This window comes from Hyphomicrobiales bacterium (assembly GCA_016710435.1).
GTDB lineage: Bacteria > Pseudomonadota > Alphaproteobacteria > Rhizobiales > Aestuariivirgaceae > Aestuariivirga.
In genome coordinates this window covers 339,654-564,636 of sequence record JADJVV010000001.1, presented here as the reverse complement: position 1 = coordinate 564,636, position 224,983 = coordinate 339,654, and the positions used below count along the sequence as shown (strand labels likewise).

Here is a 224,983-nt window from a genome sequence, read left to right as displayed (position 1 = left end):
CTACCGGGAAGGCACGCCGCGCTCGGTGCTGGAAGGCATGGCCATGGGGCGGGCCATCATCACCACCGACGCCCCCGGCTGCCGTGAAACGGTGGAGCATGGCGTGAACGGATTGCTGGTGCCGCCGCGGGACGCCACGGCCCTGGCGCAGGCCATGATTGCGCTGGCGCGCGAGCCGGCGCGGGTTTCGGCCATGGGCCAACAATCCCGCCGGATCGCCGAAGAAAAATACGATGCGGATGCGGTGGCCTTGGATACGCTGCGCAAGGCGGGTATTCTTCCGGCGCCATGATGAAACGGCTGTTCGACATTGTCATTTCCGCCGCTGGGCTGGTTCTGCTCAGTCCGCTGCTGCTGGTGCTTGCGCTTCTCGTCCGCCACAATCTTGGCCGTCCCGTCCTGTTTTCGCAGGTCAGGCCCGGGCTTCGGGGCCGGCCGTTCCGCATGTACAAGTTTCGCACCATGCTGAACGCCGCAGGCCCAGATGGTGCACCACTGGCCGACGCGCGGCGGCTCACGCCCTTTGGTATGCGCATGCGTGCCGCCAGCCTCGACGAGTTGCCGGAACTGTGGAATGTGCTGAAGGGCGACATGAGTCTGGTGGGGCCGCGACCGCTGCTCATGGAATATCTGCCGCTCTACTCGCCGCAGCAAGCCCGCCGCCATGAGGTGCGCCCGGGTATCACAGGTTGGGCGCAGGTGAATGGCCGCAACGCGCTTTCCTGGGAAGAGAAGTTCGCCCTCGATGTGTGGTATGTCGACAATCGCAGCATGACTCTGGATTTCAGGATTTTGTGGAAGACGTTGATGGCGGTTGTGTCGCGCAAGGGCATCAGCAATGAAGGTCATGCCACCATGCCGCCCTTCACCGGCGGAAACGAGGTTGTGGAATGACCCCTTCGCAGACGCTGTTCATCCTGGGTGCGGGGGGGCATGGCCGCGTGGTCGCGGAAATCGCTGAAGCCACCGGTTGGGATGATGTCCGTTTTCTGGACAACCGCTGGCCCGGCGTTGACGCCAACTTGCATTGGCCCGTGGTGGGCCGCGGAATGGAAGCGTTGCCCCGAGGAGCACGTGTGTTTGTGGCCATCGGTCATTGCGGCAAGCGGATGGATCTTTTGCAGCAGGTATCAGCGCAGGGACACATTGTTCCGCTCCTCATCCATCCCACTGCCTTCGTTTCGCGCCACGCCACGCTGGAGGCCGGGACTGTTGTCATGCCGCAGGCCGCGATCAATGCGGGGGCTGTGCTGGGACGTGGCGTGATTGTGAACACGGGCGCCACGGTTGACCACGATTGCCGGATCGGCGATGGCGTGCACATTTCGCCCGGTGTGCATCTCGCGGGCGGTGTGTCGGTGGGCGAAGGCACGTGGATCGGCATCGGTGCGGTGGTGCGGGAGGGAATACAGATCGGTGCGAATGCCATGGTTGGTGCGGGCGCTGCCGTTGTGTCACATGTCCCGGATGGCGCGCGTGTGGTTGGCGTGCCCGCCAGAGAGGTTCGTTGAATGTTGAATACCGGTTTTTCCCCGTGGCCCAGTTTCACCCAGGAAGAGGCAGATGCTGTCTCTCAGGTGCTTCTGTCGAACCGCGTGAACCAGTGGACGGGCGATCAGGTGAAGTCGTTCCAGTCCGAGTTTGCAGCCTGGTGCGGGGTGCCACATGCGATTGCGCTTGCCAACGGCACGCTGGCGCTGGACCTGTGCTGGAAGGTCCTTGGCATCGGGGCGGGAGACGAAGTCATCGTCACACCACGGACGTTCATGGCGTCGGCATCGTCGATCGCCACGGCGGGCGCCACGCCCATCTTTGCGGATGTTGATCCTGACACGCAGAATATCACGCCGGAGACGGCGGCGCGCGTGATCACGCCGCGCACGAAGGCGATCTGTCTCGTGCACCTTGCGGGCTGGCCCTGCGACATGGACGGGTTTCGTGATCTCGCCAAGGCCCGTAATCTTCTGCTTGTGGAAGATTGCGCCCAGGCCCACGGCGCGGCGTGGCGCGGCACACCCGTGGGCTCACAATCCGACATGGCAGCCTGGTCGTTCTGCCAGGACAAGATCATGACCACAGGCGGCGAAGGCGGCATGGTCACGCTGGCCAACAAGGAGAGGTGGCTCAGGGGCTGGTCCTACAAGGACCACGGCAAGGACTGGGACGCCATGTTCAACCGCGAACATCCGCCCGGCCCACGGCTGGTCCATGAAACCATCGGCACCAATTGGCGGATGCTCGAAATGCAGGCTGTCATTGGCCGCATCCAGCTCAAGCGCATGCCGCAGTGGCATGCGGCGCGCCAACGCAATGCATCCGCCATCTTCGACGCCGCCGCGAATTTCTCGGCCGTGCGCGTTCCGGAGATTCCCGCCCATGTCACTCACGGATTTTACCGCGCCTACATTTTTGCAAGGTCGGAGGCGCTGAAGGATGGCTGGAGCCGGGACCGCATGATCTCGGAACTGAATGAACGGGGCATTCCCGTCTATCATGGGTCGGCTTCGGAGATCTATCTGGAGAAGGCTTTCGACAACACGTCGAGCCGCCCGGCCACGCGGCTGCCCATCGCCCGCAAGTTGGGCGAGACCAGCATCATGTTCCTCGTGCACCCCACATTGACGGAAGCCGAGATCAGCCGTACGTGCAGCGCGTTGCAGGATGTCCTGCGGCTGGCGCAACGCTAACGCACGGCACGGGGGAACGCGCCATGACGGTGAAACAGTACCAGTATACCGGCGGCCTCTGGCTGGTGACCGGCGTGGCGGGGTTCATTGGCTCCAACATCGTGGAGAAGCTGCTGCGCGACGGCCAGCGCGTCCGAGCACTGGACAATTTCGCCACCGGTTTCCGCAAGAACATCGAAGCCGTGCGTGTTGCCGTCGGAGCGGAAGCGGCGGAAAGATTTGAATTCATCGAGGGTGATATCAGGAACCGTGACACCTGCACAGCCGCGATGAAAGGTGTGTCGCATGTCCTGCACCAGGCCGGGCTTGGTTCGGTGCCGCGGTCGCTCGCCGATCCCATCACCACGAACGAGGTGAACGTCGGGGGCTTCCTCAATGTCATGGATGCGGCACGGCGGGAGAAGACGCGAAGCTTCGTCTATGCGGCGTCGAGTTCGACCTATGGTGACGAGCCCAACCTTCCCAAGATCGAGCATCGCATCGGTGAACCGCTGTCTCCCTATGCGGTGAGCAAGCTGGTGAACGAGATCTATGCGCGGAACTACAAGCGGAGCTTCGGCTTCCGCGCCACGGGTTTGCGATACTTCAATGTCTTCGGTCCGCGCCAGGATCCGGACGGAGCCTATGCGGCAGTGATCCCGAAGTGGACCGCCGCCATGATTGCCGACCACGACATCACCATCAACGGTGACGGCAAGACCAGCCGGGACTTCTGCTACGTTGATAATGCCGTGCAGGCGAACATCCTCGCCTCGCTGGCGCCCGAAGAGGCGCAGGGCGAAGTGTACAATGTTGCGGTGGGGCACCGCACCACGCTGAACGAGCTTTTCATGATGCTGCGGGATGAACTGTCCCGCTTGCAGGTTCACTACCGGCGCGATCCGGTCCATGCCGAATTCCGCGCCGGCGATGTCCGCCACTCGCAGGCCGACATTTCCAAGGCCCGCGACATGCTGGGCTATGACCCACAGTTCGATGTGAAGGCGGGCCTTGAAAAGGCGATGCCATGGTATGTGGCGCAATCGCGGCCGTGAGGACGGAAGAACGAGGGGGATGAGAATGTCTGAAAAAATCGCAGTGATTGGCCTCGGCTATGTGGGCCTTCCCGTGGCCGTGGCGCTCGCCAAGGCCTTCCCGGCGACTGTGGGGTTCGATATTTCGAAGCGCCGCATCGACACGTTGCAGAAGGGCGAAGACTGGACGGGCGAGATTGACACGGGGACATTGCAGTCTTGCGGGCTGCGCGTCTCCGGAAATCCCGACGATCTGGCAGGCGCCACTTTCTTCATCATCACCGTGCCGACGCCCATCGACCGGGAGCGGCGGCCCGATCTCAGCCCGCTGGAAGGGGCCTGTTCTTTCGTCGGGCCAGCGCTGCGCAAGGGCGCTGTCGTGGTTTTCGAATCAACCGTCTATCCGGGCGTGACGGAGGACTTCTGCGGCCCGCTGCTGGAGAAGTATTCCGGCCTCGTGTGCGGACGCGACTTTGCCCTCGGATATTCACCCGAGCGCATCAACCCCGGCGACAAGCAGCACCGGCTTGAAACCATCACCAAGATCGTTTCTGCAGACAGTGCGGAGACGCTGGAGCGGGTGAAGGCTGTCTATGGTGCCGTGGTGAAGGCTGGCCTTCATGTGGCGCCGTCCATCAAGGTTGCCGAAGCGGCGAAGGTCCTGGAGAACACGCAGCGCGACATCAACATCGCACTGATGAATGAACTCGCCATCATTCTGGACCGGATGGGCGTGCGCACGAGAGACGTGCTTGAGGCCGCCGGGACGAAATGGAACTTCCTGAAGTTTGCGCCGGGTCTGGTGGGCGGCCACTGCATCGGCGTTGATCCTTATTACCTGACCTCCTGCGCGGAGGCGCTGGGCTATCACCCGCAGGTCATCCTCGCGGGACGTCGACTCAACGATGACATGGGTCGTTTTGTTGCGGCAAAGCTGATCAAACTTCTGGTGCAGGCCAAGAAGCCTGTGAGCGGCGCGCGTGTCGGTGTGCTCGGCCTCACCTTCAAGGAAGACGTGCCAGACCTGCGCAATTCGAAGGTGCCGGACATCATCGCGGAATTGAAGGAATTTGGAATCACGCCCATCATCCACGACCCCATGGCGGATGCCCATGCGGCGCAGGAGGAATACGGTCTCTCGCTGTCGCCCCTGGAGTCATTTGTCGATCTCGACGCCGTCGTATTGGCCGTCGGTCACAGCAGCTACGTCAAGGCGCTGCCCTGCATGATGGCCATGCTGACGCCCGGCGGCATATTTGCCGATGTGAAGTCGATCTTCGGTCCGGGGAAGATGCCGCCGCGCGTCACCTATTGGAGCCTCTAGGCCTCAGAACAGCGCTTCCACGGCTTTCCGTTCTGCCTCCGTCATGTGCAGTCCGGTCTTGGTGCGGCGGTAGAGTATATCCTCCGCCGACACGGCCCATTCGTGGCGGCGCAGGTAGTTGACTTCTGCGGTGTAAAGCGTGTCGCCGAGATGCTGGCCGAGGCCGCTGAGGGCCGTCGCATCGCCGATGATCTTTTCGGACAGGGTGCCGTAGAGGCGGACATAGTGGCGGGCCACCGCAGCGGGCAGCCAGGGATGGCGGGCCGTCAGGTCCTTCAGGTAGCCCGCAAATCCACCCGCGCCCAGGCCGCCACCGGGCAGTGCTCCGCCGGAGGTCCAGTCGGCACCCATGGCCGGAAATGTGGGTCTCAGTTTCTGCAGGGCATGTTCGGCAAGCTTGCGGTAAGTGGTGATCTTGCCGCCGAAGACGGAAAGCAGCGGCGGCGCACCTTCCACATCGAAGACATAGTCGCGCGTGACGGCCGAGGGGTTGGCTGCGTTGTCGTCGTAGAGCGGGCGCACGCCGGAGAACGATGTTTCCACATCGCTCCGCTTCAATTGCACCTTGCTGTAGCGGTTCACTGCCTTGAGCAGATATTCGATTTCGTCTTCACCGATAGTCACGTCTTCGGCGCGGCCTTCGTAGGGAATGTCGGTCGTTCCGATCAGCGCCTTGTTGCCTTCATAGGGATTGACGAAAATCACGCGCTTGTCGTGGTTCTGGAACAGATAGGCATTCTGCCCTTCCCAGAACTTCTTCACGATGATGTGGCTGCCTTTGACGAGACGCACACGGCGGGCGGAATTGGCTCCCACGACGCCGTTGATGACATTCTCCACCCAGGGGCCGGCGGCATTGACGAGGGCCTTGGCCGTGACCTTGAATGTTTCGCCGTCGCGTCCTGTGAGTTCCACTTCCCACAGGCCATTCACGCGGCGGGCCTTTGTTGCGGCGGTGCGGGTGAGAATCCGCGCGCCCTTGGCCTGGGCATCGAGTGCGTTCAACACCACGAGACGCGCGTCATCCACCCAGCAGTCCGAGTATTCGAAAGCCAGTGTGTAGTCGTCCTTGATGGCCTTGCCTTCAGGGTCGCGCCGCAGGTCGATGCGGCGGCAGCCTGGCAATTGCTCGCGGCCCCCGAGGTGGTCGTAGAGGAAAAGGCCGAGGCGTACGAGCCAGGCCGGGCGCTGTTCGGGGGAATGGGGCAGCACGAAGCGCATGGGCCAGACAATGTGGGGGGCCGCGCGCAGCAGCACCTCGCGCTCGATCAGCGCTTCGCGCACCAAGCGGAATTCATAATACTCAAGATAACGCAAACCGCCGTGGATCAGCTTGCCGGAGCGCGACGAGGTGCCTTCCGCGAGGTCGCCCTTCTCACACAAAAGCACCGAAAGACCGCGGCCCGCGGCGTCGCGGGCGATGCCTGCGCCATTGATGCCGCCACCCACCACGACAAGGTCGACTTTGCCCAGGTCTTTCATGATGACTCCATCAGCAGCGGTTCAGCGGCCCCTCGCCGGCGAAATAGCGGCGTACTTCCTCGGCTGCGAGGCCTGCGGCATAGCGCACTGTCTTCACTGACGCACCGGCAATATGCGGTGTCAGTGTCACATTGGGCAATTGCAGCAGAGGCGAATCCGGAGGCACCGGCTCCACCGAGAATGTCTCAAGCATGGCGCCCCGGAGATGGCCGGATTTCATGACCTCGTAGAGCGCATCATAATCCATGAGGGGACCTCGCGCCGTGTTCACCAGCGTGGCATCCTTCTTCATGCGGCGCAGGGTCTCGGCATTCATCATGCGCGTGGTTTCAGGCGTCACGCGCGGATGCAGCGACAGCACGTCGGATTCTTCCACGATGCGGTCAAAAGAACACTGGATCACGCCATCGCGCAGGTCGTCGGCGGAAAGCTGTACGTAAGGGTCACTCACCAGAATGCGGCAACCGAAGGCCTTGAGGAATTTCACCACGCGGCGGCCCACTTCGCCGTAGCCGACAAGGCCGACTGTCATCTCTGAGAGTTCGCGGCCCGTGACATCGGCGCGGTAGAGTTCGCCCCGGTATTCACCACGGCGCAGGCCCTCGTGGCCGCGGGTGATGTTACGGGTCTCGGCGAGGATGGCGCCGATGGTGAATTCGGCCACGGCGGAGGCGTTGCGGCCGGGCGTATTGACGACGGTGATGCCGCGTTCGCGTGCCGCTTTCATGTCGATGTTGACGGGACCGCCCCGCGACACGGCCACGAACTTCAAATTCGGCAGTCGCTCCATGATGGAGGCCGAGAGTGGCGCGAGGTGGGTGACAAGGATTTCGGCATCGCCGGTGAGCTTCACCACCTCGTCGGCCGAGCCCATGTATTCCTTGAGGCCATCCATGCCCTTCACTTCGTAGCCGTGTTCCATGGGCTGGTCGGGCCAGGGGAGGTCGTGGGTGGAAATGTCGAGATCGGTGAGCTTGCAATGCTCATGCAGCGCATCCACGAACATGGAGGAGAGCATGAAGCGGTCGCCGATCACGGCAATCTTGCGGGGCGCTGGTTTTGTCATGTGTGGGTTCCATCAGTGCCCATGCGCCGTGCCGCAGCGAGGCCACGCCACACAGGGCGCATGGCTTTGCGGGCGTCGACATAGGCTTCAAAGGCTGCGTCGTAGGGTTTGCTCCAGGCCTGTTCCGGGTCGGTCGTGGCCGTGAGATGGGGTTCAACCCAGACGGCGGCGGCTTCGGTCATGCCGGGATAGAGTTTCTGCTGCACGGCGGCAATCATGGCGGCACCTGCAGCGCCCGCTTCCTCACGGGTGGCGCTGCGGATGCGGGACTTGAGGATGCTGGCGAGAATCTTGCGCATGGCGGTGGATCGTGCCGCGCCGCCGGTGATGCGGATTTCACCGGGCACCGGGCCCATGGCGGAATAACAATCGCGGGCGGCATACCCCAGCCCTTCAAACACGGCGCGCATCATGCCGAAATAGTCCGAGGTCGTGTCGAGACCATTGAACATGGCGCGGGCAGCGGGTTCGAGGAATGGTCCGCGCTCACCGGCCTTGGAGATGTAGGGGTGGTACAGGAGGGCAGCGGGGTTTCGCGCCAGCACTTGCGCGTCCATGCCCTTCAGCAGGTCGCCGCGCGATTTGGTGATGCCGTGTTCGTGCAGCAGGCCGCGCCCCAGGTCGAGCAGCCAGTCGATGTTGAGCGTGGAGGCCATGTTGGACTGGATCTGCGCCACCATGCCGGGGGCGGGGAACACCATGGTGTAGCCGGACTTTTCGGCATTCAGCTTCACCTTGCGGACATCGGGCTGCAGGCGCATGTGCATGCCCGTGGAGCCAACGATGGTACAGCCCGTCTGGCCACTGGGATCGTAGAGTCCGCCGCCCAGTCCGGTGCACAGCACATCCACATAGCCGAGGCAGATGGGTGTTCCGGCGCGCAGCCCGGTGAGGCGGGCCGCCTCGGCGCTGAGCCCGTGACTGACCTTGGTGCCATCGACCATGGGCGGCACCAGGCGCTTCAGATGGCTGACGCCGAGCTTGTCCATGATGTCGAGCTGATAGGCGTGGGTGGCGTAGTTGCCGAAGGTGAAGTTGCCTTCCGAAAGGTCGGTGCAGCGCTCGCCCGTGAGCTTGAAATAGATCCAGTCCTTGCAGTGCAGGCAGTGCGTGGCGGTTTCGAGCACGGAGGCGCGATGACGGCTCATCCACGCCAGTTGCACGCTCATCTGGCAGGCGTTCACGCCTGTACCGGTGCGGGCATAGTGGGCGTCGTAGTCCGGCGTTGTGGTGAACTCCTCCACCTCTTTGGTGGCGCGGGCATCCAGCCAGAGCCAAGCGGGTGCAACGGGCTCGCCCTTTGCATCAATCAGCCAGATGCCATCGCCTTGTCCGGTGACGGAGATGGCGACAAGCCGTTCCGCCAGATCGGGAATGACCTCGGTGAGCTGCTTCAGGGTCCTGGCGGCATCAGTCCAGGTGCGGGCCATGTCCTGTTCGGCGCCGCCATCGGCCAGCGTCTGGTAGGCATTGGGAATGGCCGCCGCGGCCAACTGCCGGCCGTCGGTGGTAAAGGCCACCGACTTGATGACGGAGGTGCCGGCATCAATTCCGATCAGCACAGGCTCCTTCATGCCAGAACGCCTCCGTGGGCAACGGCGGACTGACTGTCGCGGTTGAAGATATGAAGATCGCCGGAGGCCACGGAGAGCGACAGGTCGCTGCCCGGCTTTTCGCGGATGCGCTCGTGCGCCACGGAAACGACGGTGCGCCCACCCACTTCAATCGCCACATGGGTCTGGTCGCCCAGCCACTGGCAGGAGACAACCTTGCCGGTGATCGGACCCTTGCCCGCATGCAGCGCGTAGGGGCGGATGCCAAGTGTCACCTTGGGATTTTGTGAGAGTTGCTTCAGAAGGGCCGCCGAAAATTCGGACGCGGGATAGCTGAGCACCGTGCCACCATCCACATGGAACGTGACCGTCTTGGCATTGCTCTCAACGGTGGCGTCGAAGATGTTCATGGGCGGCTCGCCGATGAAGGTGCCGGTGAAAAGGTTCGCGGGCCTTGCCTTCAGTTCGGCTGGGGAGGCGAATTGCTGAAGCACGCCGCCTTCCATCACGGCGATGCGGTCGGCCAGCGCATTGGCTTCCGTCTGGTCGTGGGTGACGAGGATGGTGGTGCAGGTGTGTTCGCGGAGATAATGCTTGATGCGCCCGCGCAGGACGGCGCGCAATTGCGGCTCCAGTTGTCCCATGGGCTCGTCGAGCAGATAGAGTCCCGCCTGGCGCACGAGGGCGCGGCCCAGGCTGGCGCGCTGCTGCTGGCCGCCGGACACGCTGGACGGATACTTGTTCAGGATGCCGTCGATCTCCAGCATCTCGGCCATGGCCTTGACGCGGGCCTGCTGCTGGGCGGCGGGCATCTTCGCGGCCTTCAGGGCGAAGGCGATGTTGTCGCCGATGGTCAGCGGCGGGTAGAGCGAATAGGCCTCGAAGGCCATGGCGACGCCGCGCTGCGAGGGTGGCAGCGTGTGGATGGGTTTTCCGCCGAGCGTGATCGTGCCGTTCGAGACATCCTCGAAGCCGGCGATCATGCGGAGCGTCGAGGTCTTGCCGCAACCCGATGAACCGAGCAGGGCAACGATCTCACCGGACTTCACCGTGAGATTGAAGTCCTTCACGGCATGCACGGCCTTCTTCTTGGTGCGGTAGATCTTGTCCACCGCGTTGAGAACGAGCTCAGCCATGGAGACGTTCTCCCGTTGCCTTGTCAAAGAGATGGGAGCCCTCGGCGGCGAAGGCGAGATGGACGGTACTCCCGGGCTCTGGCACCTTGGCGGTGGAGGGCAGTGATGCCAGCAGTTCCCATCCGCCTTCCGCCGTCAGGAGCAGCACCACGCGCTCGTTGAGCGGCGTCACGGCCATCACTTCGGCTGTTATGCCAGACGCCGCCAGGGACACGGCCTCGGGCCGCACACCGAAGGTCACGGGCTTTCCGGCATGGCCTTTGTAGTCTCTGGCGATGGAGAGGGGTTTCCCTGCAACATTGACCGATGCGCCGTCTGTGGCAATTGCCGTGTCCAGCGTATTGATGGAGGGATCGCCGAAGAGGCGCGCCACGCCCAGTGTCGCCGGGCGCAGGTAGATGTCTTCGGGCGTGGCGATCTGCACGAACTTGCCGCCGGCCAGCACGGCGATCCGGTCAGCCAGCGCCATCGCTTCCTTGTAGTCCTGTGTCACATAGAGGACCGTGGCGCCGGACTGGCGCAACAGGCGCGGCAATTCCAATCGCATCTCGAAGCGCAGCTTGGCATCGACGTTGCGCAGCGGATCATCAAGCAGGAGGATGCGGGGTTCGGCGGCGAGCGCGCGGGCCAGTGCAGTGCGCTGCTTCTGCCCGTTCGACAGTTCGCGCGGCGCATGGCCGAGAACGTGATCGATCTTGAGGAGCTTCGCGGCCTTGGCGACCCCTGCCGCCACCTTGTCTTCGGTCGCATGCATGGCGCGCAAGGGGCTGGCGATGTTTTCCGCCGCGGACATGTGCGGGAAGAGCGCGAAATTCTGGAAGGCCATGCCCACGCCCCGGTGTTCAGGCGCAATGTCGGCGGCGTCTTCTCCGGCGATGGAGATGGTCCCGGCCGTGGGTTCCTCCACGCCGGCGATGAGGCGGAGCAGGATGGTCTTGCCCGTGCCCGAGCCGCCGAAAATGACCACGATCTCGCCCGTCTCGGCGTCGAGGTCGAGTTTGTCGAAGACGGTGAAGGTGCCGAATGATTTCGACAGTGATTTGAGGGAGAGCTGGCTCATCCTTTGACGGCTCCGAGGGAAAGGCCTTCCACGAGGTAGCGCTGGGCAAACATCGCAAGCACGAAGGTGGGGACGATGGAGAAGATGATGGCCGCTGCAATCTGGCCGTACTGGATGCCGGAAGCGGTGACGAAGGCGAGCGCGCCCACGGTCACCGGCTGCTTGTCGGCGGAGGCGAGCACGAGGGCGAAGACGAAGTTGTTCCAGGCGAAGATGAAGGCCAGCAGGCCCGCCGCAGCAATGCCGGGCAAGGCCAGCGGAATGGAAATCTTCCGGAATGTCTGGAACCAGCTATAGCCCGCGATGCGGTGGGCGTGTTCAATGTCGGGCGACAGGTCTTCGAAGTAGCCACGCACGATCCACAGGATCAGCGGCAGGCAGATCAACTGGTAGACCCAGATCAGACCGACGTAAGTATTGGTGAGTCCGAGCGTCTTGAAATAGAGCGACAGCGGCAGCAGCACCAGAAGCGGTGGGGCAAAGCGGAACGAGAGCAGCGTGAAGGCGATGTCCTCGCCGAGGCGGAACTTGAAGCGGGCGAAGGCATAGGCAGCGGGAACGCCGAGGATCAGCGCGATCACCACCGACGCTGAAGACAGGAGCACGGAATTCCACAGGTTCTGCATGAAGTTCAGTTCAAGGGAACCGGCCGCCGTTTTCATCTGCCCTGTGACGAGCGCGATGTAGTTCTCGAAGGTGGGGGTGAACACCACCGAAGGGGGAATGCGCAGGATCGATTCATTCGTCTGGAAGCTCATGAGGACGATCCAGACGATAGGGAACATGAAGAAGATCACGACCAGCGTGATGAGCACGCCGCGGATCAGTTTTTCGAGTGTTGAAGTGTGGTCCATGGCTCAGGCGTTCCCGTGTGCTTTCTCGCGCAGTTTCAGCCACTGCTTGATGAAGACGTTGGAGAGGGCATAGGTGATGGCCCAGAGGATGATCATGAGGGCGGCGGAGCGGCCCACATTGGTGGACTGGAAGAAGTCGAGGTAGGCCTGCACCTGGAAGACCAGCAGCTTGTCGCCGGGTCCGCCCTGAGTCATGGCGTAGATGATGTCGAACTGCTGGATGGAGTCGAGCAGCCGGAACAGCGTCGCCGTGAGGATGTAGGGCATCAGCATGGGGAGCGTGATGCGGAAGAACACGAAGCTTCGCGGCACGCCATCCAGCGCTGCGGCTTCAAATGGCGCAGGCGGCAATGAGCGCAGGCCTGCGAGCAGCAGGATCATCATGAAGGGCGTATAGACCCACACGTCCACCAGCGTGACGGTGAAGAGGGCCGTCGCCGGGTCCGAGCCCCATTTCATGTCGGGGAAACCGAGCAGCGAGACGAAGTAGCTGAGAATGCCGAAATTCGGGTTGGTCATCAGCTTCCACATCAGGGCTGCCAGTGCTGGCGCCGTCATCAGGGGAAGCAGGAGGAGAATGGAAAGGAAATTGTTGAGGCGCGAGCGCTTCTGCAGGAGGAGCGCGATCGCCAGTCCCAGCAGCAATTCCAGGCCGACTGTGAGCCCCGCATAGACCAGCGAAATCTTCAGGGTGTTCCAGAATTTGGGGTCCGTGAAGAAGTTGATGTAGTTCTGGAACCAGATGAAGCCCTTCATGGCGGGCAGGTTCAGGCGGTAGCGCAGCAGCGAATAATAGACCGCCGTGAGGAACGGGATGAGGATGCCGATGCACATCAGGAGCGCCGGCAGGCTGAGCAGGTAAGGCAGGGCCTTGCGGGCAAAGCGGCTTTGCCTTGCGGGGGCGGTTGGCTGGACGGTCGAGGTCATGAACCCAGTCTTTCCCATCACGCGGGTGAGAGTCAAAGGCAGGAACGGGGCCGCCCCAGGGAGGAAAGCGGCCCCGCACGTCGTATGCTGGATCAGCCGAGGCCGGCTTCTGCCAGTTTCGCGTCCATTTCGGCCGCCATCTTGTCCAGGCCTTCATCGACCGGGATTTCCTTGGCGACCATCTTCTGCAGGTTTTCCGACCACAGCGTTGTGAGGTCGAAGAACAGCGGCTGGGCGGTGAAGTAGATCTTCGCGCCCGGTGCCGAGACGTCATGCTGGTTCAGGTAGCCCGGATAGGACTTGTCGATGCGGTTGCGGAATTCCTCGTCCTTCCAGACGGAGGCGCGGACCGGGTTGACGAAGTCCATCTTGCGGGCGCCGAACAGGTCGTGCTCGACGGAGGTGGCCCATTGCAGGAAGTACCACGTGGCATCCTTCTGCTTGCCGGCCGAGGCCATGGCGAGCGACCAGATCCACACGTTCGGCGTCGGTGCCGTGGCGGCCGGGTTGGCCGCGAACGGCGCATAGCCCAGGTTGCCCGCTTCCTTGTTGTCGCCGCCGTTCATGAAGTAGCCGAGAATGTCGGCATCGAAGATCATGGCGGAGGCGCCGGCGCCGAGGTCGGTACCGACCTGATACCAGGTGTAGTTCGCCCAATCCTTCGGACCGGACTCCTGGATCATCTGCACCCACTTCTTGTGGTAGTCCTTGGAGCCCGCCGAATTCATGGCGGCCTTCAGCTTGCCGTCGGTGACGTTGAAGTCCTTCTCACCGAAGTTGGCATAGCCCGAGAGGAAGCCCGGGTGGATCGAGGCCCAGGAGCGCGAGCCGCGCACGCCGATGCCGTACGGTCCGCCCAAGTCCTTGGTGAGCTTGGCCGAGGTCGCCACCATCTCGTCGATGTTCTTCGGCGGCTGCACGCCCACCTTGTCGAACATCTTCTTGTTGTAGGAGATGTTGTTGAGCTCATAGCCCCAGGGCATGCACCACTGCTTGGCGTCGGCGGAACCCAGTTCGCCACCGGGAACGCCGTTCCACGAGGTGGAGGCGCGCAGGCCCGGCAACACGTCTTCCCAATTGAAGTTGGGGTTCGTCTTGGCCGGGTCCTTGATGTACTCGTTGAGGTCGTCGATCCAGCCGGCGGGGCCGTAGGTCCAGGTCATGTAGGCGCCGGTCATGAAGGCGTCGTATTCACCCGAGCCGGAGGACAGCGCTGCCGTCACCTTGTCGAAGTAGACGTCTTCCGGGAAGATGTCCCAGGAGATGTCCATGCCGGTCATCGTCTTGAAGTTCTCGATGTCGGCGATCATGGCGTCGGCATAAGGATGCTTGTTGAGCAGCAGCTTGAGCTTGGTGCCCTTGTACTTCATCCAGTCGAAATCGGCAGCCATGGCGCGGGTCTGCGCCTGGTTGATGAGCAGGCCGGAAGCCGTGGCCGAAAGGCCGAGCTTGCCGGTTGCCTGCAGAAGTTCGCGGCGGCTCATCTTGCCGGCCACGAAGGCTTCAAACAGTCCCTTTTCCTTGTCGTACATTCTCAGATCCTCCGTTGATGTACTCGTCTTGGGTTAGCCCGGTGCGGATTTTCCGTTCTTCTTGCCGGGCTGGCGACCCGGTTTGGCGGCAACGAGGCGGCGCGCGGTCGCCTCGTCGGTGATCAGGCCGAAAAGGAGTCCGCTCGCGAGAATCGATCGGATGGCCTGAGTTTTCGTGGTGCCACCCGCAAGGGCGACAATGGCGTGGGACTTGAGGTCGGCGAGGCGGGGCGCAAGCGCGCGGTCGGCGACGCTGTTGGGCAGATGCGTGCCGTCGGCGGCAAAGAACTGGCCGAGGATTTCGGCGGCAGCGCCGGTCTTCATGACTTCGTCCACGTCGTCTTCGTCCAGCATGCCGGCGGAGGCGATGAAGCTGGCGCGTGTCACTTCGCCGATGCCGGCGATGTAAAGCTGCGCCTGCTTGGCCATGGCGATCACATCCGAGACGCCATACTGGGCTTCCAGCACCTGGCGGTCCTTCGCCGAGTTGGCGAAGAAGGGCACGGGCATCACGTAGGCTTCGGCGCTGGTGCGCTCGGCGAGCTTGTGGATAACGTCGAAGGGGCTGGCGGCAAAGCGGCGCGTCAGGCCGCCGAGGAGCGAGACGAATCTGGTGCCCTTGCCATCCACGCTGGCCATCAGGTCGATGGCCGCGGCGAGGGTCCGGCCATGGCCGAAGCCGATCAGGTCATGGCGGCGGCTTTCAATCAGGTTGCGGATGTAGCGGGCGCCCGCGATGCCGAGGGTGCGCAACGGCAGCCCACCTTCATCGATGTTCGGCACCACCTCGCAATGACCAAGGCCGTGCATGGCCTTCAGGCGCTCTTCCAGTTCGATGCAGCCGGCAATGGGGCCTTCGACAATGACGCGGATCAATCCATCGTTGCGGGCGCGGGCAATCAGGCGATGGGCCTTGGTGGATTGCACGCCCAGCAGCTCGGCCACTTCGCCCTGCGTCTTGCCGCCGGCAAAATGCAGCCATGCCGCACGAGCGGCCAACGCGGCCTCCTCGTCCACCTGCACGGCTGGCGGCATCTGGTTCAAGCGCACTCCCATTTCGGTTGTGAATTATTTTTCTTGAGGTGCAATATTTTTCAGACTAGCCTTGGAGTCAACTGAAAAAGATGCTGCGCTGCACATGCAGGGCCTTCCGCCGTGTTGTGCAGCCGCCGCATTTTGTGTTTTGCTGTACATTATCAATGGGAGACGAAAGGTCGTGGCGCGCAAGGTTCCGTGGATCGGCACAAGCTGGAAAATGAACAAGCTGCGCGCGGATGCGCTCAGCTACGCCGAAATCCTCAAATCATCGCCACTGGCGCAATCGGCGGCGGTGCAGCCGTTCATCGTGCCGCCGTTTCCCTACATCGCCGAAGTCGCAGACCTGCTGAAGGGAACGCGCGTCAAGGTTGGTGCGCAGAACATGCATTGGGACGACAAGGGCGCATGGACCGGCGAGGTCTCGCCCCTGATGGTGAAGGACTGTGGTGCCACACTGGTGGAACTCGGCCACAGTGAACGCCGGACGTTCTTCAACGAGACCGACGAAGCCGTGGGCCTGAAGGTCAAGGCGTGCCTTGCGCACGGCCTCACCGCACTCGTCTGCATCGGTGACACACGCAGCGAATATGAGACAGGCGCCACGGCGGATGTGCTGGCCAAGCAGACGCGCTATGCCCTCAAGCATGTGGGCAAGCAGGCGCTGGGCCATGTGGTGATTGCCTATGAGCCGGTGTGGTCCATCGGCGAAGGCGGCATCCCCGCCGATCCTGATTTCGCCGCCGACCAGCACCGCCGCCTGAAGGCGCTCACGAAGGAGATCGCCGGCGAAGCTCTTCCCATTCTCTACGGCGGCAGCGTCAATCCGCAGAATTGCGTGGCGCTGGCGGGCCGTGACAGCATCGACGGCCTGTTCATCGGCCGCTCTGCCTGGGAGCCGCACGGCTACCTCGGCATTCTTGAATCTGTGACCCGTTCATTGGAGGCCTGACCCATGAAAATCGCACTCGCCGGTGACAGCGCCGGCAAACCCCTTGCCGATGCGCTCGAAGCCCATCTCAAGGCCAAGGGCGGATATGAGGTGAGCAACCTCACCGCTGGCGGCTTCTATGCCGACCTTGCGGCAGGAGTTGCCAAGCGCGTGAAGGCGGGCGAGTTCGACCGGGCGATCCTGTGCTGCGGAACGGGCATTGGCGTGTGCATCGCCGCCAACAAGGTGCCGGGCATTCGCGCGGCGCTGACGCACGATACCTACTCGGGCGGCAAGGCGGCCACGTCGAACAACGCCCAGATCATCACCATGGGTGCGCGCGTCATTGGCGCCGAACTGGCCAAGGACATCGCCGACAAGTGGCTCTCGTCCAGCTTCGATCCCAAGGGCGCATCCGCCGCCAATGTCGAGGCATTGGACAAGCTCGACGCCTAAACCTCCGGGGGCTCAGGCCGCCGGGGAGTTGGGATAACCTGCGTCATCGACCACCCGGGCGATGGCCGAGACCGGTTGCGACGTTTCCACCGTCACCGTCTTTGCCGCGAGGTCGGTCTTCACGGTCGCCGCCGGATCAACCTTGTGGATCGCCTCCGTGATGGTGCCGACACAATGTCCGCAGGACATGTCGGGCACGTTCAACTTGATCATCTCACTGTCTCCGTATGTGCAATATGCGGGAATGTGCATATATATAGGCTGACCCGTCCGGGTGCGGAAGAGCGGGGCAGGGGTGCTGGCGACGCAGGCCGTATCATTGGGCCCTTGACCTTGCCAGCGTTGGAAGCCCCACATCGCTTACCAACCTGAACAGTAGACAGAGACAAAATCATGTTGCGCGATCCAGAATCATCGGCCGTCCACCTCAGCATTCCGGTGGAGGGCATGACCTGTGCCTCCTGCGTGCGGCGCGTGGAGAAGGCCGTGGCGGCTGTTCCCGGCGTGGCCAAGGCGGCCGCCAATCTCGCCACCGAACGGGTCGATGTGGACCTTGGGGAGCAGGCCGATGCGCAGGCCGTTCTCGCGGCCATCCGCGGCGCAGGCTATGGCGCGTCAAGCGAGAGCCTGGAGATCGGCGTTGATGGCATGACCTGTGCCTCCTGCGTGCGGCGTGTGGAAAAGGCCATCGCTGCAACACCCGGCGTCATCTCCGCAAACGTCAATCTGGCGACGGAAAGAGCGACGGTGCAGGTGTTGCCCGGCGGCAAGGGGCTGGCCGACATCGAAGCCGCCATTCGCAAGGCGGGCTACGGCACGCACCGGCTGGCACGGACGCCGGCGGCAGAAGCGGCGGGCCGGGATGCAAAGGACGCCGAGCGCCACCGCCTGCTGCGCGATCTCCTGATTTCAGCCGGGCTGACGCTGCCGCTCTTTGTGCTGGAGATGGGGTCGCATGCATTCAATTCCTGGCATCACGCGCTGCATGGCCAGCGCTGGTGGCTCTATCCCGTCTATTTCGTGCTGACGACCGTGGTGCTGTTCGGGCCGGGTTTGCGCTTCTACCGCAAGGGCATCCCCGCGATCCTGCGCCTCTCTCCTGACATGAATTCGCTTGTCGTGCTCGGCGCCACGGCGGCCTGGGCCTATTCCGCCGTGGCGACATTCATGCCGTCGCTGCTGCCTGCGGGCACCGTCAATGTCTATTATGAAGCGGCCGCTGTCATCGTCACGCTGATCCTGTTCGGGCGCTATCTGGAAGCGCGCGCCAAGGGCCGCACCAGTGAAGCGATCAGCCGGCTTGTGGGACTGCAGGCCAAATCGGCGCGGGTGGAGCGTGACGGCGTCTTCATTGACATGCCGCTGGACGAAGTGGCCGCGGGAGATGTGATCCAGGTGCGCCCCGGCGAACGCCTGCCGGTGGATGGCGTGGTGATCGCAGGTGCGTCCTATGTGGATGAATCCATGGTGACGGGCGAACCGGTCCCGGCCGCCAAGGAGGATGGCAGCGCTGTCGTCGGCGGCACGATGAACACCACCGGCAGCTTCACCTATCGTGCCACCAAGGTGGGGGCCGATACCTTGCTGGCGCAGATCATCCGCATGGTGGAAACGGCGCAAGGGTCCAAGCTGCCGATCCAGGGCATCGTCGATGAAGTGACGGCCTGGTTCGTGCCGGCGGTCGTTGCGGCTGCCCTTGTCACCTTCGTGCTGTGGCTCACCTTTGGTCCCGCACCCGCGCTCTCCTTCGCGCTCGTCAACGCCGTCGCCGTTCTCATCATCGCCTGCCCCTGCGCCATGGGACTGGCGACGCCGACGTCGATCATGGTGGGCACGGGGCGGGCGGCGGAGCTTGGCGTGTTGTTCCGCAAGGGCGAGGCATTGCAGACCCTGAAATCGGCAGATGTGATCGCCTTCGACAAGACGGGAACGCTCACGCAGGGCCATCCCGTCCTGACAGACCTGGAGGCCGCTGCCGGTTTTGACCGTGGCACGGTGCTGCCTCTTGTTGCGTCAGTTGAATCGCAATCGGAACACCCGATTGCAAAGGCCATCGCCGCCGCCGCACAGGCCGAGGGTCTCGCCGTTCCTCCGGTGTCGGGCTTTGAAGCCGTGCCAGGTTTCGGCGCCCGTGCGCAGGTTGCGGGTCGCGAGGTTGCCGTTGGTGCGGCGCGCTACATGGCAAGGCTTGGCGTTGACGTTGCGGTGTTTGGCGCGTCAGCCGAACGGCTGGCAACAGAAGGCAAGACGCCCTTGTATGCTGCAATTGACGGCAAGCTCGCCGCAATCATCGCCGTGTCCGATCCCGTCAAGCGCGAGTCCGCCCAGGTCATTGCGGCGCTCAAGCAGGAAGGCTTGCATGTTGCGCTGATCACGGGCGACAACCGCCGCACGGCGCAGGCCATTGGCCGGATGCTCGGTATCGATGACATCGTCGCCGATGTGCTGCCCGACGGAAAAGTGAAAGCGCTGGAGGCCCTGCGCAAGCCCGGAGCCACGCTGGCCTTCGTGGGCGACGGCATCAATGATGCGCCGGCCCTTGCGGCGGCGGATATCGGCATCGCCATCGGCACGGGCACGGACGTTGCCATCGAAAGTGCCGACGTGGTGTTGATGTCGGGCGATCTCACCGGCGTGCTGCGGGCCATCCGCCTGTCGCGGGCGACGCTGCGCAATATCCGGCAGAACCTGTTCTGGGCCTTCGCCTACAACGTGGTGCTCATCCCCGTTGCGGCGGGTGCGCTCTATCCGTTCACCGGAACGCTGCTCTCGCCCATGCTGGCGGCGGGCGCCATGGCCATGTCGAGTGTGTTCGTGCTGGGCAATGCCTTGCGGCTCAGGCGCTTCAACGCCTGACCGTCTTGGCTGACGTGGTGTCCTTGCGGAACAGCAGCACCAGCGGCAGGCACAGCAGGCTCATGTAGGTCATGAGCAGGAAGTCGTTCTGGTAGGAAATGGTGAGCGCCTGTCCGGTCACCAGTCCATCCAGCATGGCACGGCCCTGGTCGGTCGCCGGATCCATTACGCCCTTCGGCATGAGCTGGAAGCCGAGGCTGAAGGGCGTCAGGTATTCCGACAGGCGTGCGTGCATCAGGGTTGTGCCGCTGGTGAGTTGCGCGATCACGATGGAGACGCCCATGGAACTGCCCATGTTGCGGATGAGCGTCCACATGGAGGCGCCTTCGGTGCGGTATTGTACGGGCAGCGTTGCGAAGGCGACCGTGTTCAGCGGCACGAAGATCAACCCCATGCCCACGCCCTGCAGCACGCTCGTCCAGATGATGGTGAACTGCGAGATGTCAGGCGAGATGCCGGACATGACCCAGAGCGAAATGACGGAGAACACGATGCCGAGCGCGATCAGGATGCGGGCATCGATGTATTGCAGGAGCCTGCCCACGATCATCATCGACACCATGGTGCCGACGCCGCGCGTGCCCAACAGGAAGCCCGCCGAGAGCACGGGGTAGCCCATCACACTCTGCAGGAAGGGCGTGAGCAGTGCCACGGTGGCGAGGATGAGTACGCCGACGATGAACATGAACACCACGCCCAGCGTGAAATTCCAGTCGCGGAAGATTGCAGGTGGCACGAATGGTTTTTCGGCTGTCAACGTGTGGGCGAGGAACAGGTAGGCGGCGCCACCTGCCACCACCGCCTCGGCGATGATTTCACCTGACTCAAACCAGCCCAGGGTTTCGCCGCGGTCGAGCATCAGCTGCAGGGCGCCTATGAAGAGACTCAGCATCACGAAGCCGAACCAGTCGAAGCGCATCTCGCGGGGTTTGGTGTCGGGCATGAAGGCCATGAGGCCCGCCACGGTGGCGATGCCGAAGGGCAGGTTGATGAGGAAAACCCAGCGCCAGGAATAATATTCGGTGAGATAGCCGCCCAAGGTCGGGCCCATGATCGGGCCCAGCATCACGCCCATGCCCCAGATCGCCATGGCCTGTCCGCGCTTTTCCGGCGGGAAGATGTCCATCATCACCGCTTGAGACAGCGGCACGAGGCCGGCGCCGAAGATACCCTGCAACATGCGGTACAGCACCATGTCGGTGATGCCTTGCGCGACACCGCAGAGAAGTGAGGCGGCCGTGAAGCCCACGGTGCAGATGATGAAGACGTTCTTGCGTCCGAAGCGCACTGCGAGCCAGCCCACGGGTGCTGTCATGATGGCGGCGGCCACGATGTAGGAGGTCAGCACCCAGGCCACCTGGTCGAAGGTCACGGAGAGCGAGCCCTGCATGTAGGGCAGCGCCACGTTGGCAATCGTCGTGTCGAGGGCCTGCATGATCGTGGCCAGCATCACACAGACCGTGATGAAGCCGCGGTGCGGCTCGGCCTGCGGTGCGGCGAGGGGCGCTGCCATGGTCATGGTATCAGTTCGCCAGCGGGTCCGGCGCAGCCGAGGCTTCGAGGCCCAGCAAGGTGGAGAGCGAGCGCTGGCGGCCGGTGTCGATCTCGACATCGGCGCTCATGCCGGCGCGCAACACGCCCTCGGGGATCTTCTCATCGAAGACGATCCGCACGGGCACGCGTTGCACCACCTTCACCCAGTTGCCGGCGGCATTCTGGGCAGGGATGAGCGAGAACTGCGCGCCGGTGCCGGGGCTGATGGCTTCCACATGCGCCCTCAGCGCGCGGTTGGGGAAAGCATCAACGGTCACGGTGGCAGGCAAGCCCTTGGCGAGATAGGTGATGTCGGTTTCCTTCGGGTTCGCGTCCACCCACAGGCCGGTTTCACTGACGATCGCGAAGACCGTCGTGCCGGCCGGGAGGAAGCGGCCGAGCTGGATATTGCTCACCTGCGTAGCGATGCCGTCGAGCGGCGCCTTCAGAACCGTATGGGCGAGATTCCATTGGGCCTGCTCCACCGTCGCCTTGGCTGCGAGCCATGGGGCATAGGTTGTCAGTTCAGCATTTTCATTGCCGCCCAATTGCGCCAGCGTTTCGCGGAGCTGCTGCTGCAGCACTTCCAGCGAGGAACGCGACTGCTGCAAGTTGATGCGGTTGTTCTCCACGTCCGTGACCGAGGCAACCTTGCTGCGCAGCAGGTCGGCTTTGCGCTTCACTTCGTTTTCACGAAGGACCAGCGTATCCTGCGCCACCGTGATCTGCGTCTTCAGCGCCTGGATGCGATTGACCGTGGTGTGGAAATCGTTGTCGGCCTTGGCGAGGGCGGCTTCCGCCTGCGACAGGGCAATCTCGTAGGGCTTGCGATCAATCGAGAAGAGCACGTCGCCCGCCTTCAGGGCCTGGCCCTCCACCACGCTGATGGCATCCACGGTGCCGCTCACTTCGGGCGTCACCAGTACCTTCTGCGCTCCCACATAGGCATTGTCGGTCGAGATATAGCGTCCACCGCGCAGGTAGATTTCGGTGCCGATCAGCACCGCAACGGCAGGCACGACGGCAAGCAGGAACAGGCGCAGCCAGCGGCGTTTGCGTCGCGGTGGCGGGGCGCCCTCGGTGATGGTGGTTTCAGCGGTGCTGCTCATGACTGGGCAACTTTCTTCAAACGGGTTGATGCGGCTTCGTCCGCGAGGATCGTCTTCACGTTGTTGTGGAGGTGGTTGAGTGTGGAAAGGAGGCGTTCCACATCGCTGCTGGCGATGCCTTCGAAAACCTCGTGACCCAGTCCACTCTTGAAATCTTCCATGGCTGCGAGTGCGGTGCGGCCCTTGTCCGTGATGTGCAGCCGGTTGCAGCGGCGATCCTGTGCATCCTGCTTGCGCTCCACCAGGCCTTCCGCTGCCAACTGGTCGGCGAGGCGCACCATGGCGATGGGCTGCACTTCCAGGATATCGGCCAATTCGGTCTGCACCAGGCCGTCGTGGCGCTCGAGTTTGGAAAGGCAGACGAACTGGGCCCGCGACATGCCGAAGGGACGAAGGCGGTGCTCCACCAGACTGCGCAGCAGCCGTGATGTCTCCACAATGCGCAAGGCCGCCTCCCGGCGTGGGTCAATTTTGCTCATGCCGCATATAATATACACTGTATATTATTAATTCAAGACATGATCGCAAAGAAAAGCCCGGACGTGCCGGGCCAAGTTGGGGGAGAAAGTTGCGGGGTTAGCGCTGCTGGCCGCCGCCAGATTCGCCACCACGCTGGCCGCCCTGCTGGCGACCGCCCTGCTGGTTCTGGTCGCGGCCTTGCTGGCCGCCGCCCTGCTGGCCACCGCGGCGCTGGTCGTCCTGACCCTGCTGGCGCTGCTGTTCATTGTCCTTGGTCTGACCCTGGTTCTTCTGATCGCGATCCTTGTTCATGGCAAAGGCCTCCATCTGGCCCGGCGGAAGACCGGGCTTGTTCGATCAAAACGGCTGGCATCTCCCAAGGTTCCGGGATTGCGTCGGATGGAGGTTGCGCGGCAGCGTTGAGATGGCGAGACGATTGTTCGATCGCCCCGCCAGTTGCCTCATTGTTTTCCGAAACATCATTCAACATGCGAGGATGGTCCGGCCGCAGTTTTTCACTTTGCGGCGTTGCAGGTCACGTCCGGGTTGTTGTCGGCGAAGTGGCCCGTGGGATTGGCCTTCCAGGCCCAGACGTGGAGTTCATAGAACGGGTCGAGGCCGTAGCGGTTGGGGGCGGAGTTGAAGTTGAACAACTGGCCTTCCAGCGCAGCGGGGCCCTTGAAGCCGATGTATTCCACGGCAACCAGTTTCATGGTGCCGTCGGGCATGGGTTCGTACATCACGGCTTCAGGCTTGGAGATGTCGATCACGCCATCCTTCAGCAACGCGCCATTCACAAAATGAACGCCCATGGCGCCGCCCTGCTGGCCGCTGGCGCAAGGGATGGGGGCGTAGCCTTCGGCCGTGGCGACGGCCACGTCCTTGAAGCGGTCATTGGCCTGGCGCACGTGATCGACGAGCGGGGCCTTCATGTCGGTGTGGGCAAAGGCCGGCACGGTGGCGAGAAGCGAGGCAAGGGCAAGGGCCCAGCGAAGATGTTTCATCAGTGTCTCCAGGCAAGGCTCCGGCGTGGCCGGAACTTCGCGTTTGAAGCCGCGCACCATGCGCGACATGTGCGGCTCCATAGAAGCCGGCCCGGCGCCACGTCCTTACCGCGGCCTGATCGTTGCCTGATCATTGTGCCGTTTCAGGTTGCAAGCGTTCCGATAACGCAACCCCTCGCAGGCTGCGGGCCGCGCCGGGACGTGGCAGGCTCAAAAACGTAAGCGAATGATCAGCCCCTGATAAGGACGCAAAGGTCCGATCCTCCTATTGCGCCGCCATCACATCCGCCGGCGCGCCCGTCGCGCGGCGGAACAAGCAGGAGCAAGACAATGACGACCTCACTTCCAGACACAACCGGCCTGTGGCGGCGCATGCGCGTGCGTTGGACCCACCACCTGCAGCTGACACAGACGCGGCGCGCCCTCCATGCGCTGCCTGATGCCGCCCTGCGCGACATCGGCCTGCACCGCTCGGAAATCGGCGGCATCGCCAATCTCCAGCGGCTGAACAACCGCCTTTGACCTTCCCGCCTTTCACGGAGCCTGCCATGTCCATGATCCACACATCGATCCTCCAGACCATCGGCAACACGCCCATCGTGCGGCTGTCGCGCCTGGAACCTGCAGGCGTTGAACTCTACGCCAAGCTCGAAGCGTTCAATCCGCTGGGCTCGGTGAAGGACCGGCTGGCGCTCGGTGTCATCGAAGCGGCAGAGCGCGATGGCACGCTGAAGCCGGGCCAGACCGTGATCGAAGCGACGAGCGGCAACACAGGGATTGGCCTCGCCATGGTGTGCGCCCGCAAGGGCTATCCCCTGGTGATCGTGATGGCCGAGAGTTTCTCCGTTGAGCGCCGCAAGCTGATGCGCTTCCTCGGCGCGCGCGTGGTGCTCACGCCCGCCTCCGAGAAGGGAACCGGCATGGTGGAGAAGGCGCGTGAACTGGCTGCGGCGCATGGCTGGTTCTGGACGCGGCAGTTTGAAAACGAAGCCAATGCCGACATGCACAGCGCCACGACGGCGCGCGAAATCCTTGCGGCCTTTGGTGGCACGGGTCCGGACTATTTCGTGACGGGGGCGGGAACCGGCGGCACGCTCAAAGGTGTCGCCCGCGTGCTGCGCGCCGAGAGCCCGGCCACGCGCATCATCGTGGCCGAGCCCGAGAACGTGCCTATCCTCGCAAGCGGTGCCGAGCAGCGCTACCGGCCGGATGGAACTCCGGCGGACAGCCACACGCTCTTTCGTCCGCACCCGATGCAAGGATGGTCACCGGATTTTGTGCCACGCCTCACGCAGGATGCGGTGCAGGGCGGCTTGATCGATGCGATCCAGCCCGTGAGTGGGGCGGACTCGTTGCGTCTTACCCGTGAACTGGCGCTGCAGGAGGGGATCTTCTGCGGCATCACCAGCGGCGCCACGCTGGCAGCGGCGCTTGCCGTCGCCAGGTCTGCGCCCAGGGGCAGCCGCATCCTCTTCATGGTGCCCGATTCCGGCGAACGCTACATGTCGACGCCGCTGTTCGAAAGCATCGGTCAGGAAATGGATGCGGAGGAACGCGAGATTTCAAACTCGACACCCATCTGCCGTTTCGGCGTGCCCGCCAGCCGGACAACGCCCCTAGCGCCGCAACCCGTGCTGCCCGCACCACAGCGGGGCACGGATTTCGTGCAGCAGGCGATCAGCGATACGGCACAGCCGGTCGTCCTGTTTGCGCTGGAGTGGTGCGAATTCTCGTGGTCGGTGCGGCGCTTCTTCAAGGACAGGGGCATTCCCTTCCGTTCCGTCGACCTCGACTCCGTGGTGCTGCAGCAGGACAATCTTGCCGGTGACATACGCAAGGCGCTCCACATCCAGACGGGCCAGCCCACCATTCCGCAAATCTTCGTGGGCGGCCATCATGTGGGCGGTGCGGTGGATGTGCTGTCACGGCATGATGCAGGCGAACTCAACAATCTGCTGAACAGCGCCGGCGTCACTCCCACTGCACCCGTCACGTCAGCGCAAAGCTATCTGCCGAAATGGCTGGCAAGCCGCGCGGTGTGAGTGCTCAAGGCTGGAACCGAAACACGTGTACGCATGGGCCCGGGCGGGCCGTTCATGTGCATTCAGCCCCCGAGAACATGGGCGCGGGATGAGGGCCAGCTTGCGTAGATTTTCCCGCCATGGCTGAGGTCGAGCGTCTCCAGTTCACGTTGTCCGATCTGAACCTTGATCTCGCTGCCATCCTCGGCTTCGAGGAAGAGCGTGACCGTGGTCCCCATGAACTGCTCCGAGATCAGCTGGCAGGCGACAACGTTTTCGGCCGCGGGCTTGCGGGTGGAGACCTGCACGAGGTCGGCGGCCACGACAAAACTCAGGGGCTGCCCGGCTTGCGCGGCAGGGGCTGCCGATGACGGGACGGTGAATGTACCGAGTTTCGTCTCGACCTTGACGGCTTCCTCCTTCCGGCCCGTCACCTTGCCTTCGAAGATGTTGTTGCGGCCGACGAATTCAGCCACGAACTTGTTGGCCGGCGCGCGGTAGATGTCCTTGGCCTTGCCGATCTGGGCGATTTCCCCTTGCGCCATGATGATGACGCGGTCCGCCATGGCAAAGGCTTCGGATTGACTGTGCGTCACGTAGACGAAGGTGATGCCGAGTTCCTTCTGCAGCTTGGTCAGCACGCTCTGCATGCGAATGACGAGATGGGCATCAAGTGCCGAGAGTGGCTCGTCGAGCAGGAGGATCTTCGGCTCCGTGACAAGCGAGCGGGCCAATGCCACGCGCTGGCGCTGACCGCCGGAGAGCTTGGCAACGTTGCGTTCGGCGAACTGCCCAATGCCGAGACGTTCCAGCCATTCCAGCGCCTTCCTGCGCCGCGTAGCGGCATCCACGCCCCGCATCTTCAAGCCGAACTCCACGTTTTCGCGGGCATTCATGAAGGGAAAGAGCGCCAGGGATTGCCACACCATCGGCGTGTCGCGCTCATGGGGCTTCACGTTGTTCATCACCTTGCCGTCAAGGCGGATTTCACCGCCGGTCGGTGCTTCCAGTCCGGCCAGCATCCGCAGCGTCGTGGTTTTGCCGCAGCCGGAGGGTCCCATGATGGCGAGGAACTCGCCCTCGGCAATCTCGAAGCTGGTGGGCTTGACGGCGGTGAAATCCGCGAAACGTTTTTCGACCTTGTCAAAGACAACAAGTGGCTTGCTCATTGGGGCACGCCCTCCTTCTTTTCTTTCGACGACATCATCATTTCCGCAATCACGATCAGGGTGATCGAAATCACGAAGACAAAGGTGCCGATGGCATTGATCTGGGGATCGACGTTGCCCTGGAGGATTTCCAGGATCACGACGGGGATGGTCTTGTTCAGGCCGGACACGAACCAGGCCACCGCGAACTCGTCGAAGGAGACGGCGGCGGTGAGGCAGAGGGCGGCAATGATCGACGGCTTGGCGAAGGGAATGACGATCTCCCACATGGTCCGCCATTCGGAGGCACCCAGATTCCAGCTGGCCGCTTCGAGATTCGGATCCATGTCGTTGAGGCGCAGCCGGATCACCGCCATGGCGAAGGGCGCGCCCAGCACCGTATGGGCGATGATGATCGAGATGACCTGGCCGGAAAGGCCGATCTGCGCCAACCAGGAGAGCATGGCGAGCGCCATGATGATGAGCGGGATGGTGGGCGGCAGCATGGCCAGCGCCAGGTACGCCTGCTTGAACACAAACTGGTAGCGGTGGTCGGTGTAGGCTGTGCAGAAACCGATGAAGGTGGACAGCAGCGACGAACAGATGGCGACGATCAGACTGGTCCAGGCGGCTTCAATCACTTCCGGCCGGTTCAGAACCGTTTCATACCAGTGCAGGGTGAAGTGCCCGAGGGGCAGCGTGGGGAAGCGGTCGGAATTGAAGGAGAATATGAAACTCCAGATGATCGGCGTGAAGATGAAGCAGAAGGCGATCAGAATATAGGCGTAGAGCCCCCAGCGCAGGGTCTTGTCCGAAGTCATCCGCGCCTCCTGTAGGCTGCCTTCACCGCGGCGAATGCCACAGCGAGAAGTGAGAGGATCATCACGACCGCGATCACGGCTGCGCGCGGCCATTGCTGGCCCGACTTGGTGGAATCGATGATCATGATGGAGAGGGTCGGCGGCTTGGAGCCGCCGAGATAATAGGGGCTGACGAAATCGCCGAAGGAGAGAATGAAGCAGAACAGGGCCGCGATGATGAGTCCCACCTTCGCGGCCGGAATGATTACGGAGAAGACCGTGCGCAGGCTGCTGCATCCCAGATTGTGGGCGGCTTCGATGAGCGTCTTGTCGATGCTGGCGAGGGAAATCGTCTGAAGGATCAGGACGAGCGGAAAGGAAAGCGTGAGATAGCCGACCAGTGTGCCGATGGGAGAGTTGAGCAACGGGAAAGGTCCGAGGCCGATCCAGCCGATCAGTGTGTTGACGACACCGCTGCCCGCCAACACCACCTGCCAGGCGTAGATGCGCACGAGGTAGCTTGTGAAGAACGGGATCACGAGAAAGAAGATGGCCCAGCGGCGGGCGCGGTCATTGGCGTGAAATGCGAGGCCGTAGGCGGCGGGGAAAGCAAGGACAGAGGCCAGCACGGTCGCCGCGGCCGCCAACATGAAGGTGTAGCCATAAGCCCGCCAGAAGATGTCCCAGCCCAGGATCTTGACCCAGCTGTCGAAGGCGAAGGCCGGCGTCATCCGGTAATTTCTGACGAGCCAGAAGCTCATCACGAACATGAAACCGAGCGGTACGACAAAGAACAGGGATTGCCAGATCAGCAGCGGGGCGCGCCAGAACCAGGCATAGACGTCTGTGCCTCTTTTCTCGGTCATGGGGAGAATCTCCAGTGTCGCCGTCAAGCTGCCGTACAGTTGGCCAAGAGTGCAAGTCTCCAGCCCCGGGCAAAATGGCCCAGGTGGTGCTGGTATATTTGAGGGCCACCATCACGGTCTGCGATGGTGGCCAGTGTCGGGGAGCAGCGAGCGGGCTCAGGAGCCCTTGTATTCCGACCAGAAGTCGTTCCACTCCTCCAGGCTTTGCTGGATGGGGACCTGGCGGTACTTGATGCGGCCTTCCTTGATCAACGTCACGGGGTCGTTGGCAGCGCCATCCACCTGGCCGGTGCGTTGGGCTTCCTTCGCATCCTTCTCGTTGAGCAGCTTGCGGCCACCCTTGGTGACGGTGAACCCGGGGTAGGCGGCCATGCGGGCAGAATGGACCTGACCTTCCGGGGACATCATGTACTGGATGAACTTCTTGGCCATGTCGGCATTCTTGCTGTCCTTGCCAATCGACCAGGATTCGGTGAACTGGATGCCACCTTCCTTCGGAACGACCGACGCGACCTTGGCGCCGTCACGTTCAAGCACGCCGGTGATCCAGTCGCCGATGCCGGCCATGGCGAGCATTTCGCCGGTCTTGAGGCCGTTGAAGGTGCCGCCGTAATCGAAGAAGCCGCCGACCTGGGGACGCAACGTCCTGGTTGTTTCCTTGACCTTGTCCCAGGCCGCGCCGTCGATATCGAAGGGCGAGGCGTTGCCGTTGAGGAGGCTCATCTGGCCGAGGTTTGGCAGGTGCCAGTCAAAGTGGCCGACCTTTCCCTTGATCTCCGGCTTCCAGAAACATTTGTAGCTCATCGCTTCTTCGGCTGAGATGGCGGTGGTGTTGTACGACACGCCGAGGTGGCCGCAGCGCACCATCACCGAATAGAGCTTGCCGTCCATCCAGTGACCGGGGAATTTCTTCCATTCGTCATAGAGGAAGTCGTCGAAGGGATAATCGGCTGCATTCAGCTCCTGGACATAGCCAGCCTGATTCAGCTGTTGCACGAATTCGGCATCGGAGAGGATGACGTCGTATGTTCCGGGCGGCGACTGGGCGATCAGCGCCAGCATGTTGTCGCCACCGGCATAATACTTGGGCTTGAACTTCACGTTGTTGGCGGCTTCGAATTCAGCCACCACATCCGGTTCGCCATGGCCATACCAGGCCAGCATGTTGAGTTCGACGGTCTCGGCCCAGGCGCGGCTGACGAAGGGCATGGAGAGTGCCGCGGTGCCAACGCCGTATTTAAGGACATCGCGCCGGCTCGGCTTGAGGAGTGATTGCTTGCTCATGGACGTTTTCCCTTGCGCGGGTGTTTTTGCAGCTGGTGGTCCGCGCATGCTGGTGACTAAACACATCTGGGCGGCTAATAAAAATTGATCATTCAAATCACAGCATGAGTTTACCTTATGGCTGCATTCCAATGGTGCCGAGTCTCTCGAGGCGCACAAAGTCGGTTTGTCCTGAAACTTGAAGCGTTTGCATGATGTGGTTGACCAGCAGCATTGCCGCGGTTGAAGCCCCGGTGTTCTTGAAAAACATGCCGAGATGAATGTCAGCAAGGGGTGGAAAACCGTCATTCTCCGTGAGAATGCGCATGCCACGCATGAGAGTCCGCCGCGTCAGTGCCGTCACGCCGAAACCAGACTGCACGGCGAGCTGCAGACCATTGATGCCGGGGCTGCTGAAGGTGATCCGCCACGGCCTGCCGATCTGGTCCAGACTGCGGATCATGCGTTCGCGGTAGTGGCATCCCTCCGGGTGAGCGGCGATGGGAACGGGTAATTTCATGTCGGGATCATAGTCGCCCGAAGCGGCCCAGATCGGCCGTTCGGCCCAGGTATAGATAAGCCCCGGCGGCGGTGTGCCCTCAAACATGGCGACAACGATATCCAGTTCGTCATTCTCGAACATGGTCATCAACAACTCGCTGGTGTCGCAATGAATGGAGATCGACACGTCCGGGTGCTGCTTGGAGAACTGGACAAGCGCCTTCTGGAAGAAGGCAACAGCATAGTCGTTGGGCAGTCCCACGCGAAGGTTGCCGGTTGATGCCTTGCGCTGCAGGCGCGCGACGATTTCGTCGTTCATCACCAACAATTGCCGTGCATAGCGCGCCAGACTTTCGCCTTCGCGCGTGAGGGCGATGTTGCGGCCCGATGTGTCCATCAGGGTCATGCCCACGAGCTGCTCGAGTTTCCTGATCTGCAGGCTGATCGCAGGCTGGGTGCGGCCGAGCAACTGCCCGGCCTTTGTGAAGCTGCCGAGATCGATTACCGCGAGGAAGGTTCGCAACACGTCTGTCGGGAGATTGACCACGACCATGCCGGGCTCCAAAGAGAAATTTATGAGACAATAACTTAAATGAATTTCCCATATCAATGCAATCGGCATAGGCGTTCTCCCAACAACAAGCAGTCTTCGGGAGGACAAGATGACCGACCGGCCTTTTGCCGCTGAGATGCCATGGCCCGATTTTCATGCCCGCATGAAGGACGGAAAGACACCGATCCTCATTCCGCTTGGGTCCATGGAGCAACACGGCCATCACATGCCGCTCCACGTCGACGTTTTGTTGCCCACCGAATTTGCCCGCCGTGTCGCGGAACGCATCGGGGGCCTCGTCGCCCCGTCCTTCACCTACGGATACAAGTCGCAGCAGAAATGCGGCGGCGGCAATCACATGCCGGGCACAGTGAGCCTGGAAGGGCAGACGCTGGTGCACCAGCTGCGCGACGTCATCAAGGAATTCGCACGCCATGGCGGACGCAACTTTGCCATCGTCAACGGCCACTACGAGAACTCCTGGTTCATCAATGAAGCGGTGGATCTGGCGCTGCGCGAGTTGCGCTGGGACAGCGTGACGGACGTGAAGATCGTCGTCTTGTCCTATTGGGATTTCGTCAATCAGGACACCATCGAGAAAATCTATCCTGACGGCTTCCCCGGATGGGCAGTGGAGCATGGTGGCGTGCTGGAAACATCGCTCATGCTCGCACTCTATCCGGATCTCGTTCAGCTGCAGCGGGCGGTGGATCATCCAGCGGCAACCTTCCCGCCCTATGATGTTTATCCGGTGAAACCGGAATGGACGCCTGGAAGCGGCACACTGTCCTCGCCGAAAAATGCCTCTCGCGAGAAAGGCGAACTGATGCTGGCCGTTTGCACGGATGGCATCGTGCAGGCGCTTCAGGACGAATTCTCAATCTCGCCCGGCAAGCGCGCCGCGGCCTGACCCAATCCAACATCCCGACAACAAGGAGCACGGACTGCCATGAACAGGGAACGACTGCAGGACTATGTAGGCAACGGCGAACAGGTGAAACCCACCTTCTCGGCCGGCGAAATGAAGCGCCGCCAGGACAATATCCGCCGCTACATGTCCGAGGCGAAGATTGATGCCGCCCTTTTCACCTCCTACCACAACATCTGCTACTACTCCGACTTCATGTTCTGCTACTTCGGCCGGCGTTATGGCCTGGTCGTGGATCACAAGGGTTGCGCATCCATCTCCGCCGGCATCGACGGCGGCCAGCCCTGGCGCCGTACCTTCGGCGGAAAGAATCTCACCTATACCGACTGGCAGAAAGACAACTACTTCCATGCCGTCCGCCAGTTGACCAAGGGCGTGAAGCGTCTCGGCATCGAGTTCGATCATATCAATCTCGACACCATGGCCCTGCTGAAGTCCGAATTCCCGGATATGGAATTTGTCGACATCGCGCAGCCCGCCATGCGCCAGCGCATGATCAAGTCCGCTGAGGAAATCGCGCACATCACCAAGATGACGCGCATCGCGGACATGGGCGGCGCAGCCTGCTGCGAAGCCACGCGCGTTGGCGTCAGCGAACATGAGGTGGCGCTCCATGCCACTGCCACCATGGTGAATGAGATCGCGCGCGTCTGGCCCGACGGCGAACTGATGGACACCTGGACGTGGTTCCAGTCCGGCATCAATACCGATGGCGCACACAACCCTGTCACCAGCCGCAAGCTCCAGCGGGGCGACATCCTCTCGCTCAACTGCTTCCCGATGGTGGCGGGCTATTACGTTGCGCTTGAGCGGACGCTGTTCTGCGAAACGGCCACGGACGAAAACCTCCGCCTGTGGGACATCAACATCGAGGTGCATGAGCGCGGCATCGAGTTGCTGAAGCCCGGCAACAAGTGTTCCGACGTGGCCAAGGAACTGAACGACATCTACGAGCGCTACCAGCTTCTGAAATACCGTTCATTCGGCTATGGCCACAGCTTCGGCGTGCTGTGCCACTACTACGGCCGCGAGGCGGGACTGGAGTTGCGCGAAGACTGCCACACCGTTCTGGAACCCGGAATGGTGGTGTCGATGGAGCCCATGATCACCATTCCAAACCATCTGCCTGGCGCTGGTGGCTACCGCGAGCATGACATCCTGGTGATCACCGAGGACGGCAACCGCAACATCACCCATCATCCCTATGGACCGGAAAAGATGATCATCAAGAACTAAGCCGTCACTCCCCGACGCGCTCACTGGCCCGGCCTTTGCGCCGGGCCTTTTTTTGCAGATCGCACAATGCAAGAGCAGGGGCGCATCCACTCCTGTTCTTCGTCACATGATAAAGTTTGAAGATGGTGCCCAGGGCCGGAATCGAACCAGCGACACGCGGATTTTCAATCCGCTGCTCTACCAACTGAGCTACCTGGGCTTGGGTTCGCGGCGCGATTTCGTGCCGGAACGCGCCCGCGTATAGGCAAGCCGCAAGGCCTTGTCCAGCCTCTTTCAGGAGCTTTCGGCAAGGTGCGGAAAAGTCCGACTCAGCCGCTCCCGCCGCACCGGTTTTTCGCCCGTTCCGCGCAGAACGCGAGGTGCCGTCATCCTTCAGTTGCCCGCTCCGGGTGATCACGTCAAAAACTTTAGGATAAGACCACGTTGCCGTCCGGTCTCCCGCTGTGCGCTGCAGCACTGGCGGGAACGCCCAACGACGGGACTTTTGCGGCTGCCTGCCCAGAATCATTTTGCGCCGCACACAGCGCGCCGTTGCACGCGTTGAAACGAAAGTCGGATTTCCGCCGCAGCCCTTCGCCGCTTTAACGCGCCGTTAAGACCTGAAACGGGCCACCGCCCGGATTGTGTCTTGACGCACAATAATTGCTCAGAGGGAAAGCAAGAGGGAAACGCATGGCAAACGTCGCAGCAGCAGGCGATCTCGACCGCAGCAAATCAACGGTCGTCTTCGCATCGTCACTCGGCACTGTGTTCGAGTGGTACGACTTCTATCTTTACGGGTCGCTCGCGGCCATCATCTCCAAACAGTTCTTCTCGGGCGTGAACGAGACGGCGGGCTTCATCTTCGCGCTGGCCGCCTTCGCGGCGGGCTTCGCCGTCCGTCCCTTCGGCGCAATCGTGTTCGGCCGCCTGGGCGATCTCGTGGGCCGCAAGTACACATTCCTCATCACAATCCTGATCATGGGTCTCGCTACCTTCGGCGTGGGCCTGCTGCCCAGCTATGCCACCATCGGCATGGCAGCGCCGGTCATCCTTGTGGCGTTGCGCCTGTTGCAGGGCCTCGCACTCGGCGGTGAATACGGTGGTGCGGCGACCTATGTTGCCGAACATGCACCTGCCGGAAAGCGCGGCCTCTACACCAGCTGGATCCAGACCACGGCAACGCTCGGCCTGTTCCTCTCGTTGCTCGTCATTCTGGGCTGCCGCACCTGGCTTGGCCCTGATTTCGATACGTGGGGATGGCGCATTCCGTTCCTGCTCTCCATCCTGCTTCTGGCCATCTCGGTGTGGATCCGGTTGAAGCTCAACGAGTCGCCGGTGTTCCAGAAGATGAAAGCGGAAGGCAAGGCCTCGAAGGCGCCGCTTACCGAATCCTTTGGCAACTGGGCGAACCTGAAGGTCGTCATCCTGGCGCTGCTCGGCCTCACCGCCGGTCAGGCCGTGGTGTGGTACACGGGCCAGTTCTACGCGCTGTTCTTCCTGACGCAGACGCTGAAGGTTGACGCGGTGAACGCCAACCTGCTGATCGCGGCTTCGCTCGCCATCGGCACGCCGTTCTTCGTCCTCTTCGGCTGGCTGTCGGACAAGATCGGCCGCAAGTGGATCATCATGCTGGGCTGCCTGCTCGCCATCGTGACCTACTTCCCGATCTTCAAGGCGATCACCTTCTATGCCAATCCGGCACTCTATGAAGCATCGGCCAAGTCTCCTGTCGTCGTCACGGCGGACAAGAACGATTGCTCCTTCCAGTTCAACCCGGTGGGCACGTCCAAGTTCACCAGCGGTTGCGACATCGCAAAGAGCGCGCTGGTGAAGGCGGGTATCCCGTATTCCAACGTTGCAGGCGAAGCCGGCAAGGCGACAGTGAAGGTCGGCGACACCGTCGTTCCGTCCTTCGCTGCCTCGCAGATCGCAACCGACACCAAGGCCAAGGGCGAAGAGCTTGCGGCCAGCCTCAAGGCAGCGGGCGAAGCAGGCGTGGTCGCGGCTGCAACGGCGGCTGATACCGCAATCGGCGAGTTCGTGACGGCCGCAGGCCTCAAGGACACGCGCCCCAATGAAGACGCCACCAAGGCCAAGACCTTGACGGCTCTCATCACGGCGGGACTTGCCAGCGATGCCTACAAGAACGCCACGGACAAGACGGCGGAACTGGGCAAGGTCGTTGACGGTGCCGTCAAGGCCGGCGGCTATGGCGCGGCCATGTCGGACGGTTTTGCAGGCACGCTCTCGGGCGCCCTGAAGGCCGCTGGCTATCCGGCCAAGGCTGATCCCGCCGCCGTCAACAACACGATGCTGATCGTGCTGCTGACGATCCTCGTCATCTACGTGACGATGGTCTACGGCCCGATCGCGGCCATGCTGGTCGAACTCTTCCCGACCCGCATCCGCTACTCCTCCATGTCGCTGCCCTATCACATCGGCAACGGCTGGTTCGGCGGCTTCCTGCCGACGACAGCCTTCGCCATCGTGGCGGCAACGGGCGATATCTACTCCGGACTCTGGTATCCGATCATCATCGCGGCCATGACGCTCGTCATCGGTTCGCTGCTGATCCCGGAAACCAAGGACCGCAACATCAACAACTGATCATCTCCTGACCTAGTGAAGGGGCGGTTGCAACTTAAGTTGCAGCCGCCCCTGTTTTGTGCAGTCTTGAGTTTGCCCAGCAGACAGACGACACTTTGCACATGAAACTCGCCTTCCTCTCGGACATCCACGCCAACCTGCCGGCACTCGAGGCTTGTCTTGCGGGCGCAGAGGCGCTGGGGGCGGAGCGCTTTGTGTTCCTCGGCGATTTCGTGGGCTACGGGCCCGACCCGGAGGCCGTGGTGCGGCGCGTGCGTCCCCTGGTCGAGGCGGGTGCCATCGCCGTGCTCGGCAATCATGACGAGGCGACCTTCCATCCTGACGGCCGCATGAATTCCGCCGCTGCCGCGGCGATGGAATGGACGCGGCAGCATCTTTCGCCGGAATCCGTTTCCTTCCTGAAGTCGCTGCCCCTGGAAGTGAACGACGGCTCACATCTCTTTGTCCATGCCGATGGCTCTAATCCGTCCGCGTGGAATTACGTGACGGATGCCGAGATGGCGGGGCGCAGCCTTGCCGCGGTGAAGGCCAGCGTCACCTTCTGCGGGCACGTTCACATGCCGGCGCTCTATTGCACCACGCAGGCCGGCGGCAAGGTGACGGCGCACACGCCCTCGACCGACATCACCATTCCGCTGGCCAGCCACCGGCATTGGCTTGCTGTACTGGGCGCCGTGGGGCAACCGCGCGACGGCAATCCCGCCGCGTCCTTCGCCGTCTACAATTCCGCCGTCCGCAGTCTCACCTATCACCGCGCGCCCTATGACGCGGAGGGCGTGGCGCGGCGCATTCTGGACGCCGGGCTTCCTGAAAGCCTGGCGGCGCGGCTGGTCAAGGGGCGCTGAGGGGCATGGCAAACGGCATATTGAAACCCGGATCGGTGGTGGGCGGCTACCGCGTGAAGGAATTGCTGCACACCGGCGGCATGGCCCAGCTTTGGACGGTGACTCAAGAGCACAACGATACCGAATACCTGATGAAGGTGCCGGTGCTGCACGAAGGCGAGGACCCGGCGACGATCGTGGGCTTCGAGATGGAGCAGATGATCATGCCGCGGCTCAAGGGCCCGCATGTGCCTCGCTTCATCGCCAACGGCGACTTTGCCGTTCAGCCCTATATCGTGATGGAGAAGGTGGACGGCGAGTCGCTGCTGCCGCGCCTTGAAAAGCTGCCGATGCCCATCGCCGATGTGGTGGAGATCGGCCGCCACGTCGCCATCGCTCTCGATGCACTGCACCGGCAGCGGGTCGTTCACCTCGACATCAAACCCTCCAACATCATGATGCGCCACACGGGCGAGGCCGTGCTCGTGGATTTCGGCCTGTCGCGGCATCTCGACCTGCCGGACCTGGTGGGCGAGGAATTCCGGCTACCCTATGGCACGGCACCCTACATGGCACCGGAACAGATCATGGGGCAGCGCCATGATTTCCGCAGCGATTTCTTCGCGCTCGGGGCCATGCTCTATTTCTTCGCCACGGGCGAACGGCCCTTCGGCGATCCGCCGCGGCTGAAGGGGCTGAAGAAGCGCCTGTGGTGGGACCCGCCGCCGCCCCGCGCACTGAATGCGGAGGTTCCGCTGTGGCTGCAGGAGGTGATCCTGCGCTGCCTGGAGGTCAACGCCTCCAAGCGTTATCCGAACGCGCAGCAGTTGCTCTTCGACCTCACGCATCCTTCCGAGGTACGGCTCACCAAGCGGGCGCACAAGGAGACCGCCGATGGTTTCTTCGTGCGACTCCGGCGCAAGGCGGAACCTTTCGAATCGCTGATCGACCATCCGGCTGATACGAGTGCGGGGCTCGGGCAGGCACCCATCGTGGCCGTTGCCATCGACCTTGCAACCATGTCGCCGGAACTTTCCGAATCCGTCCGGCAGACGGTCATGCGCATCGTGGAACGGTCGAAGGAGATCCGCGTCGCCTGTCTCAACGTGCTGAAGCTGAAGCGCATCGCGCTCGATTCAACGCTGGACGAGGATGGCAACAACAAGCACGTATCGCGCATCGTGCAACTCAAGGACTGGGCGCGCCCGCTGGAGGTGCCGCAGGCGCAGGTGAGTTTCCACGTCCTGGAAGCAACCGATCCGGCTGAAGCCATTCTGGAGTATGCCCGGGAGAACACCGTCGATCACATCGTGATGGGCGCGCGCGACAATTCCACCATGCGGAAACTGCTGGGCAGTGTGTCGGCGCGCGTGGCATCGGAGGCTCCGTGCACGGTCACGGTGGTGCGCGACCGCAAGGATCAGGACTCGTTCGGTTCCTGATCGTCCGGCGTATCTGTTTCAACAGCGGGAATGGCGTAGTTGCCGCCAAGCCAGCGGCCAAGATCAATCTGGGCACAGCGGCTGGAGCAGAAGGGGTGAAATTTCTGCGCCGAAAGCTTCTTGCAGATGGGGCAGGGCCGCCGGGGCCGGAGATGGACCGGCTCGGCCATTACACCAGCGACGACGGCTTGTGCATCAGCGTGTGGAAGACGGGGTAGCCCGCGCCTTCGAGAAGATGCACGGTCTCATAAAGCGGCAGGCCGATCACGCCGGAATGCGAGCCCGAGAGCATGCGCACGAAGGCTTCGGCCCGGCCCTGGATGGCGTAACCCCCGGCCTTGCCGCGCCATTCGCCGCTGGCGACATAGGCGTGGATGTCTTCGCGCGAGAGGCGCTTGAAACGGACCTTGGTTTCCGAGCAGCGGTAGGTGAGGCGACCCTTGGGATCGATCAGGCAAACGGCGGAATAGACCCAGTGCGAACGGCCGGAGAGAAGGGCAAGTGCGGCCTTCACATCCTGCTCGGTCTCGGCCTTGGGTACGGAACGGCGGCCCAACCCGACCACCGTATCCGCCGCCAGGATGAAGACGTTGGGGCCGAGATCCTTCACCAGCGGCAGATCCACAACGGCCTTGGCCTTGTCCTGCGCGAGGCGGATGGCAAGGCGGCGCGGTGTTTCAAACCGTTCGGGTGTTTCGTCGATGTCCGACGGGCAAAGGAGGTCCGGCGCCAGACCGGCGCGCTCCAGCAGCGCCACACGGCGCGGCGAGGCGCTGGCCAATACCAGGCGGCTCTTGGGCTTTTCCTCGGCCATTGCGCCCGGTTCCCTTTACTTGAAGCGGTAGTTGATGCGGCCCTTGGTCAGGTCATAGGGCGTCATCTCGACCATGACCCGGTCTCCTGCCAGCACGCGGATGCGGTTCTTGCGCATCTTGCCGGAGGTGTGGGCGATGATTTCGTGGGAATTGTGGTCCAGTTTCACGCGGAACGTCGCGTTGGGCAGCAGTTCCGAAACAGTGCCCTCAAATTCGAGCAGTTCTTCCTTTGCCATTCAATCTCCTTGGGTTGGCAGCCTCTTCCGGCGCAGGCGCGGTTGCAGGCGGGGCAGCAATGGACCTTTCGCCAGCAATTTTCAAGTGCGGGCGAGGCGGTTCGCTGCGGTTGCAGGAGGGGTCCGGAGGCGCTAACAGGCAGCCCATGAAATCCTCCCCCGCCACGCATGAGCGACTGGGCCCTGCCGCCAAGGACGATGTGAAGCTGCCGACCGAGCGCAGCTTCGCCCACGTCTTCGCCGGGGTCTTCGCGCTGGTCGCACTCCTGCCGCTGGTGCATGGAGGGGCGTGGCGTCCCTGGGCGCTGGTTGTATCTGCTGTCTTTCTGGCGCTTGGCTATGGCGCGCCCATGGTCCTGCGCCCGCTGAACAAGCTCTGGTTCAAGTTCGGGCTGCTGCTGCATGCCATCATCAATCCCATCGTGCTCGGCGCCATGTTCTTCGTCGCGGTCACGCCCATGGCGCTTGTCATGCGGCTGGCAGGAAAGAAACTGCTGAACATGGACTACGAGCCCAACGCCAAGAGCTATTGGATCGAACGCAAGCCACCGGGGCCCCCGCCCGAATCGGTGCGGCGGCAATTCTGAGGAGTTTCCATGTCTTTCCTGAAAGAACTCTGGGCCTTTGCCCGTGAACGCAAGAAGGTCTGGCTCCTGCCGCTTCTGGTCATGCTCGTGGTGTTCGGCGGTCTGCTGATCCTGGCCAAGGGCAGCGCCGTGGCGCCCTTCATCTACACGATTTTCTGAGGCACATCGGTCTTGCGAGTCCTTGGCGTATCGGCGTTCTATCACGACAGTGCTGCGGCTCTGGTGGTGGATGGGCGCATTGTGGCGGCGGCGCAGGAAGAGCGCTTCACCCGCAAGAAGCACGATCCCGGTTTCCCCACGCAGGCCATCGCGTATTGCCTGCAGGCCGGCGGCCTGAAACTTGAGGACGTCGATTACGTTGCCTTCTACGACAAGCCGTTCCTGAAGTTCGAGCGCCTGCTCGAAACCTATCTCGCCTTCGCGCCCCGGGGCTTCACCTCCTTCCGCATGGCCATGCCGGTGTGGTTGCGCGAGAAGCTGTTCCAGAAGAGCCTCCTGCAGAAGGAGTTCAAGAAGATCGCACCGGCCTTCGATGGCGAGAAGCTGATGTTCACCGAACATCACCTGAGCCATGCGGCCAGCGCCTTCTATCCGTCGCCGTTTGAAAATGCCGCAGTGCTGACGATGGACGGCGTGGGCGAATGGGCCACCACGTCGCTGGCAATGGGGCAGGGCGAGACGCTGGACATCCACAAGGAGATCCACTTCCCCCACTCGCTGGGCCTCCTCTATTCCGCCTTCACCTACTACACCGGCTTCAAGGTCAACTCGGGCGAATACAAGATCATGGGATTGGCGCCTTATGGCACGCCGCGCTTCGCCCAGACGATCCTCGACAACCTGATCGACGTGAAGGACGACGGTTCCTACCGGCTGAACATGGACTACTTCGATTACGCGACCGGTCTCACCATGACCAACGCGAAGTTTGACCAGTTGTTTGGGGGCCCGCCGCGCAAGGCGGAGCAACTTCTCACCCAGCGGGAGATGGATCTCACGGCATCGGTCCAACACGTGCTCGAAGAGGTCGTGCTGAAGATGACGCGCGCGATCGCCAAAGACACCGGCGCCCGCAACCTTTGCCTCGCCGGTGGCGTCGCCCTCAACTGCGTGGCCAATGGCAAGGTGTTGCGGGACGGTGCCTTCGACCGCATCTGGATCCAGCCCGCCTCTGGCGATGCAGGCGGTGCGTTGGGTGCGGCGCTCTCCGTCTGCCACGGAATCGGTGGTGTGGCACGGAAGGTCGCGGCAATGGGCGACGGCATGGCCGGGGCCTATCTCGGTCCGGCCTATGACCAGCCCGACATCGAGGCCCGCCTGAAGGCCGCTGGCGCGCGCTTCGAGGTCCTGGACGACGGCAAGGTCGTGAGCGAAACCGCGGCGGCCCTTGCGGATGGCAAAGCTGTGGGATGGTTCCAGGGCCGCATGGAGTTCGGTCCGCGCGCCTTGGGCAACCGCTCCATCCTCGGCGACCCGCGTTCGCCCAAGATGCAATCGGTGCTGAACCTGAAGGTGAAATACCGTGAGTCATTCCGCCCCTTCGCACCCTCCGTGTTGCGCGAGAACGTGGCGGAGTGGTTCGAAATGGACACCGACAGTCCCTACATGCTGCTGGTGGCCGATGTGGTGGAGGGCAAGCGCCGCGCCATGTCGGCTGCGGAAGAAGCGCTCTTCGGCATCGATAAACTCAACGTTCCGCGCTCCGACATTCCCGCCGTGACCCATGTGGACTATTCGGCCCGCGTGCAGACGGTGCACAAGGATACAAATCCACTCTATCACGCGCTCATTTCGGCCTTCGGCGCAAAGACGGGCTGCCCCGTTGTCGTCAACACCAGTTTCAACGTGCGGGGCGAGCCCCTGGTGTGTTCACCTGAGGACGCGTTCCGCTGTTTCATGGGCACGGAAATCGAGGTTCTCGTCGTCGGCAATTGCCTGCTGCGCAAGGAGCAACAGGATGTCGCGCTGAAGCTCAGCTACGAGACGGCGTTCGAACTCGACTAGGGTTTCCCGGGATGCGGCTGATCAGGCAGCGCTGTCACGGCGCACCAGAAGGCTGTTGAGCATGCCGCGCAAGGTGCGCTTCTTCATCGCAACGCGCCGCGTCTGGAACGTCATCAGGCTGGCCAGTGGAATGGGTTGGGTGCCCAGTGCCGCCGTGAAGGTTTCCAGCATGCCAATTCGCGCGGCTTGATCCAGGCTGCCCTGTTCAATGCTTTCCGCCTGCGCAAAAGCCATTTCCACCACCGCCCATGCGGGATGGCCGAGACGATTGATGCGCGTATCATTGCGGCGCGGCTCCACCAGCGAACTGCCGTGCGCCATCCACCATTTCTGCGATGAGCGGTAAGGATCGGAATAGTGGCCGACTGTTTCCCACCAGCGCAACGCCTGCGGTGGCGTATCAAATCCACAAAACGAAAACACGCGCTTCACGACATTGGCATTGTCGCCAAGGAAATCGTCGAAATGAACGATCATGCAATCCGACGCAGATTTCGCCAGCAAGAGGCCGCCGAAATACTCGACGAGAAGGGGGCGAACATCAGCTTCACCGTGCAATGATTTGGCCGCCTTCGCCAGCCACTCAGCCGGCTTCCGGTACATATAGAGCAACTTGAATGTCTTGAACCTGTTGAGGGCGGCGGCGTTGAACAAGGGCAGCTTGTCACCGGCGATCGTGAAGTCAAAACCCTGCTTGCCAGCATGCTTCAGCAGCTTGCGATAGGCTTCGTCACTGCGCCCATGTTCGCGCATGATGTGCCTCAGGTCCGGCATTGCCGTCAGCAAGCGCCGCGCATATTTGCCCAGGCTCAACTCGTTCAGGTCGGTTTCATAAAGGATGAGAAATGAGGGGTGGGCGTTCAACATACCCACCAGACTGCTCGTGCCGGTATTCGGCCCTCCCAAGATCATAACTGGCTTATGCAATGACGGGCCTCAAGAAGAGCATGCGACAACACGCCATCAATACGGCTGATTCGCGCCTTGGCAACGCATCATCCGTGGTGAATCAAAGCGTTAGCTACCTAAAGTAGCTTTACCCTGTTCACAATGCCGGTATTCGTATTTGCCTGTTCCTGGCTCGAAAGATATCCGTAGGTTTTGCGGCCGAGGAGGCGGGGACGATGCTCCTCGACAATCTCCGCGCGCGCCACTATCAGCGGTGCGGTTTCTCTTTTACCCGGGTTTCTGTCTTGTCCAAAAACACTCTGTTTTCCGTCATCATCCTCGCCATTTGCCTCGTCGTGGGGCTAGTGGCGGGTGAAGTTGTGCTGCGCGTCAAGAACATGTCGATGCAGAACTACGACATCGAGATGTGGCGCTATGCGAAGGAGTTGAAGACTCCGAGTGCGGACCCGTCGCTCGGACATGAGCATATCAAGGACAGCGAGGCGCTGTTGCAGTCGGTGGTCATCCGCACCAACGAGTGGGGCTTGCGGGGCGGGCCGGTGGCGGACATGCCTGCAGGCGGCCGCCGGATCCTCGTGCTTGGCGCCTCCATCACGCTGGGCTGGGGCGTGAAGGAAGAAGACACGATGACGGCCCTCCTTGAGCGCAAGTTTGCGGAGAAGGGTGAGCCCGTGCAGGTCCTCAATGCGGGTATCGGCAACTACAATGCCGAGCGCTACGTCAAGCATTTCTTCAATGACCTGGAAGGCCTGAAGCCCACCGATATCGTCGTCCACTATTTCCTCCGCGATGCGGAAAGGCTGGAAGCTGGCGGGGGCAATTTCTTCCTGCGCAACAGCGAGCTCGCCGTCACTTTGTGGATCGCCATGAACCGCTTGGTCGGGCCCAGCGGCGAGGCGTCCATCGAGGAGCATTACAAGGCTGTCTACGATCCACAGTCAGAGGGCTACAAGACCATGGAGGCCTCGCTCAAGGCACTGGCGGACTATGCCAAGGCCAACAACATCCGTCTCACGCTCGCCATGGTGCCTGATGTGCACAATCTCGAAAATTATCCGTTCACGGACATTCACTCCCGCATGAAGACCGTGGCCGAGGGAATGGGGTACCGCTTCGTGGACCTGCTGCCGGCCTTCGGCTCGCTGAAGCCCAGTGAAGTCTGGGCCATGCCGGGCGATCCGCACCCCAACGCGCTGGGGCACAAGCTGATGGCGGACGCCCTGTTCCCCGTATTGTCGTCGCCCTGAGCCATGCTGTTCAGCGAACCGCGCTTCTTTCTCTTCTTTGCGGTCTACGGGGTGCTGCACCTCATCGTTCCGCCGCGGTTTCGCCTCTGGCTGGTGATCCTGGGTGGTGCGGCCTTCTATGCATCGTGGCGGCCTGAATACATGTGGGTGCCGGTGGGGCTGAGCCTCGCTGCGCATTTTGGCGCCCAGTGGCTCGACCTCGAAACAGATGCGGCAGGGCGGCTGCGGCGCCTGTGGCTTGTGCTGGTTGTGATTTTCGCACCCCTCGTGATCGTGAAGTATACGCATTTCGTGCTGGCCGATGTGCTGCAGGCGGGCGTGGCCGCTGCTGACTACCGCTGGGCCCTGCCGCTCGGCATTTCCTTCATTACCTTCACGGTCACGGCCTATGTCGTGGATGTCTACCGCCGCCGCTATGCGCGGGAGAAAAGCCTCGCGCTGATGCTGGGCTATGTTCTCTTCTTCCCGCATCTCATCGCTGGCCCCATCTTGCGTCCCAATGAACTCATGCCGCAGCTCAAGCAAGAGCGCCGCGCGCTGGATGCGCGGCTCCTGCTCGGCATCAGCCTGTTCACGATGGGTCTCGTCAAGAAGCTCGTCTTCGCCGACCAGATCTCCGCAGCGGTCGAGCCCGTCTATGCCAACGCGGCGGGTCTCACGGCCTGGCACTACCTCGTCGCCATCTACGGCTTCTCGGTGCAGATCTACTGCGATTTCTCCGGCTATACAGACATGGCGATCGGGCTGGCCTATCTGCTCCGCATTCGCCTCCCCACCAACTTCCTGCGTCCCTACGGGGCGGCCTCGCTCACTCAATTCTGGCGGCGGTGGCACATCACGCTGTCCTTCTGGCTTCGTGATTATCTCTACATTCCGCTGGGCGGGAACCGGCGGGGCAAGGCCCGGCAGGTCATCAACCTGTTCGTCACCATGGTGCTCGGCGGGCTCTGGCATGGCGCCAACTGGACCTTCGTGATCTGGGGTGCACTGCATGGCGCGGGATTGAGCCTGTCACATCTGCTGTCCCGCCGCATGCGGTTGCCGCGCTGGCTTGGTGTCCTGCTGACATTCCACTTCGTCACGTTGGCGTGGGTGTTCTTCCGAGCGCCCGACCTTGCCACGGCGATCCGGGTACTGACGGGGCCGTTCACCGCAGGCTTCGCGGATGCAGCGGCTACGCTCGGCAAGCTGGCGTTCCCCATCCTGCTCACAGCCGTGTTCCTCGCCACCCACGCGTTTGACCGCCATGCCCGTCTGCGCTGGCTCAGCGTGCACGGCAACAAGGTCTTGCAATGGGGTGTGATTGCCCTGTGCTGGATGCTCGCCATCGCGGTGAGCCAAGGCAGCTCGGCGAAATTCATTTATTTCGATTTCTGACTTCAGCAGAGCTGTCGGCCCGTCAGCGATTCCAGAATCCGCTGCGGTGACTTCTCGGGATGCGCCATATCGTCGATGGTGATCTCGAAGGTCTGTTCGAGCGCATAGCGTCCGGCCAAAGCGGCATGGAGCACGCTGTCGGTGAAGCACAGCCAGACGGAATTGGGCGGGAACTCGAACAGGGTCTGCGGGCTGTTGTCCTGGAAGTCACGGTCAAGTTTCCCCAGGTCGTGCAGGTGCAGCATGATGTGATCGTAGTGCGAGCGCTTCCAGTGGGTGAGGTGCATCAGGTTGAGGGCTGCGAATTCCCCCGGCAGCGGCTGGCGGATTTTCCCGATGTAGCGTTTGGCGTAGTCAGCGAAGTCACCGCCCACCTTCCATTGGCGAGTCTCGCCAAAGGGGTTGATGTTGTTGAAGACGCGGAGGATGCGGCGCTTGACCATGGGACGGCGCTTGAAGGCGTCGGCGTGGAGCAACGTATCGTCGAAGCGGAACTGCTTGCTGTCACCCACCTTGCCGAGCGCCTTACGGTTGCGGATTTCAACGGGGCGGAAGGTGGTGCGCTGCGCCTGGTATTTGCCGCCCACGTCGCCCAGCAGGCGCACCAGCCACGCTTCGGCCTGCGCACGGTAACGGGTCATCAGTGCCTCCGCTGCGGACCTGTAGGGCGAGTCTTTTGCAACGCCGGAGGTCTTCTTCAGGTAGGGGTCCAGGGTAATGTTCTTCTGCACACCATCGGTCAGGGCGGCATCTTGTGAAAAGAGAATGCGCTCGTCCTCGTGCAAGGGCACGGACAGTCCGGGGATGAACAGCACGTTGCTCCCTTCGAGTTGCTCGACCGCCGATGCCTGCTCTTGTGCCGTCCATGCGGGACTGCTGAAGCGGGCCGATGGAATTTCGATGATCCTGGACATTGCCTGTCGCTTCCCAAATGGCCGGATGAAGGATGAACCATTGCTTCAGGGATTGCCATTATCCGATTGAATTCAAAAGAACAATCATGGCGTCCGGCAAAGCATGGTTACGCGGCGAGGTTGACCCATTGAACGCCGCCGTCTAGAGGAAGCGCAGGATCATGGACATTTCAAGACACAAAATCCTGGTGACAGGCGTAGACGGCTTCATCGGCTCCCATCTGGTGGAGACACTGCTCGCTGCGGGCTGCGACGTGCGCTGCTTCGTGCTCTATAATTCCTTCGGCAGCCGCGGCTGGCTCGACACACTGCCGGCATCGCTGCGCAAGAATCTTGACGTGTTCGCAGGAGACATCCGCGATCCGCATGGCGTGCGGGCTGCCATGAAGGGCTGCAGCGTCGTGCTGCATCTCGCCGCCCTCATCGCCATTCCCTATTCCTATCATTCGCCCGACACCTATGTGGACACCAACATCAAGGGCACCCTGAATGTGGTGCAGGCAGCGCGCGACCTTGATGTGGCGCGTGTCGTCGTCACCTCGACATCGGAAGTCTATGGCACGGCGCTGCACGTGCCCATCGGCGAGGATCATCCCTTGCAACCGCAGTCGCCTTACTCCGCCTCGAAGATCGGGGCGGATGCGATTGCGCTGTCCTATCATGCGTCGTTCGGCACGCCCGTCACGGTGCTGCGGCCCTTCAACACCTATGGGCCCCGGCAATCGGCGCGCGCCGTCATTCCCACCATCATTGGCCAGATCGCGGCGGGCAAGCGCGAGATCGCACTTGGCGCACTGCATCCAACGCGGGACTTCACCTTCGTGAAGGACACCGCGCAGGGCTTCCTGCAAGCGGCGGCCTGCGACCACATCGTCGGCGGCGTCACCAACATCGGCAGCGGGTTCGAAATCTCCATCCTTGAAACGGCACGCCTGATTGCCGACGTCATGGGGCAATCGATCACGTTCCATCAGGACCCGCAGCGCCTTCGCCCCACGGCAAGCGAGGTTGAGCGCCTGTTTGCAGGAACGGACAAGGCGGTGCAGGCTTTCGGCTGGACACCGGCCCATGGCGGACTGGACGGCTTCCGCCGGGGCATTGAAATCACGGCTGCGTGGTTCCAGGACCCGGCCAACCTCGCGCGATACGACAATGACCGCTACAACATCTGACGCGCCACGCCTTCGCCTCCTTGCGGTCAGCGGCAGCCGCGCCGACTGGGGCTATCTGGTCAAGCCAATCGAAGCCCTGAAGGCAGATCCCGCCTTTGACGTTCTTCTCGCCGTGACGGGGCAACACCTGGAAGAGCGCTCGGGCCGGACCATCGACAACATCCGCAGCGCGGGCTTTGCGGTGGACGATATCATCGACCCGCATCTTGCCGGCGACAGTGCGGAAGAGACCACGGCGGCTCTGGCGCACATCGCCTCGGGGTTGGGCAAGGTCCTCACCGCGCGCAAGCCGCATCTCATGCTGTTGCTGGGCGATCGCTACGAGACGCTTGCCTGCGCGTCCGCCGCCATGCTGGCGCGCGTGCCCATTGTCCATCTCTGCGGAGGGGACATTTCCGAAGGTGCGGTGGATGATGTGATCCGCCATGCGGTGAGCAAACTCTCGCACCTGCACTTTCCGACCAACAGCGATGCAGCCCGGCGGCTTCGCCAGATGGGCGAGGCGCCGGAGCGGGTTCACATGGTGGGCAGCACCGGACTCGATCTGCTGCTCGCCACGCCCATCATGCCGCGCGATGCGTTCTTCGCCCGGCTGAACTTGCAGCCCCGCAAGCGCATGCTTCTCGTCACCATGCATCCCGTGACGTTGGCCGCAGACCCTGCGGCAGAGGCCCGGGCGCTTGTCACGGCGCTTGCCGCTTTGGGCGATGATGTGGGACTGATCATTTCCGGCACGAATGCCGATACGGGACGGCACGGCATCACGCGCCTTCTGGAAGACCTCGCGGCCACACGTCCCGGCACCGTCCTTGTGCCCTCGCTCGGCAATGCGCTGTTCGTGAATGCGCTCGCCCATTGTGACTGCATGGTGGGCAATTCCTCCAGCGGCCTCTACGAAGCGCCGAGCCTTGGCATTCCCACTGTCAATGTCGGCATCCGTCAGCAGGGCAGACTGAGGGCTTCGTCGGTGACCGATTGTGCCGCGGAACCGGACGTCATTCGCGCGGCCATCGTCGCGGCACTTGGGCGCGGCCGTGTTTCCACCCGCAATCCCTATGGCGATGGCCACGCCTCCCGGCGTATCGTGGAGGTGCTGAAGACGCTGGGTGATCCGGCGCTGCTGCTGCACAAGACATTCCACGAGGTTGGTGAAGAACCGTGAACCGCCATGTCACGATCATTGCCGAGGCGGGCGTCAATCACAACGGCTCCCGCGCCCGTGCCCTGGAGCTGGTGGACGCTGCCGCGGAGGCTGGCGCGGACATGGTGAAATTCCAGACCTTCAAGGCCGACAAGCTGGCCAGTGCCCGCGCCGCCAAGGCGGCCTACCAGCAGCGCAACGCACCGGGCGATCCTACCCAACTCGACATGCTCCGGGCGCTGGAACTCAGCGATGAAGATCATGAAGTGCTCATTGCGCGCTGTGAGGCACGGTCCATCACGTTCCTCTCCACGCCATTCGATCCCGGCAGTCTCGATCTCCTGGCGCAGCGCTTCCATCTCGCCACGATCAAGCTCGGCTCCGGTGAATTGACCAACGGGCCGCTGCTGCTGCAAGCCGCGCAGACAGGACGCAAGCTGATCGTGTCCACCGGCATGGGCGACCTTGCCGAGGTGGAGGACGCGCTCGCGGTGCTGGCCTTTGGTTACACTGGCTCGGGCGCACCATCGCGCAAGGCTTTTCAGTCTGCGTTCACCTCGTCCGCGGGGCAGGTGGCCCTGAAGGAAAAGGTGACGCTTCTGCATTGCACCACCGAATATCCGACGCCGCTCGCAGACATCAACCTCGCGGCGATGGACACATTGCGGCAGCGCTTTGGCCTTGCCGTGGGCTTCAGCGATCATTCGGAAGGCATCGTGGTGGCCATTGCCGCCGCGGCACGCGGTGCCACGGTGATCGAGAAGCATTTCACCCTCGATCGCAACCTGCCGGGACCAGACCACAAGGCGTCGGTCGAACCCGCCGCACTGAAGGCCATGGTGGAAGGCATCCGCGCGGTGGAACTGGCCTGTGGCGATGGCGTCAAGATTGCGCGTCCCTCCGAGGCCGCCAACAAGACGGTGGCCCGCAAGGTCATCGTGGCGGCGCGCGACATTGCTCAGGGGCAGGTGATCAGCGCCGATGACATCACCATCCTGCGCGCCGGTGCAGGGTTATCGCCCATGGCCTACTGGGACGTGGTCGGCAGCCGCGCACCCCGCGCGACCTCCGCCGGAGAACCACTCGAACCATGATTCCGCTCGCAACCTTGCGCAAGGTCATCGTCGACCCGCAGTCCAGCATCCTTGATGCGATCAAGGCGATTGACGCTGGCAACATCCAGGCTGTGCTTGTGGCAGGCAGCGATGACGTGCTGCGTGGCGTCATCACCGACGGCGACGTGCGCCGCGGCCTGCTCAAGGGCGAAACGCTGCAGTCGCCTGTCGCCGGGATCATGAACACGAAACCGGTGACGCTGCGCGCGCCGGCCTCGCGCGAAGATGCGCTGGCGCAGATGCGCCGCTCCGCCGTGCGGCAGGTGCCCGTGCTCGACGAGTCGGGCCGCATCACCGGGCTGCACCTCATGGAAGGCGACAGCGCGACGGAGGGTCATGGCGATGCGCCCTGGGTGGTGATCATGGCGGGCGGGCGGGGCACGCGCCTTCATCCGCTCACCGAGACGACGCCCAAGCCCATGCTGCCCGTGGGCGGCCAGCCGCTGCTGGAGACCATCATCCGTGCCCTGGTCACGCAGGGCTTTTCGCGCATCTACCTCTCGCTCAACTACATGGCGGAGGTGTTCCGCAAACATTTCGGCGACGGCAGCCGCTTCGGCGCCGACATCCGCTACATCGAGGAGAGCGAGCGCCTTGGAACAGCGGGCGCGCTCAGCCTGCTTCCCGAACAGCCGGAGCGGCCCTTCCTCGTGATGAACGGCGATCTCCTCACCCAGGTCGATTTCCGCAACCTCCTCGCCTACCACGCCGAGCACCAGGCGCAGGCCACCATGTGCGTGCGCGATTATTCCGTGCAGATTCCCTATGGCGTGGTTGAACTGGATGGGCATCAGGTGACGGCGCTGGTGGAGAAGCCGAGGCGTTCGTTCTTCGTCAATGCCGGAATCTATATCCTCGATCCGGGCCTCCTCAAGCACATCCCGGCGTCCACCTATTTCGACATGCCGCAACTCATCGACGCGGCACTGGCGGGTGGCGGCAAGGTTGCGAGTTTCCCGCTCCACGAATATTGGCTCGACATCGGCCGCTTTGACGACCTGGAGCAGGCGCGGGCGGAATTCCAGCGCTGGTTCGCCACATGAGGCTGATCTGCACCATTGGCGCGCGTGGCGGATCCAAGGGCGTGCCGGGCAAGAATGTACGGCTGTTGCACGGGTTGCCGCTGCTGGCCCACACCATCCGTCAGGCCAAGGCGAGCGGGCTGTTCGATGCCGTGGCCTTCAGCTCGGACAGCGCCGAGATCCTCGGCACCGCGAAGGCCCATGGCGCCGACATCCTGATTGCGCGCCCGCCCGAGATGGCGACAGACCTTGCCGCCAAGCCGCCCGCCATCCGGCACTGCTTCATGGAAGCGGAGAAGCAACTGGGGCGGCAGTATGAGGCCTTCGTCGATCTCGATGTCACCTCGCCGCTCCGTCTGCCCGAGGACATTCGCGCCGCCGTGGCATTGTTCGAGAAGTCGGGGGCGAGCAACGTCATCACCGGCGCACCTTCGCGGCGTTCGCCCTATTTCACGCTGGTGGAGAAGAACGAGGAGGGCTTCGTGCGCCTCTCGAAGACACTCCCCACCGCCGTGGTGCGCCGCCAGGACAGCCCGAAGTGCTGGGACATGAACGGCTCCATCTACGTCTGGCGCCGCGAGCCCTTCCTCAGCGACCCCCGCGTCCTCTACCCCGACACCCGCCTCCACGAAATGCCCGAAGACCGCTCCATCGACATCGACAGCGAACTCGATTTCAAGTTCGTGGAGTTTCTCCTCGCGGCGCGAAAACCAAACGTGTAAAATCAAACCGCAATTGTTGAGAAGCAGCCGTACCATGCAACGTGATGTCCAAAAACTGTACAACTTACCGTCAGAAATTCGTTACTGCTCCAAGTGCACCATCTCCAACCAACGGCCGCGCATAACTTTTGATGAATACGGTGTATGCTCCGCGTGCAACTTTGCGGAGTTCAAACGCACAAAAATCGACTGGAAACTTAGAGAGAGTGAACTGGTCACGCTCTGCGACAAGCATCGCAGGGGAAACGGCGATTTTGATGTCATTGTACCTTGCAGTGGCGGCAAGGATGGCAGTTTTGTTGCTCATCAACTCAAACACAAATACGGTATGAATCCGCTGACTGTGACCTGGGCCCCCCTCAAGGCCACAGATCATGGACGACGCAATCTTGATGCATTTATTCAGTCGGGATTCGACAATGTGCTGGGAACGCCGAACGGCAAAGCCACGCGCAAGCTTACCCAACTGGCATTCCGTCACCTTGGAGATCCGTTCCAGCCGTTCATCTATGGACAGACCAATTTTCCTCTCCATATGGCTGTCAAATACGGAATCTCCCTGATCATGTATGGCGAGAACGGAGAGGTTGAATACGGCGGTGATATGAAAAATGCCTTCCGTCCGACCCGCGAAATTCAAGATCACGACAAGCACTATTTTTCCGGACTTCCGCCTGAGTTCTGGACTGAGCACGACGTGAGTCTGGCCGAGTTGAAGCCTTTCATGGCGCCTCCCCATGCCGCCATCATTGCCAACAAGACAGAAATTCACTTCATGGGGTACTACACGTATTGGGATCCCCAGGAGAACTTCTATTATTGCCGGGAAAATACTGGCTTTCAGCCGAATCCCGAACGCAATGAAGGCACCTATTCAAAATATGCCAGCCTCGACGACCGCATTGATGGGTTTCACTACTATCTGGGCTACATCAAGTTCGGCATTGGCCGTACAACTTCAGATACCGCGCATGAGATTCGCGATAATAAGATCACGCGCGAAGAGGGCATTGCGTTGGTGAAGCGTTTCGATGGGGAGTTTCCGCAAAAATATTTCAAGGAGTTTCTTGAGTATTGCAACATCAGTGAATCGGATTTTGAGGCAGTCGTTGACAGTTGGCGATCACCCCATATCTGGACGCGAATGACGCAAGGCTGGGAGCTCAAGAGGCCCGTGTGGGCCGCCGATAGCTGACAATTGAATTCATGCACGCACGTATCATTCCGCGGCTCGATATCAAGGGCGAGAAACTCATCAAGGGAGTCAACCTTGAAGGACTCCGGGTACTGGGCGACCCATTGACGTTTGCCCGTAAATACTATGCAGACGGTGCCTGCGAAATTCTGTTCGTTGATGCAGTTGCAAGTCTATACGGACGAAACGGCCTCGGCGAAATAGTTGGCAAATTGGCGCGTGATGTCTTCATCCCGCTTACTGTCACCGGAGGAATTCGGAGCGCTGAAGACGTTTCATCAGCATTGCGCAACGGTGCGGACAAAGTGGGTCTCAATACTGCGGCAATCAAACGGCCCGAGTTGATTTCTGAAATCGCTCAGCGGTTTGGCTCTCAATGTGTGGTGCTTTCTGTGGAGGCTAAGCGACGGGGGCCGGGTGCGTGGGAGGTTTATACGGATAATGGAAGGGAGCCCACTGGCCGGAATGTGTTGGATTGGATCGAACAGGCGGTAGCACTGGGGGCGGGAGAAGTTCTGCTGACATCCGTAGATCGAGAGGGTACCCGAGATGGCTACGAATTGGACCTCTTGTCGGCAGTCACGTCACGAGTGATGGTTCCCGTCATCGCCAGTGGTGGAATGGGTAGTGTTGCGGACGCCTCAGCTGCAGTGCTTGGGGGAAATGCGCAGGCAGTCGCCATGGCGGATTTCTTGCATTACGGAAGAGGCAGCGTTGCAGATATTCGTTCCGAGTTTGAAGCGGTTGGATTGAAGGTAAGGTCGCTTTGAAACGTTCAGTCACAGTCATCGACATCGGCATTGGTAACACCCACAGCGTCTTGCGAGCCTTGGAACACGTTGGTGCCAACCCTGCCTTAACGCGTGACCCGCAGAATGTCTTACTTGCAGAACGCGTTGTCTTTCCTGGGGTAGGCGCTTTCGGTGATTGCGCGACTCGTGCTGAAGCTTTGGGCATGCTCCAAGCCGTTAGAGAGTTCGCGGAACTGGGAAGGCCCCTTCTCGGACTTTGTGTAGGAATGCAGCTGCTGTTCGACAGTAGTACGGAGTTTGGGAACCATGAGGGTCTCGGGATCATGGCCGGTGCCCTCGATCGGATTCCAGCACGCGAGGTAAACGGAAGTCCATTGCGCGTCCCCCATATTGGGTGGTCTGACGTAAGGAGAGTGTCAGGTCATTCTGATGTTCCTCTTTTCCGAGGGTTGCCAGAAATCTTTAGCTCCTATTTTGTCCATTCATATGCGGTCACGTCGTCGCAAGCACCGGACTGTTGTGCTGTCGTTGAATATGGGGGGCATCAATTTGTTGCTGCCGCTCAAAAGAACAACGTATTCGGTCTGCAGTTCCACCCTGAAAAAAGTGCGCGTTTCGGTTTGCGTATTCTACAGAACTTCATTGACTTCTAGTCACTGGAACAATTTGACGACCCTGTCCCCTACTGATTTTACTTTGATGTTCGGTGAAAGCCCCAGAAGACTGGCCAGTGCCTCAATTCTTGTTTGTAAATCTCCGAACGCAGATCGTGGAAAAATGCGGTCTGCATTGTGTGTAGTGAACCACCACGGAATGTAGTTCCATTTGGGCCTCCAACGATCAACGTTGGTGGCCATGCCAGTCCTGTTGAGATGCTTCATCACAGAACTCACGATAATCTCGGCGGAAAGCGGTCCAGACGTACTGGAGAAGAAGCGTTCGAATATGGGAAGTTGCGTGGCGCGCAATTTGGTTCCGATTAGTTTGTCCCTTACGAGATCCAAGGCCCTGCCCACTGTGTCATCTGCTCCATCACCGCAAGCATTCAAGCGTCCAGATAGAAGTGTGCTCTGCATCCTGCTTTGGCCCGTGCTTAGACAGATCGCATCTTTGCTCAGTGCGAAGGCCTCAATCCCAGTCGTGCAATATGTGTGAATGAGGAGATCGGAGGCCGCAATCCATGGCGCGGCGCTGCCCTCGAAGACCACGTGAACGCTATTCACGTCATCAAGTTGCTGACGATATGTGGATGGGTTCTCTGCGGGGTGAGGGCGTACGATGATCTTGTGTTCTGGAAAAGCCTTCGCGAGCTTGCGGACGAGGGGCGAAATCGCATCCAAGTTTGCCTGCTCGAATGCCATGTAGTCCGCCCAGTATTCCATATCTCTTTTCGAGGCCGGATCGATCTTGCCAGCTTTCACGTAATCACGGAAAATCTCATCAAGCGATTTTTTTGCGGAATTCGTTTCACCGGAGTTGGTGTTGATGAGGATGAACGGTCCGTACCGCTCGTAGTATTCCTTTCCCTGCTTCTGATATATGCTGCGGAGTTCAGTTCGCAAATAGTCCCAACGAGGGTTACCCGTCAGTAGAAGCTTGTCCGCTATTTGCGGCCATTTAGTCCGCAAACTCTTGGCGTGTTCTTCACCCAGACAGAAAATCGCATCGCAGGCCTCAACCGCGTCTTTGGAAACCCAGAGCAAATCTCCAGAACCTTCCGCCATTGCGGGTACTTCTTCATCGATTGAAGCAACGAGATGCCCTGCTGCCTTGCAGCGTTTCATCCGCTTGGAATCGCGCAGCGTCATCGTCTTGAAAATCCAAAGGCCCGGCGGCATGGCTTCGATGTTCTTTTCCATCAGCCATTTTTGACCCATCACGACTTCCATGCCCTTCTCGACAGCCATGAGGGCGATCAACAGCCGGGAATCAAATTCCCGCACGAATATTTCCATGGGGAGATAGAGGTATCCGTTGCTCAAAATGAGAGTCCTCTCACTTGCATTAGTGGCCCCACCGACACCCCAGCCTCAGGAAATCCGCTGGCTTCAAATGGAAAATTTCGGCGCTGTAGAACATTGGAGAATTTGAAGTTGCCCCAACCTTTCGAATTTCACCCATGTCTATAAATTCCCGCAGCCTTGGGTCTTCTTCAGTGAGGGCGGCAAGTTGCCGGGCTCCGCCCGCATCGCCGATATGAAATCCGTCTATATAATCGCAATCCGAATGAATGAATGCAGGTTCAAAAAAGTGCATATTTGCCGAAGAGAGCCTGCTCTTCAGCTCTTCCAGATATTCAAACCCTCCGCGTTGATCCATTGCCGCCTGTATTTTCGGCGGATACGGCTGAAAATAAATGAGATATGGCACCCCGGCTTCCTCGAGAGCTTTTGTCATTTTCACCAGATAGGCAAACTGACTGTCACTCACATTGTGACCAGGTTCAAAACGCCGATCTCCCGTGGCAATCTTGTGTAGGGTGAAAGCAAATTTGGCGTCTTCGGGTGTTTTTGCGCTCGTCAGGAAATGGCCGTTGTGCCGGTAACCATGTGCATCGTAACCGGAGAGAAATTTCTTGGCTGAGATTCCGAAGTGACACTCTGGGCCTCTCTGGAGTGCGCGCCATGCCTCTAGCCATAGCCCATGTTCGGCGATGAACGTCATTAAACGAAGGATCGCGCGGGGATCGTTGTGGTCTGCACGCACAAGTTTTACCTTGTCAACTCCAGCTTCATCCCAGTTGGGATTAAACCAGTATTGATCAATGCCAATCAGGATAAATTTGGGTTTGTGAATATTCAGCAACTGGACGACAGCAGACTCCCCGCGCTTGATGTCGGTCATCACGCGGCCGAGGTTCACAAATGGTCGTGTGAATTCCCGTTGGTTCATTTCAAGTACGCGGCTTGAACCGATCACCGCAATATCGGGTCTTATCGCGCGATAGAGTTCAAATTTATAGAATGCTTCGTTTTGCTTTCCATACTCGGAGAATAAACAAGATTCTGGAGAAGCGAGTTGAAGACGCACAATCTCCTCCTCCGGGAGAAGGTCACCTGTAGCTTTCAAGACTTCTCGCGCGACACCTACTGCACCGACGAGGAGCAGAAGCAGAAATATCAAAGCAACTGTGAAACGGTGCGAATTGGGTTGAAAAAACACAGAACTCCAGTTGGTCATGCTTTGCCCCATGCGCACCCCAGATCAAGGTAATCCCTGGGTGGCAGGCCCAGGTCTTCGGTGAGATAGGTGACGGGGAGGGCGCCTGGGGCGGAGAGGCGGTTGACTTCGTTCATGTTGAGGTATGGCGCAACGCGCGGGTCGGCTTCGGCCACGGCCTTGATCTGGCGGATGGAGGCTGCGTCGCCCATGTGGAAGCCGTCGATGAAATCGCAGTCCTGCAGCAGGGGGTCCGTGGTGGGGACATAGGGCAGGCCCGATGCTGCGAGCGCGCGTTCCAGTTCCTGAATGTATCCATAGCCGCCGTCCTTCTCCATCGCGGCCGTGACGGTGGGGGCAAAGTGCGGAAAAAAGAAGACGTGGGGCACGCCTTCGCTCTCAAGACGGCGATGCATCTTCATCAGATAGTCGAACTGGCTTTGCGAGATTGTCGCTGATTTCTCGAAACGCCGGGTGCCGTTTTCGATGCGGCCCAGGGTCATGCGCAGGTGCCGGTCTTCGGCGGGTTTCGTGGCGGTCAGCAGTTCGCCGTAGTAGCGATAGCCATCTGGCGCATAGCCGGAGTGGTAGCGCATGGCGGAAACCCCCAGCGGGCAATCCGGCCCGTTGCGCAGGGCTGTCCAGGCTTCGTGCCACATGCCTTCCCGCCAGATGATGCCCATCAGCCGCAAAATCGCGCGTGGGTCGTTGGGGTCGGAGCGGATGAGTTTGACCTTGTCGACGCCGGCTTCGTCCCAGTTGGGATTGAACCAGTATTGGTCGAGGCCGATCAGCATGAACTTCGGCTTGTGCACGGCGAGCAGTTCAGCCACCGCCGATTCCCCGCGCTTGATATCCGTCATCATGCGGCCGAGGTTGACGAAGGGCCGCGAGAACTGGCGTTGCGTCAGTTCCAGCACGCGGCTGGACCCGAGCACGGCGATGTCGGGCTTCACCGTGCGATAGACCTGGAACTTGAAGAAGCCTTCGTTCTGTTTGCCGTATTCCGAAAAGATGCAGGGCTTCCCGGCTGCCTGCTGGATGCGCACGATCTCCTCCTCCGGCAGGAAGTCTCCTGTGGCGACCAGCACCTGGCGGGCGAGCAGGGTGAGGGCGAAGAGCAGGGCCAGCAGCACCAGCACGGCGATCACGAAGCGGCGGGGATTAGAACTGGAAATAGAGAAATTCACTCGGTCCCCCCAGGCTGATGATGACGCAGATCCAGCACGCGGCCACGAGCAGGAAGTTGAAGATGTTGGGCGCGAAGGCGAAGCGCCGTTTCGGGTCGAGGAAATACTGTGCCGCGTTGGGCGGCAGGAAGGCAAAGACGCAGGCGATCGCCATCATGGCGGCGGCCGCTTCCTCGGGCTGCGAACTGATGATCAGCACTGTTCCTGTGACCGCGGTGGGCAGGAACTGGGGCATGTCGATGCCGCTCACCAATCCCTGCAGAACGGTGATGGCGGCGGAGAAGGTCGGCGCGCGGAAGAAGACCCAGGCCACGGCCACGGCGAGGAAGGTGAGAACGAAGCCCGCGAGCCCGGCGATCCAGCCTTTCCGTTCGCCCACCACGGCGCGGAAAAGGTGATTGATGATGAGGTAGCCGCCATGCAGCGCACCCCAGGCCACGAAGGTCCATCCGGCACCGTGCCACAAGCCACCCAGCAGCATGGTGAGGAAAAGGTTCAGGTAGCGGCGCAGCGGCCCCTTCCGGTTGCCGCCCAGCGGAATGTAGAGATAGTCGCGCAGGAAGTTGGAGAGCGTGATGTGCCAGCGCCGCCAGAAATCGATGATGCTCGTCGCCTTGTAAGGCGAATAGAAGTTCACCGGCAGGCGAATGCCGAAGAGGAGTGCGCTGCCCAGCGCCATGTCGGAGTAGCCGGAGAAATCGAAATAGAGTTGGAACGTATAGGCCATCATGCCGAGCCAGCTGTCGCCCGCATTCAGCGTGTTGCCCTCGGCGGCGGCGGTGAACACCGGGCCCACGAACTGCGACAGGCCATCGGCCAGCACCACCTTCTTGAACAGGCCGACGGAGAACAGGCTCAATCCCGTGGCGAGAATGTCCCAGGTGAGGTGTTTCATTTCCAGCCGTGCGAATTGCGGCATGATCTCCCGGTGATGCACGATCGGCCCCGCGATCAACTGGGGAAAGAACGAAACGAACAATCCGAAACGCAGGAAACTCAGGTCATTCACCTTGCCGGCATAGGCATCGCAGATGAAGGCAATCTTCTGGAAGGTGAAAAAGGAAATGGCGAGCGGCAGCAGAATGGTGCCCGTATCAATATGCGTGCCCAGCACGGCGTTGGCATTGGCGGCGAGGAAGGCGGCGTATTTGAAATAGCCCAGCGTGCCAAGATTGAGAACGAGGCCGAAGCTCAGCACGGTCCTGCGCCAGCGCTGCGCCGTGGCGAGGTAATATCCGATGGCATAGTTGGCGAGCACGAGGCCCAGCAGCAGCGGCACATAGACCGGGTTCCACCAGCCGTAGAAGAAGAGGGAGGCAAGGCTCAGCGCCGACAAGGCCCATTGCTTGCGGCCGAACCACATCAGCAGCCAGAACACGCTCACCGTGAGGGGCAGGAAGGCAAAGATGTAGGCGACCGAGTTGAACAGCATGATCGCCCGTCAGCCTCCCGCTGCACCGGCGCAACGTGCTGCATCGCGGCCCCGCGCCCTTGCGTATCCCATTGCGTTCATTGAGGAAAATTTGTCCACCAAAAGCTGCCCCGGTTCTCTTGGCGGATTGGCGGTGGATTGACAAGGGGAGGGACCGCCGGAACCGGGCGCGGCATGGTTGCGCATGCGGGGCCGTTGTGTTGCAGTGCAACGGATTCAGCCTATAATTCGCGCTGCAAAGGAACTCTCCCATGAAAAATACGGTTTTCATTCACACCAACGAGAAGCAGATGGTGGGCGCCATCGTTTCCGAGCACTCCTTCAAGCGCAATTCCAAGAATCCGGATGCCTTCGATGTGAAGATCATCCGCCGCGAAGACTTCCCCTTCTTCAACGAATTCGAAGGCAGGAAATTCCTGCGCGCGGGCACATGGCGCGTCTGGAAGAATGCCGACCTGCAATCCTTCACGCCGACGCGCTTCATGCCGCCGGAACTGATGAACTACGAGGGCCGCGCCGTTGTCGTTGATCCCGATGTGTTCGCGGTGGGCGATGTGAATGAACTGTTCGAACGCGACATGAAGGGCCATGCCGTGTTGGCCAAGCCGCGCCCCGGCCACAACGGCCGCGCCGACTACGTTGCGACGAGCGTGATGCTGCTCGATTGCGCCAAGCTGAAGCACTGGAAGGTGAGCAAGATGTTCGCCGACATGTTCGCGGGGAAGCTGGATTATGAGGACCTCATCACGCTGAATGCGGAGCCGAAGGGCACCGTCGGCCATCTCGAGTCCTATTGGAACGACTTCGATCGTCTGGAAGCGGACACGAAGCTCATCCACAACACCAAGCGCCGCACGCAGCCGTGGAAGACGGGCCTGCCGATCGACTTCCAGAATCGCATCAAGATTCCGCTGGTGGACAAGATTCTCGGCACCAACGGAATCCAGTTGCCGCTGAAGTACAAGAAGCACCCGGACCCGCGCCAGGAAGCGTTCTTCTTCTCGCTGCTCAAGGAATGCCTGGAGCAGGGCAAGGTGTCGAAGGACGTGGTGCAGGAGCACATGCGCAAGAAGCACGTGCGCGCCGATGCGCTGGAGGTGCTGGCCCGTGTGCCGACGGTGGCGCAGGTGCTGCAGCGGCGCAAGGCCGCCTAACCGGGGGTTGCGCCATGCGCATCCGTTCGTGTTGCATTGCAACATGAACATGGTTTCGGTTGACAAAAGCATGTTAGGGGGCGGTTTCACCGCCCCTTTTTCGTGCCGAGATTTGGCCGAGATTCGGCCGAGACAATTGTTGGAGAGTCCCATGCCGCAGGTCCTGCCCGAACACGATGATGCCATCCGCGCCCGTGCCTACCAGTTCTGGCTGGAGGAAGGCCGTCCCCATGGCCGTCATGACATCCACTGGCAGCGGGCCCTGGCGAGCGTCGCCGCAACCGTTGTTCCTGATGCAACGCCCGACGCCGCTGCAAGCGCCGCCAAGGCCGGCCTGGTGACAGACGTATCGCTGATCGGCGGCATTGGCCCCAAGATCAAGGAACAGCTTGCCAAGGCGGGCCTCACGGCCTTGTCCGACATTGCCGCTCTCACTCCCGCTGCCCTTGCCGCACTTGATGCAAAGCTGGGATGGAAAGGGCGCAGTGCCCGCGATGCCTGGATTGCGCAGGCGAAGGACATCGTGGACGGGAATGCCCCGCGCGCCAAGACCGACAAGGCCAGGGCGGCCCGCTGACGTCGAGAGGCCGATCCGTTCCGGCCAGGCATAGGGCGTGGCGGATGCGGTACAGCTCGGGTCCAGTTCAAACGTCTGGTGCCTCAAGGTCCGGCGCTGGCCAGCCTTGCGGCACGAGGCACTAGCCTTCACGCCGCCATCTTGCTATCGGCGGCCCCTGCCAAGAAGGAAATCCGCCCGTGTCCCATTCGCCCGTTCTCACCGTGATGATCAATGCCGTGCGCAAGGCCGCCCGCGGCGTGCAGCGGGACTATGGCGAAGTGGCGAGCCTTGTGGTGTCGCAGAAGGGCCCCGGCGATTTCGTCACCGCCTCCGACAAGAAGGCGGAGAAGCTGTTGCGTGAAGAGCTGGCGAAGGCCCGTCCCACGTATGGCTTCCTCGGCGAGGAGGAGGGCGGCAGCAAGGGCCAGGACCCCGATCACCGCTTCATCATCGATCCCATCGACGGCACTTCGAACTTCATGCACGCGCTTCCCTATTTTGCGCTGACCGTGGCGCTGGAGCGCAAGGGCGAGATCGTGGTAGGCGTGACATATAATCCGATCACGGACGAATTGTTCCACAGCGAGAAGGGGCAGGGTGCCTTCCTCAACAACAAGCGCATGCGGGTATCATCACGCAAGACGCTGCCGGAGGCGCTGGTCTCCACCAATATTCCGCACATGGGCCAACCCAAGATGCATGTGGAGCACCGCAACCAGATGGCCGTGCTGCAAGCCCGCACCATGGGCCTGCGCGTGCTCGGCTCGACGGCAATCGAACTCGCCTGGGTCGCCTGCGGCCGCCTCGATGCCGCCTGGTGCGATGGCCTCAACGCCTGGGACATGGCGGCCGGCCTGCTGTTCATCCGCGAATCCGGCGGCTTCGTCTCCGCCCTCAAGAGCGATGGCGACCCCCTCCACACCGGCGGCTACATCGCCGCCAATGGGGAATTGCTGCCGGAAATGAAAAAGGCCCTGGCGGAAGCGGCGAGGTTGTAGGGCGCACGCCCTTCGGCTGGCTCCGGCTCATCCGTCATGCTGACGGCAGGCAAAATCCAGACTTTCAACCGCCGCGACACCTGGAACCCGGGACTCGTCCTGACGTCTGGGTGACGGAAAATTGAAATTTTTTCTTCCGATTCCAACTAATGTTGAACACGGTCTCGGCGACCATTGATCTGCCCTCTTAAGTTGCTTAGCCTGCTTAGCAATGGCCAAAGCAATTGCCAGATTTCGGTTCTGAGAATTCAACAGGGCGATGAAAGCAGTTTTCTATCACAAGCCTGACAGCGGATATAAGGATGAGACGGGGATCAAATATCATTTCCCCCAATCCTATCTTTCGCGAGTCGCGAAGTCTTTGAATGATTGGATTGTGTACTATGGCCCGGTGAAAGGTTTACGGGGGCGTTACTATACGGGCATTGCTCTGGTGAAATCAGTTGAGCCTGATCTGGAACATGCAGGCCTTCACTATGCTTTTCTGGACTACTACATCGATTTTGACCGACCTGTGGAATACAAGGAGGGTGGTGGTTTTGAGCGCCGCCTGGTCGAACGTAGTGGCATTATCAATCAAGGTTACAAAGTTCAAGCAGTCCGCATGCTTGAGGATGCCGAATTTGCGACCATTGTAAGTGCCGGCCTCTCGACTCCGGAGGCTTGGCCAGATCGCAATGCCCCTGACTATGCCAATCATATGGACGCATTTTCAGAATCGCCTCAGCCAGAAATCATAGATGCGGAGTTTGATCGACCAGTTGTGGAATTGCTGACTCGCCGAAAATGGCGCGATATCAAATTTCGGCAAAATGTACGTGTAGCCTATGATCGGACTTGCGCTTTCACAAACCTCAAACTCATAAATGGTCGCGGAAGACCAGAAGTCGAAGCTGCGCATATCCGCCCAGTTGAAAACGGTGGAAATGACTGGATCAGAAATGGGCTGGCACTGTCAGGAACGGTCCACTGGATGTTCGACAGGGGAATGTTATCCTTGGCGGATGACCTAACAATTCTTGTTTCTCGCCACCTCAATGAAGATGTGTCCCATTTCCTGAACAAGGATATGAAAGCTAAAGTTCCGGTGAACGTGGCACACGCGCCGCATCCTGCCTATCTGGAGTGGCATCGAAAGGAAAAATTCAAGAAATAGGCTTCAAGGGACTGTACTCGCTTTGTGAACCGAATTTTCCCCCTCCTGTCACCCCCTGTCAGCACCCGCCCTTCCACCATCCCGCTTGAACCCCTATATCCCTGCCCATGGGTCATTCTCGGCAGGAGGGTGGGTTTGCGGAGATGCCGCAGGCCCGGTTGGAGGGCGTTCCGGTGTTGCCGGAGAGCGCGCGGGCGGGCTTGGAGTCGCTGCGGCCGGATTTCGTGCCGCTTGCCCATTTCACCCCGCAGAAGCCGCCCAAGCCACCAAAATCGGAAGGCGGGCAGCGCTTCCAGCTTGTTTCCGAATACGAACCCAAGGGCGACCAGCCCACGGCCATCGCCGAGCTGGTGAATGGCGCCAATGCCGCCGAGCGTGACCAGGTTCTGCTCGGCGTCACCGGTTCCGGCAAGACCTACACCATGGCGCAGGTGATCGCGCGCACCAACCGCCCGGCGCTGATCCTCGCGCCCAACAAGACGCTGGCGGCGCAGCTCTACGGCGAGTTCCAGAGCTTCTTCCCCAACAACGCGGTGGAATATTTCGTTTCCTACTACGACTACTACACGCCCGAAGCCTACGTGGCGCGCACCGACACCTACATCGAGAAGGAAAGTTCCATCAACGAGCAGATCGACCGCATGCGCCACTCGGCCACGCGGGCGCTGCTGGAACGTGATGATGTTGTCGTGGTGGCCTCCGTCTCCTGCATCTACGGCATCGGTGACGTGGAAACCTATTCGGCCATGACCTTCGCCATCAAGAAGGGGGCGCGCTTTCCGCAGCGGCAGCTGCTCGCTGATCTCGTGGCGCTGCACTACAAGCGCAACGACCAGAATTTCGTGCGCGGCACTTTCCGGGTGCGGGGAGATACGATCGAACTGTTTCCGTCGCATCTCGATGACCGGGCCTGGCGCTTCTCGCTGTTCGGCGACGAGGTGGAGGCGATCACCGAATTCGATCCACTGACCGGGCAGAAGCGCGCCGAGCTGCAGAGCGTGAAGGTCTATTCCAACTCGCATTACGTGACGCCCAAGCCGACGCTGGAGCAGGCGGCCATGCGCATCAAGGAAGACCTGCGCATCCGTCTCGGCGAGTTCAATGCGGCGGGCCGCATCCTCGAGTCGCAGCGCCTGGAACAGCGCACCATGTTCGACCTCGAGATGATGATGGCGACGGGCTCCTGCGCCGGCATCGAGAACTATTCGCGCTATCTCACGGGCCGCCAGCCGGGCGAGCCGCCGCCGACGCTGTTCGAATACCTGCCGGACAACTGCCTCGTCTTCATCGACGAAAGCCATGTCACCGTGCCGCAGATCGGCGGCATGTTCCGCGGCGACTACAACCGCAAGGCCACGCTGGCGGAATTCGGTTTCCGCCTGCCAAGCTGCATCGACAACCGTCCCTTGCGGTTCGAGGAATGGGACGCGATGCGGCCGCAGACCATCTATGTCTCGGCCACGCCCGGCCCGTGGGAGATGAAGCAGGCCGATGGCGTGTTCGCCGAACAGGTGATCCGCCCCACCGGCCTCATTGATCCGCCCGTCATCATCCGTCCGGTGAAAACGCAGGTCGATGACGTGATCGACGAATGCAAGAAGGTGGCGGCGCAGGGCTATCGCGTGCTGGTGACGACGCTCACCAAGCGCATGGCGGAGGACCTCACGGAATACATGCACGAGCAGGGTGTCAGGGTGCGCTACATGCATTCCGACATCGACACGCTGGAGCGCATCGAGATCCTGCGCGACCTGCGGCTCGGCGCATTCGACGTGCTTGTCGGCATCAACCTGCTGCGCGAAGGCCTCGACATTCCGGAGTGCGCGCTCGTCGCCATTCTCGATGCCGACAAGGAAGGCTTCCTGCGCAGCGAAACCTCGCTGATCCAGACCATCGGCCGCGCCGCGCGCAACGTCGAGGGCCGCGTCATCATGTATGCCGATTCCATCACCGGCTCGATGGAACGCGCCATGGCGGAAACCAACCGCCGCCGCGCCAAGCAGGAAGCTTACAACACTGCCCACGGCATCACGCCGCAGTCAATCAAGCGCAACATCCACGACATTCTCAAGAGCGTCTACGAGCAGGACCACGTGCAGGTCGATGCGGGCCTCGCCGAGGATGGCCCGCTCATGGGCCACAACCTGGAAAAGGTTCTGGCCGACATGGAAAAGAAGATGCGCGACGCCGCCGCCAACCTGGAATTCGAGGAAGCTGCGCGCCTGCGCGACGAGGTGAAGCGGCTGAAGGCGCTGGAGCTTGCGGTGCTGGACGATCCGCTGGCGAAAGACCCCACCAGCGACGGCGGCTCCACCCGCATCAAACCGGCCACGGCCTCATGGCCCGCCCCCAAACCGGGTGACCGCAAGGCGGGCTCCAAGGGCGGCAAGCCGGGCACGCGGACATGGCGGGGGCCGAAGCGGTAGTTTGACGAACAGCGATCCCCTCGCGGCCTTGGCCGGCACAGCCATCCTGCAGGCTGTCACAGATGCAAAAGACCATTGGTGACAGCCGTCCTGAAAGCCGCATCCTCTTTGCCGTCGTCATTCACGCCACGAAAGCATCGATGAATGCGTCATGAACACGTGTCTCAGGCCACATTCATCGGGCTGCCTTCAAACAAGGCGGGCATATACAGCAAAACCGGAGGTCATCATGAAACGCTCACATGCCTATTCGCTTGCAGCAATCATCCTTCTGTCAGCATTCGCGCAGGCCCACGCATCCACCACGGCCAATCCGACAAGGGGCGAAGTGAGGTCCGCGTGTGGGCGCACGAAAGGCTGCAAGATGAACGTGCACGGCAACGGGGACATTGTCGTATCGGTGGGCGACAAGAATGTTGGTTTCTGTCCCAGAGAGGTCAACACCTGCTACCCGACCCGCGTCCTCCCGCATTCACCGTTTCGAGGAGATCACGGCGAAGCCCATGAGGCCGAGCGTTCCGATTCTGGCGCTGGACAGGGAAACGTCGGCGGAGCGCCATAATTTCAATGATGGCCTTTACCCCTTCGTGATCACATAAAGTTTCCGCACGTGTTTGAGCACACGCCATTCGCCTTTCCAACCGAGGGGGAGGTTGATGGCGTCGCCTGGGCCCAGGCGTTGCTTGCGTCCGTCGGTGTGAGTCATTTCGATCTCGCCCGCGATGAAGTGGCAGAACTCGGATGAGGCGCTGCGATCGGCGGTGAAGCGGCCCGGCGTGCATTCCCAGACGCCGATGTCGACACGGCCGTCGGCGGAGGTCCAGAGCGAGACGGCCGCTTCCTTCTGGTTGCCTTCGATGGAGGTGGGCTTGTCTTCAAATGCGCCGACGTCAAGCGTGGCGAGTCCGGGAATGCAGGTGAGATCGATCATGGCGCGGGCCCTTGTTGTGATGCCGTCGCTTGTGGCGCGGATTGTGCGGGTCCGCAAGCGGCCAGAGCACGCCGTTCGTCACACCAGCAGGCGGCCACGGAAGCCGCGCGCCGCGTAGTAGGAGTCAGCACCGTTGTGATAGGTGAAGACGTGGTCGTAGCGGCGGTCGCAAAACAGTGCGCCACCGCGGGCGCGGATTTTCTCGGGCGTTGCAATCCAGCTTGAGGTCTTGAGGTCGAAGGTGCCGAGCCTTTGCAGGGCGCGGTATTCGTCTTCCGTCAGCAGGTCGATGCCCATCTCTTTCGCCGTTTCCAGCGCGCTGCCCTTGGGCTTGTTCTCTTTGCGCCCATCGCGCGCAGCCTTGTCGAAGCACAGGCTGCGGCGGCCCGACGGGCTTTCCGCGGCGCAATCACAGAAGATGATCTTGCCCGATGCGGCATCGATGCCGGTGACGTCAGGTTCCCCGCCGCTCGTCTCCATGGCGTCGAGTGCGGCGAGGGCCTTGGCGTTGCCTGCGAGTTTCGCCGCCACGGCATCCCATGCCACGCCGTCATGGCGCGGCCTGTTTGCGGTGAAGCGTTCAGCGAGTGTGGCGATGAGGCTGTCGTTGCGCTTGGCCATGTCGGGAACTCCTGCAAGGGGGCTGAGACTAACCAGACATGTGTGCAAAAACAAACAGGACAGCCCTTGCGGGCTGCCCCGTCCGTCCTGTCCGTCCCGAGGGACACTGATCAATAGTTGCAGTCGTTCCAGATCCAGCGGACGTTGGCCCAGCCTTCCGGCCCGCCATCGACGGGGGCCACGCGGTACCAGTTGCCCTTGCGGTCAAAGATTTCCACCTTGTCGCCGTTGAAGAGTTCACCGCGCTGGTGCGACGACGCCTTGGGCTTGGCGCGCACGGCGAGAAAACCCGCGCCCGTGTCCGGATCATAATGCTTGGAGAGACCGTGCACCGTGCCTTCACAATACTGTGCCTCAGCGGGTGCGGCGGCGAGCGTGGCGAGCAGGGCGGCGGCAGCGAGGGCTGTGATGGGTTTCAGCAACATGGGGAAGGTCCTTCCGGTGTGTGTTGTCTGCACTGTGCCGCGATCAAGCTGAACATGGCCTGAACGCTGCGGTTGTGCTTCATTCACATCACTCCGCGCAAGTGTTGTGATGTCACTGGAGGACCCGTCATGCGTCACCGACTCGCACCCGCCCTTGTCCTGCTCACCATCTTCACGTGGCCTGCCGCCGCGCAGCAGAAGGCCGGCTTCATCGACGGCACTTATGTGCTCAGCACAGACGGCTGCACGAAGCTGAAGGCGCTGAAGCACGGCGCGACAGAATCGATCGGCACCGTGCCGTGGTCGGTCACGGCGGAAGGCATCTCCTACTGGGAAGGCGGTTGTGGCTGGTCGAAGGTGAAGACGCTCGGAGCCAGGCGCTGGGCCCTCACGGCGGCGTGCGGAGAGGACATCGACATGTCGGTTGAGAGCTACGAATACACCCGCACCTCGCCCACCACCTTCTCGGTCAAGCTCACCACGAAGGGGGCCAGCCCCAAGGAACGCAAGCCGGTCAGTTATCAGCGGTGCGATGTGAAGTGACGCGCTTCTCAGTGCGCCATCTCTTCCAGTTTCTGCGCGGCGATTTCGAGGGCCTTGGCGAAGTTCTCGTCCTGCTGGCGGATGTGCGCCTGGGCCTGGTCGCGGCTCACGCGCAGGCCGTTGAGCTGATCCTGCAGGTCTTCGATCTTGCGCGTCGCCTCCGAGAGGCGATCGGCCACCATGAGGCCCGCCATCACCAGCTGGCGGATATCGCCGATGGCGCCAACACTCTGGCGGATGCGGCCCACCTCGGCGTCGAGCAGCTTGGCGAGTTCCTTCAGATGATCTTCTTCACCGTCCGGACACTGCATGGTGTAGGGACGACCGGCGATATTGACGACGACATTGGCCATTCCGCTCACCCCTATTGACCGCTGTTGGAGTGCAGCACGGAGCGGATGCGCGACATGGCGCTGTCGATCTTGCCCACGGCCTGTTTCGATGTATCCACCAACTCCTGCGCCTTCACGCGCACCTGCGCGAGTTCGCGATCCATGCGCTGACGGTCTGATTCGAGCGTGGCCTTCTCGATTTCAAGCGTCTTCAGGCGGGCGTTTTCATCCCGCTTGCGGGCCAATGAGGCCTCCACCAGCTTCAGGGCTTTTTCAAAGCGCTGAAGCGATGTTTCGAATTTCGTTGAGTCTGCCATGTCCGTCCTGACACTTCCCTAGAGCACAAACACGAGATTCTCAAGCACACACAATTCGTTGCACCTTAAAGCTGGAGGGGGGCGGAAGCAATTGCCTGCAAACGGGCCATATCCGACGCATTGACACCCCGGGGAGGGCTGTTATCAGAAACCCGAACCTGTTGAAACTCCCGCCAGAAAGGCCGCTTCCGATGACCGATGTCACGCCCCGTTCCATGGCAAATGCCATTCGTGCCCTGTCCATGGATGCGGTGCAGAAAGCCAATTCCGGGCACCCCGGCGCCCCCATGGGGCTCGCGGACGTTGCAACGGTGATGTTCACGAAGTTCCTGAAGTTCGATGCCGCCGCGCCGCACTGGCCGGACCGTGACCGCTTCATCCTCTCCGCCGGCCATGCCTCGATGCTGCTCTATTCGCTGCTGCATCTCACCGGCTACAAAGACATGACCATCGAGCAGATCAAGAATTTCCGCCAGTTGGGATCGAAGACGGCGGGCCATCCGGAATATGGCCACGCGGAAGGGATCGAGACCACGACTGGCCCGCTGGGCCAGGGCATTTCCAACGCTGTGGGCTTCGCCATGGCGGAACGCCACCTCAACGCCCAGTTCGGCGATGATCTCGTCAACCACAAGACCTACGTGTTCGCCGGCGACGGGTGCCTCATGGAAGGCATCTCGCAGGAAGCGATCGGCCTTGCCGGGCACCTCAAGCTCAAGAACCTCATCGTGGTGTGGGACGACAACAACATCTCCATCGATGGCCGCATCTCCATGTCGGACTCGACCGACCAGGTGAAACGCTTCGAAGCCTCGGGATGGAAGGTGTTGCGCTGCGATGGCCACGATCACAATTCCATTGCGGTGGCCTTTGGCGCGGCGCAGTTGTCGGACCGCCCGGTGATGATCGCCGCCAAGACGATCATCGGCTTCGGTGCGCCCAACAAGAAGGACTCCTATCAGGCCCATGGTTCGCCGCTGGGTGACGCTGAAATCGCGCTGGCCCGCAAGGAACTGGACTGGCCTTACGCGCCGTTTGAAATTCCCGCCAACATCCTCGCGGCCTGGCGCGCGGCGGGTTCGCGCGGCAAGACGGATCGCTCGGCCTGGGAAGCGCGTCTCTCCGCTTCACCCAGCAAGGCCTGGTTCAACCGCATCATGAAGGGCGACCTGCCGGCGAGCTTCGGCAAGGTGATGTCCGACTACAAGAAGGAACTGGCGAAGAAGCCGCCGCACATCGCCACGCGCAATTCCTCACAGAACGCGCTTGACGTCATCAACGCGGCGGTGCCGGAAACCATGGGCGGCTCGGCCGATCTCACCGGTTCCAACAACACCAAGTCCAAGGACATGGCGGTATTCTCGGCGGACAATTATGCCGGACGCTATGTGCACTTCGGCATCCGCGAGCACGGCATGGCGGCGGCGATCAACGGCATGACGCTGCATGGCGGCGTCATTCCTTATGGCGGTACGTTCTTCTGCTTCACGGATTACTGCCGTCCGTCCATGCGCCTTGCCTCGCTCATGGGCATCCGTTCGATCTTCGTCATGACGCATGACTCGATCGGCCTCGGCGAGGATGGGCCGACGCACCAGCCGGTGGAACATCTCGCCGCCTGCCGCGTCATTCCCAACCATGTGGTGATGCGCCCCTGCGACGCGGTGGAAGCCGCCGAATGCTGGCAGATCGCGCTTGAGAGCAAGACCACGCCCTCAACGCTGGTGCTGACGCGTCAGAAACTGAAGCCGGCGCGGCTTGACTATTCGGCCAGGAACCTCTGCGCCCAGGGCGCCTATGAAGTCGCCGGATCCAAGAAGAAGGCCAAGGCGGTGATCTTCGCCTCGGGCTCGGAAGTGGAGATCGCCATCGAAGCCAAGGCGGCGCTCGACAAGAAGGGCATCCCCACGCGCGTCGTCTCGGTGCCTTCTATGGAGCTGTTTGAAAAGCAGTCCAAGGCCTACAAGGCCGCCGTGCTGGGCACGGAGAAAATCCGGGTGGCGGTGGAAGCGGGCCTGCGCCAAGGCTGGGACCGCTTCATCGGCACCGACGGCAAGTTCATCGGCATGACCGGCTTCGGCGCCTCCGGCCCCGCCGAGAAGCTGTACGAACACTTCGGCATCACCGCGAAGGCGGTGGTGAAGGCGGCGAGCAAGTAAGGAGAATACGGACCGGCGGTTCATGCCCGCCGGTCGCGCAGGGACAGGGTCCGTGGCACGGCTTGCCCTCGTCACGGACGTCTGTCGCAATTGCATCACGCCGCAGGACGTTGATGATGCGCCATGTTCTGACTTGGCACTCGTCGCAGCATCATGAGCCGAGGGTCCGAAAGTGAGTTGGGGCGAGGCTTCTTGGGTTGTCAGGGCGAATGGCCAATGAGGCGCCACTCTCCATTGCCGACATAGCCGCCATAGTAAGCTTTGAACGTGATCCCCTGGGTTGGTACCAGCAGAGACTCCCAGTGGGTTCCGTCGGGGAGGTGCACGAGCATGGCCTGCATCACGCCGAGATCATCCTTGAGCCAGATGTCATAGCCGGGTGACAGTTCGGCCTTGCCGGATTTCACGCTCAGCCAATTGCCCGTGCTCGTCCAGCGAGTGGCTGTGATCGTGATATTCTCATGGAATTTTTCGCCGTCGAGCGTGTAGCAATAGAAATCAAGTGCCGCCATATGAACCTCCCGCAAAGTCTGACCATGAACAGCGTGTACCCATTCATGCTTGCGGGTCTTGATGCTGATCAAAGCGCATGAAACCTTTCTTCGCGCATATTGACTTTATTCCTGTTATATGATTTATGTTCCCTTGATGGGTCTGGCAAGGAGGGATCAGTGTCGCGAGCTTATCTGCACTGCCTTACCCGTGAGCAGCGCCCGCGCGGGATGGACGAAGCATCCATCTCTCCCGGGAGCCGGAGGTCCGCCCCTTGGACACTAGGGTCCAAGCGCGGTTTACCGCAGTTCACCCACACCCCGCGTTCCTCTTTGGAGGAATGCGCAACGGGGCCGGGCTCAGTCCGTAAGTGCCCTGGTTGTGTGGATTGGCGAGTGCGGGCCTTGCGGGCCAAAACCGCTGCGTTTCTGGATGCCACTGCACGCTGTTCCGCTTTGCCTCACGGCAAAGCAGGCGTGAGTGGTCGGGCTTATCGCCGAATCCAATACCTCCTTTTCACCACTGCATGCAGGCGACAGGCCCGTACGGGAACAGTCCCTCCATTTCTCCCCTTCAGCCCGATGCCGCCCTGAAACCACCCATCAACATGAACCGTCACTGCGGCGCCCGCCATCGCGGGGGCTTTGGCCTGGTCACGTGCGCACGCATTGACGCATTGCAATCGCGCCGACCCTGAGGTACGCCCCTCAACGATTTCTGATGGAGACCCGTGATGCCCGCCTTCCGCACCCTTGATGATGTCAATGTCGCCAACAAGAAGGTGGTGATCCGCCTCGATCTCAACGTGCCGATCAAGGATGGCGTGGTCACCGACACGACCCGCATCGACCGCGTGGTGCCCACGTTGCAGGAACTGCTCAAGAAGGGGGCTGGCGTCATCATCCTCGCCCACTTCGACCGGCCCAAGGGCAAGGTCATTCCGGAGATGTCTCTGAAGCCTGTGGCGCCCGCACTGGAAAAGGCGCTGGGGCAGCCCGTCACCTTCGTCTTCACCGACTGGCAATCCGCACCGGCCGTTGCGGCAAAGCCCGGCACGGTGACGCTGATGGAAAACACCCGCTATCACGCGGGCGAGGAAAAGAACGATGCGGGCTTCGCCAAGATGTTGGGCGGACTTGGCGACATCTTCGTCAATGATGCCTTCTCGGCGGCGCACCGGGCACATTCTTCCACCGAGGGCATTGCCCATGTCATTCCGGCCTACGCCGGACGTGCCATGGAAGCGGAATTGAAGGCGCTGCAGGCCGCACTGGAAAAGCCGACGCGTCCGCTCGTCGCCGTGGTCGGCGGAGCGAAAGTGTCGAGCAAGCTCGAACTTCTTGGCAACCTCTCCGGCATTGCCAATACCATCGTGATCGGTGGCGGCATGGCGAACACGTTCCTTGCGGCGCAGGGGATCAATGTCGGCAAGTCACTGTGCGAGCATGACCTCATCCCGACGGCAAAGGACATTCTGGAAAAAGCCAAGGCCAGGAACTGCACATTGCTGCTGCCGGATGATGCCGTGGTGGCGAAGGAGTTCAAGGCGGGTGCCGCCTCGCGCGTGGTGAAGCTGAACGATGTGGCCGCGGATGAGATGATCCTCGATGTCGGTCCCACTTCAATTGCGAAGGTGAAGGCCTGCTTCGACGGGGCAAAGACCGTGGTGTGGAACGGCCCCATGGGTGCGTTCGAAATCGCGCCGTTCGATACCGCGACCAATGCGGTGGCCCAGCATGCGGCGGCCCTCACCAAGGCGGGCAAGCTGGTGACGGTGGCGGGCGGCGGCGACACGGTCTCGGCGCTCAATCACGCAGGTGCCGCGGCTGACTTCACCTATATCTCCACCGCCGGCGGCGCATTCCTCGAATGGCTGGAAGGCAAGGACCTGCCGGGCGTGAAGGCACTTGAAATCAAGTAAGCGAGGCGAGGCCGGGCGTCAGGCGGCGCCCAGCCACTGCTTCCATTTCCAGATGGGCGTGTAGTTGGATGCGCCGCGGAAGCCTGCAAAACTCCGCACGCAATTCGCCACGCCGAAGTGTTTCTCGATACAGGCGTTGATGTAGGCGAGGAAATTGCGGCGCTCGAATTCGATGATCGACAGAAAGTCCTCGCGAATCTCGTAAGGATCAAGATTGAGATTCTTGAGGCCCGCCACCGCTTCGGCCACCGCCACGGCGTCTGGTTCGACAACCCGTGAATTCCAGAGGGAGAGGTAGCGCATCCGCCCCCCCAGTGCAGGCACCGTCACCACGGGAATGCCGCAGAGCAGGAATTCGCAGCAGGCACGCATTGCGCCCTCCTTCTCCGACAGGCACAGGCCGACATGGGACGCATTGATGGCGGCCACCACTTCATCAGCCCCCATATAGCGGTAGGGTCCGCCACCAGGCTCGTTCAGCACATCGGCGTGCTTGAGGAGTTGACGCATGTCCCGCTCGTAGGCCGCTTCGGAATAGCCCTCGAGCGGATAGTAGATGAGCGCCAAGGACGGAATTCGCGCGCACAGTTGATGATTCTTCACGGCACGGAACATGGCGTTGTAGATCGCATCATATTTCCGCGGCGCCCCTGGTTGGGGGACAAACGTGTTCTCATCAATCAGCAGGAAATTGTTGGCGACAAAGGACGTGACGCCGTGAGACTGCAACTCCACCAACTCCAGTTCCTCGTTGGCCATGATGACGAACTTCGCCAGAGGCAGGCGTTCGGCCATCTGTTTCAACAAGGCTGGCAGCGGCTCGACCCGTCCCATCATGGAATGTGTCGGCTTGATGAAGTGCAGCGAGGGACGGCCCTCGAACCATTCCGGATGCAAGGTGGCAAGGCCGAGGTGTTCGCTGTCATTGCGGGCCGCCATGATGACCAGAGGGTCGAGGCTGATCACGCAGCCGCTCAGGGCCTGGGTTTGCACGTGTGTCCTCCCATACTTGGTCCGGTTGCAAGGGGAGCATAGATCGCCCACACATGCCAGTCCCTGCCGCAGACCTGCCCTGCTTGGCCCCGGCTTGATCCCCGGCGGCCGTCGCGGCTACACGGATTTCCATGACCGCCACGACAGCAACGCCCACCTCCGCATCAGCGCAGTCCACCGTGTTCACGGTGCTGTTTGCCGTCTCCATCTGCCATGGCATCAACGACACGATGCAGGCGGTGCTGCTGTCGATCTATCCGCTGCTCCGTGACAACTACGCGCTGACCTTCGCGCAGGTGGGCATGATCACGCTGGTGTTCCAGGTGACGGCGTCCATCCTCCAGCCGTTCGTCGGGACCTTCACCGACAAGTATCCCTTGCCCTACGCCCTTCCGGTGGCGCCGGTCTGCACGTTGTCCGGGTTGCTGCTGCTTGCCAATGCCCATTCCTATGCGATGATCCTGCTGGCCGCCGCCATGATCGGCGTCGGGTCCTCCATCTTCCACCCCGATGCATCGCGCGTGGCGCGGCTCTCGGCTGGCGGCCGCTTCGGTTTCGCCCAATCCACCTTCCAGGTGGGCGGCAATGTGGGCACGGCAATCGGTCCGCTGCTGGCGGCAGCCATTGTCTTGCCACGCGGGCAGGGGGCGATCTCGTGGTTTGCCGTGTTCGCCGTGGCTGCGCTGGTGCTGCTAAGTTATGTCGGCCGCTGGTATGCGGGCTGGCTGCGCGATCATGCCCGGCGCGCCGCCGGCAAGGCCAGCTCGGTGACGCTCACCTCGCGGCAGATCGGCGGGGCGTTGACCATCCTGCTGGTGCTGATGTTCTCGAAGTTCGTCTACACTTCGAGCCTGCACAGCTATTACAGCTTCTACCTGATCGACCACTTCAAGGTCACGGCGCAGCAAGCGCAGATCTATCTGTTCGTGCTGTTCGGTTCCATGGCGGTCGGCACTTTCGCAGGCGGCCCCATCGGCGACAGGATCGGCACCAAGGCAGTGATCTGGGCTTCCATTCTCGGCGCGCTGCCCTTCACGCTTGCGCTGCCCTACATGAACCTGTTCTGGACGGTCGCCCTCACCATTCCCATCGGCCTCATCATCTCGTCGGCCTTCTCGGCGATGGTGGTCTACGCCCAGGAACTGCTGCCGGGACGCGTCGGCATGATCTCTGGGCTGTTCTTCGGGCTGGCTTTCGGCGTTGCGGGGCTGGGCGCTGCGGCCCTTGGCGTGGTCGCCGATCACACGAGCATCGACTTTGTCTTCCGTCTCTGCTCGTTCCTGCCGGCGTTGGGGTTCCTCGCCTATTTCCTGCCGCGCACCTCGCCCCGGTGACAAATCACGCGTGGTGGTGGTAGAGCCCCGCCCATGAGCCATCCCCGCCTGTTCCTCGTTGTTCCCGCCACGCCCCTTGACGATTCCCTTCTGCTGGCCTGCGCCGAAGCGGCGGCAGAGGCGGGAGACTGCGCCTCGATCCTGGTGGGCGAAAATGTCACCCCCGGACTGGTGCCAAAGCTGCAGGCCCTGGGCCTTGCCGTCATCATCCGGGATTGCGAGCCGCGGCTCGTGCATCACCTGAAGGCAGATGGCATGCACATCTCGCGTTCCGAACCGGTGAAGGCGCTGAGGGCGACGCTGAAGACCGAAAGCATTGGCGTGTTCGCGGCCACCTCGCGCCACATCGCCATGGAGGCGGCGGAGGCGGGGGCGGATTACGTGGCCTTTGCACAAGCCTCGCAAGCGCAGGGTGAGCCTCTGTTGGCCTGGTGGCAGGATATCTTCGAAGTGCCTGCCGTGGCGTTTGACCCCGTGGATGCGGCCGGGCTTGCCACAGTGCTGCCGCACAAGCCGGACTTTATCCGGCCCATGGACCGGATGTGGGAAAGTCCCGAACAGGCGCGGCTGGAGATCGGCGCGCTGACAAAGGCAATGGCATGATCCTGCGAGGCGCGCGCGCGCTTGCGCTTGCGGCCGTGCTGCTGAGCAGCGGGGCGACCATGCTCCACGCCGCGTCGATCAAAGAAGCACTGGCGCTTTACAGCGACAAAAATTACGCCGAGGCGCGGAACATTGCGGAAGGCCTCGCAATGGCGGGTGACGTGCGGGCGATGGTGCTTCTCGCCACTCTGTATCAGAATGGCCAGGGCGTCGAGGAAGACGCCGCAAAGGCGCGGGAGTGGTTCGGCAAGGCCGCAGAGGCGGGCGATCCCGAGGCGCAGTTGGCCTACGCCATGCTCCTGCTGGATGAGAACGCGGGTGACGTCGATCCGGCCGAAGCATCATCATGGCTCGCCAAGGCGGCGGGCAATGGCAACAGCCGTGCCCAATTCAATCTCGGTACGATCTATGCCGGACACTATGGCGCCGATCCCGATTGGCCCAAGGCGGTGGAATGGTTTGGCAAGGCGGCGGCATCGGGAAGTGCGGATGCGCAATACAATCTCGGCCTTCTCTATCTCGATGGCAAAGGCGTGCCGAAGAATGCCGTTGCTGCGGCGGAATGGCTTTCCAAGGCCGCTCTGAAGGGCATGCCGGAGGCAGCACTCGAATATGGGGTCCTGGTCATTCGCGGCGAAGGGGTGGAACGCAATATCGATATCGGCGTGAAGTGGCTGCGTTATGCTGCTGAACACGGCCATCCCGTGGCGCAAAACCGGCTCGCCCGCATCTTTGCCAGCGGCACCGGCGCCACCGCCGATCCGGTTGAAGCCGCCATGTGGAACCTCCTCGCGGAAAAGGGCGGGCGCCCCGATCCGACGCTGGATGATTTCATGAAGACGCTGAGCAAGGACCAGCGCAAACAGGCGGAGGCCCGGGCCGCGGCCTTCGTGGCGAAGCCTGCTCCGGCGCTGGACTAGCGGACGTCGAGGACGCTGGTCCGGGCGAGGCGCACCACATCGGTGGCGCGTGAACCCTTAAGCAGTCGTTCGAGCCGGCTGCGGCCTTCGTCGGTGACGACGATCATGCGGTAGAGCGATCCGCGCTCCACGATTTCCTCGATCACGTCTCCCACGGCGGTCTTCACGTCGGCCACGTCAATCTTCATGGCCTTGAGCAACGCCTTGGCGTTGTTCACGGCTTCCTCGGCGGCGGGCAATGCTTCTGCGTCGGGGGCGGCGGAGAATAGCGTGATCGGCTGGCCGGTCATTGCCGCCAGCACGGCAGAGCGGCGCACCGCCTGCAAGGAGCGGGACGATCCATCGGTGCAGATGAAATAACCGTGGCGGTCGAAACTGTTGCGCGCCACCAGCACGGAGCAGGGCGACATGGTCGTTACGGTCTGGGTAATTCCCGCACCGAAGAACGCCCGCAGTTCGCTCCGCCAGCGCGACGGTTTGCCGAGAATCATGAGATTGTAAGGACCGAGTTCGTACTGGTCGAGGATGCCGCCTGCCTCGTCCGGCGCGGTCTTCAGCTTGAGCACGACGCTGCGGCCTTCGGGCGAAATGTATTCCACCTTGGTGTCGCCAGCCGCGTCCCCCCAGCTCTCCTCATGAGTACCTGTGTGGGTCCAGCCCGAGACGTCGATGCCTTCGGCCTTGAGGATTTCCAGCGACTTCTTCAGGTGCGAAACACCGGGCAGTTCAAAGCCCGCGTCGATCATGTTCTGCCGCGCCAGGCGCACCTGCAGTCCGCCCGAATGCAGGCCCATGTCGATGGGTCGGACATAGAGGATGATGATGTCGCAGGAATTGCTCGCGGCCAATTGGGCGGCGAAGCGCACGGTGATCATGGCTTCCTCGCTTCCGTCGATGCAGGCGAGGATACGGAAGCGGTTGCGGCGCTGAGATCGCAGGCTCTGCAGCGTCTTCATCACGGCTGCTTCCTGGCGGTCGGTGAGATTGGTGCGGCGGAAGAAATCCAGAAGGGCCATGGCGCTACCCCAATTCCGGCCAGTAGAAGGTCGATACGGCCATCAGGATGATGAAGGACAGGAGCATCATGCGTGAGCCGACCTTGAAGAAGTCAGCGGCCTTGAGATAGCCCGAGGCATAGATGATGGTAAAGGCCGGCTGGGCCGCGGGCGTGAGGTAGCCCGAGGCAGAAGAAATGGCGGTGAGGAAGCCGGCGATCAGCGGATCGTGGTTGGCGGCGACGGACATCTTCAGCACGATCGGCGAGAGCACCGCGACGGCAGCACCCGCCGTCATGGTGTTCGAAACGAACACGGTGAGGAGCGAGATAGCGGCTTCAAAGGCCAGTGTGCTGTTGCCCGCCGTGGACTGCACGGCATGGAGGGCGCCGTTGGCGAGCCACTCGGCGGCCCCTGTTTCCTTCATTTCCACACCGAGTGAAATCGCAGCTGCGTAGAGCAGGACGATCCCCCAGTTCACGCCGCTGTTGATGTCTTCCCAGCGCACCAGACCCAGCACGAGGAAGGCCAGCGCACCCGCGATGGCCACGATGCCGAGGCCCAGACTGGAGGAGAAGAAGGCCCATCCGATGATGACGACCGTGAAGACGATCACCGTCATCCAGCCGGACAGCTGCATGGGGCCTTCCAGCTTCACCTGCGTGCGGAGGCGGCTGACGGCGCGCGACAGGTCGCTCGTTTCCGGCCGGAAAGTGTAAATGAGCAGGAGGCTGACGAGCGGCAGGCGCAGCAGGAACATGGGGAAGGCGTAGAGCGTCCATGTCAGGTAGTCCATGAGATAGCGCCACGTCTCGGGCTTGGCCGGATCGTAAAAGAAGTCCTTCCAGTAGCTGATGATGATGGCGTTGCGGGCCCCGCCGGAAGGCGTGGTGACGCCGGCGATGGAGCAGCCGAAGGAAATCGAAAACAGGATGACGGCGGCGAGATTGTGCACTTTCTTGGGGTCGTTGGAAGTGAGGGTGATCAATGTCACGCCAACCGGCAGCATCATGGCGGCCACCGTGTGTTCACCGATGAACGAGGCCAGGAAACCGCACACCGCGACGATGCCGAAGGAAATCCAGAATACGCTGGTGCCCGTCATGCGCACGATGGCAAGGGCAATGCGCTTGTCCAGCCGCTGCTTCACCACCGCCACGGCCAGCATCAGCGAGCCCATGATGAAGAGAACGGAATCCGTCATCAGGCTCTTGGCGACCCTGGTGGAATCGAGGCCCAGCAGCACCACCTGTCCGACCACAATCAGCAGAGCCACGGAGGGCAGGGGCACAGGCTCGGTGATGAAGAGGAGGGTCGCCATCAACGACATGACCAGCACGATCTGCCCGTCATGGCTCAGCCCTGCGGGGGTGGGCGCCGACATCAACGCGAAGCCCAGGATCATGGTGACGATGAACCAGCGCCGCTTCCACAGCAGCGCCATGTCGAAGGCGTTGGCAAACTTGCGGTAGCGGAGATAGCCCCGGCGGCGGACGCGGGTGAAGCCGGTCACCGGCTCGTGGGCCTGCAGGCTGTCGCGGGCCAGGTTGAACGTCAGGCCACCTGCCGCCAACGTTGCCGCGCCTCCTGCTGGACCAATGCCCGGTGTGCCATCCGGCCCTGTCATGCTGCCATCCTTTGGTTTAGCTTCACCGCAACAACAGGGGATTCGCAATGACGGCTGCGGCAACGGAGAAGGTACTGGCGACGGTTGACCGTCAATTTGACGCGAGCATGGCCCGGCTCGTAGATTTCCTGCGCTTCCCCAGTATCGGCACCGACCCCGCCCACAAAGCCGATTGTCAGCACACGGCGCAATGGCTGAAGACGCAGTTCGAGGGGTTTGGCCTCGCAGCCACCATTCATCCCACGACGGGTCAACCCGTCGTGGTGGCGCGTTACGAGCCGCCCGCGGCGGCGTTGGCAGGTCAGGCCCACGTCCCTCATATCCTGTTCTATGGCCACTATGATGTGCAGCCTGCCGATCCCCTGGACCTCTGGACCAGCCCGCCCTTTGAGCCGCGGGTCGCCAAGGGAAAAGACGGCCGGGACTGCATCTTTGCGCGCGGGGCCGCGGACGACAAGGGCCAAGTGATGACCTTTGCCGAAGCCAGCCGCGCCTGGCTGGCGGAGCGGGGTTCACTGCCTTTCCGCCTGACCTTCCTGATCGAGGGCGACGAGGAGGGCGACTCCAGCCATCTGGATTCCTTCATCGCGGCCAACAAGGCGCTTCTGGCGGCCGATGTGGCGCTGGTGTGTGACACCGGCCTGTGGAACCCGACGACGCCCGCCATCGTGTCGTCGCTGCGGGGCTGCGTCGGCGAAGATCTAACCATCTCGGGACCGCGCATTGACCTGCATTCGGGCTATTACGGCGGACCCGCCGTGAACCCAATCAAGGTTTTGTCGCGCATCCTTGCCAGCGTGCACGACAAGAACGGCCGTATCACCATCCCCGGCTTCTACAATGACGTGAAGGTGCCTACGCCAGCGCGCCGCAAGGCGTGGAAGAAGCTGGCCTTCGACGCAAAAGCCTATCTGGGCGGTGTCGGCCTTTCCAGGCCGGCCGGGGAAAAGGAGTTTACGGTGCTGGAACAGATGTGGGTGCGGCCCACGGCGGAAATCAACGGCATGTGGGGCGGCTACACGGGGGCCGGCAACAAGACGGTGTTGCCCGCGCAGGCGTCGGCGAAGATGACGTTCCGGCTCGTCGCGGGGCAGGACCCGAAGAAGATTCTCCGCGCCTTCCGCAGCTTTGTCCGCAAGCAGTTGCCGAAGGACTGCAAGGCCCACTTCACATCCAATGGAGGCGGAGCGGCGGTGGCGGTGGCCGATGACGGTCCATGGATTGCCAAGGCACGCCGCGCACTTGCCGATGAGTGGGGAACGGCGCCCGTGGTGATGGGCGAGGGCGGCTCCATTCCCGTCGTCGAAAGTTTCGCCCAGCATCTCAAGCTGGATAGCGTGATGATGGGCTTCGTCAACGACGACGACGCGCTCCACAGCCCGGACGAGAACTACAAGGTCGAAAGTTTTCACAAGGGAATGCGCGCCTGGGTGCGCTTCATTGGCGAAATCATCAAGGAAACGGAATCATGACACAAGTGAATGCGGCACTGGCCGACATCGACGCGCAACTGGACACCATCATCGAGCGGTTGTTCTCCTTCCTGCGCATTCCCTCCATTTCAGCTGATCCGGCCTATGCGGGCGATTGCGAGAAGGCGGCGAGCTGGATCTGCGGCGAATTGCAATCCTTGGGTTGCGAAGCCTCGGTTCGTCCCACGCCGGGGCGGCCCATGGTGGTTGGCCACTACACGCCGCCCGACGCGACGGCAAAGACGCCCCATGTGCTGTTCTACGGCCACTACGATGTTCAACCCGCTGATCCGCTGGAGCTGTGGCACACGCCGCCGTTCGAGCCCGTGCGCCGCAAGAACAAGAAGGGCGTGGACCAACTCGTCGGCCGCGGAACTGCCGATGACAAGGGCCAGTTGATGACCTTCGTGGAGGCGGCGCGGGCGCTCATCAAGACCAACGGCAAGCTGCCCATCCGGGCGACGTTCCTGATCGAAGGAGAAGAGGAGAGCGGTTCGCCCTCGCTCGTGCCCTTCCTGCAGGCCAACAGGAAGGAACTGGCCTGCGACGCCGCCTTCGTCTGTGACAGCAACATGTGGGATGTGAAGACGCCCGCCATCACCACGCGGCTCCGGGGCCTCGCCCATGAAGAAGTGACGGTCACGGGTCCTTCGATCGATCTCCACTCCGGCATGTTCGGTGGTCCAGCCATGAACCCGATCCGGGCTCTGACCAAGTTGATCGCGGCCCTGCACGACAAGAAGGGCAAGGTCACCATCCCCGGGTTCTATGCTGGCGTTTCCGAATTGCCTGCGGCGGTAAAGAAGCAGTGGCGTTCGCTGAAGTTCTCCGAACGGAAATTCCTCGGCGACGTGGGTTTGAAATCGGCGGCGGGCGAAAAGGGCTACACGGTGCTGGAGCAGATCTGGTCGCGGCCCACGGCCGAAGTGAACGGCATGTGGGGCGGCTATACCGGCGCTGGCACAAAGACGGTCATTCCCTCGCAGGCCCATGCAAAATTCACCTTCCGTCTCGTGGGCAAGCAGGACCCCAAGAAAGTGATCAAGGCGTTCCAGGCTTTTGCCAGGAAGGCCATGACCGGCGATGCCAAGATTTCATTCTCCGGCAAGGGTGGCGGCAGTCCCGCGTCCACCATCGACGAGAAGAACGTGTTCATCCGAAAGTCGGCGGCCGCCCTGAAGGCTGAGTTCAAGCGCGAGACGGTGATGATGGGCGGCGGCGGCTCCATTCCCATCGTGCGCTATTTCAAGGATATCCTCGGCATGGACAGCGTTCTCGTCGGCTTCGGACTGGACGATGATGCCATTCACTCGCCCAACGAAAAGTATGACGTGTCGAGCTTCCATCATGGCATGCGGAGCTGGGTGCGTATCATGGCGTCGCTGGGAACGTGAGTTTCGATCCGGTTGCCGCCTTGGCCCGTTACCATGAGATGCTGGATGCGCGCGACCTCGAAGGCGTGGAACGGCTGCTGGCGCCAGACGTGTTCTCCGTGTCGGAGGGCCTGGGGCATGTGAAGGGCCGTGAGGCCGTGATCGCGGCGCTCGGCGTCTATTTCGCCGCTTGCCCCGACGATCAGGTTTTCGAGGATGAAATTGTAGCCTTGGGCCCGCTGCAGGCGCGCAGCCTGTGGAAGCTTCGGGCAACCCACAAGGTCACGGGTGTGGTGGTGGAGCGGCGCGGCACGGAAACCGTTTCGTTCGACGCGGACGGCCTGATCACGTCAATCGAGGTCGAGGACGCGACCTAGTTCCCGTTCATATCCATATCCATGTGATCGCCGCCGCCGGCCACCTTGTCGACGACCTGCACGGTGACAGTCACGTCGCCCGCCTTTTCGAAGGTCATGACCAGCGGGAAGGTCTGGCCAGCCTTGAGCGGCGCCATCAGGCCCGTGAGCATGATGTGGTTTCCGCCCGGTGCGAAGGTCATCATCTCCTGCGGGCCGAATTCGAGCTTTTCGATCTGGCGCATCTTCATCACGCCGTTGTCGTTGATCGTCCGGTGCGGTGTGGCGTGGGTGGCGACGGGCGTTGTGAGTCCCTTCAGCACATCGGCCTCCGCACCGTGATTCATGAGGATCATGTAGATGGCCGCTGTCTTGCTCACCGGCGTGAGCGAGGCGGGCGCCTCGGCATTCATCACCATGATGTCACTTGCGAAGGTCGCGGCGGCAAGGGCAAGCAGGGCGAGCGGGGAGAGGGCAAGGGAAAGCAGCTTCGTCATGGGGCAGGTCCTAGCAAATCAGAGAGGCCGAGTGTGGCGCGGCATGGGCGCGCGGGCAATGGCGCTTCTTTGCGGGCTGTCCGCCATGGCGGTGCCAGCGCGGGCGGAGCCGACTGCCGTTGCGGTCGAACTGGTTCTGGCGCTGGATGCTTCCGCCAGCATGGACCGGCGCGAGTTCACGCTGCAACTGGACGGCCTCGCCGCGGCGTTCCGCGATCCCGGTGTGCTGGAGGCCTTGACGAACATCGGACCCAAAGGCGTTGCCGTTGCCGTTACGCAATGGGGCGGACCGGATGAAGCCAAGGTCATCGTGCCGTTCACACGGATTTCATCGCCACGGGAGGCAAAGGCCTTCGGTTTTCGGATCGGGCGGGCACGGCGCGCCTTCCTGGCCTCATCGACATCGATCGCGACGGCGATCCTCCACGGTGTGGGCATCCTAGAGGACAACAGCTTTGCCGGGGAACGCCGCGTCATTGATGTGTCGGGCGATGGCGTGGACAATGGCGGGCTTGATCTCGATGCAGCGCGGGACGCTGCGCTCAACGCTGGCATCGTTGTGAACGGCCTCCCCATCGATGCCGACAACGCGCAGCTTGCGGACTATTACCGGGGGCAAGTGATCATCGGGACTGATTGCTTCATCGAACGCGCCGCCGGCTTTGACGACTATGCCCGGGCCATCCGCGAAAAGCTCATCCGCGAATTGCGCCCCCTCGGGTCTTGAGCGCCGCGATCAGCCGGTTCGCCGCCCGTTCGAGGTCGTCATCCTGAAAGCCTGCGAAGCTGAGCAGCAGTCCCTGTTCACGGTGCTTGCCTGCGAAGTGGCTGGACAGAGTCTGCGTCTCCACGCCCGCGTCCATGAGGATGGCTTGCAGAGCGGCATCGTCTGCCGTTGCGGGGAAGCGCAGGAGCAGCATCAGGCCTGACGGGGGCGCATCAAGCTGGAACAGCGAGGGTGAACCGGGCGCGAGCGCGGCGATGAGGCTGTCGCGGCGGGCCGAGTAGAGCCGCCGCATGCGGCGGATGTGGACGGCAAACTGCCCGCTCTCCATGAACTGCGCCAGCGCCGGCTGCACCAGCAGCGAAGGCGGCGCGCCGAATACCGTGCGTTCGTGGCGGAACACATCCACCAGCCGCTTCGGCACAACCATGAAGCCAAGGCGGATGATGGGTGAAAACACTTTCGAGAAGGTGCCGGAGTAGATGACACGCGCATCCCGGTCGAGGCTCATCAGGGCGGGAAGGGGTCGGCCGACATACCGGTATTCGCTGTCGTAGTCGTCCTCGATGACGATGGCGTTCGCCTCCTTGGCCCAGGCGAGCAGTTCCAGGCGGCGGGTCAACGGCATGGTGACGCCGGTCGGATATTGCCGCGCCGGAGTCACGAAGGCGCCGCGCGCACGCGGGAAGCGCTGCACGGCCGTGCTCACCACAAGGCCTTCGGCGTCGACGGGAATGGCCTCGACGTTGATGCCGCTCAGGGAGAACACGCGCCGCGCCGTGGGATAGCCCGGGTCCTCCAGCCACAGTTGATCGCCGGGCGTGAAAACCGCGCGGCGCAGAAGCTCGAAGGCATCGCTTCCACCTGCCGTCATGATGACCTGTTCCGCTTCGCAGGCGATGCCGCGCCAGTCGAAGAGGTGGGTGGCAATCGCTTTGCGCAACGGGAGCCAGCCGAAGGGATCGTTGTGTTCCAGGAGCGTGATGGGGGGATTGCGCCAGTACCGCCCGAGAATGCGGCCCCAGTCGTCGTGGGGGAAATGCTCCCAGTCTACAAGTCCGGCGCGGAAGGGACGCGCCGGTTCGCGCTTCTGCCGTGGCGCTGTTCCGCCGTGGCCGGCCTTGCCCTGTCCGGTGGCCAGCAAGGTCTCCGGCAGTTCGGCCGCGACCGTGGTGCCCGAACCGAGACGCGTTTCCAGATAGCCTTCGCCGAGAAGCTGTTCATAGGCATCCACCACGGTGGCGCGGGCGACGCCAAGCTGTTCGCTGAGGGCGCGGCTGGACGGGAGTTTCGCGCCCGGCTTCAGGCGGCCCGAGAGCACAAGCTGGCGCACCTGCCGGGCGATCTGGGACTGGAACGGTTCGGCGTCGTCCCGTTCGATGCCGAGATCGAGCGTGGCCGTGGTTTGAAGTGGTCTGGTCTTCGCGGCTGACATTGGTTCTTTTCAGTAGACCATGCTGCCAGTAGGTGGCAACACAATCCGGAGAACCTTCATGACCACTGCCCCCAGCGAACGGACCCGCGTCAAGCGCATGAACAAGCGCGCCCACTATGACGAAGCGGTCATCCATCCCATTCTCGATGCCCAGCCGTTGTGCACCGTCGGCTATGTCTTCGACGGCCATCCGGTGGTGACGCCCACACTCCAGTGGCGCGAAGGACATCACATCTACTGGCATGGGTCATCCGCGAGCCGCATGCTGGAGGCTTCCGAGGGTGCCGAAGTCTGTGTCAACGTCACCATTTTCGACGGCATGGTGATGGCGCGCTCGGCATTCAACCACTCGTGCAACTACCGTTCGGTGATGGCTTTCGGCCGGGCCTTCAAGATCACGGATGTGGCCGAGAAGGAAGCGCGCCTCAAGGCCTTTACGGAATTGCTCTATCCCGGACGCTGGGATCTGCTGCGGCCCATGAGCGCGAAGGAGGCGAAAGCCACGACAGTGCTCGGACTCGAACTCAAAGAGGTCTCAGCCAAGGTGCGTTCAGGCCCGCCCGGCGATGATGAGGAAGACTACGCGCTGCCGATCTGGGCCGGCGTCATTCCCATCGGCCACCGTTTCGGTCCGGTCGTTGATGATCCACGTCTCGTGCCTGGCCTGACTCCGCCACCCCATGTGACCGGGTTCAAGTTCGGCTGAGGGCGGACAGGACACCCATTAAGCCCCTTTTTACCAACAGCGATTAACCAGAACCGGATGCAACCTTCTGGGGAGAAGTGTTGCCTCTCCTTGCAGGCACACGGCTTGTGGGGGTGTGAGCATCTAGGTATGGGGCGCGTAAGAGAGTGTGGTTCCCTAGCGTTGGTCGCGGCGTACTGCGCATCATCATCATTTGCTGTGGGCTCGTTGGCCTGAGTTGGACCGCTTATGCGGACACCATCGACTGGAACACCCGTCCGGCCACAAACCTGCGCGGGGGTGCCACCGATTCACCGACATACGGCAGCGCACCGACTTTGCTCACCGTCACGAGCAGCGGCAGCGTTGCAGGAACCTATGATTCCGCCGGACCGAACACGCTGGCCATCGAGCCTGCATCAACGTCGAACGGAACGACGGGTTACGTCAATTCGACGATGAATGCCGCTGTGGACGACGAAAGCGCCGTCCAGACCACGACCATCAATTTCAATGAACCCGTCTACAACGCCAGCGTCATCGTGGGCGACATTGATGGCGGGCCTACGTTCAACATCTCGGGCGCTGCTTTCAATGACATCGTGGAGTTTCGCGCCACGAATATCGCGGGAAGCACCATCCTGCCCACATCGGGCACGCCGCAGAATGCGGCCATCGTCACCTGGAATGCCGCCACCGGGCGGGCACTGTCCACCAACCAGAACGTCACGGACAATGCGGGCAACGTCACCGTCAGCTTCTCCGGCCCCATCCGGACACTGACCATCCGTCACATCTCCGGCGCCAACAGTACCGTCACCAACCCGTCGCAGCAGTTCATCTACATCGAGACCGTAACGTTCACGCGCTCACCGCAACTGCGCCTGCAGAAGACTTCCAACGGTGGCGTCGGCACGTTCAATTTCGACGTCGGCAACGTCCTCAATCTCGCCACCTCGCCCTGGTCGTCGCAGACGTTGTCCACCTCGGTCACAACGGCCACTGCCGGCACGGCGGTAACGGGTGCCTACACGCGGCTCTACGCAACGGCAACCAACACGACGATTGCGGAAACGGGTGCAGCGGGCTGGCTCATCACGACAACACCTGCCACCTGCACCGATTCCAATAGTGCCGTCTCGGGGAATCCGGCCAGCTTCACCGCGGCGGTGAGCGGCTACACCGTCACACTGGCGGCCGCCAACGTGCGCGCCGGGGCCATGATCACCTGTGCAATCATCAACGGAAAACGGCCCACGCTTCAGGTTCGCAAACTGTCGGTGGGGAACACGGGTTCGTTCGATTTCAGCGGCAGCAACGGTTTCGGCACGGTCACCCTCAACACCGCATCGGCCAATCCTGCGCCGAGTGCGGTGATGACGTTGACCACTGCGGCGACCGCAACAACCGTCACGGAAACAGTTCCCTCAGGATGGACACTCGCTTCCGCCACTTGCACGGGCATGGCGGTGGGCGGCGCCGCGTCGCTTTCGGGCAACATCCTCACGCTCAATGCAGCAGCAACGGCAGCAACGGCCAATATCATCTGCACCTTCACCAACAACAAGACGCCCGTGGTGCGCGTGCAGAAAGTCACCACCGGCAACTTCGGCGGACCGTTCACATTTTCGTCCAGCAATCTTGCAACGACGCCCGGTGCCATCAGCACGCTTGCGGTCAACAGCGGGACTCCGGCAGCACCCGCCGCCAATCTTGTTTCGACGACGGGGAGTCCCGTCACGCTTGGCGAAACATTCTCGCTCGCCTGGATCAGCGCTGGCGTGAGCTGCACTGATAGCAACGCGAGCGTCACCGGCAATCCCACGCCTGTCGCCACGTCCGCCACCGCAAGTGTCACCATTCTGGGTGCGAACGTGGTCAATGGTGCGGATATCACTTGCGTGTTCACGAATGCTGCCGCTGCGCCACAACTTGCCGTCAACAAGACCGCCAGCCCCACAAATGTAACGGCTGCTGGACAAACCATTTCCTTCACGATGGTGGTGAGCAACCCTGGCAATGTGCCGCTCACCTCGGTGACGCTGACGGACCCATTGGGCGCCGTCACCTGCGTGCCGAGCGGTACGAACGTGATCGCCAGCCTGGCCGTTGGAGCGAACGCCACCTGCACCGTGAGTTACACGGCCACCCAGGCGGATTTCGACACGAATGGAGGCGGGGACAGCGACATCGACAATACCGCGACAGCGGCCTCCACCTACAACAGCAATCCTGTCAGTGCGCAGGGGTCGGTCGCCGTCACAATGACGCTCAATCCGCAGCTCGTGATCGACAAGATCGGTTCACCGCTTGCCAACGTCGGCGTGGGCGGCACGATCACCTACACATATCGCGTCCGCAACGCGGGCAACCAGACGGTGACAGGCGTCAGCGTCTCCGACGCGCACAATGGCTATGGCACCGCTCCCGTGCCGGGCAATGAGATCATGCTTGTGGATGCCGCGCCACTCAGCGACTCCAGCGATGCGGCCACCAACGGCGTTTGGGACACGTTGCGTCCCGGTGACGAAATCCGCTTCACCGCCACCTATGTGGTGAAGCAGAAGGACATCAACCTGCGTCAGTAGAACTGGACTTCCGGCCCCGCCAGTCTTACATGGCGGATGGCGAGACTGCCCGGTACGTGCAGGAACCTTTATTCCCTGGGGCCTATAAACGATACCATTGGGAGCTGTCCCTGTGCCGGGCCGTGGCCTGGCGTAAACGGCGCCCACCTACGCAAGTAGGGACCCGGGATCGTACGTTCCCACGGCCCATGGTGGTCTCGTCACTTCTCCCTCAGCTTCGAGCATAGCCCAGTGCGCGGTTTTCCACGCCGATGCGCCAGGCGAGCATGGCAAGATTCAGGACCGCGAAGATGGCCGCCACTGCCATGAGGTTGAAGACCAGCGGCAAGAGCGGCACTTCAATTGCAACGAGTGCATAATTCGGATGCCGGATGAAGCGGAACGGTCCCCGGGCCACCAGCCGCTCACCGGGCACCGTGATGATGCGCGTGGTCCAGCGGGCCCCGAGCGTCGCCAGAATCCACAGCCTGAACACCTGGCAAGCCGCATAAAGGGCGAGAAGCGGCAGTGATACCTCCCGTACAGGTGCCAGCCACCACAGGATCAACAGCCATGCGGCGTGAAGGGCCACCATGACGGGATAGTGGTTCGCACCGTGTTCCACGCCGCCCGTTGCGAGCAGGCGCTCTGTGTTTCGCCGGGCAAGCCAGACTTCGCTCGCCCTCTGGGCTGTGACGCAGGCGAGGATGGCAACGGCGAGCGTGTTCATTGTGTCATCGTCACAAAGCTGGCGGTGAAACCGGGACCGAGAGAGCCAACGAAGCGGCGGCCTGTCCAAGGTTGTGACAAGGCGCGCTGCAGGACGAACAATACGGTGGGTGCGGACATGTTGCCGAAACCTGCGAGTACGGCGCGTTCATCCGCGAGCCGTCCTTGTCCCAGTTCAAAGGCCGTTTCCAGCGCCTGGATCACCTTCGTGCCGCCGGGGTGGAAGGAATAATGATCGACATCGGCGGCCGTGAGGGCATTGCGCTGCAGAAAGGCATCGGCCGCTCCGCGCAGATCGTTGAGCACAAGGTCGGGAATTGAGCGCGAGAAGATAGCGCCGAAGCCTTCATCATCCACGCGCCATCCCATGACATCGACCGTTCCGGGCCAGGTGTGTTCGCCACTGCATTCAATTGTGGGACCGGAGCCAGAGGTGCGGATCACGGCGGCCGCAGCACCATCGCCGAAGAGGGCGGTGGCGACAATGTTCGACTTGGTCATCTCGTCGGGCCGGAAGGCGAGCGTGCACAACTCGATCACGCAGAGGAGAATGGTCCTGCCAGGCATGGCGCGGGCGAGGCGCGCGGCAACGGCCAGGCCCGTCACGCCGCCGGCGCAGCCCAGGCCAAACACGGGGAGACGCAACACATCATCCCGGAATCCCATGCTGCCCATCACCCGCGCCTCGATCGAGGGCGTGGCGATGCCGGTGGAGGAGACCGTGACGATCGCATCCACATCGGCCGGAGCAACGCCCGCTTCGTCCAGCGCTCGCGTGCTCGCCTCGCGAAACAGGCTTTCGGCGGTCGTGGTGAACTGGCGTGTCCGTTCCGGCCAGCCCCAGGCGTGATCGAACCACTCCGATGGGCAGGCCGAATAGCGCCGGTCAATCCCGGTATTGGTGAAGACGGGCAGCATCCGTTCGAAGTCATCGCCGAAGCGCGCAAAAATGCGCCCCGCCTGCTTCACCACGTGCGCGGTTTCGAGCACGTTGGGCGGGACGGCGGTTGCGAGGCTGGAAAGACGGGGGCTGGGTGAGGAGAATCGAGACGGTGCCGATGCGGTCATGCCCGATGCTGTGGCGGCGGCAATGGGACCGCAAGGCAAAAGTCTTCACTTCCCCGTGTACGTGGCGAAGGTCGCAACCCTTGTTGATCGCGGGCTGGCGATGAGGTGTCGATTCCGGATGCGACCCAGTGCTGGCCCTTGCTAGGGTGGCGGCATGGACCCCTTGGCACCCCTGAAAAAGGCTGCACGCGCCGAAGCCATGGCCCGGCGCGACGCCTCCCATGAACGGCTGAAAGACGCTGCGGCACAGTTTCTCGTCAGCCACCCCTTTCCCGTGAAGCCGGAAGCTGGACGTTCCGTCGTCTCTGCATTTTTCCCCTACCTGAGCGAGATCGATACCCGGCCGCTGCTGGGGCGGTTGGCGGGCGAAGGCTGGACAACGGCGTTGCCTATCGTGCTGAAACTCGGGCAACCGCTCGAATTCCGCCGGTGGATGCCAGGCGAACCGACCATTCCCGGCAAGTGGGATATTCCCCGTCCGGCGGAGGATGCTCCGCTGGTGGATCCCGATGTCCTGCTGGTGCCGCTGCTAGCATTTGACCGCAAGGGCTACCGGCTGGGCTATGGCGGCGGATTCTACGACCGTACCCTGGAGAAGCTGCGGAACACCAAGCCCGTCACCGCCATTGGCGTTGCCTATTCTGTGCAGGAAGTTGACAGCGTGCTCCATGACCATCATGACCAGCTTTTGAATTATGTGATGACGGAAAAAGAGCTGGTTACGTGCGGTTGATCTTTCTCGGTGATGTGTTGGGCCGGTCCGGGCGCGAGGCAGTTGGGCGTGTCCTGCCGGACCTGCGGGCGCGATTTGCGCCAGATTGCGTTGTTGTGAACGGCGAAAACACGACCCACGGATTTGGGTTGAGCAGCGAGCACTATTTCTTCCTCCGGGATGCGGGTGCGGACGTGGTGACGCTCGGCAATCACGCCTTCGACCAGCGCGAACTGCTGACGACGGTCGCCCGCGAAGACCGCCTCATCCGCCCCGCCAACTGGCCGAAGGATTGTCCCGGGCGCGGCTCCGCCATGGTGGAGACGGCATCAGGACGGCGCGTGCTGGTGGTCAATGCCATGGGCCGCGTGATGGTGGAGCCGGTGCTGGATGACCCGTTCCCCGCGGTGGAGCGCGAAATCGAACAGTGCCGACTGGGACGCGACTGCGATGCCATCCTGCTCGACTTCCACGGCGAGGCGTCGTCGGAGAAGATGGCCATGGGCCATTTCTGCGATGGCCGCGTGAGCGTGGTTGTGGGTACCCACACCCATACGCCCACCGCCGACCATCACATTCTCGCCGGCGGCACGGCCTACCAGACCGATGCAGGCATGTGCGGAGACTATGATTCCGTCATCGGCATGGACAAGGCGGAGCCGCTGCAGCGCTTTCTGCGCAAACTGCCCGTGGAGCGCATGAAGCCCGCTGAAGGCGAAGCCACGGTGTGCGGCCTGGCGGTGGAAACGGATGACGCAACAGGGCTCGCCCTCAAGGTTGCGCCCATCCGCATCGGAGGCCAACTGGCACCAGCGGAGATCCCATTCTGGTAACGCCGACACGATGACGTGCCATGAATCCATTTTGTCGCTGTCGCGACAAAAAAGCCAGTGACGCTTGCCAAACACTTGCTATCATCCAGCATCGACGGACCTGAACACAAAAACAGGAAGTGCCGGGCACAGGGTTGCCAAGGCTCTTTGAAAAGCGGGTCTGAAGGGTCATCGGGGAGGTGGCCACATCCATCCGGAAAGCAGAGGCGGCGCGTGCCGAATGCTGCTTTTCACAGGATCAGGACGCACCCATTCCCCATGAAATTTGCTCATCGCCGGCCAAGCCGGCCTCAATTTTTTGGAGGAATGACATGAACAAACTTCTCACAGTCCTGGGAGCCGGCCTTCTCGCCGGTTCGGCGCTTGCCGGTGTTGCCCGGGCTGACGAGCTCACGATCACGTCGTGGGGTGGTGCGTATCAGGATTCGCAGCGCGAAGCCTATTACAAGCCCTACATCGCCGCCGGCAACAAGATCACTGAGGCCGAGTACAACGGCGAAGTGGCCAAGATCAAGGCCATGGTGGAATCGGGCGCGATCACCTGGGACGTGATCGACGTGGACTCGGCCACGGCCCTTCAGGGCTGCGCCGAAGGTGCACTGGAAGTGATCGACTGGGCGAAGGTCGGCGTCGACAAGGCCAAGATGATCGGCGGCGAAGTGTCGGAATGTTCGGTCCCCACGATCGTGTTCGCAACCGTGTTTGGCTATGACGCTTCCAAGTTGAAGGATGGCCCGACCAGCATCAACGACCTGTTCGACCTTGCCAAGTTCCCCGGCAAGCGCGGCCTGCAGAAGAACCCGACCGTGAACCTGGAATGGGCGCTCATCGCCGACGGCGTTCCGACGGCTGACGTGTACAAGGTTCTCGCCACGCCGGAAGGCGTGGACCGCGCCTTCAAGAAGCTCGACACCATCAAGAAGGACATCATCTGGTGGGAAGCCGGAGCGCAGGCGCCGCAGCTCCTGGCTGATGGCCAGGTCGTCATGACGTCGGCCTGGAACGGCCGCCTGCAGACGCCAATCGACAAGGACGGCAAGCCGTTCAAGATCGTGTGGGATGCGCAGGCCCTCGACTGGGATCTGTGGTCCATCGCCAAGGGCACGCCGAAGATGGAAGAAGCCTATCGCTTCCTCGCCTTCGCATCGAGCCCCGCACCGCAGGCCGAGCAGACCAAGTACATCGCCTATGGCCCCGCCAACAGCGATGCCATCCCGAACGTCGACCCGGCCGTTCTGCCGAAGCTGCCGACCGCTCCGGACAACCTGAAGACCGCGTTCAACCTCGACACGCAGTTCTGGGCTGACAACGGCGACCAGTTGAAGGAACGCTTCAACGCCTGGCTTTCGCAGTAAGACAAGACACCATAACAGCCTTCCCTCGCCCATGGCGGGGGAAGGCGCCCACCGGAAGAATTGGCGTTGCCGTTCTTCCCGATCATCCGGGCGAGGGGCTTTCGATGACATCGGTCGCAGTCACATCCGACACCATCATGCGCGCGGCAGACGGCACGCCGCTCAAGCAAAAACTGGCGCAGGCGCAGCGCCAGGCCCAGATGAAGGCCCTCGCACTCATTGCGCCGCTGTTCCTTTTCATCGTCATCAGTTTTCTCGTGCCCATTGGCGCCATGCTGACGAACGCCTTTTACGATCCGGACATTCATGACCAGATGCCGCAGACGGTTGCCGCAATCTCCACCTGGGATGGCACGACCGTGCCCGGCGAAGACGTGTTTGCCGCCTTCGCCGCCGACATGAAGGCCGCGCAGAAGGCCAAGACATCGGCGCTGATCGGCAAGCGGCTGAACTACGAAATGCCCACCCTCAAATCCAAGGTCACGGTCACGGCGCGCAAACTGGAAAAGATGGAGGCGGGTCCGTGGAAGGACGCGGTGATCGCCATTGATCCCGTGTGGGGGCAACCAGACACCTGGGCGACGATCAAGCGCGCCGGATCATCCTACACGCCCTTCTACCTGTTGAACGTGCTCGACCTCAAACAGACTCCCGACGGCAGCATCACCGGCGTTGACGCGAACCGGAAAATCTACCGGGACATTCTCCTCCGCACGCTGGGCATTTCCTTCCTTGTCACGGCACTCACGCTGGTGATGGGATTCCCCGTGGCCTATCTTCTCGCCACGATCCCGCAGAAGCGGGCCAGCCTGTTGATGATCCTCGTGCTGTTGCCGTTCTGGACATCGCTTCTGGTGCGCACCACAGCTTGGTCCATCCTCCTGCAGGACGGCGGCGTCGTCACGCAGGTGATGTCGCTGACTGGCCTCACCTGGCTCCTCAACCAGCTTGGCCTGATTGCGGGTGAACCGCAGCTTTTCAAGACACGCTTTGCAACGGTGCTCGCGATGGTTCACATCCAGCTGCCGTTCACGCTGCTGCCCATCTATTCCGTGATGAAGACCATCTCTCCCACTTACATGCGGGCGGCGCGGTCCTTGGGGGCCAAGCCTGGCTACGCCTATTGGCGTGTCTATATTCCCCAGACGCTGCCCGGCGTGGCGGCGGGATGCCTGCTCACATTCATCCTGTGCCTTGGTTACTACATCACCCCGGCGCTTGTGGGCGGGCCGACGGACAACATGATCTCGGGCTTCATCGACATTGCCATGAACCAGGAGAACAACTGGGGCAAAGCTTCCGCACTGGGCGCTGTGCTGCTCACCGCCACGATGATCCTCTACTACGTCTACAACAAGCTTGTCGGCATCGACCGGATGAAGTTGGGTTGAACCATGTCACTGCCTCCCTATGCGACCATATCCGAAAAATTCGCCTACTGGGGCCTGCGGGCCTTCGTCGGGCTGGTGCTGCTGTTCCTGATCTCCCCGATTCTCGCCATCATGCCGCTGTCATTCAACTCCGACATGTTCTTCAGCTATCCCATGCCGGGCTTTTCGCTGCGCTGGTATGAGGACTTCTTCTTCAATCCGCGCTGGCAGAGTGCCTTGTGGCTTTCGGGTGTGCTGGCCATCCTGACCACGATTCTCTCCACCACGCTCGGCACGCTGGCGGCGCTTGGCCTGGCGCGTGGCAATATTCCGTTCCGCGCCACGATCATGGCGGTCCTGATTTCACCGATGATCGTCCCAATCATCATCTCGGCGCTGGGCATGTTCTTCTTTTACGCCAAGCTCAGCCTTCTCGGCACGCTGCCGGGACTGGTGCTGGCGCACACGGCGCTGGCAACGCCCTTCGTCGTGATCACCGTAACGGCAACACTGTCGTCCTTTGACCGCACCCTGATGCGGGCGGGAGAAAGCCTTGGCGCCTCGCCGTCCACGGTATTCTTCCGGGTGGTCATGCCGCTCATCCTGCCTGGCATGATTTCGGGCGCGCTCTTTGCGTTCGGCACGTCCTTCGATGAAGTGATTGCGGTGATCTTCATCGCCGGGCCGGAGCAGCGGACATTGCCGCGGCAAATGTTCTCCGGCATCCGCGAGCAGATTTCGCCCACCATCACGGCGGCGGCAACGGTGCTCATCATCCTCTCGACGCTGATGCTGGTGACGGTGGAACTGCTTCGCCGCCGCAGCGAGCGCCTGCGCGGCATCCGCACCTGAGCAGGGTTTTCAGCTCAGGCCGGGGCCCCTTATTTCGCGCAATAGTTTCGACAGCATGGCGTCGCCGAAGGCCTCGAACCCATTTGCCTCGGTGGCAAAGGCCGCTGGCCCCGTGATGACATTCTTGCTCAGGTAGTCCCCGAGTTTCGGCCAGTCGCTGGTGATGGCAAGGCCGTTCACGGTGATCTTGTTGCGGGCGAGCGTGCGGTTGATCTGATCCAGAGGCGGGCCGATGTTATTGATGCCATCGGTGGAAATGTCGATGACGCGGCGAGTGGCTTGCGGCGCCGTTTCGAAGAGACGGGCCGCGTGATCCAAAGCCAATGACAGGGACGTTCCTCCGCCGGGATCGGCGCGGGGCGATGTCAGAACGCGGCGCGCGAGTGTCACCGCGGAGGCCTCGCCGTCGATGATCGTCCACGGCACGACAACGCGCTGCACATTCAGCCCCGACCATTGTGTGATGGCAATGGCGATGCGCTTACGGGGGGCGGCGGCGATGGCTTTCAGCACCGCCTCGCTTTGCAAGGCCGCGGCAATCCCCGCCATCTGCAGGCGGTGTTCGCGGGCATCGACGCTGGCGGAAATGTCCACAGCCAGCACCAGCGCCACGTCCACCGGCGGGAGCGGCGTTTCCGCCCTCACCGGGGCAAGGGCATTCAGCAGGTTGAAGACCAGAAAGAGAAAAGGGCCGCGCATGGGACGCACCTCACCGTTTCGCGGAGAATGCTAGTCCGATGCGGGGCCGATGGCGACAGGTGGTTGGCTGGCTTCAGCGCTTGCGCATGAAGGCGGGGAGGGGCGTTGCCATGTCTGCGCCCAGCGCTTCGCGCAGACGTGCGGCGATGCGGTTGCCGCGGGCGAGATGATGATCGGACACGGAACGCAATTCGGCGAGGCCTGCGGCTTCATAGGCATCCGCGGCTGCTGAACTGGTATCTGCGAGGGTGGAGATGGCTGCAAAGAGCCGTCCTTGGGGTGCCGTTTCAGCCAAGGATTTGACCTTTCTCAGGGCTGCTGCACCCGCAATCCCGGCGGGTTCTCCGCCGAAAGAATACGCTTCGATTGCCGGTTTGGCTGCCGTTGCCATGACGCTACACTCCACAAACACACTCACTGCCGGACATGGTGAACGAACAGCGTTAAGGCAGGGTTAAAGGGCTTCTTGTGCGGTGGGCACAGGCTTGGCTATAGGGCACGGGACGTTGCCCGCCACTCTGGCGCGGGCCTTCTGTTTCCGAGGAATACCATGGCCGGCCATTCACAATTCAAGAACATCATGCACCGCAAGGGCAAGCAGGACGCCCAGCGTGCAAAGAACTTCTCCAAGCTCTCCCGCGAAATCACGGTGGCCGCCAAAGCCGGTCTTCCGGACCCCGCCGCCAACTCCCGCCTGCGCCTCGCCATCCAGAACGCGCGCGCGGAGAACCTGCCCAAGGACAACATCGAGCGCGCCATCAAGAAGGCCGCAGGCGGTGATGCGGACAACTACGACAACGTGCGCTATGAGGGCTACGGACCCGGCGGTGTGGCCGTCATCGTGGAAGCCCTCACTGACAATCGTGCCCGCACCGCCCCTGTCGTGCGCTCGCTCTTCGCCAAGTTCGGCGGCAACATGGGTGAATCCGGTTCGGTCTCCTTCATGTTCGCCCGGGTGGGTGAGATCGTCTATCCGCTTGGCAAGATCAGCGCCGATGCGATGCTGGAAGCAGCGATCGACGCCGGTGCCGATGATGCCGTGAGCGATGGCGCACACACGGTCACATGCGCCTTTGAAAACATCGGCGAGGTGTCGTCGGCACTTGCCGCGAGATTCGGCGACGCCCAATCCGTGAAGGTCGTCTGGAAGCCCAACGTCCTCACGGCCCTCGACGCGGAAAAGGCCGAGAGCCTTCTGAAGCTCGTGGATGCACTGGACGAAGACGATGACGTGCAGTCCGTCTTCTCCAACGCCGATATTCCCGAAGACGTGATGGAAAAGCTGAGTGGGTGATGGCGAGCCCCACCTTCATTCCGCAGCACTTTCACGCAACGCTCGGTGCGCACGCTCCCGTCTTGTCCGTGAGGGATGGAGATGTCGTCACCACGACCACAGTGGATGCCCATGGCTTTGACCACGAGAATATCCAGCGCGGCGGCGACACCAACCCGATGACGGGTCCCTTCCTTGTGGAGGGGGCGGTGCCTGGGGATACGTTGGCCGTCGAAATCATCCGCATCCGCATGAACCGTCGCATGGGCTGGACCCGTCAGGGGTTGGCTTGGAATGTGGTGGATCCGGCCCGGGTGCGGGCGATGCCGGAGCGCGAAAAGATATTCTGGCGCATTGATGACAACGCCCGCGCCGTTCGTCTTGAACGGCCGACTACCGCGCTGCCGGAGTGGTCGGTGCCGCTGAAGCCGATGCTCGGTTGCTTCGGCGTGGCGCCCGCTGATGGCGAATATATTTCGACCGCCACCAGTGGCCATCATGGCGGCAACATGGACTACAACCGATTCGGCGAAGGTGCCACCGCCTATTTTCCCGTTGGGGTGGAAGGGGCGCTGTTCTGCCTTGGCGATGCGCATGCGGCGCAGGGTGACGGCGAAATTGCGGGCACCGGCATCGAAACTTCGGCTGAGGTGGAATTCCGTGTGCGGGTGATCAAGGGGCGGTCCATCACCTGGCCGCGGGGCGAAGATGCGGAGTCGCTTTTCACCGTCGGCAACGCCCGGCCGCTGGAGCAGGCGCTGCAGCATGCCACATCCGAAATGCTGGACTGGCTGTCGCAGGATTTCGGTCTTGATGCGGTGAGTGCTGCGCATCTCCTCGGCATGCATGTGCGCTACGACATTGCCAACGTCTTCAACCCCGCCTTCTCGGTGGCGTGCCGGTTGGAAAAGCAGGCCCTCGCAGGTTTTTCCCGGCGCGCCTAGAGTTGCGCCATGGTACGAATCATCGGGCTGGATCCAGGGCTGCGCAACACCGGCTGGGGCGTCATCGACGTGGACGGGTCGCGCCTCATCTATGTGGCGGATGGCGCGGTGCATTCCGATGCGGAGGCACCGCTGGCGGAACGGCTGCTGCAGATTCACGCGCAGGTTCTGGCGGTTCTGCAAGAATACGCGCCAAACGAGGCGGCAATCGAAGAGACCTTCGTGAACAGTGATGCGCGGGCGACGCTCAAACTCGGGCAGGCGCGCGGCGCCGTGATGCTGGCTCCGGCTTCGTTCCGGATCACGGTGGCGGAATACGCGCCCAATCAGGTGAAGAAATCAGTGGTGGGCGCGGGCCATGCCGAGAAGTTCCAGGTGAAGCACATGGTCAAGGTGCTGCTGCCGAAAGCGAAATTGCACAGCGCTGATTCCACCGATGCACTGGCCATCGCCATCTGCCACGCCCATCACCGCAGCGCCCGAAGCCTCGCCGCAGTGCTGGCGCGTTCTTGACTTGTTCTAACTCGGTCTTTACCAGTCGCTGCTAGGAAGACAGCATGATCGGAAAACTCAAGGGACGCATTGATTCCACGGGGCCGGATTGGGCGATGGTGGACGTGAATGGCGTTGTCTATTTCGTCTCCTGTTCCTCCAAGACATTGGCTGCACTGCCGGGGGCAGGCGAGGCATGTGAATTGCACACGGAAATGCTGGTCAGCCAGGACGCCATCCGTCTCGTCGGCTTTGCCACGCATCTGGAGAAGGAATGGTTCAAGCTGCTGCAGACCGTGCAAGGCGTGGGGTCGCGGGTGGCGCTGGCAATCCTGTCTGTCATGGGGCCGGGCGAACTGGCCTCGGCCATCGCGTTGCAGGACAAGGCCATGATCGGCCGTGCCAATGGCGTTGGCAAGAAGCTCGCGGAACGGATCGTGCTGGAATTGAAGGACAAGGCGCCAGCCTACACGGCGGCGGATCTCGGGCTCTCACAGGTGGCGGCGGACCTTGCTGCTCCCAGGTCCTCTTCCGTCACGGATGCCGTCTCGGCATTGGTCAATCTCGGTTACGGACAGACGCAGGCGGCGCAATCCGTTTCCGCGGCCTTGAAAAAGGCAGGCGATGATCAGCCTACGGAGAAATTGATCCGGCTGGCCCTCAAGGAACTGGCCACGGGATGATGCGCTCCGTCCTCACCAATGACAAGAAGCCGGAAGATGTGCTGGATACGCATCTCCGCCCGCAGAAGCTGGACGAGTTCATCGGCCAGACGAAGCAGAAGGCGAACCTCAAGGTTTTCATCGAGGCCGCGAAGGCGCGCGGCGAAGCGCTGGATCACGTGCTCTTTGCCGGACCGCCGGGCCTGGGCAAGACGACGCTGGCGCAGATCATGGCCCGCGAGATGGGCGTCAACTTCCGCTCCACCTCCGGCCCCGTCATCGCCAAGGCGGGTGATCTCGCAGCCATCCTCACCAACCTCGAAGACCGCGACGTCCTCTTCATCGACGAAATCCACAGGCTCAACCCGGCGGTGGAAGAGGTGCTCTATCCCGCCATGGAGGATTTTCAGCTGGACCTCATCATCGGCGAGGGACCAGCGGCCCGCAGCGTAAAGATCGACCTGGCAAAATTCACGCTTGTGGGGGCGACGACCCGCACCGGCCTTCTTACCACGCCCTTGCGTGACCGTTTCGGCATTCCCATCCGCCTCGAATTCTATGGCGAGACTGAATTGCTGGAGATCGTACGGCGGGGCGCGCGCATTCTCGCGCTGGCACTCACGGATGATGGTGCGCGGGAGATTGCGCGGCGCTCGCGCGGTACGCCCCGCATTGCGGGCCGCTTGCTGCGGCGCGTGCGCGATTTCGCTTCTGTGGGCGGACAAACACAGGTTGACGCTACTGCCGCAGACTCGGCCCTGCGCGCCCTCGATGTGGATCATGCCGGCCTCGATGCACTTGACCACCGCTATCTCAATTGCATCGCGCTCAATTTCGGGGGGGGGCCTGTGGGGATCGACACCATCGCGGCGTCGCTCTCGGAAGGGCGTGATGCCATCGAGGATGTGGTGGAGCCATATCTCCTGCAACTCGGCTTCCTCAATCGCACGCCGCGCGGACGGCTGCTCACCCATCATGCCTTCAAGCACCTGGGATTGGCCGTGCCCAACCGAACGGAAATCACGCAAGGCATCCTGCCGCTGGAGGGAGATCAGTGAGTGGGGGATCGGTCACAGAGGGCGCCATCACCTCGGGCGTGCATCGCCTTGCCGTTCGCGTCTACTACGAAGACACGGATTTCTCCGGTAACGTCTATCACGCCAACTATCTCAAATTCTGTGAGCGTGGGCGTTCGGATTTCCTGCGGGTGGCTGGCATCGACCAGAACGCCTTGTTCGGCGCAGGCGAGCCCATCATGTTCGTGGTGCGGCGGATGGCCTGCGAGTTCCTGCGGCCTGCGCGCTTTGATGATCTCCTCACGGTGGAAACCTCCAGCGGCGAAATGGCCGGTGCCCGTTTTGTGCTCTGGCAACGGGTTCTGAGGGGGGCGGAGGTGCTGTTCACGGCTGATGTGACCGTGGCGCTCATTGACGGGCGGGGCCGGCCAAAACGGGTGCCACCCGAAATGGCCCGCGCGCTTTCCCAAGTCGTTTCCTAACGCTTTGTTAACCATAATCGATTCAAGCACATAACAGGCGTTCCGGCCCGGGACGGGGCGCCGGGCCGTTGGCCGAAGTTGTGGAAATCGCCGCAGTTTCGACAGATTTTAACGGTTTGAGGCAGGCGGGTTCGGCTGCCCCGCCACGCGCTCGGGAAAATGGGCCGATTTGGGACGCAACGGATCACATGGAAACCATCACTGAAACCGCGGTGACGAAGACCGCCGAAATCTCGCTCTGGCATCTCGTCGCGCAGGCTTCCTGGCCGGTGTTCTTCGTGATGATCGGGCTGGGCCTCGCGTCCATCTGGTGCTGGACCATCATCTTCAACAAGTTCTTCACGTTCCGGCGCGAACACGCCGCCAACGACAAGTTTGAATCGGCCTTCTGGTCGGGACAGTCGCTGGAAGATCTCTATCGCGGCCTTGGCGGACGGGCCACTGCGGGGCTGGCATCCATCTTTCTTGCTGCCATGCAAGAATGGAAGCAGAGCCAGGGTGCCGCCATGCGCGCGGGCTTTGCCGGTGTGCAGAAGCGCATCGAGAAGGTGATGGACGTCGCCATCCAGAAAGAGATGTCCGATCTCGAATCCAACCTCCTGTTTCTCGCCACCATCGGTTCGGCCGCGCCCTTCATCGGGTTGTTCGGCACGGTGTGGGGCATCATGACGGCGTTCCAGGGCATCGCCAATTCTGGCCAGACCAATCTTGCCGTGGTGGCGCCGGGCATTGCCGAAGCGCTTTTCGCCACGGCCATCGGCCTCGTGGCCGCCATACCGGCGACAATCTTCTACAATATGTACTCGGCCGATGCGGCCAAGGTGCAGTCGCGGCTGGAGAATTTCGCTGATGAATTCTCCGCCATCATCTCGCGCCAGCTGGATGAAAGGGCCTGACGCATGGGTGCTTCCGCAGGCGGCGCAAAGACCATCAATGCCCGGCGTGGCCGGCGCGGTTCGCGTCACGGCGCCATCAGCGAGATCAACGTCACGCCGCTGGTGGACGTGATGCTCGTGCTGCTCATCGTCTTCATGGTTGCGGCCCCGCTCATGACCGTGGGCGTGCCCGTCGAGCTCCCGAAGACGGAAGCGAAATCCATGGATGCGCCCAAGGAACCGCTCTACATCACGGTGCAGAAGGACCGGACGGTCTATCTCATGGAAACACAGATTCCGCTGGAAGAGCTGGCGGCGAAACTTGGCGCACTCGCCAAGAACGGCAATGAGGAACAACTCTTTGTGCGGGCGGATGCCTCCACCGATTATGGTGCCGTCATGGAAGTGATGGGCGTGCTCAATTCCGCCGGCTACAAGAAGATCGGCCTGGTGACGCTGCAGAAGGAGCAACCTGTCGCGCCATGAAGCGCAGTTTCACCGCATCCGCTTTTGTCCACGGCGCACTGCTTCTGGCGGTGCTGATCGGCATGCCCAATCCGGCGCCGTTCAAGGTGGAACCGCAGAATGCCGTGCAGGTTGATATTACGAACATCGGAGACGTGACAAAGGTGATGGCCACCACGACGGAGGCCGTGCCGAAACCGGAAAAGCCCGCTGCCGAAAAGACCGAAGTCACCAAGCCGGTGAAGCCCGCGCCCAAGGTTGCGGAAGAGGAAGTTCTCGCCGCCAAGCCCAAGGAACCGGAACCTCAGCCCGAACCCGTCAAGAAGCCGGAACCTGAGCCTGAGAAAAAGGTTGAGGACAAACCTGTCGATCCGGATCCGATGAAAAAGCTGCTGGAAGAGCAGAAGCTTGAGGAAGAAAAGAAGGTCGCCGAGGAAGCGGCGCTCGCCGAGAAGAAGGCAGCGGACGAAGCCAAGAAAAAGGAAGCGGAAGAGAAGAAGAAGGCCGAAGCGGAAAAGAAGAAGAAAGCCGAGGACGAGAAGAAGAAGAAGGCTGAAGCGGAAAAAAAGAAGAAGCAGAAGCTCGACGTGGCCGCGCTTGATGCGCTGCTGAACAAGGAAAATGACGAGCGCACGGCACCGAAGAAGTCCGGCGACACCAACGGTTCACCCGTTCAGGGCAAGACCGAAGCGCAGGGCGATGATTCCGCCGTGGCCGCTACGCTGATCGACGCGCTGCGCAGCCGCCTGTCGGAATGCTGGACAGTCCCTCCGGGTGCACGCGAGGCCAGCATCTCGGTCAAGGTGCAGTTCAACCTGAAGAGGGACAAGACGGTGGAAGGGCTGCCCATCGTCATTTCCGGCGGGGGTGACGCGCTCACCGATGCCACGGCGCAATCCGCTGTTTCCGCAGTGATGGAATGCGCGCCCTATGATTTCCTCCCCGATGACCGCTATGATATGTGGCAGGAAATCAAGGTCAACTTCACGCCGGACATGATGTCCGGCTAACTGCGTGATAAAGGGCTCCTGTGCAATCTGGATGGAATGGGATGAAGCTGAACCGACGTAACCTGCTGGCGGCCACGGGCGCTGCTTCATTCGTGGCCCTGGGGAACGGCGTTCCTGCATGGGCGCTGGACGTGGATGTGTCCGGCGGCAAGATCAATCCCCTGCCGATTGCCATTTCGCCCTTCCTGGCTGGTTCGGGATCGGAAGATTCCGCCGCAACAATTTCCGGCGTGATCGCGAACAACCTCGGCCGTTCCGGATATTTCAATCCCCTGTCGCCTGACAGTTTCATCGAACGCATTTCGGATTTCGAGGCGACGCCAAGCATGGAGTCGTGGCGGCAGGTGCAGGCCAAGGCGCTGGTGACAGGACAGGCCTACATGGATGGCGGCAAGCTCCGCGTTGCATTCAAACTCTACGATGTGAACTCGGGCCAGATGCTGGCCAGCCAGTCACTTGCCGCCTCGCCCAAGGCGGCGCGCCGCCTGGCGCATCGCATCTCGGACCAGATCTACCAGGCGCTTACGGGTTTCGAGGGCTATTTCGACACGCGCATCGTGTTCATCGATGAATCCGGTCCCAAGTCGCAGCGCATCAAGAAGCTGGCGATCATGGATCAGGACGGCTTCAACCCGCACACGCTGCCGGTGCAGGGCGACCTGCTGCTGACGCCGCGCTTCTCGCCGACCGCCAACGAGGTGACGTTCCTCTCCTTCGGAACCGGTGTGCCGCGGGTGTATATCTACAACATCGACACGAACCAGAAGGAGATCGTTGGCGATTTCCCGAACATGAGTTTCGCGCCGCGCTTCTCTCCCGATGGCGGGCGCATCATCATGTCGCTGCAGTCGGAAGACGGCGTGAACTCGAACCTCTACGAAATGAACTTGCAGTCGCGACAGCTGCGCCAGGTGACGAACGTGGCGGCCATCAACACCGCTCCATCCTATTCCCCTGACGGCGCCTCCATTGCCTTCGAGTCGGACCGCGGCGGCAACCAGCAGATTTACGTGATGAGCGCCAACGGCGGCGAAGCGCAACGCATCTCGTTTGGCAAGGGCCGCTATTCCACGCCGGTCTGGTCGCCCGATGGCAAGTGGATCGCCTTCACCAAGAACGCCAACGGCAAGTTTGCCATCGGCGTGATGAAGCCGGATGGTTCGGGCGAGCGCATCCTTACCGAGGGTTTCCACAACGAGGGGCCCACCTGGGCGCCCAACAGCCGTGTCATCATGTTCTTCCGCGAGAGCGGTGGCGAAACCGGCGGTGCCAATCTCTATTCCGTCGATGTGACCGGCTACAATGAGCAGAAGGTGCCGACGCCGGAATTCTCCAGCGACCCTGCCTGGTCACCGCGGCTCAATTGAAACGTCTGCTTAACCACGTTCGGTAAACCGTTCTTCAGGTTATCAGGTCATTACCAACGCCATGAATGGTTGGGGCCGGGGGGCTCCTCTCACTAGGTGGATTGACGCATGATGATGACTTCGAAGACGACCGGATTCCGGATTGCCCTGGCGCTGGCTTGCGCCATTTCGCTTGCAGCCTGCAGCAAGAAGAATACCTCCGCCGGATTGGACAGTGGTGGCCTTGGCGGCAATGGCGGCGGCGACCTCGCCGCGGGGGCAGCGGCTCCCGGCTCCGTGCAGGAGTTCCAGACCGCCGTTGGGGACCGCGTGTTCTTCCAGATGGACCAGGTGACGCTCACGGACGAGGGCAAGGATACGCTACGCAAACAGGCGAACTGGCTGAACCAGTATGCCGAAGTGCAGATCCAGATCGAAGGCCATGCCGACGAGCGCGGCACCCGTGAGTATAACTTGTCGCTTTCGGCGCGCAGAGCGACGGCGGTGCGCAATTTCCTCATGTCCGAGGGCATTTCGGGTAGCCGGATTTCCTCGATCGCCTATGGCAAGGAACGGCCTGCATCTTTGTGTGACGCGGAGGAGTGTTGGTCACAAAATCGCCGTGCTGTCACGGTTATCACCGGCGGCGCCCGGACGAGCTGAGTCTCCTCCGGGAGGGCCGTATGTTGGCCCTGTGACAATTTGTTAACTCAGTTGCCACCACACTTGCGTGCGGTGGCAATTTGCGCAATGGCCTGCTGCAAATGGCCCGTCCGGCATCGCCGGAGCGGGCTTTGAGCACAGACCCAATCTTCGGGGCCCGGGACGGCCATCTGAAGGGGACCTTTTAGGAGTGGGATTGATGATGACCCGATCGGCCGGTTTCAAAGCGGCAGCCCTGTTCACCTGTTTCCTGGCGCTCGCCGCCTGTTCGAAGAAGAACACGCCGGACCTTGAGGCCGGTCCTGGTGGTGGTGGCGTCGGCATGGGGCAGGCCGCTCCCGGTTCCAAGGCCGACTTCGAAACCAATGTCGGTGACCGCATCTACTTCATCGTCGACACCGTGACGCTCACGCCCGAGGCGCAGGACACGCTGTCCAAGCAGGCCGCATGGCTGTTGCAGTATCCCAACGTGACGGTTCAGGTGGAAGGCCACGCCGACGAGCGCGGCACCCGTGAATACAACATCTCGCTCTCCGCACGCCGCGCCACGGCGTCGCGCAACTACCTGATCCAGCAGGGTGTTCCGGGCAACCGCATTTCCTCCATCGCCTATGGCAAGGAACGTCCGGCGGCCCTTTGCGATGCCGAGGAATGCTGGTCGCAGAACCGCCGCGCCGTGACAGTGATCACCGGCGGCACCAACTGAGGCATGCTGTCCTGACGGGACAAAGCCTCAATTTCTCCGTCTTTGGGCGGCAAGGTCTTGGGTAACACGACTCCAACATCAGGGTCTGACATGTTCAAACGCAGCATCTTTGCCGCCGTCCTTCTCGCGTCTGCCGCCTATCCCGCTTCCGCCCAGGACATCGCCACCCGCATCTTCCAGATGGAGGAGCGTATTCGTGCGCTCACCGGCCAGGTGGAAGAATTGACCCACACCGTGAACCAGTTGCAGCAGCAGCTGGGCCAGAAGCAGGGCGATGCCGGGGATGTGGTGCCCGCACCCATGCCGAAGCCCGTTCAGAAGCAGGTGGCCGAAGCGCCCGCCGTGCAGGACGGAACGTCGTCCGATGGCATCGAGGTGATCCAGGATACGCCGGCCTCCAAGCCCAAGTCTCTCAATGCCGAAGTCCTGGGCACCGACCAGGGTGCCGTTGAACTGGCACCCGGCCAGGCTCCGTTCAAGAAGGCCGGGGCCGACAGCGGCACCGATGACAGCTTCCAAGGTCAGGTGGTCGTTCCCGAAAATGGCGAGACACAGACGGCGCAGGCCGGTCAGCCTGTTGTCAATGATGGCGTGCAGCAGCAGGATGGCATCGAGCAGGTGTCTTTGCAGCCCACGGAAACGCCGGACGAACTCTACAAGACCGCAAACGAAGCGCTGCTCCGCCGCCAGTTCCCCGAAGCGGAAGCGGGCTTCCGCAGCTTTCTGAGCAAGTATCCAGATCATTCGCTGGCGGGCAGTGCCCAGTATTGGCTGGGCGAGACCTTCTACGTGCAGGGTGATTCCAAGCAGGCGGCGCAGAACTTCCTGCAGGCCTACAAGACCTATCCCAAGAGCCGCCGCGCTCCCGACAGCCTTCTCAAGCTCGGGATGGCGCTGAACAAGATGGGCCAGAAGGACCAGGCCTGTGCAGCACTGAATTCCGTGGGCACGGAGTTCCCGCGCGCCGTGGAAGCCAAGAAGCGCGCCTCCGCCGAATACAAGCGTGCCGGCTGCTGAGGCCGCCGCCGCGATTTCTCCTGATGCCGTGCTGAGCCGCGGTGTACTTCTTCCTGTCCTCTCCGGTGTGACGCGCATTGCAGTTGCGGTCTCCGGCGGTTCCGATTCCATGGCCCTGTTGCGCCTTGCGGCACTCCTGCCGGATGGGCCGGAGGTCATTGCACTCACCATCGATCACGGACTGCGCGACGGTTCGCGCGCCGAGGCCGACCAGGTGGCGCGCTGGTGTGCGGGGTTGGGGGTTCCTCACCACATTCTCGCCTGGGCGGGCGCCAAGCCTGCAACGGGCATCCAGGCGAAGGCCCGCGAGGCGCGCTATGATCTGCTGACCCGGTGGTGCACTGCGCATTGCGTCTCCGTTCTGCTGACGGCCCATACCCTCGACGACCAGGCCGAGACGGTACTCATGCGCAAGCGCCGCACGGCGAGTGCGGCAAGCCTTGCCGCGATCTGGCCGGAGCGGCCGTGGAATGGCGTTCGTCTCCTCCGTCCACTGCTGGCTGTGCGGCGTGAGGCGCTGCGGAATTTCCTGCGCGGACTGGGGCAGGGCTGGCTTGAAGATCCCAGCAACGAGAACACGGTTTTCGAGCGCGCCCGTGTGCGTCAATTGCTGGTGGGCGAAAATGTTGCGGCCCTGGCGGCGGAAGCGGCGTGGGCACAGGTCGTTACCACCGCAACTGCTGCTGAAGCCGAGGCGTGGCTGGTGCGGCATGTGCGCATCCATACAGAGGGGTATGCCAGCCTTCCCCGTGCGGCGCTGGCGTTGGCGGGTGAGGGGGCGGCGCTGGCTGCGCTCTCCCGGCTCGTTGCCATGTGCGGCAACGGGCGGGCGCCTTTGCGGGCGGATATGGTTCGCCTTCTCTCGGTGCTGAACAGCGGGGGCAATACGCGGCGGTCGCTGGGCGGGGCCCTTGTCGCGGCGCGGCTGCGGGACGTTTTGATCGGCCGGGAGCCGGGCCGCATTGTACCGGGGTTACAGACAATTTCGGGTGATGCGGGGATCGTCTGGGATGGGCGTTTCCTGATCCATGCGCCAGCGGGGGCCACTGTTCGACTGGCTGGTGGTTTGCGGCCGCCTTCGCCCACGGGCCTTCCGGCCTTCATTGTCGCCAGCCTTCCGGTGGTGATGGTGGGGGGAACGGCCGTTTTTCCGCATTTTGACGGGCAGGGGCGGGTTTCGGTCACGCTTGGTGAACGATTTGGCCTTTAGTCTCGTATTTACAGTGTTGCCGCGCTTGGATTCTGGATGGGCCGGACCTATGTTAGGCTTCAGTTTTTGGGATGGATTTCGGAAGCGCGCCTCAGGCTGCTTCCAGAATTGAGGATCGACCGTGAACCAGTTCCGCAGTTTCGCCGTTTGGATCGTGATTGCCTTGTTGTTGTTTGCACTGTTCAGCCTGTTCCAGGGCCAGAGCATGCGCGCCAACAGCAGCGAGATCAGCTATTCGGAATTCCTGACGAAGATCAACAACGGCGAGATCAGCAGCATAACGGCGTCGATGAACGGCGATGTGGTGGCGAAGACGGCTGATGGCCGGACGCTGACCACCTACGCGCCCGTCTCCGAGGACTTCCTCAAGACCATCCGCGAGAAGAATGTCTCGGCCGAGTTCCGTCCGCCGCAGTCTGACTCTTTCCTGTCCAACGCGCTGATCTACTGGCTGCCGATGCTGCTGATCGTGGGCGTCTGGGTGTTCTTCATCCGCCAGATGCAGGCTGGTTCCGGCAAGGCCATGGGATTCGGCAAGAGCCGCGCCAAGCTGCTCACCGAAAAGCAGGGCCGCGTCACGTTCTCCGACGTGGCTGGCGTGGATGAGGCCAAGGACGACGTTGTCGAGATCGTGGACTTCCTCAAGGACCCACACAAATTCCAGCGGCTGGGCGGCAAGATTCCGCGCGGTGCGCTGCTCGTCGGCCCTCCGGGCACGGGCAAGACCTTGCTGGCGCGCGCCATTGCGGGCGAAGCCAACGTGCCCTTTTTCACGATCTCGGGTTCCGACTTCGTGGAAATGTTCGTGGGCGTGGGTGCGAGCCGTGTGCGCGACATGTTCGAACAGGCCAAGAAGAATGCACCTTGCATTGTCTTCATCGATGAAATCGACGCCGTCGGCCGTCACCGTGGTGCGGGCCTTGGCGGTGGCAACGACGAGCGTGAGCAGACGCTGAACCAACTCCTCGTGGAGATGGATGGCTTCGAAGCGAACGAAGGCGTCATCATCATCGCCGCGACCAACCGTCCGGACGTGCTGGACCCGGCATTGCTGCGTCCGGGCCGTTTCGACCGGCAGATCACTGTCGGCAATCCGGATGTGAAGGGCCGCGAGCAGATCCTCAAGGTTCACATGAAGGACAAGCCGCTGGCACCGGATATTGATCCGAAGGTGCTGGCGCGTGGTACGCCCGGCTTCTCCGGTGCTGATCTCGCCAACCTCTGCAACGAGGCTGCCCTTCTTGCGGCCCGCCGCAACAAGCGCATGATCACGCAGGCCGAGTTCGAGGATGCCAAGGACAAGGTGATGATGGGTGCCGAGCGCAAGTCCATGGTGATGAGCGATGAAGAGCGCCGCAACACAGCCTATCACGAGGCGGGACACGCCATTGTTGGCCTGAACGTGAACTATGATCCGCTGCACAAGGTGACGATCATCCCGCGTGGCCGCGCGTTGGGTGTGACCATGAACCTGCCGGAAGGCGACCGCCACAGCCGCACCCGCGAATGGTGCGAGGCCCGCCTGGCCGTTCTGTTCGGCGGGCGCGAGGCTGAACTCATTCTCGGTGGCGACAAGAACGTGACCAACGGCGCCATGGGCGACATCCAGATGGCGACGCAGTTGTCGCGGGCGATGATCACGGAATGGGGCATGAGCGAAAAGCTCGGCCGTGTGCGCTACTCCGCCAACGAGCAGGAGGTGTTCCTCGGCCATAGCGTGACGCAGAGCAAGAATGTCTCGGAAGGGACCGCGCAGATCATCGACGAGGAAGTGCGCCGCCTGATCCATGAAGGAGAGGCGCAGGCCAAGTCGATCCTCAAAAAGAAGCGTGAAGACCTGCATGTGTTGGCCAAGGCCCTGCTGGAATACGAAACGCTTTCCGGCGAGGAGGTGGCGCGGGTGCTGAAGGGTGATCGCATCGACCGCGACGAAAAGCCGTTGAAGCGCTCAGACAAGGGCGGCACCAGCGTGCCGCGCGCGGGTGCCAAGCGTGGTGGCCGTGGTGGCCTTGAGCCGCAGCACCAGGGCTGATGCCCTTGCGGTCCGAACTGTTGTAAATCCAGGACCCCGGCTTCGCGGCCGGGGTCTTTCTGATTCCTGCCAAGCGGTGATGTCATGAAAACCTACTATCGACCCACGGGCCTTGTGTTCGGCGCGGATGTGCCGCGCATGGTACGCGATGGCGACGCCCTGCCTCTGGCCGGGCAAGGCCACGTCGGCTTTACCCATGTGGATGTGATCACGCGCCGCGAGGGCGTGATCGAGCGCGACATGCAGCGGATTGCCGGCGTGGATAACTCGGCGGCATTGGAGCGGCTCTCAGCCGTGCGCCCGGCCTTTGCGGGCCTTGATCTCACGGTGCCGCGGTTGATGGGGATCGTCAACATCACGCCTGACAGTTTCTCCGACGGAGGGAAGCTCACCTCTGCTGCTGCTGCAATTTCGCACGGTGCGCAATTGGCGGAGGAGGGTGCGGACATCCTGGATGTGGGCGGCGAGTCCACCCGGCCCGGTTCCGACACCGTTGCGGTGGAAGAAGAGTTGCGCCGCGTCCTGCCCGTGATCGAAGCACTGGCGAAGGGTCACCTCGTCTCGGCCGATACGCGGAAATCCGCTGTCATGTCGGCGGCTCTTTCGGCGGGCGCCAGGATCATCAATGATGTGTCGGCGCTCGGGCATGACGAGAAGAGTTCAGGCGTGGTGGCAGCGGCGCGGGTGCCGGTGGTGCTGATGCATGCCCAGGGCGAGCCCAAGACCATGCAACTGCAACCCCGCTACGACGATGTGCTGCTCGATGTCTACGATATGCTGGAAGGCCGGGTAGCGGCGGCGGAGTCGGCGGGCATACCCCGCGCCATGATTGCCATCGATCCCGGCATCGGATTCGGAAAGACTTTCCGCCAGAACCTCGATGTGATGGCGGGGCTGACGGTTTTCCACGGACTTGGTGTGCCCCTGCTGGTGGGGGTGTCGCGCAAGGGCTTCCTGGGAGCCCTCACAGGTGAAAAAACGGCCGGAAACAGGGTCAACGGCTCGGTGGGCGGGGCGCTGCAGGCAGCCCTGGCCGGAGCTCACATCCTGAGGCTTCATGATGTAAAGGCCACACGCGACGCGTTGGCGGTGTTTACCGCGGCCTTGCATCCCGATTCAGCAGACATTTAGGTTCTGCTATTATGCCGGGACCGGATTGGGGAAAATCATGACTCGCAAGTATTTTGGGACTGATGGTGTGCGTGGCCGGGCCAACGTGGGGGCGATGTCTCCCGACGTGGTGATGCGGATCGGCATGGCCGCCGGACACATCTACGGCAGGGGCGAACACCGCCACCGCGTCGTGATCGGCAAGGATACGCGGCTTTCGGGCTACATGATCGAGCAGGCCCTGACGGCGGGATTGCTCGCGGCCGGCATGGATGTGTTCCTGCTCGGACCGGTGCCGACGCCGGCGGTAGCCATGCTGACCCGCTCCATGCGCGCCGACCTTGGCGTGATGATTTCCGCCTCGCACAATCCGTTCTCGGACAACGGCATCAAGATTTTCGGGCCGGATGGCTACAAGCTGTCGGATGCCCAGGAACTTCGCATCGAAGACCTGATCGACAATCCGGGAAAGATCTCGCTCGCGGGTCCTTCCGAAATCGGCCGCGCCAAGCGGATCGAGGACGCAGGCGCGCGCTACATCGAATTCGCCAAGCGCACCTATCCGGGCGAGAGCAATCTCGACGGCATGCGGATCGTGATCGATACGGCCAATGGGGCTGCCTACAAGACGGCCCCCACCGCGCTGTGGGAACTGGGCGCTGAAATCATCGAGATCGGCAACGATCCCAACGGCACCAACATCAATGACGAATGCGGTTCAACACATCCGGAAGTGATGTGCGAGAAGGTGCGCGAATTGCGCGCCGATATCGGCATCGCGCTCGACGGCGACGCCGACCGGGTGATCATCGCCGACGAAAAGGGCCGCGTCATCGACGGCGACCAGATCATGGCGCTCGTTGCCACGAGCTGGGCCCAACGTGGCAACCTGAAGGGTGGCGGCCTCGTGGCCACCATCATGTCCAACCTGGCGCTGGAACGCTTCCTCGAAACACAGAAGCTGGCGCTGGCCCGCACCAAAGTGGGCGACCGCTATGTGGTGGAGCACATGCGCGGGCATGGCTTCAACGTGGGCGGTGAACAGTCCGGACATATCGTGCTCTCGGACTACGCAACGACGGGTGATGGATTGCTGGCGGCCTTGCAGGTGCTGGCCGAAGTCGTGCGGCAGGGCAAGCCGGTGAGCGAAGTGTGCAGCCTCTTCGAACCGCTGCCACAAGTTCTCAAGAACGTGAAGTTCAAGGGCGGCAATCCCCTGGGCGACTCGCTGGTGAAGGATGCCATTCGGGACGCCGAAGCGCGTCTCGGCAACCAGGGCCGCCTCGTGATCCGCCCGTCGGGCACCGAGCCCCTGATCCGCGTGATGGCGGAAGGTGATGACGGCAAGCTGGTCTCGACCATCGTCGACGACCTGTGCGGCGTCATTTCCAAGGCAGCGGCTTAACGCTGGCTGGTTGTCAGGCCGGCCTGATCCGGCTCACGAAGATTCCCGCCAGTACCAGCAGCAGGGCCACGAGTACGTTCCAGCCCACGTGCTCGCCAAGCATCAACGCGCCGAAGCCCAAAGCAAAGACGGGCACCAGGTAGTTGGACATAGTGGTGAAGGTGGGGCTGGTGCGCTCCATGGCCTTGAACCAGACAACGGTGGCGAGGCCTGTGGGAAACAGCCCCAATCCGATCATCGCCAGCCACGATGACACGGGCGCCTGCGGAATGAGGAAGGGCGACTGCACGGCGGCTGCGGCCGTTGCAAGCACGGCACCGGCGGCCAGCACGCCTGCCGATACGCCGATCGTACCCGGCAGCTTCATCCGCTTGGCGCTGATGGCGTTGACGCCATACATGAGGCAGCCGAGTACGACCGCGAGTTCTCCCTTCAGTTCCTCGCCGTGAGCCTTGATGTTGAAAAGATTCTCCGGTCCCATGAGGGTGATGATGCCGGAGAAGCCGAGAATGAATCCGGCGGTGCGTGGTAGTGTCAGGCGTTCGCCGGGGAGCGCGAAGTGCGCCATGATGATGATGATGAGCGGGATCGTTCCCATCAACAATCCGGCAACGCCGCTGGTGATCGACTGCATGCCCCAGGTGATGATGAAGAAGGGCGCGGCATTTCCGATGAGACCGAGCCAGAGGTAGCGCGCGAGAAACGTTCGGTCGAAGGGAACCGGCGCGCGCTGCACGGCTGTTGCGGCGAGCAGCACCGCAGCGCCCACCATGAGGCGCGCCGCCGCAATCCAGTCGGGTGTGACGTGCTGAAGCGCCACCTTACTCATGGCGAAGGAGGTTCCCCAGCAGACCACGAGAATCGCGAAGAGGAACCAGTCAAATGCAGTGACGCGATAGGCCATGAGATGCTTCGGTGCCGTTAACCTTAACCCGGGCTCAACAATTTGCGCAGGATTCGAACGAAATACTGTGGCCCAGATACCACAAATCGGGGGTGTCACATTCGCGCCTTTTTTCGGCCCGTGTGGCGCCGTTCTCGGACGCCATCTTGCACCCATCGAACGATCCAAAGGATGAGGTGCTTACGATGAAGATGTTCAAGATTTTGATGCTCGCCGGCGTGGTTCTTGCCCCGGTTGCGGTGTCTGCGCAGGCTGCCGACCTCGATCCGCCGCCTGCTGCCGATCCGGCCATGATGGGTGTGTACCTCCGCGCTGATGCGGGCTGGTCATTCCTTCAGTGGAGCGGCGGTGCCGATGATAGTGCCTTCGTCGCAGGTGGTGGCGTCGGCTATCGCTTCTCCGACAACGTGCGCGCCGATGTGACAGCCGACTGGAGCGGAAACTACAAGGTTGCTCCCGGTGCGGAACTCTCCACCACGACGGTTCTCGGCAACGTCTACTATGACTTCGCCAACGACTCGATGTTCACGCCCTACGTCGGCGTGGGTGCGGGTTACGGCTGGGCCAACGGCTCGGGCGGTGCGGTGGACGACAGCGGCCTGGCGCTCGGCGCGGCTGCCGGTGTGTCTGTCGACCTCACCAACAACCTGGCCATCGACGCCGGTTATCGCTTCCGCGACATCATGATCTCGGGCAGCGATACCAAGGAGCACCAGGCCACGGTCGGCTTGCGCTTCAGCTTCTGATCCAGCACGCTTCCTGGGCCCGCAATCGCGCGTGGCCCGGACCAGGACGCGCCCAGCCACAAGCGGGGCGCGTTTTGCTTTTGCGATGGTGGCTTGACTTTTGAAGGCACCAGCCTACTCTCGCCTGACATATTTCCCCGTGTGCGGGAGAGATCGCGGCCCCTCGGGGTTGTGGCGCCGAAGGAGCAACCGCCCCGGAAACTCTCAGGCAAAAGGACCGCACGTGGGTGTAAAGACTCTGGAGAGCAGAGGTGGCCTGATGAGGGCGCCGCTCACCGAAGGAGAAAGCTTTCCCGTGTCGGAGTGACGGGACGGCGAAAACTCTCAGGTTCCTGACAGAGGGGGCACGTCTGACACATTGGTGGGTCAGGCGGGCAACCCATGTTCTGGAGACACTGATGAGCGAAACAACCCTGCGCACACCCTTGTATGACGCGCATGTGAGCCTCAAGGCCCGCATGGTGCCCTTCGCCGGCTACGACATGCCGGTGCAATACCCCACCGGAATCCTGACCGAACACACCTGGACCCGCGAACATGCGGGTCTTTTCGATGTGTCGCACATGGGACAGTGCTTCATCGTGGCGGAGAGCTTTGAGCGCGCCGCCGAGGCCATGGAAGCGCTGGTGCCGGCGGACATTCGCGGCCTTGCACCGTTGCAGCAACGCTATTCGCAACTGCTGGCCGATGATGGCGGCATTCTCGACGACCTGATGATTTCCCGGTCGGCCTATCCGGGCCGGCTCTATGTGGTCGTCAATGCGGGGCGGAAGGAACAGGATTACGCCCACATTGCCGCCAAGCTACCCAAGGACGTGAAGCTGGAACGGCTCGACGGCGAGGCGCTCATTGCCTTGCAGGGGCCGGAAGCGGAGGACGTTCTGGCGGCGCTGAACCCCGAGGTTCGCAATATCGGCTTCATGTATTTCAAGCTGCTCGATCTGGCGGGCTGCAAGGACGTGCATGTGTCGCGTTCCGGCTATACGGGTGAGGACGGTTTCGAATTGTCCCTCTCCGCTGCCGATGCGGTGAAGCTGTGGAACGTGTTGCTCAAGGATGAGCGGGTAAAGCCCATCGGGCTTGGCGCACGCGATTCGCTTCGCCTGGAAGGCGGGCTTTGCCTTTATGGCCATGACATCGACGAGACGACCTCGCCCATCGAGGCGGGCCTCACCTGGTCAATTTCGAAGCCGCGGCGCGAGCAGGGCGGATTTCCCGGGCACACGCGCATCAAGAACGAACTGTCCAACGGCGGCCTGAAGCGCATGCGCGTGGGCATCAAGCCGGAAGGCCGCCTGCCTGCGCGTGAAGGCAGCATCATCCAGAATGCCGCGGGCCGCGAGATCGGCAAGGTGACGTCGGGCGGCTTCGGCCCCACCGTCAACGGGCCCATCGCCATGGGCTATGTCGACATTGCCCATGCCGCGCCGGGCACGCCTCTGTTCCTGCTTGTCCGCGACAAGGCCATTCCGGCCAGCGTCGTCAAACTTCCCTTTGTTCCCAACCGTTTCAAGCGCTGAGGAGATAACCATGAGCGTCAAGTTTACCGAAGAACATGAATGGATCACCGTCGAAGGTGGCGTCGCCACTGTCGGCATCACCACGCACGCGGCTGAACAGTTGGGCGACGTGGTGTTCGTCGACCTGCCCGCCATCGGCAAGAAGGTCGAAAAGGGCAAGGAAGCCGCGGTGGTTGAAAGCGTGAAGGCCGCGAGCGAAGTCTACGCGCCGATCGATGGCGAAATCGTCGCCGTGAACACGGCCATTGCCGATGAACCTTCGCTGGTGAACAGCGACGCGGAAGGCGGCGCCTGGTTCATGAAGATCAAGATCGCCAATCCGTCGCAGCTTGACAGCATGATGGATCGCGCGGCCTACGACAAATTCGTGGGCAAGTGAGGTCATCCATGTCCACGCGTCTCGCGCTCAAGGACCTTGAACCCGGCGCCAATTTCATTGCGCGCCACATCGGGCCGGATGCGGCCGAAACCGCCGCCATGCTGAAGACCGTCGGTGCCAAGTCGGTGGAAGATTTCATCGACAAGGTGGTGCCGAAGCGCATCCGCGCCAAGCGTCCGCTCGATCTGAAGAAGGCAATGCCGGAACGGACCGCGCTCTCCTATCTGCGGGAGGCCGCCAGCCGCAACGAGGTGTTCACCTCGATGATCGGCATGGGATACTACGGCACCGTCACGCCCAAGGTGATCCTGCGCAACATTCTGGAAAACCCGGGCTGGTACACGGCCTATACGCCTTACCAGGCGGAGGTAAGCCAGGGCCGCCTCGAAGCGCTGCTGAACTATCAGCAGATGATCGTGGACATGACGGGCCTGCCCATCGCCAATGCATCGCTGCTGGACGAGGGCACCGCCGCGGCGGAAGCCATGTCCATGGCCAAGCGCGTCGCCAAGTCGTCGTCGAACGTGTTCTTCATCGACCGCGACACGCACCCGCAGACGATCGGCGTGCTGGAAACGCGCGCCAAGGGCTTCGGCTACACGCTCGTGGTGGGCGATCCCCTGAAGGACCTGCAGGCCGGTGAAGTGTTCGGCGCGCTGCTCTCCTATCCGGGCTCGTCCGGCGAGGTGCGCGATTTCAGCAAGGTGATCGAAGCCCTCCACGCCGTTGGGGCTCTTGCCATCTTGACGACCGACCTCCTCGCACTGGCCCTGCTGAAGACGCCGGGCGAACTTGGCGCGGACATCGCCATCGGTTCCTCCCAGCGCTTCGGCGTGCCCATGGGCTTTGGCGGGCCGCATGCGGCCTTCTTCGCCACGCGCGACGAATACAAGCGCACCATGCCGGGCCGCCTCATTGGCGTGTCGGTGGATGCCAAGGGCAAGCGGGCGCTGCGCATGGCGCTGCAGACCCGTGAGCAGCATATCCGGCGCGAGAAGGCGACCAGCAACATCTGCACCGCGCAGGTTCTGCTTGCCGTCATTTCCTCCATGTTCGCCGTGTATCTGGGCCCGCGCGGCATCAAGAAGACGGCGGAACGCACGCACCGCTTTGCCGAAGTCTTCGCCGATGCGGTGAAGGGCTACGGATTTGAAGTCATCACCAAGTCGTTCTTCGACACGGTGACGCTGCACGTGCCGGGCCGTGCCCACATGCTGTGGGCCAAGGCCAAGGAGAAGCGCATCAACCTTCGTTTCGTCGATGCCGACCATCTCGGCATTTCCTTCGACCAGTCGACGCGGCGGCAGGAATTGATGAAGCTGCTCAGCGTGTTCAAGTCGGATGCGGAGAGCCGCACGGACGTGGATGCAATCGACGCCAAGACGGGCGAAGTCATTCCCCTGGCCCTGCGGCGCACGAGCGATTTCCTCACGCACCCGGTGTTCTCCATGTATCACTCGGAGACGGAGATGATGCGTTATCTCCGCCACCTGCAGTGCAAGGATCTGGCGCTGGATCAGGCGATGATCGCGCTCGGTTCCTGCACCATGAAGCTCAACGCCACGAGCGAGATGATCCCCGTGACGTGGCGCGAGTTTGCCATGCTGCATCCCTTCGCACCGCTGGAACAGACGCAAGGCTACCAGCAGCTGTTCGAGGAACTGGAGGAGATGCTGGCGGAGATCACCGGCTTCGATGCCGTTTCCTTGCAGCCCAACGCGGGTTCGCAGGGAGAATACGCGGGCCTGCTGGCGATCAAGCGCTACCATGAATCGCGTGGCGACCATGGGCGCGATCTTTGCCTCATCCCGGTCTCGGCGCATGGCACCAATCCGGCTTCGGCCGCGATGGCTGGTTTGCAGATCGTGGCGGTGGCCTGCGATGCCAATGGCAACGTCGACCTCAAGGACCTGGAGGCGAAGGCCAAGCAGCATTCGGCCAAGCTGGCCGCGCTCATGATCACCTATCCCTCCACCCATGGCGTGTTCGAGGAAGCCATCATCGACATCTGCGCCACCGTTCATGCGCATGGCGGACAGGTCTATCTCGACGGCGCCAACCTCAATGCGCAGGTGGGCCTGATGCGCCCGGCTGAGCTGGGTGCCGACGTGTGCCACATGAACCTGCACAAGACCTTCTGCATTCCGCACGGCGGTGGTGGTCCCGGCATGGGCCCCATCGGCGTGAAGGCGCATCTGGCGCCCTTCCTGCCGGGGCATGTGGTGGTGGATGGCGTCAATCCGGCTGCGGGCCGTGACGGGCACCTCGGTGCTGTTTCGGCGGCGCCGTGGGGTTCGGCCTCGATCCTGCCGATCTCGTGGATGTATATCGCCATGATGGGCGGCGAGGGGCTCACCCGCGCCACCTCCATGGCAATCCTCAATGCCAACTACATCGCGGCGCGCCTCAAGGCGCACTATCCGGTGCTCTACACGGGCCCCGGCGGTTTCGTGGCCCATGAGTGCATCCTCGACCTGCGGGACCTCAAGGAACGCACGGGCCTTTCGGTCGAAGACGTGGCCAAGCGCCTGGTGGATTACGGCTTCCATGCCCCCACCATGTCGTTCCCGGTCGTCGACACGCTGATGGTGGAGCCGACGGAATCGGAAGGAAAGCGCGAGCTGGACCGGTTCTGCGATGCCATGATCTCCATCGCCGGCGAAATCGCCGAGGTGGAAAAGGGCAAGGCCGACAAGACCGACAACGTGCTGAAGAATGCCCCGCACACCCATGGGGAACTGTTCGGCGACTGGACGCATCCCTATTCCAAGGAACAGGCCTTCTTCCCGTTGCCGCACTACCCCAATGACAAGTACTGGCCGCCGGTGGCGCGCGTCGACAACGTCTATGGCGACCGCAACCTGATGTGCATCTGCCCGCCCATGAGCGAGTATCTCGAAGCGGCAGAATGACCCAGGCCTGAGGCCGCGAAATCTTCCATGCCCCGGCGCGAACTGAGCTAGCTTGCGCCGGGGCATCGCTCATGAAGATTGCAGCTTTCATCAATGGAACGCGCGTGGAGGCGGAGATTGATCCGTCGCAACGGCTGTCCGACTTCCTGCGCACATCACAGCGCCTGACGGGCCTCAAGGAAGGCTGCAAGGAGGGCGAGTGCGGGGCCTGCACGGTGTTGCTGGATGGGGCGCCGGTCAACAGTTGCCTTGTGCTGGCCTTCCAGATTGACGGCCGCACGGTGGAGACCATCGAAGGGCTTCGCGGCACCAACGGGCAGCCTTCGCCCCTGCAGGCAGCCTTCGTGGCGCACGGCGGCGTGCAGTGCGGCTATTGCACGCCGGGCATGGTGATGGCGGCGGAAGGGCTGCTGCGCGGCAACGCCGCCCCGGACGACCGCGCCATTCGTCATGAATTGGCCGGAAACCTGTGCCGGTGCACGGGCTATCAATTGATCATCGAAGCAGTGGCCGCGGAGGCCGCGCGCCGCGCGGATGACGCGCCATGAGTGACGTGTCCGCTGCCACGCCTGCCGACCTCGCGGCGGTGCGAAACCTCATGGCGGCCTCCGATGTCCCTCTTCATTTCATCGCGGGCGGCACGGACATGCTGGTGCATCCGCGGCCCTTTCCTTCGTCCGGCTGTATCGTGAACATCGCCGCCACGGCGGGGCTGCGCGACATCGTGGTGCGGGATGACGCGGTGGTTATTGGCGCCGCGGTCACGCTTTCCGAGTTGCAGCATAGCGCCATCATCCGCGCCCGTGTGCCGGTGCTTGCCCAGGCCGCAGACTTGTGCGGATCAGTGCAGATCCGGAATCGCGCTACCATCGGGGGCAATGTGGTCAATGCCTCGCCCGCGGGCGACCTGCTTCCCATTCTCGTGTGCATGGCTGCACGGGTGTCGCTTCTGGGGCGGGATGGAATTGGGAGGGAGATGGCAATTGCGCAATTCCTCACGGGTGCGGGGCGAACGATGCTGGGCACCTGCGAGTTGCTGGTCTCGCTCTCCATTCCGCTGGCGCCCATGCTGGCGCGGGCGGCGTTCGTCAAGCTGGGGCAGCGCGATGATCTCACCATCTCGCGGCTCAATCTCATCCTCGAAGCTGATTTCGACGAGGAGAGCACCACCTTCGGCGCGGTGCGTTGCGTGGCGGGTGCCATTGCGCCCACGCCTCTGCCGCTTGCGGCTGTGGCTGAAACACTTGAGGGAAAGAGACTCTCGCCTGCCGTCGCGGCGGATTTTCTGCGGGCACTGGTGGGCGCGGTGGATGCGGCCATTCCCGGCCGGCTGTCGCAGCCCTACAAGCGCTGCGCCGTGATGGGCGTGGGGCTCGATGCCTTGCAGGGCGTGGCGGGCGGCCTCTGCCCGCGCTGGGAAGACCTGGAGGCGCTGCTGTGAACTATGTCGCGACCCGCCTTCCGATGCTGGACGGCCCAGAGAAGGCGTCGGGCGAATTGCGCTATCTCACCGACCTGCAGTTTCCGGGTACCGTGCACGGCAAACTGCTGCTCAGCTCGCATCCGCATGCACGCGTCGTTGCGCTGCAGGCTGAGGAGGCACTGGCCATGCGCGGCGTGCTGGCGGTGTTCTGGCACGGCAACACGCCTGCGCACCGCTACAACAGTTCGATCTGGTTCGAGGGTCAGGAGGCGATCGAGGACGAGCAGATGTTCCCGTCCGTGGTGCGCCATGTGGGTGACCGGGTGGCGGCTGTTGTTGCCGAAACGGCAGAGCAGGCGGAAGCCGCGGTAGCCGTTCTTGCGGTGGAATACGCCGCGCTACCAGCGCAGTTCGATGCGGAGCGGGCGCTGGCGGACGGGATTGCGGAAGGAACGCCGGGGCGCCCACTCTTTGCCAATCCGATCGAGGGCAAGACGTTCCGCTGTGGTGATGCCGAGGCGGGTTTCGCTGTCGCTGACGAGATTGTGGAAACCCAAGTCTCCACGCCCAAGACCCACCATGCGGCCATCGAACCGCATGCCTGCCTCGCCCTGCCGAAGGGCGATGGCCGTGTTCTCGTGTGCACGCCTTGCCAGAGCATTTTCGCGGTTCAGGTGGTGGTCGGGAAAGCACTGGGCGTTGCGGCGTCCGAAGTGTGTGTCATCAAGACGGCCATTGGTGGATCGTTCGGCGGCAAGGCGGAACCCATTCTGGATCCGCTGTGCGCCCATTTCGCCCGCGTGTTGCAGCGGCCGGTGCTGATTGCGCTGGACCGGCGGGAGACCTGCCTGGCCACCCGCATGCGTTCCCGCGTGATTGGCCGCATGCGCACCGCACTGTCGCGCGACGGCAAGATACTGGCGCGCGAGACCCGGACGCTGGCTGACGTTGGGGCATATTCGACGGGCGGCAACTATCTGCCGGGTTCGATGCTGCAACGGCTTGTGCGTCTCTATGATGTGCCTGCCGAGGACTACGCAGGTCATGCTGTCTACACCAACACGCCGCCCACGGGGGCGTTTCGCGGCTATGGTTCGCCGCAGATCAACGCCATAGCCGAGATCAATCTCGACATGGCGGCGCGGCGGTTGAAGATGGACCCCCTTGCACTGCGGCTTCGCAATGTGGTCGCGCCGCACGCCATCGAACCTTACCAGGGGCTGGACATCGGCAATGCGGGCATTCGCGAATGCCTGATGCGCGGGGCGGTGGCCTTCGAGTGGGAGAGACGCTGGACCACCGCACCGGGTAAGGGGCGTTTCAGGCGCGGTGTCGGTCTGGCCTGTGCTGCTCATGTGAACGGCTGCTATCCGGGATCGGACGAATATTCCACCGTGGGCATGCGCGTCACGGAGGAGGGACGCATCACCGTGCAATGCGCGCTGCATGACCTTGGCTGCGGGGCCAATACCACGCTGCTGCAGATCGCGGCGGAAGTGCTGGCGCAAGCACCGCAGCAGTTCGACATCACGCCTTCCGACACTGACCTGACGGGATACGATATCGGCACGCGGGCAAGCCGCATGACCTACATCCTGGGGGAGGCGTTCCGGCGCACGGCGGTTGTGCTGCGCGAGGCCATTCTGGCCACCGCCGCACGCTTCATGAATTGCGCACCTTCCGACCTCGACCTGCGGGACGGAGCCATTCACCGGATATCGGTACCGCAGGGCGTCACGCAACTCTCTGCCTTGATGCAAACCCTTGCCGTGCAGGGTGAGCCGCTGCCGGCCGTTACCCACACCTATGCCGCCACGGCGAACCCCAGTTCATATGCCGCCCATTTTGCCGGGGTGGAGGTGGATTGCCTGACAGGCCGTGTGCGCGTGAAGGACTATGTGGCGGCGCATGATGTGGGCCGGGCCATCAATCCGATGCTGGTGGAGGGGCAGATTCACGGCGGCATCCAGGCGGGCATTGGCTACGCCTTGTTCGAGGATGTGGAAATTGACAGCGTGACGGGTGTCATGAAGGCAGACCGCTTCAGCCGCTATCATCTCGTCAATGCGCCGGAAATGCCGCCAGTGGATGTCTTGCTGGTGGAGCCCGGTGAACCCACGGGCCCTTACGGTGCCAAGGCGGTGGGCGAGATCGCCACCATTCCGGTGGCCCCCGCTGTTGTCAACGCGGTCAATCACGCCCTCGGCACGGCACTCACGCATCTGCCGCTGACACCCGAAAAAATCCTCGCGGCGCTCGCATAAAACAAAACGGCCCGGAAAATCCGGGCCGCTTTTTTATCCTGCGAATGAAATCAGTTCAGGCGTGACTTCACGGCGGCGATGGACTCGGCGACGAGGGTTTCGCCGCTCTTGCCCTTCATGCCGTCTTTGAGCAGCGTGGCGGCGGCTGCGACCGCGAGGTCGGCGGCGCGGGCGCGGACGTCCTTGGCGGCGGCAACTTCGGCCTGGGCGATCTTCGTCTCGGCCTGCTTGGTGCGGCGCTCGATGGTCTCGCCCAGCTTCTTTTTCGATTCTTCGGCGTAGGAGGCGGCATCAGCCTTGGCGCGGGCGACGATCTCGCCTGCTTCCTTTTCCGCATCGAGACGCTTCTGCTTGTATTCGGCAAGCAGGGCTTCGGCCTCTTCACGCAGGCGGCGCGCGTCGTCGAGTTCCTTGGCGATCTGCGCGGCGCGATCATCCAGCGCCTTGCCGGCGGTCTTGTGGGCACCGGCCCACATGACGATGGCGAGGAAGAGCACCAGCGCCACGAAGGCAAAGAAGGTGTTGTCGAGGGCGAGGCCGGCGGCGAGCACTGTGGGAAGCGTGGTCATGGACATTATCCCTTCAGAGCCTTGGCGATGGCCGCCTTGGTGACCTTGCCGCCGCCGAGGGCAGCGACGATTTCCGCAGCCGACTCGGCAGCGATATCTTCTACCGCCTCCAGGGCCTTGGCCTTGCTGGCGGCGATCTTGGATTCGGCGGCTGAAACCTTCTTGCCGAGGGCTTCGTCCAGCTTGTGGCTTTCGGCGTCCACGTCGCGGGTCACGGCTTCGCGGGTTTCGCGGGCGATGTCGTTGGCGTTGGAACGGGCATCGGAAAGGGCCTTTTCATAGGCCTTCACCGCGGCTTCCGTTTCATTCTTGAGGGCCTGGGCGCGGGCGAGGTCGCCGTCGATGCGGGCCTTGCGCTTGGCGAGAATGGCACTGACGCGTGGCAGGGCGAACTTGCTCATCAGCACGTAAAGTGCGGCGAAGAAGATCGCCAACCAGAACAACTGCGAAGGAAAAGTCTTGCTGTCGAGCGGCGGGAAAACGCCGTGGTGTTCGCCACCATGGGCTTCGGTGCCTTCGGTCGTGGCCGGAGCCGCGCCGTTGGCCTCGCCCGCGGGGGCAGCACCTTCCGTCGTTGTGGTGGCCTCTTCGGCAACCTGAAATTCAACCGTGGTTGCTGACGTGCTCTGCGACATCGCGCTTCCTCGCATAGTAGGATGGACCGGAGTGCCTCGGGAGAGGACGACTCCGGTCCGGATTCAGGTGTTCAGTTCCGGTTCGTCTTAGGCGACGAAGAGGAGGAGAAGCGCCACAACGAGCGAGAAGATGCCGAGGCCTTCTGCAAGTGCGGCACCGATCAGCGCGTTGGTGAACTGGGCACCAGCGGCAGCCGGGTTGCGGAGCGCACCAGCCAGGTAGTTGCCGAAGATGTGGCCCACGCCGATGCCGGCGCCACCCATGCCGATGCAGGCGATACCGGCGCCGATAAGCTTTGCTGCTGCTGGATCCATTTTACGTTCTCCTTGAAGTATGGATTGAGGGAAAGGTTAGTGGTGGGTGTGAAGCGCGTCGTTGAGATAGACGCACGTCAGAATGGCGAAGACGAAGGCCTGCAGGAAGGCCACGAGGAATTCCAGGGCGGTGAGGGCGACCGCCATGGCGAGCGGCGCGATGGCGCCAAGGATGCCAAGGCCGCCGAGCGTGCCGAGGCTCACGACGAAGCCCGCAAACACCTTCAGCACGATATGGCCCGCCAGCATGTTGCCGAAGAGACGTAGGCCAAGCGAAATCGGGCGCGACAGGAATGAAATGATTTCAATGAGCGAAATGAACGGCAGGATGGCCAGCGGCACGCCCGAAGGCACGAAGAGTTTGAACCAGCCGAGGCCGTGCTTGTAGATGCCGACCACGACCACGAGCAGGATGACGAAGAGCGCCAGCGAGGCGGTGACGATCACATGGCTTGTGACCGTGAAGAAATAGGGGAACATGCCGAGCATGTTGGCGACGAGCACGAAGGAGAACAGGGAGAAGACCAGCGGGAAGAACTTCTTCCCGTCGTGCCCCAGCACGTTGTTCACCATGTTGTCGATCATGCCGTACCACATCTCGCCGACGGACTGCACACGGCCGGGAACGAGTTCGGCCTTGCGCGAGGCGAGCCAGAAGAAGCCGGTGATGACCGCAACGATCGCGCCCATGAAAAGGGCGGAGTTGGTGAAGCTGATCTCGTAGCCGCCGAGATTGAAAGACCCCGTAAGGTCGTGGATCTGGAACTGGTGAATCGGATCGTTGGCCACGATCAGTCCTCTTCTTCATCATCCGCCGATGGCGGCGTCATTTTACGAAGCTCTTCCGCCGTGGGCTGGCTCCTGTTCGCGGCACGCGACATGTTCAGGATACCGGCACCGAAGCCGAGGAGCAGAAACAAGATCAGGAACAGCGGAAGCGTCCCCACCAGATAATCAAGTCCGTAGCCCAGAAGGCCACCCACCAGCACGCCGGCCACAAACTCACTCGCCAGGCGGTACCCCTTGGAATAATCCTTGGCGCTGTCGTAGCGGTTCGAGGGCTGTCTGGCGGCCGCCTGGTCCGTCCGTTCGGCCGCAATGCGGTCCGACAGGTCTTTCAGGCGGTTGGAGAGATCACCCAGCTTCGGGTCGGCCTCGTTCTGGGGCGTCTTGGGTTTGCGCGGTTCGGCCATGTTGACAGTCTCCGGGCAATGTTCAACGCGTCCGGAAAGGTGCCTTTCCAAAGCGCGCTCTCCATAGTTCGCGGGCGGAAGTGTGTCAAGATTTGGATTCTTGTTTCAACGCACTGAAAGTGTTGGTTTAATTCGGTGCGTCTGGCACTGCGGCATTGAGTCAGGCGGAAGCGCTGTCCGCCCTCGTGCGAATCCCGCTGCCGGATGCCGGAAGAGCATCGAGGACGGCGCGTTCGTTGGCGCGGCCTACGGGGATTTCGGTGCCGCCCGCCAGCACGAGCATGAGGCGGCGCCCGGCGCGGCGGGATGACTGCACGGCGCTGCGGTGGACCCAGAAGGACTTGTGAACCCGCAGGCCCACATCGCCCAATTCGGCAATCACATCGCTGAAGCGGGCCCTCTTGTGCTCCACGCGATCGCGGAAGACGAGTTTCACGTAATGGTCTTCTGCCTGCGCATAATAGAGTTCAGAGGGAGCCATGGTCTTGCGCGCGGGAGGTTGTGGCGCTGACGCGAGATCGGCAGTCCTGGCCTGGCGTTCGCGGAGCAGGTGATCGATTGCGGAAACAATGCCGATGTAGAGAGAGGACTCCAGCCATGTCTCAAGCCGTGCGTGGTGCTGAAAGAGCAGATCGCACATCTTGATGGCGGCAACGGTGTAGGCGACCACTCCCGCCGCGACTGCCATCAGGTCCCGCCTTGAGACCGGATCACCGGCATTGCGCGTACTATCCCGGTAGCGCGCATAGATGTTGCGGAGTTCTACCAACGCCGCGGCAAGGGTTGTCAGGAATGCCAGATAGAGCGCAAAGGCCGGTGGTGACGACCCGTATGAACTGTAGCCCGGATCACAGAACAGAAGTCCGCCCAGCACCAGCAAGACGGTGACCGTCAATGCCTGCAACGGCGGCAGGCCACGGCGCGCGATACGCATCTGCTGATCTTGTCCGAGTTGCTCCACCGCAGGTCTTCCCATTCCTGGCGCCGTGCATGTCAGGCGCCATTTGTATTTGTCTCTTCTTGGCCCCTTCCTCCGCTGTGACATATGCAAGTGGCCTGCATCCACCGCAAACAGACGTCGTCAGAATCTATAATCAACAAGGCAATTCTTCGTCCAGATATAAGTCTTGTAAGCAATTGTTCAATTGAGACATTTTCATTCGCGCGATGACATTTGTAGTGTTGGCGAAGAAGGGAAATACTTCACAACAATTTGAGATTGCGGTTTGGTCTTCAAAACCGCTGTATTGGTGGCGTTTTCGCGCGCGGCGGCCCGAGGGTGCTAGAGAATGCCGCGTGCCCCGAGGTCGCTGCGCAATTTCCCAGGTGTGGTGAAATGCAGCGCCTGCCAGCCGGCGGCTTCCGCGCCATGAACATTCCTCACGCTGTCATCGATGAACAGGCACTCGGACGCGACCAGGTGATTGCGGTCACACAGCATCGCAAAAATGGCGGGGTCTGGCTTGATGATGCCTTCGTCGCCGGACACCACGATGTCGCGGAAGAGGGAGAGGAAGCCAAATCGCGCACGCGTCTCCCGGAAGGTTTCCCCATTCCAGTTGGTAATGGCGAAGAGGGGCGTGCCGTTGCGGTGCAGCTCTTCCAGGATTTGCACCGAGCCATCAATCGCGCCCGGCACCATCTCCATCCAGCATTCACGGAACAGGCGGATTTCCTTTTCCCATGCAGGGTGGCGGCTGATGGCGTCAGCAATCGCTGCTTCCCAGGCGCGGCCCCGGTCCTGCTCCACATTCCACGCGCCGTGACAGACTTCGGCGAGAAACCATTCCATCTTGCCGGGGTCATCGAAGACCTTGCGGTAGAGATGGCGCGGATCCCACTCGATGAGAACCATGCCGAGATCGAAGACAACGTTCATGCGGGCTGACTTTCCGGGCGGGGGAGAAGTGGCTCATACATCATGATGGCGTGGTTGGCCGTGATGAATTCCTCGCCGAGGCCCTCCGCCGTCACGGCATCGCGTTTCCTGCGCCACAACTCGTTGTGCCGGGTATAGCCGCCCCACCATTCGGGGCGAATCTCGTGGTTCTTCTCGAACACCTCGAAGCGGTGATGCTGGGGTGCCGAGCAGCGCCAGGCACCGCGCAGCCAGTCATTCTTCGTCCAGAGGCTGAGCTGGTAGGTATCATCCGTGGGATTTCGGATCTGCAGGTCGATGTAGTTGTAGGCGCACGTTGCGCCCGAAGCGAAGGGCTGGGTGCGGCCCGCATCAGGAAAGACATCGAAGCCATGCCGCCAGCGTTCGGCAATCTCCAGGTCGGTGTGGATCGTCATCCAGTAGATGAGGTTGGTCATCTGGCAGAGGCCGCCGCCGATGTCCTGCGCCAATGTTCCGTTCTTCAGCACGAAGCCCATCTTGAAGCCGCGCCGCGCCGTGGGCTTGCCCACCATGCGCCAGAAGGAAAAGGTTTCGCCAGGCTTGAGGATCAGGCCATCAATGCAGGCAGCGGCGACGCCCAGACTCGCCATCTTGTTCCGCTGCAACGTCATGTCTACGCCGGACAGTTCACGCAGCATCGGCGTGCCGTGCTGCATGTGCATGTGGGGGAGGTGGTTGTTCCGGCGTTCGCTGGCGTAGCGCGTGGAGGTGACGTACCAGGAGAGGCGGCGCTTGTTCACATAGTAAAAGCGACCCAAGGCAAGGCGGAGCGCCGAGCGCTTGATGGGTTTGGCGACGGGGGTGAGCATGATGGACGTTCAACTTTAACAAGGACCCCGCACGCGCCTTGATTGCCAGAAGGCAGGTGCGCCGTCCATGGCCCGCAATGCCGCGGCGGCCTGGCCCTAGCCCGCTTCCGCCACCAGTTCCGTTGCTTCTTCCAGGTTCACCGACACCAGTTGCGAGACGCCGCGTTCCATCATGGTGACGCCGAACAGGCGGTTCATGCGGGCCATGGTGAGCGGGTGGTGGGTGATGATGAGGAAGCGCGTCTCGGTCCGCTGCAGCATGGCGTTGAGCAGGTTGCAGAAGCGTTCGACGTTGTGATCGTCGAGCGGTGCGTCAACTTCGTCCAGCACGCAGATGGGCGAGGGGTTCGTCAGGAACACCGCGAAGATCAGCGCCATGGCGGTGAGCGTCTGTTCGCCGCCCGAGAGGAGTGACAGGGTGGTGGGCTTCTTGCCCGGCGGCTTGGCGAGGATTTCCAGGCCCGCCTCCAGCGGATCATCGGATTCCACCAGCTGCAGTTCCGCCTCGCCACCGCCGAAGAGGGTGGTGAAAAGTTCGGTGAACTTGCTGTTCACCGTGCCGAAGGAGTCCAGCAGGCGCTGGCGGCCTTCCTTGTTGAGCGAACCGATGGCACCACGCAGCTTGCTGATGGCCTGGACGAGTTCGTCCTTCTCGGTCTTCATCTTGTCGAGCTGCTCGGCGACGGCGGTTGCTTCTTCATCGGCGCGGAGGTTCACCGCTCCGAGGCGCTCGCGGTCATCTCGGAGCGAGAGGAGCTTGCGCTCGATTTCTTCTGCCGGCGGCAGCCTTTCGGCATCGACACCGGAGGCGGCCAGCACTTCGTCCGGCGGGACATTGAGGGTTTCGGCGATGCGGGCCTGGCAATGGTCCTGGCGCTGCTTCGAGGCTTCGAGGCGAGCCCCCAGACGGGCGTGGTCTTCGCGCGACGTCGCGGCCTGTTCCTGCGCCTCGCGGAGCGCCTTGTCGGCCTCGCGCACGGCGTTTTCCGCTTCCTGCAGGGCATCGGCGGCGGACTTGCGGTCACGCTCGGCCTCGCCCAGCATGTTCATCAGCTTGAAGCGGCGGTCGGCCAGTTGCTGCGGCATTGCCGCCATTTCGGCCAATGCGGATTCCGTCTCGGTGAGGCGGGTGGAGAGCGTTTCCACCTGTTCGCGGGCCTTGGCGGCGCGGGCGCGCCACTGCTCGGTTTCCTGCGCGATCGCCTTCAGACGGTCGGTGCGCATGCGGGCTTCGCGTTCGAGGCCGTCGTGGCGGGCGCGCGCCTCGCCATAGGTGGTGCGTTCGCGGTTCAGCGTGTCGCGCAAGGCCCCGGCTTCGGCCTGCAAGCCATCGAGGGCGGGCAGCGCGGTGAATTCGCCTTGTGCCGATTCCAATCCCGCCAGCACTTCGGCGCGCTGGCCTTCGGTGCGGCGGTGGGCTTCGTCGAGCGCGCTGGTCTGCGCGGTCTGTTCGGCGAGGCGGCGTTCGTGGGTCTGCAAGGCGCGGCGCGCCACATCCAGCGCGGAGGTGGCGGCGCGCCAGGCTTCGCGGCGGTCGCGCTCGGATTTCACGCCGGTTTCGACGTCGGTGCGAGAGGATTCGTGTTCAGTGCGGGAAGCGTCGGCGGCAGCCTGAGCCTCCTTCATCTCGGCTTCCAGCGAGACGAGGCGATTGCGTTCGGCGAGGCGCTTGGCGGCCGCACTGGGGGCTTCGGCAGCGGCCACAAAACCATCCCAGCGCCAGACGTCGCCTTCACGCGAGACAAGGCGCTGACCGGGCTTCAACTGCGGCTGTACGGCGGCGCCGACGCTGCGGGAGACGACGCCCACATGGGACAGCGCGCGCCACAGGGCGGGAGGGGCCTCCACATGGCGGGAGAGTGGTGTTGCATCGCCGGGCAGCGGGGGAATGTCTCCCAGCTGCTGCAGGGTGCGCCAGTGCACGGGCGCGCCTTCGTCCGACGAAGCTTCGATGTCGTCACCCAAAGCGGCAGCCAGGGCGGTTTCATAACCCGGCTCGACGTTGAGGGCATCGACCACGGCGGGCCACAGGCCATTGCCGTCATTCTTGAGGAAGTTCGTCAGTGTACGGACTTCCGTGGCGAGGCGGTCGGAGCGGCGGCGCGCTTCGTCATGGGCGCCGCGCTTCTCGGCTTCCGTTGCGCGGGCGGTGCGGAGGCTCGCTTCCGCCTGGCCTGCGCCCGTTTCGGCGTCCGCGGCGGCGGCGACGGCGGCCTCGACGGCGGCGGCCAGGGCCGCACCGTCACCCACGTCGCCCAATTGCGCGATGAGGTTGGCCTTGCGGCCCGCAATCGACTGCATCTCGCTGTCGAGACGGGAGAGGCGGTTTTGCTGGTCGGCGATGGCGCGTTCCATGGCGCCGCGGCGGGCGGACAGGTCTGCGAGTTTGCGGCCTGCCTCGTCGGCGGCTTCCTGGGCGCGCGCCAAGGCATCGGCGGCGGCCTGCATGGCGGCGGCGGCATCGGCGCGGCGGTCGGCGTCGGCGCCGAAGGTGGCTTCCAGTTCCTGCGCTTCACCGCCAAGACGTTCGATCACGCCATCGGTATCGGCGAGCAAGCCATCTTCACGGGTCACGTCGGCGCGGATTTGCGACTGGCGCTGCTTCAGATCGTGGATGCGGCCTTCAACGCGTTTTTCCTCGTCATCAAGTGTGGCGCGTTCCAGTGTAAGCCGCTGCAGCACGGCGGCGCGGATCGTTTCCTGTTCGCGCAAGCCCGGCAGTGTGTCGCCCATCTCGTCACGGGCGCGCAGGCGTTCGGAAGCGGCGCGGGTGTGCTCGGCGAGGAGGCGGGTTGCCTCTTCGAGGAGGCCCGTGTCACGGGTGACTTCGGCCGAGGCATCGCGCCAGGCCACGAACAGTCCGGCTGCTTCGAGCTTGCGGATTTCGGCGGAGACCTGCTTGTATTTCTGGGCCTGCCGCGCCTGGCGCTTCAGGCTGTTCAATTGGCTTTCCAACTGCGCCGTCACGTCGTCGAGCCGGGCGAGGTTCATCTCGGCGGCCTTCAGCTTCAGTTCCGCCTCATGGCGGCGGGTGTGAAGGCCGGTGATGCCGGCGGCTTCTTCCAGGATGAGGCGGCGGGCCTGCGGCTTGGCGTTGATGATCTCGGCGATCTGACCCTGACGCACGAGTGCGGGGGAGCGCGACCCCGTGGAGGCATCGGCAAAGAGCAACTGCACGTCGCGGGCGCGCACTTCGCGGCCGTTGACGCGATAGGTCGAGCCATCGTCACGGATGATGGCGCGGCTCACCTCCAGCAGTTCGGAATCGTTGAAGGCGGGGGGTGCGGTGCGATCATCGTTGGTGAGCGTGATCAGCACTTCCGCCATGTTGCGCGCCGGGCGCTGGGTGGTACCGGAGAAGATCACGTCCTCCATGCCGGAGGCGCGCATGGACTTGTATGAGTTTTCACCCATGGCCCAGCGGAGCGCTTCCAGCAGGTTCGATTTACCGCAGCCGTTCGGGCCCACGATGCCGGTCAAGCCCGGCTCGATGACCAGTTCGGTCGGTTCCACGAATGACTTGAAGCCTGTGAGCCTCAGCCGCGTGAACTTCATGATTGCCCCGTTCCCCTTAACGCTCGAACGCCGCTGCTCAGCCGAGCAGCGGGTCGATCACGGCCTTCAAGGCCTCAATGGTGTGGTCGCCTTCGAAGCGCTTGAATGCCGGCTCGCTGGCGCCCTTGATGAAGATCGTGGGAATGCCGGTGACGCCAAAGCTCTCGGCGCGCTTGCGTTCATCCAGGATCTTCTTGGCGACATCGACGTTCTTGATGCAGTCGTTGAAAGCCTGCTCGGTGAGGCCCGCCTGCTGGGCGATGGCCTTGAGGCCTTCCAGCGGGTTCGGCATCCAGGTGGCCTGCGTCTTGAAGAGCACGCCCACCACGTTCATGTATTTGTCGGGTGCCGCACAGCGGGCCACCATGAAGCCGCCGAGGCCCGCGTCATTGTGCGGGAATTCGCGGAAGATGAAACGCACCTTGCCGGTGTCGATGTAGTCCTTCTTCAGGGCCGGATAGACGTCCGTGTAGAAGGCCGCGCAATGGGGGCAGCTGGCTGAGGCATATTCAATGATGGTGACCTTGGCATCGGCGGCGCCTTCGGCGATTTCGCCATGGGCCGGCGGCTCTCCGAGCTTGGAAAGGTCAGGTGCATCCTGCGCCATGGCCGTGGCGGGGAGCAGGGCGGCGGCGGCGACGCTGCCCAGAAGAAGACGGCGGGAGATCTGTGTCATGAGACTGTCCTAACTGATGTTGCGGGCAGAGGCCATGGCCCTATTGCCCCTGTGGAGAACGTGGTTTTTCGCTGCGGATTCCAACGCTTAAGCGGCTCAAAGCCTGCTTCAGCGCGTCATCTTCGAGGGCGGCGATGGCGGGTGGCGGAGGCTCCGCCGGGGCCGTTGCGGCGATGGGCTTTGGCGCAGGCGCAAGAGTGGCCGCTCCCGGCAGCACCTTGATCCGCACGATGGCGGCGTGACCGAGATAGGCGTTGATCCGCTCACGGATGAGATCGGCCTTGTACTGAACATCAAGGGCGCGGCCCGGCGCGGATTTCAGCGTCAGCGTGCCGCTCGGGGTCTCGCCCTTGTTCGTGGGGCGGCTCCAGGAGATGCGCTCGGGGACGGCGAGTGCTGCCGTCTCCGTGCCGACGATGTCCGCCCAGTGGCTCAACAGGTCAGCGCTCTGGAAGCCGTGCTTTTCAAACACGGCTTTGGTGAGGGTGCGGAAATGCTTGTCGAGGGTTTCCATTGTGCGAGAGTGCCGTCTTTCTGGAGCGGAATCATAGCGCAAACCATGGCGGAAGAGGGGCTGAAAATGGCGGGAGATCAGGCGGCACGGCTGCTGGCCTGGTATGACGCCCATGGCCGCGACCTGCCATGGCGGGTGAAGGGCCACGGCAGCGGGGTTCGGCAGGACCCCTATTTCGTTTGGCTGTCCGAGATCATGCTGCAGCAAACCACCGTGGCGGCGGTGCAGGCCTATTTCCGCAAATTCGTGGCGCAGTGGCCGACGGTGGAGGCGCTGGCCTCGGCTGATCTCGATGACGTGCTGCGGGCCTGGGCGGGGCTTGGCTATTACGCACGGGCGCGGAACCTCCATGCCTGTGCGCAAGCGGTGGTGCGCGATTACAGGGGGCAGTTTCCCGCTGATCATGATGCGTTGCTCGCCTTGCCGGGGATCGGGCCATACACGGCTGCCGCCATTGCCGCGATTGCGTTCGACGCCCGCCATGCGGCTGTTGATGGAAATGTGGAGCGTGTCGTGTCGCGTTACTATGCGATCGAAACCCCCTTGCCGGAATCGAAACCGCTGATCCGGGCGAAGGCGGAGGCGCTGGTTCCGGTGCGCCGCGCGGGCGATTTTGCTCAGGCGCTGATGGATCTCGGCGCCACGCTCTGCACGCCCAAATCCCCGAACTGCCTGATTTGTCCGTGGGCGGATGATTGCGCAGGGCGGCGGCTGGGGATTGCGCCTGAACTGCCGCGCAAGGCGGCCAAGAAAGCGGTGCCGACGCGTCGCGGCCACGCCTACTGGATCAGCAGGCCCGGTGGCGCGGTGCTGTTGCGGCGGCGGCCTGACAAGGGATTGCTGGGCGGCATGATGGAAGTGCCGTCGAGTGCCTGGACCGAGTCGCTGCCCGAGGCCGATTTTCCAATCGCAGCCAACTGGCGCAAACGCGCTGGCAAGGTCACGCACACCTTCACGCATTTCCATCTCGAACTCACGGTCTGGGTGACGGAGGTGGATGATGCCGCCTGCGTGCCGCTTTCAGGAGAACGCTGGGTGGCGCTTGAACAGCTTCATGGCGAAGCGCTCCCCACCGTCATGCGCAAAGTCGTGGCGCATGTGATGGGTGAGGGGTGAGGGGTCGGTCCTGGTGCGCGTGGTTGGAGCGGCAACCCGTTCTCCGCTTTACCGGCGCCCGCCCACTTCATCGATGTGGCGCAGCAGATCAGCCGGGTCTTCGTAGACACGGTAGGCGCCGGCGCGTTCCAGTTCGCCTGTGGAGTAGCCGCCGGAGAGGAGGCCGATACCCAGCGCTGCGGCGCGGCGCGAGGCCAGCATGTCCCACACGGCATCGCCCACCACGCAGGCATGGGTGATGTTGGTGCCGAGTTTTTCGGCGCAGGCGATGAAGAGGTCGGGATCGGGTTTGGCGTAGCGCACGAGGTCGCGCGTGATCACCACATGCTTGGCCGGATCGACGCCGAGGGCTTCCAGCACCGGCCCGGCGGTGCGCATGCGGCCCGAGGTGGCGATGCCCCAGGGGATTTCGTTCTCGGTGAGATGCTTCAACAATTCGCGCGCACCCGGCAGCACGACCGTTCCCGTGGTGCGTGTATTGTAGTGATGGGCATGCAGGTCGCTCAGTTCGCTGCGCAGGCCGTCGCTGATGTCGCGGCCGATTTCGCGCGAGAGGGCGGCGGTGAACAGATCACCCGACATGCCGATGCGCCGGTGGATGCGCCAGATGGAAACATCAATGCCCTTGTCCTGCAAGGCGCGGTGCCAGGCGATGACATGATCGTAGACGCTGTCCACGAGGGTGCCATCGAGATCAAAGAGGAAGGAGGTTTGCGTGCGGGCGGAGGGGCGCTGTGTCATGGGGCGAATGTGTAAGGGCATTCCCTCCCGCTGACAAATGCGGAAAATGCAGTGCTGGTGGCAGACACGGTGCCCTTAGGCGACCGCCGCCATTTCCGCCCGCACCTGCTGGCGCAGGAGGTCGATCGGCACCATGTTGGGGCCGCGCTTCACATGCCAGAAGGTCCAGCCGTTGCAGGCCTCCGCACCTTGCACATGGGCGCCGATCTTGTGAATGGAGCCGGAATTGTCCTTGCAGGCCACGGAACCGTCGACGCGCACGCGCGCAGCGATGCGGTAGCTCGGATCATAGATCGTCTCGCCCACCTTAACGAGGCCACGCTCGATCAGGGTGCCGAACGGCACGCGCGGCTCGGCGCGCTTTCCCGTCGTGGTCTTGAGTGCGTCTTCCGGCAGCATTTCCGTGTTGGCGATGCGGGCGCGGGCCCCGCGGGCGTAGACTTCTTCGCGCTCGATGCCGATGAAGTTGCGGCCAAGCTGCTTGGCGACGGCACCCGTCGTGCCCGTGCCGAAGAAGGGATCAAGCACAATGTCGCCGGGGTTGGTTGTCGCCAGCATGACGCGCTGGAGCAGGGACTCGGGCTTCTGCGTGGGATGCAGCTTGTCGCCCTTCTTGTCCTTCAGGCGTTCGCCGCCGGTGCAGAGCGGCAGCGTCCAATCGGAGCGCATCTGCTGGTCGTCGTTGAACACCTTCATGGCATCGTAGTGGAAGCAATACTTGGAGGAGTCGTCACGCGAGGCCCAGATCAGGGTCTCGTGCGCGTTGGTGAAGCGGCGGCCGCGGAAATTCGGCATGGGGTTGGTCTTGCGCCACACCACGTCGTTCAGGATCCAGTACCCCAGGTCCTGCAGGATGGTGCCGACGCGGAAGATGTTGTGATAGGAGCCGATGACCCAGATGGCGCCATTGGGCTTCAATACGCGGCGGCACTCCGCGAGCCATGCGCGCGTGAAGGCATCATAGTCGGCGAAGGAGGCAAACTTGTCCCATGCATCATCGACAGCGTCGACCTTGCTCTGGTCGGGGCGCGTCAGGTCGCCGTTGAGCTGCAGATTGTAGGGTGGATCGGCGAAGACCAGATCGACGGAGGCCGCCGGAATCTTCTTCAATTCGGTGAGGCAGTCACCGAGCAGAATCTGGTTCTGCAAAAACTTCACGTCCGGTTTTACGATAACGCCCATCACACCCACTCACACGCAAATCACTGTTGCTGGGGCTGTTATGAGTCCTAGGAGTCAGCGCGTGAATCGAAACCGCTTTTTATGGTTAACAACCGAGCAGCAGGCGGATGGGCGCGAAGCTGCGGCGGTGTTCGGAGCAGGGGCCGTGGCGTGACAGCGCTGCCTGGTGGCCTTCCGTGCCGTAACCCTTGTGGGCGGCGAAGCCATAGTCCGGGTACTGACGATCGAGATCGTGCATCAGCCGGTCGCGCGTCACCTTGGCGATGATGGATGCGGCCGCGATGGAAAGGCTCTTGGCGTCGCCCTCGACAATGGTTTCGCAGCGGCAGGAAAGTGGGGGCGCGCGGTTGCCGTCGATGAGGGCGAGATGGGGTGTGGTGGCGAGGGACTGCACGGCCTCGCGCATCGCCTCGTAGGTGGCCTGCAGGATATTGATCTGGTCAATCCGCGCCGCGCTGATGATGCCAACGCCGACGATGGCCCCCTGCATGATCGGGCCGTAAAGGGCCTCGCGCTTTGCTTCCGTCAGCTTCTTCGAGTCGTTCAACCCCGGCGGAATGTTGCGGGGACTGAGGATAACGGCCGCAGCCACCACAGGACCTGCCCAGGGCCCGCGTCCTGCTTCGTCCACGCCGCACACGATGGTGCCATCCATGGCAAGTTCCGTCTCGCGGTCGAAGGAAGGGAAGAGCATTCCGCCCCATAGCCTTCGCCGTTGAGTCGCTCCAAATCCGCCGCGGGGTTATCCGCAACCATATGCCAGCCTGTGGACAGTCTGCGGCGGCGCGGGGGAGAGGGTCAAGAGGTGGAGAAAGTCCGCTAGAACAGCATCATCTGCTCGCCCCTCTGGAGCGGACGGTGGAAAAGGTCGGTGCGCAGCTTGATGCGGTTGGCGTTGAGGCCGAGGCGCTGGGCCGCCAACTGGAAGCGGCGGCCGATCATCCAGGCCATGGGGCCGGTGCCGGTCATGCGGCTGCCGAAATTGGGATCGTTCTCGCGGCCACCGCGCACGTCCTTCACATGGCTCATCACCTTGGCGGCCCGGTCAGGGTATTCGCGCTGCAGCCAGTCCTTGAAAATCTCCTTCACCTCGAAGGGCAGGCGCAGCATGGTGTAGCCCGCCTCCGCAGCGCCGGCATTGCGCGCCGCCTTCAGGATGTTCTCGATCTCGTGGTCATTGAGACCGGGAATGATCGGACCCATCATCACCACGGTGCGCACACCAGCCTTGGCCAGCATTTCGATTGCGGCGAGGCGCTTTGCCGGCGTCGAGGCGCGGGGCTCCATGCTGCGGGCGAGCTTTGGATCCAGGGTGGTGATGGAGAGCGCCACCTTCACCAGATCCTGTTCCGCCATCGGTTTCAGTAGGTCGAGGTCGCGCGTGACGTTGGCTGACTTCGTCACGATGCCGAAAGGGTGCTGGAACTCGGCCAGCACTTCAATCACGCCCCGCGTGATGCGGTAGCTGCGTTCAATCGGCTGATAGGGATCGGTGTTGGCCCCCAGCGCAATGGTGGCCGGTACGTAGCTTTGCGCCGACAGTTCCGCGCGCAGCAATTCCGCCGCGTTGGGCTTGATGAAGAGCTTGCTCTCGAAATCCAGCCCCGGCGACAGGCCCATGTAGGCGTGGGCCGGCCTGGCATAGCAATAGATGCAGCCGTGTTCACAGCCGCGATAGGGATTGATGGAGCGGTCGAAGGAAATATCCGGCGACTGATTGCGCGTGATGATCGCCTTGGGCGTCTCGGTGAAAATCTCGGTGCGCAATTTCGGAATGTCGGACAGCGAGTCCCAACCGTCATCGACGTAGGATTCGGTGTAATTCTCGAAGCGCCCGGCGGGATTGATGCCGGCGCCGCGGCCACGTTCCAACTGCGGCAAGCGGGTCAACTTTCCCGTGCCCAAGGCATCAACGGCGAGGCCCGGGGAGGGGCGCATGTCCATCAGCGTTGGCATGTTGGAATACGTAGTCTGCCACCATGAACAAATCAAGAACAATCTTGCGCCCAGAGGCGAATCCGGGTTAGCCCCCAGCCTCACCATCATGATGCAACCCCGCAACCTCCTGCTCGCGCTCCTGCCACCGCTCTGCTGGGGAACCGGGTTCACGTTTTCCAAGCCGGCTGTGAGCCATTTCCAGCCGCTGTTCATGATGCTCATGGTCTATGGCAGCATTGCTCTCGTGATGCTGCTTACGCTTCGCGACATGCCGAAGACGCCCTGGCCGAAGCTCCTTGTCATCTCGGCCTGCTCAGTCACCATCCAGGGTGCGCTGCTCTTTTCCGCCATGGCCTATGTGGACGCCACAACGGCGAACCTCGTGCTGCAGACGCAGGTTCCGATTGCCATCCTGCTGGGCTGGCTTCTGCTGGGCGAAACGCTCGATGCGCAGAAGATCATCGGCACCACGATCGCGCTGGCCGGTGTCGCAATCGTCATTGGCCTGCCGCAAGAGAGGCCGCCGCTCTTTGCCGTTGCGGTGGTGATCGTGGCGGGCGGCGTCTGGGCGCTGGGGCAGGTGCTGACACGGCTGTGGTCGCAGGATTCAGGCTTGCTGGTGTTGAAGGCCAACGCGCTGTTCGGTGTGCCGCAGTTGCTGCTGGCGACGCTGCTTCTGGAAAATGGCCAATGGCAATCGATTGCAACGGCGACGCCACTGCAATGGTTCTATCTCGCCTTCGTCGGCATCATCGGTTTCTACGTGGCCTATGTGGCGTGGTTCACCTTGCTGAAACGTGTGCGCGTGGATGAGGCGACGCCGTTCGTGCTGCTGATGACGCCGATCGGCGTGCTCACCGCTGTGCTGGTGCTGGGCGAACGGTTGCAATGGCCGCAGGTGGTGGGTGGCTCCATTCTGCTTCTGGGGCTTGCGGTGGTGAGCGGCGCGCTGAAGGTGCCGCTGCGGCGCGCCTGAGGGACTAGACGTCGATTTCGAAACCGAAGCGCTCCATGTCCTCGCGGCAGAGTTCCGTGTAGGTGCGGCGGAGATCTGGGCGCCATTCCAGCGGCACGCTGAGACCGCGGTTCTCCCATGGCATTTCGAAGCCGGTGAGCCCGATGGTGTGGCACATGTAGTCGACGATGCGCGCCTGCTCCTTCAGGCGGAACAGGTCGCTGACCATGATGTTACCCTTGGCGTCCGTGAGGTAACTGCTGATTGCATTGCGCCACCGGTCATCGGCGACGCGTTCGAGAAACTCATCGAAGCTGTCCGACAGGATTGCTGCGGGGATGGTGCCGCGATTGTGGTGGTACCACCAAGGAGGAATGATCGGCGCGAACCCTTCCTTCAGTGCTTCTCTTGCCTCGCGCTCGAAATGGAACAGTGCATCAGGCACGTTGCGGTGGTTGAGGTAGTACTCCCGCAGGAAGTCACGCCACTGGCTCAGGCCGTAGCGGTATTCACTTTCCACCATTTCGAGTGGCGGCCGGATGATGGCCATGGACCGCATGGCCGCGAAGGTGCCGTGGCCGATCGCATCCGCCATCCGCAGGGCCGTCGTATGCTTGGCGATGCCGTAAATCTTCTGGAAGCTCGCCTGAATGATCTCGCCTTCCTTTGACCCGCCAATGACGAAGTCGCCCCAGCGCTGATGCCGGCTCCAGCCAATTTCGACCGATGTTCCGCCGCACTTCGGAATGTGGATGAAGACAAAGTTCAGCCGGTGAGAGATGACGGTCATGAGCCGTCAGCTCTTCGAACGGCGCAGGTGCTCGTCGAGGCGGGGCATGATCTCGATGAAGTTGCAGGGGTGATGCCGGTAGTCGAGCTGGTGAACGAGGATTTCATCCCAGGCGTCCTTGCAGGCGCCGGGCGAACCCGGCAGGCAGAAGACATAGGTGCCGTTCATCACGCCCGCCGTGGCGCGGGACTGGACGGTGGAGGTGTGAATCTTCTGGAACGAGATCATGTGAAAGACAACGCCGAAGCCTTCGATCTCCTTGTCGAAGAGTGGGCGCAGGGCTTCCACTGTCACGTCGCGGCCGGTGAGGCCGGTGCCGCCGGTGGTGATGACGACGTCGATGTCGTCGCGTTGCGTCAGGCCGCGTACCGCGGCGCGGATGTCTTCGATCTCGTCCTTCACGATGAGACGGTCAGCCAACATGTGCCCCGCACCCGTGACGCGATCCGCGAGGGTCTGGCCTGACTTGTCATTCTCCTGGGTGCGCGTGTCGGAGATGGTGATGACGGCGATGTTGGCGGGCAGGAATTCGCGGGGTGCGCTGCTGATCTTGTTCATGCTGATGCGTCCAGTTTGGCCCGGAAGGCCAGGAGGTCGAGCCAGGCCAGCCGTTTCAGGGCAGGGGATTTCAGGAGGGATTCGGGATGGAAGGTTGAGAGCAGTGGCACGTTGCCCGCCGTCAGCCAGGTGCCGCGCTGGCGCTGGATCGATTCCGCGCCGCCGGCCAGCCATTGTCCGGGCAATCCCCCGAAGGCCAGGATGATCTGCGGCTGCAACAGCGCCACGGCGCGCTCGGCGAAAGGCAGGATCATCCGGCATTCAAGCTCTGTGGGCGGACGGTTGCCGGGCGGACGCCACGGAAGGAAACTCAGCAGGGAGACCGGGACGCCCGCCTCACCGCCCAATCCGATCGCGGCGAGCATGCGTTGGAACAGGACCTCGTGCTTGTCTGCGAAAATCTTGCCGCTGCGGTCTTCCTCGCTGCGCGGCCTGTCGCACATCACCAGAATGCGGGCGCCCGGCGTTGCCTCGGCAAAGCAGAGGCGCGAGGCGGTTCGCCGCAAGGGGTGCGCCTGGAATGTATCGAGCAGTTCAGCGAGGGCTGCAAGCGTGGGTGCCTGGCGCGCGGCGGCATGAACCTGCTCCATGGACGCCTCCGCTTCGAGCGCGGCGCGGGGCTGCGGCGGGGGGGGAGAGGGCGGTGCGCTTGGCCGTGGCGGGGAGGCCCGCGGCGGTGCTGCGGCCACCACGGGTGGCGGTGCGGCAAAGCGGTTGACCGGGTCGGCCCCGAGGATTTCGTCCGCCCCCATTTCGCGCAGCCACAGCAACGCCGCCGCGGCTTCGGCGGCGGACAGGGATGCGGCGTTTGGACTTTGGCTCATGTCGCAATTGGGTGCTTGTTAGACCTTGCCCAAATCCTATAACAGGCCCTCATCCGAACTCAAACCGCGAGGCTTATGGTGAGCGATATTCAGCGTGAAGCAATGGAATATGATGTCGTGATCGTGGGCGCAGGCCCCGCCGGCCTTTCCGCTGCCATCCGCATCAAGCAGATTTCCCCCGACACGACCGTTTGCGTGCTGGAAAAGGGTTCGGAGGTGGGCGCGCACATCCTGTCGGGTGCGGTGATCGATCCCATTGCGCTCAACGAACTCATTCCGGACTGGAAGGAAAAGGGAGCGCCGCTCAATACGCCGGTCATCGAGGACCGCTTCTATGTGCTGGGCAAGGGCGGGTCACTGCGCATTCCCAACGCGATGATGCCGCCGCTCATGGACAATCACGGCAACTACGCCGTGTCGCTGGGCAATGTATGCCGCTGGCTCGGACAACAGGCGGAAGGCCTGGGCGTTGAAATCTATCCGGGCTTTGCGGCTTCGGAAGTCCTGTACCGTGAGGACGGTTCGGTGCGTGGCGTTGTGGCTGGCGTAATGGGCATCGCCAAGGATGGCAGCCACAAGCCCGATTACCAGCCCGGCATGGAACTCACCGGCAAATATGTGCTCATCGCGGAAGGCGTGAGGGGTTCACTCGCCAAGGAAATCATCGCACGGTTCAACCTGCAGGATGGCCGGCAGCCCGCCAAGTTCGGCATCGGCATGAAGGAACTGTGGGAGGTCAAGCCCGAGAACCACAAGCAGGGACAGGTCACCCACACCATGGGTTGGCCGCTCGGCATGAAGGCCGGTGGCGGCAGCTTCATGTATCACCTTGAAGACAATTTGGTGTCGATCGGGTTCGTGGTGCATCTCAACTACGAAAATCCGCACCTGTTCCCTTACATGGAGTTCCAGCGCTTCAAGCATCATCCGCTGATTGCGCCCGTTCTCGAAGGTGGCCGCCGCGTGGCCTATGGGGCGCGCGCCATCACCGAAGGCGGCCTGCAATCGGTGCCGAAGCTCTTTTTCCCCGGCGGTGCGCTGATCGGCTGTTCGGCGGGCTTCGTGAACGTGCCGCGCATCAAGGGCAGCCATAACGCCATGAAGACAGGCATGCTGGCGGCGGAAGCGGTGGTGGCCGCCCTCGCAGCGGGGCGTGAGGCCGATGAACTTCCCGAATATGAGGAGGCATTCCGCAATTCGTGGGTCTACGAAGATCTGGCCAGGGTCAAAAACGTCAAGCCCATGTGGTCCAGGCTTGGCCTTCTGGGCGGGGTGGCGCTCGGTGCTGTCGACATGTGGATGCGGACACTGTTCGGCTTCGGCCTCGGCACCTGGAAACATGGCAAGCCCGACTATGCGACGCTCAAGCCTGTGTCGGACTGCAAGAAGATCGATTATCCCAAGCCCGACGGCGTCTTGTCCTTCGACCGCCTGACCAACGTTGCCTTCTCTGGCACCAACCACGAGGAAGACCAGCTCGTTCACCTGCGGTTGCGTGATCCTGCCATTCCGGTGCAGCAGAACCTGCCTCTCTATGATGAGCCGGCGCAGCGCTACTGCCCGGCGGCGGTCTATGAAATCGTTAACGAAGAGGGCCACCCGCCGCGCTTCCAGATCAATCACCAGAATTGCGTGCACTGCAAGACGTGTGACATCAAGGATCCGGCGCAGAACATCATATGGACGGTTCCGCAAGGCGGCGAAGGGCCGAATTATCCCAATATGTAAGGGGAGTGACGCGATGGGAATTTTTCCCGGCGTTCGCTATAGGTTCCTTGACAGTTTGAATTAACGCTATTTGAAATTGCGGCTTAACCAGCGAGGAAACACTAAAAGTTGAGCCATGGCGGCAAGGAGTTGTTGAACTCTCTGGACTAACCCTGACCCATTTGAAGGGGAGAAGTCATGGAACTTCAGCACTCAGATTCTTGCGCAACCTGGAAGAAGCGGCTGTTGAGCCGTTTTCTCAAGGACACCAGCGCAACTGTGACGCAGATCTTTGCGCTCTCGACCATTCCGATCTTCCTTGCGGCGGGAGCGGCCGTCGATGGCGCCCGCATCAATGATGAACACAGCAAGTTCCTTGCCGCCGTGGATGCGGCGGTGATCGCTGTGGCTTCCGATGACCGTGCGTCGGTTCAGAGCCTCAGTGGTGCGCAGCTTAATGCGCGCATGCTGGAACTCGAAAATCTGGCCGCGACCTATGTGAACAAGAATTATCACGCCAGCGGCGAGATTGCCGTCGACCTGACCATTACCGGTCAGAAGGTGAAGCTGGATGCAAACTTCCAGTTCCCCACGACAATCATGTCTCTTGCCGGCATCTCCGAAATCGACATGAAGGCCAGTTCAACGGTTCAGAAGGCCATGCGGCCCATCGAACTCGTGATGGTGATGGATACCACAGGCTCCATGGCCTCGAGCGGCAAGATCGACGGCGCCAAGACGGCTGCGCACAATCTTCTGCAGACGCTCTATGGCGGCACGCTCGGCAATGAGCCGCGCAGTGAATTCCTGCGTACGGCATTGGTGCCTTTTGCGGCCGCCGTGAAGCTCGATACCGCCGCCTATGATTTCAACCTGAACTGGATCGACACGGCTGGTGACAATCCGAATTCCAAAGTGAACTGGGACGCGGTGACGACGCCCGTTGCCTGGAACAACTACTATGCGTGGAGCAGGCTCAAGAAGTCGAGCACTGCCTATCACACCTGGAACGGGTGCGTGGAAGCACGCGCCCGCGGCACCGGCGCGACCGACTATCACAACAACGATGCGGCGCCGACCGATGGGACGACTCGTTTTCCCGCCTACTTCTCCGTCGATACGCCGAGTGAATCCAGCTACGGCTATGACTATATTTCAAAGGGCGCCATCACCACGGTCAATACGGAATGCTACGGCCTGACGTCGACACAGTGCACCAGCACCACGACCGCCAACCTGCGCATCAAGCAGGAGAACTATCGCAAGTATGACGGCAAGAACGTGGGTACCGAATCCGTGAGCACGGATGGCCCGTGGTCGGGCTGCGCGGCCAGCAAGGTCGTACCGATGACCTATGACCGCGCCAAGGTGGAAGCGGGCATTGACCTGATGAACGCCTCCGGTCCGACCAACATCGGCGAAGGCCTCTCGTGGGGCTGGCGCGTGATCTCTCCCGGCGAACCCTTCGCGAAGGTGGAAGGTTCGGGCGGCCTCGGTGCCACGACCATCGCCCCTTATGGCGATGCGCGCTGGCAGAAGATCGTCGTGCTCATGACGGACGGTGACAACGACCTCAGCCCCGGCGGCTACGGGTTCAACAACACCATCTATTCCGCCAACGGCCTTGCAGGCGAACCGACGGCAAACAACCGCTTCAGCACCACGACCTCGAGCGCCATCCAGGGCTCGATGGATACCGACATGCTCACCGTGTGTTCGAACGTGAAGGCGGCGGGTATCCAGCTTTATGTGGCGTCCTTCGGCAGCGGTGTGTCCACCGCCACGAAGACCCGTCTGCAGAGTTGCTCGTCCGGCACGGGCTACTACCAGCACGCCACGGCGCCTACCGATCTGGCGGCCTTCTTCAACCACATCGGGCAGGACGTCATCAACAAGTCGATCTACGTGTCGAAATAAGGCGCAAGCCGGAGCAAATCAAAGGCGGATGCCCTCGCATCCGCCTTTTTCTTTTAAGTTGCGGGTTGAGCGGAAAGCCCTATTTTATGGGGCATGACTCGTACATTCATGCTCTCTGCAAGCCTCGTTGCCCTGTTGACCTGGGGCGAGGTGTCGATTGCCGCAACTCCCGTTGAAACCTCCCTGTGGGGGAATTATCTCGCCAGCCGTTCGGCGGGCCGCAACCGCGACACCATGGAAGCCGCGGGCTACCTGCGCGCCGCGCTGAAGCAGGATGCAAGCAACCCGGTGCTGACCGAGCGGCTGTTCCAGCTTGAATTGGCCAACGGCAACATTGCCGAAGCGGAAAAGCTGGCGGACAAGGTTCTCTCCTTCAACAGCCAGCAGCGCATGGCGCGCCTCGTACTCGGCCTCAAGGAATTCAAGCTGCGGCGATATGAAGAGGCCCGCAAGCATTTTGCCGAATCTGCCTACACGCCAGTCGGCGAGCTGACGTCGGCGCTGCTCACGGCGTGGTCCTATGCCGGCGAGGGATCCTACAACGCGGCCATGACCGAACTGGACAAGCTTGACCGCAACGACACCTTTGCCAATTTCAAATCACTGCACGGCGCACTCATTTCGGACTTCCTCGCCAACACGATGCGCGCCGACGCGGCCTACAAGAAGGCCTATGCGGATGCCGGCACAAGTCTCCGCGTGACGCAGGCCTACGGCAACTACCTCATGCGCACCAACAAGAAGGCCGAGGCCGAGAAGGTCTATTCCGCCTTCCTCACGGGCGGTGAAAACAATGTGCTGGTCGAGGCCTCGCTGCAGCAGGCCAAGGCCGGCGAAGTGCCCCCGCCCTTCATTCAGTCTCCATCCGCCGGTGCAGCGGAAGCCATGTTCTCGCTGGCCGCCGCCATGAACGATGACCAGAGCGCCGACGTGGCGCTGATCTATGCGCAGCTTGCGCTCTCACTGAACAGCGACCGTCCGGTGGTTCTCACCTTGCTGGGTGACATCCTCGGCACCAGCCAGCGTTATCAGCAGGCCATCGACGTGTTCGAGCAGGTGCCCGTCACCTCCGAACTGCGCACCAACGCCGATACGGAAATCGCCATCAACCTGCAGCGCATGGAACGGAACGGCGACGCGGAGACACGCATGCGCGCGATCCTCGGCCGCGAGCCCCGCAACATTGATACCTGGACGACGCTGGGCAATCTCCTGCGCAACAGCGAGAACTATGCGGAGGCCGTGAAGGCCTACGACCAGGCCATCACGGTTGCCAAGGAAGACGGCCGTGAATTGTGGAGCATCCACTACTACCGCGGCATCGCGCTTGAACGCCTGAAGCAGTGGGACAAGGCGGAAGTCGATTTCCGCAAGGCCCTTGCGCTGTCGCCCAACGAGCCCTCGGTGCTGAACTACCTCGGCTATTCGCTGATCGACATGAACAAGAAGCTCGATGAAGCGATCGGCATGGTGAAGAAGGCGGTGGAACTCCGGCCCAACGATGGCTACATCGTCGACAGCCTGGGCTGGGCCTATTTTCAACTTCGCAACTACGACGAAGCCGTTGCAAACCTGGAACGCGCCGTCGACCTGAAGCCCAGCGATGCCATCATCTCGGAGCATCTGGGCGATGCCTACTGGCGCGTGGGCCGCCGCCTGGAAGCGCGCTTCCAGTGGCAGCACGCCAAGGACAACCGGCCTGCACCGGCGGATCTCATCCGCATCGAGGATAAGCTCAAGGATGGTCTTCCGGCGGAGGCGCCGTTGGTGAAGCCCGCGGACAGTGGCCAGGGCCAGCCCTCGAACGGCTGATGTCTGCGCCGGTCACGGAAACGGCCAAAGCCAAGGTCAATCTGGCGCTGCACATCCTCGGGCGCCGCTCTGACGGCTATCACGACATTGATTCCGCTGTCGCCTTCGCCGACGTCGGCGACCTGCTCACGGTGGAGGCCGTGGCGGGCGAGGGGATTGAACTTGCCGTGGCGGGGCCGTTTGCCCAGGCCGTGCCAACGGGCCCGGACAATCTGATCTGCCGCGCCTATGCCATGGTATCGCAGCATGTCGCACTTCCGGCGGTGCGCGTGCAGTTGCGCAAGATGCTTCCCGTCGCGGCGGGCATCGGCGGTGGATCGGCAGATGCGGCGGCGGCGTTGCGGGCTTTTCTCAAACTCGCGCCGGCTTCAATTCCGCCTGCGGTGATTGACGCCATCGCCCTGAAACTCGGCGCGGATGTTCCGGTGTGCCTGCAGCAGAAGGCCTGCCGCATGCAAGGTGTGGGCGAACGGTTGTCCGCGCTGGCATCACTCCCGTCGCCGGCGATCGTGTTGGTCAACCCGGGTGTTGCCTGCGAGACGGCGGCGGTGTTTGGTGCCATCGGGCTTGCCAAGGGTCAGGAGCATGGCGCGGCGCTTGATTTCCATGCCCCGTCGACGTGGCGCAATGACATGACGGAGGCGGCGATCCGGGTTCAGCCTGTCATTGCGGATGTATTGGCGGCGCTGTCAGGTCACGCAGGATTGGACGCAGTGCGGATGTCGGGTTCGGGTGCCACATGCTTTGGTCTTGCTTCCGATCTGACGGTTGCAGAAGGCGTGGCGCAGGCGCTGCGCCGTGCGCACCCCGGTTGGTGGGTGGCGGCGTCTCGCATCACCTGAACGCAATCAGCTCTGACCTGGTGTCTCGACCACGAGTGAGGCCAGCCGGCGCACGATGGGCAGCACCACCAGCACGGTTGGAAAAGCAACCACCCAGCTGATCCCCCAGGCCTTCAGCCAGCTTGTGACGAGATCGGGCGCAAGCCCGAGGGCCTTCGCCGTGGCGACGAACGACACGATGCAGGACATGAGCAGGGACAGGAAGAACGGCATGACGATGTGCATCGCGGCCGGCGGAAGTTTCTTCATTCCAGTTTCCAGATTGTCAGTGCGACCGGGCGATGCAGAAATCGACGGCTTCCAGCAGTGCTGATTTCCATTCGCTCTCGGCGAAAATAGCGAGAGCATCCTTCGCCATGTCGCCGTAGTGGCGGGCGCGCTCCAGCGTGTCGGCGAGCGAGCCATGCCGTTCCATCAGCTTTTGCGCGTAGACGAGATCGGCTTCCGTCTGGTCGCCTTCTTCCAGCGTGCGCTTCCAGAAGTTCCGTTCTTCCGTTGCACCGCGGCGGAAGGCCAGCACAACGGGAAGGGTGATCTTGCGTTCGCGGAAATCGTCGCCCACGCTCTTGCCCAGTTCGGCCTTGGTGCCGGAATAGTCGAGCGCATCATCCACAAGCTGGAAGGCAATGCCGAGATTGCGGCCGTAGGATTCCAGCGCTTCCTGTTCGGCGCGCGGCCGGTTGGAAATGACACCGCCGACACGGGCCGCAGCGGAAAAAAGGGCGGCCGTCTTTGCGCCGACGACGCGAAGGTAAGCGTCTTCCGTGGTTGAGGTGTCCTGCGAGACGGCGAGTTGCAGCACTTCGCCCTCGGCGATGATGCAGGCGGCATCCGAAAGAATGCGCAGGCATTCCAGCGATCCCGTTTCCACCATCATCTTGAAGGCCTGGCCCAGCAGGTAGTCGCCGACGAGCACACTGGCCTGGTTGCCCCAGATCACGCGGGCGGCTTCCTTGCCGCGGCGCGTATCGCTTTCGTCCACCACGTCGTCATGCAGCAGCGTTGCGGTGTGCATGAACTCCACCGACATGGCGAGCTTGATGTGATGCAAGCCCTGATAGCCGCACATGCGCGCCGCCGCGACGGTGAGCATCGGGCGGATGCGCTTGCCGCCGGAGTTGATGAGGTGGCCGGCGATTTCCGGAATCAGCTCCACATGGCTCTGGGCCTTTTCGAGAATGAGATCGTTGATCAACCCCATGTCCTGGGCCGTCAGCTTCACCAGCGCGTCAAGCGTCGGTTGTGCCTTCTCGGCTCCCCCTTCGAACGGAATCACGACACCCATTGTCAAACCTCGGTTTTTTGCCCTTTTAACCTGTTCAGGAACAAATGGCACCGAAAATGTCACCGAAGCGTCAACCGTAAGAGATTGTATCCATGGCAAAAATTCTGCAGTAACTTCTCGTTCACCAAGCTTCGTTAACGTTCGGGGTCTATGCAACTCGCAGCCGAAGCCACAATCGGGCATATGCCGACGCCATCCGCGCACGTGCCATCTTCGTTCACGGAAGACGCCTTCCTGGGCGGTCGGCTGCGCGTGCTGCAGCCGGAAAAGGGTTATCGCGCCGGCATCGATGCCGTATTCTTGGCCGCCTCCATTCCTGTCGCTGCTGGTGAGACGGTTTTTGAAGCGGGCATCGGCGTGGGCGTTGCCGCGCTCTGCCTGATTGCCCGCAATCCCGCCATCCACATCACCGGCATGGAAGTGGCGGCCCGCTATGCCATGATGTGCGAGGAGAACGCCAAGCGGAACGGCTTCGCGCAGCTTCTCAAGGTCATCCACGGCGATGTGAAGGAAGCGATGCGCCGCGATCTCGCGCATTTGCCGCAACACGGCACCTTCGCCCATGCCTACGCCAATCCGCCCTATTTCGAGGATGGCAAGGTCACGGCCTCGCCCAGCCTGCTCAAGGCGCAGGCCCATTCGTTCGGGCCGGACGATCTCGACATCTGGATCAAGGTGATGCACGCGATGGTGTCGCTGCGCGGCACCGTGACCCTCATCCACCGCGCCGACTCGCTCGGCAAGATTCTTGTCTCCATGGAAGACCGCTTCGGCGACATCCGCGTGGCGCCGCTCTATGCGCGCGAAGGTACGGCGGCGAGCCGTGTCATCGTGCAGGGTGTCAAGGGCTCCAAGGCGCCGATGCAATTGCTGCCGGGCCTCATCCTCCACGGCGAAGGCCACGCCTTCACCGCCGACGCCGACGCCGTCCTGCGCGAAGGCATGGCCTGGCGGCTGCGGTAACCCCCCGCTTGCCTTCCGCTGCGGGGGCTCCCATATCGGCGGCATGTTGAAAACTTTTCTGAAGCTTGTGCCTGCCCGCTTCCGGCGGAGCATTCCTGTCATTCATGTGGTGCGGCTGGATGGGCCGATCATGGCGGAGCGGGGTTTGCGGCCGACCTTGTCGGGCAAGACGCTGGAGCCGGTGCTGAAGAGGGCGTTCCGCAAGGGCATCGCCGGGGTGGCGCTGGCCATCAATTGTCCGGGCGGTTCGCCGGTGCAATCCGCCATCATCGCGCGGCGCATCCGGCAGCTGGCAGAGGAGCACAAGCTTCCCGTCTATGCCTTCTGCGAAGACGTGGCGGCATCGGGCGGCTATTGGCTCGCTTGCGCGGCGGATGAAATCTATGCCGATGAAAATTCCATCGTGGGCTCGATCGGCGTCATCTCCATGGGCTTCGGCTTTCCGGAGACGCTGGAGAAGCTCGGCGTGGAACGGCGCGTGCACACGGCAGGCGACAACAAGAGCCAGCTCGACCCGTTCCAGCCGGAGCGGAAGGAAGACGTGGAACGTCTCGAAATGATGCTCGGCGACATGCACGACAGCTTCAAGTCCATGGTGCGCCAGCGCCGCGCCGGCAAGCTGAAGGGCGACGAGAAGGAGCTGTTCTCGGGTCTCTACTGGCGGGGCGGGAAGGCTGTGGAGCTGGGTCTGATCGACGGGCTGGGCCATCTGAACGACGAGCTGCGCCGGAAATTCGGCGAGAAAGTCGTGATCAAGCCGGTTGCGGCGGCAGGCGGCTGGGGCATGCGCTGGCTGGGCATGGGGCGCGACAGTGCCGCCCTGGCGAGCCTCCCCGATGCGGCATTGGAGGCGTTGGAAAACCGTGCATGGTGGTCACGTTTTGGCCTATAATGAGCTCTTAAAGGCTCTGGCCTTGGGGAGAAGTGAAGCCATGCGTTTCGTCAAGTCCTTGCTCGCGGCGGGTGCCACCATGCTGGCGGGTTTCGCGCTGAAGAAAGTGGTGGGTGCCATTGAGAAGCAGGCCGAATCCGCCCGCGTCAAGCGTGAGGATGCGCGCGACCCGGCTGAGTTCAAGCGCCTGAAGCAGGATCCCGTCACCGGCGTCTACTACGCCGAGGACTGACCGCCCAATGGGAAAGACGGAGACCGACGACTGGCTGGACCGCGTCTACCGCGCCAAGAACGGCGAAGACCTGCGCAAGCTCTACGACACCTGGGCCGAAACCTATGATGCCGACCTCCTGCATGTGGGCTACGTGCATGCCCCGGTGATTGCCGGGCTGGTGTCGCGGCATGTGCCGTCGCGCGAGGCGGCAATCCTGGATGCGGGCGTGGGCACGGGTGCCATCGGCAACATTCTCTCCATCCTCGGCTACAACAATCTCACGGGCATCGACATGTCGGCGGGCATGCTGGAGAAGGCGCGGGCGCGCGGCTGCTATGCCGACCTGCGGCAAGGCGTGCTGGGTGAGGCGCTACCCTTTCCGGATGGTGCCTTTGACGCCATCCTCTCCACCGGGACGTTCACCAACGGCCATGCGCCGGCGAGTGCCTTTCGCGAATTGACGCGCATCCTGGAGCCGGGCGGCGTGCTGCTGTTCACCGTGGGCACCGTGATCTGGGAAGAGCAAGGCTTCCACCACATGCTGGACGGTCTGGTGCGTGCCGGCCTGCTGGCGGCGGTGGAGACGACACCCATCTACCGGCCTCTGCCGTTCTCCCATACGGAAGGTGATTTCACCACGCGGGCGCACGTGTACCGCAAGCTGGGGTAAACTGAGTTCCGCTTGAGAAAATCTCCGTCATCCCGGCGTTAGAGGGTACCCAGGGCGACGCCTTCCCTTGACCCTCCCGGCTTGCGCCTTTATGCGGCGCAACATGGCTTTGCATCCGACGAAATCCTTCCAGGACCTCATCCTCACGCTGCACCAGTACTGGGGCGAGCGGGGCTGCGTCATTCTCCAACCCTATGACATGGAAGTGGGCGCTGGCACGTTCCATCCGGCGACGACGCTGCGCTCGGTGGGGCCGAAGCACTGGAGTGCCGCCTATGTGCAGCCTTCGCGCCGCCCCAAGGATGGCCGCTACGGCGAGAACCCCAACCGCCTGCAGCATTACTATCAGTATCAGGTCATCATGAAACCCTCGCCGCCGGACCTGCAGGACCTCTACCTCGGTTCGCTCGCGGCCATCGGTCTTGATCCCAGGCTGCACGACATCCGCTTCGTGGAAGACGACTGGGAAAGCCCGACGCTGGGCGCTTGGGGCCTTGGCTGGGAGGTATGGTGCGACGGCATGGAAGTCTCGCAGTTCACCTATTTCCAACAGGTGGGCGGTCTTGATTGCGCCCCGGTCTCCGGCGAACTCACTTACGGACTCGAACGCCTCGCCATGTATGTGCAGAACGTCAACAACGTCTATGACCTGAACTTCAACGGCCGCGCCGAGGGCGAGGGCCGCATCTCCTATGGCGACGTCTTCCTGCAGGCCGAGCAGGAATATTCGCGCTACAATTTCGAGCATGCCGACACAGCGATCCTGCACCAGCATTTCATCGATGCGGAAAAGGAATGCCGGGCGCTTCTCGATGCGGGCGACAAGGATGGCCGGCACGACCTGGCGCTTCCGGCCTATGACCAGTGCATCAAGGCCTCGCACACCTTCAACCTGCTGGATGCGCGCGGCGTCATCTCGGTCACGGAACGGCAGGCCTACATCCTGCGTGTGCGTGAACTGGCGAAGGCCTGCTGCGAAGCGTGGAGCAAGACAGCCGGAGGGCGCGTGTGATGGCTGAGCTTCTGCTCGAACTGTTCTCCGAGGAAATCCCGGCGCGGCTTCAGGCCAAGGCGGCGGAGGATTTGAAATCGCTCATCACCAACGGCCTGGTGGATGCAGGCCTTACCTATGAGGGCGCGCAGGCCCATGCCACGCCGCGCCGCCTCGTGCTGTCGGTGGAGGGCCTGCTGGCCCGCGCCGCCGATACGCGGGAAGAACGCAAAGGTCCGAAGGTCGATGCACCGCAGGCCGCCATCGACGGCTTCCTGCGCTCCACCGGTTTGACGCTCGATCAACTCACCACGCAGGACGACAAGAAGGGTGCGTTCTATCTCGCCATCATCAAGAAGGCGGGGCGGAGTGCCGAGGAGATCATCGCGGCGCTTGTGCCGGAGGTGATCCGCAAGTTCCCGTGGTCGAAGCCCATGCGCTGGGGTTCGGGCAGCCTGAAGTGGGTGCGGCCGCTGCATTCCATCATCTGCACCTTCGATGGTGAGGTGGTCGCGTTCGATGTGGATGGCATTCGCAGCGGCAACAGCACGCGCGGGCACCGTTTCCTGTCCAAGGGCAGCGTGGAGGTGAAGCGCTTCGAGGACTATGCCGACAAGCTGCACAAGGCGCATGTGATCGTGGATGCCACGGCGCGGGCCGAGACGATCCGCCATGATGCGCGCACGCTCGCCATGGCGCAGGGCCTCGAACTGATCGAGGACGAGGGGCTGCTGAAGGAAGTGGCAGGCCTTGTGGAATGGCCCGTGGTGCTGATGGGCGAGTTCGATCCCGCCTTCCTTGATGTGCCGCCGGAGGTGATCATCACCACCATCAAGAACAACCAGAAATGCTTCAATCTGCGTGATGCCAAGACGGGCAAGCTGGCGAACCGCTATCTGTTGATCTCCAACATGATCGCGCGCGATGGCGGGCAGGAGATCGTCCGCGGCAACAACAAGGTCATCGCGGCGCGCCTCTCGGACGCCAAGTTCTTCTGGGACCAGGACCGCAAGGTGAAGCTGGAAGACCAGCTTGCGAAGCTCGACGCGATCACCTTCCATGCCAAGCTCGGCACGCAAGGCGAGCGCGTGAAGCGCATCGAGACACTGGCTGGCGAAATCGCCAAGACGATTGGCGCTGACGTGGAGAAGGCGAAGCTGGCGGCGCGCCTGGCCAAGGCTGATCTCGTCACCGGCATGGTGGGCGAGTTCCCGGAACTGCAGGGCCTCATGGGGCGCTACTATGCGCTCGATCAGGGCCACGACGCCGAGGTGGCCGACGCCATCCGCGACCACTACAAGCCGCAAGGCCCCAGCGACAACATCCCGGCCTCGAAGGTCGGCATGGCCGTGGCGCTGGCGGACAAACTGGATACGCTTGTCGGCTTCTGGGCTATCGACGAAAAGCCGACGGGTTCGAAAGATCCGTATGCGTTGCGTCGTGCGGCGCTCGGTGTCATCCGTATCATTCTCGAGAGTGACCTGCGTCTCCGCATGAAGTGGGGCAGCGACCTCCTCTCCTTCTTCGCCGACCGCCTCAAGGTCTATCTCAAGGATCAAGGCGCGCGGCATGACCTGATCGACGCGGTGTTCTCCCTCGGTGGGCAGGATGACCTGCTGATGGTGGTGAAGCGTGTCGAGGCGTTGTCGAAGTTCCTCGACACCGATGACGGCAAGAACCTGCTCGCGGGTGTGAAGCGCGCCGCCAACATCCTCCGCATCGAAGAGAAGAAGGACGGCACCACCTATTCGGGTGACGTCAATCCGCAGCAGCTGATCAAGGGCGAGGAGAAGGCGCTGCATTCCGCCATCACCGCGTCGTCAGCGCAGGCCCGCAAGGCCGTGGAGAACGAGGATTTCGAGACGGCGATGAAGGCGATTGCGAAATTGCGCGCGCCCGTCGATGCCTTCTTCGAGGGCGTCACGGTGAACGACAAGGACCAGACCTTCCGCGTCAACCGCCTGCGTCTCCTCAACCGCATCCGCGAGGCTTGCGCCGAGGTGGCGGATTTTTCCAAGATCGAAGGCTGAGTTCCCTCATCCTCCCTTCGCCGCGTGAGCGCGATCGGGAGGGGAGGAGCCGTGGTACAATCGATGCACCTGAGGTGCTGGGCAGTTGTGCGAGGCTGGCCCTACGCAGCGGCGCGCCGGCGTGATATGCGGCGCGGATGATCCACGCTCCCGACTCGCGATATTCCTGGTTCCGCATGGCGATTTCGCTGGCCCTTGCCACCATTGGCGGCATCGGGTTGTGGGCGGCGGTGGTCACGTTGCCGGTGGTCGAACACGAGTTCGGCATTGACCGCTCGGGTGCCTCCCTCCCTTACGCCCTCACCATGATCGGCTTTGCCCTGGGCGGCCTCGTGACGGGCCGGATTGCGGACCGTTTCGGCATCATGGTGCCGATGTTTGCGGGCTCCGTGATGCTGGGTGTGGGCTTCATCGCCTGCGCCTATGCGCCGAGCTACTGGACCTTCGTTGCGGCCCAGGCGGGCATCATCGGCTTCATGGGCTGTGCCACCACCTTCGGCCCGCTGGTGGCCGACATCTCGCTGTGGTTCCAGAAGCGGCGCGGCATTGCGGTGGCGATCGTCGCCAGCGGCAATTACCTCGCCGGCACCATCTGGCCGCCCGTGCTCACCCACGCCATCGAACTGTGGGGCTGGCGCAATTCCTACATCTTCATCGGCATCGTCACGGTGGTGCTGATGCTGCCGCTGTCTCTGCTGTTGCGTCCGCGCGCCTCGCTGGAGGAGCGTCCGGCGCCCGCAGCGCTCACGCGGGAACCGAACGGCACGCCAGTGCTGCAGGGGCTGCTGATTTTCGCCGGATTGGCCTGCTGTGTCGCCATGTCCATGCCGCAGGTGCACATCATCGCCTATTGCGCCGACCTGGGCTACGGCACGGCGCGGGGGGCGGAAATGCTGTCGCTCATGCTGGGCTTCGGCGTCATCTCGCGCTTTGCATCCGGACTTCTCGCCGACAAGATCGGCGGCGTGGGGACGCTGATCATCGGTTCGTTGCTGCAATGCCTGGCGCTGCTCTTCTACATTCCTTTCGATGGCCTCACCTCGCTCTACATCGTGTCGGCCTTCTTCGGCCTTTCGCAGGGCGGTATTGTGCCGAGCTATGCGCTCATCATCCGCGACAATTTCCCGGCGCGGCAGGCGGGCTTCCGCATTTCACTGGTATTGACGGCAACCGTGCTGGGCATGGCGCTGGGCGGATGGCTATCAGGCCAGATCTACGACATGACCGGGTCATACACCTGGGCCTTCGTCCACGGCATCGGCTGGAACCTCGCCAACATGTCGGTGGCGATGTGGCTCGTCTTCCGCAACCGCACGCCCGCTTTGCCCCGAGCCCTGCCAGCCTGAGGACGACCTCATCGCAGCGCCGTTCATCGTCTGTGCACGGAAGGCTTGACCGCGTCGGGCCGAACGGCTTTGCTGCAATGCAACACGATCATGACCGCCGCTGACCCGCTTCTCTTCTGCCACCTCGGTTCCACGGGGCCGTCCGACGCTGCCGCACTGGGCGCGAAGGCGACGCAGCTATGCGGCATGGCGGCCTTGTCGTTGGCGGTGCCGCCCGGCTTTGCGCTGCCAGTCGCGGCCTGCCGCAGCCTCGGCGAGGGCCTGAAAGCACCGCTGTCCGGGAAACTCGACCAGGCCATCGCGCAACTGGAAGCGGAGACCGGCCGCACATTCGGCGGGCGCGAGAAGCCGCTGCTGCTGGCGGTGCGGCCCAGTGTGCCCGCAGGTGTGCCCAGTGCAGTCGAGGCAGTGCTCAACATCGGCCTCAACGACGTCACTGTGGCGGCGCTTGCAACCGAGAGCAACGATGTGCGCTTTGCCCAGGAATGCTACCGCCGTTTCATCCAGAATTATGCCCATGCCGTGCTGGGGGACGACCCCGCCGCCTTTGAGGATGTGCTGGCCCTCTACAAGGAGGAGCGCGGCTATGTGTCGGATGCGGAGTTGCGCGGCTCGGACGCCACGGAAATCGCAAAGCGCTTCAAGGCGCAGTTCGAAAGCAACAACGGCGAGGCCTTCCAGGAGGATCCGCGCCAGCAACTGATGACGACGCTCGCCGCCATGGTGCGCGCCTGGCATGCGCCGCGCGCCAAGACACAGCGCAAGATTCACGGCGCGCCGGAAGATGCAGGACTGTCCCTCATCGTGCAGGCCATGGTGTTCGGCAATGCGGGCGACGACAGTGGCGTCGGCCGCGCCTGGTCCCGCCACCCGCAGACAGGCGTGGCAGCGATGGCTGGCGAATTCCTGCCGCAGGCGCAAGGCCCGGACCTCGCGGCGCGGCTCAGGGCCGTGGTGCCCTTGCGCAATGGCGGTGGAGAGTCGCTCCAGTCCGTCCTGCCCGAGACTTGCGCCGCGCTGGAAAAGGGGGTTGCGGCACTGGAAACGACGTTGCGTGACGCCGTTGAAGTCGAATTCACGGTGGAGCATGGACGGCTGTGGTTCCTGTCAGCCCGGCCCGGCAAGCGCTCGACCTCCGCCTCGCTGCAGATCGTCACCGATTTCGTGCGCGCCGGCTCCATGACGGAACAGGAGGCGCTGCTCCGCATCGATCCCCTGTCGCTGGACCAGTTGCTCCATTCCACAATTGATCCCGAAGCCAAGCGCATGGTCGTGGTATCGGCGCTGCCGGCTTCTCCGGGAGCCGTGTCGGGGGCGATCATCTTCGATGCCGAGGAGGCGCGCGCGCTCGCGGCAGATGGAGTGAAGGTGATCCTCGTCCGGCCCGAGACGCTGCCGGAAGACATTCGCGGACTCCACGCGGCGGAAGGCGTGCTCACCACGCGCGGCGGCATGACCTCCCATGCGGCGGTGATTGCGCGCGGCATGGGCAAACCTTGTGTGTCCGGCGCATCGGCGCTCCGCATCGACACCGTTGCGGGCACACTCACCGGACCGGGTTTCACCCTGAAGCGGGGCGACATCATCACGCTCGATGGCTCGGCCGGGCAGGTGCTCAAGGGCGCGGTGGATATCCGTCCGCCGGAACTCTCCGGCAATTTCGCCACGCTGCTCACCTGGGCCGACAAGCACCGCCGCATGGCCGTGCGTGCCAATGCCGAAACGGTGCAGGATGCCCGCATGGCGCGGGATTTCGGCGCGGAAGGCATCGGACTTTGCCGCACCGAACATATGTTCTTCGAAGGCGACCGGCTGGTGGCCATCCGCGAGATGATCCTGGCCGACCGCGAGCGCGACCGGCGGGCGGCGCTGGCCAAGGCGCTGCCCATGCTGCGCACGGACTTCGTGGAGTTGTTCGAGATCATGGCGGGCCTTCCGGTGACGCTGCGCCTGCTCGATCCGCCGCTGCATGAATTCCTGCCCGAAGACAGCGCCGACATCGATGCCTTGGCGCGTGCGCTCAATGCCGACAACACGCTGCTCCGCCGCCGCATCCAGGACCTGCGCGAGCAGAATCCCATGCTGGGCCATCGCGGGGTGCGCCTGCTGCTGAGCTATCCCGAAATCGTGGACATGCAGGCCCGCGCCGTGTTCGAGGCGGTGGCCGAGGTGGCGAAAACGACGGGGAAGCCGCCCATTCCGGAAATCATGGTGCCGCTGGTCGTCTCGCGCGCCGAGCTTGACCTGGTGCGGGGACGGATCGATGCCGCCGCTGCCGACGTGCAGCGCGAGACGGGGCTGACCTTCACCTATCGCGTGGGCACGATGATCGAGTTGCCGCGCGCCGCCCTCAGGGCGGCGGACATCGCCCAGGCGGCGGAGTTCTTTTCCTTCGGCACAAACGACCTCACCCAGACGACATTCGGCATCAGCCGCGACGACAGCGCCCGCTTCATCGGTGAATACGCGTCCAAGGGAATCTTTCCGGCCGATCCCTTCGTCACGCTGGACGTGGATGGTGTGGGCGAGCTTGTTCACATGGCGGTGGAGCGGGGCAGGGCAGCGCGTCCGGACATCCATCTCGGCATTTGCGGCGAGCATGGCGGCGACCCGCAATCGATCGCCTTCTGTGAGTCCGAGGGGCTCGACTATGTGTCGTGCTCGCCCTTCCGCGTGCCCATCGCGCGCCTTGCCGCAGCCCAGGCCCGGTTGCGGAAATCAGGCTAAAACCCCGCCCGTTCAGTGTGTTAACCATGCCTTACAGAAGGCGGAAAAGTGACCCCGGAATGGCCATTTCGGGTTGCCGGACGTGGTTAACCTGTGGTAAACGGGAACCGTTGTATTGTACTGGTATCCGGTCGGGGTTCCCACTAGGGAGGTCCGGTCAACAACAAGTCGGAGCGGGAAGTTGAGGGCACCGGAATATCGCGGGCGACGGAGCTGGGTTGACGACTCCTTTGAACTGGAGTTCGAGGAACCCCGCAGCGCCATTGCAGAATATTCGCCAATCGTGCTGGGCGGCATCATGCTGGTCGCCGCTTTTGCCTTTGCCGGACACTACATCGGCCGCAACGCGTCGGCCCATACCGCTGAAGCCTCCGTCATCTCCATTCCGTCCATGCCCTCCATGCCGCAAACGACCGAGCTTTCGAGCAAGAGTTCGCTGCTGCCGGAAGGCGACACATTCCAGTCCGCCGCCCTCGTGCAACTGCGCAGCCAGACCGTGCAGGCCGATGGCAAGGGCGACCTTTTTGTTCCCGATGCCGGGGAAGCGCCTGAAGCGCCCGTGAAGAAGAAGGCGCTCGCCGCAGCCAAGGACAAGCGTATCCACATCGAGCCGGCCTCCATCAACCTGAAGGCCGAACAGGATGTGAGCGCCAAGGCGGTGAAGAAGCTGGCGCTGGCCGCCAAGCCCGCCGAAACGGGCGAAGCTCTCGTCATTTCAAACACGGACAAGAAAAAGCAGCTGTCGCAGCGCCGCCTCCGCGTCGCGGAGGAGAACTGCCTTGCCCGGGCCGTCTACTTCGAAGCCCGCTCCGAGTCCGAGATGGGTCAGCTTGCGGTCGCGAAGGTCATCCTCAACCGCACCAAGGATCCGGCCTATCCCAAGACAATCTGCGGCGTGGTCTACCAGGGTTCGCAGCGCCGCAATTCCTGCCAGTTCTCCTTTGCCTGCGACGGCATGCCAGACGACGTGAAGAGCCCTGCCGCCTGGTCGCGCTCCAAGCGCATTGCCCAGATGGCGATCAGCGGCGAGGTCAACATGGGCAAAGCCATGAGCACCGCCACCAACTATCATGCCGACTACGTGAAGCCGCGCTGGGCCCGGTCCATGCGCAAGCTGGTGAAGATCGGCACGCACATCTTCTATTCTGACGGCTGACCGGCCAGCCATCGCACCCCACAAGGCGCCGCGCGGCGCCTTTTTTATTGGCTCAACGGCCGGTGGTGCGGATGGGAAGGGTGAAGGAGCGTCCCTCGAAGGCGTCGGCGCCGCGGCCGATCCGTTCCACTGCGCGCAGCATCCTGCCGTGGCGCCCGAGGATCTGGTCCACCTGCGAGACGATCAGGCGGTTCGGCGTGGCAGAGGGCGAAGCCTCACGCAACTCGCGGGCGAGGTCATCTTCATCTTCATCGGCGCGCAACAGGCAGGCGGCGGAATAGGCCGCGGCCGTGGAGCGACTGATGCCGGCCCAGCAATGGATGAGCAGCGGGGCGGTGCGGTCCCACTCCGTGATGAAGTGCACGAGCCGTTCTGCATCGCGCATCTTGGGGCCTTCGAGGCCGCCGCCATCGGCGTTCACATCGTGGAACGTCAGCCTGAGGTGCTGGCCGTCGGCCAGTGCCGGAAAATCCGGATGGGGCGTGTCGGGACTGAGGATGCTGATGGCGCGTTTGGCGCCATGGGCGGCGAGTTGCGCATGGCTGTCGCGCAGGCTGGTGACAATGATCATGATGCGGCCTGCAATTTGGCGAAGGCTGCACAGTATTGCGATGCGGCTTTGGTCGCAGGAAGCGGCGCAAGGGCGTGACCATATTCCGGGGCGAGCCCGGTGAGGCCACGCGGATTGCCGAAGAAGCGGCGGGCCTCGTCGACGGCAAATCCGGCAAGCTGGGTGGCCTCCAGGTATGCAGCAACACGGTCGGCCTGCTTGATCTGGTCGAGCAATTCGGCGCGGGCCACGGGTGGCAAGCCGAAGCGCAGGTGGATGGCGCCAAGCAGGCGGTTCTCGAAGGCCTTGTAGTCGACGCCGAGCGCTGCCTTGAACGGCGAGATCATGTCACCGATCACATATTCCGGCGCATCGTGCAGCAACGCCACAAGCCGGTCGGCGCGGGAGGCCGCTGGCGTGAGGTGGGCAAAGATCGCTTCCACGACCACGCAATGCTGCGCCACGGAGAAGGCGTGGTCGCCGCGCGTTTGTCCATTCCAGCGCGCCACGCGGGCGAGGCCATGGGCAATGTCCTCGATCTCGATATCAAGCGGCGAGGGATCGAGCAGGTCAAGGCGGCGGCCGGACAGCATGCGCTGCCAGGCGCGGGGCGGAACGGTATTCATCGGCGGGCCAGGGTTTTCACGTGTGCGTGGCGGTGACAGCCCACCAGATGGTCATTGACGAGGCCGCAGGCCTGCATGAAGGCGTAGACAATCGTCGGTCCGACGAAACGGAAGCCGCGCTTCTTCAGGTCCTTGGAGATTTTTTCAGCCAGCGGCGTCTGGGCCGGGACATCGCCCATGCCGCGGAAACTGTTCTGCACCGGCCTGCCATCGAGGAAACCCCAGAGATAGGCGGAAAAGTCCGGCATTTCGAGATAGGCCTGGGCGCTCGTCACCGCTGCGTCGATCTTCAGCCGGTTACGGACAATGCCGGGGTCGTTCATCAGCGCCGCAACCTTGCGGGCATCGTAGCGGGCGATCTTCTCCGCGTCGAAGTTGTCGAACACGGCGCGGAAGTGATCGCGCTTGCGCAAGATGGTGATCCACGACAATCCCGCCTGGAAGCCATCGAGGATGAGCTTCTCGAACAACGCGCGCGAGTCATACTCGGGCACGCCCCAGTCCGTGTCGTGATAGTGCACGTAAAGGGAATCCGTGCCGCACCAGGGGCAGCGGTTCTTGCCGTCGTCGTGGGTCGTGGCATTCATGCAGCGGCATCCGGGATGGTGAGAGGGAGGGTCATCCACTGCGGCTTGTGAACGGAGAGCCTGACAGCGGATGTCAGCAGTGGTGCCGTCGCTTCCGCCAGGCGATCGAGGCGGAGGAGGGCCAGTCCCTCCGTTCCGACCGACGACAGGACTTCACCGATGGCGGTGGAGCCTGAACGGATTTCGCTGCCCTTCGGGGGCAAGGCTGCGGTGCCCGTGATGGGCAAGATGCGGTTTCGGGCCGTACCCCGGTGTTGCATGCGCGACACCACTTCCTGTCCAACATAACAGCCCTTGGTGAAACTCACGCCGTGAACAAGGTCGAGGTTGGCTTCGTGGGGAAAGAGCGCGTTCTCGCCGATGTCGGCGTCGCTGTCGGCAAGGCCGTTGGCGATGCGTGCTGCCGCGTAACCCGTTCCTTCCGGCATTGCGCCAGTGGCCACGATGCTGCGCTGGCCCATGCCTGCCAGGCGCGGATCATCTCCGCCCAGTCCTGTGGCGCTGCCCACGGCGATGCGGCTGCTCTCATCCGCCTCGATCTCGATCTTCGCCCGCAGGCGGTAGAGCTTCAGTTTCTGCAGCAGGGCGCTGCGTTGCGACAGCGCGCAATCGATGAAGACGCTGGTTCCGTCGTGGATGACAAAGACATCGTGCTGGATCTTGCCTTGAGGCGAGAGCAGGGCGCCGTAGGCCCAGGTGCGGGGCGGCAGGTCTGCGGTTTCACAGGTGAGGAGGTTGTGGAGGAAGGCCAATGGCGCCTCGCCCGCAAGCCGGATGACGGCGCGGGAGGAAAGAATTTGTGCTGCGAATGGTGAAGCCATGTGCCTTGCGTCGGTTCCGCATTCTCTTTACGAAAGCCCGGACGCCCAATCAAGAAAGGCCCTGCATGTCACGACAGGTTGATCTCATCCTCAAGGGGGGAACCGTGGTCAATCAGGATGGCACGGGTGTCCGTGACATCGCCGTGGACAAGGGCCGCATCGTGGCGTTGGGTGATCTCGCCGGATTCGCCGCCGCCGAGGTGCGGGACTGCCGCAAGTTGCACATCCTGCCTGGCGTGATCGACAGCCAGGTGCATTTCCGCGAGCCCGGCCCCACCCACAAGGAAGACCTGGAAACGGGCAGCCGCGCCGCAGTGGCGGGAGGCGTCACCGTTGTCTTCGAGATGCCCAACACCAAACCGACGACGACCAGCGCGGAAGCCCTGGCGGACAAGGTGGCGCGGGGCCGCAACCGCATGTTCTGCGATTTCGCCTTCTATGTCGGCGGCACGCGCGACAACATCGCTGGCATCCCGGCTCTTGAAAAGCTGGAAGGGTCGGCCGGCATCAAGGTCTTTGCCGGTTCCTCGACCGGCGATCTGCTGGTGGATGATGATGGCGGACTGGACCAGATCATTTCGCGCCTGTCGCGGCGGGCGGCTTTCCATAGCGAAGATGAATTCCGCCTGCGTGAGCGCGTCGGGCATCAGGTGGCCGGCGATGCTGCGAGCCATCCCGTGTGGCGCGACGTGGAGGCGGCGGTGCTGTGCACGACGCGCCTCTGCCGCATCGCGCGCCGGCACGGCAAGCGCATCCACATCCTGCATGTGTCTACGCGGGACGAGTTGCCCATCCTGGCGCAGTACCGCGATGTGGCAACGGTGGAGGTGACGCCGCATCACTTGACCCTGTCGGGCGATGACTACGCCCGGCTCGGCACGCGATTACAGATGAACCCGCCGGTGCGCGGCGCGGAACACCGGGACGGCCTGTGGGCCGCGATCCAATCCGGCCTCGTGGATGTGCTTGGTTCCGATCACGCGCCGCACACGCTGGAAGAGAAGGCCAAGCCCTATCCCCAATCGCCCTCGGGCATGACGGGCGTGCAGACGCTGGTGCCCATCATGCTCGACCATGTGAACAAGGGCCGGCTGACGCTGGAACGGTTTGTTGATCTCACGTCCCAGGGTCCGCAGCGTATTTTCGGCTTGTCGCGCAAGGGCCGCATCGCGGAAGGCTATGACGCCGATTTCACCATCGTTGATCTGTTGCGCAGCGAGACGATCCGGAATGAATGGATTGAAAGCCGCAGCCAGTGGACGCCCTACGACGGCGTGCGTGTGCAGGGCTGGCCCGTTGGCACGTTCATTCGTGGCGCCTGCGCCATGTGGCAGGGCGAGATCCCCGGACCGGCCACGGGGCAGCCCGCGCAATTCACTGAAGCCCTGCAACCGGAGACAATGACGTGACCGAGAGTTTTCGCGCCATCCTCGTGAGCAAGACCGATGACGGCCAGAAGGTGGAATTTGTCCGGCTGACGGAGGCCGACCTGATGGAGGGCAATGTCACGATCGACGTTGCGCACTCGTCGGTGAATTACAAGGATGGCCTGGCAATCACGGGCAAGGGCCCGATCATCCGGCACTGGCCGCTGGTGCCGGGCATTGATCTCGCGGGCACGGTGCGCTCCTCCAGTCATCCGCAGTGGAAGGCGGGCGACAAGGTCGTGCTGGGCGGTTGGGGCGTCGGCGAAGGCCACTACGGCGGTTTCGCCGAGATGGCTCGCGTCAACGGTGATTGGCTGGTGCCCTTGCCGAATGGATTCAGCACGGCTGATGCCATGGCCGTGGGTGTTGCGGGCTATACGGCCATGCTGTGTGTGATGGCGCTGGAAGAGCAGGGCGTCACCCCGGCGCAGGGCGAAGTGCTGGTCACGGGTGCAGCGGGCGGGGTCGGATCAACCGCAATCGCCATCCTGTCGAAGCTCGGATTCAACGTCGTCGCTGCCACAGGGCGGCCGGAGGAAGAGGCGTTTCTCAAATCTCTTGGAGCCACGTCGGTCATCGACCGCAAGGAGTTGCAGGGTCCGGTGAAGGCGCTGGCGAAGGCGCGCTGGGCGGGCGTTGTCGATACGGTGGGTTCCACCATGCTGGCCAACGCCATTTCGCAAGTGTTGCCGGAAGGCACCGTTGCGGCCACGGGACTTGCGGGTGGCATGGACCTGCCGACCAGCGTGGCGCCGTTCATCCTCCGGGGCGTGCGGCTCATCGGCGTCAATTCCGTGACAACACCGCAGCCGCGCCGCATCGCCTGCTGGAAGCGGATCGCCAAAGACCTCGACAGGAGCAAGCTCGCGGCCCTCACGACGCACATCACGCTTGATGATGTGCCGCGCGTGGCGGCGGAGATCGTGGCGGGCAAGGTGCGTGGCCGTGTCGTTGTGGATGTGAAGCCATGAGCCTCCGCATTGTTCCCGGTGGGCTGGACGACCCGCAGGTGCTGGCGATGCTGAAGTTGCACTTCGACACGAATGTTTCCGTGACGCCCAAAGGCTCGGCCCATGTCTTCGACGTGTCGCGCCTCAAATCGCCCGATATTGCCTTCTGGTCGGCATGGGATGGCGCGACGCTGATGGGCGTGGGCGCGCTGAAGCGCATGAGCGCGCGGGAAGGCGAAATCAAATCCATGCACACGCTGAAGACGGCGCGGCGGAGCGGCGTGGGCTCGGCATTGCTCAGCCACATCATGGGCGAGGCCAAGGGGATGGGGCTGTCGCGCTTGCTTCTGGAAACAGGGTCGTTCGATTTCTTCGCGCCGGCGCGGGCACTCTATGCGCGCCATGGCTTTGCGGAATGCCCGCCGTTCGAAGGCTACAAGCCGGACCCCAACAGCACCTTCATGGCGCGGGATATCTGACCACGATTACTGCGTGGTCTTGCCCACGGTGAACTCGCCCTGGCGGATTCGTTCCGGCAGGCGGGCGCACATCTGCGCCACCGGTTCCTCACCATAACTGGCGATCATGTCGGAGAGGGCGGCGAAGATTGCGGCGGTGGCAATGGCGTCGGAGTCCAGCCCATCGTACACAGCCTCTTCCCAGGCCTCGAGGATGTAGCGCAACGCCACTTGTTTAGCCTCTTGCGCGGGCTGGGGCGGGGCAGGCTTGTGATCGAGTTTGAGCATGGTTTTGAAAGGCAATCAGTGTGTGCGGCGTCAGTGGATTCACCTTAGCAGAGCACTTCGCGCCAGCGAGTCATCCCTTAATTGAAGGTTAACGCGGGCGGCTCATTTTTCTTCAAAGGTTCAGCAGTTGCCGGGCCCGGGCCACGGCTCCGGCGATATTCGGGGCGAGGTTGAAGGCGGCAAGCTCGGCGGGCGCCACCCAGGCCACGGCATCGGAGTCGCTCGCGGCCTGCGCTTCCCCGGAGAGAAACCACCCTGTGAAGCTGCTGATCAGGAAGGTCGCCTGCGGCGTGGAGATGCGGAACTCGCCGATCAGTTCGCGCAGGTCCGCCTGAACACCTGTCTCCTCCAGGAGTTCCCGGTGGGCGGCTTCGAGGGGCGTTTCGCCCAATTCCAGCTTGCCTCCGGGAAAGGCCCAGGTTCCACGGCCCAGGGCCTTGCCCCGGCGGGCCAGCAGCACCTTCCCCTCGTGCCAGACGCACGCCGAGGCTGCTTTGATGAGGGGCGGGGCGCTGCTAGGATTTTCCGTCATGTGTGGACTTTACAGTTTCAGGCGCTCTCCGGAAGAGACGCGCACGCTTTTCAACTATCTGGAGACGCCGGACTTCCCGCCGCGCACCTACGTAACGCCGGGCGGCCCCATCGCCATCGTGCGCAAGGGGCAGGAGAACCGGCACTTCGGATTGGTGCGCTGGGGTTTCGTTCCGTCATGGGCGAAGGAGGTGGCGCCGGGCAAGCCGCTGATCAACGCCCGTTGCGAGACGGTGCTGGAGAAGCCCACCTTCCGCAATGCCATCCGGCGGCGGCGCTGCCTCATTCCGGCGGACGGTTTCTATGAATGGGAAGGCGACGTGCCGGGCAAGAAGACGCCCTATTTCATCCACCGGCCCGATGACGGGTTGATGGCCTTCGCGGGCATCTGGGAACACTGGATGGGGCCGGACGGATCCGAACTTGAGACAGCAGCCATCATCACCACATCCGCCAACGCGCTCGTCGCCACCATTCACACCCGCAGCCCCGTGATCATCCGGCCTGAGGATTTCGAGATGTGGCTTGATTGCAGCGATGATGATGCAACGAAGATCGTGCCGTTGCTGCGGCCCGCTGCGGATGATTATTTCGTGATGGAGCCGACCGTCATCGCGCGTAATGCACCGCCGCCGAAACCGAAACCTGCCGCGCCGCCAAAGCCCGCAGGCGGGCAGATGGACCTTCTCTGAGGATCACGCGCCGGGCAGCACCTTGCCAGGGTTGAGAATGCCTCTGGGGTCGAGCATGTGTTTCAGGGCGCGCATCACGTCCAGCTCGACGGGTGACTTGATGCGGCACATGTCGTCGCGCTTCAACTGGCCGATGCCGTGCTCAGCGGAAATGGAACCGCCATGGGCGAGCACCACATCATGCACGATGCGGCTCATCTCCGGCCAGTGGTCAAGGTAGCCCTGCTTGTCCATGCCGATGGGCTGCGACACATTGAAGTGCAGGTTGCCGTCGCCCATGTGGCCGAAGCACATGTAGCGGCATCCCGGCATGAATGCCTCCACAGCGGGGATGGCCGCTGCAATGAAATCCGGAATGCGCGACACGGGCACGGACACATCATGCTTGATCGAACCGCCTTCGAATTTCTGCGAGTCCGAGAGCTTCTCGCGCAGTTCCCAGAAGGCCATGCGCTGCGTTTCATTCTGGGCAAGTGCCGCATCGGTGACGAGCCCTTCCTCCATGGCATCGGCGAGGGCGTGTTCCATGGCGCCTTCGGCAGCGTCGGCGAATTCACTCAGCACAAACCAGGGTGAGCCTTGTGGGAGCGGGCGCGAAACACCCATGTGTCTGCTCACAAACTGAACAGCAATTTCCGGAATCAATTCAAAGGCTACCACGGCAGAGTTGGCGCGTTGCCTGAAGCGCGCAAGCAGCGACACTGCAGCCTGCGGCGATGGCACGGCAACGAAGGCCGTGTCGTGGCGGCGGGGACGGGGAAAGAGTTTCAACACCGCCTTCGTGATGATGCCGAGCGTGCCTTCGCTGCCGATGAACATGTTGCGAAGGTCGTATCCGGTATTGTCCTTGCGCAGGCTGCGCAGGAGATTGAGCACGCGGCCATCGGCGAGCACCACTTCGAGGCCGAGGCAGAGGTCTCGCGCATTGCCGTAGGCGAGCACGTTCACACCGCCGGCATTGCTGCCGAGATTGCCACCAATGCGGCACGAACCTTCGGAAGCAAGCGAGAGCGGGAACAACCTGTCCGCATCAGCCGCGGCGCGCTGCACGGCGGCGAGTGTCGCGCCGGCTTCCACGGTGATGGAGAAGTCGGCGGCATCGACGGTGATGATGCGCGTCATGCGGTCGAGCGAAAGCAGGACTTCGCTGCCATCGGGATTGGGAATCTGTCCGCCCACCAATCCGGTGTTGCCTCCTTGCGGCACGATCGCCGTGTCCGTCTCATGGGCAATCGCCATGATGCGGGAGACGTCATCGGTTGATGCGGGGCGGAGGACGAGCGGCGTCTTGCCATGCCACAGGTCGCGCCATTCGTGGAGGTAGGGTTGCTGGCCGTGAGCGTCGCGGATCACACCCTTCTCGCCGACGACGGCGGCGAGGCGGGCCAGGGTTTCAGGAGAAGGGGATCGGGTCATGAGGAGCGGGGTGCTGCTGCGCGGTTGAGGCGGTCGTTGATGGCGTCGCCAAGTCCGGCGTGGGGAATGGGGGCGACGGCGATGCGGCGCGGACCCTGGGCATCGAGGTCATGCAACATGCGAAACAGGTTTGCAGCGGCCTCGATCAGGTTGCCGGTGGCGGAGAGGGTGTGCGGCCCGTGGCGGTGAATTCCAAAGCCGAGATAGACCTCGCCGACAACGGGCGCCTCCGCATTGAGGCGGAGGGTGGCGCGCGGTGCGTAGTGGCTTTCGATCTGTCCGGGGGAATGGAGCGGACCCGCCGCTGGCTGCGCGAGCCTCGTTCCAAGACAGGCCTCGATCTCCTCGCGCGGCAACCCGCCGGGGCGCAACAGGCGGGGCGGGCCATCGAGAAAGCTCACGACGGTCGACTCGACGCCCACCTGCGAGGGTCCGCCATCGAGGATCATGTCGACGGCCTCTCCGAGGGAGGCGCGCACGTGGGCGGCGGAGGTTGGACTGATGCGGCCGGAAGCATTGGCGCTGGGCGCCACCACGGGCCCACCGAACTCGGCCAACAGGGCCAGCGCCACCGTATGGGCGGGAACGCGCAGGGCGAGCGACGAAAGGCCTGCGGACGCCAGCCGTGATACGGGGCAACCGGCGGCGCGCTCTACCACAAGGGTCAGCGGCCCCGGCCAGAAGGCGTCGGCCAGGGCGCGGGCCGCGGCGGGAAAGACGCCCAGTTTTTCCGCGGCCGCAAGGTCGGTCACGTGGGCGATCAGGGGGTTGAACTGCGGGCGGCCCTTGGCGGCGAAGACCCGCGCCACGGCTTCATCATTGCAGGCGTCGGCGCCGAGGCCGTAGACGGTCTCGGTGGGGAAGGCGACAAGTCCGCCCTGGCGCAGGATGCGGGCTGCGCGGATGATGTCCTGCCCGGGGATCATGGGCCGCGCCTATAGCAGCGGGACGCCTCCTCCGCTACACCAGCGCCATGACGACCCTTGTCTATACCCACCGCTCAAGCCTTCGCCACGAAACACCGCCAGGACACCCCGAGCGGGTGGACCGGATCAAGGCGGTCTATTCCGTGCTCGATGCGCCCCATTTCGCCGCAGCCCAACGCCGGGAAGCGCCGCGCGCCACTGAAGCGCAGTTGCTGCTGGCCCATACGCCGGAGCATGTGCAACGCATCTTCGCCGTGGCGCCGGAGAGCGGGTTTGAGTATCTCGACGCCGATACGGTGATGTCCGCGCATTCGCTGGAGGCCGCCTTGCGGGCGGCGGGTGCTGCAACGGCTGCGGTTGATGCCGTGTTCCGCGCCGAAGCCTCAAACGCCTTCTGTGCGCTGCGGCCGCCCGGCCACCATGCCGAGCAGAACAAGGCCATGGGATTCTGCCTGTTCAACCAGGCGGCAATCGCGGCGCTGCATGCCCGCACGCGCTATGATGCGGAGCGGGTCGCGGTCGTCGATTTCGATGTGCATCATGGTAACGGCACGCAGGACATCTTCTGGGCCGACGAGAACCTGTTCTACGGTTCGACTCACCAGATGCCCCTCTATCCCGGTTCGGGCGCGCGCAATGAAACGGGCGTGGGCAACATCTTCAATGCGCCGCTCCGGGCAGGTGACGGCGGTGTCGAGTTCCGCGAGGCCTTCAACAGCATCATCCTCCCCGCCCTCGATTCCTTCGCGCCGGACCTCGTGATCATCTCGGCGGGATTCGATGCGCATGTCCGTGATCCGCTGGGCAGCCTTGAACTCACGGAAGAAGATTTCGCATGGGCCACGCTCCGCCTCATGGAACTTGCTGACACGCACGCGCGGGGCCGCGTTGTCTCGGTGCTGGAAGGCGGCTATGATCTGCAGGGTCTGGCGGGTTCGGTGGGCGTGCACCTTCATGCACTCATGCATGGCCAAAGCCTCACCGCCCAGATGGAAGAACAATCCGACGACGAGGATGACGAGACATGACCACGCCAGATGACATTGCCGCCATGTCCTTCGAGAAGGCGCTTGCCGCCCTTGAAGAGATTGTCGCGCGGCTCGAAGGCGGGAGGGTTGATCTCGAGGAGTCGATCAAGATCTACGAACGCGGTGAAGCCTTGCGCAAGCACTGCGAGTCCAAGTTGCGAGAAGCTGAAGCCCGCATCGAGAAGATTACGCTCGACGGCAAGGGCAATCCCGTTGGCCGCACACCGCTGGATGTGGAGTGACCTCACAACGGCTGGATGAAGCGCTCGTTGCGCGTGGGCTGGTGCAAAGCCGGGCGCGCGGACGCGATGCGGTATTGCGCGGCATTGTTGACGTGAATGGTGCGGCGGCGCGCAAGCCGTCGCAAACCGTCACTGCCGCCGACGCCATCACACTGCGTGATGAAACCGCGCGCTACGTCTCCCGCTCGGCATTAAAGCTGATTCACGGGTTCGAGGCTTTTCCAATTGATATATCACAAAAAAACTGTGTCGACCTCGGCTGCTCCACAGGTGGCTTCACGCAGGTTTTGCTGGAGGCCGGGGCGGCGCACGTGACGGCCATTGATGTGGGGCATGGCCAAATGGCGGGGCAACTCGCCACCGATCCGCGGGTGACGTTGCGCGAAGGCTTGAATGCGCGCGACATCACGGCCACCGATGTTCCGCGGGAGACGGCGCTGATCGTTTGTGACGTGAGTTTCATCTCACTGACACTGGCGCTGCCGCCACTGCTGACGCTGGTGCGATCCGGTACGCAAATCATCGCGCTCATCAAGCCGCAATTCGAAGTGGGCCGGGAGGCGCTGGGCAAGGGCGGCGTGGTGCGTGATGATGCGTTGCTCACGCAGACCTGTGAGCGCATCAGTGCTTTCTTCCAGGGGCAGGGGTGGCGGGTGTTGGGTGTCGTGCCTTCACCCATCACCGGCGGCGATGGCAACAGGGAATTTCTGATCGCGGCGAAAAAGGCGTGACGCGCCGCCGCACCCAGGGTTGATGCAAATCAATATCAGTTCCACACGGTTTTATACATTAGGGACATCTAATATAAGAAACGGAGTTACAGATGTTGCGCCTCTCGCTGATGTTGTTTGCCATCATTGCCACAACGCTGATGGGCACGGGTGTCGTTGCGGTTCTGACGATGCAATTCAACAGCACGGCCTTGCCGATCATTGCGGCGGCTGCGGCCGGCTTTGTGCTGGCCATTCCCGTCAGCTGGCTGGTGGCGAAACAGCTGATGCCTGCGCGCCGCTGACTTCGCCTTCAGCCCACCTGCCCGCGATGGCGCAGGTACTGGTCGGCGAGGACAATTGCCATCATGGCTTCGCCCACGGGCACGGCGCGGATGCCGACGCAAGGATCGTGGCGGCCCTTGGTGAAGACGTCCGCCTCTTCACCTGATTTGGTGATGCTCTGGCGCGGCGTCAGGATGGAGGAGGTGGGTTTCACCGCGAAACGGACCACGATGTCCTGCCCTGTGGCGATGCCGCCCAGGATGCCGCCGGCGTTGTTGGAGAGAAATTCGGGCTTGCCATGGCGCATGCGGATCTGGTCGGCGTTGTCTTCGCCGGAGAGTGTTGCGGCATGGAAGCCCGCGCCGATCTCGACGCCCTTCACCGCGTTGATGCTCATCATGGCGGAGGCGAGTTCGCTGTCGAGCTTGCCGTAGACGGGTGCACCCCAGCCCGCGGGCACGCCGCTTGCTGTCACTTCGATCACGGCGCCGATGGAGGACCCCGCCTTGCGGATGCCGTCGAGATAGGTTTCCCACAGCTTCGCTGCTTCCGCATCCGGGCAGAAGAAGGGATTGCGGTCCACCTCGCTCCAGTCCCAGTTCTTTGCGTCAATCCTGTGCGGGCCGATCTGCACAAGTGCGCCGCGAATGGTGACGCCGGGAATGACCTTGCGGGCCACGGCCCCTGCCGCTACGCGCGAGGCTGTTTCCCGCGCCGAGGAGCGGCCGCCGCCACGATAGTCGCGGATGCCATACTTCGCGTCATAGGTCAGGTCGGCGTGGCCGGGGCGATACTTGTCACGAATGTCACCATAGTCCTTGGAGCGCTGGTCGACATTCTCGATCATCAGCATGATGGGTGTGCCGGTGGTGCGCTGGCCGCCGGTGCGTTCGTCCTCGAACACGCCGGACATGATCTTCACCGCGTCCGGTTCCTGGCGCTGCGTGGTGAAGCGCGACTGGCCAGGTCGGCGCTTGTCGAGGAACACCTGGATGTCGTCCGCCGTCAGCGGCAGTCCGGGCGGGCAGCCGTCCACCACGGCGCCGATGGCAGGCCCGTGGCTCTCGCCGAATGTCGTGACGCGGAAGAGATGCCCGAAGGTGTTGTGTGACATGGCTTCTGATTAAGCGCGAACATCCATGGCGTCAAACCACTGGATGGTGCCCTGTTGCAGGCGGCAATAGGCGCCTTGCGGCGTGGGCAGCGCAACAATGTCACCGGGCCCGAGGCCCGCGACGGCACCCATCAGGCAGCGCCCCACGGCACCGTGGGAGATGACCAGCGTCGGCCGGGTGAGGGTGGCGCGCCAGTTGTTCACGCGGGAGACACCGTCCTCGTAGCTCTCGCCGCCCTCGGGCCGCCAGAAGAAGCGCCCCTCCGGATCGGCGGGATAGACGGGCGAGTCCTTCAGTTCCCAGAACGGTTTTCCCTCCCACACGCCGAAGCCCAGTTCGCGCACGCGGGTTTCGCTGGCCCAGTCGCTGCGCGACAGGGCGGCCAGCACATATTCCGCCGTCTGGCGGGCGCGGCGCTGGGGCGAGACGATGATTTCATACCCGGCCCACTCCGCCGCATGTACGCTCAGCGCATCGGCCAGGGCCTTCGCCTGGGCATGGCCCGTGGCATTGAGGTCGGTATCAATCGAGCCTTGGATCAGGCCCTGCTTGTTCCAGTCGGTTTCGCCGTGCCGGATGAAGACAATGGGAAGTCCGGGATCAATCGGCATCTTTGTTGAGCGTCATGTCGGGAGCGGTCGGCACCTTCATGCCGACGACGTGGTAGCCGGCATCCACATGCATCACCTCACCGGTCACACCGCGGCTCAGGTTGGAACACAGGAACATGCCGGCATCGCCCACTTCCTCAATCGTGACGGTGCGGCGCAAGGGGGCATTGTATTCGTTCCACTTGAGAATGTAACGGAAGTCGCCGATCCCTGATGCGGCGAGCGTCTTGATGGGGCCTGCCGAGAGTGCGTTGACGCGGATGTTCTTGGGGCCAAGGTCAGCGGCCATGTAGCGGACGGAGGCTTCGAGTGCTGCCTTTGCCACGCCCATGACGTTGTAGTGGGGCATCCACTTTTCCGCACCGTAGTAGGTGAGGGTGATCATGGAGCCGCCGTCGGTCATCAGTTTTTCGGCGCGCTGCGCCACGGCGGTGAAGCTGTAGCAGGAAATGTTCAGCGACTTGTCGAAGTTGCCCGCCGTGGTATCGACGTAGCGGCCTTCCAGTTCGTTCTTGTCGGCGAAGGCGATGGCATGGACGAGGAAGTCGAGCTTGCCCCAGGACTTCTCGATCTCGGAGAAGGTGGCGTCGATGGAAGCGGTGTCGGTCACGTCGCAGGGTACGACGATCTTCGATGACACTTCCGCGGCGAGTGGCTCCACTCGCTTCTTCAAAGCGTCGCCCTGATAGGTGAAGGCGAGTTCGGCGCCTTGGTCCGCGCACGACTTGGCAATGCCCCAGGCAATTGACCGGTTATTCGCCACACCCATGATCAGGCCCCGCCTGCCTGTCATCAAACCCTTGTTATTGCTCATTTTTTCAGATCGTCCGCGCTGTGTGGCTGTGTTTCCGCGTCTATTGGCACAAAGTCTGGAAACAATCCAGTTGGATTGCGGCACTCTGGCACATGGGGTGGCATGACGAATTTCCATGGCGCTGGCGCTTCCGGCCTGCCGGTTTGCCGCGTAAGGTCTGTGCCATGAGCCTCAGCGAATTGTCCACCCTCACCGCCTCCCTCGGCTTCACCGAGCGCAATGATCCGTTCAAGCTGTTTGCCGAATGGATGGAGGACGCCAAGAAGTCCGAGCCCAATGATCCCGATGCCATGTCGGTGGCGACGGTCGATGAAGACGGGTTGCCGAACGTGCGCATGATCCTGCTCAAGGATTTCAGCGAACGGGGGTTTGTCTTCTACACCAACTTCGAGAGTCAGAAGGGTCACGAGATCCTCGCCACGGGCAAGGCCGCGCTGTGTTTCCACTGGAAGACGCTGCGGCGGCAGGTGCGGGTGCGCGGCCTCGTCGAGACCGTCAGCGATGCCGAGGCCGACGCCTATTACAATTCACGCGCGCGGGACAGCCGCATCGGTGCCTGGGCCTCGCAGCAATCACGGCCCCTCAAGGCCCGCTTCGAGCTGGAGACTGCCGTTGCCATGGCAGCGGCCCGCTATGCGCTCGGAGAGGTGCCGCGCCCGCCCTATTGGTCGGGCTTCCGGGTGCGGCCGCTTTCCATCGAATTCTGGCATGACCGTCCCTTCCGGTTGCATGACCGCGTGGTGTTCCGCCGCGAAAAGCCTGATGGCGAGTTCAGCAAGGCGCGCCTATATCCCTGAGCCATGACAGACACGCGCAAGACTCTCATCCTCACCGGCGCCTCGCGGGGCATTGGCCACGCCACCGTGAAACGCTTCTCCACGGCTGGCTGGCGCGTCATCACCTGTTCCAGGCAACCCTTCCCCGAGGATTGTCCGTGGGATGCAGGCCCGGAGGACCACATCGTCGTGGATCTTGCGTCCTCCGATGACACGCACAAGGCCATCCACGTCATGCGCGAGAAGCTGAAGGCGCAGGGCTCGCGCCTTGATGCGCTGGTCAACAATGCCGCCATCAGCCCCAAGCTCGCGGGTGGCGCGCGGATGAACTCCATCGACACGAGCGAAGACGACTGGAAGACGGTTTTCCAGATCAACTTCTTCGCGCCGATCATGCTGGCGCGCGGATTGCTGGACGAATTGAAGATGGCCAAGGGCGCCGTCGTCAACGTCACATCCATCGCCGGCTCGAAGGTGCATCCCTTTGCCGGCGCCGCCTACTCCACATCGAAGGCGGCGCTGGCCTCGCTCACCCGCGAGATGGCCCATGACTTCGGTCCGCATGGGGTACGCGTCAATGCGATTTCTCCTGGCGAAATCGAGACCAGCATTCTCTCGCCGGGGACGGAGAAGATCATCCCGCAGATTCCGCTGCATCGCCTTGGCCAGCCGGAGGAGGTGGCGAAGGCCATCTACTTCCTGTGCACGGATGCCTCGTCGTATGTGAGCGGTGCCGAACTCCATATCAACGGCGGGCAGCATGTCTAACGAGAAGCCACGGCCTGAGACCATCGCGGCCCATGCGCTGCGGGCCATTGAACCGGTGACCGGCGCGGTCGTGCCGCCCATCTACCTGTCATCCACCTATGCGCGCGACGAGAATTACGAGAAGCGCGTGCCGGATGATTACCAGCGCGGCGGAAATCCCACGCTCTCGCAGGCCGAGTCTGTGCTGGCGGCGTTGGAGCAAGGCACGGGATGCCTGCTCTATCCGTCGGGCGTTGCAGCGATCTTTGCACTCGTCGAGACCGTGCCGGTGGGCGGGCATGTGATTGCGCCCATCAATATGTATTATGGCGTGCGCGCGTGGCTGAAGACGCTCGCCGAAAAGGGACGGATCAGCCTGTCCCTCGTCGACATGACGGATCCGGGCGCCATCGCCGGTGCCGCGCGGCCCGGCAAGACCGATCTCGTGTGGATCGAAACGCCATCCAACCCGACGTGGGATGTGATCGACATTGCGGCTTCTGCCGCTGCCGCACATGAGGCGGGCGCGATCCTCGGCGTTGATGCCACGGCGACGGGTGCCGTCACCACCCATCCGCTCGCACTCGGCGCGGACTATGTGTTTCATTCCGTCACCAAGTATCTCAACGGCCATTCCGATGTGCTGGCGGGGACGCTCATCACGCGCGACCTGAACGAGCGCTGGGCGTTGTTGCAGGCGCTGCGCACCAAGACCGGGGCACCGCTGGCGCCCTTCGAATGCTGGCTGCTGATGCGCGGACTGCGGACGCTTTTCATCCGCTACCGCGAAGCCTCCGCCAGCGCCAAGGCCATCGCCCGGCATTTCTCCAGTCATGCGAAGGTAGAGCGTGTCCTCTATCCGGGACTTGCCACCCATCCGGGCTACGAAATCGCGCGCCGCCAGATGACGGATGGTTTCGGGGGCATGATGAGTCTTCTCCTGCGCACGGACTTCGACGGTGCCAAGCGCTTCTGCACCTTGCTCAAGGTGATCACGCCCGCCACCTCGCTGGGTGGCCCGGAAAGCCTTGCTGAACATCGCAAGCTGATCGAAGGGCCGGAGAGTCCCGTGCCCGACAATCTGGTGCGTCTCTCCATCGGGCTTGAAAACGTCAACGACCTGATTGCGGATATCTCACAGGCGCTCGATCAACTTTAAGGCGAACCTGTCTGAGATTTAATGTTGCGTAGCGACGGAAATCGCGCCGCCCGGGCGTCTTAGGAGCACTTCAACAATCGGAGTGTTTCCATGAAAACCCCTGCAAAAATCCTCACGGGCCTTCTGCTCGGTGCCTCGGCCCTCGCGGCCGGTTCCGTGTTTGCCCAGAATGCCACGCCTCCTGCGCCGCCGCCGGCGGTCCAGCAGGGCACGCCCGGACCCGGCCCCGGTGCCATGCCCGGTCCCGATGACTTGAATGGTGGTCCCGGAATGAATGACGGCCAGATGGGTCAGGCTGATGAAGGTTGGGGCTGGTGGGGACACCGCCGCCACCATGGCTGGGGCCATGGCCAGGGCAATGACGGCCGCTGGGGCTGGAACGGCGGCGACGGCGACAGCGCCGACAATGGCGGCGATGACGGATACAACGGCCGCATGGGCCGTGGCCACGGCAAGCACGGCATGATGCGCGGCGGCATGATGCTCGATGCCAACAATGACGGCGTGATCGGCGAGGAAGAAGCCGCCACGCTGGCCGACCGTTTCTTCATGCGCCTTGATGACAACAAAGACGGCGCGCTGAGCGAGAGCGAGTTCACGACCCGGGGCGGTCGCGGCGAGCATCGCGGCATGAACAGGGGCATGGGCTGGCGGGCCTGGTTCGGCCTGAGCCAGGACGAGGCTGATGCCGTCGCCAAGGTGCGCAAGGACAAGTTCGCCGCCCTCGATACCGACAAGAACGCAGGCTTGAGCAAGGCCGAGTTCTTCGCCGACGCAAAGACGCGCCTTGCGGCGCTCGACAGCGACAAGGATGGCAAGGTGACGGTCTGGGAATTCCGGGCGCAGTCCGCCAACTGATCGACAGGAGCCACGGAAAAGGGAAGGGCTGCCCGCGCGGCCCTTCCTTTTCTTTTTGCCGTGTTCAGAACTGGAAATTCACGCCGATACGCAGGAGATCACCTGCGGTCTTCAGCCGGAACGAACAGGTGGGCGTGCCGCAATAGTTGGCGGGCGGGCCGCCGCCGAAGCGGAAGTTGGTGGCGTTCTCGGTTTCCGAGCCGAGATCGAAATGCAGGTATTCCAGCTTGACGGAGGCGGAGTCGGTCACGGCATATTCCACGCCGGCGCCCGCGGCCCAGCCGACCCGCATGTTGGATCCCGTGTCGAGGCCGAAGGTGCCGCCATCATCGTACCAGTGGGTGCCGATGTCACCGAAGGCGAGGCCGCCCGTTCCGTAGACGAGGAAGCGGTCTGCCGCGAAGCCGGCGCGCAGGCGCAAGGTGCCGAGAATGCCGCCGTCGCTTTCCACGTGGTTGTCGAAGGGCGCGCTCACCGTGGTGCCGGTATCGCTGCCGCCCACATAGTTGATGTCAGTCTCGACACCTGCGAGAAGGCTGTTGAACTGCCAGTTGTAGCCGAGCTGCGCGCCGCCGACGAATGCTCCACCGTCAGCGTTGATCGTTTCGCCGTCGATGACGGTCCAGCCGTCGATGTCGGTTCCGGATGTATCCGTCCAGGCGTAGCCCGCGTTGAGGCCGGCATAGAGACCAGTCCAGTCATAACCTGCGTCGGGAATGAAATCGGCGGCATGCGCGGCCGGTGACAACGCGAAAACCGCGACGGCGGCCAAAAGATACGTCTTCATGATCAACTCCTGCCAAACGTCCCCAGTGGCAGAAGGCTGCGCCCGCCATTTTTCAGCCGCAATGGCGCAAGCGTTGTGATTGCCGTTTTCGGGCGGTGCCGTGGCAGAAGTGCATCACGCAAAACCCGATGCGACTCCACGAAAGTTTTATTCCGTATACGGAGATTCAGGTGGCGGTTGAGTGCTGCCCATGCCGCCACCTGTGATATTAAGGAAGATCAGGCAGTCCGCAGGTTTTCCTTGCGGACATGGCCTTCAAGCTGGTCGAGGCCCTTTTCCACGATGTCGAACATGGCGTGCACCTCTTCCGTCGTGATGATGAGCGGCGGACAGAAGGCAATCGTATCCTGCACGTTGCGGACAATGAGGCCGAGGTCCTCCATCATCTTCAAGGCCATGGGGCCTACGCCCTTCTTGAAGTCGAAGCTGCGCTTGGTCTTCTTGTCGGCCACCAGTTCGACAGCACCGATCAGGCCGTCGCCGCGGGCCTCGCCCACCAGCGGGTGGTCGGCCAGTGCTTTCAGGCGGGCCTGGAAGACATTCGACACCTTGGCGGCGTTCTCGATCACCTTGTCGCGCTCGTAGATCTCGATCACCTTCAGCGCGATGGCGCAACCCACGGGATGGGCCGTGTAGGTGTAGCCGTGGCCGAAGGTTCCGAGCTTTCTGCTCTGATCGAGCATGGCCTGATAGAGGTCTTCCTCGATGGTCAAGGCCGAAAGCGGGAAGTAGGCGGAGGTGAGGGCCTTCGCCATGGTGATGGACTGGGCCTTCATCTTGTAGGTCTGCGTGCCGAACCAGTTGCCCGTGCGGCCGAAGCCACAGATCACTTCGTCGGCAATGAAGCGCACGTCATACTTCTGCAGCACTTCGCCAATCTTGTCGAAGTATGTCTTCGGCGGGGTGATGACACCGCCCGCGCCCATGATGGGCTCGGCGATGAATCCCGCCACCGTGTCCGGCCCTTCACGAAGGATCATGTCTTCAAGATCCTTCGCCATGCGGGTGGAGAATTCCTCCTCGCTCTCGCCGTCCAGCGCGAAACGGTAGTGGTGCGGGCACGAGGTATGCAGCACGTTCTTGATGGGCAGGTCGAAATCATTGTGCACCCAGGGCAGGCCGGTGAGCGAGGCCGAGGCGATGGTGACGCCGTGATAGGCGCGATTGCGGCTGATGATCTTCTTCTTCTCGGGCTTGCCGCGGGCGTTGTTGTAGTACCACGTCAGCTTGATCTGCATGTCGTTGGCTTCGGAGCCGGACGAGCCGAACAGCACCTTGGAGGTGGGGATCGGTGAAATCTCCTTCAGCTTTTCGGAAAGTTCGATCAGTCCGTCATGCGACTTGCCGGAGAAGGCGTGGGTGAAGGAAACGCGGCGCAGCGCCTCGGCGCCGGCTTCCGCCACTTCCGTGTTGCCGTAGCCCAAGGCGGTGCACCACAGGCCGGCCATGCCTTCGATGTAGCGCTTGCCTTTGTCGTCATAGAGGTAGATGCCGCGCCCCTCATTGAGGATGAGGGGGCCGGTCTCGCGGTGCCGCGCCAGGTTCGTGTAGGGATGAATGACCGTTTCAATATCGCGGACAGCCATGTTGGACAGTTTCGTCATGCGAACCTCACCTGTTGAACGTCACCCCCTGTAGCATGATTGCGATGCTGCGCAGGAGTCCAGTTTGACCGCGCCTGCCCATGCAGAAAACGCTCAGCGGAGCGCCGGGCGGGCCGCAATCTGAGGGCTGCGGTCCAAGGGTTTGCCATCGTCCAGCCAGACAAAGCGGAAGCCCTTCGCCTTGAGCGCCAGCACGCCCTTGGCCACGCCCGCTCCCGCCGGTTTGCCGGGCTGGTTGATGTGCGCGATGATGACATCGCCATCATGGGCGGCGGAGATCGCGGCGGCCGCGTGACTGGCGGAAAACAGCGCGCCGCCGTCGCCCAGCAGCGAGAAGCCCGCCACTGTTTCGCCGCGTGCCGCGATCTCGCGCAGGGCATCGTTGCTGTATTCTGCGGTTGCCCCCCGGAACCAGAGGGGCGTGCGGCCCGTTGCGGCCGTCACGGCGGCGGCACCGTCTTCGATTTCACTCTTGAGGCCCTGGGCTGAGCCCACGGTGCGAACACCATAAACCCGTCCGGGTGTCAGCACGGCGGCGAGATGGCGGGCGCCGTGGTTTTCCACGCGAAACAGATCGGGATGGAGGTTGATCTCGGCGAGGGCGGCAGGATTGCGTTTCAGCCAGCGCGCCGTGGCGAAGATCGTTGCCTTCAGCTGATTGTCGATCAGCACGCGGAGGATGCGCGTATCGGTGGCACCGCTGCAGGCGTCCAGAGTCAACGCCACCTGCGGGGTGCGGCCTGTCCCTTGTGGGAGGGCAAGATGGGGAATGCTGAGCGGATGCGCGGCCACGGCGTGTGGCAGTGCGCCCGCCAGCGCGAGACAGAGAAGGCCACGCCCAAGGTGACACAAGCCATTGCGAAAGATCATGGGGCGATCAGGTACGGATCACGGCGGTGGCGACGCCCGCACCCATCAGCAGCGTGCCGCCGGTGCGGTTGAAGATCTTGATGGCGCGCGCATTGGCAAAGGTGGCCCGGGCGCGGGTGGCCACGAAGGCATAGGTGAAGGCGTTGGCGAAAGCGAGGACGACAAACGTCGCCACCATCACGGCGGCCTGGGGCGCAAAGGGCGCGCTGCGGTCCACGAACTGCGGAACAAAGGCCACGAAGAAGGTGATGCTCTTGGGATTGAGCGCCGTCACCAGCCAGGCATGCCCCACCATGGCTGCCGTGGATTTCCCATCGGTGATGGGCCGCGCATCCAATGTGCCTCCGGCGCGGAACAGCTTGAAGCCGAGCCAGAACAGGTAGGCCGCGCCAATGAATTTCAGCACGGTGAACAACACGGCCGATGTCATCAGCAGCGCACCCACGCCAAAGAGCGACAGCGTCATGGCAGTGAAATCGCCGAGCGCCACGCCAATCGCCGTGGGCAGCGCGGCGCGCCAGCCTTGTCCCAGCGCATAGGAGACGACGAGCAGGATCGTGGGGCCGGGAATGACCAGCAGGATCATGGTGGCGGCGACGAAGGCCAGGTAATGGTCGATGGACATGGCGGGAAATGAACCCAAATCACCGGGTCCGTCAACGGCCTGACTGTCAACTTGCTTGCAAATTGACGAAGCCCGGTCGCTGCGCCAGATTGCCGGACATGGTTGCCAACCCCATCCCCCATCAAAGGCCGTACGGACGCGATGAACTGCTGGCGGACGCCATCATCCATGGCGGCGGGATCATCGCCGCGCTCGCCGGTGGTGCCTATGTGCTGGCCCATGCCCAGCATACGGGCGGCGGAAAGGTTGCCGCGCTCGTTCTCTATCTCGTGGCGCTTGTGTCCATGCTGGGCTTTTCGGCCGCCTACAACTTCACGCCCGCTTCGCCCGCCAAATGGATTTTGCGGCGCTTCGATCACTCCGCCATCTACATCATGATTGCTGGAACCTACACGCCGCTGCTGATGCAGTTGCCCAGCGCTGCGCTGGCGTCAGCGCTCGCGGCGATCGTGTGGGGCGGCGCACTTGCGGGTGTCATCATGAAGGTTCTCCTGCCCGGACGCTTCGACAATCTTGCGATCGGCATCTATCTGGCCCTCGGCTGGGTCGGCATCTTTGCCGCAAAGTCTTTTCTTGGCGTGCTGCCCCTCATCACAATGGTGCTGATCGCAGTTGGTGGATTTTTCTATTCCGCAGGCGTTCCGTTCTATCTGTGGGAACGCCTCAAGTACCAGAACGCCATCTGGCACGGCTTCGTGGTGACTGCGGCGGCCTGCCAGTTCACCGGCATCGCCTGGCTCTATCTGGGCTGATCCTTGACCAGCGTTGCGTAATCATAGACGGGCGTGAAGCCAAGGCTGCCGTAGAGACGGCAGGCCGGAGTGTTCTCGATGTCCACCTGCAGGAAGGCGTTGCGGGCGCCACGCGCTGCAGCCCAGGACATGATGGACGACACCAGTACACGACCAAGGCCCGTGCCGCGCACTGCGCCGTCCACCACGACCAGGCCGATTTCCGCCCAGCCACGGTCGATGGCGCAAAAGCCGAAGCCACAGTCTGTTCCGTTGAGCCGCAACGTGGCGAAGCCCGCAGGCACGGAAATGCGGCTTGTGATGGCATGGAGATGGTCTGGCGAACGCTTGGATGGTTCCTGGCGGGCGGAAATGCCGTGCAGCCAACCCACCTCCGGAACGTCCGCCACCGTCACGCGCGGATCGCCTGAGGGCGCAGATTCCAAGGCCACGGTCATGGTGATGGCGCGGTCCTTGATGCGATAGCCGCGCGCCACCAGCAGTTCTTCCATTCCGATTTCGGCGAGCGGCGTCAGGCGGAACTGAGGTGGCAGTCCGGCGGCGCGGTAGAACTGTTCGACGTCATCAAGAAACCCGGCGCTGATCGTGGCGCGCGGACGAAGCGGGGAGGCCGAATTGGCGCGTCCGGAATAGCCGTTGGCAAACCGGACGGCCCAATCCTCGCGCAGGAGGGTCGTCACCGCGGGCCAGACAATGAGCAGCCGTTCTTCGAGAGCCTGTGTGAGGGCGAGGTCGGTCATGGGCCCGGGGTTATGCCGCGGGCGGGATGTGGCGGCAATCGCCGCACTTGTGTAAGGCAACTTCCATTCGCCCCTCACCCGGAAAGGCACAAGGCATGACATCCGTCGAACAGCGCATCGAAGACCTTGAGATGCGCATTGCCTACCAGGACAAGACAATCGCTGATCTGAACGACGTCATCACGGCGCAATGGAAGAAAATTGAAAAGCTGGAGCGGCAGCTGCAGCGCCTTGATGAAGAAGTGCAATCCCTTGATTCACGTGACGCTCCGCCCGTAACAAGACCGCCGCACTATTGAGCGCGGCGGCCTGATGTGTGGGGAGCGCAGGGGCTCAATTCCCAAGGATCGCGCTCTCGAGAATATCCAGGCCTTCCGTCAGGATTGCTTCGCTGGCGGTGAGGGGCGTCAGCATGCGCACCGTGTCGGCATAGACGCCGCAGGTGAGGATGAGGAGGCCGCGTTCCAGGCACTTGGCGGCCAGCGCCTTGGCGCCACCGGCGTCCGGTTCGTTGCCGCCGTGCTTGGTCACCAGTTCGAAGGCGCACATGGCGCCGAGGCCGCGCACGTCGCCCATGGGCATGCCCTTGCCCTTGGCCTTGATCGACTGCAGGCGCTTCATGATGAGCTGGCCCTGTTTCTCGGCCTTCTGCAGAAGGCCTTCCTGCTCGAAGGCGTCAAACACGCCAAGGGCTGCGGCGCAGGCAATGGCGTTGCCGGCATAGGTGCCGCCGATGCCGCCCGGATCGGGCGCATCCATGATCTTGGCCTTGCCGATCACGGCCGCGAGCGGGAAGCCGCCCGCGAGTGACTTCGCCGATGTCATCAGGTCCGGCTCCACACCATAATGTTCCATGGCGAAGAACTTGCCGGTGCGGCCAAAGCCGGTCTGGATTTCGTCGGCGATGAGAAGGATGCCGTGCTTGTCGCAAAGGGCGCGCAGCTTCACCATCAGCTCCTTGGGGGCGATATAGAAGCCACCTTCGCCCTGCACGGGCTCGATGATGATGGCGGCCACGCGCTCCGGCTCCACGTCGCACTTGAAGATCAATTCGATGGCGTGGATCGCATCTTCCACCGTGATGCCCTTGTGGGCGACGGGGAAGGGCACATGCCAGATGCCGCCCGGCATGGGGCCGAACTTGGCCTTGTAGGGCACCACCTTGCCCGTGAGCGCCATGCCCAGCAGCGTGCGGCCATGGAAGCCGCCATGGAAGGCGATGACATCCGAGCGACCGGTATAGGCGCGAGCAAACTTGATGGCGTTCTCGACGGCTTCCGCGCCGGTCGTCACCAGTGCTGCCTTCTTGTCACCGGAGATCGGTGCGACCTTGTTCAGCTTTTCGCAGACTTCGATGAAAGGCGTGTAGGGCATGACCATGGCGCAGGTGTGCGTCACCTTCTCCAGCTGCTCATAGACACGCTTCATCACCAACGGGTGGCGGTGGCCGGTGTTGACCACGGCGATGCCGCCGCCGAAATCGATGTAGCGGTTGCCTTCAATGTCCCAGATCTCGGAATTCTCGGCCTTGGCCGCCATCACGGGCGCGCCCATGCCGATGCCGCGCGAGACGGCCTTGGCGCGGCGCTCCACCCATTCCTTGTTTGAGCCAATGGGTGCGGTGATGGGTGCGTTCATGATGATCTCCTTCGGTTGCAGGTCTTTTACGCCTGCCCACGCGGTCAGGCAAACCTCATGCGTGGAGCCAGCGCGGACGAATTGCCGCCTGGGTTGTTGGCGGCGGGGATGATGCGGCATATCATCAGCCCCATGACCGACCTTACCCGCCTGTCTGCCGTCGAAGTCTCGAACCTGCTGCGCATCGGGGCGGTGTCGCCGCTGGATTGCCTGGAGGCGCTGGAAAAGCGCATTGCCGCCGTGAATGCGCCGGTCAATGCGCTGGTCACGCTCTGCTTTGAGCGCGCCCGCAAGCATGCGGCGCGGCTGATGGAGCGTCCGGTGCACGAACGCGGCCGGCTTGCCGGCCTGCCCGTGCCGATCAAGGATCTCTGCGACGTGGCAGGGGTGCGCTCCACCCAAGGCTCCCCCATCTTCAAGGATGTGATCGCGGCCGAGTCGGACATCGTGGTCAGGCATCTCAAACGCGAGGGCGGCGTTGTCTATGCCATGTCCAACACGCCCGAGTTCGGGGCAGGGGCGCACACCTTCAACGAGGTCTTCGGCGTCACCCGTAATCCGTGGGACACGCGGTTGTCGGCGTCGGGTTCCTCGGGTGGCGCCGCAGTGGCACTGGCCACCGGCATGGCCTGGGTGGCGCACGGCTCCGACCTTGGTGGCTCGCTCCGCAACCCCGCCAGCTTCTGTGGCGTCGTGGGCATGCGGCCGTCACCGGGGCGGGTGGCGGCAAGCGTCTATTCCAAGATCGACAGCACGCTCGGCGTGGAGGGCCCCATGGCCCGCAACGTCGCCGACCTCGCCTTTCTCTTCGATGCGATGGTGGGAGCGGAAGCAGGCGATCCCTTGTCTCTGCCGCGCAAAGACGTGAGCTATCTCGCTGCCACGAAATCGGGCTGGAAGCCGAGGCGCGTGGCGGTGTCGCGCGATCTCGGCATCTCGCCCGTCGAGCCAGAGATCGCCGAACTGGTCCTCGCCGCCGCGCGCAAGCTGGAAGCCGAAGGTGTGATCGTTGAAGAGGCGCATCCTGATCTCGCGGATGCCATGAATGCCGTGCAGACGTTGCGCGCCCTCGGTTACGCCACGGGCATGCGCCAGCTGCTGCTCGATCATCGTGACAAGCTGAAGCCGGAAGTCATCTGGAATATCGAGAAGGGGCTGAAGCTGACGGGAGATGATATTGCCCGCGCCGAAGCCCAGCGCGGCACGTTGTTCCGGCGCATGCACGCCTTCCTCGACACCTACGACCTGTTGCTCTGCCCCACCACCATCGTTGCTCCGTTTCCGGTAGAGATTCGCTATCCAACCCATTGCGCAGACAAGGAATTTACAAGCTACGTTGACTGGCTTCTGATCGTCGGCGCGATCACGCTTTGCGCCTGTCCGGCGATCTCCATCCCCTGCGGCTTCACGCAGGGCAACATGCCCGTCGGCCTGCAGATCGTGGCGCCGAACCGGGGCGAGGCAAAACTTCTGGCAGGTGCCGCGTTCATCGAGAAGGTCCTGGGCCTCGGAGCGCTCACGCCCATTGATCCCCGCGTCACCCATGAAACTTGATGCACTCCTCGCGGAGGTGCGGGCCTGTACGCTGTGTACTGATTTGCCGCTCGGTCCCAATCCGCTGGTGCAGGCGGGCGAGGGTGCGCGCATCCTCATCGCGGGCCAGGCGCCGGGGCGCATCACTCACGGCAAGGGCCGGCCCTTCGACGATCCGTCAGGACGGCGCCTGCGCGACTGGCTCGGCATTTCAGCCGAGACATTTTATGATCCGCACCGTTGCGCCGTTCTCGCCATGGGCTTTTGCTATCCCGGCACGGGGAAGGGCGGTGACTTGCCGCCGCGCCCGGCTTGCGCGGCCCAGTGGCGCACACGCCTCATCCGGGCGCTGCCGGACATCCGCCTCACGCTGGTCATCGGCCAGTACGCCCAGGGCTGGCACCATCCGCAGATGGCGAAACTCAAGCTCACGGAGCGGGTGCGCCAGCAGGATGTCAGCACGGCCAGCGTCATTGCCCTGCCGCACCCCAGTCCACGCAACAATATCTGGCTGAAGGCAAACCCGTGGTTCGAGCGGGATGTGATCCCGGCCTTGCGCAACCGCGTGGCGGGCGCCCTCGACCATGGTTGAGGGACGGCGCGGTTGCGCCGCCGCCCGAACTTTTCTAAGGAATGTCGCAAGACAGGGAAACATGAGGGATCCACCAGAATGACATTTGCTCCGCTTGCCGACCGCCTTTGGACGCAGGACTCCGCTTCCGGCCTGCTGCGCTCCGGCGCGCTTGCCATCCTCGGCAGCCTGCTCGTCGCCGCTGCGGCCCAGGTCAATGTGCCCATGCAACCGGTACCGATGACCTTGCAGACGCTGGCGGTGCTTGCCGTCGGTGCCGCCTTCGGTTGGCGGCTTGGTGTTGCGACGCTGGTGCTTTACGCGCTGGAAGCGGCTGCCGGCCTGCCGGTTCTGGCCGAAATGAAATCCGGCCTGCCGTTCCTCCTCGGACCGACGGGCGGCTATGTGCTGGGCTTCATCATCGCGGCTGGCGTCGTGGGCGCCCTTGCCGAACGTGGCTTCGACCGCAGCATGGTGAAGATGCTGGCGGCCATGCTGATCGGTGCTGCCGTTCTCTATGTGCCGGGCCTCGTCTGGCTCTCCGGCTTCGTCGGCGGCTTTGACAAGGCTGTCGCCGTCGGCCTTCTGCCGTTCATCGCGGGAGACATCGTGAAGGCCATTATCGCCGCCATCGCCTTCCCCGCCGTCTGGAAGCTGCTGGGCGACGCCCGCTGAACCTTCGGTGATTGCAAATTGAAAGTCCGCTTCAGCCGTGAAGCGGACTTTTTCATTTTGGCACCAGCCCGTAGTTGCTGAAGACCAGCGTGAGGTCGTCATCGTCGGCGATGGACTGCGGCGTGACGAGGCTTTGTTCCATCAGGATGGCGTAACAGGCGTCGAAATTCGCAGCCTTGCCATTGGCGCAATCGGGATGCCGCTGCCAGCGCTGTTGAATCACGCGGCGCACGGCGGCGTTGTTGATGGCAAGCGACTTGACCTTCTGGAACGCACCCAGTTGCCGGTTGATGCCATCCTGGAAAGCGTCATTCACCAGTTCGCTGCAATAAAGCTGGTCACTGCTGCTCCGGAAGAAAAGGTCGTAAGGCTTGCCGAGGTGGGTGCGCGCCGCCGCCGTGACGCGCCTCGCATCCTCAGGCGTCAGCTCCATCAGACGCCGCACTTCGAGACGTCCGCCAAAGCCCTTGGAAATCCAATCTTGCAACGGCGTCTCGCGTGTCGTTGCAGAGGCTTCAATCACCACGGCCCCGCCCGCTGCCTCCATGTCGAGAACGCCCATGTGGCTGAGCGGACTTTCGCTGGCGAGCATGATGGCGAAGGACTGGCTGCTGCGAGAGGTCTGGAACAGGATATCGCCCGTCTTGAGGGGCGGAAGCGACTCCGCCGAGGCGCCCGTCACCTGAAGCCAGATGAGGGAGGTGATCACCCCTCCGGAAAGGAGGAGGAGAAGAGTGAAGGCAATCCTGAAGAGGCGTTTGCGCATAGCCCCTTCAACCACGGAAATATGGCGGGAATATGATAAAATACCGATGTTAGGAATTTTTGGAAGAATGGTCGGAGTGAGAGGATTCGAACCTCCGACCCCCTGCTCCCGAAGCAGGTGCGCTACCAGACTGCGCTACACTCCGACGTCTCTGGTTCGGCGGGCTTATAGCCATAGGCCAACGCCGATGGCAAGTGATTGCAGCAAAAGGAATCACGGGCTATAGCCGCACCCGCAAACGCCGGTTTTGCACTGGTGGGGCGTCGCCAAGCGGTAAGGCAGCGGATTTTGATTCCGCCATGCGGAGGTTCGATCCCTCCCGCCCCAGCCATCTCCCGCGCGAAAAAACGCAGCAGGGTTCCACGCTAGACCTTCCATCGATGCGCTGCTGCCATTCTTAAGTCTGGGGCCACGCTTGCAGCTTCCGCGGTTATAGTGATGTGATCAAGGTTCACATCATTCATGAGCAATCCCTGCATCATTTGCGTCGCCATCACCGGATCGCTTCCGACGAAGGCCGACAATCCCGCCGTTCCCATTTCCGTTTCCGAACAGATCGAGAGCACCCACGCCAGCTTCGAGGCAGGAGCTGCCATCGCCCACTGCCATGTGCGCGACGGTGACGGCAAACCCACATCCGATCCGCAACGCTTCGCGCGGTTGAAGGAGGGGATCGAAAAGCACTGCCCCGGCATGATCTTGCAACTTTCCACCGGCGGGCGGTCCGGGGCCGGACAGGCGCGGGGCGGCATGCTGCCGCTGCGTCCCGACATGGCTTCGCTCTCGGTCGGTTCCAACAATTTCCCCACCCGCGTCTACGAAAATCCACCCGACCTGGTGGATTGGCTCGCGGGCGAGATGCTCACCCATGAGGTGAAGCCGGAAATCGAGGCCTTCGATCTCTCGCACGTCATCCAGGCGGCGGAGATGCAGCGCGGCGGCAAGCTGAAAGGCCCGCTCTACGTGCAGTTTGTCATGGGCGTGAAGCGTGCCATGCCGGCGGATGAACGCGTACTCGATTTCTACATCGAGACGCTGAAGCGCTATTCTCCGGATGCCCTGTGGTGTGCGGCGGGAATCGGGGCCTCCCAGATTGTCGTCAACGAATGGGCCATCGCGAAGGGCGGTCACACCCGCACCGGGCTCGAAGACAATGTGCGGCTCGACCGCGAAACGCTGGCGCCGTCCAACGCGGCGCTGGTAACGCGCGCCGTGGCGCTGTGCGAGAAATATGATCGCCCCGTGGCGGACTGGAAAACGGCGCGGCGCATCCTCAGGCTCCGCGCCCCTGCATCACAGGCCGCCGCCTGAATATACGCGCTGGCCGCGGAAGATCGTGAGCAACACCTCGGTGTCACCGATATCATAGGGATCGCAGGTGAAGATGTCGCGGTCGAGGATGATGACATCGGCGGACTTGCCGGGTGCGAGTGTTCCCGTCTCCTCGCTCCGCCACGCCGCTGCCGCCGCATTGATCGTATAGCCGCGCACGCAATCGGCGATGGTCATGCGCTGTTCCGGGAGGAAGACGGGATGATCGCCGTTCTTGCGCGGCGGTTGCCGCGTCACGGCCGTCTCCATGATGGGAAAGGGATTGAGGGTGGAAACGCCCCAGTCGCTTGACAGGCAATAGGGAGCGCCTGCGTCGATCAGGCTGCGGAAGGCATACATCCACTGGCCGCGTTCGGGCCCTACCATCGGCAGCGCCACGTCTGTTACGGAGGGTTCGTGGCGGGCCCACAGGGGCTGGATATTGGCCATGGCACCAAGATCGCGGAAGCGCGGCACGTCGGCGGGATCGAGGCACTGCACATGGGCGAGTTGATGCAGGCTCGGCCAGTTGCCGTTTGCCTCGCGGGCCGCCTGCAGTCCGTCGAGTGCGGCGCGCAGGGCTCCGTCGCCGATTACATGGACATGAATCTGGAAGCGCTCAGCATCGAAAGCTGCAAAGAGGTCTTTGACCTGGTTGTGGCCGAACATCAGCGGCGCGTTGCCGCCCAGCGGATCGGAATAGGACTGCAACATCGTGGCGGTCCTGTTCTCCAGCACGCCATCGAGAAAGAATTTCGCGGAGTGGACCTTGAACAGGTTGCCGCGGCAAGCGGCGCGCATCGCCTTCACGCGCTCAACGGCGCGGCCTGTGTCTTCGTGCGGTTCCACCTTCGCCGTGGCGGCCACGCGCAAGGTGAGTTCGCCCCTGTCTGCCAGCCGCTGATAGACGCGGGCGTGGCGTTCGTTGATGGACGCATCCAGCACACCGGTGATGCCGTGACGGTTGCACAGGGCCTGACCGAAGCGCACGCCCGCCGCAAAGTCATCCTCGGTGATCGCCGGCATGCGTTCACGCGCCCAATCAATGGCGTCTTCGTGCAGCATACCGGTGGGCACACCCTGTTCGTCGCGGACGAAATGCCCGAGAGGTGGGTCGTCGATGCCTTCTCGCAGGCCCAATGCCTCGCAACCCTTGCTGTTGAGGCAGGCGTTATGACCATCGGACGCGAGGATGTAGCAGGGGCGGGCGGGCACAGCCTCGTCCAGCACCTGCCGCGTCAGGTTGGCATCGGTGAAGATGCCTGTGTACCAGCCGACGCCATTCACCCACGGAGACTGTGAGCGGGCAGCGAAGGTCCGCAAGGCCTCCTGCAATTCGCCGATGCTGCCGCATTGATCGAGAACGGCGTTGGCGTGATAGTTGTTGCCCGAATCCTGCAAATGGATGTGTGTGTCCTGGAAGCCAGGCAAGACCAGGTGGCCGCGCGCGTCGATGACCTGCGTGCGCGATGTTGCAAGCGCGCGGATGTCCGCCGTCGAGCCCACGGCAAGGATGCGGTCATTCCGCAGCGCCAAGGCTTCGGCGCGGGGGGCCAGCGGTTCCATTGTCACGATGTTGCCGTTGATGATGATGGTGTCGGCCATCATGCGCGCGCCTCATCCACGGGGATCACGCGGGCCGGATCATTCACATCCCGCGTCCAGGCGAACAGGCAGAGGAACGGTACCGCGCCTGTCAGCGTGGCGTGCGGCGCCCACGGTTCATTCCACACGGGCACACCCGCCGGCTTTTCGTGAAACGACACGTCGGGCAGGAAGCGCCACCCGTGCGGGCCGGTGAAGGGCAGATAAAGTTCCGGTGCCTTGTGATGGTGATCGCGGTAGAGCGTGCGCGGCGCGATCAGGAAAAGGCCAAGGTCGAAGTCCTCGGCGGCGCGATGCGCTTCTTCGCCCACCAGCGAGGTGAAGGCGTGGCCATCCGCGAATTCGGCGCCAATATCGGCGCGGGGGTAGGCGTCATAGGTGATCCAGCGCAAGTGCGGCAGTGCCGCCGCAATGGCGGAGGCAAGCGTCCGGTCCGGCATGGCCGTCAGTGCTTCCGGCAACAGGCTGCACGGTGGCAGGGAGCGGGCTTTCACCCCCTGCTGCGGACCATCACGCCAACGCGCAAGCCCTGCGCGCACGTCACGCACGCCCTGGAGGTCGATGGTTGCGAGACGCCCATCAATCGCCTGCAGCAGTGCCGATATGCTTGCTGCCGCGGTCATGCGACGACCACGCGTTCACGCCTCGCTGTGGCTTCGCCATCCGCCATGCCGAATTCCTGGGCGAAGCGGTGACCATCATAGACGGCTTGGGCGATGATGCCGGGGGCCTTGCAGTCACCGATGCGGTGAACGCGGAAGCCCGGTGCATCCTTGATCTCCTGCCAGAGTGCATCGTTGGGGGCGCGTGATGTCACGGGCACGAAACCTCCACAGGCAATGCGTGTCACCTTGCCCGTAAAGACGCACGACAGTTCCGCCTCCCCGGGCAGGAGGTTGGATACACGTTGGTTCACGATGATGGGCACGCCAAGGTCCAGCAGGGCCGCGTGGGTGCGGGCCTGTTCGACCGTGTGCGCTGAAAAACCTGCCGCAACGCCATCGGAGGTGACGTAGGTCACTGGCACGCCTTCACTGGCGAGGAGGAGTGCGATGACTGCGGCGAGATAGTAGTGGTCACCATCGAACACGACGACAGGACCTGCAGGCCGTCTGCCCTCCATGATGTCGTCGGGCGTCAGTGTGCGCGGATCGTCATAACTCGCGATGGGCACCGGCGATGACGTTCCCAACCCATTGCGCCGCCACTTGGCGCCTGTGGCGATCACAACCTGCGTTGCTTCGGTGGCGCGGATGGCAGCTTCGTCCATCAGGCTCTCGCGATAGATCGTGATTTCAGGCCGTTTTCCGATCTGATGCACGCGCCAGTCGCGCACGCGCGCCCATTCCGCAAGGCCGGGGAGACGCGACTCCCGCGTGACGCGGCCACCGAGATCGCGGGCAGCTTCGGCGAGCAGAACGGGAACGCCGCGCCGTCCCAGTGTGAGTGCAGCATCGAGCCCCGCGGGACCGGCGCCGACGACAAGGACCGGTTCCTTGCGTGTCGTGACGTTGACACGTTCGGGATGCCAGCCGCGGCGCCACTCCTCCCCCATGCTGGGATTCTGCGTGCAGCGGATGGGAATGCCGAAGGAATCCTGCGCATAGCAGATGTTGCAACCGATGCATTCGCGGATGTCGTCGAATCGTCCTTCGCGAATTTTTGTCGGCAGGAACGGATCCGCAATGGAGGGGCGCGCGGCGCCCACAAGGTCGAGCACACCACGCTTCACCTGTGACAGCATCGTCTCGGGGCTGGTGAAACGTCCGACGGAAACGACCGGTTTACCGGTGAGCCTTCGCACGTGGGCGATGTCGGACTCCAACGCGCCCTCCTTGATGAAGCGCGACGCGCCCATCTCGCGGGAGTAGTCGGGAACGGTGACATCGAAGAGGTCCACCTCCGGGGCGATTTCCGCCAACATCCGCGCGCGGTGTTCACTGCCTGTCTCGTCCTCGTCGGTCACTTCCACGCGGGTGGCGAGGGCGGCCTTGTCTTTCAGGATGTCACGCGTGTCTGCAATCACATCGCGATACAGCCGTGAGCGGTTCTCCAGCACACCGCCATACTCGTCGTCGCGCTGGTTGACGCGCGGATCGAGAAATTGCGCAAGCAGGTAGGTGTGTGCGCCGTAGACGTAGACGATGTCGAAGCCGGCCTGCACAGCGCGGCGCACGGCGTCGGCATGCCAGCGGCGGTAATCGCGAAAATCTGCTGCATCCATCTTCTGGCTCTGCCAGGGCGCGCCGGACACCGGCATGGAGACGGGCGCCAGCACCGGCAGGCGGGAGAAATGATTGGCTGCGCGCATACCGCCGTACCACAGCTCAACGCCGGCGAGCGCACCATGCTTGTGCACCTTCGCCGTCATCACCGCCATGTTCTTCACATCGCCTTCGTCCCAGAGCGAACAGGATTGTGCGGGCTGTGCATCGGAGGTTGGGTGGATCGAACAATATTCCGTGTTGACCACACCCCAGCCACCCTCCGCCTTCACCTCGCGCATGGCGGCGAGGGTTTGCGGATAGGTGTAGCCCATGCCGGTACAATGCGGCGTCTGATAGAAGCGGTTCGGCGCGGTGACCGGGCCGATGCGGACGGGTTCGAAGAGAATGTCGAAGCGGGAGTCGGTCATGGGTCTCACTTGTTGGCCGCGATGGCCATTTGAATGTCACGCTCGCGGCGCTTGTCGGCGCGGGTCAGGATCACCGCGGAAATCGCGACTCCGATTGCCACGACCACGACGATCACCGTGGCAAGCGCATTGATGTCCGGTGTCACGCCGAGCTTCACCTTGCTCCAGATCAGCATGGGGAGCGTGGTGTAGCCGGGGCCGGTGGTGAAGCTGGTGATCACCACGTCATCGAGGGAAATCGTGAAGGCCAGCAGCCATCCCGAGAGAATGGCGGGCGAGATGATGGGCAGCGTCACATCGCGCAACACCTGCCAGGGGCGCGAGCCCAAATCCATCGCCGCCTCCTCGATGGACATGTCCATTGCCGAGAGCCGCGACTGCACGATGACGGTGACATAGGTCATGGAGAAGGTGATGTGCGCGATCGTGATCGTGGTGAAGCCGCGCTGGCCGGGCCAGCCCAGCCATTCCGCCATCATGATGAAAAGAAGCAGCGAGGAAATGCCGGTGATGACCTCCGGCATGATGAGGGGTGCGGTCACGAGTCCAGAGAGCAGCGCACGGCCACGGAAGCGGCGGAAGCGCGCCAGCGCGAGTCCCGCCATGGTGCCGAGGATGGTGGCGAGCGTTGCGCTGAGGAGCGCGATCCGCAGCGAGAGCAGCGCGGCGTCGATCACCTGGCTGTTGCTGAACAGCTTGCCATACCATTGCGTGGAAAATCCGCCCCACACGGTCGCCAGGCGTGAGCGGTTGAAGGAGAAGAACATCATCGACAGGATGGGCACGTAAAGAAAGGCGATGCCGAAGGCCATGACGCTGAACAGGAAGGTGGAGCGCTGTTTCATCTAGTGCGCTCCCGCCTGGGCCTTGGCTTCAAAGTGGTTGTAGAGCATCAGCGGCACGACCAGCATGAAGAGCAGCGCCACCGCAACGGCAGAGGCCATGGGCCAATCGCGGTTCTGGCCGAATTCCTGCTGGATCACGCGCCCGATCATCGGGTCGCCCGCATTGCCGACGAGACTCGGAATGATCAATTCGCCCATGGCCGGAATGAAGACCAACAGCCCCCCCGCAATGATGCCGGGAATGGAGAGGGGAAGGGTGATGTCGCGGAACACCTCCCAACGCCGGGAGCCCAGATCCATGGCCGCTTCATTCAGCGTGACGTCGAGTTTCTCCAGGTTTGCGTAGAGCGGCAGCACCATGAAGGGAAGATAGGAATAGACCATCACCAGCACGACGGCGAAATTGGTGTTCATCATCTGTATGCCGGGAAGCTCCCAGGCGGTGGGCACGAAGGTGTTGTAGGCGGCGGTGATTGCCTTGTTGAACCAGCTGTTCTTTCCCATGAGACCAATCCAGGCATAGACGCGCAGGAGAAAGGAGGTCCAGAAAGGCAGCACCACCAGCATGATGAGCAAGCGCTGCAGCGATTTGCCTGCCCGTGTGATGGCGAGTGCCATGGGATAGCCGAGCAGCAGGCAGAGCAGCGTCGCCACGGCGGCATTGTAGACCGAAATGACGCCAGCACGGACATACAGGCTGTTGGTGAACAGGCGGTGGTAGGTATCGAAGCGGATGAAGGGCCAATCCGGAAGGAATGCGAAGGGCGGGGATTGCGTTGCCGTCTTGGCAAAGCTCATCACGATGACGATGACGAAGGGCAGCAGAAAGAACAGCACGAGCCAGAGATAGGGCGAGCCGATGATGACGTCGCGCCAGCCCCTGCGGTTGAACCAGCCTGCCGCGCTGCCGCTCATGTTTCCGCTCCAAAGAGCATGGCCGCAGCAGGGGCGATGGTGAGGTAGACTTCGTCTTCCCAGGTGGCGACGGCCTGTTCGGCGGCGGCCCGCTCGGCGTTCACGGCGTTGACGGAGAGAACGTGGCCCGTTGGCAGCTTGATGCGGTAGAGCGAATCCTTTCCAAAGTATCCGAAATCCTGCACCGTGCCCTTCAGCACATTTTTTGCCGCTGCGGGCTTCTTGCGGGAGATCGTCACTTTCTCCGGGCGGAAGGCGAGTGTCACCTTGTCGCCCTTCCTGTAGCCGTTGGATGCAACGAGGATGGGATGGCCCAGCGACGGCGACAACACCTCGGTTTCCGCGCCATCAGCTTTCGTCACTTCCGCCTCCACCATGTTTGCGGAACCGATGAAATCGGCCACGAAGCGGCTGTTGGGATGTTCGTAGATATCCGACGGCGAACCGATCTGGCGGATCAGACCCTTGTCCATGACGGCAATGCGCGAGGCCAGTGTCATCGCCTCCTCCTGGTCGTGGGTGACGACCACGAAAGTGATGCCCAGCTTGTATTGGATGTTGGCGATCTCGAACTGGGTGTGCTCACGCAGCTTCTTGTCGAGAGCACCGAGCGGTTCATCGAGCAGCGGGAGCTTGGGCAATTTTGCAAGCGAGCGGGCCAGCGCCACGCGCTGACGCTGGCCGCCGGAGAGCTGGTGCGGCTTGCGGTCGGCGAGGTGGGACATCTGCACCAGGTTGAGCATTTCGCGCACGCGGTCCTCGCGCTGCGTCTGCGTCATGTCTTCATGCTTCAGGCCATAACCCACGTTCTTCGCCACGGTCATGTGGGGGAAGAGGGCGTAGGACTGGAACATCATGTTGACGGGCCGCTCATATGCGGGCACGCCCGCCATGTCCTGCCCGTCGATGAAGATGCGGCCCGCAGTCGGCGTTTCAAACCCCGCCAGCATGCGAAGCAACGTGGTCTTGCCGCAACCGGAGCCACCCAGCAGGGCGAAGAGTTCGCCCTTGCTGATGGAGAGTGTCACGTTGTCCACGGCCTTGAAGCTGCCGAAAGACTTGGTGACACCCTCGATGTGGATGAAGTCCGGTTGCTGAGGTGCGGACTCGCCTGCCGTCATGATGTGCCCCCGTGCCGCTGATGGCTCAACCGGCCTTCATCCTGTTGAAGGTTTCAGTGAGGGCGCGGTCCTGTTCTTCTGTCAGCGGCTTCGGAGTCCACAGGCGTTTCATCTGGTCATCGGTGGGATAGACTGCCGAGTTGGCCAGAACGTCCGGATTGAGGAAGGCCTTGGAGGCAAGGTTCGCGTTGGCATAGTTGGTGAAGTTGGTGCACTTGGCGATGACCTCGGGCTCCATCATGTAGTTGAGGAAGGTGTGGGCATTTTCCACGTTCTTGGCATCCGCCGGGATACAGAACACGTCGAACCAGGCGGGCGCGCCGGTCTTCGGCACGGAATACGCGAGATTGATCTTGACGCCCGCCTCGGCGGCGCGCGCCTTGGCCGTGGAATAATCGCCGGACCAGTTGTTGGCGACGCAGAGTTCGGAGTTGGGCAGTGCGTTGAGATAGTTCGTGCTGTCGAAAGTGCGCACGGTGGAGCGGATTTTCTTGAAGGCCTCGACGACGGCATCCATGTCCGCGGGCGCATAGACGTTGCGCGGCTTGCCGAGATAATCGAGCAGCAGCATGATGGTGTCCGTCGGTTCATCAAGCCATGAGATGCCGCAGTCGGAGAGCTTTTGGGCGAGTTCCGGCTTCATCACGAGGTCCATCGAGTCAAGGTCGGCATCGGGGATGCGTTCCTTCACCATGTCCACATTGTAGGTGAAGCCGACGGAGCCCCACATGTAGGGCATGGAATACTGGATGCCGGGATCGAAGCCTTCGAGGATGTTGAGGATGACCGGATCGAGGTTCTTCCAGTTGGGCAGCTTGGACCTGTCGATCTTCTGGTAAATCTTGGCGGCCACGAAACGCGACAGGCTGATACCCGCCATGTCGACCACGTCATAGCCCGTGCTTCCGGCCAGCATCTTGGCCTGCATCTCGTCGGTCGAGCTGTAGGTGTCGTAGGTCACGGCGATGCCTGTGGCCTTCTGGAAATCCTCAATGGTCGTTTCGCCGATGTAGTCGGCCCAGTTGTAGACGTTGAGGATCTTGTCTTCGGCCCGGGCACGCTGGACGAAGGGCATGGCGAGAAGCGTGCTGCTGCCCGCCAGTTGAAGAGCCTTGCGGCGATTGAGAGTCATGGGTGTTTCCTTTCCCTGTCGTTTCTCATTGGTGTTTTCTCATTCTAGTCACGTCACTTGCTGTTGCACCAGCGGTTCGCCGAGCTTGCGGCGCACCCACTGCTGGAAGTTGAAAACGTCGAATTCCTGCGGCATCAGCGTGCCGTGTTCGAAGTGCGCGTTGCGCAAGCCGCGCTGGTTCATCTCGCTGGCCGCGCCATCCTCGCGGATCACGGTCATGGCGAAATCGACGACATTGGAGAGATCGAAGCCAGGTGCGGCGAGAGTCTCCGCCGGAAAGAGCCATTCGGCGGTGAGTTCGGTTTCCTCCGGCGAGAGGGCTCGCACGGTGACTGCGCGGACGTAGTCCACATGGGCGACGACATACATGGTGGGCAGCAGGGTGACGAAGGTAAAGGCTGCGGTGCGCTGCGCCTCGCTGAGGTCGGCAAATTCCGGACCACAGGGCAGGCCATTGCGCGTCCACGTGCGGGCACCTTCCTTCAATGGCGAGGCGGGTGCATCGCCCGGAGTCCAGCCTGGCGTCTCGGCATTGCTCATCACGCCCTTGCCGTAGACGGGGACCATGTCGCACAGGCTCGGATGAATGCCCGGGCAGTGCAGGCATTCGTTGTAATTCTCCCAGAAGACCTTCCAGTTGCAGTTCAGCACGGTCGTTTCGCGGTGGCCGGTGAGAAGCGTTTCCATCGGCCAGTTGGCGAGGGCGGTCGCTCCCATGTCGGGGGCCGCGGCGAAATCCGGGGGATCCTGTGCGAGGCAGACGAAGATGAAACCGTTCCACAGTTTCACATGGGCGGAGAGCAGATTGTGTGCTGACTTGTCGAAGCCCGGTGTTTCCGGAACATGGGGAATGCGGGCGAGGCGGCCCGTGAGGTCGTAGCCCCACTCGTGATAGGGGCAGGAGATCAGCTTCGCCTTCAGGCGCTGTTCGGGCTGCAGGCAGATTTCCGAGCCGCGATGACGGCAGGTGTTGTGGAAGCAGCGCACTGTTCCCGCCTCGTCCTTCACCAGCATCAGGTTCTGACCCGCCACCTCGACGCGGCGCAGCGTGAGTTTGGGCAGGTCGTTGACGCGGCCAACATAGGTCCAGCTTGTGGCCTGGATGGCCGCGCGTTCGCGGGTGAAATGCGCGGCATCGGTGTACCAGCGGGCGGGAAGGGCAGGCGGGCAGAAGCCAAGGATCGGGGACGCGGGATGATAGGTGCGAGGGTGATCCATGGTCATGCCTCCATCAAAACAGCCCTGGCGGTGTGGCGCGCCGGCGCGGAGGATTGAAGAATTGCCGGGGAACGACCGACGCTCTCACCATCAGCTTGTGATACTCCAACTCGCGCGGCGCGTAGATTTCCACCCAGAGGTTGTTGGATTTCTCCGCGTGGTATGGACGTCGCAGCATGGCGAGGGCGATGTTGCGCTTTGTCGTCGGAGACCACAAGGCCGCGGTGATGTGGCCCACCTCATGTTTCCGGTTATAGTAGACCAGGGCGTGTTCGGCCTCCACATTGCCGTCGATGTCCAGCCCCACGAATGCCCATGGCGTGCGTCCCGCGTCGCGTTCCCGCTTCAGCGCGGCGCGTCCGTTGAAAGGGCCCTTGTCGAAATCGATCATCCAGTCGAGGCCCATGTCGAAGGGCGAACGGGTGCGGTCCGGGCGGAGTGCCGTGGTGGCGCTGATGAAATCCATGTTGGCGATCATGAAGCCCGCCTCGATGCGGGCCATGTTGAGCGCCGTCGTGCCGATGGGACGGAGGCCGTGCAGCGCGCCGGCCGTCATCAGGTGGTCCCAGAGATCGAGGGCGTTGGCCGGTGATGTCCAGAGTTCGTAGCCCAGATCGGCCGTGAAGCCGGTGCGGGAGATCATCACCTTGCCGGATGTGCCGAAGCGGTAGTCCGCCAACTGGAACGGCTTCAGCATCTTGGCGCCGTCGAAGCCCGCGCCGGCCAGGATGGCATAGGCGCAAGGCCCTTGCAGGGAGAGCGCGGCAATGTCCTCGCTGACGTCGCTCACGTTCACGTTGAAGCCGATGGCGCTGTCGCGGAGCCAGGGCAGATGACGCTCCTGGCAGCACAGGCGATAGCGGCCGGACATGAGGTGGAAGAGGGTGCCGTCGTCGATGAGTTTGCCGGCATCGTCGCACCATGCCGTGTAGTGGACGTGACCTGGCTGCAGCTTCTCCACGTTGCGCAGCGTGAGGCGGTTGAGGAAGCGCACGGCATCGGGGCCGGTGATGTCGTACTTCACCATCGGACTGAGGTCGTAGAGGCCAGCCTGGTTGCGGATGGCGGTGTACTCCATGGAGTCATCGCCGAAGTTCAGCGACGTGGTGTAGCCCGCCCAAGGCGCCCAGGCATTCAGGCGATTGGCGGCCGCCGTGCGGGCATGGAAGGGCGTGGTCTGCAGCGGCCGGCGGAAATGGAGGTGGGCGTTCTTCATGGCGCACCTGCCTTGGCGAGCGCTGCTCCGGCGGCATTCCAGCCTGCACTGCCATTCACGCCTCCGCCCGGATGCATGGCGGCGCTGGCGAGGTAGAGACCGCGCAGGGGCGTTGCATATTGTGCCAGGCCGATGGCCGGCCGGAGAAACAGCATCTGTTCGACCGACAGCTCCGCGTGGTGCCACTGGCCTCCGGGTGCGCCGTGGCGTTCCGCGATGTCGTGCGGCGTCATCACCTCTGCTGCCGTCACCTGCTTTCCGATGCCGGGGGCATATCGTTCCAACTGGTCCATGATGGCCTTGAGGAAGGCGGGTTTCCCTTTTGCCCAGCCCATGCGCAAATCATGGGGCGCAAATTGAACGAGTGCCGACAGTGTGGGTGCGCCGCTCTCCGGATCGGGGGCGAAGGCGTGGGGAAGCACTATCTCCATCACGGGCTCGGGGGAGAATGCGCCGTATTTGACGGCGTTGAAAGCGCGCTCCACGGCGCTGACCGAGGGCGCGATGACGAGGCGGCTGCGATGGCCCGCTCCACGGAAATCAGGCACCTCGGAGAGAGTGAGGTTCAGCCGTGCCGTGGTGCCGCGGCTGCGGATGTTCCGCACGCGGCGCACCACGCCGGTATCGAATTGCGGCGCTCCCGCCAGCGAAAGCAGTGTGCTGGCGGGATGCAGTGCTGAGACCACCAATCCGGAAGTGAGCACCTCTCCCGATGCCAGCGTGACGGACTGCACCCGCTCGGCGTCGGCGGATATGCGCGTCACGGCACTGTTGCACCGGATGGTGACGCCTGCCGCAGCCACGGCTTTATGAAGCGCAGTGGTGATCGCCGCCATGCCACCGCGCGGCAGAGCGAGCGCAGCCTGGCGTCCCGCCACCTGCCCAGAGATGCGATGGTAGAGACCGAGCAGGGAATTGGGAGAACGCGGGCCGGCGTGATGTCCGAGCACCGTATCGAAGGCGAGCACGCCCTTCAGCCGGTCATCGGTGAGTTCATCGTCGAGAACATCGGCAACGTTGATGAGCATCAGGCGCATGAATTCGCGCAGGTTGTCGCGGCCCATGCGGCGGATCGCGAGGCCATGCCTCAGTGCCTCCCACAGCGGCAGCCCGTGATCGCGAGCGAGGCGTGGCGGAGGCATCTGCTTGAAGGGCACGAGAAGGGCGGCATTGCGGAGCAGGGTGGTGCGGAGTGCCTTCCATGCCGCATGATCCTCCACAGACAGCGAACCATCCACCGTTTCGGCAAAGGGTCCCTTGAGGACGAGATGATCGCCGGAGGCCGATAAGGCTGTGGTGGAGACATTCTGTTCCACCCAGTCCAGGCCATGCGCGGAAAGTGCGAAGGCCTTCTCGATCCGCGCATCGATTCCCGTGCAGAGATGGGCGAGCGCTGCCATGCCGCCCGTCGCGGGGGCGGATTCCAGCAGGGTTACGTTCGCGCCCGCCTGCGCAAGGCGGCCCGCTGCGGCGAGACCGTTGATGCCGCCTCCGATGACGATGGCATCAGAGGACGGCATAAGCATCTCCCATGCCGGATGATTTCCTCAGTGTGCGGAGGATTTCCGCGGCGGCGTTGCGGCCGGGTGCCCCCATCACGCCTCCCCCCGGATGTGTGGAAGAGCCACACATCCACAGCCCGTCGATGGGGGAGCGGTATTGTGCGTAGCCGGGCACGGGACGGTTAAAGAGCAATTGGTCGAAGGTGAGTTCGCCCTGAAAAATGTTGCCCTCGGTGAGACCCACTTCCGCTTCGAGTTCGCGGGGCGTGCGCACTTCGGCGTGGAGCACGAGGTTCTTGAAGCCCGGTGAATATGCTTCGATCTGGTTCAGCACCGTTTGGCCGAATGCGTCGCGGTCGGCGTCTGACCAGTCGCGGCCTTCGATTTTGGGTGGCGCATATTGCACGAAGCAGCTCATGAAGTGCTTGCCCGGCGGGGTCATGGTGGGATCGGTCGTCGTCGGGATCATCATGTCGAGGAAGGGATCGCGCGAGAAGCGGCCCTCCTTCCAGTCGTCGTAGGCCAGTTCGAGACGTTCGATCGAGTCGGTGAAATGCATGTCGCCCCTGATGCAGGGCGAATCCTCCGGCAGCGCAGGAAAGCGCGGCAGCGCATCAAGGGCGATGTTCACCTTGCCGGATGAGCCCCTTATCTTGAAGCGCTTCACGCTCTTCACGAATGCGGAAGGCAGGTCGCGTTCATCCACGTGCTTCAGGAAGGTGCGCTTCACATCCATGTTGGAGATGACGAGGGGCGCGGTGAACGTGTCGCCATTGGCGAGTGCAACACCGGTCGCGCGGCCATTGCTCACAAGGATCTTCTCCACGCCGGAACCGGTTCGGACTTCGCCGCCTGCCGCCTTGAACGAGGCCATCAAGGCCTGGGTGATGGCGCCCATGCCGCCCCGCGCAAAGCCCCATGCGCCAATGTTGCCGTCCACATCGCCCATGTAGTGATGCAGCAACACGTAGGCGGAGCCGGGTGACATGGGGCCAAGGGCCGTTCCGATGATGGAGGACACCGCGAGGTAGGCCTTGATCACCGGGCTTTCAAAATACTCGTCCAGGAAATCCGAGATGCTCATGGTCCAGAAACGGATCATGGCGGAGATGTCTTCTTCCGGCATGTCGAAGATCTTGCGGCCGATGTAAGCCATCTCGGAGAGGTCGCGCGGTTTCAGCGAGGTGGGATCGGGGGGCGTGCGGAGCAGGAGGGGCCGGATGAAGCGGCAGTGACGCAGCACGTCGCGGGCATAGCGGTCGTAGCTCTCCGCGTCGTGGGCAGAAAAGCGCGCGAACTCGCGGCGGTTTGCGTCGTGATCGCGGTACATGGCGAGATAACCGCCATCCTGGGTGAAGACCGCGCCGCCTTCATAGGGAAGGATTTGCAGCCCGTGCTTCGGCAGCTCCAGTTCGCGCATGATCTCCGGCCGGAGCAGAGAGGAGACGTAGGAGCAGTTGGAATAGGTGAAGGCGGGATAGAGCGAGCGGGAAACGGCAGCACCGCCCACCCAGTCGTTCTTCTCCACCACCAGCGTCTTCACGCCCGCCTTTGCGAGATAGCAGGCCGTGACGAGGCCGTTGTGGCCTCCCCCAACGATGATGGCGTCGTGGCGGCTCACGAGGCGCGGCGCTCCTCTTCCACCTGCTCCAGCGTCAGATCGACGGATGTTTCGAAGGCGCGCAGCGTGTCGGCGAGGCAGGATTGATCGTGGGCCTCGCACATGAACAGCGGTTCGCGGGAGTCCGGTTCCACGATGATGTTGTTGTCCTGCATGTGACGGGCGAGCTTGTCGTAGAAACTGTAATCGGACTTCTTCCAGGCACGGTAGTCGTTGGGCGGCTGTGGCGCGAAGAACAACCCGAACATGGAGGGGTGGCCGGAGAAGGAGTGCACGATGCCACGCCGGTCGAGGATCTGCTTCATGCCGGACTTCAGGCTCTCGCCATAGGCGGCGAGTGTGGCGAGGGCCGGTGTTTCGTCCAAGATCTGCAGGCAGCGTTCCGCGGCGGCCATGGAAACGGAGTGCGCCGTGTAGGTTCCGCCATGGGCTGCGCCGCCCGGCCGGAAGGTGCGCATCACCTCTTCGCGCCCGCCGATGGCGGCGATGGGATAGCCGTTGGCCATGGCCTTGGCGAAGGTGCAGATGTCCGGCTTCACGTTGTGCAGGGACTGGATACCGCCCTTGGCAACGCGGAAACCCGTCTTCACCTCGTCGATGATGAGGAGCACGCCGTATTGATCGCAGAGGCGACGGGCGAGTTGCACGAATTCCGTCGTGGCCGAAATGGCGCAGCAGTTGCCCATCATCGGTTCGATCAGCATGGCAGCGATGCCGTCTCCGTGCCTCTTGAAGACGTCTTCAAGTCGCTGGGCATTGTTCATGGGCGTGAGGTGAACGAGTTCGCGGGTCGCCTGCGGGATGCCGCGGGAGTAGGGCACCTTCACCGGCTCAACACCGCTGTTGGGGTCCCAGGCATCCATGTTGGCCATCCACATGGCGGCATCGAAGAGGCCGTGATAGGCGCCTTCGATGAGGATGTAGCTGTCGCGGCCGGTGTAGGCGCGGGCGAGGCGGAGTGCGGCCATCACTGCTTCGGTGCCGCTGTTGGAGTAGCGCACCAGTTCCACCGACGGCACCATCTTGGCCATGCGTTCGGCGACGATGAACTCCCGTTCTGTGGAGAGCGCGAAGACCCCACCCACCTCCATGCCCTTGCGGGCGGCTTCATCGACGCGCTCATCGGCGTAGCCGAGAATCGCCGGGCCGTAGCCCAGGCGGTAGTCGACGTAGCAATTGTCATCCATGTCCCAGGTGCGGCCACCCTTGCCGTGCTTCACGTAGATCGTGCGGTCCTCGCCCCAGTAGCGGAAGGTTGACGCCACGCCGAGCGGCAGGCGCGTGATCGCCTTCTTGAAATGGGCGTTCGACTTGGAGAGATCGCGGGTGTTGCGCAGGGTCATGATTTGAAACGCTTTCCTGGTTTGGCAACCGCCCGGCAGGCCACGGACACAGACCGGTAGATCGCTTGACAGAAGGCTGCCATGATTTTGACTGAACTGTCAATCAACTGAAAAACGCCGTTGTGTTTCAAGCGCCTTGTGGTATCGAAGCGCGGGATCAGAAGCGAGTCGAGCCAGATGCAGACAGCCCCGAAGTCGGCGAACGTGGTGCCCCTCCAGCGCAAAATCAGCCGCGAAGTCCGCCAGCAGCAACTCATCGCCGCGACCATGCGGGTGTTGTCGCGCAAGGGCTATGCACAGACGACGCTTTCGGATGTGGCGGCGGAAGCGGGCGTTTCGCACGGGCTCGTCAATTTCCATTTCGAGTCGAAGGAGAAACTGCTCAGCGCCACGCTGCTGTTCATGGCGGAGGAGTACCGGCAGAACTGGCAGAAGGCACTGGCCGCGGCAGGACCGCGCGCGGCAGACCGCCTGGCGGCGCTGATGGCGGCCGACTTCAATGACGACATCTGCACGCAGGAGCGCATTGCCTGCTGGTGCTCCTTCTGGGGCGAAGTGCAGAGCCGGCCCATCTACCAGCAGGAATGCAACGCCAACGACGACCGCTACATCGCGCAACTCGAAGGCATCTGCGGCGACCTGATCGCGGATGGTGGCTACGCCCTGGATGCGGTGCGCACTGCACGGGCCTTGCGCTTCACCAGTGAAGGCCTGTGGAACGACATGCTCTCGATGAACAAGCCCTACACGCGCGATGAAGCATTGAAGACGCTGTTTGCGCTTGCCACCGTTTTCTTCCCCCGGCACTTCACGCCGGAGGGGCCCATCACGGCCTAGGCTTCTGGCCGCGCAGATGGGTGGGGCAGTGCTCACCTGAATCCAGCACGGGAATCATGTTGCGCCAGATCGTGGCGTTGTGATCCACGAACATCTGTCCGAGGCTTGCCACCGCTTCGGCATAGAGCGGGCCTGTGAGCGCATCCAGTTCCTGCCGTGCCCTTTCGCGGTACCAGGCGTTGCGGCTGGCAATGACAATGTTGGTGAAGCCTGCATTCTCCAGCGCGTCCCGGTAGCGCGCAGGCGAGGCCATGCCGAAATCGAGTCCCTCGGAGGCGATGTAGTCTTTCATCATCGGGCTTGGCTCATCATCATGACCGATGAGCCAATCGGAAGCGACGAACCATCCGCCCGGTTTCAGCACACGGAAGACATCCACCATCAGCGTGTGCTTGTCGGGGATGTGAACGATCGAGTCCTTGCTGAAAACAATGTCGAACATAGTCGGTGCAAAGGGCAGGGGGCCGGGCGCTACCTTCACGGCGCCGATGCGATCGGCAACGCCGTGCTTTGCGGCATGGGAGCGGGCAGCGGCGAGCACCGTGTCTTCCACATCGATGCCGCAGACATAGGCCGCCCCGAACTCCTTCACCAACTGCACATCAATGCCGCCAGCGCCGCAGCCGATGTCGAGAACCGTCTTTCCGCGAAGATCCATCTTGTCCAGCAGGCGGCGCACTTCGTCGGGGCCGCCGGGAGAGAGCCATCCGTCGCCCCATAGGCGTTCGAGGATGCCAATCATCCGGTCATGATAGAGTTCGCCGCCCGCGCTGTTGCCCATGCCGACATTCCTTTTTCGGCACACTAGACCTGCCCATTCCGCGCTGCCAAGACGCGTCAAAATGCCAGAAGCGGCAAATGCTGCTTGCAAAGCGGCACGGCGAACGGCTATGGCGGTTGCGGGCTAGCCCTCCCCAACGGGGGCCGGTCCATCTGTAAGGATGGAGCAACATGACAGATCTGACACCGGCAGTGCGGCCGGCAAACGCACATTTTTCTTCCGGCCCCTGCGCGAAAATCCCAGGCTGGACCCCCGACAAACTCAAGAACGCATTGACGGGCCGCTCGCACCGATCCGGCGAGGGCAAGAAGCGGCTGAAGCGTGCCATCGACCTGACACGGGACATTCTGGGCGTTCCCGCGGACTACAAGATCGGCATCGTGCCGGCATCGGATACGGGTGCGGTGGAAATGGCATTGTGGTCGCTGCTCGGCCCGCGCGGTGTGGACATGCTGGCCTGGGAGAGCTTCGGCGAAGGCTGGGTTTCAGACGTCATCAAGCAACTGAAGCTGCCCGACGTGCGCAAGATGATCGCCCCCTACGGTGAATTGCCGGACTTGACGAAAGTCGATTTCAGCCGCGACGTGGTGTTCACCTGGAACGGAACGACGTCGGGTGTGCGCGTCGTCGATGCATCCTGGATTCCGGCGGACCGTGAAGGCCTCACCATCTGTGATGCGACCTCTTCTGCCTTCGCGCAGGAGATGGATTTTTCCAAACTCGATGTGGTGACATTCTCCTGGCAGAAGGTGCTGGGCGGCGAGGGCGCACATGGCGTGCTCATTCTCAGCCCGCGCGCCGTGGCCCGCCTCGAAAGCTATTCGCCGCCGTGGCCGATGCCCAAGATCTTCCGCCTGACCTCCGGCGGCAAGCTGATTGCCGGCATCTTCGAAGGCGAGACCATCAACACGCCCTCCATGCTGTGCGTGGAAGATTATGTTGTCGCGCTGGAATGGGCGCAATCGATCGGCGGACTGAAGGGCCTGCGCGCGCGGGCTGACGCCAATGCGGCGATGATCGGCCGGTGGATTGATGAGCGGGCCTTCGCCCATCACCTCGCCAGGGTTCGGGCGACGCGCTCCAACACATCGGTGTGCTTCACACTCGATGGCAGTGAAGACGTGCCGAAGAAGATGGTGAAGATGCTGGAGGCCGAGAAGGCCGCCTATGACATCGGCGGTTATCGCGACGCGCCTCCGGGCTTGCGCATCTGGTGCGGCGCCACGGTCGAGACATCGGACCTGGAAAAGCTGCTGCCGTGGCTGGACTGGGCCTACGCCAAGGCGACGGCCTGACTTCGATTCATCATCACGATTCAATTCCTCTGGAGAAGCAAAATGGCTCCCCGCGTCCTCGTATCCGACAAACTTTCCGAAGCTGCCGTGAAGATCTTTCAGGATCGCGGCATCGAGGTGGACTACAAGCCTGATCTTGGCAAGGACAAGGATGCGCTGCTTGCGGCCATTCCCGACTATGACGGTCTCGCCATCCGCTCTGCCACCAAGGTCACACCGAAGATTCTGGCCGCTGCATCGCGGCTCAAGGTGATCGGGCGGGCCGGCATCGGCGTTGACAATGTGGATATTCCCGCCGCCAGCCAGCGCGGCATCGTTGTCATGAACACGCCTTTCGGCAACGCCATCACCACGGCGGAGCATGCCATTTCCATGATGATGGCGCTGGCCCGGCAGATTCCGGAGGCGAACGCTTCCACGCATGCGGGCAAGTGGGAGAAGAACCGCTTCATGGGCGTGGAGTTGTTCAACAAGACGTTGGGCGTGATCGGCTGTGGCAACATCGGCTCCATCGTGGCCGACCGCGCCATCGGCCTGAAGATGAAGGTCATCGCGTTCGATCCCTTCCTTTCGCCCGAGCGGGCGCTCGATCTTGGCGTGGAGAAGGTTGAGCTTGATGACATTTTCCGCCGGTCGGATTTCATCACGCTGCACACGCCGCTCACCGAGAAGACCCGCAACATCGTCAATGCGGAGTCGCTGGCGAAATGCCGGAAGGGCGTGCGCATCATCAATTGCGCCCGTGGCGGCCTTGTGAATGAAGACGCGCTCTACGAAGCGCTGAAGAGCAAGCAGGTCGCGGGCGCGGCACTCGATGTGTTTGAAGTCGAACCGGCGACCAGCCATCCACTTTTCGGTTTGGAGAATGTCGTGGCCACACCGCATCTCGGCGCGTCCACCAACGAGGCGCAGGAGAATGTGGCGCTTCAGGTCGCCGAGCAGATGGCGGATTTCCTGGTGACGGGCGCCGTCACCAACGCACTCAACATGCCGTCGATCTCCGCCGATGAAGCGCCACGGCTGCGTCCCTTCGTGGAGCTTGCCAACAAGCTTGGCATGTTTGCCGGACAGTTGACCGATGCGGCGATCACCGATGTCATCATCGAATATGCCGGCGACGTGGGTGAGATGAACACGCGGGCGCTGACCTCGGCGGCACTCGCAGGCGTGCTGCAGGCGCAGCTCGGAGCGATCAACATGGTTTCCGCGCCTATCGCCGCCAAGGAGCGCGGCATCAAGGTGGATGAAGTGCGGCAGACACAGCGCGGCGCCTACGGCACCTACATCCGCCTCACTGTGAAGAGTGGCGTGTATGAACGGTCCGTCGCCGGCACCGTGTTCTCGGATGGCAAGCCGCGCATCATCCAGATCAAGGGCATTGATCTTGAATCCGATTTCGGACCGCGCATGCTCTACGTGACGAATACGGATAAGCCCGGCTTCATCGGCTCACTGGGCTCCATTTTCGGCAGCAATGGCGTGAACATCGCCTCGTTCCATCTGGGCCGCGCTGCCCCGGGCGGTGACGCGATCTGCCTCGTGGAAATCGATGGCGAGGTGACGGAGTCGTTGCTGAAAGCCGTGCAGGCCATTCCGCAGGTGCGGCAGGCCAAGCCGCTGGTGTTCTGAGCAAACGCAAAAGGGCCCGGCGAATGAGCCGGGCCCTTTGCATTGTTGAACTTCCGATCAGGGGGCGGGCGGCGGCGGTGCCATACCTGCCATGGCCGAAACATCGATGCCGTTCACCAGCACCTTGCCGGGTTGCGTCATGTCGATGGCCCAGACCATGCTGCCGTCGGCTTCCGCCTTGCCGAAGCCCTTGAAGGCCACGAGGCCGCCCATGGCCTGCTGCGCCGATGGATCGCTGGCCGCAGCGGCCTGAACCTTGGCGAGCACATCATCGAGGCCCTTCATGTGCAGCGTCGCGGTGCCTGTGGGCAATCCGGCGAAATTCACGGTGAAGGCACCTTCGTAGGTGAGGCTGTAGGTGGCAGAAGAAATCTCGCCGCCGGCAAAGGAAATGTTCATGCTGTTCTTCGGCGCAAAGGCCGCGAGATAGGCGGGCTCCGATCCGGCGGGGATAGGCGGTTCCTTCGACAGGTCGGCTTGCGCCACGAACAGCTTCACCGGCGCTTCAAGATCGACACCGCTTGCCGTCACGTCAAACTTGATGGTGTGGGGAATGAGACCATCAGTCCACGGCGGTGCGATGCCCGGCGGAATGGTAAGGCCCGTGACCCCGAAGGCCTCACGCAGCTTGCCATCCTTGCTCACGCCGTTCATGCCCACATTGATGGTGGCCGAAGGAAGCGCAAACTGGCCGATGGCGGTGGCCACGGCGGTATCGGTCATCGTGCCGGCACTCTCGACGGATTCCCACAGCGGCAGGGCGGCCAGCACCTTGTCCTTCAGCTGCTGCTGATCCTTGACGATCAGCTCCTTGGACGGATGGGCCACGAACCATGCGATGAGATCGACGACCGCACGCGAGCGGAAACCCTTCACCGTGTTGGTGTAGTCGGTCTTGGCGTTGGTGATCGAATAGTTGAGCGGCGGTGCGTTTCCGCCCGGCGATGCTTCCGTCTTCGCGGCGGAAACGACGCCGGTGATGCTCATGGTGCCGGTGGAGTCCACTGAGCCATCGGGGCGCGGTGTCGCGGTGGAGGTGCCGCTCCAATTGTCATAGACCGAAGCGGTGTTCGTCTTTGCTTGTGAGCCGGGGTCCAACATGGACTGGTTCACGGTAAAGTTCTTCATGGCATAGGTGCTGCTGAGGAACGAGGCCGACGCTTCATCGAACACGCCGCTCCAGGTGACGTCGGCGATCTTTGCGTCAACCGTCGACAAGCCTTCCATGACCCAGCCGAATGCAAATGGACCCTTCTCGGACACGTCCCACTGGCCATTGCCCTTGGGCCGTACTGTGAGCACCAGCGGATCAATCGCCACCTTCACGCCGGGCTGACCCATTTTCGCGAAGTAAGGTGCCGCATTCAGCGTGACGATGTAGTCATCGCCCTGTGGGACAACCGTGACCACGCCCGGCTCGCTGCCGAAGTAGGTTTGCAGGCTCGTGGTGATGCGGCCGGCCTCGTCCGCCGTGGCTGCGGCAAGCGCTGCGCTGCTGGCGGTGGCGAGGAAAAATGATGCGGCAATGATGCGGCGATTCAACATGGACTTTCTTTCTTGATTTGCCCCTGCACCCAACAGACCAACTCCGGAGCGGCGCGTCAACGGGCGAAATACGTTAATTTTTGCCCGTTTACGCCGTTTACAATTCGCGTCAACGCCATGGCCGCGCCATTGTTCCGCCACGAGTCGTGTCTGTGACTATGCTCCCAGATGCGACAGCTCAGGAGACACACATGCGTCTGGCCCTTTCCGGATTCTTTCTCGCCACCACCTTCCTCGTTCCCGCGTTTGCGGCGGATTTTACGGTCCCCTCCCATATCGACCGCGTGACGGTCTATCCCCAGGGGGCTGATGTGACGCGCATTGCCGATGTGGTTCTGCCGGCGGGCGAGCATCGCATCATCCTCGCCGATCTTCCGGCGACGATTGATCCGCGCTCCATCCGCGTCGAAGGCGAAGGTTCCAGCCCGCTGGAGATCGCCTCCGTCGACACCAAGAGCGAATATGTCAACGAGACGGCGCGGGATTCTGAACGCAAGGCCATCGACCAGCAGATCACGGCGCTGACCGACGAACGCTCGATGCTCGACCAGGTGATTGCCGATGCCACCCAACAGCGCAATTTTCTCGTAAGCCTTTCCGAGAAACAGATTGTTCCGCAGTCTTCCACCGAAACGGTGAAGGGCATTGATGTGACACAGCTCGGCGGCCTGCTGGACCTCGTGGGCACGCGCCTCGCGGCCTTGGGCAAGACGGCGCAGGACGCGCAGATCCGGCAACGGGCGATCGACACGCAGGTCTCCGAACTCAACGCCAAACTGGACGCGCTTTCGCCGCAAGACAGCTACCGCACGCAGACGATCATCAATGTGGCCGCGACGGCTGAAATGAAGGGGCAGATTCGGGTGAGCTACCGCCTTCAGGAAGCCGGCTGGGCTCCTTATTACGATGCGCGCCTTGCCACATCGGACACCGGGCCTGCGAAGCTGGAGGTGGTGCGCCGCGCCGAGGTGACGCAAAATACATCCGAGATGTGGGACAATGTTTCCCTCACGCTTTCCACGACGCGGCCCACCGGAACGACGGCAGCACCGGTCCTCGATGAAGAGGAGGTGACGCCGCAGTTGGTCTATGACGCGCGCAAGGACGGCGATGCGGCCAATCTCGCTCCTGCTGCTCCGACTGCCAGCATGGAAGAGCAAGCGATGAACGACGAACTCGGAGCTGTGGGCGGCACAGTGCAGGTGAAGAAGGCGAAGGCAGACAAGGCTCTATTGCAGCGGCAGGCATCTGTAGAACTGGCGGGCTTTCAGGCCAACTTCATCATTCCCGGCCGTGTTTCGGTGGACAACAGCGGACAGGCAAAGAAGGTTCGGATTTCCAGTGATGAGCTGGACGCGAAGCTGGTGATCGAGACTGTGCCCCGCGTTGATTCCAGCGCCTATCTCACCGCCTCCTTCACGGTAAAGGGCGATGGCCCGCTGCTGCCGGGCGCTGCCAATCTCTATCGTGACGGTGTGTTCGTGGGACAGGGCGCGCTGCCGCTGCTCACGGCGGGAGAGGAGGCCACCCTCGGCTTCGGCGTCGATGACATGGTGAGGGTCGAGCGCAAGGAAGTGAAGAAGTCCGTGGGCGAAGAGGGCATCCTCACATCGTCCAACGTGCAGGAACGCGCCTGGGACATCTCGGTCAAAAACCTGCACAAGGGCAAGATGGCCATTCATGTGCTGGACCGCATGCCCTTCTCGGCCACCGAAAAGATCGAGGTGGAGACGCTCGCCGGCATGACGGCGCCCACCGAGAAGGACTACAAGAAGAAGCGCGGCGTGCTGTCGTGGTCCTTCGATCTTGAACCTGCGGCGGAAAACGTCATCAAGACCGGCTATCGCATCACCTGGCCGCAGGACATGCAGATCGGCCAGTCCGAATAACTTTGAAACGATTGCTGTGCACCGGGCGGCTTGCAGCTTCCCGGTGTCCACTGCGCAAACTGCCGCGCACGCTGCATTCGTTTGGCTGTTGCGCAGGCGGGAATTTGGAGTCAATCTCTCTCATGTGGGAAGCCGCCAGCGGCGATGACTTCCACGTTTTGCCGCTCTCGGCCCCTCTCTGACAACATGAGTAATGGGAGGCATGAGCCATGGAAAACACAAACGGCAGACGAGAAATGGGTCCGCGACTGATCGCCATCGTGGGCCCCTACCAGAGCGGCAAGACCACTCTTCTGGAAGCCATGCTGTTTCGCACCGGTGCCATCACGCGCCAGGGCAAGGCGGCCGATCACTCGATGGCCGGTGACGCCAGTGCTGAAGCGCGCGCCCATGCCATGGGCGTTGAACTGAATGTGGCCGGCGCCACCTTCATGGACGACCAATTCACCTTCGTGGATTGTCCCGGCTCCGTCGAATTCACGTCCGAGTCGCGCGCGGCCCTTCCGGCCTGTGATGCGGCGATCGTGGTGTGCGATGCGGATGCAAAGAAGGCTCCGGCCCTGCAACTCATTCTCCGGCAACTGGACGAGATTGGCCTGCCGCGCATCATCTTCCTCAACAAGATCGACCGCGCCGAAGCGAGTCCGCGCGATGTGCTGGCATGGATGCAGCCCGCGTCCGCCAAACCCCTCGTTCTGCGCCAGCTTCCCATCTGGAAGAACGATGTCGTCGCGGGCTACGTCGATCTGGCGCTGGAACGCGCCTATGTATACCGCGAACTGGCGGAGAGTCAGGTTGTCGAGATGACCGCCGATCTTGCGGCGATGGAGAAGCAGGAGCGCTTTGCGCTGCTGGAGAGCCTCGCCGACCACGATGACGAATTGATGGAGCAATTGCTGGCGGACATGGAGCCGCCCAAGGATCGCGTGTTCGCCGATCTCTCGCGCGATGTGGCGGAGGGCCATGTGACGCCCGTGCTGTTCGGCTCGGCCGAGCATGGCAACGGCATCGGCCGATTGCTCAAGTCGCTCCGACATGATGTGCGCGGCGTATCCGCCGTGGCGGACCGGCTGGGCGTGAAGGCGGGCAAGGACGTCACGGCGCAGGTGCTCAAGACCTTCTACACGCCGCAAGGCGGCAAGCTCTCACTGGTGCGTGTGCTGGCGGGCGAACTGGCAGATGGCGCAACGCTCTTCGGCGGCAAGGGCCAGGAGGCGCGCGTTGCCGGCGTTTTTGGCAACAACGGCACGGCGCAGGTGAAGTTGCCGAAGGCCGCCGCCGGGCAAACGGTGGCGCTGGGCCGGCTCGAAGGTGTTGCCACGGGCGAGACCGTGTCCACCGCAAAGGGCGTGACGAAGCAGCTTGTGAGCGGAGGTGCTGCTACGGGCGTCTATGGCTTTGCGATCTCTGTTGCCGACCGCAAGGACGAGGTGAAACTCACCGGCGCGGTTCACCGCCTCATCGAAGAGGACCCGTCACTGTCTCTCACCCACGACCACGACACCAGTGAAATGGTGCTGTGGGGCCAGGGCGAGATGCACCTGCGTGTTGCCATCGAGAAGCTGGCCAGCAAGTTCGGCGTTCACGCGCTGTCAAAGCCGCGGCGCATTGCCTACAAGGAAACGATCCGCAAGTCGGTTCAGATCCGGGGCCGGCACAAGAAGCAATCCGGCGGACATGGGCAATATGGCGACGTGGTGGTGGAGATCAAGCCGCTGCCACGGGGCGAGGGCTTCGTGTTCACGGACTCGATCACGGGCGGTGTGGTGCCGAAGCAATACATTCCCGCCGTCGAATCCGGTATCCGCGAATGGATGGGGCACGGGCCGCTGGGCTTCCCGGTGGTGGACTTCACGGTCAACCTGTCGGAAGGCTCGTATCACGACGTGGACTCCTCTGAAATGGCGTTCAAGACGGCGGCGCGCATCGCCATGACGGAAGGCATGCCGCAATGCTCGCCGGTATTGCTCGAACCCGTGCTGGCGGTGGACATCCATTGTCCGAATGAAGCCACGCCGCGCGTGAACCAGATCGTCACAGGTCATCGCGGACAGTTGCTGGGCTTTGACGGGCGCGACGGCTGGGCCGGGTGGGACACGGTGAAGGCGATGATGCCCGAATCCGAGATCGCTTCGCTCATCATCGAGTTGCGTTCGGCCACGGCAGGTGTGGGCACCTTCACCACGCAGTTTGACCACATGGCCGAACTGACAGGCCGTGCGGCGGAGCAGGTGGTGGCGGCCGCAAAGGCGCAGTGACATTGCCGCTGAAAGGCAAACAGGCGGAACATTGTTCCGCCTGTTTCATTTTCGGGTCATGGCGAGATGCGGTGACATCCAGAAGGGCGGCAACCATCCCGCGATGTTGCTGAAGGGCAGGATCTCGGGCTTCAGTTCGATCCCCAACGCGCGGGCCATGAAATCGCGGCGTGCCATGATGCGCGCCCAGGCCTCGGGATAGCCCTTGGCGAAGTCCGTCCGCAGTTTCTCATCGGCCAGTGCGATGCCATCTTCGATGTTGCTCATGAAATAGTCCGTCCCCGTTGCGGGGATGATGTCGCATTGCAATGCCATGCCGGAGACGAGCCTGTGGGTGCTGCCCTTGGTCATTGGCGAATGTACCCATTCATCAAGATGGATGAGATGGCCGGGATTAAGGGAGACGCCGAAGAAGGGATCGCCGATTTGGGCCATGACCGCGTTGCGCACTGCGCCTCCCTCCACGCCGAGGGCCACCGTATCGTACCAGGCTGCGGCGGCGCTGAAATAGGGCGCGACGAGTTTCTCGACGTAGTCCTGAATGCCTGCGGGCAACTCCGACGACTTCTCAACCATGAAACCGGCGCGGCAGTTGAGGGCGCCCATGAGGCCGAAACCCACGACGACGGGATCTCCGTGTTCGATTTTGCGGCCGGTCGGGCTGGGCAGGCCGTATTTCGCACGCGGGCCTGCGCACATGTTGATATGGACCGATTGCGGGTAGCCGTCGATCTCCATGGCGCGCACGGCGTCGTATTCGCGCAGGCCCGGGCGGGCGGCATGAATGAAACGGCGTATGGCATTGGAGGTGCGGGTGGCGGCGGTTTCAAACACTGCCAGTTGCTCCACTTCATTCACGGCGCGCAGTCCGTTCTGGGGGTGCATGAAGAGCAGTGCGGCATTGCTGACGTCTCCGAACTCCTGCAGGGCGCGAACCAGGTAGTGTGGCGCTTCGATCCAGTCCGGATCGAATGTGCCGTCTTCCGATTCAAATCCCTTCCAGCCCGCAAGGCCGATCTTCATGCCCTTGTGCAGGCCTGCGTCGCGCAGTTCATCGCGCAAGGGCCGCATGCTGTCGCGGGGCTGGCCCATGAGGCTGAGGGGTTGCCAGAGCAACCGGTCGAAATCACCAGGGGCACATTCGGTGTAGGGAAAACCTTCGTTGCCCGCAAAAAGCACGGGCTTGCGCGCAGGGGTCACGACCAGCAGCGCCTCTTCGAAACGCGGATCGTAACCCGTGGCCCATGTGATGTTGGCGGTGTGTTCGCGGTCCCCGTAAATCACCAGGGCATCCAGCCCTGCCTCGGCCATGCGCTCGCGCAATCGGCGTATGCGGGCGTCGAAGACCGGGCGGCCGAGTGCCGGTTCGGTGACGGGTTTGCCGAAGTCCGGAAGTTCAACGCGATCGAGCCGTGCCGTGGTCATTTCATGTCTCCCTTGCCCGGCCGCGACCTTAACGAGGCATTTACCCTAATGCAAAGTTGCGGCTCAAAATCGGCCCACGGCAACTGCGGAAGGCAGCGGCATTAAGAGCTTGATGAGGGAACTCCCGCAAGACTGCCATCAGGATTTTGGGGTTTTCGATGCGTAATTTCGTGGGCTGGCGGTACATCATTGCAATCGCCTTGCCTCTGCTGCTGTCGTCGCTGGGTGTCATCTCGTTGACGATGGATCTGTTGAACCAGGTCGCGGGCAACGCCGACCGTGCGGAAGACCAGCGCAACCGTGAAATTGCCGTGCGTCTGCTGAAGAGCGCCGAGAGCGATCTGCTGCGTCTCGTGGGTGAAAATGCGCAGTGGGACGAGGCGGCCTCGCATGTCTATCCATCCATTGACCGCAATTGGCTGTCCTCCACCTGGGGAAGCATCAATTCGCTGGGCCACAGCTATGACCGTGCGGCGGTGTTTGATCCCGTGACCGGTGGGGTGATTGCGTCGGTTGGTGTGGAGCAGGGCAGCACACTGGAATTGCCGGAGTATCTGGGTACGGCCTTCGATGCCCTGAAGAGCCGCTTCTCGCGCTCTGAAACGGCGTCACCACTCTCAAGCTTTGCCGATACGCCCGATGGTCCGGCGATCATCGCGGTGGCACCCATCCGCCGTGACTCAGGCGCATCCGCCAGCGCGCCTCTGCGCTATCTCGCCTTCGTGCGCCTGTTGAACGGGCAGTTCTTTGCCGACAGCCATGGCACCACGCTCATCGACGATCTTCGTACTGTCTCCGCTGGTGGGCAGCGTGATGGCGGTCTCACCGTCAACAGCCTTGCCGGCGATACCGCATTCGGCCTCGTCTGGACGAACGGCCAGCTGGGTGCGGCCGCCACGTCCTATGCGCGGCAGAAGGCAAGTCTCACACTTGGTTTTCTCATTCTGGTGATGACGGGCATCGGCTTCGTGTGCTGGCGCCTGGTGCAGAACCTGGCCGCCAACGAAGAGAAGGCCATGCATCAGGCCCTGCATGACTCGCTGACGGAAATGCCAAATCGCGCTGCGCTGGTGAACAAGTTGAAGGAGCTTCATGCCGCCGGCTCCTTTAACCATGTGGTTGCTTATGCGGACCTGGATGGTTTCAAGGAAGTGAACGACAGTTACGGCCACCATGTCGGCGACCGCCTTTTGCGCGCCGTGGGCGCAGGCATCGGCCGCCTTGCGGCGCATGCCAGAATGGCGAGCCGCATGGGCGGCGACGAATTCGTGGTGCTGTTCGAGGGCGCAACCGCGCAGACGGATGCCGAGAATTTTTCCGGCCTGCTGCTGCAGTTCCTCGCCAAGCCGTTCGATATCGACGGGCGCATTGCCTATGTGGGCGCCAGCATCGGCATTGCCACGTCTGAGGAAAAGGATGGTGATGAGTGCGATATTCTCCGCCGTGCCGACGTGGCGATGTACAAGGCCAAGCTGGAAGGCAAGAACCGCAAGTGCATCTATGACGCCGATTTCGATGTGGAGCGGGCGGAATCGCAGGCAATTGCCGCTGAACTCCGCAGCTTTATCCGCAACCGGGATATGGGCGTGGCGTTCCAGCCTTTCATCTCCACCCGTGATCTGCGCGTCTCCGGCGTGGAGGCCCTGTCGCGCTGGCCCACGTCTTCCACCCGCAAGGTGGCGCCGGACCGCTTCATCGCCGTGGCCGAGTCGGCTGGCCTGATCGACGACCTCGGTGAATTGATGCTCGACCGGGCCTGTGCCGCGGCGCGGGCCTGGCCGGACCTCCGCCTGGCCGTGAACATTTCCGCCGTGCAGTTGAACAACCCGCGCTTCGTGGAGCGCTCTCTCGCCATCATCGAGTCGCACGGCATTGCACCGCGCCGGGTGGAATTTGAAATCACCGAAACATCGCTGATCCGCGATGCCGACCGCGCCAAGGCCGTGTTCAAGGACCTGCAGCGCCACGGCATCAAGGTGGCGCTGGATGATTTCGGCACGGGCTTCTCGTCCATCGGCTATCTCCGCACCTTCAATTTCGACCGCATCAAGATCGACAAGTCGATCATCAGCAAGGTTCTGTCCAATCCTGCCGAACTGGCCATCGTGCAGGGCACGTTGCTGGTGGCGCGCGGCCTTTCCGCCGATGTGACGGCAGAGGGCGTGGAGAAGCCGGAAGAGGTGGCCGTGCTGAAACTGGCGGGCTGCACCGAACTTCAGGGGCATCATTTCTACAAGGCCATGGAGGCTGCCGATGTGACGGCGCTGCTGGAAGGCCGTCGCGCCCGCGAAGCCGCCCGCAAGCAGGCCTGAGGCAGTCCCAACAAAAAGGCCGGTGCGAAGACCGGCCTGTGATCAATGGGATCGAGTTGTCTCCCGTTCGGCGGGGAGCCCTGATACGCAGGGGATCGGACGCGGCCACTGGGGAGGTGAGCGGCGCCGGACACCTGTGACTATCCGTATTTGCGGGTGCGCCTGCAAGACGGGGCGCGGGCAAGCCAGCCATGAGCGGCGCGCATGTGAGGGGCGGCGCACGGCCCGGGATTCCTGCTATGGGGCCAGCATGACGTCTGAGCATATCGCCGCCCTTGCCGCCTTCTGCTTTGTCACGGCCATCTCGCCGGGGCCCAACAACATCATGCTCATGGCGTCCGGCGTGAACTATGGCGTGCGCCGCACCCTGCCGCATGTGGCGGGGATCGTGGTGGGCTGGCCGCTGATGGTGTTGCTGGTGGGATTGGGGCTGGGCCAGGTGTTTGAGCTGTTTCCCGGTGCCTACACGGCGCTCAAGCTCATCAGCGGCGCCTACATGCTGTGGCTCGCCTGGAAGATTGCAACGGCTGTGCCGAAGCAAGGTGACGGCGCGGGGGAGGGGAAACCTATGGGCTTCATCGGGGCGGCGCTGTTCCAGTGGGTCAACGGCAAGGCGTGGATCATGGCCGTCTCGTCCATTGCTGCCTTCACGCTCACCTCGGATTACATGCTCAGTGTGGCTGCAATCGTGGCCGTGTTCTTCGTCATGAGCATTGTCAGTTCGACGAGCTGGACGGTGTTTGGCGCAGGCTTGCGGCAGGTTCTGACGGACCCCCGCTATTTCCGAGCCATCAACATAGTGCTGGCCCTGTCGCTCCTGGCGTCGCTGTGGCCGATGCTGCGGCACTGAGGCTCAGAGAGCGGCGATTTCCTCGGCCTTCTTCACCAGCACTTCTGCCTGGCGGATGGAAGCGTAGTCGATGAGGCGGCCATCGAGCGAAACGGCGCCCTTGCCCTGCGCTTCCGCCTCCTTCATGGCGGCGATGATGCGGCGGGCCTGGGCCACGTCCTTTTCCGACGGCGAGAACACTTCGTTGCCGAGTGCCACTTGCGATGGGTGGATCGCCCATTTACCTTCGCAGCCGAGAACAGCGGCGCGGCGCGCGGCGGAGCGATAACCGTCGGCATCGGAAAAATTGCCGAAGGGACCATCCACGGCACGAAGGCCATTGGCACGGGCCGCCACCACCATGCGCGAGATGGCGTAGTGCCACATGTCACCCCAATGGGTGTCGCGCGTGCCCGCCTCGTTGGCGTCGGTGAGCACCGCATAATCGGGATTGGCGCCACCGATCGAGGTTGTGCGGGCGCGGGTGGAGGCAGCATAGTCGGCGACGCCGAAGTGCAGCGATTCATTGCGCGGGCTTGCGGCCGCAATCTCGTGGATGTTCTGCATGCCCAGCGCCGTCTCGATGATGAGTTCGAAGCCGACGCGCTTCTTGCGGCCCATGGCGGTCTCGATCTGCGTTACCAGCATATCGACGGCGTAGACATCCGCCGCTGTGCCCACTTTCGGGATCATGATGAGATCGAGGCGGCCGGAGCATTGCTCCAGCACGTCTACCACATCACGGTACATGAAGTGCGTGTCGAGGCCATTGATGCGTACGGCCAGCGTCTTGGTACCCCAGTCCACATCGCCGATCGCCTGAATGATGTTCTTGCGGGCCTGCGGCTTGTCATCCGGGGCCACCGCATCCTCGAGGTCGAGGAAGATCACGTCGGCTGCGGATTTCGCGGCCTTCTCGAACAGCTTGGCATTGGAGCCCGGCACGGCGAGTTCGCTGCGGTTCAGGCGGTTGGGTGCGAGGGTGATGGTTTTGAATGACATGATCGTTCAAACCTAGCACCCTTTCGCATGTGCGAAATAGGCGGAAAGTGGGGTGCTTTTCGGGAGCGGACGTGGCTATAAACGGCTCTCAGAGGAGACCCCCATGCGCGCCATCCTACTCTCTGCCGTTTTTGCCACTTCGCTGTTTTCAGTCGTCCACGCCGATGGCGTCATGTCGCTTGCAGGCTCGGAGTGGGGCGAGGGCAGCGACACCGGGAAATTCGCGGTGATGGTGAAGTTCGAGCCGGGCAACAAGGTCTGGGGCACGCTGGGCTGCAACCGCTTCACCGGCACCTATGCGCAGGATGATTTCAGGCTGAGCTTCGGACCGCTGGCGACGACACGCATGGCATGTCCGCCCGCCAACATGAAGACCGAACAACGCGTGAGTGCAGCGCTCACCGCTACCCACGAAGCCGACATCAGTCATCTCAAGCTGGTGCTGAAAGACGCCAAGGGCGCAATGCTGTTGACACTGCAGCGGCGGGATTTTGACTGAGCAGTGTCCAGCAGTTGTGCGGGTTCGTTCCAATGCAACATTTTTCAATCGTCACATCCCACTCACGCAATGCCATGTTCGCAGCTCAGACACGCGTGACACTCTGCAAAGACGTGTCGGGCATTAGACCAGAAGCTATTTTGCCTTGGGAAACTGTTGGTCAAATTTGCTGACGCGGCTGGTGCCGGGTCGGCCTATCCCGGGCGTCTTGCTTCCAAAGCCACTGGCGTTCCACTCCGGATCATAGTGTGTGATCAGCGCGAACTCCGCCGCGAAGACCCACCATTCACTGTCGAATACCAAGTATCTGCATTCGATATCGTTGAGAGAAATATTTTTGCGGCCCGCGATCTTGGTGCAATGTTCGCTTAGCCGCGACCGCAATGTGCGCTTGCTGCTTGTTGTCCCGCGCGATGCCTTGCCAATATACACCAGATGCCTCTTCAAATAGAGAGCGTAGATACCACTGGTGTTGGGGCCTGCTGTCTTTGACAACGGAAGAAGTGGGCTGCTTTCAAGTTTTTCGACAACTTGACTCTTGATGCCAAGGTCCAAGTCGAACTGAAAATAGTGTGGATCGCCCGAAAGATTTGGGGTGGCCTGACCACTTGAAGGCTTGTTCATCACGTATTCCGCAGTCGTTTTGCGATGTCCGCCGCAACCACCTTCGCCAGCTTTACGGGTACCGCGTTCCCGAGTTGCCGCATTGATTCCGTCCAACTGCCTCCAAAGAGGTATGAATCAGGAAAAGTTTGCAGACGGGCAGATTCCCTCACGGTGAAGTACCGTACGGAACCATCTGACTTCACCAGCATGTTCTCTCCGCCAGGCACCCCGTGCACACCTGCTTTTAGCGTTTTCGCCGGTTCATCAAGCGGACTGCCCGTGTGACCAGGATATGATCGTGCGCCAGCCTGATGTTTGTGATTGGAGATTTGGCATTCGCCCAGTTCAGGGTTTGGTAAGTCACAAATTGCGTCACGTGTTGTGACCCATGGTTTTCCATTGGGCTTTTCTTCCATCCGGGTTGCGTATACCATCTCCCGTGCAGAATGAATGCGATCCGCATGCTTGATCCGGTGCTTGTCCCAATATGAATGATCGCGGCATTTTGCCCAAATCAGTGCCTCAGAGGAATGTGAAGGCTTGGGTGGTGACCAACTGATCTCCAGATCGGACCTGAACCCAACGAACATTACCCGTTCCCGCCTCTGGGGCACACCGTAGTCGGCTGCGTTCAGGGAGAAAAAGATGACGCGGTACTCCTCCGAATCCTTGGGCCTGCCCAACTCGTGCTGTTGAAGCCGCGCCAAGTGCCCGGCCCAGTCCTCGGTCGTCTTCTTGTGAAGGCTTGGGTATTTCAGTTGCAGTTCGACGTATGACACATAGGTGGCAAACGATTGTCGCGTGAGTCCCTTTACGTTCTCAAAGAGAAACGCTTGCGGCCTTGCTTCTCGCACCGCACGAACAGCTTCCGGCCACATGTCACGTCTATCTTCATGCGCACGGTGCTTCCCACCCATCGAGAAAGGCTGACAGGGCGGTCCTCCGGAAATCAATGCCACCTTTCCACAGAAAGAAAGATAGCTCAGGCTTCGCACATCCTTCTCCTCGGGCATTGGCCAGCCGTGAAGGGGACGACCGCGTTGCTTGTTCAAACGCAAGTTCTCGCAACTCCAATGATCCCACTCGGCAATCATGACAGGTTTGAAACCTGCCTGACCAACCCCGAGGCCCAATCCTCCTGCTCCGGCGAAGAGCTCAATTGCTTGCACGTCCATCCCCCAAGAAAGCGCATATGACGTTCTTTAATTGTTCCTTCTTATCAATTTCACATTCCCAGACAACCAGAATTTTCCATCCCATCGCCTTCAGTTTGCGCATGGTCCTGCGGTCCCGCCGCCTGTTCTCCGTCAGTTTTGGAAGCCAGAACTCTAGATTGGATTTCGGCAGTCGAGCCAACTTGCACCTCTTGGATGCGTGGCGATGCCAGAAGCAGCCATGGACAAACACTACTGCCTTGTGGCGTGGTAATATGATGTCCGGTCGTCCGGGCAAATCATTGTGACGCAGCGAATAGCGATAGCCGAGAGACCAGATCAATTTCCGAACCGCAACCTCCGCGCCCGTGTTGCGCGACTTCACCAATCTCATTCTTTCGCTGCGTTCTTGATTGGTCAGTGTGTCGGCCATGGACTGGGCTGGATTGTTGCCTTTCGCGTCGCCTCAGAAACTCCACTCCTTGGCCTTCGACACGAGGAAGTCCCTGAAGGCGGTGACGCGCTTGGTTTCCTTCAGTTCCTCGGGATAGACGAAGTACGTGTCGTATTCCGGCGTGTCGATGGGCAGGTCGATCTGCACGAGGTTCATGTCCGGGGCGACCAGATAGTCGGCGAGGATGGCGATGCCCGCACCTGATTGCGCCGCACGGCGCAGGCCGTAGGCGCTGTTGACGCGGAGCGCCACCGGACGCGGATCGCCCTCGGCGCGGCCTGCCATCTGCAACATCGTCAGATTGTTGAGATAGGTTGCCGAGGTGCCGAAGATCAGGATCTTGTGCTTGTCGAGATCCTCCGCCGCTTTCGGGATGCCGTGCTTCTTGATGTAATCCACCGAGGCATAGACGTGGTGGTGCACGGTGAAGAGCTTGCGCTGGATGAGATCGGGCTGTGTCGGTCTGCGCAGGCGGATTGCCACGTCGGCCTCGCGCATGGACAGGTCGAGTTCCTGGTCTTCCAGCAGCAACTGCACCTGGATATCCGGGTAGAGTTCCATGAACTCCTTGATGCGCGGCGTGAGCCAGATGGAGCCCAGGCCCACCGTTGTGGTGATGCGCAATTCGCCCGATGGTTTTTCCTTCGAGTCCATGAGCCGCGTCTTTGCCGCGGCGAGTTTGGTGAACACGTCGTGGGCCGTGCGGTACAAGACCTCGCCTTGTTCGGTGAGGATGAGGCCGCGCGCGTGGCGGTGGAAGAGAGGCACGTTCAGGTCTTCCTCCAGCGCGCTGATCTGGCGGCTGACGGCGGACTGCGAGAGGTTCAGTTCGTGACCGGCATGCGTGAAGCTGCCTGCGTCGGCCACGGCGTGAAAGATGCGGAGCTTGTCCCAGTCCATGCCTTACTCCGCTGCCTGCTTGTGGGCGGTGGCCTGCGCATGCAGGTAGCGCTCCGCTTCCAGTGCTGCCATGCAGCCCATGCCCGCCGCTGTGACAGCCTGGCGATAAACGTCGTCAGTCACGTCGCCTGCCGCGAAGACGCCGGGAATGTCGGTCTGCGTGGACCACGGCTTGGTGACGAGATAGGCGCCATTCTTGAAGGGCAGTTGCCCGACAAAGAGATCGGTTGCGGGTTTGTGGCCGATGGCGATGAACACGCCGTCGGTTTCCACCACTTCGGTTGCGCCGGACTTGACGTTCTTCAGGCGCACGGAAGTGACGCCCTTCGGTTCGCTGGTGCCCAGCACTTCATCAAGCGCGGTATCCCACTTCACCTTGATCTTCGGGTGATTGAAGAGGCGCTCCTGCAGGATGCGCTCGGCCTTGAATTCGTTGCGGCGGTGCACGACCGTGACTTCGCTGGCGAAGTTGGTGAGGAAGAGTGCTTCTTCCACTGCCGAATTGCCGCCGCCCACCACGATCACTTTCCTGTTGCGATAGAAGAAGCCGTCGCAGGTGGCGCAGGCCGATACGCCGAAGCCCTGGAACTGCTGCTCGCTCGGCAGGCCCAACCACTTCGCTTGTGCGCCGGTGCAGATGATCAGTGCATCACAGGTGTATTCCTGGCCGGAGTCACCCTTCAACCAGACGGGGCGATTTTGCAGCTTCACTTCCACGATGGTGTCCGAGATGACCTCGGTGCCCACATGTTCGGCCTGGGCCTTCATCTCTTCCATCAGCCACGGACCCTGGATGGCCTTGGCAAAGCCGGGATAGTTTTCAACATCGGTGGTGATG

Annotated in this window: 220 protein-coding genes, 3 tRNA genes, 1 other RNA gene and 1 riboswitch (2 of these 225 only partly in view); of the genes, 118 read left to right on the top strand and 106 right to left on the bottom strand. The window is 62.5% G+C overall.

Annotation, left to right across the window (positions count from 1 at the left end):
* The 6 genes in view from IPM06_02795 to IPM06_02770 are tightly spaced (at most 25 nt apart) and all read left to right on the top strand, a layout consistent with a single transcriptional unit that may run on beyond the window.
* A protein-coding gene (locus tag IPM06_02795; protein MBK8769340.1) for a glycosyltransferase family 4 protein crosses the window boundary here: on the top strand, window positions 1-292 show its 3' end. It extends 833 nt beyond the left edge of the window; 292 of the gene's 1,125 nt are visible here — the last part of the coding sequence; the start codon falls outside the window, past its left edge; it ends in the stop codon at window positions 290-292.
* Window positions 289-894, top strand: coding sequence for a sugar transferase (locus IPM06_02790; GenBank protein MBK8769339.1), 606 nt, complete (start codon window positions 289-291; stop codon window positions 892-894). Before IPM06_02795 ends, IPM06_02790 begins: the two co-directional genes overlap by 4 nt.
* Window positions 891-1,511 carry an acetyltransferase gene (locus IPM06_02785; GenBank protein ID MBK8769338.1) on the top strand — a complete coding sequence of 207 codons (621 nt, stop codon included), beginning with the start codon at window positions 891-893 and terminating at the stop codon, window positions 1,509-1,511. The genes IPM06_02790 and IPM06_02785 overlap by 4 nt, the downstream gene beginning before the upstream one ends.
* A complete protein-coding gene (locus IPM06_02780) occupies window positions 1,512-2,687 on the top strand; it encodes a DegT/DnrJ/EryC1/StrS aminotransferase family protein (GenBank protein MBK8769337.1) in 1,176 nt (391 codons plus the stop codon).
* A gap of 23 nt (window positions 2,688-2,710) precedes the next feature.
* Complete coding sequence (locus IPM06_02775) at window positions 2,711-3,721, top strand: SDR family oxidoreductase (GenBank protein MBK8769336.1); 1,011 nt, start codon at window positions 2,711-2,713, stop codon at window positions 3,719-3,721.
* Between the two features lie 25 nt (window positions 3,722-3,746).
* Window positions 3,747-5,024, top strand: coding sequence for a nucleotide sugar dehydrogenase (locus tag IPM06_02770; GenBank protein MBK8769335.1), 1,278 nt, complete (start codon window positions 3,747-3,749; stop codon window positions 5,022-5,024).
* A 3-nt stretch (window positions 5,025-5,027) separates the two neighbouring features.
* Here the strand turns inward: IPM06_02770 and IPM06_02765 are convergent, their stop codons facing one another.
* From IPM06_02765 to IPM06_02725, 9 genes are all read right to left on the bottom strand, one after another.
* Entirely contained in the window at window positions 5,028-6,506 is a 1,479-nt protein-coding gene (locus IPM06_02765) for a glycerol-3-phosphate dehydrogenase (protein ID MBK8769334.1), read from the bottom strand.
* A gap of 10 nt (window positions 6,507-6,516) precedes the next feature.
* A complete protein-coding gene (locus tag IPM06_02760; GenBank protein MBK8769333.1) occupies window positions 6,517-7,572 on the bottom strand; it encodes a 2-hydroxyacid dehydrogenase in 1,056 nt (351 codons plus the stop codon).
* Window positions 7,569-9,146, bottom strand: coding sequence for a carbohydrate kinase (locus IPM06_02755; protein ID MBK8769332.1), 1,578 nt, complete (start codon window positions 9,144-9,146; stop codon window positions 7,569-7,571). Before IPM06_02755 ends, IPM06_02760 begins: the two co-directional genes overlap by 4 nt.
* Window positions 9,143-10,261, bottom strand: coding sequence for an ABC transporter ATP-binding protein (locus IPM06_02750; GenBank protein MBK8769331.1), 1,119 nt, complete (start codon window positions 10,259-10,261; stop codon window positions 9,143-9,145). Before IPM06_02750 ends, IPM06_02755 begins: the two co-directional genes overlap by 4 nt.
* Window positions 10,254-11,321, bottom strand: coding sequence for an ABC transporter ATP-binding protein (locus tag IPM06_02745; protein MBK8769330.1), 1,068 nt, complete (start codon window positions 11,319-11,321; stop codon window positions 10,254-10,256). Before IPM06_02745 ends, IPM06_02750 begins: the two co-directional genes overlap by 8 nt.
* Complete coding sequence (locus IPM06_02740) at window positions 11,318-12,175, bottom strand: carbohydrate ABC transporter permease (GenBank protein ID MBK8769329.1); 858 nt, start codon at window positions 12,173-12,175, stop codon at window positions 11,318-11,320. The genes IPM06_02745 and IPM06_02740 overlap by 4 nt, the downstream gene beginning before the upstream one ends.
* Window positions 12,176-12,178: 3 nt before the next feature.
* Window positions 12,179-13,102, bottom strand: a complete 924-nt coding sequence (locus IPM06_02735; GenBank protein ID MBK8769328.1) for a sugar ABC transporter permease — start codon at window positions 13,100-13,102, stop codon at window positions 12,179-12,181.
* Between the two features lie 92 nt (window positions 13,103-13,194).
* A complete protein-coding gene (locus IPM06_02730; protein MBK8769327.1) occupies window positions 13,195-14,634 on the bottom strand; it encodes an extracellular solute-binding protein in 1,440 nt (479 codons plus the stop codon).
* 33 nt (window positions 14,635-14,667) lie between these two features.
* Complete coding sequence (locus tag IPM06_02725; protein MBK8769326.1) at window positions 14,668-15,669, bottom strand: sugar-binding transcriptional regulator; 1,002 nt, start codon at window positions 15,667-15,669, stop codon at window positions 14,668-14,670.
* 103 nt (window positions 15,670-15,772) lie between these two features.
* On the opposite strand from IPM06_02725, the gene IPM06_02720 reads away from it, so the two are divergent.
* The gene (locus IPM06_02720; GenBank protein ID MBK8769325.1) at window positions 15,773-16,621 is read left to right on the top strand and encodes a triose-phosphate isomerase; all 849 of its coding nucleotides are present in this window, start codon (window positions 15,773-15,775) and stop codon (window positions 16,619-16,621) included.
* A 3-nt stretch (window positions 16,622-16,624) separates the two neighbouring features.
* Window positions 16,625-17,056: an RpiB/LacA/LacB family sugar-phosphate isomerase gene (locus IPM06_02715; protein MBK8769324.1), complete on the top strand. Its 432-nt coding sequence runs from the start codon at window positions 16,625-16,627 to the stop codon at window positions 17,054-17,056.
* A 12-nt stretch (window positions 17,057-17,068) separates the two neighbouring features.
* On the opposite strand, the gene IPM06_02710 is transcribed toward IPM06_02715, so the two are convergent.
* Window positions 17,069-17,269: a heavy-metal-associated domain-containing protein gene (locus tag IPM06_02710; GenBank protein MBK8769323.1), complete on the bottom strand. Its 201-nt coding sequence runs from the start codon at window positions 17,267-17,269 to the stop codon at window positions 17,069-17,071.
* 180 nt (window positions 17,270-17,449) lie between these two features.
* Between IPM06_02710 and IPM06_02705 the strand changes: the two genes are divergently transcribed.
* Window positions 17,450-19,912, top strand: a complete 2,463-nt coding sequence (locus IPM06_02705; GenBank protein MBK8769322.1) for a copper-translocating P-type ATPase — start codon at window positions 17,450-17,452, stop codon at window positions 19,910-19,912.
* Here IPM06_02705 and IPM06_02700 read toward each other — a convergent pair.
* From IPM06_02700 to IPM06_02680, 5 genes are all read right to left on the bottom strand, one after another.
* Window positions 19,902-21,431 carry a DHA2 family efflux MFS transporter permease subunit gene (locus tag IPM06_02700; protein MBK8769321.1) on the bottom strand — a complete coding sequence of 510 codons (1,530 nt, stop codon included), beginning with the start codon at window positions 21,429-21,431 and terminating at the stop codon, window positions 19,902-19,904. The two genes, IPM06_02705 and IPM06_02700, sit on opposite strands and share 11 nt — an antisense overlap.
* 4 nt (window positions 21,432-21,435) lie before the next feature.
* A complete protein-coding gene (locus IPM06_02695; protein MBK8769320.1) occupies window positions 21,436-22,554 on the bottom strand; it encodes an HlyD family secretion protein in 1,119 nt (372 codons plus the stop codon).
* The gene (locus IPM06_02690) at window positions 22,551-23,033 is read right to left on the bottom strand and encodes a MarR family transcriptional regulator (GenBank protein ID MBK8769319.1); all 483 of its coding nucleotides are present in this window, start codon (window positions 23,031-23,033) and stop codon (window positions 22,551-22,553) included. Before IPM06_02690 ends, IPM06_02695 begins: the two co-directional genes overlap by 4 nt.
* Before the next feature lie 97 nt (window positions 23,034-23,130).
* Window positions 23,131-23,325 (bottom strand): hypothetical protein, encoded by a 195-nt coding sequence (locus IPM06_02685; GenBank protein ID MBK8769318.1) that lies wholly within the window; start codon window positions 23,323-23,325, stop codon window positions 23,131-23,133.
* Window positions 23,326-23,528: 203 nt separating this feature from the next.
* Window positions 23,529-24,077 (bottom strand): hypothetical protein, encoded by a 549-nt coding sequence (locus IPM06_02680; GenBank protein MBK8769317.1) that lies wholly within the window; start codon window positions 24,075-24,077, stop codon window positions 23,529-23,531.
* Between the two features lie 270 nt (window positions 24,078-24,347).
* Between IPM06_02680 and IPM06_02675 the strand changes: the two genes are divergently transcribed.
* Window positions 24,348-24,539: a DUF1127 domain-containing protein gene (locus IPM06_02675; GenBank protein ID MBK8769316.1), complete on the top strand. Its 192-nt coding sequence runs from the start codon at window positions 24,348-24,350 to the stop codon at window positions 24,537-24,539.
* 26 nt (window positions 24,540-24,565) lie between these two features.
* Window positions 24,566-26,059 (top strand): pyridoxal-phosphate dependent enzyme, encoded by a 1,494-nt coding sequence (locus IPM06_02670; GenBank protein MBK8769315.1) that lies wholly within the window; start codon window positions 24,566-24,568, stop codon window positions 26,057-26,059.
* A 62-nt stretch (window positions 26,060-26,121) separates the two neighbouring features.
* Here the strand turns inward: IPM06_02670 and IPM06_02665 are convergent, their stop codons facing one another.
* The 5 genes from IPM06_02665 to IPM06_02645 form a co-directional block, all read right to left on the bottom strand.
* Window positions 26,122-27,207, bottom strand: coding sequence for an ABC transporter ATP-binding protein (locus IPM06_02665; protein MBK8769314.1), 1,086 nt, complete (start codon window positions 27,205-27,207; stop codon window positions 26,122-26,124).
* Window positions 27,204-28,007, bottom strand: a complete 804-nt coding sequence (locus tag IPM06_02660; GenBank protein ID MBK8769313.1) for an ABC transporter permease — start codon at window positions 28,005-28,007, stop codon at window positions 27,204-27,206. Before IPM06_02660 ends, IPM06_02665 begins: the two co-directional genes overlap by 4 nt.
* Window positions 28,004-28,852, bottom strand: coding sequence for an ABC transporter permease (locus IPM06_02655; protein ID MBK8769312.1), 849 nt, complete (start codon window positions 28,850-28,852; stop codon window positions 28,004-28,006). Before IPM06_02655 ends, IPM06_02660 begins: the two co-directional genes overlap by 4 nt.
* Before the next feature lie 156 nt (window positions 28,853-29,008).
* The gene (locus IPM06_02650; protein ID MBK8769311.1) at window positions 29,009-30,136 is read right to left on the bottom strand and encodes a spermidine/putrescine ABC transporter substrate-binding protein; all 1,128 of its coding nucleotides are present in this window, start codon (window positions 30,134-30,136) and stop codon (window positions 29,009-29,011) included.
* 115 nt (window positions 30,137-30,251) lie between these two features.
* Window positions 30,252-31,169 (bottom strand): LysR family transcriptional regulator, encoded by a 918-nt coding sequence (locus IPM06_02645; GenBank protein ID MBK8769310.1) that lies wholly within the window; start codon window positions 31,167-31,169, stop codon window positions 30,252-30,254.
* Window positions 31,170-31,305: 136 nt separating this feature from the next.
* Here IPM06_02645 and IPM06_02640 point away from each other — a divergent pair, with 136 nt between their 5' ends.
* Entirely contained in the window at window positions 31,306-32,079 is a 774-nt protein-coding gene (locus IPM06_02640; protein ID MBK8769309.1) for a creatininase, read from the top strand.
* A gap of 39 nt (window positions 32,080-32,118) precedes the next feature.
* On the top strand, window positions 32,119-33,333 hold the full coding sequence (locus IPM06_02635) for an aminopeptidase P family protein (GenBank protein ID MBK8769308.1): 1,215 nt from the start codon (window positions 32,119-32,121) through the stop codon (window positions 33,331-33,333).
* A 123-nt stretch (window positions 33,334-33,456) separates the two neighbouring features.
* On the opposite strand, the gene IPM06_02630 is transcribed toward IPM06_02635, so the two are convergent.
* A tRNA-Phe gene (locus IPM06_02630) sits at window positions 33,457-33,532 on the bottom strand.
* 473 nt (window positions 33,533-34,005) lie between these two features.
* On the opposite strand from IPM06_02630, the gene IPM06_02625 reads away from it, so the two are divergent.
* The 3 genes from IPM06_02625 (at window position 34,006) to IPM06_02615 (ending at window position 38,188) form a co-directional block, all read left to right on the top strand.
* Window positions 34,006-35,922 carry an MFS transporter gene (locus IPM06_02625; GenBank protein MBK8769307.1) on the top strand — a complete coding sequence of 639 codons (1,917 nt, stop codon included), beginning with the start codon at window positions 34,006-34,008 and terminating at the stop codon, window positions 35,920-35,922.
* 101 nt (window positions 35,923-36,023) lie between these two features.
* Window positions 36,024-36,767, top strand: coding sequence for a metallophosphoesterase family protein (locus tag IPM06_02620; protein ID MBK8769306.1), 744 nt, complete (start codon window positions 36,024-36,026; stop codon window positions 36,765-36,767).
* 5 nt (window positions 36,768-36,772) lie between these two features.
* Complete coding sequence (locus tag IPM06_02615) at window positions 36,773-38,188, top strand: protein kinase (GenBank protein MBK8769305.1); 1,416 nt, start codon at window positions 36,773-36,775, stop codon at window positions 38,186-38,188.
* Here the strand turns inward: IPM06_02615 and yacG are convergent.
* Genes yacG through infA form a run of 3 tightly spaced genes read right to left on the bottom strand, consistent with a single transcriptional unit; the run spans window position 38,167 to window position 39,239 of the window.
* A complete protein-coding gene (gene yacG, locus IPM06_02610) occupies window positions 38,167-38,358 on the bottom strand; it encodes a DNA gyrase inhibitor YacG (protein MBK8769304.1) in 192 nt (63 codons plus the stop codon). The genes IPM06_02615 and yacG overlap by 22 nt on opposite strands.
* Window positions 38,358-39,002, bottom strand: coding sequence for a septum formation protein Maf (maf, locus tag IPM06_02605; protein ID MBK8769303.1), 645 nt, complete (start codon window positions 39,000-39,002; stop codon window positions 38,358-38,360). The genes yacG and maf overlap by 1 nt, the downstream gene beginning before the upstream one ends.
* A 15-nt stretch (window positions 39,003-39,017) precedes the next feature.
* Window positions 39,018-39,239 carry a translation initiation factor IF-1 gene (gene infA, locus IPM06_02600; GenBank protein MBK8769302.1) on the bottom strand — a complete coding sequence of 74 codons (222 nt, stop codon included), beginning with the start codon at window positions 39,237-39,239 and terminating at the stop codon, window positions 39,018-39,020.
* Window positions 39,240-39,385: 146 nt separating this feature from the next.
* Between infA and IPM06_02595 the strand changes: the two genes are divergently transcribed.
* From IPM06_02595 to IPM06_02585, 3 genes are read left to right on the top strand one after another with little or no spacing between them, the layout of a single operon-like run.
* Entirely contained in the window at window positions 39,386-39,826 is a 441-nt protein-coding gene (locus tag IPM06_02595) for a hypothetical protein (GenBank protein MBK8769301.1), read from the top strand.
* A 9-nt stretch (window positions 39,827-39,835) separates the two neighbouring features.
* On the top strand, window positions 39,836-39,985 hold the full coding sequence (locus IPM06_02590; GenBank protein MBK8769300.1) for a hypothetical protein: 150 nt from the start codon (window positions 39,836-39,838) through the stop codon (window positions 39,983-39,985).
* A gap of 12 nt (window positions 39,986-39,997) precedes the next feature.
* Window positions 39,998-41,830, top strand: a complete 1,833-nt coding sequence (locus tag IPM06_02585; protein MBK8769299.1) for a carbamoyltransferase — start codon at window positions 39,998-40,000, stop codon at window positions 41,828-41,830.
* Window positions 41,831-41,851: 21 nt separating this feature from the next.
* On the opposite strand, the gene IPM06_02580 is transcribed toward IPM06_02585, so the two are convergent.
* Window positions 41,852-42,742, bottom strand: a complete 891-nt coding sequence (locus tag IPM06_02580; GenBank protein MBK8769298.1) for a sulfotransferase — start codon at window positions 42,740-42,742, stop codon at window positions 41,852-41,854.
* A 281-nt stretch (window positions 42,743-43,023) separates the two neighbouring features.
* Between IPM06_02580 and IPM06_02575 the strand changes: the two genes are divergently transcribed.
* Both IPM06_02575 and IPM06_02570 read left to right on the top strand, forming a co-directional pair.
* Window positions 43,024-43,986 carry a hypothetical protein gene (locus tag IPM06_02575; GenBank protein MBK8769297.1) on the top strand — a complete coding sequence of 321 codons (963 nt, stop codon included), beginning with the start codon at window positions 43,024-43,026 and terminating at the stop codon, window positions 43,984-43,986.
* Between the two features lie 3 nt (window positions 43,987-43,989).
* Window positions 43,990-45,363, top strand: a complete 1,374-nt coding sequence (locus IPM06_02570) for an MBOAT family protein (protein MBK8769296.1) — start codon at window positions 43,990-43,992, stop codon at window positions 45,361-45,363.
* A 2-nt stretch (window positions 45,364-45,365) separates the two neighbouring features.
* On the opposite strand, the gene IPM06_02565 is transcribed toward IPM06_02570, so the two are convergent.
* Entirely contained in the window at window positions 45,366-46,277 is a 912-nt protein-coding gene (locus IPM06_02565; protein ID MBK8769295.1) for a Kdo hydroxylase family protein, read from the bottom strand.
* 161 nt (window positions 46,278-46,438) lie between these two features.
* Between IPM06_02565 and IPM06_02560 the strand changes: the two genes are divergently transcribed.
* From IPM06_02560 to hisH, 8 genes are read left to right on the top strand one after another with little or no spacing between them, the layout of a single operon-like run.
* Window positions 46,439-47,449, top strand: coding sequence for an SDR family NAD(P)-dependent oxidoreductase (locus IPM06_02560; protein MBK8769294.1), 1,011 nt, complete (start codon window positions 46,439-46,441; stop codon window positions 47,447-47,449).
* Entirely contained in the window at window positions 47,430-48,611 is a 1,182-nt protein-coding gene (gene neuC, locus IPM06_02555; protein MBK8769293.1) for a UDP-N-acetylglucosamine 2-epimerase (hydrolyzing), read from the top strand. The genes IPM06_02560 and neuC overlap by 20 nt, the downstream gene beginning before the upstream one ends.
* Window positions 48,608-49,684 (top strand): N-acetylneuraminate synthase, encoded by a 1,077-nt coding sequence (gene neuB, locus IPM06_02550; protein ID MBK8769292.1) that lies wholly within the window; start codon window positions 48,608-48,610, stop codon window positions 49,682-49,684. Before neuC ends, neuB begins: the two co-directional genes overlap by 4 nt.
* Window positions 49,681-50,748 (top strand): nucleotidyltransferase family protein, encoded by a 1,068-nt coding sequence (locus tag IPM06_02545; protein MBK8769291.1) that lies wholly within the window; start codon window positions 49,681-49,683, stop codon window positions 50,746-50,748. The genes neuB and IPM06_02545 overlap by 4 nt, the downstream gene beginning before the upstream one ends.
* Window positions 50,745-51,449 carry an acylneuraminate cytidylyltransferase family protein gene (locus IPM06_02540; GenBank protein MBK8769290.1) on the top strand — a complete coding sequence of 235 codons (705 nt, stop codon included), beginning with the start codon at window positions 50,745-50,747 and terminating at the stop codon, window positions 51,447-51,449. The genes IPM06_02545 and IPM06_02540 overlap by 4 nt, the downstream gene beginning before the upstream one ends.
* Window positions 51,450-51,483: 34 nt before the next feature.
* Window positions 51,484-52,644 carry an N-acetyl sugar amidotransferase gene (locus IPM06_02535; protein ID MBK8769289.1) on the top strand — a complete coding sequence of 387 codons (1,161 nt, stop codon included), beginning with the start codon at window positions 51,484-51,486 and terminating at the stop codon, window positions 52,642-52,644.
* 11 nt (window positions 52,645-52,655) lie between these two features.
* On the top strand, window positions 52,656-53,414 hold the full coding sequence (gene hisF, locus IPM06_02530) for an imidazole glycerol phosphate synthase subunit HisF (GenBank protein MBK8769288.1): 759 nt from the start codon (window positions 52,656-52,658) through the stop codon (window positions 53,412-53,414).
* Complete coding sequence (gene hisH, locus IPM06_02525) at window positions 53,411-54,049, top strand: imidazole glycerol phosphate synthase subunit HisH (GenBank protein MBK8769287.1); 639 nt, start codon at window positions 53,411-53,413, stop codon at window positions 54,047-54,049. The genes hisF and hisH overlap by 4 nt, the downstream gene beginning before the upstream one ends.
* On the opposite strand, the gene IPM06_02520 is transcribed toward hisH, so the two are convergent.
* The 4 genes from IPM06_02520 to IPM06_02505 are packed head-to-tail and all read right to left on the bottom strand — an operon-like array spanning window position 54,050 to window position 59,177.
* On the bottom strand, window positions 54,050-55,351 hold the full coding sequence (locus tag IPM06_02520; protein MBK8769286.1) for a hypothetical protein: 1,302 nt from the start codon (window positions 55,349-55,351) through the stop codon (window positions 54,050-54,052). It lies immediately after the preceding gene.
* A 49-nt stretch (window positions 55,352-55,400) separates the two neighbouring features.
* The gene (locus tag IPM06_02515) at window positions 55,401-56,576 is read right to left on the bottom strand and encodes a hypothetical protein (GenBank protein ID MBK8769285.1); all 1,176 of its coding nucleotides are present in this window, start codon (window positions 56,574-56,576) and stop codon (window positions 55,401-55,403) included.
* Complete coding sequence (locus IPM06_02510; GenBank protein ID MBK8769284.1) at window positions 56,573-57,745, bottom strand: hypothetical protein; 1,173 nt, start codon at window positions 57,743-57,745, stop codon at window positions 56,573-56,575. The genes IPM06_02515 and IPM06_02510 overlap by 4 nt, the downstream gene beginning before the upstream one ends.
* Window positions 57,720-59,177 carry an MBOAT family protein gene (locus IPM06_02505; protein ID MBK8769283.1) on the bottom strand — a complete coding sequence of 486 codons (1,458 nt, stop codon included), beginning with the start codon at window positions 59,175-59,177 and terminating at the stop codon, window positions 57,720-57,722. The genes IPM06_02510 and IPM06_02505 overlap by 26 nt, the downstream gene beginning before the upstream one ends.
* 251 nt (window positions 59,178-59,428) lie before the next feature.
* On the opposite strand from IPM06_02505, the gene IPM06_02500 reads away from it, so the two are divergent.
* From IPM06_02500 to uvrB, 5 genes are all read left to right on the top strand, one after another.
* A complete protein-coding gene (locus IPM06_02500; protein MBK8769282.1) occupies window positions 59,429-60,331 on the top strand; it encodes a hypothetical protein in 903 nt (300 codons plus the stop codon).
* Between the two features lie 151 nt (window positions 60,332-60,482).
* A complete protein-coding gene (locus tag IPM06_02495; GenBank protein MBK8769281.1) occupies window positions 60,483-60,908 on the top strand; it encodes a DUF2934 domain-containing protein in 426 nt (141 codons plus the stop codon).
* Window positions 60,909-61,114: 206 nt separating this feature from the next.
* Window positions 61,115-61,888: an inositol monophosphatase gene (locus IPM06_02490; protein ID MBK8769280.1), complete on the top strand. Its 774-nt coding sequence runs from the start codon at window positions 61,115-61,117 to the stop codon at window positions 61,886-61,888.
* A 259-nt stretch (window positions 61,889-62,147) separates the two neighbouring features.
* Window positions 62,148-63,044 carry an HNH endonuclease gene (locus IPM06_02485; protein ID MBK8769279.1) on the top strand — a complete coding sequence of 299 codons (897 nt, stop codon included), beginning with the start codon at window positions 62,148-62,150 and terminating at the stop codon, window positions 63,042-63,044.
* Between the two features lie 143 nt (window positions 63,045-63,187).
* Complete coding sequence (uvrB, locus tag IPM06_02480; protein MBK8769278.1) at window positions 63,188-65,470, top strand: excinuclease ABC subunit UvrB; 2,283 nt, start codon at window positions 63,188-63,190, stop codon at window positions 65,468-65,470.
* A gap of 577 nt (window positions 65,471-66,047) precedes the next feature.
* Here uvrB and IPM06_02475 read toward each other — a convergent pair.
* The 3 genes from IPM06_02475 to IPM06_02465 all read right to left on the bottom strand — a co-directional run bounded on the left by IPM06_02475 (window position 66,048) and on the right by IPM06_02465 (window position 67,447).
* On the bottom strand, window positions 66,048-66,401 hold the full coding sequence (locus tag IPM06_02475; GenBank protein ID MBK8769277.1) for a DUF861 domain-containing protein: 354 nt from the start codon (window positions 66,399-66,401) through the stop codon (window positions 66,048-66,050).
* A 78-nt stretch (window positions 66,402-66,479) separates the two neighbouring features.
* Window positions 66,480-67,022 (bottom strand): DUF4256 domain-containing protein, encoded by a 543-nt coding sequence (locus IPM06_02470; protein ID MBK8769276.1) that lies wholly within the window; start codon window positions 67,020-67,022, stop codon window positions 66,480-66,482.
* Window positions 67,023-67,132: 110 nt separating this feature from the next.
* Window positions 67,133-67,447 (bottom strand): SH3 domain-containing protein, encoded by a 315-nt coding sequence (locus IPM06_02465; protein ID MBK8769275.1) that lies wholly within the window; start codon window positions 67,445-67,447, stop codon window positions 67,133-67,135.
* Between the two features lie 129 nt (window positions 67,448-67,576).
* On the opposite strand from IPM06_02465, the gene IPM06_02460 reads away from it, so the two are divergent.
* Window positions 67,577-67,990 carry a hypothetical protein gene (locus tag IPM06_02460; protein MBK8769274.1) on the top strand — a complete coding sequence of 138 codons (414 nt, stop codon included), beginning with the start codon at window positions 67,577-67,579 and terminating at the stop codon, window positions 67,988-67,990.
* Between the two features lie 8 nt (window positions 67,991-67,998).
* Here the strand turns inward: IPM06_02460 and zapA are convergent, their stop codons facing one another.
* Together zapA and IPM06_02450 are read right to left on the bottom strand one after the other, a co-directional pair.
* A complete protein-coding gene (zapA, locus tag IPM06_02455) occupies window positions 67,999-68,343 on the bottom strand; it encodes a cell division protein ZapA (protein MBK8769273.1) in 345 nt (114 codons plus the stop codon).
* A gap of 11 nt (window positions 68,344-68,354) precedes the next feature.
* Window positions 68,355-68,639 (bottom strand): DUF4164 family protein, encoded by a 285-nt coding sequence (locus IPM06_02450; GenBank protein MBK8769272.1) that lies wholly within the window; start codon window positions 68,637-68,639, stop codon window positions 68,355-68,357.
* 191 nt (window positions 68,640-68,830) lie between these two features.
* Here IPM06_02450 and tkt point away from each other — a divergent pair, with 191 nt between their 5' ends.
* Window positions 68,831-70,798: a transketolase gene (gene tkt / locus IPM06_02445; GenBank protein ID MBK8769271.1), complete on the top strand. Its 1,968-nt coding sequence runs from the start codon at window positions 68,831-68,833 to the stop codon at window positions 70,796-70,798.
* 200 nt (window positions 70,799-70,998) lie between these two features.
* Here tkt and IPM06_02440 read toward each other — a convergent pair whose 3' ends face one another.
* Window positions 70,999-71,310 carry a hypothetical protein gene (locus IPM06_02440; protein MBK8769270.1) on the bottom strand — a complete coding sequence of 104 codons (312 nt, stop codon included), beginning with the start codon at window positions 71,308-71,310 and terminating at the stop codon, window positions 70,999-71,001.
* A 713-nt stretch (window positions 71,311-72,023) separates the two neighbouring features.
* Here IPM06_02440 and IPM06_02435 point away from each other — a divergent pair.
* Window positions 72,024-73,211 (top strand): phosphoglycerate kinase, encoded by a 1,188-nt coding sequence (locus tag IPM06_02435; protein MBK8769269.1) that lies wholly within the window; start codon window positions 72,024-72,026, stop codon window positions 73,209-73,211.
* Window positions 73,212-73,229: 18 nt separating this feature from the next.
* On the opposite strand, the gene IPM06_02430 is transcribed toward IPM06_02435, so the two are convergent.
* Window positions 73,230-74,204 (bottom strand): hypothetical protein, encoded by a 975-nt coding sequence (locus IPM06_02430; GenBank protein ID MBK8769268.1) that lies wholly within the window; start codon window positions 74,202-74,204, stop codon window positions 73,230-73,232.
* 131 nt (window positions 74,205-74,335) lie between these two features.
* Here IPM06_02430 and IPM06_02425 point away from each other — a divergent pair, with 131 nt between their 5' ends.
* The 3 genes from IPM06_02425 to IPM06_02415 are packed head-to-tail and all read left to right on the top strand — an operon-like array spanning window position 74,336 to window position 77,061.
* A complete protein-coding gene (locus IPM06_02425; protein ID MBK8769267.1) occupies window positions 74,336-75,538 on the top strand; it encodes an MFS transporter in 1,203 nt (400 codons plus the stop codon).
* Between the two features lie 33 nt (window positions 75,539-75,571).
* Window positions 75,572-76,141, top strand: coding sequence for a thiamine phosphate synthase (locus tag IPM06_02420; protein ID MBK8769266.1), 570 nt, complete (start codon window positions 75,572-75,574; stop codon window positions 76,139-76,141).
* The gene (locus tag IPM06_02415; GenBank protein MBK8769265.1) at window positions 76,138-77,061 is read left to right on the top strand and encodes a sel1 repeat family protein; all 924 of its coding nucleotides are present in this window, start codon (window positions 76,138-76,140) and stop codon (window positions 77,059-77,061) included. Before IPM06_02420 ends, IPM06_02415 begins: the two co-directional genes overlap by 4 nt.
* On the opposite strand, the gene IPM06_02410 is transcribed toward IPM06_02415, so the two are convergent.
* Window positions 77,058-78,077, bottom strand: a complete 1,020-nt coding sequence (locus IPM06_02410) for a universal stress protein (GenBank protein ID MBK8769264.1) — start codon at window positions 78,075-78,077, stop codon at window positions 77,058-77,060. The genes IPM06_02415 and IPM06_02410 overlap by 4 nt on opposite strands.
* Window positions 78,078-78,081: 4 nt before the next feature.
* Window positions 78,082-79,500 (bottom strand): DASS family sodium-coupled anion symporter, encoded by a 1,419-nt coding sequence (locus tag IPM06_02405; GenBank protein ID MBK8769263.1) that lies wholly within the window; start codon window positions 79,498-79,500, stop codon window positions 78,082-78,084.
* A gap of 230 nt (window positions 79,501-79,730) precedes the next feature.
* Here IPM06_02405 and IPM06_02400 point away from each other — a divergent pair, with 230 nt between their 5' ends.
* Genes IPM06_02400 through IPM06_02390 form a run of 3 tightly spaced genes read left to right on the top strand, consistent with a single transcriptional unit; the run spans window position 79,731 to window position 82,905 of the window.
* On the top strand, window positions 79,731-81,155 hold the full coding sequence (locus tag IPM06_02400) for a M20/M25/M40 family metallo-hydrolase (GenBank protein MBK8769262.1): 1,425 nt from the start codon (window positions 79,731-79,733) through the stop codon (window positions 81,153-81,155).
* Window positions 81,152-82,549, top strand: coding sequence for a M20/M25/M40 family metallo-hydrolase (locus tag IPM06_02395; protein MBK8769261.1), 1,398 nt, complete (start codon window positions 81,152-81,154; stop codon window positions 82,547-82,549). The genes IPM06_02400 and IPM06_02395 overlap by 4 nt, the downstream gene beginning before the upstream one ends.
* Entirely contained in the window at window positions 82,546-82,905 is a 360-nt protein-coding gene (locus IPM06_02390) for a nuclear transport factor 2 family protein (protein MBK8769260.1), read from the top strand. The genes IPM06_02395 and IPM06_02390 overlap by 4 nt, the downstream gene beginning before the upstream one ends.
* On the opposite strand, the gene IPM06_02385 is transcribed toward IPM06_02390, so the two are convergent.
* Window positions 82,902-83,381, bottom strand: coding sequence for a copper chaperone PCu(A)C (locus tag IPM06_02385; protein MBK8769259.1), 480 nt, complete (start codon window positions 83,379-83,381; stop codon window positions 82,902-82,904). The genes IPM06_02390 and IPM06_02385 overlap by 4 nt on opposite strands.
* A gap of 58 nt (window positions 83,382-83,439) precedes the next feature.
* On the opposite strand from IPM06_02385, the gene IPM06_02380 reads away from it, so the two are divergent.
* Window positions 83,440-84,108 (top strand): DUF1194 domain-containing protein, encoded by a 669-nt coding sequence (locus IPM06_02380; GenBank protein ID MBK8769258.1) that lies wholly within the window; start codon window positions 83,440-83,442, stop codon window positions 84,106-84,108.
* On the opposite strand, the gene IPM06_02375 is transcribed toward IPM06_02380, so the two are convergent.
* Window positions 84,077-85,540, bottom strand: a complete 1,464-nt coding sequence (locus tag IPM06_02375) for a PLP-dependent aminotransferase family protein (GenBank protein MBK8769257.1) — start codon at window positions 85,538-85,540, stop codon at window positions 84,077-84,079. The genes IPM06_02380 and IPM06_02375 overlap by 32 nt on opposite strands.
* A gap of 58 nt (window positions 85,541-85,598) precedes the next feature.
* Between IPM06_02375 and IPM06_02370 the strand changes: the two genes are divergently transcribed.
* The 3 genes from IPM06_02370 (at window position 85,599) to ssrS (ending at window position 89,015) form a co-directional block, all read left to right on the top strand.
* A complete protein-coding gene (locus IPM06_02370; GenBank protein MBK8769256.1) occupies window positions 85,599-86,246 on the top strand; it encodes a pyridoxamine 5'-phosphate oxidase family protein in 648 nt (215 codons plus the stop codon).
* 146 nt (window positions 86,247-86,392) lie between these two features.
* A complete protein-coding gene (locus IPM06_02365) occupies window positions 86,393-88,813 on the top strand; it encodes a hypothetical protein (GenBank protein ID MBK8769255.1) in 2,421 nt (806 codons plus the stop codon).
* 39 nt (window positions 88,814-88,852) lie between these two features.
* Window positions 88,853-89,015, top strand: a non-coding RNA gene (gene ssrS, locus IPM06_02360) — 6S RNA.
* Between the two features lie 9 nt (window positions 89,016-89,024).
* On the opposite strand, the gene IPM06_02355 is transcribed toward ssrS, so the two are convergent.
* Both IPM06_02355 and IPM06_02350 read right to left on the bottom strand, forming a co-directional pair.
* Window positions 89,025-89,522 (bottom strand): hypothetical protein, encoded by a 498-nt coding sequence (locus IPM06_02355; protein MBK8769254.1) that lies wholly within the window; start codon window positions 89,520-89,522, stop codon window positions 89,025-89,027.
* The gene (locus IPM06_02350; GenBank protein ID MBK8769253.1) at window positions 89,519-90,589 is read right to left on the bottom strand and encodes a type III polyketide synthase; all 1,071 of its coding nucleotides are present in this window, start codon (window positions 90,587-90,589) and stop codon (window positions 89,519-89,521) included. Before IPM06_02350 ends, IPM06_02355 begins: the two co-directional genes overlap by 4 nt.
* 154 nt (window positions 90,590-90,743) lie before the next feature.
* Between IPM06_02350 and IPM06_02345 the strand changes: the two genes are divergently transcribed.
* The 5 genes from IPM06_02345 (at window position 90,744) to IPM06_02325 (ending at window position 95,711) form a co-directional block, all read left to right on the top strand.
* Window positions 90,744-91,322, top strand: a complete 579-nt coding sequence (locus tag IPM06_02345) for a 5-formyltetrahydrofolate cyclo-ligase (GenBank protein MBK8769252.1) — start codon at window positions 90,744-90,746, stop codon at window positions 91,320-91,322.
* Window positions 91,313-92,134, top strand: coding sequence for a TIGR00282 family metallophosphoesterase (locus IPM06_02340; protein MBK8769251.1), 822 nt, complete (start codon window positions 91,313-91,315; stop codon window positions 92,132-92,134). The genes IPM06_02345 and IPM06_02340 overlap by 10 nt, the downstream gene beginning before the upstream one ends.
* Window positions 92,135-92,445: 311 nt before the next feature.
* Window positions 92,446-93,489, top strand: a complete 1,044-nt coding sequence (locus tag IPM06_02335) for an ABC transporter substrate-binding protein (GenBank protein ID MBK8769250.1) — start codon at window positions 92,446-92,448, stop codon at window positions 93,487-93,489.
* Between the two features lie 137 nt (window positions 93,490-93,626).
* Window positions 93,627-94,880, top strand: a complete 1,254-nt coding sequence (locus IPM06_02330; GenBank protein MBK8769249.1) for an ABC transporter permease — start codon at window positions 93,627-93,629, stop codon at window positions 94,878-94,880.
* A 3-nt stretch (window positions 94,881-94,883) separates the two neighbouring features.
* Window positions 94,884-95,711 (top strand): ABC transporter permease, encoded by an 828-nt coding sequence (locus IPM06_02325; protein MBK8769248.1) that lies wholly within the window; start codon window positions 94,884-94,886, stop codon window positions 95,709-95,711.
* A 9-nt stretch (window positions 95,712-95,720) separates the two neighbouring features.
* Here the strand turns inward: IPM06_02325 and IPM06_02320 are convergent, their stop codons facing one another.
* Both IPM06_02320 and IPM06_02315 read right to left on the bottom strand, forming a co-directional pair.
* The gene (locus tag IPM06_02320) at window positions 95,721-96,410 is read right to left on the bottom strand and encodes a DUF1194 domain-containing protein (GenBank protein MBK8769247.1); all 690 of its coding nucleotides are present in this window, start codon (window positions 96,408-96,410) and stop codon (window positions 95,721-95,723) included.
* 73 nt (window positions 96,411-96,483) lie between these two features.
* The gene (locus IPM06_02315; GenBank protein MBK8769246.1) at window positions 96,484-96,801 is read right to left on the bottom strand and encodes a hypothetical protein; all 318 of its coding nucleotides are present in this window, start codon (window positions 96,799-96,801) and stop codon (window positions 96,484-96,486) included.
* A 159-nt stretch (window positions 96,802-96,960) separates the two neighbouring features.
* Between IPM06_02315 and IPM06_02310 the strand changes: the two genes are divergently transcribed.
* The 17 genes from IPM06_02310 (at window position 96,961) to IPM06_02230 (ending at window position 113,118) form a co-directional block, all read left to right on the top strand.
* A complete protein-coding gene (locus tag IPM06_02310) occupies window positions 96,961-97,704 on the top strand; it encodes a YebC/PmpR family DNA-binding transcriptional regulator (protein ID MBK8769245.1) in 744 nt (247 codons plus the stop codon).
* On the top strand, window positions 97,704-98,627 hold the full coding sequence (locus tag IPM06_02305; protein MBK8769244.1) for an acetamidase/formamidase family protein: 924 nt from the start codon (window positions 97,704-97,706) through the stop codon (window positions 98,625-98,627). The genes IPM06_02310 and IPM06_02305 overlap by 1 nt, the downstream gene beginning before the upstream one ends.
* A 9-nt stretch (window positions 98,628-98,636) precedes the next feature.
* Window positions 98,637-99,140, top strand: coding sequence for a crossover junction endodeoxyribonuclease RuvC (gene ruvC, locus IPM06_02300; protein MBK8769243.1), 504 nt, complete (start codon window positions 98,637-98,639; stop codon window positions 99,138-99,140).
* A 44-nt stretch (window positions 99,141-99,184) separates the two neighbouring features.
* Complete coding sequence (gene ruvA / locus IPM06_02295; protein MBK8769242.1) at window positions 99,185-99,802, top strand: Holliday junction branch migration protein RuvA; 618 nt, start codon at window positions 99,185-99,187, stop codon at window positions 99,800-99,802.
* Window positions 99,799-100,839 (top strand): Holliday junction branch migration DNA helicase RuvB, encoded by a 1,041-nt coding sequence (gene ruvB, locus IPM06_02290; GenBank protein ID MBK8769241.1) that lies wholly within the window; start codon window positions 99,799-99,801, stop codon window positions 100,837-100,839. Before ruvA ends, ruvB begins: the two co-directional genes overlap by 4 nt.
* Window positions 100,836-101,279 (top strand): tol-pal system-associated acyl-CoA thioesterase, encoded by a 444-nt coding sequence (ybgC, locus tag IPM06_02285; protein ID MBK8769240.1) that lies wholly within the window; start codon window positions 100,836-100,838, stop codon window positions 101,277-101,279. Before ruvB ends, ybgC begins: the two co-directional genes overlap by 4 nt.
* A 188-nt stretch (window positions 101,280-101,467) precedes the next feature.
* Window positions 101,468-102,175, top strand: coding sequence for a protein TolQ (gene tolQ / locus IPM06_02280; GenBank protein ID MBK8769239.1), 708 nt, complete (start codon window positions 101,468-101,470; stop codon window positions 102,173-102,175).
* Between the two features lie 3 nt (window positions 102,176-102,178).
* Entirely contained in the window at window positions 102,179-102,640 is a 462-nt protein-coding gene (locus IPM06_02275; protein MBK8769238.1) for a biopolymer transporter ExbD, read from the top strand.
* Window positions 102,637-103,629, top strand: coding sequence for a cell envelope integrity protein TolA (tolA, locus tag IPM06_02270; GenBank protein MBK8769237.1), 993 nt, complete (start codon window positions 102,637-102,639; stop codon window positions 103,627-103,629). Before IPM06_02275 ends, tolA begins: the two co-directional genes overlap by 4 nt.
* Window positions 103,630-103,670: 41 nt before the next feature.
* Window positions 103,671-104,996 (top strand): Tol-Pal system protein TolB, encoded by a 1,326-nt coding sequence (gene tolB / locus IPM06_02265; protein ID MBK8769236.1) that lies wholly within the window; start codon window positions 103,671-103,673, stop codon window positions 104,994-104,996.
* Window positions 104,997-105,104: 108 nt separating this feature from the next.
* Entirely contained in the window at window positions 105,105-105,638 is a 534-nt protein-coding gene (gene pal, locus IPM06_02260; GenBank protein MBK8769235.1) for a peptidoglycan-associated lipoprotein Pal, read from the top strand.
* A gap of 199 nt (window positions 105,639-105,837) precedes the next feature.
* Window positions 105,838-106,344, top strand: coding sequence for a peptidoglycan-associated lipoprotein Pal (pal, locus tag IPM06_02255; GenBank protein MBK8769234.1), 507 nt, complete (start codon window positions 105,838-105,840; stop codon window positions 106,342-106,344).
* A gap of 90 nt (window positions 106,345-106,434) precedes the next feature.
* Window positions 106,435-107,361, top strand: coding sequence for a tol-pal system protein YbgF (gene ybgF, locus IPM06_02250; GenBank protein ID MBK8769233.1), 927 nt, complete (start codon window positions 106,435-106,437; stop codon window positions 107,359-107,361).
* Window positions 107,348-108,571: a tRNA lysidine(34) synthetase TilS gene (gene tilS, locus IPM06_02245; protein ID MBK8769232.1), complete on the top strand. Its 1,224-nt coding sequence runs from the start codon at window positions 107,348-107,350 to the stop codon at window positions 108,569-108,571. The genes ybgF and tilS overlap by 14 nt, the downstream gene beginning before the upstream one ends.
* A gap of 121 nt (window positions 108,572-108,692) precedes the next feature.
* On the top strand, window positions 108,693-110,603 hold the full coding sequence (gene ftsH, locus IPM06_02240; GenBank protein ID MBK8769231.1) for an ATP-dependent zinc metalloprotease FtsH: 1,911 nt from the start codon (window positions 108,693-108,695) through the stop codon (window positions 110,601-110,603).
* Window positions 110,604-110,687: 84 nt separating this feature from the next.
* Window positions 110,688-111,734, top strand: a complete 1,047-nt coding sequence (gene folP, locus IPM06_02235) for a dihydropteroate synthase (protein MBK8769230.1) — start codon at window positions 110,688-110,690, stop codon at window positions 111,732-111,734.
* A gap of 37 nt (window positions 111,735-111,771) precedes the next feature.
* A complete protein-coding gene (locus IPM06_02230; protein ID MBK8769229.1) occupies window positions 111,772-113,118 on the top strand; it encodes a phosphoglucosamine mutase in 1,347 nt (448 codons plus the stop codon).
* 13 nt (window positions 113,119-113,131) lie between these two features.
* On the opposite strand, the gene IPM06_02225 is transcribed toward IPM06_02230, so the two are convergent.
* Window positions 113,132-114,022, bottom strand: coding sequence for a DMT family transporter (locus tag IPM06_02225; protein ID MBK8769228.1), 891 nt, complete (start codon window positions 114,020-114,022; stop codon window positions 113,132-113,134).
* A gap of 185 nt (window positions 114,023-114,207) precedes the next feature.
* On the opposite strand from IPM06_02225, the gene IPM06_02220 reads away from it, so the two are divergent.
* The 7 genes from IPM06_02220 (at window position 114,208) to IPM06_02190 (ending at window position 123,266) form a co-directional block, all read left to right on the top strand.
* Window positions 114,208-114,768 (top strand): porin family protein, encoded by a 561-nt coding sequence (locus IPM06_02220; protein ID MBK8769227.1) that lies wholly within the window; start codon window positions 114,208-114,210, stop codon window positions 114,766-114,768.
* A 134-nt stretch (window positions 114,769-114,902) separates the two neighbouring features.
* Window positions 114,903-114,998: riboswitch (glycine riboswitch) on the top strand.
* A gap of 168 nt (window positions 114,999-115,166) precedes the next feature.
* On the top strand, window positions 115,167-116,288 hold the full coding sequence (gene gcvT / locus IPM06_02215; GenBank protein ID MBK8769226.1) for a glycine cleavage system aminomethyltransferase GcvT: 1,122 nt from the start codon (window positions 115,167-115,169) through the stop codon (window positions 116,286-116,288).
* Between the two features lie 10 nt (window positions 116,289-116,298).
* Window positions 116,299-116,667 carry a glycine cleavage system protein GcvH gene (gcvH, locus tag IPM06_02210; protein ID MBK8769225.1) on the top strand — a complete coding sequence of 123 codons (369 nt, stop codon included), beginning with the start codon at window positions 116,299-116,301 and terminating at the stop codon, window positions 116,665-116,667.
* 8 nt (window positions 116,668-116,675) lie between these two features.
* The gene (gcvP, locus tag IPM06_02205) at window positions 116,676-119,579 is read left to right on the top strand and encodes an aminomethyl-transferring glycine dehydrogenase (protein MBK8769224.1); all 2,904 of its coding nucleotides are present in this window, start codon (window positions 116,676-116,678) and stop codon (window positions 119,577-119,579) included.
* 71 nt (window positions 119,580-119,650) lie between these two features.
* On the top strand, window positions 119,651-120,127 hold the full coding sequence (locus IPM06_02200) for a (2Fe-2S)-binding protein (protein MBK8769223.1): 477 nt from the start codon (window positions 119,651-119,653) through the stop codon (window positions 120,125-120,127).
* Window positions 120,124-121,020, top strand: coding sequence for an FAD binding domain-containing protein (locus IPM06_02195; protein MBK8769222.1), 897 nt, complete (start codon window positions 120,124-120,126; stop codon window positions 121,018-121,020). Before IPM06_02200 ends, IPM06_02195 begins: the two co-directional genes overlap by 4 nt.
* The gene (locus tag IPM06_02190; protein ID MBK8769221.1) at window positions 121,017-123,266 is read left to right on the top strand and encodes a molybdopterin-dependent oxidoreductase; all 2,250 of its coding nucleotides are present in this window, start codon (window positions 121,017-121,019) and stop codon (window positions 123,264-123,266) included. Before IPM06_02195 ends, IPM06_02190 begins: the two co-directional genes overlap by 4 nt.
* A 50-nt stretch (window positions 123,267-123,316) precedes the next feature.
* Here IPM06_02190 and IPM06_02185 read toward each other — a convergent pair whose 3' ends face one another.
* From IPM06_02185 to IPM06_02135, 11 genes are all read right to left on the bottom strand, one after another.
* Complete coding sequence (locus IPM06_02185; protein MBK8769220.1) at window positions 123,317-123,835, bottom strand: ATP F0F1 synthase subunit B; 519 nt, start codon at window positions 123,833-123,835, stop codon at window positions 123,317-123,319.
* A gap of 5 nt (window positions 123,836-123,840) precedes the next feature.
* On the bottom strand, window positions 123,841-124,470 hold the full coding sequence (locus tag IPM06_02180) for a F0F1 ATP synthase subunit B' (GenBank protein ID MBK8769219.1): 630 nt from the start codon (window positions 124,468-124,470) through the stop codon (window positions 123,841-123,843).
* Window positions 124,471-124,557: 87 nt separating this feature from the next.
* The gene (locus IPM06_02175) at window positions 124,558-124,785 is read right to left on the bottom strand and encodes a F0F1 ATP synthase subunit C (GenBank protein ID MBK8769218.1); all 228 of its coding nucleotides are present in this window, start codon (window positions 124,783-124,785) and stop codon (window positions 124,558-124,560) included.
* 36 nt (window positions 124,786-124,821) lie between these two features.
* Entirely contained in the window at window positions 124,822-125,577 is a 756-nt protein-coding gene (locus tag IPM06_02170) for a F0F1 ATP synthase subunit A (GenBank protein ID MBK8769217.1), read from the bottom strand.
* Window positions 125,577-125,978 carry an AtpZ/AtpI family protein gene (locus IPM06_02165; GenBank protein ID MBK8769216.1) on the bottom strand — a complete coding sequence of 134 codons (402 nt, stop codon included), beginning with the start codon at window positions 125,976-125,978 and terminating at the stop codon, window positions 125,577-125,579. The genes IPM06_02170 and IPM06_02165 overlap by 1 nt, the downstream gene beginning before the upstream one ends.
* A gap of 160 nt (window positions 125,979-126,138) precedes the next feature.
* Window positions 126,139-126,954: a LytTR family transcriptional regulator gene (locus IPM06_02160; GenBank protein ID MBK8769215.1), complete on the bottom strand. Its 816-nt coding sequence runs from the start codon at window positions 126,952-126,954 to the stop codon at window positions 126,139-126,141.
* Window positions 126,955-127,260: 306 nt separating this feature from the next.
* The gene (locus IPM06_02155; GenBank protein ID MBK8769214.1) at window positions 127,261-127,857 is read right to left on the bottom strand and encodes an HAD family phosphatase; all 597 of its coding nucleotides are present in this window, start codon (window positions 127,855-127,857) and stop codon (window positions 127,261-127,263) included.
* A complete protein-coding gene (locus IPM06_02150; GenBank protein ID MBK8769213.1) occupies window positions 127,854-128,687 on the bottom strand; it encodes a VanW family protein in 834 nt (277 codons plus the stop codon). Before IPM06_02150 ends, IPM06_02155 begins: the two co-directional genes overlap by 4 nt.
* Before the next feature lie 96 nt (window positions 128,688-128,783).
* Window positions 128,784-132,242: a chromosome segregation protein SMC gene (gene smc / locus IPM06_02145; GenBank protein MBK8769212.1), complete on the bottom strand. Its 3,459-nt coding sequence runs from the start codon at window positions 132,240-132,242 to the stop codon at window positions 128,784-128,786.
* A 37-nt stretch (window positions 132,243-132,279) separates the two neighbouring features.
* The gene (locus IPM06_02140) at window positions 132,280-132,918 is read right to left on the bottom strand and encodes a DsbA family protein (protein MBK8769211.1); all 639 of its coding nucleotides are present in this window, start codon (window positions 132,916-132,918) and stop codon (window positions 132,280-132,282) included.
* Between the two features lie 40 nt (window positions 132,919-132,958).
* Complete coding sequence (locus IPM06_02135) at window positions 132,959-133,432, bottom strand: DUF721 domain-containing protein (protein ID MBK8769210.1); 474 nt, start codon at window positions 133,430-133,432, stop codon at window positions 132,959-132,961.
* Window positions 133,433-133,477: 45 nt separating this feature from the next.
* On the opposite strand from IPM06_02135, the gene mutY reads away from it, so the two are divergent.
* Window positions 133,478-134,548 carry an A/G-specific adenine glycosylase gene (mutY, locus tag IPM06_02130; GenBank protein ID MBK8769209.1) on the top strand — a complete coding sequence of 357 codons (1,071 nt, stop codon included), beginning with the start codon at window positions 133,478-133,480 and terminating at the stop codon, window positions 134,546-134,548.
* Window positions 134,549-134,596: 48 nt separating this feature from the next.
* Here the strand turns inward: mutY and IPM06_02125 are convergent, their stop codons facing one another.
* The 4 genes from IPM06_02125 to IPM06_02110 all read right to left on the bottom strand — a co-directional run bounded on the left by IPM06_02125 (window position 134,597) and on the right by IPM06_02110 (window position 138,427).
* Window positions 134,597-135,289 (bottom strand): HAD family hydrolase, encoded by a 693-nt coding sequence (locus tag IPM06_02125; protein ID MBK8769208.1) that lies wholly within the window; start codon window positions 135,287-135,289, stop codon window positions 134,597-134,599.
* Between the two features lie 75 nt (window positions 135,290-135,364).
* A complete protein-coding gene (locus tag IPM06_02120; GenBank protein MBK8769207.1) occupies window positions 135,365-136,471 on the bottom strand; it encodes a site-specific DNA-methyltransferase in 1,107 nt (368 codons plus the stop codon).
* Between the two features lie 85 nt (window positions 136,472-136,556).
* Complete coding sequence (locus tag IPM06_02115) at window positions 136,557-137,165, bottom strand: ribonuclease HII (GenBank protein MBK8769206.1); 609 nt, start codon at window positions 137,163-137,165, stop codon at window positions 136,557-136,559.
* A gap of 125 nt (window positions 137,166-137,290) precedes the next feature.
* Window positions 137,291-138,427: a PA0069 family radical SAM protein gene (locus tag IPM06_02110; GenBank protein MBK8769205.1), complete on the bottom strand. Its 1,137-nt coding sequence runs from the start codon at window positions 138,425-138,427 to the stop codon at window positions 137,291-137,293.
* Between IPM06_02110 and IPM06_02105 the strand changes: the two genes are divergently transcribed.
* Window positions 138,408-139,385 (top strand): EamA family transporter, encoded by a 978-nt coding sequence (locus IPM06_02105; protein MBK8769204.1) that lies wholly within the window; start codon window positions 138,408-138,410, stop codon window positions 139,383-139,385. The two genes, IPM06_02110 and IPM06_02105, sit on opposite strands and share 20 nt — an antisense overlap.
* Before the next feature lie 4 nt (window positions 139,386-139,389).
* On the opposite strand, the gene IPM06_02100 is transcribed toward IPM06_02105, so the two are convergent.
* Genes IPM06_02100 through IPM06_02090 form a run of 3 tightly spaced genes read right to left on the bottom strand, consistent with a single transcriptional unit; the run spans window position 139,390 to window position 141,536 of the window.
* Entirely contained in the window at window positions 139,390-140,154 is a 765-nt protein-coding gene (locus IPM06_02100; protein ID MBK8769203.1) for a hypothetical protein, read from the bottom strand.
* Window positions 140,155-140,160: 6 nt separating this feature from the next.
* Window positions 140,161-140,712: a molybdenum cofactor biosynthesis protein B gene (moaB, locus tag IPM06_02095; GenBank protein ID MBK8769202.1), complete on the bottom strand. Its 552-nt coding sequence runs from the start codon at window positions 140,710-140,712 to the stop codon at window positions 140,161-140,163.
* Window positions 140,709-141,536, bottom strand: coding sequence for a uracil-DNA glycosylase (locus IPM06_02090; GenBank protein MBK8769201.1), 828 nt, complete (start codon window positions 141,534-141,536; stop codon window positions 140,709-140,711). Before IPM06_02090 ends, moaB begins: the two co-directional genes overlap by 4 nt.
* Before the next feature lie 78 nt (window positions 141,537-141,614).
* On the opposite strand from IPM06_02090, the gene IPM06_02085 reads away from it, so the two are divergent.
* The 4 genes from IPM06_02085 (at window position 141,615) to IPM06_02070 (ending at window position 147,814) form a co-directional block, all read left to right on the top strand.
* Window positions 141,615-143,264, top strand: a complete 1,650-nt coding sequence (locus IPM06_02085; protein ID MBK8769200.1) for an electron transfer flavoprotein-ubiquinone oxidoreductase — start codon at window positions 141,615-141,617, stop codon at window positions 143,262-143,264.
* A gap of 225 nt (window positions 143,265-143,489) precedes the next feature.
* Complete coding sequence (locus IPM06_02080; GenBank protein ID MBK8769199.1) at window positions 143,490-145,160, top strand: hypothetical protein; 1,671 nt, start codon at window positions 143,490-143,492, stop codon at window positions 145,158-145,160.
* Window positions 145,161-145,253: 93 nt separating this feature from the next.
* Window positions 145,254-146,972, top strand: a complete 1,719-nt coding sequence (locus IPM06_02075; protein MBK8769198.1) for a tetratricopeptide repeat protein — start codon at window positions 145,254-145,256, stop codon at window positions 146,970-146,972.
* The gene (locus tag IPM06_02070) at window positions 146,972-147,814 is read left to right on the top strand and encodes a 4-(cytidine 5'-diphospho)-2-C-methyl-D-erythritol kinase (protein ID MBK8769197.1); all 843 of its coding nucleotides are present in this window, start codon (window positions 146,972-146,974) and stop codon (window positions 147,812-147,814) included. Before IPM06_02075 ends, IPM06_02070 begins: the two co-directional genes overlap by 1 nt.
* A gap of 6 nt (window positions 147,815-147,820) precedes the next feature.
* Here IPM06_02070 and IPM06_02065 read toward each other — a convergent pair whose 3' ends face one another.
* Entirely contained in the window at window positions 147,821-148,063 is a 243-nt protein-coding gene (locus IPM06_02065; GenBank protein MBK8769196.1) for a DUF2798 domain-containing protein, read from the bottom strand.
* Between the two features lie 16 nt (window positions 148,064-148,079).
* On the bottom strand, window positions 148,080-149,099 hold the full coding sequence (locus tag IPM06_02060; GenBank protein ID MBK8769195.1) for a polyprenyl synthetase family protein: 1,020 nt from the start codon (window positions 149,097-149,099) through the stop codon (window positions 148,080-148,082).
* 183 nt (window positions 149,100-149,282) lie between these two features.
* Between IPM06_02060 and IPM06_02055 the strand changes: the two genes are divergently transcribed.
* The 9 genes from IPM06_02055 to IPM06_02015 all read left to right on the top strand — a co-directional run bounded on the left by IPM06_02055 (window position 149,283) and on the right by IPM06_02015 (window position 160,088).
* Window positions 149,283-150,062, top strand: a complete 780-nt coding sequence (locus IPM06_02055) for a methyltransferase (protein MBK8769194.1) — start codon at window positions 149,283-149,285, stop codon at window positions 150,060-150,062.
* 43 nt (window positions 150,063-150,105) lie between these two features.
* Window positions 150,106-150,954, top strand: coding sequence for a S49 family peptidase (locus tag IPM06_02050; protein ID MBK8769193.1), 849 nt, complete (start codon window positions 150,106-150,108; stop codon window positions 150,952-150,954).
* A gap of 40 nt (window positions 150,955-150,994) precedes the next feature.
* A complete protein-coding gene (locus IPM06_02045) occupies window positions 150,995-151,186 on the top strand; it encodes a hypothetical protein (GenBank protein MBK8769192.1) in 192 nt (63 codons plus the stop codon).
* Between the two features lie 7 nt (window positions 151,187-151,193).
* Window positions 151,194-151,838 (top strand): methyltransferase domain-containing protein, encoded by a 645-nt coding sequence (locus tag IPM06_02040; GenBank protein ID MBK8769191.1) that lies wholly within the window; start codon window positions 151,194-151,196, stop codon window positions 151,836-151,838.
* A 91-nt stretch (window positions 151,839-151,929) separates the two neighbouring features.
* Window positions 151,930-152,850, top strand: a complete 921-nt coding sequence (locus tag IPM06_02035; GenBank protein MBK8769190.1) for a glycine--tRNA ligase subunit alpha — start codon at window positions 151,930-151,932, stop codon at window positions 152,848-152,850.
* Window positions 152,850-154,859 carry a glycine--tRNA ligase subunit beta gene (locus tag IPM06_02030; GenBank protein ID MBK8769189.1) on the top strand — a complete coding sequence of 670 codons (2,010 nt, stop codon included), beginning with the start codon at window positions 152,850-152,852 and terminating at the stop codon, window positions 154,857-154,859. Before IPM06_02035 ends, IPM06_02030 begins: the two co-directional genes overlap by 1 nt.
* A gap of 137 nt (window positions 154,860-154,996) precedes the next feature.
* Window positions 154,997-156,205, top strand: a complete 1,209-nt coding sequence (locus IPM06_02025; GenBank protein ID MBK8769188.1) for an MFS transporter — start codon at window positions 154,997-154,999, stop codon at window positions 156,203-156,205.
* Window positions 156,206-156,295: 90 nt separating this feature from the next.
* Window positions 156,296-158,932: a pyruvate, phosphate dikinase gene (locus tag IPM06_02020; GenBank protein ID MBK8769187.1), complete on the top strand. Its 2,637-nt coding sequence runs from the start codon at window positions 156,296-156,298 to the stop codon at window positions 158,930-158,932.
* Between the two features lie 181 nt (window positions 158,933-159,113).
* Window positions 159,114-160,088, top strand: a complete 975-nt coding sequence (locus IPM06_02015; protein ID MBK8769186.1) for a cell wall hydrolase — start codon at window positions 159,114-159,116, stop codon at window positions 160,086-160,088.
* A gap of 52 nt (window positions 160,089-160,140) precedes the next feature.
* Here IPM06_02015 and IPM06_02010 read toward each other — a convergent pair whose 3' ends face one another.
* The 4 genes from IPM06_02010 to IPM06_01995 are packed head-to-tail and all read right to left on the bottom strand — an operon-like array spanning window position 160,141 to window position 162,672.
* On the bottom strand, window positions 160,141-160,659 hold the full coding sequence (locus IPM06_02010; protein ID MBK8769185.1) for a tyrosine protein phosphatase: 519 nt from the start codon (window positions 160,657-160,659) through the stop codon (window positions 160,141-160,143).
* Window positions 160,656-161,264: an HD family hydrolase gene (locus IPM06_02005; GenBank protein MBK8769184.1), complete on the bottom strand. Its 609-nt coding sequence runs from the start codon at window positions 161,262-161,264 to the stop codon at window positions 160,656-160,658. The genes IPM06_02010 and IPM06_02005 overlap by 4 nt, the downstream gene beginning before the upstream one ends.
* On the bottom strand, window positions 161,261-161,851 hold the full coding sequence (locus IPM06_02000; GenBank protein ID MBK8769183.1) for a DNA-3-methyladenine glycosylase I: 591 nt from the start codon (window positions 161,849-161,851) through the stop codon (window positions 161,261-161,263). Before IPM06_02000 ends, IPM06_02005 begins: the two co-directional genes overlap by 4 nt.
* Window positions 161,848-162,672: a folate-binding protein YgfZ gene (locus tag IPM06_01995; GenBank protein ID MBK8769182.1), complete on the bottom strand. Its 825-nt coding sequence runs from the start codon at window positions 162,670-162,672 to the stop codon at window positions 161,848-161,850. The genes IPM06_02000 and IPM06_01995 overlap by 4 nt, the downstream gene beginning before the upstream one ends.
* Before the next feature lie 65 nt (window positions 162,673-162,737).
* On the opposite strand from IPM06_01995, the gene IPM06_01990 reads away from it, so the two are divergent.
* The 3 genes from IPM06_01990 to IPM06_01980 are packed head-to-tail and all read left to right on the top strand — an operon-like array spanning window position 162,738 to window position 165,528.
* Entirely contained in the window at window positions 162,738-164,081 is a 1,344-nt protein-coding gene (locus IPM06_01990; GenBank protein ID MBK8769181.1) for a dihydroorotase, read from the top strand.
* On the top strand, window positions 164,078-165,070 hold the full coding sequence (locus tag IPM06_01985; GenBank protein ID MBK8769180.1) for an oxidoreductase: 993 nt from the start codon (window positions 164,078-164,080) through the stop codon (window positions 165,068-165,070). Before IPM06_01990 ends, IPM06_01985 begins: the two co-directional genes overlap by 4 nt.
* Entirely contained in the window at window positions 165,067-165,528 is a 462-nt protein-coding gene (locus IPM06_01980; protein MBK8769179.1) for a GNAT family N-acetyltransferase, read from the top strand. The genes IPM06_01985 and IPM06_01980 overlap by 4 nt, the downstream gene beginning before the upstream one ends.
* A 6-nt stretch (window positions 165,529-165,534) precedes the next feature.
* Here the strand turns inward: IPM06_01980 and IPM06_01975 are convergent, their stop codons facing one another.
* Window positions 165,535-165,795, bottom strand: a complete 261-nt coding sequence (locus IPM06_01975; GenBank protein ID MBK8769178.1) for a hypothetical protein — start codon at window positions 165,793-165,795, stop codon at window positions 165,535-165,537.
* Window positions 165,796-165,907: 112 nt separating this feature from the next.
* Window positions 165,908-166,327, bottom strand: coding sequence for an NUDIX domain-containing protein (locus tag IPM06_01970; protein MBK8769177.1), 420 nt, complete (start codon window positions 166,325-166,327; stop codon window positions 165,908-165,910).
* Between IPM06_01970 and IPM06_01965 the strand changes: the two genes are divergently transcribed.
* Entirely contained in the window at window positions 166,326-167,018 is a 693-nt protein-coding gene (locus tag IPM06_01965; GenBank protein ID MBK8769176.1) for an SOS response-associated peptidase, read from the top strand. The genes IPM06_01970 and IPM06_01965 overlap by 2 nt on opposite strands.
* A 3-nt stretch (window positions 167,019-167,021) precedes the next feature.
* Here the strand turns inward: IPM06_01965 and IPM06_01960 are convergent, their stop codons facing one another.
* Window positions 167,022-168,434, bottom strand: coding sequence for an FAD-binding oxidoreductase (locus tag IPM06_01960; GenBank protein MBK8769175.1), 1,413 nt, complete (start codon window positions 168,432-168,434; stop codon window positions 167,022-167,024).
* Window positions 168,431-169,360 (bottom strand): threonylcarbamoyl-AMP synthase, encoded by a 930-nt coding sequence (locus tag IPM06_01955; GenBank protein ID MBK8769174.1) that lies wholly within the window; start codon window positions 169,358-169,360, stop codon window positions 168,431-168,433. Before IPM06_01955 ends, IPM06_01960 begins: the two co-directional genes overlap by 4 nt.
* 47 nt (window positions 169,361-169,407) lie before the next feature.
* On the opposite strand from IPM06_01955, the gene IPM06_01950 reads away from it, so the two are divergent.
* The 4 genes from IPM06_01950 (at window position 169,408) to IPM06_01935 (ending at window position 171,645) form a co-directional block, all read left to right on the top strand.
* Window positions 169,408-170,388, top strand: a complete 981-nt coding sequence (locus IPM06_01950) for a histone deacetylase family protein (protein ID MBK8769173.1) — start codon at window positions 169,408-169,410, stop codon at window positions 170,386-170,388.
* Window positions 170,385-170,630 (top strand): exodeoxyribonuclease VII small subunit, encoded by a 246-nt coding sequence (locus IPM06_01945; protein MBK8769172.1) that lies wholly within the window; start codon window positions 170,385-170,387, stop codon window positions 170,628-170,630. The genes IPM06_01950 and IPM06_01945 overlap by 4 nt, the downstream gene beginning before the upstream one ends.
* Window positions 170,627-171,361 carry a TlyA family RNA methyltransferase gene (locus tag IPM06_01940; protein ID MBK8769171.1) on the top strand — a complete coding sequence of 245 codons (735 nt, stop codon included), beginning with the start codon at window positions 170,627-170,629 and terminating at the stop codon, window positions 171,359-171,361. Before IPM06_01945 ends, IPM06_01940 begins: the two co-directional genes overlap by 4 nt.
* A 92-nt stretch (window positions 171,362-171,453) precedes the next feature.
* Complete coding sequence (locus IPM06_01935) at window positions 171,454-171,645, top strand: CTP synthetase (GenBank protein ID MBK8769170.1); 192 nt, start codon at window positions 171,454-171,456, stop codon at window positions 171,643-171,645.
* A gap of 8 nt (window positions 171,646-171,653) precedes the next feature.
* On the opposite strand, the gene aroC is transcribed toward IPM06_01935, so the two are convergent.
* From aroC to fabI, 3 genes are read right to left on the bottom strand one after another with little or no spacing between them, the layout of a single operon-like run.
* Window positions 171,654-172,739 carry a chorismate synthase gene (aroC, locus tag IPM06_01930; GenBank protein ID MBK8769169.1) on the bottom strand — a complete coding sequence of 362 codons (1,086 nt, stop codon included), beginning with the start codon at window positions 172,737-172,739 and terminating at the stop codon, window positions 171,654-171,656.
* 9 nt (window positions 172,740-172,748) lie between these two features.
* Complete coding sequence (locus tag IPM06_01925; GenBank protein MBK8769168.1) at window positions 172,749-173,351, bottom strand: histidine phosphatase family protein; 603 nt, start codon at window positions 173,349-173,351, stop codon at window positions 172,749-172,751.
* The gene (gene fabI, locus IPM06_01920) at window positions 173,341-174,165 is read right to left on the bottom strand and encodes an enoyl-ACP reductase FabI (GenBank protein ID MBK8769167.1); all 825 of its coding nucleotides are present in this window, start codon (window positions 174,163-174,165) and stop codon (window positions 173,341-173,343) included. The genes IPM06_01925 and fabI overlap by 11 nt, the downstream gene beginning before the upstream one ends.
* 164 nt (window positions 174,166-174,329) lie before the next feature.
* Here fabI and pdxH point away from each other — a divergent pair, with 164 nt between their 5' ends.
* From pdxH to IPM06_01900, 4 genes are all read left to right on the top strand, one after another.
* The gene (pdxH, locus tag IPM06_01915) at window positions 174,330-174,962 is read left to right on the top strand and encodes a pyridoxamine 5'-phosphate oxidase (protein MBK8769166.1); all 633 of its coding nucleotides are present in this window, start codon (window positions 174,330-174,332) and stop codon (window positions 174,960-174,962) included.
* A 3-nt stretch (window positions 174,963-174,965) separates the two neighbouring features.
* Window positions 174,966-175,709, top strand: a complete 744-nt coding sequence (locus IPM06_01910; GenBank protein MBK8769165.1) for an SDR family oxidoreductase — start codon at window positions 174,966-174,968, stop codon at window positions 175,707-175,709.
* A complete protein-coding gene (locus tag IPM06_01905) occupies window positions 175,702-176,847 on the top strand; it encodes a PLP-dependent transferase (protein MBK8769164.1) in 1,146 nt (381 codons plus the stop codon). The genes IPM06_01910 and IPM06_01905 overlap by 8 nt, the downstream gene beginning before the upstream one ends.
* A 90-nt stretch (window positions 176,848-176,937) precedes the next feature.
* On the top strand, window positions 176,938-177,705 hold the full coding sequence (locus IPM06_01900; GenBank protein ID MBK8769163.1) for a hypothetical protein: 768 nt from the start codon (window positions 176,938-176,940) through the stop codon (window positions 177,703-177,705).
* A 64-nt stretch (window positions 177,706-177,769) separates the two neighbouring features.
* On the opposite strand, the gene IPM06_01895 is transcribed toward IPM06_01900, so the two are convergent.
* The 4 genes from IPM06_01895 to IPM06_01880 all read right to left on the bottom strand — a co-directional run bounded on the left by IPM06_01895 (window position 177,770) and on the right by IPM06_01880 (window position 181,591).
* Window positions 177,770-178,492 carry a porin family protein gene (locus IPM06_01895; GenBank protein MBK8769162.1) on the bottom strand — a complete coding sequence of 241 codons (723 nt, stop codon included), beginning with the start codon at window positions 178,490-178,492 and terminating at the stop codon, window positions 177,770-177,772.
* A gap of 218 nt (window positions 178,493-178,710) precedes the next feature.
* On the bottom strand, window positions 178,711-180,096 hold the full coding sequence (locus tag IPM06_01890; protein ID MBK8769161.1) for an aminotransferase class III-fold pyridoxal phosphate-dependent enzyme: 1,386 nt from the start codon (window positions 180,094-180,096) through the stop codon (window positions 178,711-178,713).
* 93 nt (window positions 180,097-180,189) lie between these two features.
* Window positions 180,190-180,966: a polysaccharide deacetylase family protein gene (locus IPM06_01885; GenBank protein MBK8769160.1), complete on the bottom strand. Its 777-nt coding sequence runs from the start codon at window positions 180,964-180,966 to the stop codon at window positions 180,190-180,192.
* 7 nt (window positions 180,967-180,973) lie between these two features.
* Window positions 180,974-181,591 (bottom strand): LysE family translocator, encoded by a 618-nt coding sequence (locus tag IPM06_01880; GenBank protein MBK8769159.1) that lies wholly within the window; start codon window positions 181,589-181,591, stop codon window positions 180,974-180,976.
* A 98-nt stretch (window positions 181,592-181,689) separates the two neighbouring features.
* Between IPM06_01880 and IPM06_01875 the strand changes: the two genes are divergently transcribed.
* The gene (locus tag IPM06_01875) at window positions 181,690-182,343 is read left to right on the top strand and encodes a hemolysin III family protein (GenBank protein ID MBK8769158.1); all 654 of its coding nucleotides are present in this window, start codon (window positions 181,690-181,692) and stop codon (window positions 182,341-182,343) included.
* Here the strand turns inward: IPM06_01875 and IPM06_01870 are convergent.
* Entirely contained in the window at window positions 182,331-183,083 is a 753-nt protein-coding gene (locus IPM06_01870) for a GNAT family N-acetyltransferase (protein MBK8769157.1), read from the bottom strand. The genes IPM06_01875 and IPM06_01870 overlap by 13 nt on opposite strands.
* Before the next feature lie 95 nt (window positions 183,084-183,178).
* Between IPM06_01870 and IPM06_01865 the strand changes: the two genes are divergently transcribed.
* Complete coding sequence (locus IPM06_01865) at window positions 183,179-183,382, top strand: SlyX family protein (GenBank protein ID MBK8769156.1); 204 nt, start codon at window positions 183,179-183,181, stop codon at window positions 183,380-183,382.
* Window positions 183,383-183,416: 34 nt separating this feature from the next.
* Here the strand turns inward: IPM06_01865 and gabT are convergent, their stop codons facing one another.
* On the bottom strand, window positions 183,417-184,721 hold the full coding sequence (gene gabT / locus IPM06_01860; GenBank protein ID MBK8769155.1) for a 4-aminobutyrate--2-oxoglutarate transaminase: 1,305 nt from the start codon (window positions 184,719-184,721) through the stop codon (window positions 183,417-183,419).
* 132 nt (window positions 184,722-184,853) lie between these two features.
* On the opposite strand from gabT, the gene IPM06_01855 reads away from it, so the two are divergent.
* The 3 genes from IPM06_01855 to IPM06_01845 all read left to right on the top strand — a co-directional run bounded on the left by IPM06_01855 (window position 184,854) and on the right by IPM06_01845 (window position 187,500).
* Window positions 184,854-186,275, top strand: coding sequence for an amidase (locus tag IPM06_01855; protein ID MBK8769154.1), 1,422 nt, complete (start codon window positions 184,854-184,856; stop codon window positions 186,273-186,275).
* Window positions 186,265-186,846, top strand: a complete 582-nt coding sequence (locus IPM06_01850) for a uracil-DNA glycosylase family protein (protein MBK8769153.1) — start codon at window positions 186,265-186,267, stop codon at window positions 186,844-186,846. The genes IPM06_01855 and IPM06_01850 overlap by 11 nt, the downstream gene beginning before the upstream one ends.
* 78 nt (window positions 186,847-186,924) lie before the next feature.
* The gene (locus IPM06_01845) at window positions 186,925-187,500 is read left to right on the top strand and encodes a biotin transporter BioY (GenBank protein ID MBK8769152.1); all 576 of its coding nucleotides are present in this window, start codon (window positions 186,925-186,927) and stop codon (window positions 187,498-187,500) included.
* A gap of 52 nt (window positions 187,501-187,552) precedes the next feature.
* On the opposite strand, the gene IPM06_01840 is transcribed toward IPM06_01845, so the two are convergent.
* Window positions 187,553-188,266, bottom strand: coding sequence for a hypothetical protein (locus IPM06_01840; protein MBK8769151.1), 714 nt, complete (start codon window positions 188,264-188,266; stop codon window positions 187,553-187,555).
* Window positions 188,267-188,334: 68 nt separating this feature from the next.
* Window positions 188,335-188,411 (bottom strand) — tRNA-Pro (locus IPM06_01835).
* Between the two features lie 111 nt (window positions 188,412-188,522).
* On the opposite strand from IPM06_01835, the gene IPM06_01830 reads away from it, so the two are divergent.
* Window positions 188,523-188,597: transfer RNA gene (locus IPM06_01830), tRNA-Gln, on the top strand.
* A gap of 131 nt (window positions 188,598-188,728) precedes the next feature.
* The gene (locus tag IPM06_01825; protein MBK8769150.1) at window positions 188,729-189,577 is read left to right on the top strand and encodes a 3-keto-5-aminohexanoate cleavage protein; all 849 of its coding nucleotides are present in this window, start codon (window positions 188,729-188,731) and stop codon (window positions 189,575-189,577) included.
* On the opposite strand, the gene IPM06_01820 is transcribed toward IPM06_01825, so the two are convergent.
* Genes IPM06_01820 through IPM06_01765 form a run of 12 tightly spaced genes read right to left on the bottom strand, consistent with a single transcriptional unit; the run spans window position 189,560 to window position 204,730 of the window.
* Window positions 189,560-191,185 (bottom strand): amidohydrolase, encoded by a 1,626-nt coding sequence (locus tag IPM06_01820; GenBank protein MBK8769149.1) that lies wholly within the window; start codon window positions 191,183-191,185, stop codon window positions 189,560-189,562. The genes IPM06_01825 and IPM06_01820 overlap by 18 nt on opposite strands.
* Window positions 191,182-191,805, bottom strand: coding sequence for a hypothetical protein (locus IPM06_01815; GenBank protein MBK8769148.1), 624 nt, complete (start codon window positions 191,803-191,805; stop codon window positions 191,182-191,184). Before IPM06_01815 ends, IPM06_01820 begins: the two co-directional genes overlap by 4 nt.
* Complete coding sequence (locus IPM06_01810) at window positions 191,802-193,817, bottom strand: FAD-dependent oxidoreductase (protein ID MBK8769147.1); 2,016 nt, start codon at window positions 193,815-193,817, stop codon at window positions 191,802-191,804. The genes IPM06_01815 and IPM06_01810 overlap by 4 nt, the downstream gene beginning before the upstream one ends.
* Window positions 193,818-193,822: 5 nt before the next feature.
* Entirely contained in the window at window positions 193,823-194,662 is an 840-nt protein-coding gene (locus tag IPM06_01805; GenBank protein MBK8769146.1) for an ABC transporter permease subunit, read from the bottom strand.
* On the bottom strand, window positions 194,663-195,577 hold the full coding sequence (locus tag IPM06_01800) for an ABC transporter permease (GenBank protein MBK8769145.1): 915 nt from the start codon (window positions 195,575-195,577) through the stop codon (window positions 194,663-194,665).
* Window positions 195,574-196,698, bottom strand: a complete 1,125-nt coding sequence (locus IPM06_01795) for an ABC transporter ATP-binding protein (protein MBK8769144.1) — start codon at window positions 196,696-196,698, stop codon at window positions 195,574-195,576. Before IPM06_01795 ends, IPM06_01800 begins: the two co-directional genes overlap by 4 nt.
* 25 nt (window positions 196,699-196,723) lie before the next feature.
* The gene (locus tag IPM06_01790; GenBank protein ID MBK8769143.1) at window positions 196,724-197,830 is read right to left on the bottom strand and encodes a polyamine ABC transporter substrate-binding protein; all 1,107 of its coding nucleotides are present in this window, start codon (window positions 197,828-197,830) and stop codon (window positions 196,724-196,726) included.
* 48 nt (window positions 197,831-197,878) lie between these two features.
* On the bottom strand, window positions 197,879-199,048 hold the full coding sequence (locus IPM06_01785; protein MBK8769142.1) for an aromatic ring-hydroxylating dioxygenase subunit alpha: 1,170 nt from the start codon (window positions 199,046-199,048) through the stop codon (window positions 197,879-197,881).
* Window positions 199,049-199,061: 13 nt separating this feature from the next.
* Complete coding sequence (locus IPM06_01780; GenBank protein MBK8769141.1) at window positions 199,062-200,264, bottom strand: aminomethyl transferase family protein; 1,203 nt, start codon at window positions 200,262-200,264, stop codon at window positions 199,062-199,064.
* Window positions 200,261-201,784: an NAD(P)/FAD-dependent oxidoreductase gene (locus tag IPM06_01775; protein MBK8769140.1), complete on the bottom strand. Its 1,524-nt coding sequence runs from the start codon at window positions 201,782-201,784 to the stop codon at window positions 200,261-200,263. Before IPM06_01775 ends, IPM06_01780 begins: the two co-directional genes overlap by 4 nt.
* Complete coding sequence (locus IPM06_01770; GenBank protein ID MBK8769139.1) at window positions 201,771-203,387, bottom strand: NAD(P)/FAD-dependent oxidoreductase; 1,617 nt, start codon at window positions 203,385-203,387, stop codon at window positions 201,771-201,773. Before IPM06_01770 ends, IPM06_01775 begins: the two co-directional genes overlap by 14 nt.
* Window positions 203,384-204,730: an aspartate aminotransferase family protein gene (locus IPM06_01765; protein ID MBK8769138.1), complete on the bottom strand. Its 1,347-nt coding sequence runs from the start codon at window positions 204,728-204,730 to the stop codon at window positions 203,384-203,386. Before IPM06_01765 ends, IPM06_01770 begins: the two co-directional genes overlap by 4 nt.
* Before the next feature lie 177 nt (window positions 204,731-204,907).
* Between IPM06_01765 and IPM06_01760 the strand changes: the two genes are divergently transcribed.
* Entirely contained in the window at window positions 204,908-205,567 is a 660-nt protein-coding gene (locus IPM06_01760) for a TetR/AcrR family transcriptional regulator (protein MBK8769137.1), read from the top strand.
* Here IPM06_01760 and IPM06_01755 read toward each other — a convergent pair.
* Entirely contained in the window at window positions 205,557-206,348 is a 792-nt protein-coding gene (locus IPM06_01755; GenBank protein ID MBK8769136.1) for a methyltransferase domain-containing protein, read from the bottom strand. The two genes, IPM06_01760 and IPM06_01755, sit on opposite strands and share 11 nt — an antisense overlap.
* A 170-nt stretch (window positions 206,349-206,518) precedes the next feature.
* Between IPM06_01755 and IPM06_01750 the strand changes: the two genes are divergently transcribed.
* Together IPM06_01750 and IPM06_01745 are read left to right on the top strand one after the other, a co-directional pair.
* Entirely contained in the window at window positions 206,519-207,643 is a 1,125-nt protein-coding gene (locus IPM06_01750) for a phosphoserine transaminase (protein MBK8769135.1), read from the top strand.
* 42 nt (window positions 207,644-207,685) lie between these two features.
* Complete coding sequence (locus tag IPM06_01745) at window positions 207,686-209,272, top strand: phosphoglycerate dehydrogenase (GenBank protein MBK8769134.1); 1,587 nt, start codon at window positions 207,686-207,688, stop codon at window positions 209,270-209,272.
* 57 nt (window positions 209,273-209,329) lie between these two features.
* Here the strand turns inward: IPM06_01745 and IPM06_01740 are convergent, their stop codons facing one another.
* Window positions 209,330-210,817 (bottom strand): DUF2125 domain-containing protein, encoded by a 1,488-nt coding sequence (locus tag IPM06_01740; protein MBK8769133.1) that lies wholly within the window; start codon window positions 210,815-210,817, stop codon window positions 209,330-209,332.
* A gap of 191 nt (window positions 210,818-211,008) precedes the next feature.
* On the opposite strand from IPM06_01740, the gene IPM06_01735 reads away from it, so the two are divergent.
* Both IPM06_01735 and IPM06_01730 read left to right on the top strand, forming a co-directional pair.
* Window positions 211,009-212,706 (top strand): mucoidy inhibitor MuiA family protein, encoded by a 1,698-nt coding sequence (locus IPM06_01735; GenBank protein MBK8769132.1) that lies wholly within the window; start codon window positions 211,009-211,011, stop codon window positions 212,704-212,706.
* A 209-nt stretch (window positions 212,707-212,915) separates the two neighbouring features.
* Window positions 212,916-214,964, top strand: coding sequence for an elongation factor G (locus tag IPM06_01730; GenBank protein MBK8769131.1), 2,049 nt, complete (start codon window positions 212,916-212,918; stop codon window positions 214,962-214,964).
* A 45-nt stretch (window positions 214,965-215,009) separates the two neighbouring features.
* Here the strand turns inward: IPM06_01730 and IPM06_01725 are convergent, their stop codons facing one another.
* Entirely contained in the window at window positions 215,010-216,389 is a 1,380-nt protein-coding gene (locus IPM06_01725; protein MBK8769130.1) for an aminopeptidase P family N-terminal domain-containing protein, read from the bottom strand.
* Window positions 216,390-216,547: 158 nt separating this feature from the next.
* Here IPM06_01725 and IPM06_01720 point away from each other — a divergent pair, with 158 nt between their 5' ends.
* Both IPM06_01720 and IPM06_01715 read left to right on the top strand, forming a co-directional pair.
* A complete protein-coding gene (locus IPM06_01720) occupies window positions 216,548-218,701 on the top strand; it encodes an EAL domain-containing protein (protein ID MBK8769129.1) in 2,154 nt (717 codons plus the stop codon).
* Between the two features lie 250 nt (window positions 218,702-218,951).
* Window positions 218,952-219,551 carry a LysE family translocator gene (locus IPM06_01715; protein MBK8769128.1) on the top strand — a complete coding sequence of 200 codons (600 nt, stop codon included), beginning with the start codon at window positions 218,952-218,954 and terminating at the stop codon, window positions 219,549-219,551.
* A 3-nt stretch (window positions 219,552-219,554) separates the two neighbouring features.
* On the opposite strand, the gene IPM06_01710 is transcribed toward IPM06_01715, so the two are convergent.
* Window positions 219,555-220,532: a CoA ester lyase gene (locus tag IPM06_01710; GenBank protein ID MBK8769127.1), complete on the bottom strand. Its 978-nt coding sequence runs from the start codon at window positions 220,530-220,532 to the stop codon at window positions 219,555-219,557.
* A gap of 103 nt (window positions 220,533-220,635) precedes the next feature.
* Here IPM06_01710 and IPM06_01705 point away from each other — a divergent pair, with 103 nt between their 5' ends.
* Window positions 220,636-221,031 (top strand): META domain-containing protein, encoded by a 396-nt coding sequence (locus IPM06_01705; GenBank protein MBK8769126.1) that lies wholly within the window; start codon window positions 220,636-220,638, stop codon window positions 221,029-221,031.
* Between the two features lie 135 nt (window positions 221,032-221,166).
* Here the strand turns inward: IPM06_01705 and IPM06_01700 are convergent, their stop codons facing one another.
* The 5 genes in view from IPM06_01700 to trxB are tightly spaced (at most 33 nt apart) and all read right to left on the bottom strand, a layout consistent with a single transcriptional unit that may run on beyond the window.
* A complete protein-coding gene (locus IPM06_01700) occupies window positions 221,167-221,655 on the bottom strand; it encodes an Eco29kI family restriction endonuclease (GenBank protein ID MBK8769125.1) in 489 nt (162 codons plus the stop codon).
* The gene (locus tag IPM06_01695) at window positions 221,655-222,806 is read right to left on the bottom strand and encodes a DNA cytosine methyltransferase (protein MBK8769124.1); all 1,152 of its coding nucleotides are present in this window, start codon (window positions 222,804-222,806) and stop codon (window positions 221,655-221,657) included. The genes IPM06_01700 and IPM06_01695 overlap by 1 nt, the downstream gene beginning before the upstream one ends.
* On the bottom strand, window positions 222,793-223,224 hold the full coding sequence (gene vsr / locus IPM06_01690; protein ID MBK8769123.1) for a DNA mismatch endonuclease Vsr: 432 nt from the start codon (window positions 223,222-223,224) through the stop codon (window positions 222,793-222,795). The genes IPM06_01695 and vsr overlap by 14 nt, the downstream gene beginning before the upstream one ends.
* Window positions 223,225-223,257: 33 nt before the next feature.
* Window positions 223,258-224,145, bottom strand: coding sequence for a LysR family transcriptional regulator (locus IPM06_01685; protein ID MBK8769122.1), 888 nt, complete (start codon window positions 224,143-224,145; stop codon window positions 223,258-223,260).
* Between the two features lie 3 nt (window positions 224,146-224,148).
* On the bottom strand, window positions 224,149-224,983 hold the 3' portion of the coding sequence (trxB, locus tag IPM06_01680; GenBank protein ID MBK8769121.1) for a thioredoxin-disulfide reductase. Its footprint extends 131 nt past the window's final position; the window shows 835 of its 966 coding nt (coding positions 132-966); its start codon lies off the right edge, out of view — the gene reads right to left on this strand; its stop codon occupies window positions 224,149-224,151.

Bases quoted from the DNA above. Each gene is read 5' to 3' on its own strand.
- IPM06_01960 (MBK8769175.1), bottom strand. From the start codon at position 168,434: ATGACCCGATCCCCTTCTCCTGAAACCCTGGCCCGCCTCGCCGCCGTC.
- IPM06_02345 (MBK8769252.1), top strand. From the start codon at position 90,744: ATGGACCCCTTGGCACCCCTGAAAAAGGCTGCACGCGCCGAAGCCATG.
- IPM06_02785 (MBK8769338.1), top strand. From the start codon at position 891: ATGACCCCTTCGCAGACGCTGTTCATCCTGGGTGCGGGGGGGCATGGC.
- IPM06_02405 (MBK8769263.1), bottom strand. From the start codon at position 79,500: ATGGCGCTGCTGTGGAAGCGGCGCTGGTTCATCGTCACCATGATCCTG.
- IPM06_01750 (MBK8769135.1), top strand. From the start codon at position 206,519: ATGACAGATCTGACACCGGCAGTGCGGCCGGCAAACGCACATTTTTCT.
- IPM06_01760 (MBK8769137.1), top strand. From the start codon at position 204,908: ATGCAGACAGCCCCGAAGTCGGCGAACGTGGTGCCCCTCCAGCGCAAA.
- IPM06_01855 (MBK8769154.1), top strand. From the start codon at position 184,854: ATGACCGACCTTACCCGCCTGTCTGCCGTCGAAGTCTCGAACCTGCTG.
- tolB (MBK8769236.1), top strand. From the start codon at position 103,671: ATGAAGCTGAACCGACGTAACCTGCTGGCGGCCACGGGCGCTGCTTCA.
- IPM06_02695 (MBK8769320.1), bottom strand. From the start codon at position 22,554: ATGAGCAGCACCGCTGAAACCACCATCACCGAGGGCGCCCCGCCACCG.
- IPM06_02595 (MBK8769301.1), top strand. From the start codon at position 39,386: ATGAAATCCTCCCCCGCCACGCATGAGCGACTGGGCCCTGCCGCCAAG.
- IPM06_02640 (MBK8769309.1), top strand. From the start codon at position 31,306: ATGCCATGGCCCGATTTTCATGCCCGCATGAAGGACGGAAAGACACCG.
- IPM06_01875 (MBK8769158.1), top strand. From the start codon at position 181,690: ATGGTTGCCAACCCCATCCCCCATCAAAGGCCGTACGGACGCGATGAA.
- IPM06_02115 (MBK8769206.1), bottom strand. From the start codon at position 137,165: ATGCTCTTCCCTTCCTTCGACCGCGAGACGGAACTTGCCATGGATGGC.
- uvrB (MBK8769278.1), top strand. From the start codon at position 63,188: ATGCCGCAGGCCCGGTTGGAGGGCGTTCCGGTGTTGCCGGAGAGCGCG.
- IPM06_01990 (MBK8769181.1), top strand. From the start codon at position 162,738: ATGTCACGACAGGTTGATCTCATCCTCAAGGGGGGAACCGTGGTCAAT.
- IPM06_02690 (MBK8769319.1), bottom strand. From the start codon at position 23,033: ATGAGCAAAATTGACCCACGCCGGGAGGCGGCCTTGCGCATTGTGGAG.
- IPM06_02675 (MBK8769316.1), top strand. From the start codon at position 24,348: ATGACGACCTCACTTCCAGACACAACCGGCCTGTGGCGGCGCATGCGC.
- IPM06_02040 (MBK8769191.1), top strand. From the start codon at position 151,194: ATGGGAAAGACGGAGACCGACGACTGGCTGGACCGCGTCTACCGCGCC.
- IPM06_02200 (MBK8769223.1), top strand. From the start codon at position 119,651: ATGAAGATTGCAGCTTTCATCAATGGAACGCGCGTGGAGGCGGAGATT.
- IPM06_02370 (MBK8769256.1), top strand. From the start codon at position 85,599: ATGACCACTGCCCCCAGCGAACGGACCCGCGTCAAGCGCATGAACAAG.
- IPM06_02395 (MBK8769261.1), top strand. From the start codon at position 81,152: ATGACACAAGTGAATGCGGCACTGGCCGACATCGACGCGCAACTGGAC.
- IPM06_02685 (MBK8769318.1), bottom strand. From the start codon at position 23,325: ATGAACAAGGATCGCGATCAGAAGAACCAGGGTCAGACCAAGGACAAT.
- IPM06_02490 (MBK8769280.1), top strand. From the start codon at position 61,115: ATGATCAATGCCGTGCGCAAGGCCGCCCGCGGCGTGCAGCGGGACTAT.
- IPM06_02350 (MBK8769253.1), bottom strand. From the start codon at position 90,589: ATGACCGCATCGGCACCGTCTCGATTCTCCTCACCCAGCCCCCGTCTT.
- IPM06_02485 (MBK8769279.1), top strand. From the start codon at position 62,148: ATGAAAGCAGTTTTCTATCACAAGCCTGACAGCGGATATAAGGATGAG.
- IPM06_02470 (MBK8769276.1), bottom strand. From the start codon at position 67,022: ATGGCCAAGCGCAACGACAGCCTCATCGCCACACTCGCTGAACGCTTC.
- infA (MBK8769302.1), bottom strand. From the start codon at position 39,239: ATGGCAAAGGAAGAACTGCTCGAATTTGAGGGCACTGTTTCGGAACTG.
- IPM06_02420 (MBK8769266.1), top strand. From the start codon at position 75,572: ATGAGCCATCCCCGCCTGTTCCTCGTTGTTCCCGCCACGCCCCTTGAC.
- IPM06_02475 (MBK8769277.1), bottom strand. From the start codon at position 66,401: ATGATCGATCTCACCTGCATTCCCGGACTCGCCACGCTTGACGTCGGC.
- IPM06_02780 (MBK8769337.1), top strand. From the start codon at position 1,512: ATGTTGAATACCGGTTTTTCCCCGTGGCCCAGTTTCACCCAGGAAGAG.
- IPM06_02655 (MBK8769312.1), bottom strand. From the start codon at position 28,852: ATGACCGAGAAAAGAGGCACAGACGTCTATGCCTGGTTCTGGCGCGCC.
- IPM06_01730 (MBK8769131.1), top strand. From the start codon at position 212,916: ATGGAAAACACAAACGGCAGACGAGAAATGGGTCCGCGACTGATCGCC.
- IPM06_02325 (MBK8769248.1), top strand. From the start codon at position 94,884: ATGTCACTGCCTCCCTATGCGACCATATCCGAAAAATTCGCCTACTGG.
- IPM06_01865 (MBK8769156.1), top strand. From the start codon at position 183,179: ATGACATCCGTCGAACAGCGCATCGAAGACCTTGAGATGCGCATTGCC.
- IPM06_01775 (MBK8769140.1), bottom strand. From the start codon at position 201,784: ATGCCGTCCTCTGATGCCATCGTCATCGGAGGCGGCATCAACGGTCTC.
- IPM06_02155 (MBK8769214.1), bottom strand. From the start codon at position 127,857: ATGAACGTTGTCTTCGATCTCGGCATGGTTCTCATCGAGTGGGATCCG.
- IPM06_01900 (MBK8769163.1), top strand. From the start codon at position 176,938: ATGAAAACCCCTGCAAAAATCCTCACGGGCCTTCTGCTCGGTGCCTCG.
- IPM06_02010 (MBK8769185.1), bottom strand. From the start codon at position 160,659: ATGATCATTGTCACCAGCCTGCGCGACAGCCATGCGCAACTCGCCGCC.
- IPM06_01780 (MBK8769141.1), bottom strand. From the start codon at position 200,264: ATGAAGAACGCCCACCTCCATTTCCGCCGGCCGCTGCAGACCACGCCC.
- pdxH (MBK8769166.1), top strand. From the start codon at position 174,330: ATGAGCCTCAGCGAATTGTCCACCCTCACCGCCTCCCTCGGCTTCACC.
- IPM06_02355 (MBK8769254.1), bottom strand. From the start codon at position 89,522: ATGAACACGCTCGCCGTTGCCATCCTCGCCTGCGTCACAGCCCAGAGG.
- ruvB (MBK8769241.1), top strand. From the start codon at position 99,799: ATGATGCGCTCCGTCCTCACCAATGACAAGAAGCCGGAAGATGTGCTG.
- IPM06_01895 (MBK8769162.1), bottom strand. From the start codon at position 178,492: ATGAAGACGTATCTTTTGGCCGCCGTCGCGGTTTTCGCGTTGTCACCG.
- IPM06_01995 (MBK8769182.1), bottom strand. From the start codon at position 162,672: ATGGCTTCACCATTCGCAGCACAAATTCTTTCCTCCCGCGCCGTCATC.
- IPM06_01765 (MBK8769138.1), bottom strand. From the start codon at position 204,730: ATGACCCTGCGCAACACCCGCGATCTCTCCAAGTCGAACGCCCATTTC.
- IPM06_02110 (MBK8769205.1), bottom strand. From the start codon at position 138,427: ATGCCAACGCTGATGGACATGCGCCCCTCCCCGGGCCTCGCCGTTGAT.
- IPM06_02775 (MBK8769336.1), top strand. From the start codon at position 2,711: ATGACGGTGAAACAGTACCAGTATACCGGCGGCCTCTGGCTGGTGACC.
- IPM06_01710 (MBK8769127.1), bottom strand. From the start codon at position 220,532: ATGTCATTCAAAACCATCACCCTCGCACCCAACCGCCTGAACCGCAGC.
- IPM06_02185 (MBK8769220.1), bottom strand. From the start codon at position 123,835: ATGACCACGCTTCCCACAGTGCTCGCCGCCGGCCTCGCCCTCGACAAC.
- IPM06_02220 (MBK8769227.1), top strand. From the start codon at position 114,208: ATGAAGATGTTCAAGATTTTGATGCTCGCCGGCGTGGTTCTTGCCCCG.
- IPM06_01955 (MBK8769174.1), bottom strand. From the start codon at position 169,360: ATGATCCCCGGGCAGGACATCATCCGCGCAGCCCGCATCCTGCGCCAG.
- IPM06_02540 (MBK8769290.1), top strand. From the start codon at position 50,745: ATGAGGCTGATCTGCACCATTGGCGCGCGTGGCGGATCCAAGGGCGTG.
- IPM06_01720 (MBK8769129.1), top strand. From the start codon at position 216,548: ATGCGTAATTTCGTGGGCTGGCGGTACATCATTGCAATCGCCTTGCCT.
- IPM06_01725 (MBK8769130.1), bottom strand. From the start codon at position 216,389: ATGACCACGGCACGGCTCGATCGCGTTGAACTTCCGGACTTCGGCAAA.
- IPM06_02625 (MBK8769307.1), top strand. From the start codon at position 34,006: ATGGCAAACGTCGCAGCAGCAGGCGATCTCGACCGCAGCAAATCAACG.
- IPM06_02570 (MBK8769296.1), top strand. From the start codon at position 43,990: ATGCTGTTCAGCGAACCGCGCTTCTTTCTCTTCTTTGCGGTCTACGGG.
- IPM06_02790 (MBK8769339.1), top strand. From the start codon at position 289: ATGATGAAACGGCTGTTCGACATTGTCATTTCCGCCGCTGGGCTGGTT.
- IPM06_01745 (MBK8769134.1), top strand. From the start codon at position 207,686: ATGGCTCCCCGCGTCCTCGTATCCGACAAACTTTCCGAAGCTGCCGTG.
- IPM06_02720 (MBK8769325.1), top strand. From the start codon at position 15,773: ATGCAGGGCCTTCCGCCGTGTTGTGCAGCCGCCGCATTTTGTGTTTTG.
- IPM06_02410 (MBK8769264.1), bottom strand. From the start codon at position 78,077: ATGGCCCTTCTGGATTTCTTCCGCCGCACCAATCTCACCGACCGCCAG.
- IPM06_02645 (MBK8769310.1), bottom strand. From the start codon at position 31,169: ATGGTCGTGGTCAATCTCCCGACAGACGTGTTGCGAACCTTCCTCGCG.
- IPM06_02230 (MBK8769229.1), top strand. From the start codon at position 111,772: ATGACTCGCAAGTATTTTGGGACTGATGGTGTGCGTGGCCGGGCCAAC.
- smc (MBK8769212.1), bottom strand. From the start codon at position 132,242: ATGAAGTTCACGCGGCTGAGGCTCACAGGCTTCAAGTCATTCGTGGAA.
- IPM06_01705 (MBK8769126.1), top strand. From the start codon at position 220,636: ATGCGCGCCATCCTACTCTCTGCCGTTTTTGCCACTTCGCTGTTTTCA.
- IPM06_01840 (MBK8769151.1), bottom strand. From the start codon at position 188,266: ATGCGCAAACGCCTCTTCAGGATTGCCTTCACTCTTCTCCTCCTCCTT.
- IPM06_02465 (MBK8769275.1), bottom strand. From the start codon at position 67,447: ATGTTGCTGAAACCCATCACAGCCCTCGCTGCCGCCGCCCTGCTCGCC.
- IPM06_02160 (MBK8769215.1), bottom strand. From the start codon at position 126,954: ATGGGAAGACCTGCGGTGGAGCAACTCGGACAAGATCAGCAGATGCGT.
- vsr (MBK8769123.1), bottom strand. From the start codon at position 223,224: ATGGCCGACACACTGACCAATCAAGAACGCAGCGAAAGAATGAGATTG.
- IPM06_02535 (MBK8769289.1), top strand. From the start codon at position 51,484: ATGCAACGTGATGTCCAAAAACTGTACAACTTACCGTCAGAAATTCGT.
- IPM06_02495 (MBK8769281.1), top strand. From the start codon at position 60,483: ATGCCGCAGGTCCTGCCCGAACACGATGATGCCATCCGCGCCCGTGCC.
- IPM06_02195 (MBK8769222.1), top strand. From the start codon at position 120,124: ATGAGTGACGTGTCCGCTGCCACGCCTGCCGACCTCGCGGCGGTGCGA.
- IPM06_02135 (MBK8769210.1), bottom strand. From the start codon at position 133,432: ATGGAAACCCTCGACAAGCATTTCCGCACCCTCACCAAAGCCGTGTTT.
- IPM06_02730 (MBK8769327.1), bottom strand. From the start codon at position 14,634: ATGTACGACAAGGAAAAGGGACTGTTTGAAGCCTTCGTGGCCGGCAAG.
- IPM06_01685 (MBK8769122.1), bottom strand. From the start codon at position 224,145: ATGGACTGGGACAAGCTCCGCATCTTTCACGCCGTGGCCGACGCAGGC.
- IPM06_02335 (MBK8769250.1), top strand. From the start codon at position 92,446: ATGAACAAACTTCTCACAGTCCTGGGAGCCGGCCTTCTCGCCGGTTCG.
- IPM06_01950 (MBK8769173.1), top strand. From the start codon at position 169,408: ATGACGACCCTTGTCTATACCCACCGCTCAAGCCTTCGCCACGAAACA.
- pal (MBK8769234.1), top strand. From the start codon at position 105,838: ATGATGACCCGATCGGCCGGTTTCAAAGCGGCAGCCCTGTTCACCTGT.
- IPM06_01890 (MBK8769161.1), bottom strand. From the start codon at position 180,096: ATGACGAAACTGTCCAACATGGCTGTCCGCGATATTGAAACGGTCATT.
- IPM06_01755 (MBK8769136.1), bottom strand. From the start codon at position 206,348: ATGGGCAACAGCGCGGGCGGCGAACTCTATCATGACCGGATGATTGGC.
- IPM06_02305 (MBK8769244.1), top strand. From the start codon at position 97,704: ATGGCGAGCCCCACCTTCATTCCGCAGCACTTTCACGCAACGCTCGGT.
- moaB (MBK8769202.1), bottom strand. From the start codon at position 140,712: ATGAACAAGATCAGCAGCGCACCCCGCGAATTCCTGCCCGCCAACATC.
- IPM06_02000 (MBK8769183.1), bottom strand. From the start codon at position 161,851: ATGAATGCCACGACCCACGACGACGGCAAGAACCGCTGCCCCTGGTGC.
- IPM06_02140 (MBK8769211.1), bottom strand. From the start codon at position 132,918: ATGACACAGATCTCCCGCCGTCTTCTTCTGGGCAGCGTCGCCGCCGCC.
- IPM06_01810 (MBK8769147.1), bottom strand. From the start codon at position 193,817: ATGACCGACTCCCGCTTCGACATTCTCTTCGAACCCGTCCGCATCGGC.
- IPM06_02075 (MBK8769198.1), top strand. From the start codon at position 145,254: ATGACTCGTACATTCATGCTCTCTGCAAGCCTCGTTGCCCTGTTGACC.
- IPM06_02045 (MBK8769192.1), top strand. From the start codon at position 150,995: ATGCGTTTCGTCAAGTCCTTGCTCGCGGCGGGTGCCACCATGCTGGCG.
- ruvA (MBK8769242.1), top strand. From the start codon at position 99,185: ATGATCGGAAAACTCAAGGGACGCATTGATTCCACGGGGCCGGATTGG.
- gcvT (MBK8769226.1), top strand. From the start codon at position 115,167: ATGAGCGAAACAACCCTGCGCACACCCTTGTATGACGCGCATGTGAGC.
- zapA (MBK8769273.1), bottom strand. From the start codon at position 68,343: ATGGCCAATGTCGTCGTCAATATCGCCGGTCGTCCCTACACCATGCAG.
- IPM06_01800 (MBK8769145.1), bottom strand. From the start codon at position 195,577: ATGAGCGGCAGCGCGGCAGGCTGGTTCAACCGCAGGGGCTGGCGCGAC.
- IPM06_02035 (MBK8769190.1), top strand. From the start codon at position 151,930: ATGCGGCGCAACATGGCTTTGCATCCGACGAAATCCTTCCAGGACCTC.
- IPM06_02385 (MBK8769259.1), bottom strand. From the start codon at position 83,381: ATGACGAAGCTGCTTTCCCTTGCCCTCTCCCCGCTCGCCCTGCTTGCC.
- IPM06_01740 (MBK8769133.1), bottom strand. From the start codon at position 210,817: ATGTTGAATCGCCGCATCATTGCCGCATCATTTTTCCTCGCCACCGCC.
- IPM06_02515 (MBK8769285.1), bottom strand. From the start codon at position 56,576: ATGACCAACTGGAGTTCTGTGTTTTTTCAACCCAATTCGCACCGTTTC.
- IPM06_01735 (MBK8769132.1), top strand. From the start codon at position 211,009: ATGCGTCTGGCCCTTTCCGGATTCTTTCTCGCCACCACCTTCCTCGTT.
- IPM06_02635 (MBK8769308.1), top strand. From the start codon at position 32,119: ATGAACAGGGAACGACTGCAGGACTATGTAGGCAACGGCGAACAGGTG.
- gcvP (MBK8769224.1), top strand. From the start codon at position 116,676: ATGTCCACGCGTCTCGCGCTCAAGGACCTTGAACCCGGCGCCAATTTC.
- IPM06_02435 (MBK8769269.1), top strand. From the start codon at position 72,024: ATGCCCGCCTTCCGCACCCTTGATGATGTCAATGTCGCCAACAAGAAG.
- IPM06_02375 (MBK8769257.1), bottom strand. From the start codon at position 85,540: ATGTCAGCCGCGAAGACCAGACCACTTCAAACCACGGCCACGCTCGAT.
- folP (MBK8769230.1), top strand. From the start codon at position 110,688: ATGAAAACCTACTATCGACCCACGGGCCTTGTGTTCGGCGCGGATGTG.
- IPM06_01935 (MBK8769170.1), top strand. From the start codon at position 171,454: ATGTTGCGCCTCTCGCTGATGTTGTTTGCCATCATTGCCACAACGCTG.
- IPM06_02060 (MBK8769195.1), bottom strand. From the start codon at position 149,099: ATGGGTGTCGTGATTCCGTTCGAAGGGGGAGCCGAGAAGGCACAACCG.
- IPM06_02670 (MBK8769315.1), top strand. From the start codon at position 24,566: ATGTCCATGATCCACACATCGATCCTCCAGACCATCGGCAACACGCCC.
- IPM06_02150 (MBK8769213.1), bottom strand. From the start codon at position 128,687: ATGCTCACCCCCGTCGCCAAACCCATCAAGCGCTCGGCGCTCCGCCTT.
- IPM06_02030 (MBK8769189.1), top strand. From the start codon at position 152,850: ATGGCTGAGCTTCTGCTCGAACTGTTCTCCGAGGAAATCCCGGCGCGG.
- IPM06_01700 (MBK8769125.1), bottom strand. From the start codon at position 221,655: ATGAACAAGCCTTCAAGTGGTCAGGCCACCCCAAATCTTTCGGGCGAT.
- IPM06_02425 (MBK8769267.1), top strand. From the start codon at position 74,336: ATGACCGCCACGACAGCAACGCCCACCTCCGCATCAGCGCAGTCCACC.
- IPM06_02090 (MBK8769201.1), bottom strand. From the start codon at position 141,536: ATGAGCCAAAGTCCAAACGCCGCATCCCTGTCCGCCGCCGAAGCCGCG.
- IPM06_02755 (MBK8769332.1), bottom strand. From the start codon at position 9,146: ATGAAGGAGCCTGTGCTGATCGGAATTGATGCCGGCACCTCCGTCATC.
- gcvH (MBK8769225.1), top strand. From the start codon at position 116,299: ATGAGCGTCAAGTTTACCGAAGAACATGAATGGATCACCGTCGAAGGT.
- IPM06_02560 (MBK8769294.1), top strand. From the start codon at position 46,439: ATGGACATTTCAAGACACAAAATCCTGGTGACAGGCGTAGACGGCTTC.
- IPM06_02450 (MBK8769272.1), bottom strand. From the start codon at position 68,639: ATGGCAGACTCAACGAAATTCGAAACATCGCTTCAGCGCTTTGAAAAA.
- IPM06_02320 (MBK8769247.1), bottom strand. From the start codon at position 96,410: ATGCGCGGCCCTTTTCTCTTTCTGGTCTTCAACCTGCTGAATGCCCTT.
- IPM06_02505 (MBK8769283.1), bottom strand. From the start codon at position 59,177: ATGCTGTTCAACTCGGTCGCCTACATCTTTGCCTTCCTGCCCCTCACG.
- pal (MBK8769235.1), top strand. From the start codon at position 105,105: ATGATGATGACTTCGAAGACGACCGGATTCCGGATTGCCCTGGCGCTG.
- IPM06_02055 (MBK8769194.1), top strand. From the start codon at position 149,283: ATGCCGACGCCATCCGCGCACGTGCCATCTTCGTTCACGGAAGACGCC.
- IPM06_02620 (MBK8769306.1), top strand. From the start codon at position 36,024: ATGAAACTCGCCTTCCTCTCGGACATCCACGCCAACCTGCCGGCACTC.
- IPM06_02310 (MBK8769245.1), top strand. From the start codon at position 96,961: ATGGCCGGCCATTCACAATTCAAGAACATCATGCACCGCAAGGGCAAG.
- IPM06_02020 (MBK8769187.1), top strand. From the start codon at position 156,296: ATGACCGCCGCTGACCCGCTTCTCTTCTGCCACCTCGGTTCCACGGGG.
- IPM06_02650 (MBK8769311.1), bottom strand. From the start codon at position 30,136: ATGAGCAAGCAATCACTCCTCAAGCCGAGCCGGCGCGATGTCCTTAAA.
- IPM06_02565 (MBK8769295.1), bottom strand. From the start codon at position 46,277: ATGTCCAGGATCATCGAAATTCCATCGGCCCGCTTCAGCAGTCCCGCA.
- IPM06_01965 (MBK8769176.1), top strand. From the start codon at position 166,326: ATGTGTGGACTTTACAGTTTCAGGCGCTCTCCGGAAGAGACGCGCACG.
- fabI (MBK8769167.1), bottom strand. From the start codon at position 174,165: ATGAGCAATAACAAGGGTTTGATGACAGGCAGGCGGGGCCTGATCATG.
- IPM06_02100 (MBK8769203.1), bottom strand. From the start codon at position 140,154: ATGACCGTCATCTCTCACCGGCTGAACTTTGTCTTCATCCACATTCCG.
- IPM06_02400 (MBK8769262.1), top strand. From the start codon at position 79,731: ATGACGGCTGCGGCAACGGAGAAGGTACTGGCGACGGTTGACCGTCAA.
- hisF (MBK8769288.1), top strand. From the start codon at position 52,656: ATGCACGCACGTATCATTCCGCGGCTCGATATCAAGGGCGAGAAACTC.
- IPM06_02740 (MBK8769329.1), bottom strand. From the start codon at position 12,175: ATGGACCACACTTCAACACTCGAAAAACTGATCCGCGGCGTGCTCATC.
- IPM06_02175 (MBK8769218.1), bottom strand. From the start codon at position 124,785: ATGGATCCAGCAGCAGCAAAGCTTATCGGCGCCGGTATCGCCTGCATC.
- IPM06_01795 (MBK8769144.1), bottom strand. From the start codon at position 196,698: ATGACGGCAGGCGAGTCCGCACCTCAGCAACCGGACTTCATCCACATC.
- IPM06_02615 (MBK8769305.1), top strand. From the start codon at position 36,773: ATGGCAAACGGCATATTGAAACCCGGATCGGTGGTGGGCGGCTACCGC.
- IPM06_02765 (MBK8769334.1), bottom strand. From the start codon at position 6,506: ATGAAAGACCTGGGCAAAGTCGACCTTGTCGTGGTGGGTGGCGGCATC.
- IPM06_01845 (MBK8769152.1), top strand. From the start codon at position 186,925: ATGACATTTGCTCCGCTTGCCGACCGCCTTTGGACGCAGGACTCCGCT.
- IPM06_01785 (MBK8769142.1), bottom strand. From the start codon at position 199,048: ATGGATCACCCTCGCACCTATCATCCCGCGTCCCCGATCCTTGGCTTC.
- IPM06_01880 (MBK8769159.1), bottom strand. From the start codon at position 181,591: ATGTCCATCGACCATTACCTGGCCTTCGTCGCCGCCACCATGATCCTG.
- yacG (MBK8769304.1), bottom strand. From the start codon at position 38,358: ATGGCCGAGCCGGTCCATCTCCGGCCCCGGCGGCCCTGCCCCATCTGC.
- IPM06_02315 (MBK8769246.1), bottom strand. From the start codon at position 96,801: ATGGCAACGGCAGCCAAACCGGCAATCGAAGCGTATTCTTTCGGCGGA.
- IPM06_01870 (MBK8769157.1), bottom strand. From the start codon at position 183,083: ATGACCGACCTCGCCCTCACACAGGCTCTCGAAGAACGGCTGCTCATT.
- IPM06_02770 (MBK8769335.1), top strand. From the start codon at position 3,747: ATGTCTGAAAAAATCGCAGTGATTGGCCTCGGCTATGTGGGCCTTCCC.
- IPM06_02440 (MBK8769270.1), bottom strand. From the start codon at position 71,310: ATGGCGGCACTTGATTTCTATTGCTACACGCTCGACGGCGAAAAATTC.
- IPM06_02065 (MBK8769196.1), bottom strand. From the start codon at position 148,063: ATGAAGAAACTTCCGCCGGCCGCGATGCACATCGTCATGCCGTTCTTC.
- IPM06_02725 (MBK8769326.1), bottom strand. From the start codon at position 15,669: ATGCCGCCAGCCGTGCAGGTGGACGAGGAGGCCGCGTTGGCCGCTCGT.
- IPM06_02680 (MBK8769317.1), bottom strand. From the start codon at position 24,077: ATGGTGCGCGGCTTCAAACGCGAAGTTCCGGCCACGCCGGAGCCTTGC.
- tkt (MBK8769271.1), top strand. From the start codon at position 68,831: ATGACCGATGTCACGCCCCGTTCCATGGCAAATGCCATTCGTGCCCTG.
- IPM06_01815 (MBK8769148.1), bottom strand. From the start codon at position 191,805: ATGACCGCGGCAGCAAGCATATCGGCACTGCTGCAGGCGATTGATGGG.
- ybgF (MBK8769233.1), top strand. From the start codon at position 106,435: ATGTTCAAACGCAGCATCTTTGCCGCCGTCCTTCTCGCGTCTGCCGCC.
- IPM06_02105 (MBK8769204.1), top strand. From the start codon at position 138,408: ATGTCCATCAGCGTTGGCATGTTGGAATACGTAGTCTGCCACCATGAA.
- IPM06_02380 (MBK8769258.1), top strand. From the start codon at position 83,440: ATGGCGCTTCTTTGCGGGCTGTCCGCCATGGCGGTGCCAGCGCGGGCG.
- IPM06_02760 (MBK8769333.1), bottom strand. From the start codon at position 7,572: ATGACAAAACCAGCGCCCCGCAAGATTGCCGTGATCGGCGACCGCTTC.
- IPM06_02330 (MBK8769249.1), top strand. From the start codon at position 93,627: ATGCGCGCGGCAGACGGCACGCCGCTCAAGCAAAAACTGGCGCAGGCG.
- IPM06_02545 (MBK8769291.1), top strand. From the start codon at position 49,681: ATGATTCCGCTCGCAACCTTGCGCAAGGTCATCGTCGACCCGCAGTCC.
- neuC (MBK8769293.1), top strand. From the start codon at position 47,430: ATGACCGCTACAACATCTGACGCGCCACGCCTTCGCCTCCTTGCGGTC.
- IPM06_02665 (MBK8769314.1), bottom strand. From the start codon at position 27,207: ATGAGCAAGCCACTTGTTGTCTTTGACAAGGTCGAAAAACGTTTCGCG.
- ruvC (MBK8769243.1), top strand. From the start codon at position 98,637: ATGGTACGAATCATCGGGCTGGATCCAGGGCTGCGCAACACCGGCTGG.
- IPM06_01805 (MBK8769146.1), bottom strand. From the start codon at position 194,662: ATGAAACAGCGCTCCACCTTCCTGTTCAGCGTCATGGCCTTCGGCATC.
- IPM06_01925 (MBK8769168.1), bottom strand. From the start codon at position 173,351: ATGCCGATTGATCCCGGACTTCCCATTGTCTTCATCCGGCACGGCGAA.
- IPM06_02580 (MBK8769298.1), bottom strand. From the start codon at position 42,742: ATGATCTTGGGAGGGCCGAATACCGGCACGAGCAGTCTGGTGGGTATG.
- IPM06_02520 (MBK8769286.1), bottom strand. From the start codon at position 55,351: ATGGAAATATTCGTGCGGGAATTTGATTCCCGGCTGTTGATCGCCCTC.
- IPM06_02700 (MBK8769321.1), bottom strand. From the start codon at position 21,431: ATGACCATGGCAGCGCCCCTCGCCGCACCGCAGGCCGAGCCGCACCGC.
- IPM06_01905 (MBK8769164.1), top strand. From the start codon at position 175,702: ATGTCTAACGAGAAGCCACGGCCTGAGACCATCGCGGCCCATGCGCTG.
- IPM06_01850 (MBK8769153.1), top strand. From the start codon at position 186,265: ATGAAACTTGATGCACTCCTCGCGGAGGTGCGGGCCTGTACGCTGTGT.
- IPM06_01715 (MBK8769128.1), top strand. From the start codon at position 218,952: ATGACGTCTGAGCATATCGCCGCCCTTGCCGCCTTCTGCTTTGTCACG.
- IPM06_02165 (MBK8769216.1), bottom strand. From the start codon at position 125,978: ATGGCCGAACCGCGCAAACCCAAGACGCCCCAGAACGAGGCCGACCCG.
- IPM06_02735 (MBK8769328.1), bottom strand. From the start codon at position 13,102: ATGACCTCGACCGTCCAGCCAACCGCCCCCGCAAGGCAAAGCCGCTTT.
- IPM06_02750 (MBK8769331.1), bottom strand. From the start codon at position 10,261: ATGGCTGAGCTCGTTCTCAACGCGGTGGACAAGATCTACCGCACCAAG.
- IPM06_01885 (MBK8769160.1), bottom strand. From the start codon at position 180,966: ATGATCTTTCGCAATGGCTTGTGTCACCTTGGGCGTGGCCTTCTCTGT.
- IPM06_02225 (MBK8769228.1), bottom strand. From the start codon at position 114,022: ATGGCCTATCGCGTCACTGCATTTGACTGGTTCCTCTTCGCGATTCTC.
- IPM06_02705 (MBK8769322.1), top strand. From the start codon at position 17,450: ATGTTGCGCGATCCAGAATCATCGGCCGTCCACCTCAGCATTCCGGTG.
- tolQ (MBK8769239.1), top strand. From the start codon at position 101,468: ATGGAAACCATCACTGAAACCGCGGTGACGAAGACCGCCGAAATCTCG.
- IPM06_02025 (MBK8769188.1), top strand. From the start codon at position 154,997: ATGATCCACGCTCCCGACTCGCGATATTCCTGGTTCCGCATGGCGATT.
- IPM06_02005 (MBK8769184.1), bottom strand. From the start codon at position 161,264: ATGAATACCGTTCCGCCCCGCGCCTGGCAGCGCATGCTGTCCGGCCGC.
- IPM06_02500 (MBK8769282.1), top strand. From the start codon at position 59,429: ATGAAAAATACGGTTTTCATTCACACCAACGAGAAGCAGATGGTGGGC.
- IPM06_02415 (MBK8769265.1), top strand. From the start codon at position 76,138: ATGATCCTGCGAGGCGCGCGCGCGCTTGCGCTTGCGGCCGTGCTGCTG.
- IPM06_02660 (MBK8769313.1), bottom strand. From the start codon at position 28,007: ATGACTTCGGACAAGACCCTGCGCTGGGGGCTCTACGCCTATATTCTG.
- IPM06_02180 (MBK8769219.1), bottom strand. From the start codon at position 124,470: ATGTCGCAGAGCACGTCAGCAACCACGGTTGAATTTCAGGTTGCCGAA.
- IPM06_01790 (MBK8769143.1), bottom strand. From the start codon at position 197,830: ATGACTCTCAATCGCCGCAAGGCTCTTCAACTGGCGGGCAGCAGCACG.
- IPM06_01820 (MBK8769149.1), bottom strand. From the start codon at position 191,185: ATGATGGCCGACACCATCATCATCAACGGCAACATCGTGACAATGGAA.
- maf (MBK8769303.1), bottom strand. From the start codon at position 39,002: ATGGCCGAGGAAAAGCCCAAGAGCCGCCTGGTATTGGCCAGCGCCTCG.
- IPM06_02710 (MBK8769323.1), bottom strand. From the start codon at position 17,269: ATGATCAAGTTGAACGTGCCCGACATGTCCTGCGGACATTGTGTCGGC.
- IPM06_02275 (MBK8769238.1), top strand. From the start codon at position 102,179: ATGGGTGCTTCCGCAGGCGGCGCAAAGACCATCAATGCCCGGCGTGGC.
- tolA (MBK8769237.1), top strand. From the start codon at position 102,637: ATGAAGCGCAGTTTCACCGCATCCGCTTTTGTCCACGGCGCACTGCTT.
- IPM06_01970 (MBK8769177.1), bottom strand. From the start codon at position 166,327: ATGACGGAAAATCCTAGCAGCGCCCCGCCCCTCATCAAAGCAGCCTCG.
- IPM06_02050 (MBK8769193.1), top strand. From the start codon at position 150,106: ATGTTGAAAACTTTTCTGAAGCTTGTGCCTGCCCGCTTCCGGCGGAGC.
- IPM06_01980 (MBK8769179.1), top strand. From the start codon at position 165,067: ATGAGCCTCCGCATTGTTCCCGGTGGGCTGGACGACCCGCAGGTGCTG.
- IPM06_02715 (MBK8769324.1), top strand. From the start codon at position 16,625: ATGAAAATCGCACTCGCCGGTGACAGCGCCGGCAAACCCCTTGCCGAT.
- IPM06_02125 (MBK8769208.1), bottom strand. From the start codon at position 135,289: ATGACACAGCGCCCCTCCGCCCGCACGCAAACCTCCTTCCTCTTTGAT.
- IPM06_01945 (MBK8769172.1), top strand. From the start codon at position 170,385: ATGACCACGCCAGATGACATTGCCGCCATGTCCTTCGAGAAGGCGCTT.
- IPM06_02120 (MBK8769207.1), bottom strand. From the start codon at position 136,471: ATGGGCGTTATCGTAAAACCGGACGTGAAGTTTTTGCAGAACCAGATT.
- IPM06_01910 (MBK8769165.1), top strand. From the start codon at position 174,966: ATGACAGACACGCGCAAGACTCTCATCCTCACCGGCGCCTCGCGGGGC.
- mutY (MBK8769209.1), top strand. From the start codon at position 133,478: ATGGCGGAAGAGGGGCTGAAAATGGCGGGAGATCAGGCGGCACGGCTG.
- IPM06_02590 (MBK8769300.1), top strand. From the start codon at position 39,836: ATGTCTTTCCTGAAAGAACTCTGGGCCTTTGCCCGTGAACGCAAGAAG.
- IPM06_02070 (MBK8769197.1), top strand. From the start codon at position 146,972: ATGTCTGCGCCGGTCACGGAAACGGCCAAAGCCAAGGTCAATCTGGCG.
- gabT (MBK8769155.1), bottom strand. From the start codon at position 184,721: ATGAACGCACCCATCACCGCACCCATTGGCTCAAACAAGGAATGGGTG.
- aroC (MBK8769169.1), bottom strand. From the start codon at position 172,739: ATGTCACACAACACCTTCGGGCATCTCTTCCGCGTCACGACATTCGGC.
- IPM06_01975 (MBK8769178.1), bottom strand. From the start codon at position 165,795: ATGCTCAAACTCGATCACAAGCCTGCCCCGCCCCAGCCCGCGCAAGAG.
- IPM06_01825 (MBK8769150.1), top strand. From the start codon at position 188,729: ATGAGCAATCCCTGCATCATTTGCGTCGCCATCACCGGATCGCTTCCG.
- IPM06_02460 (MBK8769274.1), top strand. From the start codon at position 67,577: ATGCGTCACCGACTCGCACCCGCCCTTGTCCTGCTCACCATCTTCACG.
- IPM06_02745 (MBK8769330.1), bottom strand. From the start codon at position 11,321: ATGAGCCAGCTCTCCCTCAAATCACTGTCGAAATCATTCGGCACCTTC.